Below are 178,584 nucleotides of genomic sequence, written 5' to 3' on the forward strand. Positions count from 1 at the left end.
CGCTCGACGAAGGCAACCTGAACCGCAGCTTTCCCGGCAACCCGACCGGCACGCCGACGCAGATGATCGCCCACTACATCGAGCATGCGCTGCTGTCGCGCGCGCAGTATCTGGTCGACCTGCATTCGGGCGGCAGTTCGCTGCTGTACCAGGGCGGCAACATGCTCGCGATCGACCCGCTCGACGACGACGAAGCGGCGAAGCTCAATGGGCTGCTCGTCGCGTTCGGCTTGCCGAACGCGCTGCTGCACGCGCCGAACCCGGTGCATTCGGCCTCGGCCGCGCGCCGGCAGGGCGCGATCTCGATCGTGACCGAACTCGGCGGTGCGGGGATGGCCGATCCGTCGCTGATCCGGCTCGGCCGTCACGGGCTGCTGCACTATCTCGGCTACATCGGCCTGCTGCACGGCGCGCTCGTGCCCGACGCGCCGCCGACCGTCACGCGCTTCCTGCGCGTCGACGGCGATCGCCACTTCGTCTACGCGTACGAACGCGGGCTGTACGAACCGCTCGTCGAACTCGGCGACCAGGTGAAGGCCGGCCAGCCGGCCGCGTGGGTGCACTTCCCCGATACGCCGCTGCGCGAACCGGTGCTGCACCGCTTCAAGGGCGACGGCGAAGTGGTGTGCAAGCGCGTGCCCGCGCAGGTGCAGCGCGGCGATTGCCTGTTTCAGCTGGCGGAGGCGTCGACGCCGCCGCGAGTCATCGGGTAATGTGCGTGATCGAGTGGTCGAGGAGATCACGAACATGAAATGTCCCGCCTGCGGTGAAGCCGAACTGATTCGCGACACACGCGATATTCCGTATGCGTTTCAGCGTGTGTCCACGGTCGTTCGAGGTATAACGGGCGACTTCTGCCCGGCATGCGGCGAAGCGGTGCTCGATATCGAAAATGCCAGTCGTCTCGGTGATGCGATGACACGGTTCGCCACACAATTCGACGGGCGGGCGAACTAGATGCACGTCGTCGTTCGATGGGATGAGGGTCGCTGCGTAGATGGCGTGTCATGACCGGTACAGACCCTAAGCGGACGGCCGGCTTTCTACAAAGCGGCCGTTCGATCGAGATGGGCTGGACGCCTGGTGCGATGGAGTTGTCCAGACCGGACTGCGGTCGCTCGGCTCTACAGTAGCCATTTGGAAGATCAATCACATTCATCTTCCGCCAACGATCGGACCAATTTTCCAGTAGAGCGACAGAGCTACAGCACGCTCGACTCGCCGCCCCGCGCAGACAAACGATTGTCGGATAGACAAAGGCACAAGCCTTGCTCTACGCAAGGATCGGCATCGACCGATGATGCCCTCGCATAGCAACGAATCCCCAATCATTGCGCCACGACGCGGGGAGGACAACTTGAAGATGCGTTCATCTCCTGCGACACCGGCGCTGCCCGTCGTCCTCGTCTATCGTGGGCAACGCAAATCCGTTCCATCCGGCCACGACGTCGGCACGCTCTGGGCGCTCGCCCGACAGATCGCTGAGCTCAAGGGCACGGAACTGGCGGGCGAGTTCGATGAAAAGCATGCGTACCCCGCGCATCGATATCTGGTCCCCGACGATACGCTGACGTTGGCGCAAGCGCGCAAGCTTGGCGTGCGATCCGAGCGCTATCTGTTCGGCGGCGTCGTGCCGTTTGCGTTTGTCGCGACGAAGCTGATCGCACATGCGCTGCCTGATGACGCGCAGGCCTCGCCGCCGGGCTGGTCACGCGTATTCGGCGAGCACATTGGTTCGCTGGTGCTGCCGGGCTACGCGGCGTTTTCGCGGGTCGATGCCTGCAACGCGGCGCGCATCCTTTGGCAGGAGGGCGGCGTACGGATCAAGCGCCCTTATGGGGTCGGAGGAGCAGGACAGTCAGTCGTCGCCGACATGGACGAACTGGAAGCAGAACTCGATGCGCTTGGTGACGCGGCGCTGCGAGCCGAAGGCATCGTCGTCGAAAGGCAGTTGGATAGCATTGAGACGCTGAGCGTCGGTCAGGTGACGCTCGACGATCTGGTCGCGAGCTACTATGGCGTGCAGCATCTAACAGTCAATAACCATGGCCACCACGTCTATGGCGGCACCGACCTGGTCGCCGTGCATGGGAGCTTCGACCTGCTTATGCAGCTCGATGTCATGAGCGATGTCCAGGAGGCGATCATCAAGGCGCGTGCATTCGATGCCGCCGTGCAAAATGACTACGCCGGTTTTTTTGCATCGAGACGCAACTACGACGTCGCCTGGGGCATCGATGCACAAGGCGTGCGCCGTTGCGGGGTACTCGAGCAGTCGTGGCGGATCGGCGGCGCAACGGGCGCCGAGCTTGGCGCGTTGCGAATGTTCAGGGCAGATCCTCGGGTGCATGCGGTGCGTGCGTCGACGCGTGAGATTTACGGAGGCGATGTGCAGGTGCCTGATGGCGCCTGCGTCATCTATCGAGGCGTCGATCCGCAAGCGGGAGCCATCACGAAGTACTACACGGTGGATCGTAATACCTTGCAAGGGAGCAACGGCATATGACAGCGGAGCGTTATGGCGTGCGGATCAAGGTCGAGAACGGTTACCTGGACGGGACCCTGCTCGCTCCGAAGACAACGGTGCCGGGCATTCTTTTCGTGCACGGCTGGGGCGGCAATCAGGAACAGTATCTCGAGCGCGCCCGGCAGGCATCGGCATTCGGCTGCGTTTGCCTGACCTTCGATCTGACGGGACATGGGCGTACGCAGGACGAACAACAAAACGTGACCCGGGAAACCAACCTGCAGGATCTGCTGGCCGCCTACGATACGCTCGTTGCACATCCATTGATCGATCGCGATGCGGTTGCAGTGATCGGCAGCAGCTACGGAGGCTATCTCGCAGCCATCCTGACGGAACTGCGCCCAGTGCGCTGGCTGGGTCTGCGCGTACCAGCGCTTTACCTCGACGAAGGATGGAACACGCCGAAGCGCGCCTTGCATGTCGAACATGATCTCGTCGCGTATCGCAAACGCACCGTGCCAGCGTCGGAAAATCGGGCGTTGCGTGCGGCGGCCCGCTTTCGAGGCGATGTGCTGCTCGTCGAATCGGAACACGACGAGATCGTGCCGCATACCGTGATCGCCAGCTATCTGCAGGCGTTTTTGCAAGCCCATTCGCTCACGTACCGGATCATCGACGGTGCGGACCATGGACTATCGGATGATCCCAGCCAACGTGCCTATACCGCGCTTGTCGTGAACTGGCTGAACGAGATGGTTGCGGGCCTGCGCGCTGGCGACCGCGGAGCTGCGCCCGCTCAGGCAGAGACGTAGAAGCCCGTCAGTGCACCGATCGGACCGATCCGGCCCGCCCTGAAGAGCCGGGATTTTCCAAGCAAGACCGGGACGGAAATCGGGCTTGCCTCAAAGCTATCAAACTTCCTGCTGTACGTGGATTCGACGCATGGTCACCGTGCCGGCGTGCGAAGTCACGCCGATGCATCTCGCTTGTCGAGCCACGCCCCTGCCGCGCATAGCATCGCTTCCAGCCCCGTACGCAGCGTCGGGTCGAGTACCGGCGCGAACTTCGGCGAATGATTGCTGGGAATCTCGTTGAGCTTTTTCTCCGCCAACGCCTTTCCAAATGTATCCGGATCGGTCCCGCCGATGAACCAGAACCCATATGGCACGCCCCATTCGCGCCCGAATACGCTGAAGTCCTCGCTCGCTGCTGCCGGGGGCGTTTCGTAGGCGCGCTCGCCAAAGTGCGCTTCGAATGCCTCCCGCACACGCTCGCTTGTCTGCGCGTCGTTGATCGTCAGCGGATAGCTCGAGAGCGTCGTGAATTCGGGCTCGCGTGGTGCGTTGGAGGCCATGCATTCCGCGCAACAGATGCGACGGATCGCACCCAGCATGTATTCGCGCACGTCTTCGTCGAATGTGCGCATGTTGAGCTTGAGCGTCGCGTCGTCGGGGATAATGTTCTCTTTCGTTCCCGCCTGCAGCGCACCGATCGTCAGCACCGCACTATCGCGCGGGGAGATTTCCCGCGATACGATCGTCTGCAGACGGAGCGTCGTCGAAGCCGCCATGATGACCGGATCGATCGAGGTTTGTGGCTGCGATCCGTGCGAACCGCGTCCAAACAGCCTCACCTTCAAACTGTCGCCCGCCGAAAGAATCGTGCCGCTCCGATAGCCGACCGTGCCCGCCGCGCCAACCATGACGTGCTGGCCAAGGATCACGTCAGGCTTCGGGAAGCGTTCGGCCATGCCGTCGTCAATCATGCTGCGGGCGCCGCGCGCCACTTCCTCGCCCGGCTGAAAGACCGCCATCAGCGTTCCGCGCCAGGCGTCCCGGTGCGCAGCCATCAGGTGCGCCACACCCATCAGCCAGGCCACGTGCATGTCGTGGCCGCACGAGTGCGCGACGCCCACTTCGAGGCCATCCTCGTCCTTCGCCCTCGCCGTGCTGGCATATGGCAATCCGGTCGCTTCTTCCATCGGAAGCGCATCCATGTCGGCGCGCAACATTACAGTCGGACCGTCGCCGTTGCGTAACATCGCCACGACGCCGGTCACGCCGACACCCCGCGTAACGTCATAGCCGACATTTTCGAGATAATCGGCTGCAATACGTGCGGTGCGCACTTCCTGCATCGACAGTTCGGGATGCTCGTGCAGGTCCTTGTAGATCGCTTCGAGCTCGGGCAGGAGGCTTTCGATGGCGTCCCTGGTCGCTTCCACCAATGCAGGCATGATCGATCCTTTCAAATGGTTCGTTGCGGGGGCCGATGTTGCATCGCACGCGTCGGCCGTCGTTGAAGCGTGGCAGCGCTTGCGCCCGATCTGGCGACACGGCGGCAGGAGCGCGGTACGCAATCCGCCGACTAGTCCGATGCATGCGACAGGGGGGAAACACGGAACATCCGGGCGAGCCCGCTCTACCCTGGCACTTCGTATTACGTTTCCGTCAAGTCGCCTGCTGCCCGAAGCGGGACAGGACTAGAAGAGAACCATAGTCTCGATAGCGGCAATCCGGAAGGTCCTGTCGATTCATAAGACAAAGCGGTCGCCCGCAGGTCCGGCTCGGCGAGACGGCGTATAACTCGTTCTGGCTGATTTGCCGCTTCCTGCCAAACCTTTTCGCCCCCCAAATCGGCAATACCGATAGAACATCGAGCAATAACAGCGTGCAAACCCACGGCATTCATATGTATTGCACACACATCGAACTGGCTCGGCTCCGCACTACTCTCAATCGCCTCCCCACCCCACTCCCCCTGCAAGCCTTCTGATGCCCCCCGCGAAATCCTTATCGAAATTGCTTCGTTCGCCTTTGCCGCCCACGCCGCTAACGTGTTCGAAACGGCGGCGGCACGCCGGATGCAGCGCAGGAAGCACCGCGGCCGCCGTCATCACGACAACCGCGTCGCGATAACGGAACAGACCGGCCGGGCGATGTGCCCCGCCCCCGCCAGGAACGTCCGCATCGCGCGCCCTTCGCGATGCCCATGGCCACGAACGACCGCATCATCGACACGACGCCGCTCGACGTCCGCGCCCAGCCGTTGATCGACGCGCTGATCGACGAATACGCGACGCGCTACGACGCGTACCGCCCCGACAGCCGCGCGTCCGCACGCGACGAACTCGCGCGCTACCCGGCCGAGCTGTTCGCGCCGCCCGAAGGCGCGTTCGTGCTGCTGCTGCGCGACGGCGAGACGATCGGCGGCGGCGCATTCAAGCGCTACGACGCGCAGACCGCCGAACTCAAACGCATCTGGACCCGCGCGGACCTGCGCCGCCAGGGGCTCGCGCGCCTGATCGTCGACGCGCTCGAACTGCGCGCCGCGCAGCAGGGCTATCGGCGCGTGTACCTGACCACCGGTTTTCGCCAGCCCGAAGCGTGGGCCCTGTACGACCGCACCGGCTATACGCGGCTGTTCGATTCGTCGATCGACCCCGAAGCGTATTTCCACCTGCGCTTCGGCAAGGATCTCGCCGATCCGTCGCGCACGTCGACGCTCGCGGACCTGTGGGCGCCACTGCCCGAAGCGGTGCTGCCGCGCTGAACGCATCGCACCATCCGATTCCGCTCCCTCGCTCCCGACGACAACACAACAAGGACGCATCCATGCAACGAGCCGTACCCTTCACGCCGCGTGCGCTCCGCACCCTGGCCGCCGCGCTGATCGGCGTGACCGCGATCGCCGCGGCCGCCGCGACCTTCGACCTGAGCCCCGAGCAGCGCGGCCGCCCGCGCGGCACGGCCGATGCGGCCGTCGAGCGCGCGGTGCCAGCGTCGTTCAAGTTCGCCGAAGCCGGCACGCTGACCATCGGCGTCGCGCCGAGCCTGCCGCCGATCAGCACGTATGCGACCGACGCGCGCACGGTGGTCGGCTTCGACGCGGACGTCGGCCAGGTGGTGTCCGACAGCCTCGGCCGCAAGCTGAAGATCGTCCCGCTCGCGTGGGCCGACTGGCCGCTCGCGCTCGAATCGGGGAAGGTCGACGCCGTGATCTCGAACGTCACCGTCACCGAGGAGCGCAAGCAGAAGTTCGATTTCTCGACCTACCGCAAGGACCAGGTCGGCTTCTACGTGCGCAACGACAGCAAGATCCAGTCGATCCGAGAGCCGAAGGACGTCGCGGGGCTGCGCATCGTGACCGACGCCGGCACCAACCAGGAAAAGATCCTGCTCGCGTGGGACCGCGAGAACGTCGCGCACGGCCTGAAACCGGTGCAGGTGCAGTACTACGACGACCAGGCGATGCGGATCGTCGCCGTGCAGTCGGGCCGCGCCGATGCCGTGTTCAGCGTGAACTCGGTGCTCGCGTACCAGAGCGCGCAGCAGGGCAAGACACGGCTCGTCGGCGCGATCAGCGGCGGCTGGCCGCGCACGGCCGACATCGCGATCGCGACGCGCCGCGGCAGCGGGCTCGCCGATCCGCTGACGGTCGCGCTGAACGGGTTGATCAAGAACGGCCGCTATCAGCAGATCCTCGACCGCTGGAACCTCGCGTCCGAAGCGATCGACCAGTCGCGCACGAATCCGCCGGGTTTGCCGAAGAGCTGAGCGCCGGTCCTTCACGCCTTCGCAGGAACGCCGAACACCATGGCTTACTCGCTTTCATTGCTGGACAAGAGTCCGATCGCCGACGGCGCGACCGCCGCCGACGCGCTGCGCTTCACGACGACCCTCGCGCAGCGCGCCGAACAGCTCGGCTACGAGCGCTTCTGGGTCGCCGAGCATCACGGCGCGCCCGGCTTCGCGAGCTCCGCGCCCGAGATCGTCGTCGCGCACCTGCTCGCGCACACGTCGCGCATTCGCATCGGTTCGGGCGGCGTGATGCTGCAGCACTACAGCCCGTTCAAGGTTGCCGAAACCTTCAAGCTGCTCGCCGCGCTCGGGCCGGGCCGCGTCGATCTCGGCGTCGGCAAGGCGCCCGGCGGGCTGCCGCTGACCACGCGCGCGCTGCAGTGGTTTCACGACAAGGCGAAGAAGCCGGTCTTCGCGGGCCAGCTCGCCGAACTCGATGCGTTCCTGGGCTGGGGTGTCGCCGAAGATCATCCGCTCGCCGGCGCGGTCGCGATGCCGGTGCCGCCGCACGCGCCGGAGCGCATCCTGCTCGGCGGCTCGCCCGACAGCGGTGCGCTCGCCGCCCGACACGGCTGGCGCTTCTGCTACGCGGGGCACTTCAACGGCGACGACGCGAACCTCGAACGCTCGCTGGCCGCCTACCGCGACGCAGGCGGCACGCGAGCGCTCGTCGCGCTGTACGCGGTCGCCGCGCCGACCCGCGAGGAGGCCGAGCGACTGATCGGGCCGCTGAAGATCTTCAAGCTGCAGTTCGCCGGCGGCCAGAGCTTCAACCTGCCGAGCGCGCAGGCCGCGGCCGAATTTGCGCGGCAAAGCGGCGCGTCCGACTACCGGATCGACGAGTTGCGCCCGACCGTGCTGGCCGATACGCCCGAGCGCATCCACCGCGCGCTCGACGCGCTGAGCCGGCGGCTCGACGTCGACGCGTTCGTGATCGACTCGCCGGTGACCGATTACGCGGCACGGCTCGCGTCGGCCGAATGGCTCGGCGGCGCGCAGTCGATCACCCCCGTGCAGGCGGCCCTCGCGGCCGACCGCTCCCTTCGCTCCCTTTCCCCCGACCAGAACGCGTGACGCGCCCATGACGACCCGACGATCGATTCCCTTCGGCCTGATGCTGCAAGGCGCAGGCAGCCACATGAACGCATGGCGGCACCCGAGCAACCCGCCGGACGCGAGCATCAACCTCGACTTCGCGATCGGCATCGCGCGCAAGGCGGAAGCCGCCGGCATCGCGTTCGCGTTCGTCGCGGACGGCCTCTACATCAACGAGAAGTCGATCCCGCACTTCCTGAACCGCTTCGAGCCGCTCACCGTGCTGTCGGCGCTCGCGGTCGCGACGAAGAAGATCGGCCTCGCGGGCACGATCTCGACGTCGTACAGCGAGCCGTTCACGGTCGCGCGCCAGCTCGCGTCGCTCGACACGATCAGCGGCGGGCGCGCGGGCTGGAACGTCGTGACGACGCCGCTCGAAGGCACCGCGAAGAATTTCGGCAAGGCGCATCCGGATCACGAACTGCGCTACGAGATCGCCGACGAATACCTCGAGGTCGTGCAGGGGCTGTGGGATAGCTGGGACGACGACGCGTTCGTGCGCGATCGCGCGACCGGTCGCTTCTTCGATCGCGACAAGCTCCACACGCTCGATCACCACGGCCGCTTCTTCCAGGTTGCCGGCCCGCTGAACATCCAGCGCTCGCCGCAGGGGCAGCCGGTGATCTTCCAGGCCGGCTCGTCCGACACCGGCATCGGGCTCGCGGGCAAGTACGCGGACGCCGTGTTCACGCACTCGCCGTCGCTCGACGAAACGGCCGCGTTCACACGGCGCGTGAAGCAAAGCGCGGTCGAGCACGGGCGGCAGCCCGGCGACGTGAAGATCTTCCCGGGCATCGGGCCGATCGTCGGCCGCACGGCCGCCGAGGCGGAAGACAAATACCAGGCGATCCGCGACCTGCTGACGATCGACGAAGCGCTCGCGTATCTCGGCCGCTATTTCGATCACCACGATTTCACGCAGTACGCGCTCGATGCGCCGTTCCCCGAGCTCGGCGACATCGGCCGCAACAGCTTCCGCTCGACCACCGACCGGATCAAGGCCGACGCGAAGCGCAAGCACCTCACGCTGCGCGAGACTGCGCTCGCCGTCGCGACGCCGCGCCCGAACTTCATCGGCACGGCCGAGCACGTCGCCGACGAGCTGATCCGCTGGCACGACGCCGGTGCCGGCGACGGCTTCATCCTCGGCTTCCCGGTACAGGCGCAGGGCGTCGACGACTTCATCGACCTCGTGATTCCGGTACTCGAGGCGCGCGGCCGTTATAGCCGCGACCTGCCGGGCAGCACGCTGCGCGACCACCTCGGCCTGCCGCGCAAGGCGAGCCGCCATGCGGCGCCCGGCGCGGTGCAGCAACAGGACGACGCGGCCGAAGCGCACGCGTGACGCCGACGCGCCGCCTCGCGCGGCGCTTCCGGCCAACTCGATCGAGGACCCTCACCGACATGAGCGACACGACCCATCTCGGCGGCGCAGTGCCGCCGCTCTCCCCCTCCCGCGCCCGCGACACCGGCACGCACCTGCGGATCGTGCCGGCCCGGCACCGGTCGCGCACCGTCGGCACCGTGCTCGCGCTCGTGCTGATCGCACTCGTGCTGTATTCGATCCTCGGCAACCCGCAATGGGGCTGGCCGGTGTTCGCCGAGTGGTTCCTGTCGCCGCCGGTGCTGTCCGGGCTCGCGCGCACGCTGGTGCTGACGCTGCTCGGCGCGGTGTTCGGCTTCGCGCTCGGCGGGTTCGTCGCGCTGGCGCGGCTGTCGCGCTCGCGTCTGCTCGCGGCGAGCGCATGGACCTTCGTGTGGCTGTTCCGGTCGATTCCGCTGATCGTGCTGCTGCTGATCCTCAACAACCTCGGCTACCTGTACGAACACGTGCGGCTCGGCGTGCCGTTCACCGACATCGTGTGGTTCGACACGCCGACCACCGACCTGATCAGCCCGTTCCTCGCGGCCGTGCTCGGCCTCTCGCTGAACCACGCGGCGTTTTCCGCGGAAGTGATTCGCGGCGGCATTCTCGCGGTCGACCAGGGCCAGCTCGAAGCGGCCGCCGCGCTCGGCCTGCCGCGCGGCCGCCAGACCACGCGGATCGTGTTGCCGCAGGCGATGCGCGCGATCCTGCCGACCGCGTTCAACGACCTGATCTCGCTCGCGAAAGGCACGTCGATGGTCTACGTGCTCGCGATGCCCGAGCTGTTCTACACGGTGCAGGTGATCTATCGCCGCAATCTCGAAGTGATTCCGCTGCTGATGGTCGCGACCGTCTGGTACCTGATCATCCTGACCGTGCTGTCCGCGATCCAGGTGCAGGTCGAGCGCCACTATGCGCGCGGCGCGCTGCGCAACCCGCCGCCGTCGGCGCTGACGTTCGTGCTGGCGCGCGTCAGTGCGCTGTGGCGGCACGCGGCGGCGCGCAACGCAACGGCAACCGGCGCGGCGGCCCACGATGACGCCGCGGCCGCTCCGGTGCCGCGCACCGGCGGCGAAGTCGCCGTGCACAACGTATCGAAGCAGTTCGGCATGCAGCGCGTGCTCGACAACGTGTCGTTCGTCGCACCGCGCGGCAGCGTGACGGTGATCGTCGGGCCGTCCGGTTCGGGCAAGTCGACACTGCTGCGCACCATCAACCATCTCGAGCGCGTCGACGACGGCTTCATCGACATCGACGGCGAGCTGATCGGCTATCGGCGCGACGGCGACGTGCTGCACGAGTTGAAGGAGCGCGACGTGCTGAAGCGCCGCACGGCGGTCGGCATGGTGTTCCAGAACTTCAACCTGTTTCCGCACCTGACGGTGCTCGAGAACCTGATCGAGGCGCCGGTCGCCGTCGGCGGCGTCACGCGCGAGGCCGCCGAACGCACCGCGCGCACGCTGCTCGCGCGCGTCGGCCTCGCCGATAAAGCCGATGCGTACCCGCGCCAGCTGTCCGGCGGCCAGCAGCAGCGCGTCGCGATCGCGCGCGCGCTCGCGTTGCGCCCGAAGGTGCTGCTGTTCGACGAGCCGACGTCGGCGCTCGATCCCGAACTGGTCAACGAAGTGCTCGACGTGATCAAGGAGCTCGCACGCTCGGGCACCACGCTCGTGATCGTCACGCACGAGATCGGCTTCGCGCGCGAAGTCGCGGACAACGTGCTGTTCATGGAGCGCGGCCGCATCGTCGAGTCGGGGCCGCCCGCCGTCGTGCTCGACGCGCCGGCCCATCCGCGCACACGCGCGTTCCTGTCACGGGTGCTCTGATGCACGCCGCCCACGACCTGCGAGGCAACCGACGATGATCGACCGACGCCAGTTCATCACCGCCACGCTGGCCGCCGCCGCCGGCCTCCGGTGGCACGCGGCCGAGGCCGCCGCCGCGACGGCGGACCTCGATCCGCGCCAGGCCGGCCGGATCCGCGCATCGCGCGACGATGCGGCGATTCGCGCGGCAAGCAACTACCGCTGGGTACGCGACGGGGCCTTCACGGTCGCGATCTCGCCGCACGCGCCACCGGTATCGACCTATGCGACCGACGCACGCACCGTGGTCGGCGCCGATCCCGACTATGCGCAGCTCGTCGCCGACGCGCTCGGCCGCACGCTGGTGCTGGTGCCGACCGCATGGGCCGACTGGCCGCTCGGGCTCACGTCGGGCAAGTACGACGCGGTGATCTCGAACGTCGGCGTGACCGAGAAGCGCAAGGAGAAATACGACTTCACGACCTACCGGCTCGGGCTGCACGGCTTCTACGTGCGCACCGCGAGCCCGATCGCGAAGATCGCCGAACCGAAGGACGTCGCCGGCCTGCGCGTCATCACGGGCGCGGGGACGAGCCAGGAGCGCATCCTGCTCGAGTGGAGCCGGCGCAACGTCGCGCAAGGGCTGAAGCCGACCGAACTGCTCTATTTCGACGACGATGCGGCGGCACGCGTCGCGCTGCTGTCGGGCCGCGCCGATGCCGAGCTGAATCCGAACGCGTCGCTCGCGTACGAAGCCGCGCGCGACGGCAAGATCCGGCGGGTCGGCGTCGTCAACGCGGGCTGGCCCGCGAACGCCGACGTCGCGATCGCGACGCGCCGCGGCAGCGGGCTCGCGCCGGCGCTGACGCTCGCGACGAACGCGCTGATCGACAACGGCCGCTACGGGCAGGCGCTGGCGCGCTGGGGGTTGCAGAGCGAGGCGGTCGCGCGCGCGGAGACGAATCCGCCGGGATTGCCGTCGTTTTGATTCGATGTGTCGATGTGTCGATGTGCCGACGCGTCGTTGCGTCGGCACGGCGAGCTGCGCATCGGTCGCGCAGCAAATGAAATCGCCCCGGCATCCCTTAAAGAAGTGGCCGGGGCGAACCGACGTGGGCGGGCCGTCGCTTCCTACGCCGTCAGCGCCGCGCGATCGCGATGGTGGTCGAGTTCCGCGATGTGCGCGTGGATCGCAGGAATCAGCTTGCGTCCGTAATCCAGCGCATCGTCGAGCGGATCGAAACCGCGAATCAGGAACGTCGATACGCCGAGCTCGTAATACGCACCGAGCGCACGCGCGACCTGTTCCGGCGTGCCGACGAGCGCGGTCGAATTCCAGCGCGCGCCGGTCAGGTTCGCGACACCCATCCACAACCGCTCGTCGAGCACGTCGCCCTGCGCGGCCGCGGCCATCAGGCGTTGCGAGCCTGCGTTCTGCGGCGCATGGCCGTCGATCGGCTGGCCGTTCGCGAGCCGCGCCGCGCGCACGCGCGCGCGGATCGCCTCGGCCTTCTCCCACGCGGCGGCTTCGGTGTCCGCGACGATCGGCCGGAACGACACGCTGATGCGCGGCGCGCGTCCGAACGGCACTGCCGCGGCCCGCACGCGCGCGATCTGCTCGCGCACGGCCGCGAGCGGCTCGCCCCACGTCATATAGACATCCGCGTGCTGCCCGGCCACGGCCAGCGCGGCCGGCGAGGAACCGCCGAAATAGATCGGCACGTGCGGCTGCTGCGCGCCTTTCACGACCGGCGACGCACCATGCAGCCGATAGAACTCGCCGTCGTGATCGACCGGCGTGTCGGCCAGCCAGATGCGTTTCAGCACGTCGAGATATTCGCCGGTGCGGCGGTAGCGCGCGTCGTGCGGCACGAAATCGCCGTCGCGCTGAAGATCGGCATCGTCGCCGCCCGACACGACGTTCAATGCGAGCCGGCCGCCGCTGAACACGTCGAGCGTCGCGATCTGCCGCGCGGCGGCCGATGGCACGATCACGCCCGGCCGGTGCGCGAGCAGGATGCGAATATGTTCGGTCGCGGCGGCCGCGAACGACGCGACGATGAAGCCGTCCGCCGCGTTGCTGAAATGGCCGACCAGGATCTGGTCGAAGCCGGCGGCTTCGTGCGCCTGCGCGAAGCGCCGCACGTAGTCGGGCTGGACGGCGGCCCCGCCCGGTACGTCGACCTCCGCGCCGGGCGTCGCGGTGATCATGCCGATGATGTCGATGGGCATGTCGATGGTCCTTCTTGTCGTCGATCGGAAATGGCTGCGTGCTGCAGCACGCTCACTGCGCGGCGGCCGTCTTCTGCGCGGGCGCCGCGAACGCGCCCGCATACGAGCGGTCGAGCAGCTTCGCCGTGTCGTACGCGACCGGAATCACGCCGGCCTTGTGCAGGAAGTCGGCGGTGTTCTGCGCATCCTTCGCGGCCGTGTCGTCGACCGGGCCCACGCGCTGGTGCGCGTTGTTGAGCCAGCGGTACGCGACGTCCGGCTCCAGCTTCGCGCGCTTCGCCCACAGGTCCGCGTACTCGCGCGGATGACTGTCGACCCACTGGCGTGCCGCCACCACGCGCTTCAGGAAATCGGTGATCTCCGCGCGCCTGGCCGTGGCCGCCTGCTCGTTCGCGGCGACGAAGCTGAGCGCGGGCATCAGGCCCTGCGCGGTCGTCACGGGACGGGCGCCCTGCCGCAGCGCGAGCGTGCTGACGAACGGCTCCCACAGCGACACGGCGTCGACCGAGCCGTTCGCGAGCGCGTTGGTCGCATCGATCGGCATCAGGTACGCGTACTTGACGGAATCCGCGCGCAGGCCATCGTGTTCGAGCGCGCGCAGCACGAGCTGCTGGCTCCACGCACCGCGCCAGACCGCAATCGTCTTGCCCTGCAGGTCGGCGACGGTGCGCACCGGCGAGTTCTTCGGCACGAGGATCGCGACGCCGTCGAGGCTCTGCCGCGACACCGCGACGACTTTCACCGGCGCGCCGCGCGCGGCCAGCGTGAGCAGCGCGGAATCGCCGAGGAAGCCGACGTCGATCGCGTTGCCGTTCAGGCTTTCGGCGACGGGCGCGGCGGCCTGGAAGTGCTTCCACTCGATCGTATAAGGCAGGTCCTTCAACACGCCGGACGCCTCCATCGATGCCTGGATGTTGAAGTAGTTCTGTTCACCGACGCGCAGCGTGACGGTGTCTTTCGCGATGCCCGGCTGCGCGGCGAGCGCGAGCAGCAGCGCCGTGACGATTCGGCTCAACAACGTGATCTCCCCGGAGGTTGGCGGGCGGCCGCGCGACGGCGTCGCCCCTGGGTCCGCCTGGCGCGACGGCTGGCGGACGGGATGGAACTGGTGAAGATACGGCGATCCGCTTCATGAGACAAACGCAATATTCTGCTATGCAAATATGCAAATGTTTTATGGAATGATCGCCGCGCAGCGACGCCGTCCACCGGGCTTCGCGGGACGCCGTTCGAATGATCCCTCGACAGATATTTCGCACGCGAAATACATGGCGGACTATATTTCGCATACGAAATACCCACCCGGAACGAGGACGGCCATGACGTCAGAACCCATCGAGTTTTCCGCCGCCGACGGCTACATGCTGCGCGGCACGCTGTGGTCACCGGACGCGCCGCCGCGCGCGCTGGTCTTGATCCATCCGGCCACCGCCGTGCCGGAGCGGCTCTACGCTGGCTTCGCGCGCTTCCTGACCGAACGCGGCTTCGCGGCGCTCACCTACAACTATCGCGGCATCGGCGCGTCGCGGCCCGCGCGGCTGAGCGCGCTGCAGGCCCGCATGCGCGACTGGGTCGAACTCGACGTCGGCGCCGCAATCGCGTGGGCGCGCGCTACGCACGACGGGCTGCCGCTGCTGGCGGTCGGGCATAGCGTCGGCGGCCATGCGATCGGGCTGTCGGCCGGCACCGCGCACCTGCGCGCGGCCGTGCTCGTCGCCGCGCACGCGGGCAGCACGCGGCTGATCGCCCGCGCGGCCGAGCGGCTGAAGGTGCGGCTGATCCTGCGCGTGCTCGGCCCGCTCGCGTCCGCGCTGCTCGGCTACGTGCCCGGCAAGCGGCTCGGCCTCGGCGAGGACCTCCCGGCCGGCGTGTTCCGCGAATGGAGCCGCTGGACCACGCTGCCGCGCTACTTCTTCGACGATCCGACGCTCGGCGCAGCCGAGCGCTTCTCGAAGCAGCAGCTGCCGATCCTCGTACTCGGCTTCGACGACGATCCGTGGGCGAACCCGCCCGCGATCGACCTGCTGGTAAGCTACCTGACCCGGGCGGCCGTCGAACGCCGCCAGATCGATCCGCACGCCGCGGGCAGCGGGCCGGTCGGACACATGGGCTTCTTCCGCAGCCGGCCAGGCACGGTGCTGTGGCCCGCGGTCGCCGACTGGCTCGCGCAGGCGCTCGACGCGCCGCGCGATGCGGGTCGCCCGTCCCTTTCCATTGCAGCCGGGAACCGAGCTTGAGCGAAGACCGACGACTGTTTTTCCTGTTGACCATCGGCCAGCGGCGCGTGCAGCGCTGGGTCGACCGCAAGGCCGAGACCGATGCGCGCGCGAGCGCCGCGCAGGCCGGCGTGCTGTTCTGCCTCGCGAGGCAGGACGGCGCGCTGATCGGCGAAGTCGGCGCGGCGCTGCAACTGGCGCCGTCCGCGATGACGGGGCTCGCCGACCGGATGGCGAAGGCCGGCCTGCTTGCGCGTCACGCCGATTCGGACGACGGGCGCGCAACGCGACTGTTCCTGACCGACGAAGGACACGCGGCGCTCAAGCGCGCGCGCGTAGCGCTGCGCGAGCTGAACGGCAAGCTGTGCGACGGCTTTTCCGACGCCGAACTCGACGTCGTCGCGCGCTGGCTGCACGCATTGCAGGACCGCTTTCCGGCCGAGCGCTGAACCGTGCCGGCGGCGCGCCGCATGGGCACGAATCCGCGTAATCGATAGCGATTTCGATTCGTGCTTTCGATTCGTGCTTTCGATTCGCGCTTTCAATTCGGTTTCCGAACTTTCAGGCGGCAAATTTTGCATTTCGGCGGCATTGCTTCGGCAACGCTTTCCGGCTACGTACTGTTACAAAAAATTGCCTGCCGCGCCGCATATCGATCGCCTACATTGCAATCCACTTCGACGCATTCGTCGTCTGCACGGCCTGGCCTTCCCGTTGCGTCCGCAACCCTGGACGCACCCGACAAGCAATGAAAACGAAGAGGTGTCTTGACCGACGTGCTGGCGGCATCCAGCACACGCGGATTGCGATGACCGCGGCGGCTTCCTGAACGACACGATCCGACGCATGGCACGGCATTTGTTGCCGCGCGTACCGGTGCGCGTCGTGCCGCCGTGCCGCGCCATCGCCGCCGCACGTCAACGAGGAGCAGTCCATGCGACGCACGATCGTGTCCCACTCGCTTGTCCCCAGCCTCACCCGCCTGTCCGCCGCGATGGCCGTGGCGATGGCCGCCGCCGCGGCCGCGCATGCCGATCCCGTGGTCGTGTCCGGCCCGAGCCCGTTCGCCGCCTGCACCATCGGCGGCCCCGGCACGAACTACGTGAACGCCGAGGTCGAACCGTGGCTGTCGGTCAATCCGGCGAACCCGACCAACATGATCGGCGTGTGGCAGCAGGACCGCTGGTCGAACGGCGGCGCCCACGGGCTCGTCGCGGGCTATACGTTCGACGGCGGCGCGACCTGGGCGCGCACGCCGCAGCCGTTCAGCGCCTGCGCGCCGGGCGGGCTCAAGTACGAGCGCGCGTCCGATCCGTGGGTGTCGTTCGGTCCGGACGGCACCGCGTATTCGGTATCGATCTCGTTCAACCAGTCGAACAACAGCAACGCGGTCGCGGCCTCGGTGTCGACCGACGGCGGACAGACATGGAGCAGCCCGGCCGTGCTGATCGCGAACGACGAACCGACGACGCAGTTCTTCAACGACAAGGAGTCGGTGACGGCGAACCCGGTGAAGGCCGGCACGGCCTACGCGGTGTGGGACCGCCTCGAACTGCCGAACGGCAACCCGTATGCGAACCTGCACACGCAGGCATACCGCGGGCCGACGTTCTTCTCGAAGACGGTCGACGGCGGCAAGACGTGGAGCCGTGCGAAGGTGATCGTCAACGTGCCGTCGCGCCAGCAGACGATCGGCAACCAGATCGTCGTCGATCCGAAGACCGGCACGCTCTACGACTTCTTCGACCTGATCCAGCCGCCGTTCAACAAGGCGGCCGGCAAGGTCGCGTTCGTCAAGTCGACCGACGACGGCGCGACCTGGACGAAACCGCAGGTGATCGCCGGGCTGCAGACGGTCGGCGTGACCGATCCGAACACCGGCGAACCGGTACGCACCGGCGACATCATTCCGGAACCGGCGATCGATCCGGCGTCGGGGCAGCTCTACGTCGTATGGCAGGACAGCCGCTTCAACGGCGGCAACTACGACGAGATCGCGCTGTCGACGTCGAAGGACGGCGGCGCGAGCTGGAGCGCGCCGCTGCAAGTGAACACGCCGACCGGGCGTCCCGCGTTCAATCCGTCGGTGCGCGTCGACAATGCCGGCTCGGTGATGGTCACCCACTATGATTTCCGCGACCTGCTGGCCGGCAATACGACGACGCTGCCGACCGGGTTCTGGCGCAAGATCTCGCACGACAACGGCACCACGTTCGCGGACGAGCGGCGCGTCGGCGGCCCGTTCGACATGAAGCTCGCGCCGAATGCGGAAGGCTTCTTCATCGGCGATTACCAGGGGCTCGACGTGCTGCCGTCGTCGTCGTTCCATCCGTTCTTCGTCCAGACCAACGCGGGCAACCTGACGAACCGCACCGACGTGTTCTTCGCGCCGTGATGCGTGGGTGAGCATAGCGCCGCCGCGACGTCCGTTGCGTCGCGGCAGCGCTCCCGAGTGCGCGTCAATGCATGTCGGTCAGCACGATGCGACCGTCGACTTTCCCTTCGCGCAGCCGCGCGAATATGTCGTTGATGTTGCCGAGCCGGTCGCGATGGATATGCGCGCGCACCAGCCCGTCCGCCGCGAAGTCGAGCGATTCCTGCAGGTCGCGCCGCGTGCCGACGATCGAGCCGCGCACCGTGATGCCGTTCAGCACCGTCGAGAAGATCGGCAGCGGGAAATCGCCGGGCGGCAAGCCGTTGAGCGCCACCGTGCCGCCGCGCCGCACCATCCCGAGCGCCTGCGCGAATGCGCTGCGCGACACGGCCGTCACCAGCACGCCATGCGCGCCGCCGATCTCCTTCTGGATCACCTTCGCCGGATCGTCGGCCGACGCATCGATCGTCAGTTCGGCGCCCAGTTCGCGCGCGAGTGCGAGTTTGGCGGGAGACACGTCGATCGCCGCGACGTGCAGGCCCATCGCGCGCGCGTACTGCACGGCCACGTGGCCAAGCCCGCCGATGCCCGAAATCGCGAGCCACTGGCCCGGACGCGTGTCGGTGACGCGGATGCCCTTGTAGACGGTCACGCCCGCGCACAGGATCGGCGCGATCTCGTCGAACGCGACCTGCGCGGGCAGATGGCCGACGTAGTCGGGATCGGCCAGCACGTATTCCGCATAGCTGCCGTTGACCGAATAGCCGGTGTTCTGCTGTCCGTGGCAAAGGGTTTCCCAGCCGGTGTGGCAGTACTCGCAGTGACCGCATGCCGTATAGAGCCAGGGCACGCCGACGCGGTCGCCCTCGCGCACGTGCGTGACGCCCGCCCCGACCGCCGCGACGACGCCCACGCCTTCGTGGCCCGGAATGAACGGCAGCGTCGGCTTCACGGGCCAGTCGCCGTCGGCTGCGTGCAGGTCGGTGTGGCAGACGCCCGAAGCCTTGATGTTGACGAGGATCTGGCCCGGGCCCGGCGTCGGGACCGGCACCTCCTCGATGCGCAACGGTTCGCCGAACGCGTGGACCACCGCCGCCTTCATGGTTTGAGTCATGCGTCGCTCCTGTCTGGTCGATGACCGGGCCAGTATCCGGGCTCGAAACCGGAACGACTTGATGCGTATCAACGGAGCGGGAAACGCGCGCGACAGTGACAGATTCATCGCGAGACCTGTTGCGTGGGCCACCAGTGCCGGCGCGGGTTTGACGGCCCGGCTCTGCTTTCGCCGCCGTTTCCGCAGCTTGTCGGAAACCCTGCGGCATGCCGCCGTTTCGCTTTGAATTTGAAATGATATAACATATCATTTCGCGACCTCGTCCACCTAAAACCCTCTCAACCCGGTGGCCGGGTTACGCCGAGTCCAATCCAACCGGGTCATTACGCGCCGCGAATGCAACAATATATCGTATCCAGCCTTGACCCGCATGGCTCGCTTTCCGATCCGATACCAACCGATTCACCGACCATGCGCGACCTCCCTCGTCTACCGCTTCGCCCGCTCTCGCCCGTTTCGCTGATGCTGTTCGCCGCCGTCGCGCACGCGCAGGCCGAGACGCCCGCCCCGTCTTCGCCGCCACAGACCACACCGCTCGCGCCGATCTTCGTGACCGCGAACCCGCTCGGCGACACCGAGCTGATCGCGCCGACCGCGCAACTGTCCGGCGATGCGCTGACGCGCCGCCAGGCCGATTCGCTCGGCGAAACGCTCAACGGCCTGCCCGGCGTGTCGACCACCACCTACGGGCCGATGGTCGGCCGCCCGATCATTCGCGGGATGGACGGCGACCGGATCCGGCTGCTGCAGAACGGCGTCGCCGCCTACGACGCGTCGTCGCTGTCGTACGACCACGCGGTGCCGCAGGATCCGCTGTCGATCGAGCGCGTCGAGATCGTGCGCGGTCCGGCCGCGCTGCTGTACGGCGGCAACGCGGTCGGCGGCGTCGTCAACACGATCGACAACCGGATTCCGCGCGAAGCGATCGAAGGCGTGACGGGCGCGCTCGACGCGCGCTACGGCGGCGCGAACTCGGTGCGCGCGGGCGCGGCGCAGGTCGAAGGCGGCAACGGCCGCTTCGCGTTCCATGTCGACGCGTTCGACCGTGAAACGAGCAAGCTGCGGATTCCCGGCTACGCACGCAGCAGCCAGCAACGCGCGATCGACGATCCCGATACGCCGCAACCGTACGGCAACGTGCCGAACAGCGACGGCCGCGTGCATGGCGGCGCGCTCGGCGCGTCGTACACGTGGGCCGACGGTTTCGCGGGCCTGTCGTACAGCGGCTACGAGTCGAACTACGGCTCCGTCGCCGAGGACGACGTGCGCCTGCGGATGCGCCAGGAACGGCTCGCGTTCGCGTCCGAGATACGCAACCTGAGCGGCCCGTTCACGAAGCTGAAGTTCGACTTCGCGTACACCGACTATCGCCACAAGGAAGTCGACAACGGCGAGACCGCCACCACCTTCCGCAACCGCGGCTACGAAGCGCGCATCGAGGCGCGGCATCGCAGGATCGGCCCGTTCGAAGGCGCGATCGGCGTGCAGTTCGGCCAGAACACGTTCTCGGCGCTCGGCGACGAAACGCTCGTGCCGTCGACGCGCACGAACAGCGTCGCGCTGTTCGGTCTCGAGGAATGGCAGGTCGTCCCGGCGCTGAAGCTGAGCGTCGGCGGGCGCTTCGAGCACGTGAAGGTCGATCCCGATCCGGCCGGCGTCGAGAAATTCGCGCTCGCGCAGCCGCGCGACTTCAATGCCGGCAGCGTCTCGGCCGGCGCGCTGTTCTCGCTGACGCCCGTATGGTCGGTCGCGGCGAACGTCGCCTACACGGAGCGCGCGCCGACCTTCTACGAGCTGTACTCGAACGGCCCGCACGATGCGACCGGCCAGTTCCTGATCGGCAACCCGAACGCGTCGAAGGAAAAGGCCGTGTCGACCGACCTGTCGCTGCGCTACGCGAGCGGCCCGAACCGCGGCAGCGTCGGCGTGTTCTACAACCGCTTCTCGAACTACCTGACCGAGTACAACACGGGCCGCGTCGTGAACGGCGACGGCGAACCGGTCGCGCCCGGCGCCGGTGATACGCTCAACGAAGCAATCTATCGCGGCGTGCGCGCCGAGTTCTATGGCGTCGAACTCGACGGCAAATGGCGCGCGTTCGCGCAGCGCGGCCATACGGTCGACCTGGAACTGACCGCCGACTACACGCATGCGCGCAACGTCGACACCGGCCAGCCGCTGCCGCGGATCGCGCCGCTGCGCGTGACGCTCGCGGCCGACTACGGCTACGGCCCGTTCGGCGCACGCGCGCAGGTCACGCACGCGTGGTCGCAGCATCGTGTGCCCGACAACGACTTTCCGACGGACGGCTACACGTCGCTTGGCGTGATGCTGACGTACAAGTTCCGTGTCGGCGCGACGCACTGGCTCGCGTACCTGCGCGGCGACAACCTGACGAACCAGGAGATCCGCTATGCGACCTCGGTCGTGCGCGGCTTCGCGCCGGAAGGCGGCCGAAGCGTGATGGCCGGCCTGCGCACGACGTTCTGATCGCGCGCCGGTGCGTTCGCGCCACGCGTCCCGCGCGTCGCCAACGCCCGCCATGATCGATCGGCGCAGCCAGCCTGCGTCGATCGAAACCGTCGCGATCGACCGCGCCGGCGTGACCGAACACGATCGATCGCCCTCGCCTTCGCTCTCCCTTCTCCGCCCCTCCACCTTCCGTTGCGCACACGGCCGCTGCAGTGCCGTGCAATTTCCGGTCCTGCCGGTCGAACGCGCGGAACGCCGCGCATCGCACTGCATCGCACCGATAGCCAGGATCATTGATCCCGGTCATGCACTTTTAAATCAGCCGAATGACGAGTATCCTAAAAAAAGCACTCCACGTTCGGACGGCGAATCGCGCGCCCTGATTCCCGTCCGCTCGTATCGCGGCCCCATCGCGCCACGCGTCGATGGCGGCGTCCGCCTCACGCCCTGGCCGCACGAACCTTCCCCAACCATTCGCAGGAGAGCTGGTGAGCCGACTCGTCGTCGTATCCAATCGTATTGCAGATCCCCGTAAGGCCGCGGCAGGCGGGCTTGCCGTGGCCGTGAAAGACAGCCTGCAGGAATCGGGCGGCGTCTGGTTCGGGTGGAGCGGCAGGCTGCGCGGCGACGGCGACCATCCCGCGCACGGCGAAGACGTGCAGATCCAGAACGTCGGCGGCATCCAGCTCGCGACGATCGATCTCGATCCGCAGGATTACGACGCGTACTACCTCGGCTACTCGAACAACGTGCTGTGGCCGGTGTTCCACTACCGCCTCGATCTCGCACAGTTCGACCGCCGCTTCGCGGACGGATACCGGCGCGTGAACCAGCTGTTCGCGCGCAAGCTGAGCACGCTGCTGCGCCCCGACGATATCGTCTGGGTCCACGACTATCAGCTGATTCCGCTCGCCGCCGAGCTGCGCGCGACGGGCTGCACGAACCCGATCGGTTTCTTCCTGCACATTCCGATGCCGCCGCCGCCGATCATGGCCGCGATCCCGGAGCACGAGTGGCTGATGCGCTCGCTGTTCGCCTACGATCTCGTCGGCTTCCAGACCGAATCGGACCTGCTTCACTTCGAGCACTACGTCGAGGCGGAAGCCGGCGCCGCGCGGCTGCCGGACGGCCGCCTGCGCGCGTTCGGCCGCACGTTGTCGGCCGGTGCGTTTCCGATCGGCATCAACGTCGACGAGTTCACGGCGCTCGCGGAGAATCGCGACGGCATCGACATGTTCGAGCGGATGCGCGACGAGTATTCGCGCCGCCAGCTGCTCGTCGGCGTCGACCGGCTCGACTATACGAAGGGGCTGCCGCAGCGCGTGCACGCGTTCCGTCAGCTGCTCGAACAGTATCCGGAGAACCGCGACCGCGCGACGCTGATCCAGATCGCCGCGCCGAGCCGCGAGGATCTCGGCGCGTACGACGACCTGCGGCGCGAGATGGACAGCCTGTGCGGCGCGATCAACGGCGATTACGGCGAACTCGAGTGGATGCCGATGCGCTACATCCACCGCACGGTCGCGCGCAAGCGCTTGCCGGGCCTGTACCGCGCGAGCCGCGTCGCGCTCGTCACGCCGCTGCGCGACGGGATGAACCTGGTCGCGAAGGAGTTTCTCGCCGCGCAGGACGAGGCCGACCCGGGCGTGCTCGTGCTGTCGCGTTTCGCGGGCGCGGCCGAGCAGCTGAAGCCTGCGCTGCTCGTCAATCCGTACGACACGCAGGGCACCGCGCAGGCGATCCAGCGCGCGCTCACGATGCCGCTCGACGAACGCCGCCAGCGTCACGACGCACTGATGGCGATCGTGCGCAAGACCGACGTGCACTGGTGGCGCACGCGCTTTCTCGAGGCGCTCGCCGAGGCGGCGGAAGTCGCCGCCGCGACCGTGTCCTGACGCGCCGCGTCCTGCCGCTCGCTTACACGCCGGTCGTCTCGCGGTCGAGCACCGCACCGTTCACGTCCTGCACCGCCACCGCGATCGGAATGCCTTCGCGCATGCTCTCGGTCACCACGCAATACGCGTCGAACCGGTCGAGCATGCGCGTCGCCGCCGCGAGATCGGCCCATGCCTTGCCGACCGACAACGTCACGGCCATCGCGCCGACGCGCACCCTGCCCGCGTCGTTCTGCACCATGTCGACGTCGATATGCGCGGTGACGGGCTGCGGATCGACGCGCTGTTTCTCGAGCGCGAACAACAGGCTCGCCGCGAGGCAGCTCGCGACCGCCGCGGCCAGCAGCCGGACCGGGTTCGGGCCGCGGCCGGCACCGAGCGGCGGCGGCTCGTCGGTGAGCACCGGCGAAAGCTCGGTGCCAGCAAACGTGACTTCGAAACTGAAACGCGCATGCTGCGCGACATCCACCGATACGTGTGCCTCGCTCATGGCGACTCCGTGACTCGAAAAAGGGAAAGAGAACGCCGGCGCAACGGCGTGCCGGCAAGTGCGAATTGCAGCGAAGGCGCGGCGCGATCATGGCCGCCCGCCGGCTGCGCGAGCGGTCCGCGCTTCAGCGTTCGGGTTCGCGCGGCGGCCCGTATGCGACGAAATCGCGCTCGATCGCCGACGCTTGCTCCGGCGCATTCGCGCTCGTGCATGGCCCGCGATCGGTCAGGGAAGATTCGGCGACCGGCGCCTCGCGCCCGTCGATCAGCGCCTGCAACGCGTCGCGTTCGAGCACTTCGCGCTCGAGCAGCCGTCGCGCGATCCGCTCGAGCGCATCGCGGCGTTCACCGAGCGTTGCCGCGACGCGCGCATGCGCGTCGGTCAACAGCGTATGCACCTCGTCGTCGATCATCCGTGCGGTGTGCTCGCTGCAGCGGCCCTCGCCCGCATGCCATGCGCCCGGGATGCCGGTGCGCGTTTCGCCGTCGTCGACGCTGACGAGCCCGATCTTCTCGCTCATCCCGTATTGCATGACCATGTGGCGCGCCATCGCGGTCGCGCGTTCGAGGTCGTTCTGCGCGCCCGTCGACACGTCACCGAACACGAGTTCTTCCGCGACGCGCCCGCCGAGCAGTGCATCGATCCGATCGAGCAGCTCGCTGCGGCGCAGGACGTAGCGATCCTCCGTCGGCACCTGTTGCGTGTAGCCGAGCGCGGCCACGCCGCGCGGAATGATCGACACCTTCTTCACCGGATCGCAATGCGCGCGGCTTTCCGCGACGAGCGCATGGCCGGCTTCGTGATAGGCGATCGTCAGCTTCTCCTGCGCGTTCATCACGCGGCTCTTGCGCTCGAGGCCCGTCAGCGCGCGGTCGATCGCCTCGTCGAAGTCGTCCATCCCGATCGCCGGCTTGCCGAGTTCCGCCGCATGCAGCGCGGCTTCGTTGACGACGTTCGCGAGATCGGCGCCGACGAAGCCCGGCGTGCGCGACGCGAGTTCGCCGAGATCGACCTCGGCCGCGAGCTTCACGCGCTTCACGTGCACGCCGAGAATCTGGCGGCGGCCGTTCACGTCGGGCCGGTCGATCGCGATGTGACGGTCGAAGCGGCCCGGGCGCAGCAGCGCGGGATCGAGAATCTCCGGCCGGTTGGTCGCGGCCATGATGATCACGCCGGAGCCGGCCTGGAAGCCGTCCATCTCGACGAGCAGCTGGTTGAGCGTCTGCTCGCGCTCGTCGTTGCCCGACATCGGGCCGACGCCGCGCACCTTGCCGAGCGCGTCGAGCTCGTCGACGAACACGATGCACGGCGCCTTCTGCTGCGCCTGCTCGAACAGGTCGCGCACGCGCGCCGCGCCAACACCGACGAACATCTCGACGAACGCCGAGCCGCTGATCGAGAAGAACGGCACGGCCGCCTCGCCGGCCACCGCGCGCGCGAGCAGCGTCTTGCCGGTGCCGGGCGCGCCGACGACGAGCACACCCTTCGGGATCTTGCCGCCGAGCCGCTGGTAGCGATCGGGGTTGCGCAGGAACGCGACGAGCTGCTGCAGCTCGGCCTTCGCCTCGTCGATGCCCGCGATGTCGTCGAACGTGATGCCGGTTTCCTGCTGCACGTACACGCGTGCGCGGCTCTTGCCCATCCCGGTGAAATCCTGCAGCCCGCCGCGCTTGCGCAGCATCAGGTTCCAGATGAACACGAACGCGACGAGCGGCACCAGCCACGACGCAAGCGACGCGATCCAGCCGGTGTCGGACGCGCCGTGAAACCGGATACCGGCGGCGGTCAGCGTGTCGATCAGCTGCGGGTCGGTCACGCGGTTGGTGCTGAAGCGCGGCGGCGTGCCGTCCGACTTCACGGCCGCGACTTCGGACGCCGGCAGCAGCGTGCCGGCCTGCGGCATCGTCAGCGTGCCCGTGATCGTCGCCGGCCCGATCTCGAGATCGTCGACGAGCCGCGCGGCGACGAGCCGGTGGAAGTCGCTGTACGCGATCATCGTCGACGCCGGACGCAGCATCAGCAACTGCGCGGCGAACAGCACGAAGAAGCCCGCCGCGATCAGCAATCCTGCGTAATCGAATTTCCTGTCCATGGCATCGGGCCGGCCGCGCGCGTCGACGCGCGCGCTTACGCGTGCACGCGCGCCCGGTCGGCGCGCGGCATCGCCGGCCACGCGCAAACGGAATGGATCCGCGCCATCGTCGCCTCGTTTCGTCGCATGAATGACACCGCGACGGCGCCGCCGGGCGCCGTTCGCGCGGGCAGCGCGCCGCAACGCGCCGCCCGTGATTCAAGTCTAGTTCGCGCGCGGACGTCGCGCATTGTCCGACAAACGCCTTTCATCGACGCCGCCGGCCGCGTTATAGTCGCGTTCGTGACATTTTAGTGACAGCCGGCGTCGCCCGCGCCCGGGCGCGACGCCGGCCGTTGCGTCCCGCCGCGCGTCGCGGCAGGCTGTGCGACGCTGCCGCGCATCGAACGACAACCGCCCATCCGAGGAGCACACGACGTGAACGACACCCCCGATCGCCCCGACGACCTTCCCGCCGATCCCGACCGCCGCCGCATGCTCGGCGGCCTCGCCGCGCTCGGCGCGGGCGTCGCGCTCGGCGGCTGCGAGACCACGCCGGGCAGCGCGCCGCGCTCGGCCGCCGACCTGCGGCTCGACGACGCGCTGCGCCGGCAGGTGCGCCACATCGTCGTGATCTATGCGGAGAACCGCAGCTTCGCGAACCTGTACGGCGATTTCCCGGGCGTGCAATATCCGCTGAGCGAGGTGAAACCCGAGCACGCGCGGCAGCTCGATCGCGACGGCAAGACGCCGCTGCCGGTGCTGCCGAAGATCTGGGGCGGGCTCGTGCCGCAGGCGCAGGAAGTCGGCGGCCAGCGCTACGCGATCGCCGAGCGCGACATCGACAAGCTGCCGAACGCGCCGTTCCGGATCGCAGACGCGCAGGGCAAGCCGCTGCCGAACGGCGTGATCACGCGCGACCTGTGGCACCGCTTCTACCAGAACCAGATGCAGATCGCCGCGGGCCGCAACGACCAGTTCGCCGCGTGGGCCGATTCCGGCGGCCTCGTGATGGGCCATTACCGCAATTCCGCCGACACGCTGCGGCTGTGGAACCTCGCACGGCAATACACGCTGTGCGACAACTTCTTCATGGCGGCCTTCGGCGGGTCGTGGCTGAACCACATGTTCCTGATTTCCGCGCAGCCGCCGATGTATCCGGATGCGCACAAGCATCCGCATGCGGCGAAGCTGCTGTCGAAGGTCGACGGCGACGATCCGGCCGGCACGCGCCTGACGCTCGCCGCCGATTCGCCCGCGTCCGCGCTCGACGGCCCGCCGAAGTTCGCGGTCGACGGCCCGCTGACGCCCGATGGCTACGGCGTCAACACGATGGCGCCGCCGTATCAGCCGAGCTACGTGCCGCCGGCCGATCCGGGCAACGCCGCGTATGCGGATCCGTCCGATCATCGCGTGATCCCGCCGCAAGGCCATGCGACGATCGGCGACCGCCTGTCGGAGAAAAACGTCGACTGGGCGTGGTACAGCGGCGCGTGGCAGTACGCGCTCGAGCACCGCGACACCGGCATGGTGCCGGATTTCCAGTACCACCACCAGCCGTTCAACTACTTCGCGAACTACGCGCCGGGCACCGACGCGCGCCGCAAGCACCTGCGCGACGCGGGCCTCGGCGACGAGCCGTCGACCAATCATTTCATCGCCGACATCGACGCAGGCCGCCTGCCGGCCGTCGCGTTCTACAAGCCGCAGGGCAACCTGAACATGCACGCGGGTTATGCGGACGTCGAATCCGGCGATCGCCACATCGCGCACGTGATCGAACGCATCCGGCGCGGCCCGCAGTGGGCGAACACGGTGATCGTGATGACGCACGACGAGAACGGCGGCTGGTGGGATCACGTCGCGCCGCCGGTCGGCGATCGCTGGGGCCCCGGCTCGCGGATTCCGGCGCTCGTGATCTCGCCGTTCGCGAAGAAGGGTTACGTCGACCACACGATGTACGACACGAACTCGATCCTGCGCTTCATCAGCCGCGTGCACGGGCTCGCGCCGCTCGACGGCGTCGCCGCGCGCGACAAGGCGTTCGCGGCGCGCGGCGCGACGCCGCCGGGCGACCTGACGAACGCGCTCGATCTCGGCTGACGAACGGCTGACGCCTCGCTGAAACGACGACGCCCCGGTGCAACGCGGTTGCCCGGGGCGTCGTGTTTTGCCGTGTGCGTTCTGCGATCCGCGATCCGTGCTCCACGCAGGCGACGCTACGCGACGCCGTGCAACGCGTCGCTCGCCGCACTTGCGGCATGACGACCTGCCTGCCGGCCGAAGAACGTCGCATCGGCCAGCGACAATCCCGAGCTGTACCCGGCACCCCAGCGCGGCAGCCCGCAGGTCGTGCGGCCGGCCGCATAGAGGCCCGCCACCGGTGTGCGCGCCGCGTCGAGCACCTGCCCGGTCGGCAGCGTATCGAGCCCGCCCAGCGTGAAATGCGGGTAGAACGCGTAATCGATCCGGCAATCGAGCGCGACGAACGGCGGCTCGATCAGCGGCTTCAGCCACTTCCTCGCCTTGTGGAACAGCGGATCGACGCCTTCGGCCGCGTGACGGTTGTAGACGTCGACGGTCGCCGTCAGCGTGCCGGCCGGCATCTGCAGGTCGCGCTCGACTTCGTCCCAGGTCTCGCCGGCCGCCGCGATGCTGATCCGCGCGATGTCCGGCGGCTCCTGGTAGGTCGCCTGGTCGACCAGCAGGTAGATCCGGTCGTCGGCCTGGTGGAACGCGTGGTGGCCCGTGCGGCCGTGATAGCCGTCCTCGTTGATGAAACGCTGCCCGCGCGCGTTCACGAAGATTCCGCGGATCAGCGATTCGGGCGCGTAGAACGGCAGGCTGACGAAACCCTGGTCCATGTGGATCGCGGCGCCGCCCGCGCTCTGGCCGAGCAGGATGCCCGAGCCGTCGTCTCCGGGGCTGCCGATCGGTTCGGCCGAGCGCAGGAACTGCGGCGCATGCCGGCGCACCATGTCGCGGTTCATCGCGAAGCCGCCCGCGCACAGGATCACCGCGCGGCGCGCCCGCACGAACGCCGTCTCGCCGTACGCCCGCAGCACGACGCCGCGCACCGCGCCGGCATCGTCGACGATCAGCGCCTGTGCGCGCGTGTCGTAGCGCGTCGACACGCCGAGCGCCTGCACGCGCTCGGCCAGCACGCGCATCAGCATCTGCCCGCTGCCCCAGCCCGGCCATTGCGGCGTGTGGCCGCGCGGGCAAGGCTTCGCGCTCTCGCTGAACGGCCAGGCCTCCTCGCTGCCCGACCAGATCAGGCAGTCGTCGGTTTCCGGCTCGACGATCCGCTCGGCGATGAACGTGTTCTTGTACGTGACGCCCTGCGCGACCAGCCAGTCGTGATGCGCGAGGCTCTCGTTCGCATAGAGGCGCACCTTCGCCTCGTCGGCGTCGCGGCCGCCCGCAAGCATCAGGTAGCGGTACAGGTCCTCGGTGTCGTCGCTGAAGCCGGCCTGCCGCTGCGCGGGCGTGCCGCCGCTGCCGCCGAGGTAGATCTCGCCGCCGGACAGCGCGCTCGTGCCGCCGTAGCTCGACGCGCGCTCGACGATCAGCGTGTCGGCGCCGGCGCTCGCGGCTTCGATCGCCGCGCACGCGCCAGCCGCGCCGAAGCCGACGATCACGACGTCGTGTTCGGCGTCCCAGCGATGGACGTCGCGGATATTCAGGGGGCGAGCGAGGGAATATTCGGATGACATGGAGGCAAGGGTCTGCGTGAAGGGATTCGGTGAAAAGCGGCGGTCGGGGCGCAGCGCGGCCGGCCCGGCAGGCCGGCACGTCGTCGATGCGAGCGATCGCAGGCACGCGAACGCCGCGTCGTCGACGGGGAAATCGAGCGGCAGCGGCGAGCCAAGCCGGGGGCATGCACACGCCGGACGAACTGCCGCGAGCGTGCCGCGCCGCGACACTGCGCTGCGCGAACGCCGTCCACCCGGTCGCCGTCGCATCGTGACGGCGTCAACGTGACATCGAGTCGGCGCGGCACGCGGCCGCGCCGTCGTCACATGCCGCGCAGTGCGGCGAAACCGAAGCGCGAAGGATCGATCGGCACGCAACCGGTCGGCAGGCCGTTCGCATCGAGCGAGCGGCATTGCAGGATGCCGGCCGCATACGGCGGCGCCGGGACCTGATCGGCGCCATATCGCGCCATCACCATCGCCGCGAACGCGCCCATCGCCAATACGCACAGCTTGCGAGTCGTCAGTCTCATGATCGTGTCCCCTCCGGTTGGCCGCTATCGCGGTTCGTGTCCGGTGCACTGGCCTCGGGCAAACAGGCAACCGCACCGGATGACTGCACGGTAGCCAGCGCCGGCCCGCCGGCCATCGTCCATTTCGACTAGGGGCAAACGCGAAGCGGCCCTGACGCGACGTGCGGCGCCGCAGCATCGTCGAGCGGTGGCAGCGGCGTCGCGATTGGAAAACCGCGTGCCTCAGCCCGTCGTGACGGGGCGCGCGATCTTCGGGCACGCGCCGCGCGTTCACCGCTGCATCGCACCATCGGACGATGCGCGGCCATCGCGCCGGTGTTTTCCCTGATCGTGCCCCTGCTCCGTATGGATGATGAGGATCGCGCGGCCGGATGCGAACCTGCGGGTCGACGTCGCAATGCCGTCGCGTCCGCGCTCGCGGCGCGGCCGAGTCTTTCCGTTCATTCACGGGAGTACCGCATGACCGATTCGAATCCCCGCCACGCGCTGTACGAACTCGCGTGCCGTTACGCGCAGGCCGTCGACCGGCGCGACTGGCCGCGCCTCGCCACCCTCTTCACCGCCGACGCCCAGCTCGACGGCCCCGGTTTCCGTTTCGACGACCGCGATGCGATCGTCGCCGGCATGCGCGTGATCGAGCGCTACGAAACCACCCAGCATCACGTGCACAACCAGCTCGCCACGCTCGACGGCGGTGAGGCCGACGTCGAGACCTACTGCCTCGCGTGCCACGTGTACGTGCGCGACGGCGTGAAGCGCAAGCTCGACTGGGGGCTGCGCTATCGCGACCGCTGCGTGCTCGACGGCGGCACGTGGCGCTTCGCCGCGCGCACGCTGCACGTCGACTGGTCGCAAGACCTGCCGCTGGAGGGCTGAACGATGCGCGCATCCCTTCCCCTCGCCGGCCGCACCGCGCTCGTCACGGGCGGCGCCGGCGGCATCGGCGCGGCCTGTGCGCACGCGCTTGCCGCCGATGGCGCGGCCGTCGTGCTGATGGGCCGCCGCCGCGATGCACTCGAACGCACGCAGCGGCGCCTGACCGACACGCTGCCCGGCAGCCGCGTCGCGATCGATGCCGGCGACGCGTGCGACGACGGCGACCTGCAGGCGGCGCTGGATACCGCGTGGGCGCTCGACGGCCGGCTCGACATCGTCGTGCCGACCGTCGGCGGCGCCGGGTTCCGGCCGCTGCTGATGCACGACGCCGACAGCTTCCGCGCGGAAATCGAGCTGAACCTGAACAGCGCGTTCGCCGCGATCCGTCACGCGGCGCCACGGCTCGCCGACAGCGGCGGCGGCACGATCGTCTGCATCTCGTCGACGGCCGCGCAGATCAATTTCCGCTGGCTGACCGCGTACTGCACCGCGAAGGCCGCGCTCGAAGCGCTGGTGCGCGGGGCCGCCGAGGAACTGGCCGGCGCGAGGATCCGCGTGAACGCGGTGCGACCGGGCCTCACGCGCTCGGAGGCCACCGCGCCGATGTTCGACAACCGGGCGCTCGTCGACAGCTTCCTCGACCAGATTCCGCTCGGCTCACTCGGCGAGCCGGAAGCGATCGCGCACGCGGTGCGCTATCTCGCCGGCCCCGAGTCGGGCTGGGTCACCGGCCAGAGCTTCGCGGTCGACGGCGGCCACGAGCTGCGCGCCAACCCGCGCGTCGACGCCACCATCGCGCAGATCTACGGCGCGGCCGCGCTCGACGCGGTCAGGGCCGGCCGTGCGCCGGGCGCCGCATGAGCGCCCGCCTTCTTTCAACGTCACAGGAAATCGACCGGACATGAATCGAGTCGCAAACAAGGTCGCGCTGATCACCGGCGCGGCGAGCGGGGTCGGCCGCGCGGATGCGCTGCTGCTCGCCGCCGAAGGCGCGCGCGTGGTCCTCACCGACATCGACGAGGACGCGGGCCGCGCACTCGCGCGCGAGATCGGCGACACCGCGCTCTTCGTCCATCAGGACATCGCCGACGAAGACGGCTGGCGGCACGCGATCGCGTCGACGCTCGAGCGCTTCGGCCGCCTCGACGTGCTCGTCAACAACGCGGCGATCTGCCCGGTCGGCTCGATCGAGGACACGAGCCTCGACACCTGGCGACGCGTGCTGCGTGTCAACGCGGACGGCTACTTTCTCGGCTGCAAGTATGCGATCGGCGCGATGAAGCACAACGACACGCCGGGCTCGATCGTGATGATGTCGTCGGTCGCCGCGCTCGGCGGCCTGCCGATGATGTGCGCGTACACCGGCTCGAAAGGTGCGGTAACGGCGCTCGCGCGCAGCGTCGCCGTGCACTGCAAGCGCAGCGGCTACCGGATCCGCTGCAACTCGATCCATCCGGACGGCATCTGGACATCGATGACGCAGGCGCTGATGCCCGGCCTCGATCCGGCCGAGCTCGGCATCGGCAACGATCCGATGGCACGCATGTGCGATCCGCAGGACGTCGCGAATCTCGTGCTGTTCCTCGCATCCGACGAATCGCGCTTCGTGAACGGCGCGGAGCTGCGGATCGACAACGCGCAACTGGTTGCGTCGCTGTGATGCGGCGCGTGGCTTTTCCGTTCGAAGGAGTAGCGTTCCGATGATTTCCTTTTCCGGCAAGACCGTGCTGGTCACCGGCGGCGGCGCGGGCATCGGCCGCGCATGCGCGCAAGCGTTCGGCGCGGCGGGCGCGCGGGTCGTGGTGGCCGAGGTCGATCCCGCCCGCGCGCAGGACGTGCGTCAGGCACTCGAAGCCGCGGGCGTCGACGCGCTGGTCGGCACCGTGGACGTCACACGCCGCGACGAGGTCAACGCGTTCGCGCGGACGATCGACGCCCGCTTCGGCGGGCTCGACGTGCTCGTCAACAACGTCGGCGATTTTCTGCAGATCGCGAAACCGTTCGACGACCATACCGACGACGACATCGCGCGGCTGTTCGACGTGAACCTGCGCCAGGTGTTCGTCGTCACGCGCGCGATGCTGCCGTTGCTGCGCAAGCGCGGCGCGGGCAGCAGCATCGTCGGCGTGTCGTCGATCGAGGGCTTTCGCGCGATTCCGAACTGCACCGTGTACGCGTCGTTCAAGGCCGCGCTGACCGGCTTCACGAAAAGCCTCGCGCTCGAACTCGGGCCGGCCGGCATCCGCGTGAACCAGATCGCGCCGGAGACCACCGAGACGCCGCAGGTGCCGGTCAACGCGATGGTCGCGCCCGAGCATCGCGCGCACGTCCCGCGCTGGATTCCGCTCGGGCGCTTCGGTGCGGCCGGCGACATCGCGGGCGCCGCGCTGTTCCTCGCGAGCCCGCTCGCCGCATGGGTCACCGGCACGACGCTGCACGTCGACGGCGGTGCACTCGCGGCGGCCGGCTGGTATCGCGATCCGAACGGATTCTGGACCAACATGCCGGTCGTCAGCGGCAACGGCTTCAATTTCTGAGCGACGTTCCGCACGGATTCGTCCGTTCAATCATCGGTTCAATTCAAGCGGCGCGCCTGCGCCGCCACCGGAGACACCATGAAAATCCTGATCATCGGCGGTACCGGCCTCATCGGCGGCCACGCCGCATTGCATCTGCGCGCGCAAGGCAACGACGTGACGCTCGCCGCGCGCAAGCCGCCCGCGCCGGGCAGCGCGCTCGCGCAATTCGACGTGCTGCTGCGCGACTACGTGGCCGGCAACTTCACGCGCGACGATCTCGCGCCATTCGACGCGGTCGTGTTCGCGGCCGGCAACGACATTCGCCACCTGCCGCCCGGCACCGACGAAGCCGCGCACTGGGAACGCGCGAACGTCGACGCGGTGCCGCGCTTCTTCGCGCTCGCGCGCGACGCGGGTGTAAAGCGCGCGGTGCTGGTCGGCAGCTTCTATCCGCAGGTCGCGCCGGCGCTCGTCGACACGGTGCCGTACGTGCGCTCGCGCCATCTCGCCGACGAACGCGTGCGCGCGCTCGCATCGCCGTCGTTCGCGGTATGCAGCGTGAACGCGCCGTTCGTGGTCGGCTCGGTGCCGGGGCTGCGCAACGAGATGTTCGCCGCGTACACGGGCTATGCGCAGGGCAAGCTCGCGGGCCTGCCGGTGTACGGGCCGGCCGGCGGCAGCAACTTCATCTCGACGCAATCGCTGTCGGAAGCGATCTTGGGCGCGCTGCAACGCGGCGAATCCGGCAAGGCCTATCTCGTCGGCGACGAGAACCTGAGCTTCGCCGACTACTTCGCGGCGTTCTTTCGCGCGGCCGGCAATCCGCAGCCGGTGCCGTCGCTCGACCAGGAGCATCCGCTGCTGCCGGACATCGCGATCTATACGGGGCGCGGCAACGTCGTGGCGTACGAGCCGGACCCGGCCGATATCGCGCTGCTGCGCTATCGGCGCGGCGATGTGCAGCGCGCGGTGAACGAAGTGGTCGCGCAGTGCGGCGCGTAAGCGCACGGCCGGCGTTGCACGCGCGACGCTGAAACGAAGCAGAAGCGAAAACGTCCCGCCACCGGCGATGCATGCCGGCGGCGGGACGTTCATGCCACAACGGCGTTACGTCGTTACTGCGTGACTTCGACTCGCATCGTCAGCCGCCGATACGCTGTTCGATGTTCTTCATCGTCTCGGTCAACTCCGCCGGCAGACGCAGCTTCAGCGTGTCGAACAGCGCCGCATGCAGCTTCAGTTCCTCGCGCCATTCGCCTGCATTCATCGACGTGACCGCCTCGAACTGCTCGCGCGTGAAGTCGAGCCCGTCCCAGTGCAGGTCGTCATACGCCGGCGACACGCCGAACGCATGTTCGCCGCCGCCGCCGTTGCCTTCGAGGCGATCGAGCATCCACTTCAGCACGCGCATGTTCTCGCCGAAGCCCGGCCACACGAACTTGCCGTTCGCGTCCTTGCGGAACCAGTTCACGCAGTAGATCTTCGGCAGTTTCGCGCCCGCGCCTTCGAGCTGCTTGCCGAGATTCAGCCAGTGCGCGAAATAATCGCTCATGTTGTAGCCGCAGAACGGCAGCATCGCGAACGGGTCGCGGCGCACCACACCCTGCTGGCCGGCCGCGGCGGCGGTCGTCTCGGAGCCCATCGTCGCGGCCATGTACACGCCTTCGACCCAGTCGCGCGCCTCGGTCACGAGCGGCACGGTCGTCGAGCGGCGGCCGCCGAAGATGAACGCGTCGATCGGCACGCCGGCCGGGTTCTCCCAGTCCGCGTCGATCGACGGGCATTGCGATGCCGGCGCCGTGAAGCGCGAGTTCGGATGCGCGGCCTTGCGGCCCGTTTCCTTGCCGATCTCCGGCGTCCACGGGTTGCCCTGCCAGTCCTTCAGCTTCGCGGGCGGCGTGTCGGTCAGGCCTTCCCACCACACGTCGCCGTCTTCCGTCAGCGCGACGTTCGTGAAGATCACGTTCTCCTTCAGCGTCGAGATCGCATTCGGGTTGGTCTTCACGCCGGTGCCCGGCGCGACGCCGAAGAAGCCGGCTTCCGGGTTGATCGCATACAGGCGCCCGTCGCGGCCGGGCTTCAGCCACGCGATGTCGTCGCCGATCGTCGTGACCTTCCAGCCGTCGAAGCCCTGCGGCGGGATCAGCATCGCGAAGTTGGTCTTGCCGCACGCGGACGGGAACGCGGCCGCGACGTGATACTTCTTGCCGGCCGGCGACGTCACGCCGAGGATCAGCATGTGTTCGGCGAGCCAGCCCTGGTCGCGGCCCATCGTCGACGCGATGCGCAGCGCGAAGCACTTCTTGCCGAGCAGCGCGTTGCCGCCATAGCCGGAGCCGAAGCTCCAGATTTCACGCGTATCGGGGAAATGCACGATGTACTTGACCGGGTTGCACGGCCACGGCACGTCATTCTGGCCCGCTTCGAGCGGATGGCCGACGCTGTGCACGCACGGCACGAATTCGCCGTCCTCGCCGAGCACGTCATACACCTCGCGGCCCATGCGCGTCATGATCCGCATGTTCACGGCCACGTACGGGCTGTCGGACAGCTCGACCCCGACGTGCGCGATCGGCGAGCCGAGCGGGCCCATCGAGAACGGCACGACGTACAGCGTGCGGCCGCGCATCGAGCCGCGGAACAGGCCGTTCAGCGTCTCGCGCATTTCTTCCGGCGCGATCCAGTTGTTGGTCGGGCCGACGTCGTCGGGCGATTCGGTGCAGATGAAGGTGCGGTCCTCGACGCGCGCGACGTCGGACGGATCGGACTGCGCGAGATACGAGTTCGGGCGCTTCGCCGGGTTCAGGCGCGTGAGCGTGCCCTGGTCGACCATCGCCTGGCACAGCGCGTCGTTCTCTTCCTGCGAGCCGTCGCACCAGACGACACGCTCGGGCTCCGTCAGCGCCGCGATGCGCGATACCCAGTCGATCAGCTTGCGATGTTTGACGTATGCCGGGGGAGCGATCAGCGGGCCGTGCGTCGCTTCGGCCAAAGAGTTTTGCGACATGGGAATGTCTCCAGATTATTGGGCGGGGATGGGGGATGCGGGGCGAGCCCGCGAGATGGGGAATGCGGTCGGAGCGCAGGTTGAAGCGACGCGCAAGGCGGGACGCGCGAGCGGAGCGCGTGTCGATGCCGCGATGCGGGCGAGAGAATGTGATGTCTCGTATGAGTGAGCGAACGCGAGTTTCGCCATGCAAGCAACCTGCCGTACAACTCCATATCGGCCAGCATACCATCGCCGTTATTGGGCTGGCGTTGCGTTGCAACAAGAAACAACTGTGTCGACGCGCCGGCACGCCGCTTGCCGGCAGGTCCTTTTTTTGCGCCGCCGCGTGCGCTTTGGGGCCGAAACGGCTGGAACGTCCGTCCGGCAAGGGTTTCGCAAAAGCGCAAAATCCGGCGCGACAGGTTCGCATGCGATGCACCCGAACCGTCGCCGTCCGAATTCGCGTTTTCGCTACTCAGGCAAACCCTGAATTAGGTTGCGTACACAAACATCCGTCGCGCACGCGTTGTGTACGCTACCGCTCAAAACGGCGCGCCGGGCAATCCGGGGTAATACGCGCCCGCCGCCATCCCGCCGTCGACCGACAGCTCGGCGCCGTTGCAGTACGACGCTTCGTCGCTCGCGAGAAACAGCGTCGCGCGCGCGATTTCCTCAGGCAAGCCGACCCGCTGCAGCGGCACGTGCGTGTAGTGCTTGTTGACTTCGTCGAGCGGCGCGCCGGTCGGGTTCGACATCGCGGTGTTCACGCCACCGGGATGGATCGAATTCACGCGCACGCCCTGGTGGCCGAGTTCGAGCGCCGCCACCTTCGTCAGCCCGCGCACGCCCCATTTGCTCGAGACGTAGGCGGCCAGCGCATTCACGCCGCGCAGCCCGTCCACCGACGAAATGTTGACGATCGACCCGCGCTTTTGCGCGATCATGCGCGGCGCGATCGTATGGATGCCGACGAACGTGCCGACAAGATTGATCGACACCGCACGCTCGAAATCGCGTTTCGACAACTCGGTGATCGCGCCGAACATCAGCACCGCCGCGTTGTTGACGAGCACGTCGATGCGGCCGAACTGCTCGACGGTCGCGTCGGCCACGCGTTGCCAGTTTGCTTCGTCGGCCACGTCGAGCCGCATGAAGCGCGCGGCGTCGCCGAGCTCGCGCGCAAGCGCCTCGCCTTCCGCGTCGAGCACGTCGGCGATCACGACGCGCGCGCCCGCTTCGACGAACAGCCTGCACGTCGCCGCGCCCATTCCGCGCGCGCCGCCCGTGACGATCGCTACCTTTCCTTCCAGTCGACTCATGTCGTTCTCTCTCCGATGCGTTTCGATTTCAGTTCCGGTTCCGGTTCCAGTTCCAGTTCCGTTCGCCGGCCGCGACGCCCGGCTGCACGCCGGTGCGCGGCCGATCACGAGCTGACGACGACGCGGCGATCCCGCGCCAGCCGTCAGCCCCAGTACGCCTGCCCGCCGTCGAGCGGCAGCGTCGCGCCCGTCAGGTAGGCCGCATCGCGGCTCGCGAGAAACACGATCGCGCGCCCGATGTCCTGCTCGCAGTCGCCGACGCGGCCGAGCGGGATCGTGCGGAAGAACGCCGCGGCCTCGTCCGGGTTCGCGTCGACCCAGCCCTTCAGCCCCGGCGACAGCGCATGCGGCGCGACCGCGTTCACGCGGATGCCGTCGGCGCCCCATTCGCATGCCGCCGCACGCGTGAGCGCACGAATCGCTTCCTTGGTTGCCGCATAGGCGCCGTAACCCGACGTGTCCCAGCGCACCGCGGCCGACGATGCGAAATTGACGATCACGCCATCGCCCTTCAGATGCGGATGACACGCACGCATCATCCGCAGCGTGGCGATCGGCCCCGATTCGAGGCCCGCGAGAAAATCCGCGTCGGTCACGTCGAGCAGGCGGCCGAGCGGTACGACCTGCGCGTTGTTGATCAGGATCTGCACGCCGCGAAAACGCTCCACCACGGCATCGACGCACTGCGCGATCTGCGCGGCGTCCATCACGTCGCACACGAACGGCTCCGCGACCCCGCCGCGTGCGCGAATCGCATCGCACGTCGCGACCAGCTTGTCGCGTGTGCGGCCGACCACGGCCACCTGCGCGCCTTCGGCTGCGAGCGCGTGCGCGACACCTTGCCCGACGCCCTGCCCCGCGCCCGTCACGAGCGCGACCTTGCCCTTGAGCATGCCCATGCGCGCTCCTTAAGCGACGATTGCCGGATGCGCCTGCACGGGGCCGCCGAGCAGTTCGCGGTACGACGGCGGCTGTTTGCCGTCGAGATCAGAAATGCCGTACTGCAGCGCGGCTTCCGCGCCGACCAGCACCTGCCCGGACAGCGCCATGCGCTGCGGATCGGCGTGGATCGCATGAATCACGCGGCCGGTGAATTCCGGGCTTTCGGCGACGAGCGAGAATTCCTTGTACAGGTCCGGATGCTCGTCCCACACGCGCGTCGTGCGCTCGGTGCGCAGCGGCCCCATCCAGATCGACACGGCCGCGACGTCGAACGGCTTCAAGTCGACCGCCATGTCCTTCGCGAACTTGTCGACACCGGATTTCTGCGCGCCGTACGCGGCGCCGTGCATGTAGCAGCTCGCGCCGAACGACGACGTGAACGCGATCAGCCCGCTGCGGCGCTTCGCCATCAGCGGCGCGGCATGCCAGCTCGCGACATAGGCCGAACGCAGCCCGACGTCGAGGATGTTCACGAGGTCGAGCGACTTCTCCCAGAACGGGCCCGGCAGGATCAGCTGGTCGTGCAGGTACGTCGCGTTGTTGACGAGGATGTCGAGCCGCCCGCTTTCCCGTTCGACACGCTCGAACAGCGCCTTCACCTGCGCGTCGTCCGCGTGGTCGCACGCGACCGCGATCCCGCGGCCGCCGAGCGCGTCGATCTCGCGCGCGGTCTCGTGGATCGTGCCGGGCAGCGGCGCATCGCCTTCGTGCTGCGAACGGCCCGTCACGTAGACGGTCATGCCGGCCGCGCCGAGCGCGCGCGCGATGCCCTTGCCTGCGCCGCGCGACGCGCCCGTCACGACGGCGACCGGCGCCTCGTGGTTCTGTGTCATGTTCGATGTCTCCTGGGGGAATGTTCTCGACCGGCGCGGGGAGCGCGCGTCGTTTCGTTATGCGGCAGGCGGCTGCGCGCCGGCGAACAGCACGCCAGGCGCATCGCCGTCGTAGCGGGCCGACAGCGTCGACGTGACGACGCAGCGCGTGGCCGCGATCTTCCATTCGCCGTCGACCTTCCGGTATTCATCGTCGTAGGTCGCGCCGAGCTGCGTGAGCGTGCGCGCATCGGTGTCGAGCATCTGGTAATGCAGGCCCCACGTGCCGCGCGCATGCGTGTCGTCGAGCACGGTGATGTGCGGATTCACGCCGTGGTGCATCTCGACGATGTGCGGGTGGCAGCCGAGCCGCTCGAACACGTCGACGAGCGCGTCGCGATGCTCGAACGTGCCGATCCGGCCATAGTCGATGTGCACGGTGCCGGGCGCGAAACAATCGCGCATCCCTTGCGGATCCTTCCGGTCGCAGCACGTGAAGTAGCGGGCCTTCAGCTGGCGAATCGCGTCGGCGTCCTCGAGCCTGCGCACGCGCACTTCCATTCGTTCGATCGGGGTCATGCCGTCTCCTTGGTCTCGTGTGCGCGGATCGAAGCCGCGTCGACGCCACGTTACAGCCGCACGAATGGCCGGCCATCACCTGTTTGGATGAACCTCGATGGTCCGTGGCGGCGGAGATGCACGCGGCCGTCGCGGCGTTCGTCCGAACAGACGATGTGACATGAGTGGCTTCGTTCCTAAGATCGGACGACACCACCACGAGACACGGCGATGGACGAGACGACCCGCACGCTCTACGAGTACGAGCAGATCCGCCAGCTGAAGTACCGGTATTTCCGCGCGATCGACACGCACGACTGGGCGTTGCTCGAACAATGCTTGACCGGGGATTGCGAGGTGCGCCTGCAAGGCGGCCGCTATGCGTACGACGGCCGCGACGCATTCGTGTCGAGCCTGCGTGCGCTGATCGGCAAGCCGACCTTCCTGACGATGCATCACGGCCATCATCCCGAGCTCACGCTGGTGTCCGCCGGTCACGCGTGCGGCGTGTGGTTTCTCGAGGATCACGCGATCAATCTCGAGGATGACTACCTGGTGCACGGCACCGCGTTCTACGACGACCAGTACGTGAAGCACGACGGTGTGTGGCGCATTCACGCGACGCGTCACGAGCGCCTGTTCGAAACCGTCACATCGCCGATTCCGCCGTCGTTCACGCTGACCGCGAACCGCTTCGCGCCGCACGCGCACGACGCAACGCGCCCGGCCGATTCGGCCGTCAACGCTTCCTGAAACCCGGCGGCAGCGCCGCCGATCCCGTCATTCCCCCCCTGGAGCCGGAGCAATGGAGAAAGTCATTTACGTGTTGTGGCGCGACGCGCAGGCCGCGCCCGAGCCGTGGAGCCGCAGCGTGCGCGCGCAGCTCGCCGACAAGCTGCTGTCGCTCGGCGCGCACGGCGTGCAGGTGAACGTCGCCGACGCCGACGTCGCGCCGGCCGCCGGCCTCAAGCAGACCAACACGCACCCGGGCATCGACGGCATCGTAGCGGTATGGATCGACAGTGCGAACCCGATGTTCCGCCAACCGTTCGACGACGCGGTGCGCGCGGCCGTCCCGCACATGGCCGCGTATCTGGTCACCGAATCGCAGCCGATTCCGAACACGCGCTTTCCGGCGCGGCCCGGCGAGCGCACCAGCGGCTTCTCGCAGCTCGCGTTCCTGAAGCGCCCGCCGCGCCTCACGCACGAAGCGTGGCTCGATGTGTGGAACGGCCATCACACGCGCGTCGCGATCGATACTCAGGATAACTTCCTGTACGTGCAGAACGTGGTCGTGCGCGCGCTCACGCATGCGGCGCCCGGCTACGACGCGATCGTCGAGGAGTGCTTCCCGGCCGCGGCGATGACCGATCCGTACGCGTTCTTCGATGCGGTCGGCGACGAGGAGAAATTCCAGCGCAACGTCGCGGAGATGATGGACAGCTGCGGACGCTTCATCGACTTCGACAAGATCGACGTGGTGCCGACGAGCCAGTACGTCGTGAAGGCGGTGCGCGGATAAAACGCGGATAAAAAAAACGCCAACCCGTCATGAACGGGTTGGCGTCGTGCCGCGGGTATGACGATTACGAGAACTGGTTCATCGTGTTGTCCTTGCCCGCCGCCTTCAGCGCTGCTTCGCCGCTGAAGTATTCCTTGTGGTCGTCGCCGATATCCGAGCCGGACATGTTCTGGTGCTTGACGCACGCGATGCCCTGGCGGATTTCCTTGCGCTGCACGCCGGCCACGTAACCGAGCATGCCCTGGTCGCCGAAGTATTCCTTCGCGAGGTTGTCGGTCGACAGCGCGGCCGTGTGGTACGTCGGCAGCGTGATCAGGTGATGGAAGATGCCGGCTTCGCGCGATGCATCGGCCTGGAACGTGCGGATCTTCTCGTCGGCGAGCTTGGCCAGTTCGGTCTCATCGTACTCGACGCTCATCAGCTGCGCGCGGTCGTAGGCCGACACGTCCTTGCCCGCGGCCTTCAGCGCGTCATATGCCTGCTGACGGAAGTTCAGCGTCCAGTTGAACGACGGGCTGTTGTTGTACACCAGCTTCGCGTTCGGGATGACCTTGCGGATTTCGCTGACCATGCCGCCGATCTGCGCGATGTGCGGCTTTTCGGTTTCGATCCACAGCAGGTCGGCGCCGTTCTGCAGCGACGTGATGCAGTCGAGCACGCAGCGTGCTTCGCCCGTGCCGGCGCGGAACTGGAACAGGTTGCTCGGCAGGCGCTTCGGACGCAGCAGCTTGCCGTCGCGCTTGATGACGACGTCACCGTTGCCCAGCTGGTCGGCCGACAGTTCCTCGCAGTCGAGGAACGCGTTGTACTGGTCGCCCAGGTCGCCCGGCGTGTTGGTCACGGCGATCTGCTTGGTCAGGCCGGCGCCGAGCGAGTCGGTACGGGCGACGATGATGCCGTCGTCCACGCCCAGTTCCAGGAACGCGTAGCGGATCGCGCGGATCTTCGCGAGGAAGTCCTCGTGCGGCACCGTGACCTTGCCGTCCTGGTGGCCGCACTGCTTCTCGTCGGACACCTGGTTCTCGATCTGGATGCAGCACGCGCCCGCTTCGATGAACTGCTTGGCCAGCAGGTAGGTCGCTTCCGCGTTGCCGAAACCGGCGTCGATGTCGGCGATGATCGGCACGACGTGCGTCACGTGGTTGTCGATCTTTTCCTGGATCGCGGCCTTGGCAGCGGCGTCCTTCGCAGCATCGAGCTCGCGGAACAGGCCGCCGAGTTCACGTGCATCGGCCTGGCGCAGGAACGTGTACAGCTCGCGGATCAGCGCGCTGACCGAGGTCTTTTCGTGCATCGACTGGTCCGGCAGCGGGCCGAACTCCGAGCGCAGCGCGGCGACCATCCAGCCGGACAGGTACAGGTAACGGCGTTCGGTGCTGTTGAAGTGCTTCTTGATGGAAATCATCTTCTGCTGGCCGATGAAGCCGTGCCAGCAACCCAGCGACTGCGTGTACTTGGCCGGGTCGGCATCGTACGCGGCCATGTCGGCACGCATGATCTTCGCGGTGTACTTCGCGATGTCGAGCCCCGTCTTGAACTTGTTCTGGGCACGCATGCGGGCCGCATACTCGGGGCTGATGGCATTCCACGCGCTGCCGTGGTTTTCCTTCAAGCCAGCCACTGCCTTGATGTCGTCTTGATATTGGGACATGTCAATCTCCTGGGAACGAAGCGCATTTGAGTAAAGGGTTCAGCGTGCCCGCTCCGTGTGACGAAGCGAACTGCATGGACTCAATGGTAACGCCACGCGGCGCACTGTCGAGCAACTCTTATATAAGACATAAGATATAAATTCTGCTTGTTTTTCAATGAGATAAGCGACGCGTTTTGCGATGCAAAACAGGTTTTCAAGCGGCGGGAAGATGACGCAGCGGGAATTCGGCACGCATTCCGCGATATGAAACGGCCTTTCGGCAGTTGGTGGGAGGACAGGCTCGGCGATTCATGTTTCGCGCTTTTGCCACCGACATGACAAAACGTCTATACTTGGACAATCCATCGACGGCGAACCGACAGGCGCCGTTCCCGCGTACCGCGATGCGCGCCCTCCTGCCTGCAACCCCATGAGCGACTACCCCGTCTTCGACGCGCTGTGCGAACTGCTGAACACCTCGGGCGCGCGGTTCCGCGTGCTCGATCACCCGGCCGAAGGCAAATCCGACGCGATCGCCGCGCTTCGCGGCACGCGTCCCGAACAGGGCGCGAAGGCGATGCTCTGCACGTTCAAGGACGGCGGCGACGCCACCGCGCTCGCGGTGATCCCCGGCCACCTGAAGATCGACTTCCGCAAGGTCGCCGACGCGGTCGGCCGCCGCAAGGCGACGCTCGCGCCGCCCGAACTCGCTGCCGCGGTCACGCGCTGCGTGATGGGCGCCGTGCCGCCGTTCGTGTTCGACGCGAACGTGGCGCTCGTCGTCGACCCTGCCCTGATCGAGCTCAACGACGAAATCGCGTTCAATGCGGGCCGCCTCGACCGCTCGGTCGTGCTCGACGCGTCCGACTACGTGCGGATCGCCCGCCCGCTGCTGGCCGACATCACGCGGCCGGAAACGACCGGCGCGCCCGTGCTCGAGGCCAGCGCATGACCACGCCCCGCCCCAGGCCGCAGTCGGAACAGGCGTCGCTGATCGAGCAGGTGCTGCGCATCGCCGAAGGGCTCGGCGCGATGTTCGCGCCGTTCACCGAAGTCGTCGTGCACGACCTGCGCACGCCGGAGCACGCGATCCTCGCGATCCACAACAACCTGTCGGGCCGCGCGATCGGCGATCCGGCGACCGAACTCGGGCTCGCCCGCATCGCGGACGACGACTTCCCGCAGGTGCTCGCGAACTACGCGAACCGCTTCGCCGACGGCCGCACCGCGAAAAGCACGTCGATCGGCATCAAGGACTCGGGCGGCCGCTATGTGGCCGCGCTGTGCCTGAACGCGGACGTCACGCTGTTCCGCGGCTTCCAGGGGATGCTGAACCAGTTCTGCAGCACCGAAGGCGCGCCGGTCGCCGAAACGCTCGACCCGGCCGGCGCGGACGCGATCCGGCAGCGCATCGACGCGTTCGCGACGCGCCGCGCGACCACGCCGCGCGAGCTGAAGACCGACCAGCGCCGCGAGCTGATGCAGGCGCTGAAGGCGGACGGCTTCCTCGAGGTGCGCCGCGCGATGGAAATCGTCGCGCAGCACCTCGGCGTGTCGCGCGCCACTGTATACAACGATGCGAAATGACGCGTGCCCGCGGCGCGCCCCGCTTACCTGTTGACTGACTCTTCCGACGAGCGACTCATGAACACTCCGACCCTCCCCACCTACGACGACGTCGCGGCCGCCGCGTCGCGGCTCGACGGCCACGCGCACCGCACGCCCGTGATGACGTCGCGCACGATCGACGAAGCGCTCGGCGCGCAGGTGTTCTTCAAATGCGAGAACCTGCAGCGCATGGGCGCGTTCAAGTTCCGCGGCGCGTTCAACGCGTTGTCGCGCTTCGACGCGACGCAGCGGCGCCACGGCGTCGTCGCGTTCTCGTCCGGCAACCATGCGCAGGCGATCGCGCTGTCGGCGCGCATCCTCGGCATCCCCGCGACGATCGTGATGCCGCAGGACGCGCCGGCCGCGAAGATGGCCGCGACGCGCGGCTACGGCGGCAACGTCGTGACCTACGACCGCTATACCGAGGACCGCGAGCAGATCGGCCGCGAACTCGCGGAAAAACACGGGCTCACGCTGGTGCCACCCTACGACCACGCGGACGTGATCGCGGGCCAGGGCACGGCGGCGAAGGAACTGTTCGACGAAGTCGGGCCGCTCGACGCGGTCTTCACGCCGCTCGGCGGCGGTGGCCTGCTGTCGGGCACGGCGCTCGCGACGCGCGCGCTGTCGCCGCACGCGAAGCTGTACGGCGTCGAGCCGGAAGCCGGCAACGACGGCCAGCAATCGTTCCGGTCCGGGTCGATCGTCCATATCGACACGCCGCGCACGATCGCCGACGGCGCGCAGACGCAGCACCTCGGCAACCTGACGTTCCCGATCCTGCGGCGCGACGTCGACGACATCCTGACCGCGACCGACGCGGAGCTGGTCGACTGCATGCGCTTCTTCGCGACCCGTATGAAGATTGTCGTCGAGCCGACCGGCTGCCTGTCGTTCGCGGCCGCGCGCCGGATGAAGGACGAACTGCAAGGCAAGCGCGTCGGCATCGTGATCAGCGGCGGCAACGTCGATCTCGAGAACTTCTGCGCGCTGGTATCCGCCTCCGCGTAATGCGTCGCGCGGATGACCGCATGAACATCCTGTCATCCGCGCGCCGCCGCTCCTTCACGCCGCGTTAAGTTTCGCGCCCTAGACTGAATGCGTTGTCCCGCAGTCAGTCGTGAAGAAGGAGTCACCATGAACACGCACGCGATCGTCGCCGCCGCCCTCGCGGCAGCATCCCTTTCGGCGTTCGCTCAACCGGGCGTGACGTCATTCGGTTTTCCCGCCACGCTGCTGCACGCACCGCACGCCTCGGTCGCGCAGGCAGCCCACCGTTCGCCCGCCGCGCTGCCGCATGCCGGCTTCGTGCTCGCGAAGATCGATCAGAACAATACGCCGCCCGATCGCGGCGGCGACCCGAGCGGCCGCACGCACGGCGGCATGCATATGTAACGCGGGTCACGCTGCGTGAGCCGGCCGCGTCGGTCGGCCGGCCCGCGTCACGCCATCACAACGACGGCAGCGACGGATCGCGCGCGGCGAGGATGTCCGCGGTGCGCCGCTGCAGCGCGCCGTCGAGCGTCTCCGGCTGCGGAATCAGCCAGTAGCGCCCGTCGCGAATGCCGTCGAACGCGCGCGCCGCGAACACGTCGGGCGTGAGCCCGTGCGCGTTCAGCATCGCGCGCATCGTATCGACGAAGCCCTGTACTTCGGGCCGGTCGTGCGCGGCGCCGAACGGGTCGTTGAAGATGCCCGTCTGCACCGGGCCCGGCGCGAGGAGCGACACGCCGACCGGCGCGCCGAGCATCTTCAGTTCGCCGTACAGCGATTCGGTCAGCGCGACCACCGCGAATTTCGTCGCCGAGTAAGGCGACATCAGCGGGCTCGGCAGGAACCCGCCGACCGACGCGGTATTGACGACGCGCGCCGGCACGTTGCGCTCGAGCATGCGCGGCACGAAGCTGCGGATCCCGTTCATCACGCCGTGCACGTTGATCGCGACGCTGCGCTCGAAGCGCTCCGGCGTGATTTCCCAGCTGAAGCCGGTCGCCATCACGCCCGCGTTGTTGAACAGCAGGTCGACGCCGCCGAAGCGCCGCCAGGCGGCGTCGGCCAGCGCGTCGACGGCTTCCGGGCGGCTCACGTCGGTCGGCACGCACAGCACGTCGGTGTCGAGCGTCGCGGCGAACGCGTCGAGCTTCGCCGGGTCGAGGTCGGCCAGCACCACGCGCATCCCGAGCGCGGCCGCGTGGCGCGCGAGCCCGCTGCCGATGCCGCTGGCCGCGCCGGTGATCACGGCGGTGCCGCCGTCGAAGCGAATCGGGTTCGTCATGTCACAGTCCTGCCGGGTCGATATGGGGATGCGCGTACGCCGGAATCTCGGGCGGCGGCAACGGCGTGCGGCCGTCGAGCGAGCGCACCGCGAGCCCCTGCGACAGCGGAAAATGCAGGCTGTGCGTGACGAGGCCCGTGCGCTCGCGCGCCGGCAGGCTGCACAGGGCGAGCGCGGTTTCCGCCAGATACGCGACGTCCTCGGTCGGATAGCCTTCGGGGATATAGCGGGCCGCGCCCGGCGTGCGGATCGCGGTGCTCGGCGCGACCAGGTTCACCGCGATGCCGTCGGCTTCGAGTTCGGCTGCGAGCCCCTGCGTGAAACGCGACAGCGCGGCCTTGACCGCCGCATAGACGGTCGCGCCGCCCGCGCGCGCGAAGTCGTCGAACGGCCGCAGCGGTGCGAGCGCGGTGACCGAGCCGACGTTCACGATCCAGCCGGCGCCGCGCGCGCGCATCAGCGGAATCGCGGCCTGGCTCAGTGCGAACGGAATGCGCAGGTAGTGTTCGATCGTCGCGTCGAACATCGTCATCGGCATCGCGTCGACGCACGCGTAGTCGGCCACGCCCGCGTTGTTTACGAGGATGTCGAGGCCGCCGGCCGCTTCGGCCGCGCGCGCGACGAGCGCATCGCGCTCGGCCGGCTTCGACAAGTCCGCCGCGAGCGCGATCGCACGGCCGCCGGCCTGCTCGATCAGCGCGACCGTTTCGGCGAGCGTGCCGGCGGTCGTCGCCGAGTGCGTGAGGCTGCGCGCCGTCACGACGACGGTCGCGCCTTCGGCTGCGAGGCGCTGCGCGATCGCGCGGCCGATGCCGCGGCTCGCGCCCGTCACGAGCGCGCATTTGCCCGCGAGCGTCGCGGTTCGGTGGTCGGTCATGATGTCTCCGGTGTAGGTGATGGTGTGTCGGGGAGCGTTATGCGTCAGCCCGCGATATCCGCAACGTGCAGCACGAACTTGGTTTTCGCGTCGCCCGTTTGAACGAGGTCGAGCGCGCGCGCCGCCTGTTCGAGCGGAAAACTGTCGAAGCGCGGCACGCGCAGCGTGCGCATGCCGAGCCGCTCGGCGATCGATGAAAGCGTGGCGCCGCTCGGCATCCGGCTGTAGGTCATCGCGGTGCGCAGCCCGCGCCGCGCGGCCTCCGCGCCCGTCGCGGCCAGCCGCTGCGCATCGCCGGGCGCGAGCGTCATGATGGTCACGAGCGTGCCGCCCGGCGCCAGCAGGTCGAGTGCGGCGGGCAGCGTGTCGCCGCCGACCGCATCGAGCACGAGATCGACGCCGCCGGGCGCCCACGCCCGCACGGCCGTCGCGATGTCCTGCGCGCGATAGTCGATGCTCGCCGCCGCGCCGAGCGCTTCGACGCTCGGGCGGTTGCGCGCCGAGCACGTCGCCACGACGCGTGCGCCGGCCTGGGCGGCAAGCTGGATCGCGAAGGTGCCGACCGCGCCCGCGCCGCCGTGCACGAGCACGGTCTGCCCGGCTCGGAGCCCGCCGTCGTCGAACAGGCCGGCCCATGCGGCCAGCGCGGGCGTCGGCGTGGCGGCCGCTTCCGCGAAGCCGACCGCGTCGGGCAGGCGCACGACCGAGTCGTGCCGCACCGCGACGTATTCCGCATACGCGCCCCAGCGCCCCGCGCCGACGTCGGTCTGCGCGAATACGCGCATCCCGGGCGCGACACCTTCGACGCCGTCGCCGACCGCCTCCACCACACCGGCCGCGTCGAACCCGATCACGAACGGAAACGTCATTTGCATGAACGCGCCGAGATAGCCTTCGCGGCATTTCCAGTCGGCGGGATTGACGCCCGCGTACGCGACGCGGATCAGCACGTCGCCGGGGCCCGCCTTCGGGGCGGGAACGTCGGCCAGTCGCAGCGCGTCGGAATGGCCGACGCGGTCGATCAGCAAGGCTCGCATGGTGGTGTCTCCGGTGTTGTGGTTTGCATTGCGGCGGGACGCGTGCGCGTCGCGCGTCACGCCGCCGTGTCGGCCAGCAGGCTCGACGCGAGCGGACAGAATGCGTGCGAGATCGCCTCGACCGTCCAGTCGGGGCTTTCGGCGTCGAAGCGACGGTCGACCCAGCCCCAGTGATACGGATGCAGCAGGTATTCGCCGAGCAGGTCGCCGACGTGCGCGAATTCCTGTTGCCAGACGTGGGTCCACATGCCCGGCGTCACGATCCGGCTCAGCCGCCAGTTGCGCATGCCGGGCATGAATGCCGGCATGCGCAGCAGTTCGCGCTCGAGATCGCCCACCTGCGCTTCGCCGGCCGTGGGCCGCACGCGCAGCATCAGCGTGCGCCATACGCCGTCGCGCAGCGCCGGTTCGCGCAGGCCGCCGCCGATCGCATGACACGCCGCGCCGTCGATCCGCACGACGCCCGGCAGGCCGGCCAGCGCGGCGAAATCCGTCGCGTGGCCGGTCGCCCGTTCGTCGCGCAGCACGTCGAGCGTGTAGTCGCCCGCGCCCCAGCAGCCGTCGAGATTGCGCGCGAGCGCCACGCGGGTCGCGCCCGGCAACGCCTGCGCGGCTTCGCGCAACGCGTGCTCGAATGCGCCGGCATCGCCGGTCGCCGAAACGAAAATCTGGGCCGTGTCATGCCGCATGGTCGATCTCCGTCAGTGCGGACAGCGGCGCATCGGCATCCGTCATCACATGGCGGCGGCGGGCGTCGCACAGTGCGTCGACGGCCATCCAGAACGCAACCACGTCGCCGTCGGTCAACGCGCGCATCCGGTAGTACGACGGCGCATCGGCGACCTGCCACGTCAGCCACAGCGTGCTCGGCTGCCCCGGCACCGCGACGGGCGGCGACACCCAGCGGCCGGCCGCCGTCAGTCCGCGTGCCGCGTGGCCCGGCAAATAGCGGTCGCGCAGCAGCGCCAGCACGTCGGGAATGCGCTCGGGCGCGAGGGTGATTTCGTCTACGATCTGGATCATTCGCGGGTCGTCTCGGGTGGTTCGTGGCGCAATGCGGTGCCGGCCGCCTACGCCATTCCGGCGAGGCCGGAAGCGGCCGGCGTGGATAGCATTCTTGCGTGACGACGGCCGGCGAACCCCTACCGGCACGCTCACCGGCCCCTGTCAGGACGCTCAAACCGGGAGACATATGAAACAGCGTGCATTGCCGGCACGCGGCCGCGTGCTGCCGGGCTTCGGTGCCCGTCTGCTCGATGAACTGGCGCGCAGCGGCGTGCCGTCGGCGCAACGGCCTGCGCCGACGGCCGTTGCTGCTGCTGCAACGACGACACCCGGCGGCTTCGTCGCGCTGTACCGCGACGCGATCGAGCGGCTCGAGGCGCAGGTCGCGCGCGGCGACGGCCATCCGCCGATGCGCAAGCAGGAAGTCGACCTGATGTGCCGGTGCCTGCTCAGTTGCGCGACGCTCGCCGACGCGATCCGCTGCGCCGCAGAGTTCTGCGAGATGCTGACGCCGCGCGCCGGCGCGCTGTCGCTCGCGGTGCGCGACGGACGCGCGACGTTCCGGATGGATTCGCTGCGCCGCACGCGCAGCCCCGCCGCGTGCCTCGTCGACCTGACGGGGCTGTTCTGCTATCTGCAACTGTTCGGCTGGCTGATCGGGCAGCCGCTGCGGCCGGACGAAGTCTGGCTCGGCCATCCGCGCCGCGAAGACGCAATGCCGCTGCTCGGGCTGTTCAACGCGCCGGTCGACGTCGGCCGCCAGACCTACGGCTTCGCGTTCGACGCGGTGCGGCTCGATGCGCGCGTGATCCGCCAGCCGGGCGAGCTGGCCGCGTTTCTCGTCGATTTTCCGTTTCGGCTGATCGATGCCGCGCCGGCCGTCGTGTCATGGGCGCAGCAGGTGCGCGGCTTTCTCGATGCGGCGCTCGCGCGCGAACAGGCGCTGCCCGCGCTCGCGGCGCTGGCGACATGGCTCGGCGTCAGCGAAGCGACGTTGCGGCGGCGGCTGGCGGCCGAGGGCAGCGGCTATCACGCGTTGCGCGAACAGTGCCTCGCCGACGTCGCGCGGCGCTGCCTGCGCGAGTCGGACTGGCCGGTCGCGCGAATCGCCGCGCATCTCGGGTTCGGCGGCGAGGAAGCGTTTCGGCGGGCGTTCGTGCGATGGACGGGCATCGCGCCGAGCCGGTTCCGGCGCGATTGCAGCGCCGCCGGCGGTGCGTTTCGTCAGACATGAAACGCGGTGCGAAGGCTCGAATTGAAATGATTTCGAAAGCATCCGGCGAACACTGACGTTTTTTCGCATCCCTGCGCACTTCGATAATTGACGCGCCGGCGCACTCGCCATTACGCTTGCGCGCTGATGGTTCCCGGGAACGGGATCAAAAGGGAACGCAGGAGAGGCCGTGCCTCGAATCTGCGGCTGCCCCCGCAACTGTGAGCGGCGAATCCGCACCACCCCATGCCACTGGGAAACCGGGAAGGCCGGTGCGAATCGCGACCCGCGAGCCAGGAGACCTGCCATCGACCCGAGGTCCAAGCAGCCGCACCGGGCGGGGTGTCCCGATGCGCCAGCACCGCCTTTGGCGGTCGCCCCGTTGCATGGACGGCCCGACCTCAGGACCCTTCGGATGTCCGATCTTTCCGCCCCCGCTTCCACGCCGGAAGCGTCGTGCCGTTGCGCGGCCACTCCGCGCCGCGTGTCCGCACGCGTGTGCCGTGCCGTGTCGTGCGGCACGCGTCATGACGACACGCGTGAATGCCGCCCACGCTGCCCGGTCCCGCGATAGACCAACGACAACCAGGCGGTACTCGCCGCCACCCGCTTACGCTCGCCGTACCTGCAACACGATCACCCTCGCTGCCTCATGAATCTTCGCCACCTTCTCGCCACGTCCGCCGCCACGGCGCTGCTCTCCCCGATCGCCCACGCCGCCGGCGACATGCCACCCGCGCAGCCGCCCCAACCCGCCGAAGGCGCCGACCTGCCGACGATCAGCGTGACCGACACGCGGCATCTGCCCGAGTCGTTCGACCAGCGCTATGCGACGACGCAGGTGCTCACGCGCGCCGATCTCGACCGGCTGTCGCCGAGCGACCCGAGCATCACGCAGGCGCTCGCGACGCTGCCGGGCGTGACCGTCTCGCAGAACGGCGGCCCGGGTTCGTCGGCGTCGGTCAGCATCCGCGGCTCGTCGGCCAGCCAGGTCGCGGTGTTCATCGACGGCATCCGGATCGGCTCGCCGACCACCGGCATCGCGCCGTGGGCCGACCTGCCGACCGAAGCGTTCGAGCGCGTCGAGGTGATCTCGGGGCCGGCCGCCGCGTCGTTCGGCGCGAACGCGATGGGTGGCGTCGTGCAGCTGTTCACGCGCCGCGCCGCCGGCCAGCCGAACCAGACCATCGTATCGTTCGGCGGCGGCTCGAACAAGACCTTCGACACGCAGTTGCGCACGTCGGGCACCGTGCCGTCGACGGGGCCGCTCGCCGCGCTGGGCGGCCTCACCTACACGCTCGGCCTGCACGACTACAACACGGCGGGCATCGACGCAACGCGGCCCGTGTTGCCCTACCACGAAGACGGCCGCAATCCGTATCACGCGCAGGACCTCGATGCGCGCCTCGGCTATGCGCGCGACAACTGGTCGATCTCGACGTTCGCGCTGTACCACCGCTCCGACCTGTCCTATGACAACGCCGGCTTTGCGAACCGCGAGCTCGATCATCAGCTGACGACCGGCCTCGCGTTCCATCTAGACGTCACGCCCGACACGCAGTTCGACCAGTCGTTCGGTTATGCGAACGATCGCCAGTTCCTGTACGCGAGCGACCCGGCCATCCCGACCGACCAGATCAACTCGCAGCGCATCAGCTCGTCGACGTCGCTGACCCATCAGGCGCACGGCTTCCATCTGTTCGGCCTGCCGCTGTCGGGCGAGACGAAGGTGGCGTACGACTTCACGCGCGAACAGGCGTTCCTGCCGGTCGACGTGCCGGACGGCGTGCCGACGCGCAACGATTCCGCGTTCTCGCTGCATCAGTCGGCGACGCTCGGCAGCGTGACGATGTTCGTCGCGGGCCGCCACGAGATCATTGCCGGGAAGGCCGTGAACACCGGCAACGCCGCGCTGTCGTGGGCCATTACGCCGGTCTATACGGCGCGCGTGTCGTACGGCAATGCGTTCCGCCTGCCGTCGTTCAACGACCTGTACTACCCGGGCTACGGCAATCCCGACCTGAACCCGGAACGCAGCGATTCGGTCGAGGCCGCGTTCGACGCGAACACCGCGTACGGCACGTTCAGCGCCGCGATCTACGACACGCGCGTCAGCAACCTGATCGCGTACAACCCCGCGACGTTCTCGCCGATCAACATCGGCCGTGCGCATATCCGCGGCATCGACCTGTCGTACAAGGGCACGATCGGCCGCTATACGCCGGTCAGCGTCGCGATCGGGATCCTGAATCCGCAGGACGAGACCAACGACAGCTGGCTCAACCGCCGGCCGCGCCAGACCGTCAGCGTGAACGTCGACCACACGTGGGACGAATTCCATCTGCACGCGCTGAGCACGGGCGCGTCGCTGAGCTACGGCGGCACGACGTTCGACGATCCGGCCAACACGACGTACCTGCCGTCGTACCTGAGCGTGAACCTGCGCGCGTCGTACAGGATCAACGCGCACCTGACGGTGTCCGCCACGCTGTCGAACCTGTTCGACCGTCAGTACATGACCGCGTACGGCTACAACACGCTCGGCCGCACGGCGTTCGGCAAGGTCAGCTATACGTTCTGAGCGGGGTGGTCGGTGCATCGGCACCCAGGTGCGCGGGTGGCGATGCCGACGGGTGTACGGGTGCCGGATGTCGTCGGCCGCGAGCGAGCGATCGCGCGATCGCGTTCGCTCGCACCGCGCTACGCGTCAGGCCCCTGCGACGCCCCGCACGCCCGCGATCAACTGGATCGCGCCGAACGCGGCGATCACGACGGCCGACATGCGCGACAGCCGGTGCATGAACGTCAGCGACATCTTCGTGCGCAACGCGGCGGTCGCGCTGCTGAGGCACAGCCACCACGTCGCGGAACCCAGGAACACGCCGGCGACCATCAGCGCGACGGCCGCCCCCATCGCGCCTTCATGCGTGCCCGCCAGCGGGCCGAGCGCCGCGAAGATCCCGACGAACGACAGGATCGTCATCGGGTTCGACAGCGTGAGGCCGAAGGTCGTCAGGAAATCGCGCAGCACGGTCGTGCGCGGCACGTCTCGCACCGCCGCCGATGCGGTCGACGCAGCCGGCGCCTGCCGCGCGATCGACCACGCCAGCCATACGAGGAACGCGCCGCCGCCGATTTTCAGCGCGACGGTCAGCATCGGGAACGCGGTGACGATGCCGGCGACGCCCAGCGCGCCGAGCAGCCCGTAGATCGCATCGGCGCACGCGGCGCCGACGCCCGTCGCGAACCCCGCGTGAAAGCCGCGGCTCAGGCTGCGCTGGATGCACAGCATGCCGATCGGGCCGACCGGCACCGCGATCGACAATCCCATTACGACGGACTTGATGAACAGCATGGCCGGCTCCTCGCGACATGCAATGCGTTGAACCGTCATCGTAGGGAAACTCCGGTCGCCGCTGAAGGCGGTTTTTAAGGAAAAATAGCCGCTTCACCTTAAAAACTCCGCCGCGATGGACGAACTCGACTGGAAAATACTCGCGCTGCTGCAGGCCAACGGCCGCATCAGCTACACGGAGCTGGCACGCCAGGTTCACCTGTCGGTGCCGGCGGTCACGGAACGCGTGAAGCGCCTCGAATCGGGCGGCGTAATCGACGGCTATACGGCGCGGGTCAATCCGGCCGCGGCCGGCTACCCGGTGAGCGCGCTGATCGGCATCACGGTGCCGCAGCCGGCGAAGGCGAAATTCCTGAAGCTGCTGGAGACCATTCCCGAAGTGGTCGAGTGCCATCACGTGACCGGCGCGGATTCCTACGTGATGCGGTTCGTCGCCGTCAGCATGGCGCATCTCGAACAGCTGATCGAGCGCATCAATCTGTACGGCGAAACGCGCACGTCGATCGTGATGTCGACGCCGCTGCCGGCGCGCGGGCTCGCGCGTCCGGCCGCGGCAGTCAAAGGCGTTCGGGGGTGACAGGATGCCCCGCGCTGCGCGATGCTGTGCCATGCGCCGCTTGCGCGAACCGGACAACCTGCCATGCCAGTCATCGGATTCGATCATTACAACCTCCGCGCGGATCGGGCCACGCTCGATACGCTGCGCGACTTTTACGTGAACGTCGTAGGCCTCGAACCCGGATATCGACCGCCGTTCCAGAGCAGCGGCTACTGGCTCTACGCGGGGGCGCAGGCGATCCTCCACCTGTCGGAAGCTCGACCCGGCGAGGCGCGGCCGGCGCACGTCGTCAATACGTTCGACCATGTGGCGTTTTCGTGCGCGAATGCCGCGGACATGGAGCGGCGTCTTGTCGACGCTCAGGTCCGGTACGCGCGCCGGTACGTGCCGGTCACGAGCCAGCTGCAGATCTTTTTCACCGATCCGGCCGGGAATGGCGTCGAGTTGAATTTTGCGGAAGCCGGCGGAGATTCCGGTGACAAACGGTATTAGTGCTCAGCACATCGATCGACGCTGCGGCTTTACTGAACATCGTCACGCATGCGGTTTCCGCGTACCTCGCGGCGGAAACTGGCGCTTTCGCGACCATTCCATCGACGTCAGACACATCGGCCCTTACTTGACATGAATCGATCCAACGCGAAACTGATCACCCTCGTTCTGCGATTTCTATTCGCCAGCCTCTGCTTGCTGGCCGTCAATTCGCAAGCCAGCCCTTTTTCAGCCCAGACCAGCCAGCTGAGTGCCTCCATGTCCGACCTGCCCCGTTACGAGAAACTGCCGTTATTCAGCCCTCATCGCAAATCCTTCGCGTGCGTGTATCAGGCCCAACACGTACCGCCTGTCGACCCCCAGGCTGAATTGTGGTTTCAGCAGGCGCTGGCGCTTGATGATCCGAACATTGACTACGATAAGCGTGATTACCCGAAGATTTACCAACTCTACTCGCAGGCTGCCGAGCGCAATCACTGGAAGGCCATGCTCAATATCGCCTCACTGATATTGAGCGATCGTCAGGGCGTACCAACCCATGATCCTGAAGCCGCTATCCGCTGGGTGGAAAAAGCGATGAAACTGGGTGTGCCTGACGCCTACGACATGATGGGGGTCTACCATCAGAACGGGCTGGTTAAAGGTGGCGATGCGACCAGCGCCTATGCCTTCTTCCAGCGCGCTGCCGATATGGGTAGTCCATCCGCGCAAACTTTCATTGGAACAAAGACAGATGCTGCACATGACGATCCAGGCGGCGAATTCTGGGCAAATTTGCCGGTTGCGACACAGATGCTGGAATGTGCCTTCGCACAGGGATATGGAGATGCGGCAGATGAATTAGGGCTTGTCTACGCGAGAGATAACACCGCCGAAGGTAAGGCACGCGCCCTAAAAATTTTGCACGAGGGTGTAAAGCTCGGAAGTGCCAAATGCGCACATAGCCTCGCACCGGAGTTCCGAGGCCTAGACCTTACCGATGGAACCAACCTGGTCGGGCATATCGACAAAGCACGTGCGGAACGTTACAGCAAGCTCGGGGATGCGCTCGAGTTCTATCAGGGTCGCCTGAAACTGCCGAATCTTGACAAGGTACTCCCGCTGCCACCCGCCCCGTTGCCGAAATGGGATGGTAAAGCACAGACGCTGATCGACGGCGCAAAGGCCGTGACACCGCCCCCCAAGCCGCAGAAGAGTGTGGCGCAGCAAGGCCGGGAATTCATTCCGGACGGGTATGCCGTGGCGGCACGAGAACATAGCACGATGGTTGTCACGGGTGACAATCCAGTACCACGCGATGGCTATTGGCTCGCGCTGTATGGCCCACCCTCTGCCTCCAAAGCCGAGCTGATCCCCGCCCGCCGTAACATTGCGGAGCGCTATCAAATCGGGGAACGCTTCGGCGCACCGTCATTCGACTGGCTGGCCGCTGAGCAGGTGCAGTGGCACTACCTTGGCGAAGCCCCGCAACGCCATGATTGACAGGACTACCGTTCCCCGGAATGCTGGCCGGACGCGCCCCCTCACGCGCCGTACCTGCGATCGTTCCCGAGCACGATGTGCCGCATGCGGATCGAAGCGTTCGGGTTTGGCCCGTCTCGCCTGCCATCACGCGCGGCGAACCTCACCGCTGCTTCTCGAGCTTCACGATCGTCAGCGCACCGTTCACGCGCTCGACCCGGACCTTGACCTTGTCGCCCACGTGCAGCGACGCGATCATCGCCGGGTCGCCGGCCTTGAATGCCATCGTCATCGGCGCCATCCCGACGTTCTGGAGCGCGCCGTGCTTCAGCGTCACCATGCCGTGCTCGGCATCGATCCGTTTCACTTCGGCGTTGGTCAGCGCGGCATCCGGCGCCGACGTCTTCGAGTCGCCCATGTCCATGTTCATGTCGGACATGCTGCCGGCTGAATACGCCGGTGTCGCGACGACGTTCATCGCGCAGAGGACGGCGACGGCAATATTTCGAATCTTCATCAACCGACTCCCGGCTGCAGCGGGTAACGCATGGAACGCACCCCCTACACCAGCAACGTCGCGACCGCCCACCCGATCAGCACGACACCTAGCGCCCGGCCGACCCGCTCGCCGCCCGGCAGCACCTTTTCGACCAGCACGAACAGCGACAACGCGACGATCCACACGACGTTCATCACGCCGCCGACGAACAGCAGCGCCATCAGCAGCCAGCAGCAGCCCACGCAATACGCGCCGTGGCGCGCGCCGAGCAGGAAGCTGCCCGTGATGCCCGGGCGCCAGTATGTCGCGAGAAACCGCACCGGCGACCGGCATTGCCGCAGGCAGGCCTGTTTCAGCGGCGTGAACTGATAGACGCCGGCCAGCGCGAGGACGATCGCGGACAGCACGGCGCTCTTCGACCACAGCATCATCCCGGAGATCAGGCCGGCAGGCTGCAGCAGCATCTGCAGCACGGCCGCGCCGACCGAGAACGCGAGCCATACGGCCAGATAGCCGGCCAACAGGCACGCCGACGTGAATGCCGACCCGGCATCGCCCCGATCGTGATGCCGCAGCACGCGCCGGTACAGCAGCACGACCGGCGCCGCGCCGGGCGTCATCATCGCGATCATCATCACCCACCACATCAGGATCACGGTCGCCAACGACGGATCCATGGCGCCCATGCCGTCGGCCAGCCGATGCGGGAACAGCGCGACCGCCGTCATGTCCAGCGCCGACATGCCGGTGCCGGCCCCCGTCCACAGGTAGGCCCAGCACGCGCCCACGAGCGCGGTCATGCCGAGCAGCGTGACGACGCGCTCGCGTCCGAGCAGCTCGCCGACGGGGATCATGCCGCGACGCGATGCCGGATCAGCCCGTGGTTGTTCAGGTGCAGCCGTGCGAACTGCGCGTAGCTCCGCTCGAGATCCAGCTGGATGTGGCCGTGCGACCGGCCGGTGCCGGATCCGATCTCGGCCAGCTCGTATTCGAAGCCGTGCGGCAGGTCGATCCGCACGCGATGTTCGGCGCCCGTCACCGGATTGCGGATCGGCTCGCCGACGATGTCGAGCACGCCGTCGATGCTGATCCGGCCGCGCCGCGCATCGACATCGACGTCGAAATCGATCTTCGCGAAGATCGGCTCGTAGGCCTGCTCGAGCGTCGATGCGAACACGGAAAACATCGTCGCGAACGGATCGGTGTCCTGACCGGTCATGATCTTCAGCACGGCTTCGCACTGCGCGGGGCTCGCACGCTCGTCGACGATCGGCTGGCACCGGCCGTGGCCTTCGTGAATCGGCCCGGGCCACTGGAACACGACCGCGATCCGGACACCGTCGAGCACCACGTCGCCGTAGTGGCCGCTGTCGATCGAAATCGCACCCATCGCTTCGCAGTTGCCGTGCGTCGGCAACGAATTGAACTGGCAGGGGCAACCGTATGAGCAATTGCAGTTCATCAGTTCGGTTCCCTGGATCTCCCACGGCGTCATGGCTTCACCTCGCGCAGTCGCTGGCACGTAATGTTTCGAATCTAGTGCAGCGGACAGGGGAAATCAAAGTGCGCGCGGGTACCTCGTGCGTCGAAAAAAACCAGGCGCCGCGCGGCGCGCAACGGTGCCGGCCCGACGCATTCAACCTCGTCGTGCAGCCCCGCCGATGCAGGCCTTTCGATGCGCAACGGCGCGCTCGGACGAGCGCGTTCGAGCCATGTCGGACAAAAGCCGACGGCACGCATGCAGCATCATGAATGCGGGCATCCCGCATCGGTCCTGGTTCATACTGTCTCGCAATCTCCGATTCACCCCGACCGTCGCCGTCGCCCCGGATAGCCGTCATGCGCGTTCAAAGTGCGTTGCTGTTTCTCGTCGGCACCCTGCTCACCGCGGGCGGCTACGGTGCAACCTTCCTGCTGTCGATGCGCTTTCGCGCGATCGGCGGCAGCGATCTCGATACCGGCGCGGCACTGGCCGCGGCGACGGTCGGCACGTTCGCCGGCTTGTCGTTCGTCGGCTGGTTCTCGCAGCAGATCGGCACCACACGGATCGCCGCGCTGTCGTCACTGTGCATCGGCGCCGGCATCGTCGGCTTCGCGCTCGTCGGGCGCGCGCCCTATGCGGACCTGCCGTCCGGCTTCCTGGTCGGCTTCGGCTGGGGCGCGTTTCACCTGGCCGCGCCGATGTCGCTGGCCGAGCGTACCAGCGGTGCGGAGCGCGGCACCTGGTTCTTTCGATCGGCGACGTTCCAGATGACCGGAATCGGCGCATCCCCGGCGTTTGCCTCCTATGCGATGCGCATGCTCCACTGGTCGATCGACGACACGCTTTACGCGGTCGGCGCGCTGTGCGCGCTCGCGTCGCTGATGCTGGAAGCATTCGGCCGCCTGAGCCCGCGTCCGTCCGCCCCCGTCGCCGGCGGCCGGTGGGTGCGCGAGCTGCGCACGATCTCGCGCACGCGGGCGGCCGCGCCGATCGCGATGATCGCGCTCGGCACCTGCGTGTTCTCCGGCCTGATGACGTTCCAGATGTCGCTCATGCAGGGCACGCAGGCGCGGCCCGGCACATTCTTCAGCGTTTATACGATGACGGTGGTGAGCGCGCGCTGGCTGCTCGGGAGATGGGTCAGGATGGCGCGCCCCGAAACGGCGACCAAGGGCCTGCTCATGTTGATGCTGCTCGGCGCGCTCGCGATGTTCGGCGCTGCCGCGCACGCATCGCTGCAGTCCGTCGCGGCCGTCCTGCTGGGCGCCGGCTACGGCCTCATGTATCCGGTGATCCAGGCGCAGGCGGTCAACGATTGCCCGGACGCGCAACGGCATGGCGTGCTGACCTGGTTCGTCGCGTCGTATTTCATCGGCGCGTTCGGGTTTCCGTCGCTCGGCGGCTGGGTGATGGTGCATGCCGGCAAGGGCGCGTTGCTGATGCTCATCGCCAGCTGCGGGCTGGCGGCGCTGTCGCTCGCGATCCTGCGCGACCGGCCGGAGCCGGTGCGCACGCAATGACGCAGTGGCGGGACGACCCGCCGCGCGGTCTGCCGGTCAGAACCGCCCGACGTCGACCACCGCCTGGGCGAATGCCTGCGGCGCCTCCTGCGGCAGATTGTGGCCGATACCGCCGGTGATCGTGCGATGCTCGTACTTGCCGGTGAACTTCGCCCGATAGACGGCCGGCGGCACGTGAAACGCCCCGTTCGCGTCGCCTTCCATCGTGATGCTCGGAACCGTGATCGGCGGCGCGGATGCAAGCCGCTGCTCGTATTCGTCGTACTTCGCCTCGCCCACCGCAAGCCCCTGCCGCCACCGGTAATTGTGAATCGTAATGGCGACGTGATCCGGGTTTCGGAAAGCCGGCGCGCTTCGCGCGAAGGTCGCGTCGTCGAAGTTCCATTTCGGCGACGCCTGCTTCCAGATGAACTTGACGAAATCTTCGGTGTACTTCTCGTAGCCGTCGCGGCCGCGGTCGGTCGCGAAATAGAACTGATACCACCACTGGAACTCGCCGGCGGGCGGCAGCGGCATTTTTCCCGCGCTCTGACTGCCGATCAGATAGCCGCTCACCGATACCAGCCCCTTGCAACGCTCCGGCCACAGCACGGCAATGATATCGGCGGTTCGCGCGCCCCAGTCGAATGCACCGAACAGGGCCGTCCGGATGTCCAGCGCATCCATCAGCGCGATGATGTCGAGTGCAACGGCCGTCGGCTGCGCGTTACGCATCGTCTGGTCCGACAGGAAGGTGGTCGAGCCGTAGCCCCGCAGGTACGGGACGATCACCCGATACCCCTGCGCGCCGAGCGCCGGGGCGACGTCGACGAAGCTGTGGATGTCGTATGGCCAGCCGTGCAGCAGCATGACCGGCGGGCCATCGGCCGGGCCCGCTTCCGCATAACCGACATTGAGCAACCCGGCCTTGATCTGCTTGATCGTCGTGAACGACGGATGGCTTCCAGGCTTGATCGGTGGCAGCGGCGGTGTTGCCGACGGCGCATTTTGTGCGTGAGCGGATTGCAGCATCTCGAACTGCGCTGCAATAAGCGCACCGGCTGCCAAGCGCGCAAAGCCACGCCGGCGCGGGTCGATTTCTTCTGGCATTTTTATCTCCCGTTTCAGTGGGACTGACCGACAAACCGCAAAACAGACGCCACCGGAAAATGTTAGTCGATAGGAAACGGCTTGCAAGGCGGATTGAAAGACGGCAATAGGACGCATTGCCTGAATCGGTCTGTATGCGCCTCGGTCGCGCGTGCCGCCATCGGCTGGTCGGCTGAGTCTCCGCACTCGCAGCGTCGAATGGTGTCACGCCTGCGCAAATTGCCATCGCGTGGACGTAGAGCCGCAACATGGTGTCCATTCCGGGTACCCGGCGTATCGCATATCTTGAAGAAAACGTTGCCGCGTCGGACATCGATCTCGCGCCCGGCGAACTGGCAGCGCTGGACGAGGCCGCACCGGTCGGTGCGGCGACAGGCGAACACCATTCGGCGCGAATGATGGCAGCCGTCGGGCATTGACGGCGAAAACGCGCCGCCGCACGCGGCGCATCCGCAGCCCTCGGCGGTGTCGTCCCGACGTCAACCCGGTTTCTTCGACGACCGCGCGACCGCGAACCACGCCATCATCGCGCCCGCGACCCACGCGCAGGTCAGCAGCAGGTCGAAGTCCATCATGCCTTCGAAATTCTCACTGTTCTCGAAGCTGCAATGCCGGCTGCCGCGAAATTCGATGCAACCGCTGGCGACCCACTGAATGTGCATGAATACGTGATAGACGGCGAAGGCCGAAGCGATAATGGCGACGCGCAGGCGTAGGGTCGTTTTCATTCGGCGCCGGAGGCGGTGGGATGGTGTGACGCCGATCTTAAGACAACGGCGCCGCATCAGGCAATCGATCCGGCGCGTACGTCGCGACCGGCATGCACGACGTCGAATCGCCATCCGCACAAACCCCGATAAACCCCGTGACATCGCGCTTTCGGCGCGGCGCGCGGCGCGCACGGATTTGCGGTATTCACGCTGATGCACGATGGTCTTGCCGCCGGCCAAGCCTCCGCCGCCCGAACGACGACGCGTCGACAACGCGCATCGCTTACGCGTCGTCGATCTGCCGGAGCCCCCTCAAGCAATCCACCGCTAGCTGCTGATAGATCCGCGTGCCGTTCGCCTTCGCGTCGATCTCCGCGTCGCTCAGCCGCCGCACCACACGGCCCGGCATGCCCGCGAGCAGCACGCCGCGCGGCACGTCGTAACCGGCCTTCACGAACGCGCAGGCCGCGACGATCGTGGTCGCGCCGATCGTCGCGCCGTCCATCACGACCGCGTTCATCCCGATCATCGTGTCCGGCTCGAGCGTCGCGCCGTGCACGATCGCGCCATGGCCGATGTGGCTGTTCACACCGAGCCGGCACGTCTCGCGGATGCCGACGTGCAGTACGCAGCCGTCCTGCACGTTGCTGCCGTCGCCGACGACGATCGCGCCGAAGTCGCCGCGCAGGCTTGCATGCGGGCCGATGTAGCAGCCCGCGCCGATCGTCACGTCGCCGATCACGACCGCGCTCGGATGAACGTACGCGGACGAAGCGACGCGCGGGCGCATGCCGTCGAATTCGAACAGCGGCATCGCTCAGAGCACCGCGGCCGCTTCGGGCACGAGCGTGAACAGGTCGCCGACGAGGCCGTAGTCGGCCACGCCGAAGATCGGCGCGTCCGGATCCTTGTTGATCGCGACGATCACCTTCGAATCCTTCATGCCGGCCAGATGCTGGATCGCACCTGAAATACCGACGGCGATGTACAACTGCGGCGCGACGATCTTGCCGGTCTGGCCGACCTGGTAGTCGTTCGGCACGTAGCCGGCGTCCACTGCCGCGCGCGATGCGCCGAGTGCGGCGCTCAGCTTGTCGGCCAGCGGCTCGAGAACCTTCATGTAGTTCTCGCCGCTGCCCAGGCCGCGGCCGCCCGACACGACGATGTTCGCGCTGGTGAGTTCGGGGCGATCGAGTTTCGTCACCTCCCGGCCGATGAACTGCGACACACCCGCATCTGCTGCCGCTTCGATCTTCTCGACCGCTGCGCTGCCGCCAACGCCCGCGACCGGATCGAAGCCCGTCGTCCGCACCGTGATCACCTTGATCGGGTCGCCCGACTGCACCGTCGCGATTGCGTTGCCTGCATAGATCGGACGCTCGAACGTGTCGGCCGATACAACCGCCGTAATGTCGGAGATCTGCGCGACGTCCAGCTTCGCGGCGATCCGCGGCGCGATGTTCTTGCCGTAAGCCGTTGCCGGCACGAGGATGTGCGAGTAGTTCGACGCGACGGTCAGCACCGTCGCTTCGACGTTCTCGGCGAGACCGTCCGCGAGTTGCGGCGCATCGGCGAGCAGCACTTTCGAAACGCCTGCGATCTTCGCCGCTGCATCGGCCGCTGCTTGCGCGTGGTGGCCTGCGACCAGCACGTGAATGTCGCCACCGCCGAACGCGCCGACTTCGGCGGCCGCCGCCACCGTGTTCAACGTCGCGGCCTTGATCGGCGACGCGCCGCCAGCCGATGCCGCATCGTGCTCGGCGATTACCAGAATCGTCATGTCCGTCCGCTCCCTGTTACAGCACCTTGGCTTCGGTCTTCAGCTTGTCGACCAGCGTCTGCACGTCCGGCACCTTCACGCCGGCCGCGCGCTTCGGCGGCTCGGCCACCTTCAGCGTCTTCAGACGCGGCGTGACATCCACGCCGAGGTCTTCCGGCTTCACCGTTTCCAGCGGCTTCTTCTTCGCCTTCATGATGTTCGGCAGCGTCACGTAGCGCGGCTCGTTCAGGCGCAGGTCGGTCGTCACGACCGCCGGCAGCGACAGCGACAGCGTTTCCGCGCCGCCATCGACTTCACGTGCCACGGTTGCCTTGCCATCGGCGATCGTCACCTTCGACGCGAACGTCGCTTGCGGCAGACCTGCCAGCGCGGCCAGCATCTGGCCCGTCTGGTTCGAATCGTCGTCGATCGCCTGCTTGCCGAGGATCACCAGTTGCGGCTGTTCCTTGTCGACCAGCGCCTTCAGGATCTTCGCGACACCGAGCGGCTCGACCGCGTCGCCAGCTTCGACGAGGATCGCGCGATCCGCGCCGATCGCGAGCGCCGTGCGCAGCGTTTCCTGCGCCTGCGCGACACCGACCGACACGGCCACCACCTCCGTCACGACGCCGGCCTCCTTCAGCCGCACGGCCTCTTCCACCGCGATTTCGTCGAACGGGTTCATCGACATCTTCACGTTCGCGATGTCGACGCCGGTGCGGTCGGACTTCACGCCGACCTTCACGTTCGCGTCGACCACGCGCTTCACTGCCACGAGCGCTTTCAACTGCCTGCCTCCTCTCTTGTTTCGACCGCCGCGGCGCGTCAGCGCGCGGTGTATCCGCCGTCGATCACCAGCTCCGCGCCCGTCACGTAGCGCCCGGCCGGCGACACGAGATACAGGATGCCGGCCGCGATGTCGCGCGGGCTGCCGATCTTCGCCATCGGCACGTGGGTCTGCAGATAGCCGAACACGTTGTCGGGATCCTGGCCCATCTGGCGGAACGCGTCCTCGAGCATCGGCGTGCGGATGTAGCCCGGATGCACGGAGTTCGCACGAATGTTCTTCGCCGCATACAGCATCGCATCGACCTTCGCCATCATCCGCACCGCGGCCTTCGACGCGTGATACGCGGGCACGTCCGGGCCGCCGACGATCCCGTACATCGACGACAGGTTCACGATCGAGCCGCCGCCGGCCGCTTCCAAGCGCGGAATCGCCGCGCGCGTGCACAGGAACACGCCGTTGACGTTCACGTCCTGCACGCGCTGCCACTGTGCGAGCGTGAGTTCGTGGGTCGGCACGTTGTGCCCTTCGATGCCCGCGTTGTTCACGAGCACGTCGAGGCGCCCGAAGCGCGCGACGATCTCGCCGAACACGCGCTCGACGTCGGCCTCCTGCGTGACGTCGAGCGACCAGAACGCGGCCTGGCCGCCCTGCGCGCGGATCTCCTCGACGAGCGCTTCCGCGGGCTGCGACAGCACGTCGAGGATCGCGACGCTCGCGCCGGCCGCGGCCAGCGTGCGCGCCGTTTCCGCGCCGATGCCGCGCGCGCCGCCGGTGATCGCGGCCACCTTGCCGCGCAGGTCGAACAGGTCTTCGATGAGTTTCATTGTGTCTCCTTGTATTTAGGCGAACCGGTCACGAACGGGCCGGCCATCAAAACCATCGCGCATCATCGCGCCGTCGGCGCAGCCAGGAAATCGATGCATTCCCGATTGAAATAGGCCGCATGCTCCACCATGACCCAGTGGCCGCAGCGGTTCAGCAGCACGAAGCGCGCGTCGCGGCAACGCTCGAGGAACGTCAGCGCGCCGCCGACCGGATTGAAGCGGTCGTCCGTGCCCCAGAAACCGAGCACCGGGCAGCGCAGGTCGGCGAGCGCACCCGTCAGGTTCGGCACGCTCATCGTCGACAACACTTCGGTCGGCTGCTCGACGCACACCTTCATCCGCTCGGCGACGAGCGCGTCGGTGACGATCGCCGGATCGTGCACCAGCAGCGTCAGCAGCTCGCGCATCGTGTCGTCATTCATCTGGCGATTGGTGAAGAGCTTCACCATCCGCTGGATCCCTTCCATCCGGAAATAGGTGTCGCGATCCTCGACGCCGCCCGGCGCCATCATGATCAGCCCGTCGACTTCGTCCGGGTAATCGAGCGCGTATTTCAGCGCGATCGCGCCGCCGAGCGAGTTGCCGAGCAGCACGGCCGGCCCGATGCCGAGCGCGGACAGCTGCGCGTGCAGCGCGCCGACGAAGAAATCGAGCGTGTAGGCGACGTCGGACGGCTTCGATGACTGCCCGTAGCCCGGCAGGTCGACGACGATCGCGCGGTGGCCGGCCGCGGCGAACGCGGGGTAGTTGTGCTTGAAGTTGCTGAAACCGCTCGCGCCCGGGCCGCTGCCGTGGATGAACACCACCGGGCGGCCTGCGCCCGCCTCGAAATGATGCAGGCGCAAGCCGCCCGGTACGTCGGTGAAGATGCCGGCCGGCGGCGTCGTGGGGGTCGTCATCGCGGGTTGTCTCCTTCGTCGATCGATGGATGCCTGCCACGATGATTGCGCCGCCGGCGCTGGCCGGCATCATCCTTTCAGACTACGAAGCCGCGCGCGCTTGTTCCTATCATCGGGCCACCGAAACGGAGGCAGACGATGAACGGATTCGACTACAGCGGCAAGACGGTGCTCGTGACGGGCGGCACCAAGGGCATCGGGCGGCGCATCGCCGAGCGGTTTCTCGCGGCGGGCGCGCGCGTGTTCGTGTGCGGGCGCAGCGCGCCCGACACGCCGCCGTCCGCCGGCGGACGCACGGCCACCTTCATCGCGGCCGACCTGCGCGACATCGAGCAGGTCGACGCGATGCTCGCGACGGCCCGCGCCGCAACCGGCAGCCTCGACGTGCTCGTCAACAACGCGGGCGGCTCGCCGTTCGTGCTCGCGGCCGACGCATCGCCGGGCTTCACCGAATCGATCGTGCGGCTGAACCTGATCGCGCCGCTGCAACTCGCGCAGCGCGTGAACGCGATCATGCAGTCGCAACCGCATGGCGGCGTGATGCTGTTCATCGCGAGCGTCAGCGCGTCGCGGCCGTCGCCCGGCACCGCGGCCTACGGCGCCGCGAAGGCGGGGCTCGTCAACGCGGTCACGTCGCTCGCGGTCGAGTGGGCGCCGCGCGTGCGCGTGTGTGCGATCAGCCCGAGCCTCGTGCACACCGAATCCGCGACCGAAGGCCACTACGGCGACGATGCGGCGCTCGATGCGATCCGCGCAACGATTCCGGCCGCACGGCTCGCGACACCCGACGACGTCGCGTCGGCGTGCCTGTTCCTCGCGTCGCCCGACGCGTCGTACACGTCGGGCGCGAACCTGCGACTCGACGGCGGGGGCGAACGGCCCGCGTTCCTGGCCGCAGCGCAGATGCAAGCGCGCTGACGCACGCGCCGCCAGAGGCGTACGCCGATCGTTTCCAGTCCTAGGGAAGTCATCTAGTTCATTTTGACGATTCCCTGCTATCGCGATCTCCCTACTCTGCCTCTCACGACAACCACAGTCGACCGTCGTCGATACCCCCAGAGGAGACACCATGCATCAACGGATTTCGCGCCGTACCGACAAGCGGGCCACCGCCGCGCTGTCGACGCTGGCCGCCGCGCTGCTGACTTGCGTCGTTCCCGACGCGCACGCCGGCAGCACGATCGAGCTCGGCGCCGACACGACGCTGGACTACACGTTCACGCTGAGTTACGGCCTCGGCATGCGCACGCGTGCGCCGAGCGGCAATCTGCTGACGCCCGCGAACATCAACGGCGACGACGGCGACCGCAACTTCGCGAAGAACAAGCTGATCGAGAACCAGGTCAGCCTGCTCGGCGAAGTGAACCTGAAACACGACGACTGGGGCGTGTTCGTCCGCGCGAGCACGTTCTACGATCAGGCGTACCGCCACCCGAACTACAACGACGCGCCCGGCACGGTCAACCACACGGGCCAGTACAACAACTTCACCGGCGACGCCCGCTACTGGTCGGGCGGCCACACGACGCTGCTCGCCGCCTACGCCTACAACACCTTCAAGATCGGCCCGACGAGCCTGAACGTGAAGGTCGGCGACCAGGTGGTCGCGTGGGGCGAAAGCCTGTTCTTCCCGAACATCGCGGGCGCGCAAGGCCCGGCCGATGCCACCAAGTCCTATGTCGCGGGCGCTCAGGTGAAGGACATCCTGCTGCCGGTGCCGCAGATCTCGACGCAGTGGCAGATCACGCCGAACTTCAGCCTGCTCGGCTACTACCAGTTCTCGTTCCAGCAGAACCGCCTGACCGCGCCCGGCACGTACTGGAGCTATTCGGACGTGGTCGGCCCGGGCGCGCAGTTCATCATCGGCCCGGGCGGAATGATCATTCCGCGCGGGGCCGACGACAAGCCGAGCGCCCGCAACCAGTGGGGTATCGGCGCACGCGTGCGCGTGCTGGGCGACACCGAGCTCGGCGTGTACCACCTGCATTACAACGACATGAACCCGAGCGTCGTCACGACGTACTTCCCGACGCTCCAGTACCAGCAGAAATATTTCAGCAACATCAAGCTGACCGGCGCGAGCTTCTCGACGCAGGTCGGCCCGGTGAACGTCGCGGGCGAAGTGTCGTACCGCCAGGGCGCGGCCGTGCTCGTCAACACGCCGACCGGCCCGCAGTCGACCCGCGCGAACGTGCTGCAGACCAACCTGTCGGGCATCTACTCGATCGGGCCGAGCTTCCTCGCAAACTCGCAGTCGCTGGTCGGCGAACTGACGTACGTGCATGCCGGCGGCATCTCCGCGCTCGACGGCTCGACCACGCTCGCCAACTCGCGCAACGCGCTCGCGATGGAGATCGCGTGGACGCTCAGCTACAAGAACGTGTTCAACGGCTGGGATCTCGACGTGCCGCTGACCTACTCGCACGACCTGACCGGCACGTCGCCGCTCGCCGGCGCGCTCGGCTCGCTGACGGGCCAGGGCGATCACCGCGTGACGGCCGGCGTGACGTTCACGCGCCTGAGCAACCTGCAGCTGGCGCTCGTCTACGCCAAGTTCCTCGGCTCGCCCAACCCGGTCACGCGTCCGCTGGCGGATCGCGACTATGTGCTCGCCACGGCGACCTACCACTTCTGAGCGGCCCGGCCGCTCGTCACTCAGCAAGAAGAGGATTTGTCATGAAACGAACTCGTCTCCCCCTCCTGCGCGCATCGGTGATGGCCGCGTGCGCGCTCGTCGCGACGGCCTCGTTCCCGAAGGTCACGCCGGACGACCTGAAGGCGCTCGACGGCCCGCTCACGCCGATGGGCGCGGTGCGCGCCGCGAGCAAGGACAACAGCGTGCCGGAGTGGTCGGGCAAGTGGCTCGGCACGCCGCCCGACGTGCAGTACAAGCGCGGCAGCCGCTACCCCGATCCGTTCGCGAACGAGAAGCCGGTCGCGACGATCACCGCCGAGAACATGGCGCAGTACGCGGAGCACCTGACCGACGGCCAGAAGGCGATGTTCAAGCGCTATCCGGCCACGTTCAAGATCAACGTCTACCCGAGCCACCGCGACTTCCGCTACGCGGATTCCGTCTACAAGGACATCCGCACGTATGCGCCCGATTCGACGATGACGTCCGACGCGAACGGGCTGACCAACGCGCCGCCGCAGGTGCCGTACCCGATCCCGAAGACGGCCGCCGAGCTGCTGTGGAACCAGCGCTTCTCGTCGGCGATCGGCACCGAGCAGGCAACCTACGACCAGGCGGTCGTGTACTCCGACGGCAACATCGCGTGGGGCAAGGTGCGCTACGACATCTACTCGCCGCGCAACGTCGGCAAGTACGACGTGAAGAGCGACCTGAACAACCGCACGTTCTATCGCAACGCGACGGAGCTGCCGCTGTCCGACCGCGGCTCGCTGATCGTCGGCTTCACGAACTGGGACAAGGCCGGCGCGGACAACTCGTCGCGCACGTGGATGTACAACCCGGGCACGCGGCGCGTGCGCCAGGCGCCCGAATACGGCTATGACCAGCCGCAGGGCCCGGGCGGCTTCCGCACCGTCGACGACGACCGCCTGTACAACGGCCCCGGCGACCGCTACGACTGGAAGATCGTCGGCAAACGCGAAGTCTACGTGCCGTACGACAACTACAAGGCGATGGACAGCTCGGTCAAGTATGCGGACCTGCTGACCAAGGGACATGAAAACCCTTCGTACATCCGCTACGAGCTGCATCGCGTGTGGGTGCTGCAAGCGACGCTGAAGAGCGGCTATCGTCACCAGTACGCGAAGCGCGTGCTGTACATCGACGAGGATTCGTGGATGACGCTGCTCGCCGACAACTACGACGCACGCGGCCAGCTGTGGCGCACCAACGTCGCGACGACGCTGTACGCATATGACGCGAAGACCTTCTACCCGGGCGTCGTGTTCTTCCACGACCTGATCTCCGGCGCCTACATGGCCGACCGCCTGACCAACGAAGGGCCGATGCCGAAGCTCGACAGCAGCCCGCAGTTCAGCGAAGCGTACTTCTCGCCTGACGCGATCCGCAGTTCGGGTAACTAAGCAAATCGCCGCCCGCGCCGGAGCCTCGCGCCGGAGCCTCGCTCCGGCGCCCGACGCCGCCCGGGACGGCGGCCTTTTCCATTCGAGGGCCCTACCATGTCCAACCGCTTGCATGCGACGCTCGGCGACGAGCTGTATGCCGCGTGGCACTCCCGCGCGCCGGTCGCGCCGCTGTCGGGGCGGCCGCGCCGGCTGTCCCTCGACGATGCGTACCGGATCCAGCAACGCTTCATCGAACGCCGCATCGAATGCGGCGAATCGGTGGTCGGCAAGAAGATCGGCGTGACGAGCCAGGCCGTGCAGGACATGCTGAACGTGCGCCAGCCCGATTTCGGCATCCTGCTGTCCGGCATGCACTACGCGGCCGGCGAGGCGATCGCCACCGAGTCGCTGATCGCGCCGCGCGCCGAAGGCGAGATCGCGTTCATCCTCGCGCGCGACCTGCGCGGCCCCGGCATCGACCGCACCGACGTGATCGCCGCGACGGCCGCGGTTGCGCCCTGCTTCGAGATCGTCGATTCGCGCATTCGCGACTGGGCGATCCGCATCGAGGACACCGTCGCCGACAACGCGTCGTGCGGCGTCTACGTGCTCGGCGATGCGCGCGTCGATCCGCGCACGCTCGATCTCGCCGCGTGCGAGATGACCATCGAGAAGAACGGCGCGACCGTCGCGCAAGGCCGCGGCGATGCGGCGCTCGGCCATCCCGCCGACGCGGTCGCGTGGCTCGCGAACACGCTCGCCGAATACGACGTGCCGCTGCTCGCCGGCGAGATCGTGCTGTCCGGCTCGCTCGCGAAACTGATTCCGGTCACGGCCGGCGACGCGCTGTCGATGCACATCTCCGGCATCGGCGGTTGCGACGTCCGCTTTATCTAAAGGAAGAGGAAGGATCCTGATGAAGAAAATCAAATGCGCACTGATCGGGCCCGGCAACATCGGCACCGACCTGCTTTACAAGCTGCGCCGCTCGCCGGTGCTCGAACCGGTGTGGATGGTCGGCGTCGACCCTGCGTCCGACGGCCTCGCGCGGGCCCGCGAATTCGGGCTGAAGACCACCGACAAAGGTGTCGACGGGCTGCTGCCGCACGTCGCCGACGACGAGATCCGCATCGCGTTCGACGCGACGTCGGCCTACGTGCACCGCGACAACTCCGACAAGCTCACCGCGCTCGGCGTGAAGATGATCGACCTGACGCCAGCCGCGATCGGGCCGTACTGCGTGCCGCCGGTCAACCTCGACGCGCATCTCGGCAGCGCGCAGATGAACGTGAACATGGTGACCTGCGGCGGCCAGGCGACGATCCCGATGGTGTACGCGGTGTCGCGCGTGCAGCCGGTCGCGTACGGCGAGATCGTCGCGACGGTGTCGTCGCGCTCGGTCGGCCCCGGCACGCGCAAGAACATCGACGAATTCACGCGCACGACGTCCGGCGCGATCGAACAGGTCGGCGGCGCCCGCAAGGGCAAGGCGATCATCGTGATCAACCCGGCCGAGCCGCCGCTGATCATGCGCGACACGATCCACTGCCTGACCGACGGCCCGCCCGACGTCGACGCGATCACCGCGTCGGTGCATGCGATGGTCAAGGACGTGCAGCGCTACGTGCCCGGCTACACGCTGAAGAACGGCCCGGTGTTCGACGGCAACCGCGTGTCGGTGTTCATGGAAGTCGAGGGGCTCGGCGATTACCTGCCGAAATACGCGGGCAATCTCGACATCATGACCGCCGCCGCGGCCGCCACGGCCGAGCGTTTCGCCGAACAGATGCTGGCCGCGACGGCCGCCACCGCTTGAGTCGAGGAGTCACACGATGTCACTTGCAGGCAAGAAGATCACCGTCCACGACATGTCGTTGCGCGACGGGATGCACCCGAAGCGTCACCAGATCACGCTCGACCAGATGCGCAACATCGCGCGCGGGCTCGATGCGGCCGGCGTGCCGCTGATCGAGGTCACGCACGGCGACGGGCTCGGCGGCGCCTCGGTCAACTACGGTTTTCCCGCGCATACCGACGAGGCGTACCTGAGCGCCGTGATTCCGGAGTTGAAGCAGGCGAAGGTGTCGGCGCTGCTGCTGCCCGGCATCGGCACCGTCGAGCACCTGCGCATGGCGCACGAGCTCGGCGTCGGCACGATCCGCGTCGCGACGCACTGCACCGAAGCCGACGTGTCGGAACAGCATATCGGCCTCGCGCGCACGCTCGGCCTCGATACCGTCGGATTCCTGATGATGGCGCACATGTCGTCGCCCGAGCAGCTCGTCGTGCAGGCGAAGCTGATGGAGTCGTACGGCGCGAACTGCATCTACATCACCGATTCGGCCGGCCACATGCTGCCCGACGACGTGACCGCGCGGATCGGCCAGGTGCGCGCCGCGCTGAAGCCGGAGACGGAACTCGGCTTCCATGGCCACCACAACCTCGCGATGGGCGTCGCGAACTCGGTCGCGGCGGTCGCCGCCGGCGCGAACCGGATCGACGCGGCTGCCGCCGGCCTCGGTGCCGGCGCCGGCAATACGCCGATGGAAGTGTTCGTCGCGGTGTGCGACCGGATGGGGATCGAGACCGGCGTCGACGTGTTCGCGATTTCCGACGTCGCCGAGGATCTCGTCGTGCCGATCATGGACGCGCCGATCCGCCTCGACCGCGATGCGCTGACGCTCGGTTACGCGGGCGTCTACTCGTCGTTCCTGCTGTTCGCGAAGCGCGCGGAAGCGAAGTACGGGATTCCGGCGCGCGACATCCTCGTCGAACTCGGCCGGCAGCGGCTCGTCGGCGGGCAGGAGGACATGATCGAGGATGCGGCGCTGACGATGGCGCGGGCACGGGCGGTGGCGGCCTGAACGGCGGTCAGCGTACAACACGCGCGGCAATCGGCATGATGCGAGCCGTTCGTCGAAGATTTCCTGCGAGACGCGGCCGCTCGAGCATTGCGCACGCTTGATGCAGTGATTCGGAGCCGGTAGCCGAATCGGCCGCAACGCGATCGGCAGCCCCCGGCTTCCTGGTTGTCACCGCCCCTTGCTCAGAAGCACGACAACCAGGATCGCGACCAGCGCAGCGAGCCACTTCAAGCCGGTGAACACCTTGTCGAGCCTCTCCGTCAGCGCCACGACGGGATTCCCGTCGTCCGTGCGCAGCGGCATCCGCGCTGTCCGGCCATCTCCCGGCAGGCTGACCTTCGGGAGATCGATGGCGAGATACACGACGTATCCGCTGGCGATCGGCGCCGCCTTCAATGCGTTGTCATCCTCGCCGGGCCTCAGGAACACGCGCAATCCCCCCGCCAGCACGGCACCGGGCGGGATCGACGTATAGACGTCCCGCAGGCACAGCCCGGCCTTGACGGCTGTGACCTGTCCCGCCTCGACACCGTCGGCAAGTGCCTGCATGCTGCTCGCCGGCACGTCGCACCATGCCCACCACTGAGCCGGTTCCTGCATCTCGTCATCGGACTCGTTGTAGCCGAGCCGTGCCGTGCCAAGCGGATCGTCCGAATGGGTGATGCCCAGTTCGTCCTGCAATTCGCGAAGGCCGTGCCGTTCAGGCTGGCCGATCTCGCGAGCCGCGAAGGTGATGTGTATCGTGCGCGTGCTGTTCCGCACGTCACCCATGATCGACAGACAGCAGTCGTCCAGACTCGCCGTCCCCTGGACATAGGTCGAAAGCGTCGAATGCGTTGTCCCTCCGGCGGGCTCCAGTCGCCTGACGACCTGGATGTCCTGCAGGGTGAGCCACAGCGACTTCGCCGGGTAGTACGTCTGCACGTTGCCGTCGGCGCCAAGGTGCTCGATCGTATGGCCGGCGCATTTCCCGATTTCGATGCAATGCCGCGCGTCCTCCTGTAGCCGGTCCTCTCCTGCATGCCGGTGCCGTCCCTCGTAGCCGGCAAGTTGTCCGGCATCGGGGCGCGTCAGCGGTGTCCGGGGCGCAATCCTGACATTGTCGAGAACGTCGTCGTGGGTATGAACTTCCGTGACCGACGCTCCGGCACGGGCGATCGATGCGGCACGGGCTCGTGAACGTATCCCGTATCGCGTGTCGACGACGGGAAGCACATCACGGGCCTCCATGGCGAGCGTGATCCCGGGCGCCTGTTCCGCGAGCGGATCGGCGTACTGCGATCGGGACGCGGCCGAGACCTTCACGAGCGAAGGAAGCAGTCGGGTCAGCAGGTCGGCGTACGGGACCAGCAGCGGCAGGAACAGGCCGGCCAGCGACAGGTTGAACAGCGTATGGAAATCGGCCACCACCCGCCCATTGTCCGGTTCGATCCTGACCATGACGCAACCGATCGGCGTCAGTGCGACAAGCGCAATCACCACGCCGGCCGACAGAATGAGCAGCATGCCGACCGGCACGCATCGGGAGGCAGGATCGTGTGTCGCGGTCTCCTCCAGCACCGGGCGAATGGCCGCGCCCAGGTTGGCACCCAGCACCAGTGCGAAAGCCGTATCGGGGGGAATGACGTTTTGCGCGCACAGCGACATGATCAGGAGCACGATCGCGACGTTCGAATCGGCGGCCCAGGCCAGGCCGGCCGCCAGCAGGACGTCGATCAGCGGTATCGTGGAAGCGTCGCTCAGCAGCATCCGAAGATTCGGCGCATCCTCGTAGTCCGTCATCAACTCCTGCAGATGATGCAGTGCGAGCAGCAACAGGCCCAGGCCGATGAGCGTGCGCCCCAGTTCATGAGCGCAAGTGTTCGATACCTTGCGGAACATCAGTACGCCAACGAGGATCAGGGCGGGCGACACGGCGCCGACTTCGAACGAAAGCACCTGCACGAGCAACGTCGTACCCACGTTCGCGCCGAGCACGACGGCCAGTGCCGGGACAAGGCCAACGCGCCCCTGCGCGGCGAGCTCGCTCGTCATGACCGCGGTCGTCGTACTGCTCTGCAGCACCGCTGTTACGCCCATGCCGCCGAAGAAGGCAGGGAGTCGCCCGAAAAGCGCCCGTTCCAGCAGCGACCGCAGGCCAGCGCCGAACGCGCGCTGCATGCCGGTCTGAAGCATCTGCGTCCCGAGCAGCACCAGCGCAATCGAGCCGGCGAGATCGACCAGCGTGAACGTGAATGTCATGACTCTGGGCCCCAGACGCCGACCGGTTGTTCTTGTAACGTTTCCCGTCGTGAAGTTCGATCACGCCCGTCGCCGGCCGGCGAGGAAAGGCGAACTCGAATACGTCTTGTCGCGACGGAGAAACGCACGACCGAACCGTAGATCACGCGACGAGCCTTCCCCCGAAGACGCCGTGCGCCACGTTACGGTCGCCCACGGCGGTTTCCATGAAATCACGCGCCCGCAGCCACATCCCCGCTGCAAGTGGCGTGCCACCAATGCGGGTCGGGTGCGCAAGGCGTGTTGAAACCGAAAAATACGGAAATGGGCCCGTTGGGCGAATGGATGTGTTGCAGCGTTGATACAGGCCTGCGTCTCTCATGCATCGGCCCATGTTGATTGCCGCCAACACGCGCGCCCGGCGACCACGTGGTGGCGTCACCATCACGAGCGGGCCGAGCACGCCGCTGTGCCGACACGTCGGCATGTTTCGATATTGAAACGCGCGGTGCGATACGTGGATGCGTACAACTGGATGGGAGCGGAGCGCGCGCTTTGGGCCGGCGCTCGTCGGAGATGGCTCGCCGACGTCGAATCCGCGAACCAGACCGGCGAACGGCGCGACCTGCGCCGTCCATCCGGTGTGCCCGGCCGCATGACCGGGCCGGACGGGTTTCGATCGGTACAGCGTTGCGCCGCCCGATCGCTACTGCTTAGCGACGCGGTTGCCCGGTGCGCGGCGGACGCGGCGAATTCGCGTCCTTGTGGCGGAAGTTGATGCGCCCCTTCGTCAGGTCGTACACCGACAGTTCCAGCGTCACACGGTCACCCGCGAGAATGCGGATGTGGTTCTTGCGCATGCGGCCCGACGCATACGCGCCGACCACGACGCCGTTTTCCAGCGTGACACGGTATTTGCTGTCCGGCAGCACTTCGTCGACGATTCCGTCCAGTTCCAGCAGTTCTTCTTTTGCCAAACCAATTCCTCCAGACAAGGTGAATGACCGCGGCCGCGGCGAACTCACCGGCGCCGTGCCCGGCAACGGGACGGCGGCCGGCAGGATGCCGGGGATCAACGCTTTCAGACGGGCGACGGGCCCGCCTTGCAATCGGAGCCCGGCGCGTTGCGGCGGTCGGGCGGTCAGTGGCGGCGATGCGATCAGCACCGCGCAAAGTCGGGACCGCGCCGCGTGCGGCATGGCGACGGTCTACTCGGGTTGCAGCATGGGCCGCTGGCGACACGGCGAACGCGTCGCGAGGGCGTTGGATCGCACGTCGTACGGACGTGCGATGGATGAGGGAAGCACACGACCGATGCATCGTGAATGCCGCGATGCATCGGTCGTGTGCGTCGGAACGCGCTGGACGCCGGCTCGGGCCGGCCTCCGCGCGAGATCCGTCCGGCAGCGGCCGCCGCTTGGCGACCGGTGCCGATACGGCTTACTGCGGCGTGATGTTCGACGCTTGCAGACCCTTCGGGCCGCGCTTCACTTCGTAGCTGACCTTCTGGCCTTCGGCCAGGGTCTTGAAACCCGTGCCGCGGATTTCAGAGAAATGGGCGAACAGATCGTCGCCGCCGTTGTCCGGGGAGATGAAACCAAAGCCCTTGGTTTCGTTGAACCACTTGACGGTACCGGTATCCACAAATACTTCCTTAATACGAATGAAATGAACATGCGCCCGTGACGGGCACAGAAAGAATCAAAGAGGGAGAGACCAACGACTGCCGCACGCCGTGCGGCCAATGATGAGCAATCGAGCTTCTTGAAGACTTCGGTCTCGGACACTACGCGGTGCAAGCCGATCCGTCAAGTCCTTTCGATGCGACGCGTGCGCGCGGCAGCACGCGCCGCCTTGTCCGGCGGGCGTTTGCGGCAATCGGGAGGCGTAGCGATACGCCCCCCATTTTTCCCGCCACTCGCCACGCCGCGCCGTGACTGCGCTATTGCGTTACTGCGGTTCGAACACGTGATGCAGCGCCGGCGGCGTCTCGCCGTCGCGGATCTTCATCTCGAACGACTTGCGCGCGACGCTCGACGGCCGCACGTCGGCCGCGTCCAGATAGAACTGCGAATACCAGTCGCGCATCTGGTACAGCGGCCCGTCGCCTTCGCACAGCAGCGGGTTGTCGATGCGCGTCTTGCTGTGCCAGATGTCGACGTCCTCGTAGAACGCGCGCTGCGCTTCCTTCACGTAAGCGTTCGCGATCTCCAGGTTCTGCGCGTCGCTCAGGCCGGCCACCTTCTTCACGATCACGCCGTAGCGCAGCTCGAAGCTGTTCATGTCGATCGGCACGTGGCAGTTCAGCAGCACCGAATGGATCGGCTGTCCGCCGCTCTGCCCCGTCATCTGCGTGATGTGCACGGCCGGCCCGAAATACGTCGACAGCGCGGTCAGGCTGTCGCCGCCGAGCTTCTCGCTGCGGCCGACCATCAGCTGCGTCGCCTTGTGATCCTCGAACAGGTTCGCGAAATAGTCGATCGGCGCATGGTGCACGGTCGCGAAGTGCGCGACGTCCGAGATGTTGTCGACCAGTTCGCGGCAGTTCGCGTTGATCACCATCTTGTCGACGACCCAGTCCGACCATTCGTCGGAGAAGCACACGTCGAGCCTCGGAATCGCGACTTCCGGCGGCGGTGCATTGCCTTCCGGGTCGTTCCACACGAACAGCAGGTTGTTTTCCTCGCAGGTCGGCCACGCGCCGATGCGCGCCTTCGGCGGAATCCGCTTGCAATACGGAATCGACGCGCACTGCCCTGCGCCGTTCCACGCCCAGCCGTGGAACGGGCAGACGAGGTTGTCGCCTTCGACCGTGCCGAGGCTCAGGTCGGCGCCCATGTGCGGGCAGTACGCGTCGACGATGTTGATCCTGCCGGTCGAATCGGCGAACGCGGCGAGTTTGCGACCGAAGATGTTCAGCGTGTGCGGCTTGCCGTCCTTGTAGTCGCGGGCGAGGCCGAGGCAGTGCCAGCCGCGCGCATAGCGCTGCGCGAGCGGCTGGGCTTCGATCTTGTAAGGGCGTGCGGACATGTGGGTTGACTCCTCTTTGGGGGACGCGCGGCGGCCCGCCGCGCACCGGGGTAATGGGGGTTCGGGGGTTGCGTCGTTCAGCGCGCCGGATTGCCGGGTTCGAGCGCGCGCGTCGGTTCGCGCGCTGGTGCCGACGCAGACGACGCGGACGGCTGCGGCAGTTGCGCCACGCGGCGCTCGGCACGCTCGACGCCGAGCCACGCGGCCAGCGCGGGCAGCAGGAACACCGCGCCGAACAGGTTCACGAGGAACATGAACGCGAGCAGCACGCCCATGTCGACCTGGAACTTCAGCGCGGAGAACGCCCACGTGCCGACGCCGATGAACATCGTGACGGCCGTGAACAGCGCCGCGGTGCCGCGCTGGCGCATCGCGTCGGCGAATGCGTCGGGCAGCGTCGCGCCGTGGCGCAGGTCGTGCTGCAGGCGTTCGTACAGGTAGATCCCGTAGTCGACGCCGACGCCGACACCGAGCGTGATCACCGGCAGCGTCGCGACCTTCAGCCCGATGCCGAGCCGCGCCATCACCGCGTTGCACAGGATCGACACCAGCGTGAGCGGCACGATGATGCACAGCACCGCGCGCCACGAGCGGAACGTGACCGCGCACAGCAGCGCGATCGCACCGAAGATCGACAGCAGCATCGCGACCTCCGCGTCGCCGACCGCCTCGTTGGTCGCGGCCATCACGCCGACGTTGCCGCCCGCGAGCCGGAACGCGACGTTCGGCGTCGGGTTCTCGGCCGCGTAGCGCTTGATCTCGTCGACGATGTGCGCGATGGTCGTGCCTTCGTGGTTCTTCGTGTAGATCAGCACCTGGATCGCCTTGCAGTTCGCGGTGTTCATCCCGTTGTCGGGGTCGAACGCGTTGGAACCCTGCGTGAGCCCATCGCTGGAACGCGGCAACGCGGCCCAGCGCGGATTGCCTTCGTTGAACGCGGCGATGAACACCTTGCCCTGCGACGCGACGCTCGTCACCGACTGCACACCCGCCACGCCGCGCATGTTCATCTCGAACTTCTCGATCGCGCTCATCACCGGGTAATGCAGGCAGGCGTCGTCGAAACCGGTCGTCTCGACGATCACCGACAGCACGTCGACGCCGATGTTGTACTGGTGCGTGATCGCCGCGTTGTCGACGTTGTAGCGCGAGTTCGCGCGCAGCTCCGGCGCGCCGGTGCCGATGTCGCCGATCTCGAGCCTGCGCGACTCGAGCGTGCCGTACGCGAGCAGCGCGAGCGCGACGGCGAACACGCCGAGCGCGGGCGCCGGGCGCGCGAACAGCGCGAAGCGCGACCACATCGGGCTTCCTCCGGCCGCCGCGGTGCGCTGCGCCCGCGCGAGCGTGCCGCGTTCGAGGCGCGTGTACGACAGCAGGATCGGCAGGAACACCTTGTTGGTGACGATCATCAGCAGCACGCCGAGGCACGCGGTGATGCCGAGCTCGCGCACGATGTCGATCCTGATCCGCATGATCACCATGAAGCCGAGCGCGTTGGTCAGCAGCGCGACCGTGCCCGGCACGAACAGCTTGCGGAACGCGTCGCGCGCGGCCTCCGCCGACGATGCGCCGCGCACCAGCGCCTGCTTCCACGCATTGGTCATCTGCACCGCGTGCGACACGCCGATCGAGAAGATCAGGAACGGCACGAGGATCGACATCGGATCGATGCCGAGCCCGAGCAGCGGCAGCGCGCCGAGCAGCCAGACGACCGGCAGCAGCGCGACGACGAGCGCGAGCACGGTCGTCTTCAGCGAGCGCGTATAGGCGAACAGCAGCGCGGCCGTCACGAGGAACGCGAGCGCGAAGAACGCCATCACGCCGGCGATCCCGGCCTCGACGTCGCCCACCAGCTTCGCGAAGCCGATGATGTTCACGTCGATGCCCTGCTTCGCGTAGCGCGCGCGGACCTCCTCGAGCTGGCGCGCGACCGCGCTGTAATCGAGCCGCTTGCCGGTGGCCGGATCGGTCTCGCGCAACTCCGCGCGGATCAGCGCCGACTTCAGGTCGTTGCCGACCAGGCGGCCGATCTGCCCGGAGCGGGCGACGTTGCGGCGCACCTTCGCGAGGTCGTCCGGGTTCGCGCTCGAGAACTGGCCGGGCACGACCACGTCGCCGCGAAAACCGGCTTCCGTCACCTCGGTGTAGTGGACGTTCGGCGTGAACAGCGAGAACACGCGCGAGCGGTTCACGCCGGGGATGAAGAACACGTCGTCGGTCGCGTGGCGCAGCGCGTCCATGAACGTCTGGTTGTAGATGTCGCCGTCGCCCTTCCAGCGCAGGCTGACGAGGATCGTGTTCGCGCCGGGAAACGCGCCCGCGTAGCGCTCGAACACCTGCATGTACGGGTGCTGCATCGGGATCATCTTGTTGAAGCCCGGATCGAGCTTCAGGCGCGTCGCGGACAGGCCGAGCGCGAGCGTCAGCGCGACGCACAGCAACATCAGCAGACGGCGCTGCCGGATGATGGTATCGGCGCAGCGCTCGACGAACGCGGCGAGGCGGGACGCGGGAACGGCTTCGGTGGAGCGTGACAGGTCGTTCATGGATTTCTCGTGTCGGAACGGACGGAACAGGCGATGCGGACGATGCGGGCGGCGCGGCAACGCGACCGCCGCCGCGCATCAGGACGGCGACGCAGCGAGCGGCGCGACGCCGGCCTCGCCCCCGAGCAGCAGCGCGCCGCGGCCCATGTCGAGCACGGCCGCGAGGCTCTGCACGCCGCCGAGCTTGCGCACGTCGAAGGTCAGGCCGCCGTCGCGCGACCCGACGATCGCGCCGCCCTGCCCGACCAGCACGAGTTCGCCGTCGGCAAGCTGGGTCGCGCCGAAATACGACACCGGCACGTGGCTGTCGACGTGCGTCCAGGTCGCGCCGCGATCGGTGCTGCGCAACACGTTGCCGCGCATGCCGTACGCGACCCAGTCGCCGTTCGCGAGCATCAGCGCGCCGAACAGCGAGCCTTGGTACGGCGACGGCACCTTGTCCCAGCTCGCGCCGTTGTCGGTCGAACGCAGCAGCGTGCCGCTCTCGCCGGCGATCAGCAGGTCGCCGTGGCCGTCGCCGACAATCGCGTTCAGGTGGCGGTCGCCCGCCGGTGTCTTGAGCGGCTGCCACGTGAGCCCGGCATCGTCCGAGCGCAGCAGCTGGCCGAAACTGCCGGCCGCGAACAGCGGGCCGTTCGCGGTTCCCCACACGGACAGCAGCGGGTCGGAATGCGCGTTGTCGCCATGAACTTCGCGCCAGTGCACGCCCGCGTCGTCGCTGCGCAGGATCCGGCCGTCGTGACCGACCGCGATGCCGAGCGTCGGCGTGACGAAGCTCACCTGCGTGAGCGTCGATCCCTGGTCCGGCGTGACCGACGCCGGCCGCCAGCGGCCGCCCGCATCGTCGCTCAACAGGATCACGCCGCGCTCGCCGACCGCGACGATGCGCGTGCCGGCGCGGGCGAGCCCGTTGATCTGCAGGCGGTCCGCATGGATCGCGGTGACCGGGAACGCCGGCAGCGGGCGCGGCGAGAACGCGAACAGCGCGGCGCCGAGCACGAGCGCCGACATAGCGAGTCCTGGCAAAGTACGTTTCATCGGTTTGTCTCCTTCTCTGCGAGCGGCCCGGGCCCGCGCCGACGCGCTCGCCCTGCCGCTGCAAGTCTCCGGGCCGTCGGTCGTTGCCGCGGCCTCGAATGGTCCCGAATGGATGGCAGCCGAATCGGGCTGCCGGCTCGGCTGCCGGTGAGCCTTGCTCGAGCGTCGTTACGCGCCGACCTCGAACAGCGCGGCGGCACCCATCCCGCCGCCGATGCACATCGTCACGACCGCATGGCGCACGCCGCGGCGCGCGCCTTCGAGCAGCGCGTGCATCGTCATCCGCGTGCCCGACATCCCGAACGGGTGGCCGAGCGCGATCGCGCCGCCGTCGACGTTCAGCCGCTCGTCGGGGATGCCGAGGGTGTCGCGGCAATACAGCGCCTGGCACGCGAACGCCTCGTTCAGCTCCCACAGCCCGACGTCGCGCACGGTCATCCCGAAACGTTCCAGCAGCTTCGGAATCGCGAACACCGGGCCGATGCCCATCTCGTCCGGCTCGCAGCCGGCCACGGCCAGCCCGCGGAACGTGCCGAGCGGCGTCAGTCCGCGACGCTCCGCCTCGGCCCGCGACATCACGACGACCGCCGCCGCGCCGTCCGACAGCTGCGACGCGTTGCCGGCCGTCACGAACTCGCCCTGCTCGACGACCTTGCCGCCGCTCCACGACGGCTTGAGCCCCGCGAGCCGTTCGGCCGTCGTGTCGGCGCGCACGCCCTCGTCGCGCGCCGCGTGGACGGCTTCGTGGCCGGTCGGGTTGCCTTCCTTGTCGAACAGCGCGCGCCGCACGTCGAGCGGCGCGATTTCCGCGTCGAAGCGGCCGGCCGCCTGCGCGTCGGCCGTGCGCTGGTGGCTCTGCAGCGCGAATTCGTCCTGCGCGGCACGCGAGATGCCGTAACGGCGCGACACGATCTCGGCCGTTTCCATCATCGCCATGTACGCGGCCGGCTGATGGTCGAGCACGGCCTGCGAACGCGCGCGGTAGCCGTTCTTGTGCTTGTTCTGCGTGAGCGAGATCGATTCGACGCCGCCCGCGACGACGATCCGCGCGTCGCCCGCGCCGATGCTGCGCGCGGCGCTCGCGATCGACATCAGGCCCGACGAGCACATGCGGTCGATCGACATGCCGGGCACCGACGCCGGCAAGCCGGCCGCCGCGGCCGACAGGCGGCCGATGTTGTAGCCCTGCGTGCCCTGCTGCGCGGCGCAGCCGATCAGCACGTCGTCGACGTCGGCCGGCGCGACGCCCGCGCGTTCGAGCGCCGCGCGCACGACGTGGCCGCCCAGCGCGGGCGCCTCGGTGTCGTTGAACATGCCGCGAAACGCCTTGCCGATCGGCGTGCGTGCGACGGAAACGATGACTGCGTCTTCCATGAGCTGGCTCTCTGAATCGAAACTAGAAGTAGTAGCGGCTGATCGTGTCGGCGACGCAGCCGGGCCTGGCCTCGCCTTCGATCTCGACGGTCACGCGAACCCACGCCTGCACGCCGCCGTCGAGCGCCTCGACGCGCAGCAGCTCGCCGACGCCGCGCACGCGCGCGCCGACCTTCACCGGCGCCGGGAAGCGGATCTTGTCGCAGCCGTAGTTGACGCCGAGCCGCGCGCCGTCGATGCGCACGATCTGCGGCAGGAAATAATTGACGAGCGACAGCGTCAGGTAGCCGTGCGCGATGCACGCGCCGAACGGGCCGTCCTTCGCGCGCACCGGGTCGACGTGTACCCACTGGTGGTCGCCCGTCGCGTCGGCGAAGCCGTCGATGCGGATCTGGTCGATCGCGAGCCAGGCGCTCGCGCCGAGCGTGTCGCCGACGGCCGCCGCGAGTTCGCCGGGATGCGCGAACACGCGGGGCGTCGCGCGCACGGAGTCGAGGGTCGCGCTCATCATGCGTGCTGGCTGCTGACCGACAGCACTTCGCCCGTCATGTACGACGCGTAATCGCTTGCAAGGAACACCATCACGTTCGCGACCTCCCAGACTTCGGCGGCGCGCCCGAAGGCTTCGCGCGACGCCAGTTGATTCAGCAAGTCGGCCGGGGCCGACTTCTTCAGAAAATCGTGCATCGCGATGCTCGGCGCGACCGCGTTGATGCGCACCCCGTAAGGCGACGCCTCGAGCGCCGCGCAGCGCGTGAGCGCCATCACGCCCGCCTTCGCCGCCGCGTAGTGCGCCTGTTCCGCCTGCGCACGCCAGCCGAGCACCGATGCGTTGTTGACGATCGCGCCGCGGCCGCGGGCCTGCATGTGCGGCAGCATCGCGCGCGTCATCCGGAACGTCCCGGTCAGGCTAATGTCGATCACCCGCGACCATTCGGCATCGTCCATTTCGACGATGCGTTTCGCGCCGCCGAGCCCGGCGTTGTTGATCAGTACGTCGACGCCGTCGAGCTTGTCCTGGGCTTCCGCGACGAGCGCCTGCACGTCGTCCTCGACCGCGACGTTGCACAGGCGGCCGTAGATCTGCTGCAGCCCCGTTTCGGCGCGCAGCGTCTCCACGGCCTGTTCGAGGCGTTTCTCGTGGATGTCGGAGATGAACAGCGCGCGACAGCCTTCCTCCGCGCAGCGGCGCGCCGCCGCGAAGCCAATGCCGGCGCCGGCGGCGGCCGTGATCAGCACCGATTTGCCGGCGAGCAGCTGGTGGCCCGGCACGTACGCCGGCGCTTTCTGGATCTGGGGTTCGGTCATGCGTTTCCTCGCGGTTCCCTGGGCATGCCGAGCCCGCGCTCGGCCATGATGTTCAACTGGATTTCGTTGGTGCCGGCGTAGATCGTGTCCGCACGGGAGAACAGGAACACGCGCTGCAGATGGGTGAGCTTCTCGTCGGCCGGATCGATCACGTTCGCGCGGGACCCAAGCGCATCCATCGCGAGCTGGCCGAGGTCGCGGTGCCAGTTCGACCAGAAATACTTGTAGATCAGCGCCTCGCGGCGCAGCGGCGCGGTGGCGCCGTTCGCGTCGTCCGCGCCCGACAGCATCCGCAGCGCGTTGTAGCGCATCACGCGCAGGCCGGCCCACGCGCGGCCGATCCGCTGGCGCAGCACCGGGTCGCGATCGGCGCCCGATTCGCGCGCGGCGTCGATCACCCAGTCGAGTTCGCGGACGAACTGCATCTGCTGGCCGAGCGTCGACATGCCGCGCTCGAAGCCGAGCAGCGTCATCGCGATCCGCCAGCCGTCGCCCGGCGCGCCGACGAGATCGCATGCTTGCGCGCGCGCACCGTCGAAGAACACTTCGTTGAATTCGGCGCCGCCGTTGAGCTGTTTGATCGGGCGAATCTCGATGCCCGGCTGGTCGAGCGGCATCAGCAGGAACGACAGCCCCTTGTTGCCCTTCGACGCCGGATCGGTGCGCGCGAGCACGAAGATCCAGTCGGAGTCGTGCGCGAGCGACGTCCACACCTTCTGGCCGTGCACGCGCCAGGTACCGTCGGCGTCCTGCTCGGCGCGTGTGCGCACGTTCGCGAGGTCCGAACCCGCGCCCGGCTCCGAGTAACCCTGGCACCAGAACTGCGTGCCGGCGAGAATTCCGGGCAGGAAACGCGCGCGCTGGTCGTCGGTGCCGCACGCGACGAGCGTCGGGCCGAGCAGCCCTTCGCCGATGTGCCCCATCCGCCCGGGGCCGCCGGCGCGCGCGTATTCCTCGTGGAAGATCACCTGCTCGGCGACCGAAAAGCCGCGGCCGCCCGCGTCGGTCGGCCAGCCGAGGCCGGTCCAGCCGCCCTGCGCGAGTTCCCGTTCCCACGCCTTGCGCAGTTCGGGAAACGCTTCCTCGTCGCCGGGGCCGCCGCGGTACTTCAGGCACGCGAATTCGCCGGTCAGGTGCGACTGCACCCAGTCGGCGACTTCGTGCCGCAATTGCTGTTCGCGCGTTTCGCTGTTCATTGGAGGGCTCCGGTGCGCGCGGCGGACGAACGCGTGGCGATCGAAGCCGACGGCGACGACGCGAGCACCGCGTCGTGCCGCGACGCGCCGCCGTCGATCGCCTGGCAGGCGATCCATTCGAGCAGTTGCGGCGTGCTGCCGAACTGCGCGCCCGACGCCTGCGCGCGCTTGAAATAGAGATGCGGGTCGTATTCCCACGTGAAGCCGACGCCGCCGTGCAGCTGGATCGCCTCCTGTGCGCAGAACGCATACGCATCGTTGGCGGCGGCTTTCGCGGCCGCGACGTCGGCGCGCAGCGCAGCGCCGGGCGTGCCGCTGCCGGCTTCCGCGTCCCACGCGTGGGCCGCGCCGAGCACGGCCGAGCGCGCGGATTCGATCAGCACCATCATCTGCGCGCAGCGGTGCTTGACCGCCTGGAACGATGCGATCGCGCGGCCGAACTGCACGCGCTGGCCGGTGTAGTCGAGCGTGAGATCGAGGCATTGCTGTGCGCCACCGAGTTGTTCGGCGGCCAGCGCGAGCGCTGCGAACCATGCGGTGCGTTCGAGCAACTTCGCGGCAGCGGCGCCGCTCGCGAACAACGCGTCGCGGCTCACGCGGGCCTCGTCGAGCACGACACGCGCGATCGGCCGCGTCGCGTCGAGCGTGTCGAGCGGCGTGACGCACAGGCCCGACACCGTCGCGACGTCGATCGCGAACACCCCGATCGCCTGCCCTTCGTTCGCGATCCGTGCCGGGATCATCAGCAGGTCGGCGCGCGCACCGTCGATCACCTGCTCGATCGTTCCGGACAGCGCGTAACCGCCCGCCGCTTCTTCCGCGACGACCGGCAGTTGACCCGCGCCGGCCGGAAGCTCGAGCGGCAATGCCAGCGTCGCGCTGCACGCGCCTTCGGCCAGCTTCGCGAGCCAGCCGGTCGCGCCCGGCGTATCGCAGCCGGCCAGCGCGGTGGCCGCCAGGCACGCGGTCGAAAAATACGGCACGCACGCGACGCGCCGCCCAAGCTGCTCCATCAACAGCGTCTGTTCGACCGCGCCGAGCCCCATCCCGCCCGCCGCCTCCGGCAGCGCCAGCGCGTTCCAGCCGAGTTCGCCCGCGAGCGCGGCCCACAGCGCGTCGTCGCGGCCGGCCGCTTGCTCGATCGCGCGGCGCACGTCGGCCGATGCGCTGCGCTCGGCGAGCACGTCGGCTGCCGCGTCGCGGATCATCGCCTGTTCGTCGGTGAGCGCCAGATCCATCGTCAGCTCCCGTACACGCGCTGCGCGGGCCGCGCATCGGCCAGCAGCCGCGCGACCGCCGGGCCGACCTCGGCCGGCGCCCAGCGCGCGCCGCGGTCGACGCTCGGGCCGGTGCGCCAGCCTTCGGCCACCGCGATCATCCCGCCCGCGACCTCGAACACCTGGCCCGTCACGTCGGCCGACAGCGCGCTGCCGAGCCACACGACGAGCGGCGCGACGTTGGCCGGATCGAAATAGTCGAAGCCGCCGTCCTCGGGCTTCTTCATCATGTCGGCGAACACGCCTTCGGTCATCGACGTGCGCGCGGCCGGCGCGAGCGCGTTCACGCGCACGCCGTAGCGCTGCAGTTCGACCCCCTGCATCAGCGTGAGCGCCGCGATGCCGGCCTTCGCCGCGCCGTAGTTCGACTGGCCGATCGAGCCTTGCAACCCGGCGCCGGAGCTCGTGTTGACGATGCGCGCGTCGACCGGATGGCCAGCCTTCGCGGCGTCGCGCCATACACGCGCCAGCACGCTCGACAGGCAGAAGTGGCCGCGCAGGTGTACGCGCATCACGTCGTCCCAGTCGGTTTCGGTCATGCTGGTGAACATCTTGTCGCGGCAGATGCCTGCGTTGTTGACCAGCACGTGCACGTCGCCGAATGCTTCACGTGCGGCGTCGACGATCCGCTGCGCGGTGTCGATCCTGGTGATGTCGTCCGAATTCGCGAGCGCGCGGCCGCCGCGTCGTGCGATCTCGTCGCACACGGCCTGCGCTGCCTCGTGCCGGATGTCGTTGACGACGACCGCCGCGCCCTCGGCCGCGAACGCGAGCGCGTATTCGCGCCCGAGCCCGCCGCCGGCGCCGGTGATGATGACGGTGCGTCCGTTACAGATTCCCATGCTGATGCCTCCTGGATCGAGAGATCGTGAAAGTGACGCGCTCACAGGCGCTCGATGATCGTGACGTTCGCGAGACCACCGCCTTCACACATCGTCTGCATCCCGTAACGTCCGCCGGTGCGTTCCAGTTCGTGCAGCAGCGTCGTCATCAGCCGCGCGCCGGTCGCGCCCAGCGGATGGCCGAGCGCGATGCCGCCGCCGTTCGGGTTGGTCTTTTCGTGCGGGAAGCGCGTGTCGGCAAGCCAGGCCTGCGCGACCGACGCGAACGCCTCGTTCATCTCGACGACGTCGATCTGCGCCCAGTCGAGCCCGCTCTTCGTCAGCGCAACCTTGGTCGCCGGGATCGGCGCGGTGAGCATCCACAGCGGATCGTCGCCGAGCACGCTCAAGTGATGAATGCGCGCGCGCGGTGTGAGGCCGTAGCGCTTCAAGGCATCTTCCGACACGATCAAGAGCGCTGCGGCCGCATCGCAGGTCTGGCTCGCGACGGCGGCCGTCAGCGAGCCGCCCGGCATCAGCGGTTCGAGCGTCGCCATCTTGTCGAGCGACGTGTCGGGGCGCGGCGTTTCATCGTGTTGCACGCCTTCGAGCGGCACGATTTCCCGCTTGAAATGGCCGGCCTCGATCGCCGCCACCGCACGGCGATGGCTCTCCAGCGCATAGCGTTCCATCGCGTCGCGCGACAGGTTCCAGTGATCGGCGATCCGTTGCGCGGCGACGAACTGCGATACCGGCGCGTCGCCGAAACGCGCGCGCCAGCCGGTGCTGCCCGAGAACGGGTCGTTGAAACCCAGCGACACCGCGCTCGTCATCGCGGACGAGATCGGGATCTGCGTCATCGTCTGCACGCCGCCCGCAACCACCACGTCCTGCACACCGCTCATCACGGCCTGCGCGGCGAAGTGCACGGCCTGCTGCGACGAGCCGCACTGGCGGTCGACCGTCACGCCCGGCACCTGCAGCGGCAACCCGGCCGCGAGCCAGCAGGTGCGCGCGATGTTGCCCGCGAGCGGGCCGATCGTGTCGACGCAGCCGAACACCACGTCGTCGTATTCGTCGGCCGGAATCGCGTTGCGTTCGACGAGCGTCTTCAGCACGAAGCCGCCGAGGTCCGCCGCGTGCACGTGCGCGAGCCCGCCCTTGCGGCGGCCGGTCGGCGTGCGCAGCGCGTCGACGATATAGGCTTGTTTCATTGATTGGTTTCCTCGAAGTCGAAGGTCTGCGCGGGGCCGATCGGCAATGCGTCGCCGAGGATCGCGTCGGCCACGCGGGCCTTGTGGAATGCCGTGTCGCCCCAGCTGCCGGAGAGCGCCCAGATCCGCTTCATGAAGATCTGCAGGTCGAGCTCCCACGTGTAGCCGATCGCGCCGTGCACCTGCATCGTGTGGCGCGCGGCCAGCTGCGCGGCGGCGCTCGCCGCAAGCTTCGCGTGCGACACCAGCACCGCGCGCTGCGGGTGATCGTCGGCGATCGCTTGAGCCGCGCGCGCGACCACCGGCCGCGCGAACTCGTAGCGGATCGCGACGTCGGCGAGCAGGTGCTTGAGCGCCTGGTACGAACCGATCGCCTTGCCGAACTGCTTGCGCTGCGCGCTGTAGTCGATCGCGACGTCGAGCACGCGTTGCGTGAGGCCGAGCAACTGCGCGGCCACCGCGAACGCGCCGTGGTCGAGCGCGCGATCGAGCAGCGGCCCGGCTTCGTCGGCGCCCGCGATGCGCGTGGCCGCCGACGGTTCCCAGTCGAGCGTGAACAGGCGCCGCGACGGGTCGACGCTGTCGACCGCGCGCCACGCGCACTGCGCGGGATCGACGCGGTGCAGCTCGCCGCGGTGCTCGCAGAGCAGCGCCTGCGCGACGTGCACGTCGGCCGCATACGGGTTCACCGGATGCACGAACGCGACACGCGCGCGCCCTTCGGCGATGTCGCGCAGCAGCGCGTCGCGCCAGCCGCTGGCGGGCAGCCGCGCGAGCACGCCGGCCGACACCAGCGCCGTGTCGAGCAGCGGCTCCGGGCTGCCGAAATAGCCGTAGGCCTGCGCGAGCAGCGCCCATTCCGCTTCGGTCAGGCCGAGGCCGCCATGCGCTTCGGGCACCGACACGGCGGTCAGCCCCTGCGACGCGAACAGCGACCACAGCGCGTCGGAGCGGCCGGTCGGCGTGGCCCACAGCTCGCGGATCAGCTCCGGGGTCATCTCGGTCATCAGCAGGCGCTTCACGCTGTCCGCGAGCGCTTCCTGGTCTTCATCGAATACGAAATCCATACGATGTCCGTTCAGTGAGGGAATCGCCGGCGCGCTCACGCGCGCGGCATGCCGAGCATCCGTTCGGCGACGATGTTGCGCTGGATCTCGTTGGTGCCCGCGTAGATCGGGCCGGCCTGCGCGAACAGGAAGCCGTCGAGCCAGTGGCCGAGCGTCGCGTGCTGCGCGGCCGTCTGCGGGACGACCTCGCCGTGCGCGCCGAGAATGTCGAGCGCGGTCTGGTGCATCCGCAGGTCCAGCTCCGACCAGAACACCTTGTTGGTGCTCGATTCCGCGCCGATATGGCCGCCCTTCAGCAGCCGGCTTGCGGTCGCATAGGTCGACAGCGCGTACGCCTGCGCGTCCATCCACGCCGACACCACGCGTTCGCGCAGCGTCGGGTCGCGATCCGCGCTGTCGCGGTGCGCGAGATACAGGTCGCGCAACGCCTGCGCGGTGCGCTGGAACCGCGCGGGCGAACGCAGCATCAGCCCGCGCTCGAAGCCGGCCGTCGCCATCGCGACCTGCCAGCCCGCGCCTTCGGCCGCGAGGCGGTTCTCGACCGGCACGCGCACGTCGTCGAAGAAAATCTCCGCGAAGCCCGTCTGCCCGTTGAGCTGGCGGATCGGACGCACCGTGATGCCCGGCGCGGACAGCGGCACCATCAGGAACGTGAGCCCGTGGTGACGCGACGATTCGGGATCGCTGCGGAACAGCCCGAACAGCCAGTCGGCCCACACCGCGCGGGTCGACCAGATCTTCTGGCCGTTGAGCACGTATTCGTCGCCGATGCGGATCGCCGTCGTGCGGATCGCGGCCATGTCCGAACCCGCGTTCGGCTCCGACCAGCCCTGCGCCCACACGTGCTCGCCGGCCGCCATCGCGGGCAGGAAGCGCGCCTTCTGCGCGTCGGTGCCGAAGTCCATCAGCGTCGGGCCGAGCAGGAAGATGCCGTTCTGGTTCACGCGCATCGGTGCGTCGGCGCGCCAGTACTCTTCCTCGAAAATCAGCCACTCGATCAGGTCGCAGCCGCGCCCGCCGAGTTCGCGCGGCCACGTGACCATGCTCCAGCGGCCCGAGTGCAGCGTGCGCTCCCATTCGCGGTGCGCGGCGAAGCCTTCCTCGGTATCGAAGCTCGGCAGCCGCTCGCGCGGCACGTGCGCGGCGAGCCATGCGCGGATTTCCGCGCGGAACGCCTGCTGTTGCGGCGTATAGGTCAGGTTCATGCGCGTGCCTCCTCGACGCCTGCCTGCGCGTCGAACCGCGCGTCGCGCTTCTCGACGAATGCGGCGCGCGCCTCCGTCGAGTCGTTCGTCATGTACGCCTGCAGCGTGAAGCCCTGCTCCCAGCGGTACTTGCCCTCGAGATCGCCGTCCTCGACGCCGTTCAGCGCCTCCTTCGCGAGCCGCACCATCGCCGGGCTCTTCTCTGCGATCTTGCGGGCGATCGCGAGCGCCGCGTCGCGCAACGCGTCGCGCGTCACGACCTGCTCGAGCGCGCCAAGCCGGTACGCCTCGGCTGCGTCGATCATGTCGCCGGTGAAGTACATCGCGCGCACCTTCTGCACACCGAACAGTCGTTGCAGATGCGCGCCGCCGCCCATCGCGCCGCGGTCGATCTCCGGCACGCCGAAGCGCGCGCAGTCGGCCGCGACGACGATGTCCGCCGCGCCGCAGATGCCGATCCCGCCACCGAGCACGAAACCGTGCACGGCCGCGATCACCGGCTTCGGGTTGCGGTGCACCGCGCGGAACGTCTCGTAGTTGCCGGCGTTGACCGACACGATCCGCTCCGGATGCGCGGCGAGTTCCTTGATGTCGACGCCCGCGCAGAAGCCGCGGCCTTCGCCGCGCACGACGATCACGCGCACGTCGTCGTCCTCGCCGAGCGCGTCGAGCGCGCGCGCGAGCGCATGCCAGCCCTGCGCATCGAGCGCGTTCACGGGCGGATGGGCGATCACCAGTTCGGCGATGCCGTCGGCGCGCTCGATCCGGAACGGCGTCGCGCCGCCCGGTTGATTGGATGCAGTCATCTCCAAAGCCTCCCTGTGATGTTTTTTACGCAGCCTGTGCCGCGGTCGCGCCGCGCAATGCGGCCAGCGCGTCGAGCCGCTCGCCGGCTTCCGCGACGATCCGCGCGATCAGCGCATCGCACGATTCGATCGCGCCGATCATCGCGGCCGCCTGGCCGCTCGGCAGCACGCCTTCGTCCGGCCGCCCCTCGACGATCGCGCGCTGGATCAGGAACGGCGCGTTCGCGGCCATCAGCGTCTGGCTCGCCGTGTAGTCGTGCGAGCGCAGCGCCTTGATCGCGAGGCCGAGCATGTCGCCCGTGCTCAGCCCGTTCTGTCGCCGCCACGCTTCGGCCGTCTTCAGCGCGAACCACGTGCGGCGCAGCGGGCCGAAGCGTTCGAGCTTCAGCAGATACGGGTTGTCGATCATCCGTTGCGGCAGCCCGTCGAGCGCGTCCGACACGCGGATCCGCGCCGGGTCGCCGACCGCGACGTAGCGGTCGAGCGTTTCGCGCGGCACCGGCGATTCGGCGCTCATCAGGAAACGCGTGCCCATCGCGATGCCGGCTGCGCCATACGCGAGCGCGGCCGCCAGCCCGCGGCCGTCGAAGAATCCGCCGGCCGCGACGACCGGCACCCGCACCGCGTCGAGCACCTTCGGCAGCAGCAGCGTGGTCGGCACCGAGCCCGTGTGGCCGCCGCCTTCCGCGCCCTGCACCGTCACGATGTCCGCGCCGAGCTCGACCGCCTTCGACGCGTGCTTCGGCGCGCCGACGGTCGGCATGCAGACGATGCCGGCGTCCTTGAAGCGGCGAATCGTCTTCGCGTCCGGCCCGCGGCCGTAACTGACCGCACGCAGCTGGTGCTTGATCGCGAGATCGACCACCTGTGCGGCGTTCTTCTGGAACATGTGGAAATTGATGCCGAACGGCTTGTCGGTCAGCGACTTCACCTTCAGGATCTCGGCCTCGACCTGCCCGGGTTCGAGCGTCGCGCCGGCGAGGAAGCCGAAGCCGCCCGCGTTGGCGGTCGCCGCGACTAGCCGCGCGTCGGCCACCCAGCCCATCGCGGTCTGCACGATCGGGTAGCGGCAGCCGAGCAGGTCGCACAGCGGCGTATGCAACGTCGTGCTCATGCGGCGGCTCCGTTGACGGCGGCCGGTGCCGCATCGGCCTGCGCTTCGTCGTCCGCCGGTTCCGCCTTGCGCTGCGAGCTGGCCATCTTGCGGGCGTCGTAGCCGCCGAGGCGGTCGCCACTGACGAGCTCGTTGTGCGCATGCGCGAAGTGGTGCCATGCGAACGCCGCGTCCATCGCCGCGCGCTTGCCCTGGAGTTCCTCGACGTGGTTCAGCGCCTGCTTGGTCAGCGTGAGGCCGAGGCGCGGCATCGTCGCGATCTTCGCGGCGATCGCGTAGGTTGCATCGCGCAGCCGCTCGCGCGGCACGACGCGATTGACCATGCCCATCTGATACGCGCGCTCGGCCGGCATCCGCTCGCCGAGGAACAGGAACTCCTTCGCGATGCGCGGGTTCAGCTCGTACGCATGCGCGAAATACTCGACGCCGGGAATCCCCATCCGCACGACCGGATCCGCGAAGAACGCATCCTCCGACGCGACGATCAGGTCGCACACCCATGCGAGCATCAGCCCGCCCGCGATGCACGCGCCCTGCACCATCGCGATGGTCGGCTTCGGCAGGTCGCGCCAGCGCCGGCACATCCCGAGGTACACCTCCTGTTCGCGCGCATAGAGGAATTCGCCGCCCTCCTTGTCGACGTGGTCGTACCACAGCGACGCGCGGTCGAACGACTCGTGGATGTCGCGGCCCGGCGTGCCGATGTCGTGGCCCGCCGAGAAATGCTTGCCGGCGCCCGCGAGCACGATCGCCTTCACCGCGTCGTCGTGCGCCGCGCGCCGGAACGCCGCGTCGAGCGCATACGTCATCTTCGAGTTCTGCGCGTTGTGATACTCGGGACGGTTCATCGTGATCGTCGCGATGCCGTCCTCGACCGCGTAGTCGACGACACCGTCGCCGAACGTCATCTGGGTCGCTTCCATGTCGGACCTCATCCGCGGCGCGGCGCCGGATTGTTGCGCACGATCGTCGCGCGCAGGTTGTGAGGGTCGAGCGCACGCACGATGCGCAGGTCTTCCGCATTCGGCGCGGCCGTCGTGCCGAGGTCGGGCGCCGCGATCAGCGGGAAGCCGGTCGCGTCCTGCACTTCGTCGAAGCTCACGCCCGGATGCAGCGAACGCACGCGGATCGTGTGGTCTGGCCCGCCGAAATCCATCACGCACAGGTCGGTGACGATGCTGCGCAGGTCGACGAAGGTCTTCATGCCGGGCAGCCGGCGCGCCGGGTTGTAGCCGACCGTGCACACCATGTCGACTTCGCCTGCGACGAACGTGCGCTTGCCGTGGCCGCTCACGAAGAACGAATTCGCGTGGTTCGTCGAGTTGCCGGGGAAGCCACGCGCGCCGAGCAGCTGCGTCTTCGGACGCGTGTAGTCGTCGCCGAGCCACGAGATGTTCGCCTGGCCGAAACGGTCGATCTGCGTCGGCATCACCAGCGCATGACGGCGGCCGTGCCACAGGCAGTCGAACACGCGCTCGTAGGTCATCCAGCCGCTCGCCTGCACGCGATAGCCGTCGGGACGCGGCCCGAGAGGGATCGGCGCCTCGACGAGATACGCTTCGCCGTCGGTCAGCATCAGCCCGCTGTTGTACGCGAGCCGCGCGAGGCCGGCCGCGAGCCGCGGGCCCGTGCCGATGCCGGTCGCCAGCACTTCGCCGTCGTCGCGCCAGAGTCGCGCGGACGCGACGATCATCAGTTCCGCGAGGGAATGGTCGAGAGATTCGCTCACAGGCGCTCCTTTACAGAATCGGCAACGGCAGCGTCGTCACGTGCGACAGCCCGCCGACGCCTTCGAGATACTGGCGTTCGTCCTGGCCGACCACGTCGCGCAGGTAAGCCGCCGTCTTCGCATCGTCTTCCGCGCTCGCGCAGTACGCGCGCAGGTGCGGCAGGTCCCAGCCGTAGTCCGGCCCGCACGACGTCGGGTGCGCGCCGCCCGGCGCATGCACGACGCCGGTGACGAGCGAGCGCTCGAACGGGTTGCGGCGTGCGGCGTCGAGGTCGTCGCTCGCGAGCGACGCGTCGACCGTTTCCGCCGACACGTAGCAGCGCTGCGCGGCGCGCGCCATCCACGCATCGAAGAACGGATCGGGACCGTCGATGCGCGTGTTGCCCATCCGGTCGGCCGCGTTCACATGCAGCAGCGCGACGTCGAGTTCGATCGCCGGCATCGCGAGCAGCGTTTCGCCGTCGTCGTACGGCGATTGCACCGTGCGCAGCTGCGGCGCGTGATCGAGCAGCGCGGTGCCGAGCCCGGCGCGCGTCGGCAGGAACGGCAGGCGCGCGGCGGCCGCGCGCAGGCCGAGCTGCAGCATCCCTTCGTCGAGTTCCAGCACGTCGACGCGGCCCTGTTCGCGGGCCCGGCGGAAATGCGGCTCGAGCGGAATCACGTCGAGCGACACGAAGCCGAACACCGCCTTGCGCACCTTGCCGGCCGCGCACAGCAGGCCGATGTCGGCGCCGCCGTACGCGACGATCGTCAGGTCCTTCAGGTTCGAGCGCGCGATCTCGCGCACCAGTGCCATCGGCTTGCGCCGCGGCCCCCATCCGCCGATGCCGATCGTCATGCCGTCGGCGAGTTGCGCGACCACGTCGCGCGCGGACATCGTCTTGTCGAGAGGTTTCATCGTCATCGTGCTGGCTTACCGGTATCCGATGCTGAAATCGTGGCCCCACTGGCTCACCTTCGTGGCCTCGAACACCGCATGCTTCGACCAGTCGACCGTGAGGCCGCCGAAGCCGTATTCGAGATCGAAGCCGCCGGGGGTCTTCATGTAGAACGAGATCATCTGGTCGTTGCAGTGGCGGCCGAGCGTCGCCGACATCTTCACGTCGTGCGCGGCGACCCGATCGAGCGCGCGGCCGACTTCGTCCATCGAGTCGACTTCGGCCATCACGTGCACACAGCCCGACGGCACCGCCATCTCGAACAGCGCGAGGCTGTGATGGCGCGCGTTGCGGCAGTGCATGAAGTGAATGCGCTTCTCGGGTTCGGCGGGGTCCGGCGTGAACTTCACGCGGTAGATGTCGGACAGCTCGAAGCCGAGCACGCCGCGCACGAACGCGTCGGTCGCGTCGAACTGCGGCGCGGGCAGCACCGCGTGGCCGAGCCCCATGTCGCCGGTGACGAAGCGCGCGACGCCCAGCGGCGACACGAAACGGCGGAAGTCGCAGCGCGCGCCCCAGTACAACTCGTGGCGGTTGCCGGACGGGTCGGTGCACCACGCCATCGTCTGCACGCGGCGCAGCGCGGCTTCGTCGCGCGTGGCGCGCACGGCCTCGACACCCGCCTGCCGCAGTGCCGTCAGCGCGGCGTCGAATGCGGCGCCGTCGGGCAATTCCCAGCCCGACGCGAAATAGCGGTCGGTCGCGCCGGGGACGATCACGTAGCGGAAATCGCGCTCGTCCATCTTCAGGTACAGCGCGCCGTCGGGCGCGTCGAGCACCTGCATGCCCAGCACGTCTTCCGCGTAGCGGCGCCACGCATCGACGCGGGTCGCCTCGACGACGACGTAGCCGAGCGCACGGACATCGATCATGTCGGCCTCCTCCAGGTTCAGAATCCGTTGTTCGTGAAAGGATTCTGGCCGGTCGGGGATGGCGTCACATCGTCTGTTGGGACGAGAGCGGGCGGGTCTTTCAGGACGACGCCGGCCGGGAGAGGAACGGGAATCGGACGCGCGCTAAAGCCCGGCGATACGGGTTGCAAGCGGGCGATGCGCGACGGAGAACGCGCAACGGAAGAAGGCGGGAAGCGACGGCGGATTGCCGCGACGCGGCAACCCGGCTCACTCGAACGGGTTCAGCAGCCGGACGCCGGTGCGGGCGAAATCGTCGACATTGCGCGTGACGACCGTGAGATCGTTGATCAGCGCGGTGGCCGCGATCAGCTTGTCGAGTGCGTGGGCCGGATCGGGTACGCGCAAATGGCCCCACATCTGGCTGGTCTCGAGATCGACCGGCAGGATATTCGACGCATAGCCGGACAGAATCGTCGCCATCCATGCCTCGAGCGCCGACGCCTGCGGATGATCGCCGCGATGGCGGATCAGATCGACGCCGCGCCGAAGTTCGGCCACCGTGACGATCGACAGGTAAAGCGGGCTCGCGTCGGCCTCGGCCTGCCTGAAGAACCCGCGCACGCCGCGGTTGGTTCGCTTGCCCTTCCTGATCTCGCTGATGACGTTCGTATCAATCAAAAACACGCCTGACCTCGCCGGAATCCTGAACACGTTGGAAATCCGCGTCTTCGCCGACGTCCGGCATGCTCATCAGCACTTGCGCGAATGTCCTTCGCTTCGGCCGGCCGAGCGCATCGGCCAGAATGGCCCGATGTTCGGCCTCGGCACTCCTGCCGTTCGCCGCAGCCTGCTCTCGAAGGCTCTGAACGATACTGTCATCCACGTTACGCACCAGAAGATTTGCCATGAGTCCCTCCATCCAGATTGCTATCAATGATAGCGCCAACGCGGTGAATTGCAAGCATTGCTATCATCGTCGTGATCGGACGGAAGCCGGGTGTCGGCGTTGGCCGGCGGCAGCGGACGGCATGAAGCCACCCACGTTCCGCCGTCGGCCCGACGCGTCGAACTGCTGTGATCCAAGGTAATCCAGCCGCGGCGACGAAAAAAGACGGCCGAATGGCCATTCACCGACGGGTGGTCTGCGCTGGAACGGGATGTCAGGCGCGGCGCGGCGTCGAATCCGACGCGCGCCGCACGACCATCACCAGCACCGCGACCAGAATCACGGACGCGATCGACGACATCGTGCCGGTAACGACTGCGACGAACGCCTGGGCCGGCACGGTCCAGGTGAGTGCCAGGACGATAGATTCGAGCCGGTTCGGCCGGACGTTCCGGCAGTCGAGCAACAGGCAACGGGAAGGTCTGCGGATGCGGCCACGGCACGAAAGCGTCGAACGGCCGGAGCGCGGCCGTGCCATAACGCGCGTCCCGCTCAGAACCGGTACGAGATGCCGATCTGCAGCACCGGGTACCACCGATACCGCGACATCACGCGGTTCAGTTCGTCGAGGCCGCTGGCGGTCAGAATCTGGCTCTTCTGCGGTCCGGCCGCGGCGGCGAGTTGCGGCGACAGCGTGTACGAGCAGCGCGGGATGCCGTACGCGACGCCCAGGTCGGCGACGAAACCGAGCCCCTTCGACGCCGGCCGGTGCCCGTAGCCGATCCCGACATACGGCATCACGGTCGGATAGCGTGCCTCCGCGACCGCGTACATCCCGGGGAGCGCCGGATAACGCTTGCCGGCGAACACGTAGGTCCCGTCGGTGGGCACCGACACGCCGCGGATATCGTCGTCGTTGAAGCGCAATCCGATCGTCGCGCGAAAGCCGCTGCCGCGCCACGGAAAGATGTCCGCATACAGGCCGCCTTGCCGCAACTTGATGTCGTCCTGGTAGCGGTTGCCGGCCACCGTGAAGTCATGCGTCAGATTGATCGCGTTGAAATCCGCGTGCGCGCCCAGCACCGAATTGAAGCTGACGGCCGCGCCGATGCCGACGCCCTGCGTGCCGCCCTGCAGGTAGATTTCCTGTGCGTGCGCGCCGGCCGTGACTACCATCGCCAGCGCTGCCCATTGGTTCACTGTCATTTTCACGGGCGTCCCCCCGACATGTGCCGGGCGCGCCGACCCGCCACGTGCAGCGCACGTCGCCACGCGCGGCGGGTCCCCCGGCACGACATCTTGCAAGCAAGCTTGCTGTTTGACGGATCGAGCGTACGATGCCCGTGCGTGCCGCCGATACGACGCAGCGTGTCCGGCACGACGGGCCGCTATCCCGCGGCTCGATCCGATCCCCGATATTTCGATGTCGTTACGTGCCGCTCCCGCGATTTGTCGTTGCCATCAGTCGCGATTGTGTCGAGCGGCCCCGACCTAACCGCAAGGCATGTGCCATGCGGCGCGAACCGGCACGGGACAAGCGTCGCGGCCAAACGTCCGCGGTGATGCGGGGGAGAATCGACGGAAATGTTTCAGGAACGCATCTGTTTTCGGCACGTCAGCACCGTGCCCGATGCAGCGGAGCGATGCATCGGGTGCCGCGACGCGCGCCGGGCAAGCACGCGCGGCTGTCGACACGCGCGACATCGCAACGGCGTGCAAGCACGTGTGACGTCACGCATGGCAGGAAATGTTTCATCGACGTGACCTCGCGCGAGTCGCGCGTGGTCAGGATGCGAGAAGCGCGCAGCGCGGATCAGGGTGAATACCGAGGACGGTGCGCGCGCAACCAGTTGCCGCCGAGACGGCCGTTCATGCGCTTCGACGCATGCAGGCAGGCAGTCGCTCCCGGGCGCCTGCGGCGCGAAGATCCGGGATCGATACGGCGGATTCGGCGCCGAAAGCAACCGAACGTTCGTCTGCCGGGCCCGCTCTCCCGAGCGGGCTCCGCGCATCCGCTACAACCCGTATCCGCCCGAGACGTTCAACTGCTGCCCCGTGATGTAGTTCGCGCGATCCGACGCGAGGAACACCGCCGCACGCCCGATATCGTGCGCCTTCCCCCAGCGCTTGAGCGCGAGCATCTTCTGCGTGTCGTCGATCCACGCCTGGTCGAACTGCCCCTGTTCGAGCAGCACCGGAAACATCCCGGCCTCGATCACGCCGACCAGGATCGAGTTGGCGCGAATCTCGTGACGGCCTTCCTCACGCGCGAGCCCCTTCACCAGCGCCTCGTTCGCCGCCTTCGGCGCGACCGACAAGCCGTCGCGATCCGGCCAGCGCAGATGCCCGGCCGAGCCGAGCGTGACGAACGACCCGCCGCCCGACGCACGGAAATGCGGCAACGCGGCCTTCGCCGCATTGAAGAAGCCGACCGTCTCGACCTCGATCGCACGGCGCCAGTCGTCGTGCATCATGTCGCCGATGCGACGCTGGTTCACGAACGGGCCGGCCGCCCACACGATCGTGTGCACGCGGCCGTGCGCGCCGATCGCGGCCGCGAGCCCGGCATCGATCTGCGCGGGAGCGGTCACGTCCGCGCAATGCGTGGTGGCCGCGACGCCTGCGGCGCGCACCTCGCGCGCGACGCGCTCGGCCACCTCGGCCTTGCTGCGGTAACCGAGCGCGACCGGCACGCCGGCGCGCGCGAATTCGAGCGCGACGCCCTGCCCGATTCCGCCGCTGCCGCCGAACACGAGTACCGCGCCCTGCGGAAATCCGTTGTCGTTCATCCGTTCGTCCCGTTGATTTCGTGCCGTGCGCCGGCGTTCATGCCGCCGCTTCGGTGCCCGCGCGCAGCCGGTACTTCAGCACCTTGCCGGCCGCGCTCGTCGGCAGTTGCTCGACGAACGTGAAATGCCGCGGCACCTTGTAGTTCGCCATGTTGCTGCGCGCCCAGTCGTTCAGTGCGTCGGCATCGATGTGCGCGCCGGGACGCAACACGACATACGCATGCCCGACCTCGCCGAGCCGCGTATCGGGCACGCCGACCAGCGCGACCTGCGCGATCGCCGGATGCGCGGCCAGCAGCCGCTCGATCTCGGCCGGATAGCAGTTGAAGCCGCCGACGATGAACATGTCCTTGATCCGGTCGGTGATCTTCAGGTTGCCGTTCGCGTCGACACAGCCGAGGTCGCCGGTATGCAGCCAGCCGTCGGCGTCGACGGCTTCGCGCGTCGCATCCGGCTGGTTGAAGTAGCCGCGCATCACGTTGTAGCCGCGCACCCAGATCTCGCCGGTCTCGTCCGGCCCGAGCGCCGCGCCGTCCGGCCCCGCGATGCGCAGCTCGACACCCGGCATCGGGCGGCCCGACGTACAGGCGACCGTCTCCGCGTCGTCGCCGTGGCGGCACAGCGTCGCGAACCCGCACGATTCGGTCAGTCCGTAGCCGGTCAGCACGGTCTCGAAGCCGAGCTCGGCGCGCATCCGCTCGATCAGGCTCGGCGCGATCGCGGCCGCACCCGTCACCGCGATCCGCAGCGACGACAGGTCGCGCGTCGCGCGATCGGGCGCATCGAGCAGCGCGTAGTACAGCGTCGGCGGGCCGGGCAGCACCGACACGCGTTCGTCGGCGATGCGGCGCAAGACGTCGGCCGGCTGGAACACGAGATGCGGCAGCACGGTCGCGCCGCTCGACAGCGCGGCGAGCCAGCCGGCCTTGTAGCCGAACGTATGGAAGAACGGATTGACGATCAGGTAGCGGTCGTCCCGGCGCACGCCGGCGATCGTCGCCCACGCCTGCGCGGCGCGCAGGTTCTGCCCGTGCGCGGTCATCACGCCCTTCGGGCGGCCCGTCGTGCCGGACGTGAACATCAGGTCCATCACGGTATCCGGCGTCACCTGCGCCTCCCGCTCGCGCACGGCGGCGAGCGGCACCGCCGCGCCGCGCGCGAGGAATGCATCCCAGGTTTCATCGTGCGCGCCGGACGGCGGCTCGCCGTCGAACACGACGACGCGTTCGAGCGTCGCGGGCCGGTGCGGCGCGAGCAGCGCCGGATAGGATTCGCCGAGGAAGGTGCCGCAGCAGAACAGCAGCCGCGCGCCGCCGTCGTGCAGGATGCCGCCCACCTCCATGCCCTTCATCCGCGTGTTGACCGGCACGAGGATCGCGCCGACGGTGTGGATCGCCAGCGCCGCGACGATCCATTGCGGCAGGTTCGGCGCCCATACGGCGATCCGATCGCCGGCGTCGATGCCGCTCGCGAGCAGCGCGCGCGCCGCCTCGAGACGCGCCGCATCGAGTTCCGCGTAGGTCAGCCGGCCGTGCTCCGACTCGATCGCCGGATGCGCGCCGTGGCGCGCGGCAGCCCGCGCGATCAGCGCGGGCGTGGTGAGGATTTCGTTGTCCATCGTCATATGCGTCGAAACAGGGTTGCCGTCGGTGCCATCGACACGTCGCGGCTCAATCGGGGAACACCACGCGCAGCGCGTCGCTCGCGGGCCGCGCGCAGCAGGCGAGCGTCCAGCCCGCCGCGATCTCGTCGTCGTCGAGCACGTGGTTGCTGTCGAGCGTCACCGCGCCGCGTTCGACGCGGCACATGCACGCGCCGCACTGCCCCATCCGGCAGGAATTCGGCGCAGGCAGGCCGGCGCGCAGCATCGCGTCGAGCAGCGTTTCGCCGGGCGCGCTGTCGAACGCGAACGCCTCGCCGTCGAGCACCGTCTCGATCGCCGCGCCTTCACCGTCGCCGTCGCGATCGTCGTCGCCGGACGCCGCCGCCGTTGCGGTCGATGCCGCCGGATCGGCCTGCGCCGGCGCATCGGGCAGCGACGCGAAGCGCTCGACATGCACGCGCGCACGCGGCAGCCCGAGGCCGAGCATCGCGGCGAGCGCGTTCTCCATGAACAGCGCCGGCCCGCAGATGAACGTCTCCTGCTGGCTGAACGGCCGCGCGAGTTCCTCGAAATGCCGCTGCAGCGGCACGCCCTGCACGCTGTCGAGCCAGTGGATCACGCGCAGGCGGCCCGGGTGGCGGTGCGCGAGCTGCCGCAGTTCGTCGCGGAAAATCACCGCGCGCTCGTCGCGGTTCGCATAGATCAGCGTCAGCATCCCGCGGCCGTGCACCAGCGCCGATTTCAGGATCGACAGCACCGGCGTGATGCCGCTGCCGCCCGCGAACAGCAGCAGGTCGCCGTCGAGCGTGCGCGGCGTGAAGACGCCGGCCGGCGGCAGCACGTCGAGCGCATCGCCCGCGCGAATGCGGTCGCACAGCCAGTTCGACGCACGGCCGTCGCGCACGCGCTTGACGGTGATCTTCGGCGCCGCGTCGATGCCCGGCGCGCTCGACAGCGAGTAGCAGCGCGCGACGGTCGAGTCCGTGCATGGCACGTTCAGCGTCAGGAACTGGCCGGGCCGATACGCGAACGCATCGCGCAACGCGGCGGGCACGTCGAACACGAACGAGCACGCGTCGTCGCTTTCGGCGATGACGTCGGCCACGGTCAGCCGGTGAAAACGGGGATCGCTCATCGCCGGCTCCTCATGCAGTGCGAGCCGCGCCGGCCGCACCCGCCGAAGCCGTATGCCAGCCGGCTTCTCCCGCACGGCACCGCGCGTCGTTCGACGCCAGCGCCAGCGCTGGCGCTGGCGCAACACCGGCGAACGCGTTCAGCACCTGCGTTTCCGCCGCGCCGATCAACTGCACGAACTCGTGCACGATCGTTGTGTCCGCACCATTCTCGATATTGCGGTTCAATCTGCGTGTCATGGATCGTCTCGTTCCGATGCGGAAAAACGCGCACCGCCGTCACGCGGCCGCGCGGGCCGCGGGCGCGCCGGGCGTCGTGTACGCACCGTCGAGATAGACGAGCGGATCGACGTCACCGCTCATCAGCACCTCGCGAATGCGCCCGATGAACACCGTATGCGTGCCGTATTCGAAGCGGCCGTCCTGCTCGCACACGAGGCTCGCCTGCGAATCGTGCAGATACGGCACACCCAGCGGCGACGTGTGCCACTCGCCGGTCGTGAAGCGCGCCTCGCCCTTCAGACGGCCGCTGCAATCGATCGCGATGCCTTCATGCCGTGCCGACAGCACGTTCACGCAGAACGGTGCCCCCGCATCGAGCGGCGGATACAGCGACGCATTGCGGTTGATGCAGATCAGCAGCGACGGCGGATCGGTCGACAGCGAATCGACCGCCGTCGCGGACATCGAGTAGCGCCGGCCGTCGTGCGCGCTGCTGATGACCGTGACGGAGCGCGCGAGGCGGCGCATCGCGAGCAGCATGTCGGTGCGCAGCGGATGGGTGGTGAGATCGCTCATGGTTGGACTCCGTCAAGTTCTGTCGTGGACGGCCGGGCTGACCGGCCGCCGGCGTCGGCCGCTTGCGCGGCCAGGTGGTCGGCGGCGATGAACCCGAAGGTCATCGCCGGACCAAGCGTCGAGCCCGCGCCGGGGTAGCTCGCGCCCATCACCGATGCACTGGTGTTGCCGATTGCATAGAGGCCGTCGATCGGCGCGCCGTCGGCGCGCAGCACGCGCGCCTGCGCGTCGGTGACGAGCCCGCCCTTCGTGCCGATGTCGCCTGCGTCGATCCGCACCGCGTAGAACGGCGCCTCGTCGACCGGCCCGAGGCACGGATTCGGCCGGTTCTTCGGATCGCCGTAGTACGTGTCGAACAGGTTGTCGCCCTTGCCGAACGCTTCGTCGATACCGGTTGCCGCGTAACGCGCCATGTCGCGCAGCGTGTCGTGCAGCCCGGCCGCATCGACGCCGATCCGCACGGCGAGCGCATCGATCGTGTCGGCTTTCACGAGCACGCCGCGAAACGCGTCCGGAATGCGGGAATCGGGCATCATCGACGCCGGCATGATCGGCCCGCACGGATACTTGCGGCGAAAGCGCGCGTCGAACACCATCCACGCCGGCACGCACGCGCCGGTGCGCGCATGGTCGCGATACATCGCCGGCACGAATTCCGAATACGGCGCGGCTTCGTTGACGAAGCGCTTGCCGAGACCGTTGACGATCACGCAGCCGGGCAGGTTGCGCTCGACGAACAGCGCGCGTTGCTTCTCCTCGCCCGCGACGCCGACCGTAGGCGCGCCCCATACGTGTTCCATCAGCGCAAGCGCGCCGCCGAGCCGGTGGCCTTCGGCGATCGCGTCGCCGGTGTTGGCCGGCGGCGTCGCGCTCCATTGCATCTGCGTCGGTTGCGGCAGGTAGCGTTCGCGCATCGGCTGGTTGCGCTCGAAGCCGCCCGCGCCGAGGATCACGCCGCGCCGCGCGGCGATCGTCACCGGCTGCCCGAAGCGCTGCGCGCGCACGCCCGTCACGCGGCCGTCGACGTCGAGCAGGTCGCGCATCGGCGTGTCGAGCCACACGGGCACGTTGCGCTCGAGCAGCGCGCGGCGCAGCCCGCCGATCAACGCGTTGCCGAGCGTCAGGCGCCGGTCGCGCCGCGTGCGGCGGCGCACGCCGAAATCGAGCCAGTAGCGGCCGAACTGCGCGATCGCGAGCCTCATGAAGCCCGGCCCGCGCGAGAACAGCGTGTGCGCCTCCTTCGACGTCACGGCGACGCGGCCGCCGATCAGCGTGCCGGGCGACGGCGGACGCAGCCGGTCGAGTTCGTCGCCGAGCAGCCCGCCGTCGAACGGCAGCGGATCGAGCGCGCGATAGCCCGGCATCGCGCCCGGCAGCTTCTGGAAATAGTCCGCGTACTTCGGCAGCGCCTGGTAGCGCACCGGCGTCTTCGTTTCGAGGTAGCGCAGCATCTCGGGCGCCTGGTCGAGATACGCGTCGAGCCGCTCGCGCGACGATGCGCCGGCCGTGCACGCGTCGAGATAGCGGCTCGCAGCCTCGCGCGTGTCGGTCGCGCCGAGTTCCGCGATATGGTGATTGCACGGCACCCAGATGCCGCCGCCCGAGACCGCCGACGTGCCGCCGTACAGCGCCGTCTTCTCGATCACGACGACGGACAGCCCGCGGTCGGCCGCGCGGCACGCCGCGAGCAGCGCGCCCGCGCCCGAGCCGACGACCACGACGTCGAACACGTATTGCTGCGCTTGCGTGTCGTTCATCGCCGCCTCGTCAGATGAAGTAGTCCGTGTTCTCGCGGCCGAGCATCACGGCGCCGAGGTTCTGGCCGAAGCGGTCCACGTTGTTCGCGTAGTGCGCGCGGGCCGCGTGCAAGTCGAGGAAGCGGCGCACCAGCGGATTGCGGTGATAGATGCCGTTGCCGCCCGCATAGCGCAGCAGCGCGTTCGCGGCCTGCGCGCAACGCTCGGCGACCTGCGCGGACTGGTAGCGGAAATGCACGCGTCGCTCGATCGACACGGCCGGGCCGCCCGTCACCGACGCCATCAGTTCCGCGAAATTGCGCTTGAGCAGCACCTTCATCTCATCGATCGCGACGGCCGCGTTCGCGCACGCGTTCTGCGCGCCCGGATCGTCGGTCGTCTTCGTGCCGCTGTTGGCCGACACGCGCGTGGCCGCATAGCCGGTGAAATCGTCGAGCGCGCCCTGCAGCGCGCCGATGCACGACGTGCACACCGCGCGCACGAAGATCTGCGCGAACGGCAGCCTGAACAGCGGCGCGTCGTTGACGGCCAGGCCCGGGCTCGTGCCCATCATTCCGTCGATCGCCTTGTGCGTGCGGTACGCGGGCACGAACACGTCGTCGACGACGATGTCGTGGCTGCCGGTCGCGCGCAGGCCGAGCACGTCCCAGTCCTGCTGGATCCGGTAGTCGGATTTCGGCAGCAGGAAGGTGCGGTATTCCGGCGGCTGGCCGGCCTCGGCCGGCGGCACCAGCGCGCCGAGGAACACCCATTCGCACAGCTCGCTGCCGCTCGAGAACTTCCAGTGGCCGGACAGCCGGAAGCCGCCTTCGACCGGCGTCACGCGGCCGACCGGCATGTAGGTCGACGCGATCAGCGTCGCGGAATCCTTGCCCCACACGTCCTGCTGCGCGCGCTCGTCGAACAGCGCGAGCTGCCAGTTGTGCACGCCGACGACGCCGTACACCCATGCCGTCGACATGCAGCCGCGCGCGAGCGCCATCTGGATGTCGAAGAAGGTTTGCGGATCGAGCTCGTAGCCGCCGTAGCGTTTCGGTTGCAGCACCTTGAAGAAGCCGGCGGCCTGCATGTCGGCGATCGTCTCGGCCGGGATGCGGCCCTGCGCTTCCGCCTGCGCGGCGCGGCCGGCCAGCGTCGGCGCGAGCGCCTCGGCCCGGGCGATCAGCGTGGCGGCCAATGCGTTCGAATCGTTGTCGCGATGCACGAATGTCTCCTGTGATACGGAGCGCGCGCGGCGGCGCCCACCCCGGTCTCTCTTTAAGTGATTCGTCGCGGGCGGCGCCGCGAGCGAGGGTCCCTGCCGACGATGGTCGGCTTCGCGCGGCCGCGCCGCATCGTCCGAAGGGACGACGGGCGCGGCGTGGCGCGACACGCCTCGCCTTATGCGCAGGCGCGCTCCTGTTCCTTGTTGAAGAACGGGATCACGTGCTCGCCGATGTTGCGGATCGTCTCCATCTGCGCGTCGTGCGGCACCGTGCCCATCTGGCACAGGAACAGCACTTCGTCGACGCCCGCTTCCTGCAGGCGGCCCACGTAGCCGATGCAGTCGTCCACCGTGCCGTACGCATGGTTCGGGTTCATCATCGCGAGCGCCGGATCGGCGAAGTTCACGACGACTTCCTCCGACGCGAAGCGCGAGCGGATCACCATCTCGCCGGTATCGGCCTGCACGAGGTCGTCGCCCCACTTCGCCGGGTCCGGACGCTCGCCGCCCGTGTACCAGTACGCGAGCGATTCCATGAAGTAGCGCTGGCCACGGATGCCGATCTTGCGGGCCTTCTGGCCGTCGGCCATCACGACCGTCGGGCACAGCGCCGCGAGGTGCTGGGTCGGGCGGAAGCCGACCTGGTCTTCCGGCTTGCGGTTCGCCCACGCTTCGCGATAGATCGCGTTCTTCTTCGCGACCTCATCGGGCCCGCCGAAGCCGAGCACCAGCGCGCCCATACCGCGCTGGCCGGCGCGCAGCAGCGCGTCGGTGTTCGTGCAGGCGAGGTACATCGGCGGATGCGGATCCTGGAACGGCTTCGGATGGATCGGACGCTTCGGAATCTTGATGTACTTGCCGTCGTGCTCGATCTCGTCCTGCACGAACATCTTCGGCACCAGGTACATCGACTCGTCGATCATCGGCTGCAGTTCGTTGAGGTCGTAGCCGAACGCGCCCGCTTCCTGCTGGCTGCCGCCCTTGCCGACGCCGAAATGCACGCGGCCGCCCGACAGGATGTCGAGCAGCGCGACGCGCTCGGCGACCTTGATCGGATGGTTCATCGCCGGCGGCAGGCACACGACGCCGTGACCGAGGCCGATGCGCGTCGTGCGGCCGGCCAGGTACGCAAGGAAGGTTTCCGGCGCGCTCATGTGCGCATAGTTGGTCAGCGACGTGTGCTCCACGCACCAGATCGTGTCGAAACCGACCTGCTCGGCCAGCAGCGCCTGTTCGACCGTCTCCTTGAACACCCGGTGGTCGCCCTCGCGCGATGCGTCGGTGGTCTGGGCTTCGTAGATGAGGGAAAACTTCATTGCGTGCGTCTCCATGTATGTTGGACGAGTCGGGGTCGCGCAGGCCGCCCGCACGATACGGACGAATAGCGACGGTCCACGGATGGGAGTGTCGGCGCGCGGGCCCGCCCGGGCATCGTCTGTTTGGAGTAACGGCACGCATGCGGGGACAGAGGGGTTTCACCGTCGTCCGATCGGACTGCGTCGCGGCCGGCACCGCGCGCTAGCATCGAACGACGGTGCGGTGCGCGCCGGGCACATCACGACAAGGGAGAGAGGGAATGAAGGTATCGATGCTGCTGTACCCGGTCGACGACATCGACACGGCGCTGCCGCTGTTCGTCGACGGACTGGGCCTGAACGTGAAGTTCCGCGACGGCGACCGCTATTGCGCGCTCGACGGCGGCCCGCTGACGATCGCGCTGGTCGCCGGCGACGAGCAGATCGTCGAGCGCGCGGCGCTCACGCTGCGGGTCGATGAGGATGACGACCTTTACGCGGCGATGGCGCGGGTCGTGAAAGCCGGTGCGTCGGTGCGCGTGCCGGTGCAGGCCGGCCCGCACGAATACCGCGCGGTGCTGGAGGACAGGAACGGCGCGCTGCTGGTGCTTTCGCAGAAACGCGCGGCATGACACGGCGGTGCGTGGTGCGTGGTGCGTGGTGCGTGGCGCGCGGACCGGCCGGCGGGGACCCGGCCGGATGCCGCGCGACGCGTCGCTGTCCGATAACAACGTGCGCTACGCGCCTTGATCGACCGCGCCGGGCGCGCGCAGGTCGCTGGTTTCCGGTAGCTCGAGCAGCGTGCCGGCCGGCTGGCCGAGCCGCTTCGCGGCGCGCGCGATGCATTCGACGTCGGGCAGCGCGGGCGGCCGGTCGCCGTTCAGCGCATCGATGCATCTTCCCGATGACCACCGGAATCGGTACCATCGAGTGCTCGTAGACCGGCCGTGCGCCGGCGCGCGCCCGCTGTTGGCGGGCCGCGCCGCCCGTCGCGTCGCCGCCGCGCCGGTCGCCGCACTTCCCGTTTCGTCATGTCCCGCGAACCCTCACACTCCGCGCTGCTGTGGATCGTCGCCGCCGCGTTCTTCATGCAGTCGCTCGACACCACGATCGTCAACACCGCGCTGCCGTCGATCGCACAAAGCCTGCATGCGTCGCCGCTCGCGATGCAGCCGGTCGTGGTCGTCTATACGCTGACGATGGCGATGCTCACGCCGGCGTCCGGCTGGCTCGCCGACCGCTTCGGCACGCGCCGCGTGTTCTCGCTCGCCATCCTGGTGTTCTCGCTCGCATCGATCGGCTGCGCGGCGTCGCACACGCTCGGCCAGCTCGTCGTCGCGCGCGCCGTGCAGGGCATCGGCGGCTCGATGCTGCTGCCGATCGGGCGGCTCGCCGTGCTGCGCCGCGTGCCGGGCGAGCGGTACGTCGCGGCGATCGCGTTCGTGTCGATCGCCGCGCAACTCGGCCCGATCGTCGGGCCGACGCTCGGCGGCTGGCTCACGCAGGCGATTTCCTGGCACTGGGTGTTCATCGTCAACGTGCCGGTCGGCATGGTCGGCTTCATCGCGGTGCAGCGCTTCCTGCCGCACGACCAGGCGATGCAGCCGCCGCCGTTCGACTTTATCGGCTGCGCGCTGCTGTCGGTCGCGATGATCGCGTTGTCGCTAGCGATCGATCCGCCGATGCGCGCGCACCGCGCCGGCTGGGCGATCGGGCTGGCCGTGCTCGGCGTGGCAAGCGCGCTCGCGTACCTGCCCCATGCGCGGCGGCGCGCGCAGCCGCTGTTCCGGCTCGGGCTGTTCCGCGAGCCGAACTTCGGCGCGGGGCTGCTCGGCAACCTGCTGTGCCGGATCGGCACGAGCTCGGTGCCTTTCATGCTGCCGCTGCTGATGCAGGTGCAGCTCGGCTATACGCCGCTGCAGTCGGGGATGATGCTGCTGCCGGCCGCGATCGCCGGCGTGATCGCGAAACGCTGGATCGCGCCCCTCGCGAAACGCTTCGGTTATGCGACGTTCCTGGTCGTGAACACGGGGATCGTCGGTGGCGCGATCGCCGGGTTCGCGCTGGTGTCGGCCCGGCCCGCGCCGGTGCTGGAGATGGCGTTGCTGGTCGTGTTCGGCGCCGCGAACTCGATGCAGTTCGCCGCGATGAACGCCGTGACGCTCAAGGGCCTGTCGCACGCCGACGCCGGCAGCGGCAACAGCCTGTTCACGATGATGCAGATGCTGGCGATGGGGCTCGGCGTATCGATCGGCGGCGGGCTCGTGAACCTGTTCGCCGCGCATTGGGGCTCGATGGCGAACGGCTTCATGCTGTCGTTCGTCTGCATGGGCGCGGTCACGCTGCTGTCGTCCGTCGTGTTCCGGCGGATCGATACCGCCGCGCCGCCACGGCCGGTCGCGCCGCGGCCGTCCGCGTAAGCGCCGCCGCGGGCAGGCGCGGCCGTCAGTTCACCGGGCGGCGCTCGACGACCCGCTTGAGCACCCAGCGGATCGACGAACCGTCGGCCGGCGGCTGCGCGACGCGGTATTCATCGACTTCCAGCACATATTGATAGCCGGGCTGGTACGCAAAGCCCTCGATGCCCGCGTACCACAGGCTCCACGGCTCGGCCGGACTGCTGCGCACCTGCAGGCAGTCCATCGGCGCGACGCCCGTGCAGCGGGCCGCCTGCGGCGCGACATAAACGGTCCGGGTCACGGGCCGGCCGTCGGCCGGGCGGTCCGCGCGTGCATCCGGCGCGGCCGCGCCAGTCTGGCATCCGGCGAGTAACGTGCTGCCGGCGATCACGGCCGCGCCGAGCAGCGTTCTCATCTTGCGAATCATCTGATGGTCCTCAGGAAGCGTTGGCGGGCCGATTAGACGAATGCTGCGCCGGCAAAGTTCACAAATGGCTTACAGCGCGCGCGCCGCCACCCTCATTCGTGGGATGTCACGTCTGCACGGGCACGTTACCGTATTCCGGTGCAGGCAACCGCGCGCCGCCGCCGGCGGTCCGCATTCGCGCATGCACGCACCCGCACGCCCGGCGCACCGCGACCCGCGGCGGCAACAGGAGACAACCCGATGACCACGGCGCCCCCGGCCCTTCCCCCGTGCCTTGCCCAATCGAAACTGACGCTCGAGCAGTACGACGCGCTGCTCGCGACAATCTACGAAGGCCCGCTGGAAGACGTGCCGTGGGGCGGCGCGCTCGAACAGATCCGCGTGCACCTGGACGCGAACTACGTGACGATGATCCTGCGCTGGCCCGCCAGCGGCCACGCGGGGCTGATGATCAATGCGTCCGCGGCGAGCGCGCCGCTGACCGGCGTCGCGTCGTACAACAACTACTATTACGCGCTCGATCCGTTCGTGAACCTGCCGAGCGATCGCGTCGTCACCGTCGACGAGCTGCTCGGCGTCGGCGTGTGGCGCAGCAGCGCGATGTATCGCGAGTTTCTCGAGCCGTTCGACGTCGGCTACCTGATGGGCGCCGACCTGCGCACGCCCGACGGGATCGAATGCCGCTTCCGCGTGTGCCGCTCGCATCACGGCCGCGCGTTCTCGGCGACCGACAAGGCCGTCTGCAATGCGCTGCTGCCGCACCTGAAGCGCGCGGTGCGGCTGCATGCGAAGTTCGGGATGGTCGAATCGGAGCGCACGCTGTATGCGAGCGCGATCGACCGCATGCTCGTCGCGACCGCGATCCTCGACGAGCGCGGCACGATCATGAAGACCAATTCCGTCGCGGACGAGATCTTCGCCGAATGCGACGGCCTGCGCGTGCGCGCCGGTGCGCTCGAGGCATCGTATCCGCTGGAGGACCGCAAGCTGCAAAAGCTCATCCGCCAGGTGCTCGCGGAGCGCGCGGGCGGAGCGCCGTCGGTCGCGCAGGCGATTGCCGTGCCGCGCCCGTCCGGCAAGCCGCCGCTCGGCGTGCTGATCCGCACGGTCCCGCTCAGCGAATGGTCGGAGGACAATCCGCGCCGGCCCGCGTGCGCGATCTTCATCCGCGATGCGGAGCGCAAGTCGCAGGCGTCTCACGACATCGTGCGCAAGCTGTTCGATCTCACGCCGGCCGAGACCGCGCTGGCGCTCGCGCTCGTCAACGGATCGACGCTCGAGGAAGCGGCCGACGAACTCGACATCAGCAAGAACACCGCGCGCTCGCACCTGCGGGCGATCTTTTCCAAGACGGGTGTCACGCGACAGGCGACGCTCGTGCGGACGTTGCTGAACAGCGTGTTGTCGCTGGGGTGAGGTGTTCGACCGGCCGGGAAGCCGGATTCGTGGACGGGTTGCTCCCGACGCCGGAAAGCAGGAAGCGGTCTGCACCGAAACGGCCGATGCGGACGGTATGAGCGCCAGCCGTAAACCCGTTGCGCTTCGCCAAGTCGTGATCGTGTATTACCATCGGCGTTTCCTCGTACGCTTCGTCGCGGCGCGTGCGCCCGCCCGGCCACGGGCGAGCCGCGCCCCCTGTTCGCATGACCTCACCCGTTCCGTCCGACACCGCGCTGCGGCCGCAGCCGATCGACGCGCTGACCGTGCCGGCCGCGCTCGACGGACGCGCTGGCACCAATCGCTCGACGAGCGCGCATCCGCAGATCGCCGCGACCCATGATCTCGACGCCGTGCGCGCATGGCTCGCACGCTTCGTCGATACGCCCACCACGTTCCAGAACTACCGCAAGGAGGCCGAGCGCCTGCTGCTGTGGGCCGTGATCGCGTGCGGCAAGCCGCTGTCGTCGCTCACGCACGAGGATCTCGTCGTGTACCGGCAGTTCCTGCTCGCGCCCGCGCCCGCCGACGTGTGGTGCGCGAACGGCGGCCGCAAGCATCCGCGCGGCGACCCGCGCTGGCGGCCGTTCTACGGGCCGCTGTCGGCGGCCAGCCAGCGGCAGGCGATGGTGATCCTGAACGTGATGTTCTCGTGGCTCGTGCAGGCCGGCTATCTGGCAGGCAATCCGCTCGCGCTGTCGCGGCAGCGGCAACGGCGGCCCGCGCCGCGCGTCACGCGCCATCTCGGGCCGCCGCTGTGGCAGGCGGTCAAGGATGCGATCGCCGCGATGCCGCGCGACGATGCGCGTGCCGCCTTCCATGCGGATCGCGCGCGCTGGGTGTTCACGCTGATGTATCTCGGCGGGCTGCGCATCACCGAGGCGGCCGACACGACGATGGGGCAATTCTTTGCACGGCGCGATGCGAACGGGCGCGATCGCTGGTGGCTCGACGTGACCGGCAAAGGCGGCCGCCAGCGCCTCGTGCCGGCCACCGCCGAGATGATGGCCGAGCTCGCGCGCTACCGGCGCGCGCATGGCCTGCCCGCGCTGCCGGCCGACGGCGAAACCACGCCGCTCGTGCTGCCCGCCGGTCGCACGCGCAAGCCGCTCACGCGCGCGGCGCTGCACCGGATCGTGAAGCAGGTGTTCCGGTTCGCGGCCGACCGGTTGCGTGCGCAAGGGGATGCAGGCGAACAACAGGCGCGCGTGCTCGAACAGGCATCGGCCCACTGGCTGCGCCACAGCGCGGGTTCGCACATGGCGGACGGCCGCGTCGACCTGCGGCTCGTGCGCGACAACCTCGGTCACGTATCGCTGACGACGACGAGCCAGTATCTGCACGCGGACGACGACTGGCGACACAGCGAAACCGAGGAGAAGCACCGGATCGGCTGGTGAACGGCGCGCCGGCCCCCTGCTTCAATACACGGCGGCCCAGTGCCCGGACACCCACGCCCAGTGGTTGCCGGCCCAGCGGTAATGACCTTTCGCCCAGCGATAACCGGGCGCGGGCGGCGGCGGCATCACTTCGGCGACCGGCGCCGGCTGCGGCGGCCGCGCGGGTTCGACCACGCACGCGGACAGCAGCGCCGCGCTCGTCGCCACCCATACGGCAAGCGATACGGATCGGATCTTCATCGTCGATTCTCCCTGTTGTGCAATCGATCGGTCGGCGGAGGCGAACCCGCGTACGCCGTGCATCGAGTCGTGCATCGCGCTGCGCATCACTCCGCGCGTCACGCGGTTCCGCGAACGAGGCCCGTCATCGGCCGCGTCGCGCCGCTTTCCGCGAACAGCGTCGACGCGGTATGAGCGGGATCGAGCCGCAGGCTTTCGGCGGCCGCGCCCGCGATCAGCGCGTCGAGCGACGCGGTCGGCTTCAGGTCGCGCCCTTCGTACAGGTCGCCCGGCCGCAGGCCCGGCCAGTCGGCGATCACGCGTCCGCCCGCGACCGCCCCGCCCGCCAGCATCGCGACCGACGCCTGCCCGTGATCGGTGCCGCCCGTGCCGTTCGCGGCGGCCGTGCGGCCGAACTCGGTCGCGACGAGCACCGTGGTCCGCTGCCACACGGGCCCGAGACCGTCGCGCAACGCGGCGAGCATCGTGTCGAGCGCCTTCAACTGATTCGCGAGCCGCGCGTTCTGCGCGCTGTGCGTGTCCCAGCCGGCCGTCTCGATCATCGCGATCCGCGGGCCGTCGTCGCGCGCGAGAAACGTCGCCGCGAGCTTGCCGACGCCCGCCGGATCCTGGCGCGCATGCGCGTCGCCGGCGAGACCGCGCGCGGCCATCGCCGATTGCCACAGCGGCCCGAGCTGCGCGTCGGCCTCGTACAGCGCCGACACGCGCGCGAGCAGGTCGTCCGGTGCGGCCGGCAACCCGGACGCCGCATACGACGCGGCCTGCACGCTGCCGCGCAACGCGAGCGGCACCGTCGGCGCGAACGCGATCGCGTTGTCCCGCGTCGCCGGCAACATCGCGGCGAGCCGGTTCAGCCAGCCGTCCTTCACCTGGTACGGCGCGCGCCCGCCCGTCTCGAGCACGTTCTCGCCGTCGAAATGCGAGCGGTCGCGATACGGCGACGCGATCGCGTGGACGAACAGCGCCTCTCTGTCGCGAACCATCTGCGCGGTCCGCACGAGCGACGGATGCAGCGCGAACGTGCCGTCGATGCGGGTCGCCGTCGACGCGTCGATCGCCAGCGGGCCGCGCAACGACGCATACGCGGGTTCCGCATACGGGACGACGATGTTCAGCCCGTCGGCCGCGCCGCGCTGGATCACGAACACGAAGCGCCGGTCGGTTTCGACGTTCGCGAACACGATGCGCGGCGCGACGAGGATCGCGCCCGCACCGGCGGCGGCGATGCTCAGGAAATGTCGACGGGTAAGGGATCGGGCCATGTTCATCTCCGTTGAAAATCGGGCGACACGAGCAGCAGTGCAAGCGACGTGGTCGCGCTCTCGGCACGCGAGAGTGCCGTCGCCGTCGGTGCGCTCAGCGAGCCGGCCAGCAGCGTCTTGCCGAGCGTGCGCGGGTCGAGCCGGTCGCCCGTGCGTGCGGCAAACCGCTGCGCGATCTCGACGCGGCGCACCAGCGCGTCGGGCGCGGCCCAGCTCGCGGCAACGTCGTCGTAGCCGGCCGGCGACCCGGGCCGCCATACCGGCTGGCCGAGCTGCGCGAGCAGCGGCGCGGCCTTCAGGTCGCCGGTATCGCGCCAGCCGAGCCCGCGCAGCGACGACACGGCCCACTCCCACGGCGTCTTGAACTTGCGATTGACCGGCGACCATGCGTCCGGCGCATCGACCAGCGCGCGATAAACGGTCGGCAAATCGCCGCCGCTCGTATCGAATGCACGGGCGAGCCGGTCGGTGAGCGCGGGCGGCGGATCGTCGGCGACGAAATGACGGGCGAGCTGGAACGCGACATGCCGGCCCGTCGCCGGCGAACGCGCAAGATCGCCCAGGATCGCGCGCGCTTGCGCGTCGCCCGGCTGATCGTAGGTGCGGCTCATCACCGTGCGCGCGCCCGGTTCGTGCAGTTTCGGGCGGAACACGAACGCGCCGGGCGCCACATCGCCGGGCTGCGGCCCGCGTCCGCCGGCGATGCTCCAGCCGGTCAGCGCACGCGCGAATTCCGTCACGTCCGTTTGCGTGTAGCCGGTGCGTACCCCGAGCGTGTGCAGCTCCATGATTTCGCGCGCGAGGTTCTCGTTGAGGCCGCGCCGTGCCGCCGGATTGCGCGCGTCGGCGCGCAGCGCGGCCGGACTGTCGGGGCCGACCGAGCGCGCCTGGTCGAGGAACAGCTGCATCGCCGGATGCTGCTCGACCGCGACGAGCATGTCCTCGAAGCGGCCGAGCACGTGCGGGCGGATCGCATCGCGCTCGAAGGCGCCCGCGTATGCGGCGACCTGCCCCTTGTCGACCGACACCGCGAAATGGTTCGCCCAGAAATGCACGAGACGCTCGACGAACGGCGTGGACGTGGCGAGCGCGTTGTTCAAGCGCGCGGCGACGGCGCTGCGATAGGCGTCGTAGCCGTCGCGACGGATCGACTGCGCGGTTGCGCGCCTGGCCGCCGCGTCGTCGCTCGTCATCGTGTTGCGGGTCGTCGCGAAGCGCGTGGCGAGCGTGATCGCGTCCGGTTCGCCGGCCCATGCGGCCGGCCTCGGGTCGTAACGATCGAGCTGGGCGACCAGCGCGGCCTTCGGATCGGCAGGCGGCGCGTCGTCGGCCCGCGCGCCGAGGCCGAAGCGGTTCAGCGCGATGGCGGCCGGTGAGATGTCGTTCGGGTGGTCCATGACGGGGGCTCTCGCGATGCGTACCCGTGTTTAACGGAGGGTGGCGGGAAATCCGTCGCGGGATGAGCGAAATATTTCGGGTTCGGCGCGGGGATGTATAGCTTGCGGTCGGCTTTCAAGCAGCGGCGAGCTGCGCGCGTGCCGCGCCCGATCGTCAGATTTCCACAGCACCGGTGTTCCCTCCATCACGAGCTGCCGGACGGCAATCGTCCGAGCCTGTTCGTGACCGTCACCCCAGCTCGAACGACGTCACGCCGAACACGCGGTCGATCGCGATCGCCGGCGCTTCCTTCGTATACATCCGCGCGGTTTCGAACACGCTCGACATGCCGTGCCGTTCCGCCAGCGCGACGGCCGCGGGATTCGTTTCCGGCACGTCGAGCACGATCATCTCGCCGGGCATGCGCGCCGCCAGCGCGCGAAACAGCCCCGTGGCGACGCCGGCGTCATCGGCGAACAGTGGGCCGATCTTGCAGCCGGCGTTGCAGCGGCGCACGACGCCGTATCCGGTGATGCGACCCGCGTCGATCGTTGCGAGCGCAACGGCATCCGGCTGCGCGAGCCACGCGGAGACGAAACGCGCGCGCGGCGCAGGAAAACACTGGCGGTCGTACGCCAGCAACTGCTCGAACGGGACCTCGGCCGCCGCGGCCGCGTGCGCGCATCCGATGCCGTCGACGCGCCCCTGATAGCGGATGTTGCGATACGCGAGCCGGAACCCCGACTTCCGGTAGTTCGCCTGTTGTGCCACGACACCGTCGAGACCGACATTGCGGTCTCCCAGGTAACGCATGCCGTGCTGCCAGATTCGCATGCCGAAGCCTTTGCCGCGAAACCCGGGTTTCACGATGTACAGACCGATGAAGCCGAAGCGTTCGTCATACGCGACGGCAGCAAGGCACGCGACCGGCTCGCCACGCCACACGCCGACGAAAAAACCGGCCGGGTCCGCTTCCCTGAAACACGGCGGATCATGCAGGCCGGGGTTCCACCCTTCGGCTGCCGCCCATTCGACCGACATGGCCACCTCGTCGGCCGACATGGTGCGCACGATCAAGTCTTCGCTTCGATCCATGATTCGCCTCCGTCGCGGCACTCGAGATCGCCGCCAACCGATTCGCGAGCATGACGCGTCGTCACGCCACGCCAGTTACTGGCTCCCCGCCGCGTCGCGCTTCCTCTGAAACCTCGCGGGCAGCCGCCAGTTCCCGCTGCGCCGCAACCCGTCGACGAATTTCGCGCGCTCATCCGGCGTCAGCGTCGCCGCGAAATCGACGACGCTGCGCTCGACCTGCCCCCGCAATGCACTATCGGCCGCCCGCGTCCGATCGAGCGCCGCGTCGATCGCCGCACGATCGAGCTGCGGCGCCGCCAGCAGATCCAGCACCGTGATCCGCCCGTCACGCCCTTCCCGCGCGAAATCCCGACCTTCCTTGCGCGCCGCCTTCAGCGCCGCCGCAAACGCTTGCTGACGCGCGTCGGACAATTCGTCCGCGGCGAACCGCAACGCCGTGCGCTGTCCGGGGATCCCGGCCCCATCCAGGCCACGATGCGTCGAAAACCACTGATACGCGCCGCCGCCGATCGCGCCGAGCATGAACACGTTCAACACGACCGACCCGACGAGCATGAATTTCCAGCCGCGTTCGCTCATTCGTCGCCTCCGTCGATGCCCGGGCCGCCGAACGTCGTCGTCAGGTAGCCCGGTTCGTGTTGCGCGATCGGCGCGCTGCCGAGCATCAGCATCGACACGGCCACCGCGCCCGCCAGCGCGCCGGCGAGCCCGACGCCCGCGAACGCCGCGCCCGACCACCACACCGTGCCCCGGCGCCGCGCACGCTGCGGCGCGGGCGCCGACGCGACGATGCGTTCGACGAGCGCCGGCGCGGGCGGCTCGACCGTATCCTGCACGAGCCAGGCGTCGAGCTCGGCGGCATCGTCGAGCGCCTCGAGCGCGTCGCGCGGATGCGCTTGCGCCCACGCTTCGGCCGCCGCGCGTTCGTCGCGCGGCCAGCGCCGCGCATCCGAGCCGTACGCGGCGACGATGGTACGGAATCGTTCGGGTGTCATCGCTTGTCCTCGCTAGGTGGGTCGCCGGCCAGTTGCGCGCGCAGGTTGCGCCTCGCGCGCGCGAGCAGGCTTTCCAGCGCATCGACGGTGATGCCCATCAGGTTGGCCGCTTCAACGTTCGACATGTCCTGATAGTACTGGAGCACGAGCGCTTCCCGCTGCCTGGGCGGCAATGCGGCGAGCGCCTCGCGCACGCGCGCATCGCGCGCGCGCAACTCCGCGTGCGCGGCCGGCTCGGGTTGCGGGTCGGGCACGTCGGGCAGCGTGTCGACCGGCTCCTCGCGCCGCCCGCGCATCCGGTCGTAGCACAGGTTCAGCACCACGCGATGCAGCCACGTGTCGAAGCGCGCTTCGCCATCCCGCCAGCGCGGCGCGTGATGCCAGATCCGCAGGAAGGTTTCCTGCGCAACGTCTTCGGCTTCGGTCCGGTCGCCGAGCATGCGCGTCGCGAGCGCAAGCAGGCGCGGCAGCTTGCGTGCGACGAGCACGCGCACGGCCGACGTGTCGCGTGCGCCGACCCGCGCGACGAGTTCCGCGTCCGGATCGGCGTCGCTCAACGCGGGCTGCTCCGCCATGCGCGGCGCGCCCGCCGCATGCTGCCGGCGAGCGTGCCCGCCGTCCGGCTGAAGCTCATCGTCGTGCTCTCCTTGCATGCGTCGGGCCGGCGCCGCACGGCGCCATGCCGGCGCGTCCACGGCGCGTCGCGCGCCGTGTCCGGCATCCGCCCGGCCGGTTTCGTCGACATCCGGTTCGAACGGCATATCGATCCTGTCGATCGCCAGCCGGCCGGCGCGATCAATATACGACGACCGGCGCGGGCCGGTAATACACCGGACGCGCCGGCACCACGACACAGCCGGCCAGCACGACGGCCGCGGCTGTCAGGATCACGATGGTTCGAAAAGGCATGGCTCGACGGATGAAGTTGTGTGGAAGTCCCGCCGCACCGGCGCTGCGCGCCGCGCGGCACCCGGCGCGTCACGCCCAGTGACCCGGCACCCAGCGCCAGTTCGGGCCGCGCGCGGCCCAGTGCCCGGGCACCCAGCGATAGCCGGCGCGCACCGCTTGCCAGTGCCCGGGGATCCACACGTAGCGGCCCTGCCGCCAGTGCCAGTGGCCCTGATCCCACACGTAGCCCGCGCGCGGTGCCGGCATCACTTCGACGCGCGGCGGCGGCGGCGCGACCGGCGCGACGATGACGGCCTGCGCGAATGTGGCGGAGGTCGCCAGCGCGGCCACGCAACCCGCGGCAAACCGTAATGAAATGGAAAGTTTCATGCAAGACTCCGAAGCATCGTGTAGCGAACGTGATGGCCGGAAGTGGCCGTTCGTTCGTTAAACGACGCATGCGGAAAAATCCGTCGCGACGCGCGCAAATAAATTTCCGCCGCACCGGCGACGCCGCGCTCATCCGGCGACGCATCGGGCCCGGGCGTGGACGACCGTCTGTCACAACCCGGCAAAACTGCGCTTCGACAATGCGTGTCACCGGGATCCCGCTCGTTTCCGGCCCACGCCCCGGACGCGCTCGCGCACGGCCGGGCGGTTCCGCATTTCGCGTGTCACTCAACGAAAATACGATCATGTCGAACCAGGACAACTTCCCCGCCGAGTCGAACGAGCCGGCCGCTTCCGTATCGCGTCGCGGCTTCCTGAAACTGGCCGGCGTCTCCGGCCTCGCCACCGCCGCGGGCGGGCTCGCGGCCGCCCGTGCCGCCGGGTCGAACCCGGACGGCACCCCCGAACAGGTGCACCTGACATGGGGCAGCGACCCGGCGTCGGAAGTCGCGATCTCGTGGGCATCGCTTGCGCCGGCCGTCAATCCGCGGGCGCGGATCGTCGCCGACGGCGAACCGGCACGCACCGTGCACGGCGTGCAGCGCCTTTACACCGACGGCCTGAACGGCGAAACGGTGTTCACCTACCACGCACGCGTGCACGGCCTGAAGCCGAACACGCGCTACCGCTACGAACTGACGGCCGACAACGACAGCAACGCCGCGCAGCCGTTTGCCGCGACCTTCACGACCGCGCCGCGCGGGCGCGCACCGTTCCGCTTCACGAGCTACGGCGACCTCGCGACGCCGAACGGCGCATGGGTGCTGTCGTCGCCGCAAAGCCGCTTCGCGGTGCAGGCCGTCGAGCAGTTCCAGCCGCTGTTCCACCTGCTGAACGGCGACCTCTGCTACGCGAACCTGAACCCCGCGCATCAGCCGGAGGTGTGGCGCGACTTCGGCAACAACAACCAGACGTCGGCCGCGAACCGCCCGTGGATGCCGTGCCCGGGCAATCACGAGATCGAATTCAACAACGGCCCGCAGGGGCTCGACTCGTACCTCGCGCGCTACACGCTGCCGGAGAACGGCACGCGCTTTCCGGGCCGCTGGTACAGCTTCCGCGTGAGCTCGGTGCTGTTCATCTCGCTCGACGCCGACGACGTCGTGTACCAGGATGCGGCCGCGTTCGTCGGCGGCCCCGCTCCGCTGGTGCCGGCCGCGAGCACCGGCCGCGCGCCGATCGAACCGGGCACGTCGTTCTACGTGCGCGGCTACAGCGACGGCGTGCAGACGCGCTGGCTCGAGCACACGCTGCGTCAAGCGTCGCACGATGACGACATCGACTGGATCGTCGTGCAGATGCACCAGGACGCGCTGAGTTCGTCAAAGACGGGCAACGGCTCGGACAAGGGCATCCGCGAGGCGTGGCTGCCGCTGTACGACCGTTACGGCGTCGACCTCGTGCTGTGCGGTCACGATCACGATTACGAGCGCAGCTACCCGGTGCGCGGCTGCAATCACCGCGCGGGCGTCGATGCATCGACCGGCGAAGTCGTCGAGACGCTGCAGCCGCGTCCGGTCGGGTCGACCGATCCCGAGCGCACGACCTTCGACACGAGCCACGGCACGATCCACCTGATCCTCGGCGGCGGCGGCACCAGTGCGCCGCTCGACGTATACGGCGAGAACCCGGCGACCGGCTTCGCGCAGGCCAAGGTCTTCACGAAGCCGAACCGGCCGGTGCCGGGCGCCGCGCCGAACACGTTCGTGCGCAAGCCGGCCGATGCGCTGGAGGATGCGATCTGGTCCGCGCGCCGCGATACGGGCACCGGCTACGGGATCGCCGTGTTCGACCACGATCCGGGCAAGCCGGGCGGCCACACGACGATCACGATGCGCTACTACCATGCGCCGGGCGCGGATCAGCACCCGAGCGCACAGTACGAGCTGTTCGAGACGATCGAGCTGAGCAAGAAGCGCCGCGAGCGCTGATGCGACGGCCGCCCGCAACGCATGATCGCGCGGCGGGCGGCCGGGGCTGGCGCGTGCGGGACGGCGCGCGCGACGCGCTGATGGATACGGCGAATACGTGACGGCTGCGCCATGCGGAGCGGCTGCGTCCATTCGACCGCCGCACCTTGCATGCGCATCGGCACGCCGGTTTCCACCGCAAGCCGCGTTGCCGCCACCGTGCCCCTAGCTTCGCGATTCCAGCGCGATACGCACGGCCAGTCCGGCCAGCACGGTGCCCATCAACCCGCGCTGCACCCGCGCCCAGACGGGCCGACCGGCGAGAAACCCCGCGATCGAGCCGGCCATGCTCGCGATCAGCGCATTCACGCAGACACTGACCGCGATCTGCACGCAGCCCAGTGCCAGCGATTGCGCGAGCACGCTGCCGTGCCCGGGCGCAATGAGCTGCGGCAGCAGCGACAGGTACATCACAGCGATCTTCGGGTTCGCGAGGTTGGTGACGAAGCCCATCGTGAAGAGCCGTGCGCCGCTGTCGTGCGGCAGTTGCCGCACCTGGAACGCGGAGCGGCCGCCCGGCTTGAGCGCCTGCCACGCGAGATACGACAGGTACAGCGCGCCGGACAGACGCAGCGCGTCATACGCGTACGGCACGGTCAGCACCAGCGCAGTAATGCCGAATGCCGCGCAGAACATGTAGAACACGAACCCCAGCGCGACGCCGCCGAGCGACACCAGCCCCGCACGGCGGCCCTGGCAGATCGAGCGGGAGATCAGGTAAAGCATGTTCGGGCCGGGCGTCAGGGCCATGCCGAGCGATACGAGTCCGAAAGCAATCAGGGTGGGCAAGGCCGGCACGGCAGTCTCCTTCGGCGCGATGAAGTCGGGGCGAGTGTCCAGCAATGTATTGCATGTCGGCGTCTGTCGGCATGAATAAACTGCAAGTCATGCATGAGCGCGCTTCACCCCGCCATCGCGTCGGTCCGCCGGCCAGCTACTTGCCCTTTTTCGCGCGTGCCTGCATCGCCTTTTCCGCCTTCGCGCGTTGCGCGTCGACCAGTTTAACGAATGCGTCGGCGACCGCGTTGCCGCTCGCGTTCCACGCCAGCCGCACGGAACGATGCAGCCTGGGCGACAACGCCAGCACCCGGCCGCCGAACCGGGTATAGGTGAGCGTGATGCGCGGGACGATCGACACGCCCATTCCCGCCTCCGCCATCGACAGAATGGTCCGCATCTCGACCACGTTGAACGCGGCGCGAAGCGATGCACCGTTGCGCGCGAAGTAATCCGCGATGACCGGCCCGCACCCCGCCTTCGAAAAAATGAACGGCATCGTGGCCAACCGTTTCGCCGACACGCTCTCGCGCCCGTCGAACATGCCGTTCGCCGCCACCGCGACGAAATCCTCGTCGAGCAACGGCAGGTTGTTCGCGAAAGTCTTCGTGCCGGCGACCACGCCGATGTCGGCGGTGCCGTCGTCGAGCCACCCTTCGACTTCCGCGTCCGTGCCTTCGAGCAGCACGGCCGTCACGCCCTCATGCGCCGCCTTCAACGCTTCGAGCGCGGGTACGACGAACGCGAGCGAGACGCTCGGCAGCGACGCCACCACCAGCCGACCCTCGAGCTTGCCGCGCGCCAGGCCGAACTGCTGGCGCAGCGTCTGCGCTTCCCGGACGACGTTCTGCACGTACGGCCACAGGCGTTCGCCGGCAGCGGTCAGGACGACCGGCTGGCGGTCGCGCAACAGCAGCTTGACCTCGGTGATGTCCTCCAGTTCGGTCAACGCGTGGCTGATCGCGGATTGACTGCGGCTGAGTCGGTCGGCCGCGGCCGTCAGCGAGCCGAGTTCGACCACGGCAGCCAGGGCCTGCAACTGCGCAAGCGTCATCTCGCCTCCTTGTTGCGATGCATGTATTTTTCACATGATAGAGCGACGCATCATGAATTTGATTGATCCGGTGTCATGCGCTTCGATTGCGCGCCATCGCGTGACCTCGCCCGATGCCCCGCGCCGCGCTCGGGCAAGATTCAGCCTCGAATCATGTCGAACGCCGTCGCCGGACACGCGCGCGATTGCGCCGGCGCCCGCGCCCGTCCAAGCCCCGTCCGTCGCGCCTTCAGCTCCGATCGCCAAGACGCGTTAGACTGTCCCGATGGAACAATGCCGTTATTGCCAGAGAATCCGCGATGAATGGGATTGCCACGGGGACGAATGCCGCCGGGCAATCGCGAAGGCACTGCGCCGGCAGCGCGCGGGCCTGCCGATGGTGCCCGATCGCATCCGCAACGAGCTGCCGTCCGGCGCGCCCACCCAGCAGGTGATCGCGGTCCTGTCGCGCCAGCGCCTGCGGGCGCGCCGCGGCAACGAGGAACGCCGCGAGCGCAAGGAAATCGACGACGCCGACGGCGTCTGATCCGCCAACGCCCCCCGCCAGCCGCCGCACCTGCCGGTGCCCCGCCACCGGGCGTTCGCCCGTGCGCGATGTCTCGCCACCCGTCCGCCGTCAGTTTGCAATTCCCGCAACGCGGAACGGGGACGGATCGAACTTATGTTGGAATTGTTGCCTCACCGACAATGATCTTTCGCCGGAATCCACGTTTACCCTGAATCCACCGACGCCTACGATGTAATCAATCGCTTACGACATGGTGTCGCCGGCGAACCCAATAGAACATCGGAGGTCATCATGAAATCGCTCGTTTCCGCAGTCGTCGCCGCTGTCGCCCTGTCCGCTTCGTTCGGCGCTTTCGCACAAAGCACCGTGACCCGCGCTCAAGTCCGCAACGAACTGGTTCAGCTCGAAAATGCCGGCTACAAGCCGAGCCAGTCGAGCCCGTACTACCCGGCCGACATCCAGGCCGCGCAAGCGCGCGCACACGCTGCCGACAACAGCGGCTACGGCGCGCAGCCGGCCCCGGTCGTCCAGGGCGGCGCACCGGCGGTCAAGGTGCGCAACACGCGCGACTCGGTCTACTTCGGCCACTAAGTCCGCCGCCGCGCGCATCGCGCGCGGTCCGCCCGGATCCAGCGAGCCCGTCCCGTGACGGGCTCGCCGCGTTTTTGCCGCGCGCCGGGCCGGTCCGCCGTCAGCGGCTGCCCTCCGCCGCCACGCGGCCGCCGTCGTCGGTGGCGATACCGCCGCCGAGCAGTTCCTGGTAACGCACGCACGCGCACTGCGCGGACGCCTTCGCCGCGTACATCGCCGCGTCGGCCTTGACCAGCAGTTCCTCGGCCGACGCGCCATCCGCCGGATATTCACTCACGCCGATGCTCGCGCCCACGGCCAGGTGCCGGTCGCCGAATTCCAGTTCCTCGGCCATCACGATCTGGATACGCGACGCGATATCGCCGATCACCGCGGGCGATCGCACGTCCGAAATCAGCACGATGAATTCGTCGCCGCCGAGCCGCGCGGCCATGTCGCCGCTGCGCAGCGCGAGGCTCAGCCGTTTCGCGACCGCGACGAGCGTGCGATCGCCGGCCGCGTGCCCGTGCTGGTCGTTGATCTGCTTGAAGCGATCGAGATCGACGAACATCACCGCCAGCCCCTCGCGCACCGCGGCCGCATGCCGGATCGCGGCATCGAGATGCTCCATGAACAACAGGCGGTTCGGCAAGCCGGTCAGCGGGTCGTGACCGGCGAGGTGCGCGAGTTCCAGCTGCTTCGCGCGCAGCATCGCGACCTGCGTACGAATCTCGACGCGCATGCTGTCGAAACAGCGCGCCAGCACGCCGATCTCGTCGGCCCGCGCGACCGGCAACCGTTCGGCGGCCGGATCGTCGAACACGTGGGTCGCCGCGCGCGCGAGCATCTGCAACGGCCGCGTGATCGCGCTCGCAAACAGGATCGCGAGAATCACCGCCGCCACGCTCATCAAGAGCACCATCCGGATGATCCGCTCGCCGAGCATCCCGGCCGGCGCCAGCACGTCCGTGAGCGGACGCGCCATGCCGAGCACCACGAAGCGGTTGCCCTCGTTGTTGCCGAACGGCGTGCGCACGAACGCGAACATCTGGCCCGGTGCGGCGTCGGGCTGCGTGAGACCGTTGAGCGCCACGTTCGTGCGCGCCCCGACGAACAGCAGCCGCGTGTCGGGGAAGCTGTCCTGCATCAGCACGCGGTGCCCGCGATCGAAGCCGAAGATCTGCGACGGATCGGGGTGCACGAGGAAATCGCCCCATTTGTTCGCGAGATACACCACGTAGTCTGGCGGCAGATCGCGTTCAAGCCGGTCGAACATGCGCGTCAGCTCGACGTCGACGACCAGCGCGCCGACGACCCGGCCGCCTTCGTCGACCACCGGCGTGCCCACGCGCAGGATCGGCAGCCCTTCGGCCGCATGCGAGCCGGTCTCGTGATTGATCGCGATCGGCGACAGGTAGATATGACCGGGCGCCGTCGCAAGCGTATCGAATACGTAAGGAAACTGCCCTTTTTCCTGGAATGCACTCTCCGGCAACACGACGATGCCGTGCGCGTCGCGATCGACGCGGATCCGCTCGAGCCCGAAATCCCCGCGCGCGATCAGCCGGATCTGCAGGTACTCGGGGTGATTTTTCATGAAGCTGTAATACACCTGTTCGAGCCGCGTGCGCGGCGCGCGATCGGCGCCTTCCCCGCTCGCGACGGACGCCGACGCCGGCAATTGCGCGAGCACGAGCACATCGTCGGCCACGTCGGACAGCGCGGTCGTGAAGCGCTGTCCGAGCAAGTGCGTCGACATCAGCAGGCTGTGCTGCGCTTCCTGCACGAGCATCGTCCGGTTCGCGCGGTAGGTGTAGTAGCCGGTCGTGCCGGACGCGATCACGCCGATGCACGCGAACAGCATCGACAGCTTCCACGTGAGCCCGAGCCTGATCATTTTTCGAACCGCTCCGGCCGGTCGCCCGACACGATGCGGCTCCATAGCGACTCACGCCGCGCGATGTCCTCGACCGGCTGGATCCAGACGAGGTGCTGGTGGCCGGCCTCGAGACCGGGTGGCGGTTGGAGCGTATTCGCGAGCCCCTGGCGTTCGGTCAGCAGCACGCCGATCGCCGGTTCGAGCATGTAGTTGATCCACGCGAACGCCAGTTCGCGATGCTCCGCGCCGCGCGTGACGCCCCAGCAGTCGAGCCACGCGAGCGCGCCTTCGTCCGGAATCACGTAGCCGACATCCGCACCGGCGCGACGCAGCTGTTCGACCTGTTGCGTGCCATAGTTGCCGAACATCAGCGCCGCGCGATGCTGGACGAACAGCGTGGTCGCCTCGTCCGGAAGCGTGTAATACGTGAGCAGGTTGCGCCGCAGTTCGACCAGCTTGTGCGCGACGGCAAGCGTTTGCGCGGGCGACAGGCGAAACGGGTCGGGATAGCCGAGCGCGAGCGCGGTGAACGAAAAATTATGCGGCGCGCTGTTGAAGTCGAGCACCTTGCCGCGGTAACGCGGATTCCAGAGTTCCAGCATCGAGCGCGGCGCGACCGGCACCTGCTTGCGATCGTAGATCAGTCCCATCGACGAATACGTGAACGGAATCGCATAGGTCGAGCCGTTGCGCACGAGTCCGCCGATCGTCGCGAGCTGCTGGAAATTCGGCAGTTGCCGCCGGCGGTTGGGGATCTGCGACAGGTCGATCGGCGTGAGCAGGCCGTCGCTCGCATAGCGCTGGATCTCGGCCGTGTTGGCCGCAAGCACGTCGTACGGCGGCGGCGACGCGCTGTGCATCCGTGTCCACAACGCTTCGTCGGAATCGACGAAGGTTACTTCGACGTGCACATGAAAGTGCGTCTCGAATGCATTGACGACATCGTTGTCCGCGTAGCCGGGCCACGCAAGGACACGCAGTACGTTGTCGCCGACGGTCTCGGGGGAAGCGGCGCAGGCAGGCAGGCCCTGCCAGCCCAGCGTCAGGACGACAAGCCACCGGCACGCGGCGCGGCGCGCACGGCGCGCGCCGATTCCCCTGATCAATCGGTCCTCGTCCGAATTCCCCGTATGCATTCGACTGTCCTTTTTTCGAGTCGATGCTTGATCGTGCAACAAGACCACAAAAAATATCGCCGCGCAATTGGAACAAGCCGCACGCGCACTGCATCCGCCTATTCGGAGCGCGTCATCCGCGTACGCGTTCGATCGCACGTCGCTGCACGCGCTCGAACCCGGCCACTCGAACGGAGAATCATCAGGTGAAAGGCAAGACGCGACGTGTGCCAACTCCGCTTGCAGCCACGGCGCCACGCGGTATGTACTGCGTATGCGTTCGGAGCGTTCGGCGACGCGCGTCATCCATCGCGTCGTGTCACCACCTCCGCCTGCATGCGCGTCGAGCCATCGCATGCGCATCCGCGCCACGCAGGCATGAACGCCGCGATCACGCGCGACGGATGCGCACGCATCGGCATCGCCACGACAGCGCGACCGGCCGCGGCCGTCGCGCTTTCCTTTTCGGGCCGCTCGTCGGACAATGACGCGCGCCCGCCGGCGCGGCGCCGCATCGGCCCCGCGCGAGCGGCACCAAGCATGCTCCGCCCGCGCCGATGAAACGCTACGAAACCCTCGCCCAGACGATCGCCGACGAAATCCGCAACGGCAACCTCGCGGTCGGCACGCGCCTGCCGTCGCTGCGGCAGATCATCGCGCAGCATGGCGTGAGCCAGTCGACGGTGTTTCGCGCGTACTACCTGCTCGAACAGTGGGGGCTGATCCGCGCACGCGAGCGTTCCGGCTATTACGTCGCGCCGGGCGCAGGCCCGGCGGCGAACCCGCCCGCGAAACGCCGCGCGAGCCGTGCCGGCGCCACGCGCAAGGTCGACATCAGCGACCTCGTGTTCTCGGTGCTCGACGCCGCGACGCAGCCCGGCATCGTGCCGCTCGGCTCCGCATTTCCCGCGCCGCAGCTGTTTCCGCTGCCGCGCCTCGCGAAATCGCTCGCGCAGGCGACGCGGCTCGTCAGCCCGTGGAGCACGGTCGTCGACCTGCCGCCCGGCAGCGAGGCGCTGCGCCAGCAGATCGCGCGGCGCTATCTGGCAACCGGTGTCGCGCAACCCGTCGACGAGATCGTCGTCACCAACGGTGCGCTCGAAGCGCTGAACCTGTGCCTGATGGCCGTCACGCGGCCCGGCGACGTCGTCGCGGTCGAGTCTCCCGGCTTCTATGCGGCGCTGCAGGCGATCGAGCGGCTCGACCTGCGCGCGGTCGAGATTCCCGTCGATCCACGCACGGGCCTCGATCTCGATGCGCTCGCGAACGCGCTCGACCGGCACGACATCCGCGCGTGCTGGTTCATGACCAATTTCCAGAATCCGACCGGTGTCACGCTGTCGCTCGACAAGAAGCGCGCGCTCGTCGAGCTGCTGGCCGCACGCGAGGTGCCGCTGATCGAGGACGACGTATACGGCGAGCTGCATTTCGGCCCCGACTACCCGCTGCCCGCGCGCGCATTCGACCGGCACGGCCTCGTGATGCATTGCAGTTCGTTCTCGAAGACGCTCGCGCCCGGCTACCGGATCGGCTGGGCCGCCGCCGGCCGGTTCGCGGAGAAGGTGCAGCGGCTCAAGCTGATGACCACGCTGTCGGCGAGCATTCCCGCGCAGGCCGGCATCGCGAACTATCTGGAGCACGGCGGCTACGATCGTCACCTGCGCAAGCTGCGCGGCACCCTGCAGGCGCAGCTCGCGCGCATGGACGACGCGCTGCGGCGCTGGCTGCCGCCCGGCGTCGAGTGGGTGCGGCCGGACGGCGGGTATTTCCTGTGGCTGTCGTTTCCCGACGCGATCGACGCGATGGAACTGCACCGCCAGGCGATCGCGCGCGGCATCAGCTTCGCACCGGGGCCGCTGTTCTCGGCCGCGCACGGCTTCGAGCGCTGCGTGCGCGTGAACTTCGGCCATCCGTGGAGCCGCGACATCGAGCGCGCGATCCGCGTGCTCGGCGAGCTGGTCGCCGGGCCGGCGGTACGCAAGTCGGGCTGATCGCGCCTCGTGCGCACGCTGCGCGCCGCGCGCATCACGTCCATGCAGCGAAGCCGCGCGCGGGTTACATTGCTGGTCCCGCCGCTCCTTCACGATTGCCCATGAGCCAACTGCCCTACCTCGATCACGACGCGTTGCTGAAACTGGCGGCCGAAGCGGCACACGTTACGCAGCCGTGCACGTGCACGAGAACCTCGCTCGCCGGCTGGACGACCCTGCCGCTGTCGCTGCAGGACACGCAACTGACCGAAGTGGCCACGCTTGCGCCGCCCGGCGAGACCGAGCCGACCTACGACGAATATCATCCGGCCGGCACGCGCTATGCGTCGGACGACGCGCCGATCGCACCGCGCCACTTTCCGTACAACCGCTGCAACGTCAGCCGCTGCGTATCGTGCGGCCGGCTTTATCTGCGCTATCAGGAAGGCGGCGGCTACTTCATCGACCAGCGCATCCGCGCGCTCGATCCGGCGTTGATCGTCGACGCACCGGCGCAAGCCTGAACCCGACGCGGGGCATGCGCAATGCATGCCCCGGCACACAACGGCGCGCTCCGCCGATCTGCTGCGTCCTTTCCATTTCGATCTGCGCCGTTTCCGCTCCGATCTGCTGCGCCGTTTCCGCTCCGATCTGCTGCTTGTCCCGCCGCCCCGCGTTCCCTACGCTGTCCCTGTTGCCCGACACCCGTCGCAACGTCCCCTCCCGAGCGGCGCGCGCCCCTGCGCCGCCGCTCCTCTCGCGTATCACGTCATGTACCGATATACCGATTTCGACCGGGCGCTCGTGCACAGCCGCGCCGCCCAGTTCCGCGACCAGCTCGAACGCTGGCAGCACGGCACGTTGAGCGAGGATGCGTTCCGGCCGTTGCGCCTGCAGAACGGCTGGTACGTGCAGCGCCATGCGCCGATGCTGCGCGTGGCCGTGCCGTACGGCGAACTGTCGAGCGGGCAGCTGCGCGTGCTCGCCCGTATCGCACGCGACTACGACGTGCCCGACGACGCCACCTACCGCGCCGCGTACGACGCGCAGGCGCAGCTCGGCACGCTGCGCCTGCCGACCCGCAACGCGCACTTCACGACCCGCACCAACGTGCAGTTCAACTGGATTCCGCTCGCGAAGGCGGCCGACGTGATGGACCTGCTCGCGACCGTCGACATGCACGGGATCCAGACGAGCGGCAATTGCATCCGCAACATTTCATGCGACGAGCGCGCGGGCGTCGCGCCGGACGAGATCGCCGATCCGCGCCCGTTCGCCGAGGTGATGCGCCAGTGGACGACGCTGCATCCGGAATTCGCGTTCCTGCCGCGCAAGTTCAAGATCGCGATCACCGGCGCGGCCGAGGACCGTGCGGCGACCGACTGGCACGACGTCGGGCTGAAACTCGTGCGCAACGACGCGGGCGAACTCGGCTTTCGCGTGAGCGCCGGCGGTGGCATGGGCCGCACGCCGCTGATCGCGACGCTGCTGCGCGCGTTCCTGCCGTGGCAGCAGGTGATGAACTACATCGAGGCGATCGTCCGCGTGTACAACCGCTACGGGCGGCGCGACAACAAGTACAAGGCGCGCATCAAGATCCTCGTGAAGAGCGAGGGACAGCGCTATATCGACGACGTCGAGGAAGAATTCCGCCAGATCGTCGAGCATGACGGCGGCCCGCACACGATCCCGCAGGCCGAGTTCGACCGCATCGCCGCATCGTTCGTGCCGCCGCGCCTCGCGCGCCGCACGCTCGACCCGCACGACCCGCACGACATCGAAGCGCGCATGGCCGCGCATGCCAGCCGCCATCCGGCCTTCGCGCGCTGGCTCGCGCGCAATGTCGCAGCGCATCGCGACCCGGCGCTGCGCATCGTCACGCTGTCGTTCAAGCGCCGCCTGCAGGCGCCCGGCGACGCGTCGCCCGAGCAGCTCGACGCGCTCGCCGAACTCGCCGAGCGCTTCTCGGCCGGCGAGGCACGCGTCACGCATACTCAGAACGTGGTGCTGCCGTGGGTGCACGTCGACGACCTGTTCCTGCTGTGGGAGCATGCGCGCGCGATCGGCCTTGCCAGCGCAAACGTCGGACTCCTGACCGACATGATCGCGTGCCCGGGCGGCGATTTCTGCGCGCTCGCGAACGCGCGCTCGATCCCGATCGCCGATGCGATCGCCGAGCGGTTCCAGGATCTCGACATGCTGCACGACGTCGGCGACATCGACCTGCACATCAGCGGCTGCATCAACTCCTGCGGCCATCATCACAGCGGGCACATCGGCATCCTCGGCGTCGACAAGGACGGCGCCGAGTGGTACCAGCTGACGCTCGGCGGTTCGGACGGCTCGAGCGCGAGCGGCCCCGCTCGGCCGGGCAAGGTGATCGGCCCGTCGTTCTCGGCGGACGAGATCGTCGATGTCGTCGACGCGCTCGTGAATGTCTATCTCGACGCGCGGCTCGACGCCGACGGCCGCAGCGAACGATTCATCGACACGGTGCGCCGCATCGGCGCCGAGCCCTTCAAGGCCGCGGCCAACGACGCCCGTCACCAGGCGAAGCACGCATGACACCGACCGACGCACACGCCAGCACGAACGTACGCATCCGGCTGCTGACGCCGGCCGAACACGCCGACGATACGAATGCGCCGGACACCGCGACCCGCACGATCCTGACGATCGGCAACGACGAGGAACTGCGGCCGCTCGCCGCTCGCATCGCGCAGGCCGCGCGCATCGACCTGCACTTCCCGTCCTTCACCGACGGCCGCGCATACAGCCAGGCGTATCTGCTGCGCAAGCGCTTCGGTTTCGCCGGCGACGTGCGGGCGACCGGCGACGTGCTGGTCGATCAGTTGCTGTTGATGGAGCGCACGGGGTTTTCGAGCGCAGTGCTCGGCGCCGATGCCGATCTGGCCGCCGCGCGCCGGCAGCTCGACCGGTTTCCCGGCTTCTATCAGCGCGATGCGAGAACGGCGGCGCCGCGGCAGGACGCGGCGCCGCAAGTCGAGACGCAAGCCGGGAAATGAAAACGGGCGGCCCGCAGGCCGCCCGTCCGATGAACCGCAAGCGCCGCGCCCGCCACTCAGCGGGCGCCGGCGTTCAGCGCGCCGCCACCGGCTTGCCGAACGCACCAAGGATCTTCTTCTCGAGCGCGATGTAGTCGTGGCCGAAGTGGTGGTCGCCGCCCGTCTTGATCACGTCGGCACCGGTGTTCGCGAGCGCCGGACACATCGTGTCCTTCTCTTCCGCGCCGTAGAAGCATTGCACGAGCTGCGGCGGCACCTTCGCGATTTCCGGCGCGACCTTCATCGCCTTGTCGCTCGCCGGCATCCCGAGCCAGCCCGTCACGCGGATCTGGAAATCCGCCGCCGGCGCGAAGCCGAGCAGCGACATCACCGCCACCTTGTCACGCAGGTCGGCCGGCAGCCGGTTGTACGCGAACGGCATCACGTCCGCGCCGAACGAGTAGCCGACCAACGCCACGCGGTTCGCATGCCAGCGCGCCATGTAGGTGCGCATCACGCGCGCCAGGTCGCGGCTCACCTGCGCAGGCGGCTTCTCGCTCCAGAAGTAGCGCAGGCTGTCGATGCCGACCACCGCCACGCCGTCGCGCTGCAGCGCCTCGGCGATCGTCTTGTCGAGATCGCGCCAGCCGCCGTCGCCCGAGATCACGATCGCGAGGCGGTCGCTGCCGCCCTTGGCCGGCAGCTCGACGAGCGGCAGGTCCGACACGTCGAGCTCGTCGGTGCTGCTGGTGTCGTGCAAGTGCGACGTGACGAGCGACACGAGCTTCGCGGTGTCGCCGGCCGCGGCCGTTTCGACGAAGCCCGGCATCGCGCGGCGCACGATCGTCGGATCGGGCGGGCACGGCTTGAAGCGCGCATCGAGCTTCGCCGCCGGCGCGACCGAAGCGACACCGGCGATCGTGTTCTCCGGCGCCATCGACAGGATCTGCTTCGCGATCGCGCCGCCCTGGCCCACGCCCGCGACGATCGGCGTGTAGTAACGCGCCGATTGCGCGAGGCGTTCGAGCTGGTGGCTGACCGCTTCGGCATCGCCGTCGAGGTGGTGACAGGTTTCCTGCTTCGCGGCGAGGTTCGCCGCATAGCGCTCCGAATCCACCCCGACCGTCATCGCGCCCGCTTTAGCGAGTGCGTCGGCCGCCTGCTGGTCCGCGGCGCCCCAGCCCCGCCCGCGCGAAAACAGGACGACGAAGCCGCGCAGCGGGCCGCCCGGCTTCGTCACGGTCACGGGGCCGTAGCGGCCGCCCGACACGGTTTCCGGTTGCGCCGCGGCCTGCGCCGCGAACGCCGCGCCGGCCAGCATCATTCCCGCGCAGGCGACTGCCGCCCGCGCGATACCCTTCTTCAACATCATGAACGCCGACCTCCAGCCAGCAGGGACAGATCCGCGAGCGTGACGAACACGCCGACCGAGCCCGAGGCCGCGAGATAGCGCGGCTCCCAGTGCGGCTCGAACTTGCTCTTGAATGCACGCAAGCCGCGGAAGTTGTAGAAGCGGCCGCCGAAGCGCCAGACCATCAGCCCGAACCGGTGCCACGGCGACGGCATCTTCGCCGCCCCCATCCCCGAGAACGGAGCGATGCCCAGGCTCAGCTTGCGGAACCCCGCTTCCTTCAGATGCAGCGCGAGCTGCGTAAACAGATACTCCATCGCATACGGCGACGCGTCCGGCAGATGACGCATCACGCCGACCGTCGCCTCGGTGTTGAGGTCGGTCGTCATGAACGTGACGAACGCGATCGGCTTGTCGGCCTGGCGCACGAGCATCACCGACTGCGTCGCGAGATAGCCGTCGTGGAACGCAGCCACCGAGAAGCTCTTCTCGCGCGCGTCGCGGCTGTCGAGCCAGCCGTCGGAGATGTCGCGCAGCGACGGCAGCGCGGCCGGCACGTCGCGCGGCGCGATCACCTCGACCGTCAGCGCGTCCTTGTCGCCGCGGCGCAGCGCATAGCGCAGGTGCGACCGGTTCGAACCCTTCAGGTCGAAGCGGTCGAGCGCGATATGCGCTTCCTCGCCGAGCTTCATCAGCGTGAGCCCCGCGTCGAGATACAGCGGCAGCGCGTTCGCGCGCACCTGGTAGAACGCCGCGCGGCCGCTGTGCGCGTGCGCCAGCGCGATGAACTTGCCGATCAGCGCCGGCCATTCCTCGCGCGGGCCGACCGGATCGTGCAGCGCGGCCCACGTGCGGCCGTTCTTCGCATACATCAGGAACGCGCGGCGCGATTCGGAGAACAGGAACGACTTGTCGCCCATCAGCGCGAGGCCCGCATCGCTGCACTCCTGCGCGCGGATGATCTGCTCCGCATCGATCAGGTCCTGCTCGGCGGGCTTCACGAAACGCCCGGGCGCCGGCCGCAGCAGTTGCCACAGCGCGAACATCGCGACGAACACGCCGGCCGCCAGCGTCGCGCGCAGTGCCCGCGGCGCGCGCTCGTCGAACGCGAAATGCGACCACAGATCGCGCGTGTAAGGCACGTCGCGGAACGCGAAGCACAGCACCCACACGGCGAGCACGAGCACCATCGTCACCGACACGAACCAGCTCACCGTAAAGCGCTCGGCGAGCAGCGACGAATGCCGGTTGAAGCGGCGGCGGCTGACGAGCAGCAGCACCAGCAGCGTGCCGAGCACGCCGGCCTCGACGAACGCGAGGCCCTTGGCCAGCGACAGCGCGAGGCTCGCGAGCGTCAGCGCGAAAGTCATCCACCATGCGCCGTCGAGCCGGCGCAACAGCCCGCGCGCGACGAACAGCAACGCGACGCCCAGCACGCTGCAGATCACCTGCGAGCCTTCGAGCACCCACAGCGGCACGATGTTGCGCAGGATCGCGATCCGGTGCCAGAACGCGGGCGTCGCGCTCGAGATCACCAGCATCCCGCCGACCGCGAAGGTCACGAGGCTCAGGAACAGCGGCGCCAGCTGCGACACGCGCGCGGCCTGCCGCGTCACGAGCCGGCGGCGCAGCGCGCGGCCCTCGAACCCGGCCAGCAGGCCGGCCGACAGCACGAGCGGCACGCCGAAGTAGATCGCGCGATAGGCGATCAGCGCGGCGACCATCGCGTGCGCCGGCACTTCGCGGCCCAGCGTGAAGACCATCGCGGCCTCGAACACGCCGATCCCGCCCGGCGTATGGCCGATCATCCCGAGCAGCAGCGCGGCCGCGTACACGGTGATGAAAGTCGGCAAGCCGACTGGAGCGGCCGGCAGCAGCACCCACAGCGTCAGGCCCGCGGCCACGACGTCGAGCACCGCATAAACGACCTGGGCGACGAGGTCGCGCCGCGCCGGCACGTCGAACGCGAGCCATTTGAAGCGCGTGACGACCGGGCGCGCGGTGCTGCCGCACAGCATCGTCATGACGGCCAGCACCACGAGCAGCGCGGCGCCGCTCCACGTCAGCACGCCGGGCGCGACATGCAGCATCGCGGCGAGCGTCTGCGGCACGCAGACCATGCCGACCGCCGTCATCAGCACCAGTGCGAGTGCGAGCGTGCCGCTGGTGAAGACGGTCATCCGGCCGATCTGCGCGGGGGTGACGCCCGACACGCCGTACACGCGCGCGCGCACGGCGCCGCCCGTCAGCGCGCCGAAGCCGGTTGCATTGCCGAGCGCGGAGCCGGCGATCGCGCCGATCCACAGCGCGGCGCGCGGCACTTTCGCGGCGACGTAGCGCAGGCCGACCGCATCGCGGGCGACGAGCGCGAGATAGCTGAGGGCCGTCGCGGCCAGCGACGCGCCCCACTCGCCCACGGACAGGTGGCGCAGTTGGCGGATCACCGAGCGGTAGTCGACGGATTCGGACAGGTGCTGGAACACCACGATCAGCAGCAGGCCGATGCCGAGCGCGAGCAGCGGCGACAGCACGCGCTCATTGCGGATCAGCGTCGCGACACGGGCGATCGCTGCCGCGGCACGGCCGGGCTGGCCAGGGTGGCGGGAAGACATAGAGTGTTCAGTGGTGGTGCGTAGCTTGTCGCGGCGCAGGGTGGCCTCGCGGCGACGAATCTGGTTGTTCTGCGTGGGCGGTCGGCCTGGGACGAAGCCAGGCGGCGCCTGAATCAGAAATTACGAGTATACGGATTTTATATTACAGAATCTTTCGATCCCGTACTGAGCGGTTCGGGCGCGGCGGTCGCATCAACGACGCGTCAAATTCATGCGCAAGGTGCGCATCATACCGGGAACCGCCGGGAATTTTTCATCGAATGAATGACTTGCGACGCTTTTGGGAGAAATTCTCCCGGCCCGACCGAGCCCGCGAGAGCAAACCCGCGACCGGCGCGGGATTCGGGGAATGGGGACGGATTCCCGTGCCCGCCTCACCGGCCCTTTGTCGCGCCGTCATCGTGCCAGTCGGCGCCGGCCCGCTCCCGCAGTATGTCGATGAATGCGCGCAGCTTCGCCGGCACGTGCTTGCGATTCACGTAATAGAGCCACATCGGCGGCAGCGTCCGGCACGCGCCCGGCAGCACCTCGACGAGCGTGCCGTCGCGCAGGTCCGCGTCGATGCGCTCGCGCATGAACGCGAACGCGATGCCGACGCCCTCGCGCGCGGCATCGATCACCGCATCCGCGTCGTTCGTCACGAGCACGCCTTCCGGGTCGAGATCGACGTCGTGACGCCCGTCGCGCAGCAGCCACTTGTGCAGGCGCCCGCTCTCGGAGAACCGGAACCGGATGCACGCATGGCGCGCCAGCTCGGCGATCGACGCGGGCGTGCCGTGCCGCGCCAGATAGCCGGGTGATGCGACCAGCGCGCAGGTCAGCGCGGGTGCGATCCGCACACCGATCATGCCGGGCTGCAGCCGGTCGGCAAGACGAATCCCCGCGTCGAAACCCTCCTTCGCGATATCGACCAGCTCGTTCTCGTAGCGGATTTCGAGCCGGACCCTCGGATAGCGCGCGCGGAACGCGGCCAGTATCGGCGCGATCACGAGCGAACGCGCGAGCGGCAGCGCCGTGACGCGCAGCAGCCCGCCCGGCTCGCTGCGCACCTCCTTCAGCGCGTCGCGCGCCTGCATGACCTGCCGGTACGCAGGCTCCGTCTGCTGCCGGTAATGCTGGCCGGCTTCGGTCAGGCTCACGCCGCGCGTGCTGCGGTTGAACAGCTTCACGTTCAGTTCGCCTTCGAGCTGGCCGATCGCAAGGCTGACGGCAGCCGGCGTCAGGCCGAGCGCGGCGGCAGCACGCGTGAAGTTGCCGGCCGTCGCGACCGTCATGAACACGTGCAGCCCGGCCATCGGATCGCGTCTGCTCATCATTAAAAAAACTTGAAACTCCTTCGAGTGGAATGCCGATTCTCCCATATACAAGAACTACCTACACTGGCCCCGTCGTCTTCCACCGGAGCATCGAATGAATCCGCATCACAGCCCCGCCCTGCCGCTCGCAGCCGTCCGGCAGACGATCGAAGCCGCGCTCGCGCAGGCCGCGTCGCTGCAGGTCGCCGGTGTGTCGATCGCGATCGTCGACGCCGGCGCGAACCTGCTCGCATTCATCCGCACCGACGATTGCTTTCTCGGTGCGATCTACCTCGCGCAACGCAAGGCGCTGACGGCGATCCGCTTCCGCGCATCGACCGCCGCGCTCGGCGCGATGTCCGGCGACGGCCCGCTGCGCGGGATCGAGCACAGCCACGGCGGGCTCGTCACGTTCGGCGGCGGCGAGCCGCTCGTCGACGGCGACGGGCGCTGCGTCGGCGCGATCGGCATATCGGGCGGCAGCGTCGAGCAGGACGACGCGATCGCGCGGCATTGCCGCGATCGCTTTCACGCAACCTTTCCCACCTCGAGGTAAGCACATGGCACAGAAACGCATCCTCATCACCGGCGCGGGCAGCGGCTTCGGCCGCGAAGTCGCGCTGCGGCTCGCACAACACGGTCACGCGGTCACGGCCGGCGTCCGCACGACCGCCGAGATCGACGCGCTGACGGACGCCGCCGCGCAGCGCGGCACCGCACTGCGCGCGGTGAAGCTCGACGTGACTTCGGCCTACGACCGCGCCCGCGCGGCCGAATTCGAAGTCGACGTGCTCGTGAACAACGCGGGCGTCGGCGAAGCCGGCGCGCTGGTCGACCTGCCGGTCGAGATCGTGCGCGAGCTGTTCGACGTCAACCTGTTCGGGCCGCTCGAACTCACGCAGCAGATCGCCCGCGGCATGCTCGCGCGCGGGCACGGCAAGATCGTGTTCGTGTCGTCGATCGCGGGGTTGATCACGGGGCCGTTCACGGGCGCCTATTGCGCGTCGAAGCACGCGGTCGAATCGGTCGCCGAGGCGATGCACGCGGAGCTGGCGCCGCACGGCATCCGTGTCGCGGTCGTGAACCCGGGCCCGTACAGCACCGGCTTCAACGACCGCATGATGGAAACGCCACGGCGCTGGCGCGATCCGGCCGTTCACACCGTGACGCCCGAGCGGCTGACCTTCCCGCTCGAGCAGCACGATCCGGAGGAAATGATCGCGAAGATGGTCGACGTGATCGAAAACGACGGCGGCGCATTCCGCAACCTGCTGCCGCAGTCGTCGGAAGCGTTCGTGCGCGCCGAGCAGGCGCGCGCGTGGGACCGGCAGCAGTGACGCAGGCCGGCGTCGGCAGGCGGGTCACGCAGGAACGCCCTGCCCGCCGCCCGGCCTGTCGCGTACGACGTTCGCCGTCGATGACCTTCCCGACGGCGCGAACCGTCGCGGGTCAATGCGTCGCCGAAGCCGGGCCCGCAACCGGGCGGGCCGCGTCGAGCCGCGCCGAGCGCGCTCAGTACACGTCCCGCATGTAGCGCCGCGCCTTCGAGAGCTTCGCGACGTAGTCGTTCGCGGCTTCGTCCGACATCCCGCCGTGCTCGGCGACGACCGCCTTCAGCGCGGTATCGACGTCCTTGGCCATCCGCGCGGCGTCGCCGCACACGTAGAAGTGCGCGCCTTCCTCCAGCCACTTGTACAGCTCGGCGCCCTGCTCGCGCATCCGGTCCTGCACGTAGATCTTGTCGGCCTGGTCGCGCGAGAACGCGAGATCGAGCCGCGTCAGGAAGCCGCTGTCGCGCATCGCGCTCAGTTCGTCGCCGTAGTAGAAGTCGGTCTGCGCATGCTGCTCGCCGAAGAACAGCCAGTTGCGGCCGCGCGCGCCGCGCGCCTGCCGCTCGTGCAGGAAGCCGCGGAACGGCGCGACGCCGGTGCCGGGCCCGACCATCACGACCGGCACGTCGCCGTTCACCGGCGGCCGGAAATGCGCGGACTTCTGCACGAACACCGGCACGCGGCCGTCGTCCGCGCGATCGGCGAGGAACGTCGACGCGACGCCTTTGCGCGCGCGGCGGCCATTGTGATAACGCACGGCCGACACCGTCAGGTGAATCTCGCCCGGGTGCGCGCTCGGGCTCGACGCGATCGAATACAGGCGCGGCTGCAGCCGCTTCAGCATCCCGACCAGCTCCGCGCCCGACAGCTCGACCGGGAATTCGTGCAGCACGTCCGCGAGCTGTTGCCCCCACAACCATTGCTTCAGGTCGGCCTTGCGATCGTCGCCGAGCAGCGCCTTCAGCGCGCCGTTCGCGCTACGCGACGCGATGAACGCGAGCGTGTCGGGATGCGGGCGCGTGATGTCGAAGTGGCGCGCCAGCGCATCGCCGAGCCGCATGTCGCCGACGCCCGCGACCGACACGGGGGCGTCGGCCTTCAGCGCGGTGACCGACAGCAGCTCGTCGACCAGCTCCGGGCAGTTGGTCGGCCACACGCCGAGCGCGTCGCCGGTTTCGTATTCGAGGTTCGCGCCTTCGGTCGACAGCGACACGTAGCGCGTGTCCTTCGCGGCGCCCGGCCGGTTGAGCCGCAGGTTCGCGACGAGCTTCGACGGCGCCGGATGCGCCTTGGTCGGCAGCAGCCCCGACGCGCTCATCCCGGCGGTCGGCACCGCATGCAGCGCCGCATCCGCCTCCTTGATCCGGGCGACCACGCGCTCGAGCCACTGGTCGGCATCGCGCTGGAACTCGACGTCGCAATCGACGCGCGCGCACAGGCGCGCCGCGCCGAGTTCAGCGAGCCTCGCATCGAGCCGGCGGCCGTGCCCGCAGAACTGGTCGTAGTTGCGATCGCCGAACGCGAGTACCGCGAAGTGCACGCCGTCGAGGCGCGCGGCGCTGCCGGCCCGCAGCGCGTCCCAGAACTCGCTGCCGTTGTCGGGCGCGTCGCCGTCGCCGAACGTGCTCGTCATCAGCAGCACGTATTGCGCGCCGGCCAGCGACGCGACCGGATAGTCGGACATGCACGCGGTGCGGATCTCGAAGCCGGCGTTCATCAGCTGCGTCGCGTAGTCCTCGGTCAGCGATTCGATGTTGCCGGTCTGCGACGCCCACAGCAGCACGACCTTCGGGCGCGTGCGCACGATCCGCACGCCGCCCGGCGCGGCGGCCTCGGTCGGCAGTGCGGGCACAGCGCCTTGCGCGGTGTGGGCCGGCATCGCGCGGCTGAACAGCCCCGCCAGCATCCCGTCGAGCCAGAACCGCACCGGCGGCGTGAGCGGCGCGCCGGCCGGCAGCACCGGCACGCCGCCGTCGCGCCGGCCGGCGCTCGCCTTCAGCCCGCTGACGAGGCCGGCCACGTACAGGCGCTCCGCGTCGGTGAGCGGCGGCGGCGCGAGATCGGCCACGCCGAGCGCGGCCGCGAAAGTGTCGAGGTCTGCCATGTCGGATTCCTGTGAAGCCGTGATCTGCACCGCCGCCGGCACGGGCCGCGCGTCGCCGGCGGCGGCATCGGGTCGCGCCGTGTCGTCGGCGGCGGACGCGAACGCGTCCGTGTCGACGCGCGCGAGCGCGACCGCGCAATACTTCAGTTCGGGTTGCTGCGATTCCGGATCGATCGCGTCGTTCGTCACCGCGTTGATGCACAGGTCGTCGCCGTACACGTCGTTCCAGTGCATCGGCGCGAAGCAGTTGCCGCGCTGCACGCGCTCGGTCACGACGGCCGGCAGCACGGCGCGGCCGCGCGCCGAGCGAATCTCGACGCTGTCCTGCATGGCGATGCCGAGCGCGCTCGCGTCGTCCGGATGCAGTTCGACGAACGGGCGCGGATTGAGCTTGTTCAGCATCGCGACCTTGCCCGTCTTCGTCATCGTGTGCCATTGATGCTGCAGCCGGCCGGTGTTCAGCACGATCGGGAACGTATCGTCCGGCAGCTCGGCCGGATCGACGTGCGGCCGAGCGAAAAAGCGCGCCTTGCCCGACGGCGTCGGGAACGCGAGGCGCGGCGCAGCGCCGCCGTCGGCTGCCGCGCGCGGCGTCTGGCTCACGCCGTCGTTCAGGTAGCGGACCGGGTGCCGCTCGCGCGCGGTGCCCGGCGCGACCGGCCATTGCACCGGGCCCTCGCGCAGCGCCGCATGGCTCGCGCCGCGCAGGTCGTAGCCGGTCGCCGGATTCGAAAAGCGCACGATCTCGTCGAACACGTCGGCCGCCGACGCATAGTCGAACGCATCGCCGAAACCCATCTCGCGCGCGACTTCCGCGACGATGCGCCAGTCCGGCAGCGCGTCGCCGGGCGGCGCAACCGCGGCGCGCATCAGCGTCATGTTGCGTTCGGAGTTGATCATCACGCCGTCGCCCTCGGCCCACAGCGCGCCGGGCAGCAGGATGTCCGCGTAGCGGTTGGTCTCGGTGTCGAGGAATGCGTCCTGCGCGATCACGAGCTCCGCGGCCTGCAGCCCGGCGATCACGTTCTGCCGGTTCGGCACGGTCGCGACCGGATTCGTGCAGACGATCCAGCACGCCTTGATGTCGCCGGCCGCCATCCGTTCGAACAGGTCGACGGTGCCGCGGCCGGCGTCCTTGCGCAGCGTGCCGGCCGGCACGCGCCACAGGTGTTCGACGAAGCGCCGGTCGTCGTCGGACAGCACCGAGCGCTGGCCCGGCAGCCCGGGCCCCATGTAGCCCATCTCGCGCCCGCCCATCGCGTTCGGCTGGCCGGTCAGCGAGAACGGCCCGCTGCCAGGCCGGCAGATCGTGCCCGTCGCGAGATGCAGGTTGCAGATCGCGTTGGTGTTCCACACGCCGTGCGTGCTCTGGTTGAGACCCATCGTCCAGCAGCTCATCCATTCCTGCGCGTCGCCGATCCATTGCGCGGCCGTGCGGATGTCGGCTTCGGCGAGGCCAGTGATTTCGGCGACGCGTTCGGGCGTGTAGTCGGCGAGGAACGCGGGCATCGCGTCCCAGCCTTCGGTGTACGCATCGATGAACGCGGCATCGATGCGGCCGTTCGCATGCAGCAGGTGCAGCAATCCGTTCGTCAGCGCGAGATCGGTGCCCGGCCGGATCTGCAGGAACAGGTCGGCCTTGTCGGCGGTGCCGGTGCGGCGCGGATCGACGACGATCAGCTTCGCGCCGGCCTTCACGCGATCCATCATCCGCAGGAACAGGATCGGGTGGCAGTCGGCCATGTTCGCGCCGATCACGAAGAACAGGTTCGCGCGATCGAAGTCCTGGTACGAGCCGGGCGGGCCGTCCGCGCCGAGCGACTGCTTGTAGCCGGTGCCCGCGCTCGCCATGCACAGGCGCGAGTTCGACTCGATGTTGTTGGTGCCGACGAAGCCCTTCGCGAGCTTGTTCACGAGGTATTGCGCCTCGATCGACATCTGCCCCGACACGTAGAACGACAGCGCGTCGGGCCCGTGCGCGTCGAGCACCGCGCGCAGCCGCCGCGCGGTCTCGGCGATCGCGTCGCGGGCCGGCAGCGGCACGAGGTCGTCCTCGCGCGCGCGCCGCACGAACGCGCGGTCGAGCCGCCCCGAGCGGCGCAGCGCGACATGCGCCGACGAACCCTTCGTGCACAGCCGTCCGAAGTTGGCCGGATGGTCGGAGTCGCCCGATACCTTGACGACTTCGTCATCCTCGACGTGCAGCACCATCCCGCAGCCGACGCCGCAGTACGGGCACACGCTCTTGACGGGGGTGGCGCTCATGCGTGCTCCGGGGCGTTCAGGCGGCGATCCATACGAAGCCGTCCTCGACCCGCGACGGATACGCGTTCACCGACTGCTCGGGCGCTTCGAGGCATTCGCCGGTCCGCAGGTCGAAATGCTGCTTGTACAGCGGCGACGCAACCACCACGCGCTCGCCGAGGCTGCCGATCAGCCCGCGCGACATCACCGCCGCCTGCGACACCGGGTCGACGTTGTCGATCGCGAACACGCCGCCTGCTTCGGCATGCGCGACGTGAAAAACCGCGACCTGCTCGCCGTTGACGAGCGCGCACACGCCGGTGTTCGGCACGATGTCGTCGAGCGGGCACACGCGGGTCCAGGACAGGGGATGACGATCGTTCATGATGGGCTCCTTGGAAAAGACGCTGGTGTCGGTCGAAGTCACACGGTGGCGGGTTCGGCGACGACGGGAATCGCAACGGGCCTGCCGCCCGCGCGCTCGGCCGGCGTGGCAGGCCGGATCTGGCCGCGCGTCTCGACGAATGCGATGGTCGTGTCCGGCGCGTCGCTGTTCACGAAGTGGCGGAAGCGCTTGCGCGTGTCCGGGTCTGTGACGGCCTTCTTCCATTCGCATTCGTAGGTGTCGACCACGTGCTGCATGTCGGCCTCGAGTTCGGCCGCGATCCCGAGCTTGTCGTGCACGACGACGTCGGTCAGGTAGTCGAGCCCGCCTTCGAGGTTGTCGCGCCACACGCTGGTGCGCTGCAGCCGGTCGGCGGTGCGCACGTAGAACATCAGGAAGCGGTCGATGTAGCGGATCAGCGTGGCGCGGTCGAGGTCGGACGCGAGCAGTTCCGCGTGGCGCGGCTTCATCCCGCCGTTGCCGCACACGTACAGGTTCCAGCCCTTCTCGGTCGCGATGATCCCGACGTCCTTGCCTTGCGCTTCCGCGCACTCGCGCGTGCAGCCCGATACGCCGAACTTGATCTTGTGCGGCGCGCGCAGGCCCTTGTAGCGGTTCTCGAGGTCGATCGCGAGGCCGACCGAATCGTCGACGCCGTAGCGGCACCACGTCGAGCCGACGCACGACTTCACGGTACGAAGCGCCTTGCCGTACGCATGCCCCGATTCGAAGCCGGCCGCGATCAGTTCCTCCCAGATCGACGGCAGCTGCTCGACGCGCGCGCCGAACAGGTCGACGCGCTGGCCGCCGGTGATCTTCGTATAGAGCCCGTACTTCTTCGCGACCTGGCCCACCGCGATCAGCCCTTCCGGCGTCACCTCGCCGCCCGGCATGCGCGGCACGACCGAGTACGTGCCGTCGCGCTGGATGTTCGCGAGGTAGTAGTCGTTCGAATCCTGCAGCCCCGCATGCTCCTTCTTCAGCACGAACTCGTTGAAGCACGACGCGAGGATGCCCGCCACCGCCGGCTTGCACACGTCGCAGCCGAGCCCGTGGCCGTGCTTCGCGAGCAGTGCGTCGAAGGTCGTGATGCGCTCGACGCGGATCAGGTGGAACAGCTCCTGGCGCGAATACGGGAAGTGCTCGCACAGATGGTTGTTGACCGCGAGGCCCTGCTTCTTCATCTCGGCCTTCATGATCTGCGTGACGAGCGGCACGCAGCCGCCGCACGACGTGCCCGCGCCCGTGCACGACTTCAGTGCGCCCAGGCTCGTCGCGCCGTCGGCCACCGCCGCGCAGATCTGCGACTTCGACACGTTGTTGCACGAGCAGATCTGCGCGCCGTCCGGCAATGCGTCGACGCCGATCGCGGGCTTCGCCGCGCCGTCCGACGACGGCAGGATCAGGAATTCCGGCGACTCGGGCAGCTCGATGCGGTTCAGCATCATCTGCAGCAGCGTGCCGTATTCGGTCGCGTCGCCAACCATCACCGCGCCGTGCAGGAACTTGCCGCAGTCCGATACCACCAGCTTCTTGTAGACCTGGCGGCGCTCGTCCGCGTACTGGTAGGTGCGGCTGCCGGCCGTCGCGCCGTGCGCGTCGCCGATGCTCGCGACGTCGACGCCCATCAGCTTCAGCTTGGTGCTCATGTCGGCGCCGGCGAATGCGGCGTCGGCCGCTTCTTCCGGGGCACCGCCGAGCTGCTTCGCGACCACGCGCGCCATGTCGTAGCCCGGTGCGACGAGCCCGTACACCATCCCGTTCCAGGCCGCGCATTCGCCGATCGCGTAGATGTCGGCGTCGCTCGTGCGGCACGCGTCGTCGATCGCGACGCCGCCGCGCGGGCCGATTTCGAGGCCGCACGCACGCGCCAGTTCGTCGCGTGCGCGGATGCCGGCCGAGAACACGATCATGTCGGCATCGAGATGCGAACCGTCGGCGAACGCCATCCGGTGCGTGCCTTCTTCGCCGTCGACGATTTCGAGCGTGTTCTTGCCCGTATGCACGGTCACGCCGAGCGCCTCGATCTTCGCGCGCAGCATCCGGCCGCCGCCGTCGTCGACCTGCACCGCCATCAGCCGCGGCGCGAATTCGACGACGTGCGTGTCGAGCCCCATGTCGCGCAGCGCCTTCGCGCATTCGAGGCCGAGCAGCCCGCCGCCGATCACCACGCCACGCTTCGCGTGCGTGCCGCACGCCTGCATCGCTTCGAGATCCTCGATCGTCCGGTACACGAAGCAGCCCGCGCGATCGCGCCCCGGCACCGGCGGCACGAACGGACGCGAGCCCGTCGCGAGCACCAGCTTGTCGTACGCGAGCGTTTCGCCGGACGCGAGCGTGACCGTGTGCGCGGCACGGTCGATCGATGCGACCCGGGCGTTCAGCCGCAGGTCGAACTGCGGATGACGCTCGAAGAAGCCGGGTTCGACGAGCGACAGGTCGTCGGCCGACTTGCCCGCGAAGAATTCCGACAGGTGCACGCGGTCGTACGCCGGACGCGGTTCCTCGCCGAGCACCGTGACCTGCAGCGCGCCCGCCGCGCCGGCTTGCGCGGCGACGCATTCGAGGAGCTTGTGGCCGACCATCCCGTGGCCGATGACGATGAGTTTCATGATGACGTTTCCTTCGGTCGATCAGTTCGCGGCGCCGGCGGCGGCGAGCGCGCGGTCACGCAGCTCGGCCTCGCGTGCCTTGTGTTCCTCGCTGAAGCGCACGGCCATCGCGCACAGCGCGGTCGCGGTGACGGCGAGCCCGAGCAGGCTCAGCGTGTGCTGCACGTCGCCGACGCCCTTCAGCAGGAACGCCGCGGCCACCGCGCCGACGTTGCCGCCCGCGCCGACGATCCCCGCGACGCCGCCGAGCGCCTTGCGGTCGATGAACGGCACCAGCGCATAGGTCGCGCCGCAAGCCATGTGCGTGAAGAGGCCGAAGGTCAGCATCGCGACGAGCGCCATGCCGATGCCCTGCGCATGCGAGAACCAGACCAGCCCGAGCCCTTCGCCGACGATCAGCGCGCACAGCAGCGTCGCGCGCACGTCGAGGCTGCGGCGCGCGGCGATCTTGTCGGACAGCCAGCCGCCGAGCGCGCGGGCGAACAGCGCGAGCAGCCCGAACATCCCGACCGCGAAGCCCGCGTCCTTCAGCGACAGCTTGAAGTGATCGACGTAGTACAGCGCGGCGATGTTGTGGATGAACACCTCGACGCCGAAGCACGCGCCGTACGTGACGAACAGCATCCACACACGATAGTTGCCGCACGCGGCGAAGAAGCTCGCCCAGCCGCCCTTCTTGCCGCTGTCGACCGTCACGCCCTGCTTGCGCAGCGCGACGAAGTCGCCTTGCGGGCAGTCTTGCGTGAAGCGCCAGTACGCCCAGGCCATCGCGAGCATCGCGACGCCCGGCACGACGAGCGCGATGCGCCACGACGCGTCGTCGCCGAAGCCGAGCATCAGGCCGGCCGCTACGAGCAGCGGCATCATCGCCTGCGTCGCGCCCGCGCCCGCGTTGCCCCAGCCGGCGGTGGTCGCGTTCGCGGTGCCGACCACGTTCGGCGCGAACATCACCGACGTGTGGTACTGCGTGATCACGAAGCCCGCGCCGATCGCGCCGATGCCGAGCCGGCAGATCAGGAACGTCACATAGTCGTGCGAGAACGACACCGCGAACACCGGAATCGCGCCGAGCGCGAGCAGCCCGACATACACGCGGCGCGGGCCGAAGCGGTCGCACATCGGGCCGACCAGCAGCCGCACGGCGATCGTCGCGGCCACCGCGGCGATGTTGATGTTCGCGACCTGTGCCGCGGTGAGATGGAACTCGCGTGCAATCAGCGGCATCAGCGGCGCGCATGCGAACCACGCGAAGAAGCATACGAAGAACGCCATCCACGTCATGTGGAACGCGCGCATCGGCGCGGTGCGGAAGCTGAAGAGATCGATACGGGTAGCTTTGTCGGTCATGTCATCCGCCAAACGAAAAACGGCGTCCTGCACACCCGGTCTCGTCGAGACCCGATGTGTAGGACGCCGTTGCCCATGAAGCCCGTTTCCGGGCGCGTCGGTAATCGGTACTGCGGACGAATCGCCATTGACCCGCCCGAGCCAGCTTACGCAAACGCCGTGCCATATCGGCCCGAATCGCACCTGCAGCCCCGCCGCACAAGGCTCGCCGGCCGTTGCACGCGTCGCTGCACGACGCCGCGCATGATGCGTCGGGATGCAGCGAGGCACAGATACGGTGCGCTGCAGCACTGTCGCCGTGCGACATCGCGGTGCGCGTGGACGGGGCCGCGATGCACGCCGATGCGGCATCGCGTGCGCCGCGGCCCCGCGGCCGCATGCGGGCCGGCGTCCGTCGTGGCGGTCGCGCCGTGTGTATCGCCGCACTTATTGCCGCATTTGTCGCCACGTCTGTTGCCGCGCTCGCCGCCCGGTTCGAGCAGGTTGGCCCGGATATTGCTGATTCCGGACCACACCGGCAACGGCGCCGGTGGGCAGTCCCCGCAAGTCGGGCCCGCCGTTGCAGGCGGGCGCAACAGATCAGGACAACGACGTCCCCCCGTGCCCGGCACGGCCGGATGTCGCGATCGCGTCGACCGCCCGCCGCCGCCGCAAGCAACAATGCGTTATCGATCGCCGCACGCACGCGGCACTGGAACACGACATGACGACTGGAAAAGTCACGCTGCTGGGCGCCGGGCCCGGCGATCCCGATCTCCTCACACTGAAGGCCGTGAAGGCGCTGGCGGCCGCCGACGTGCTGCTGCTCGACGATCTCGTCGCGCCCGGCATCGTCGAACTCGCGCCGCACGCGCGCGTGATCCGCGTCGGCAAGCGCGGCGGCTGCCGCTCCACGCCGCAGGCGTTCATCGAGAAACTGATGCGCCGCTGCGCGCTGCGCGGCGCGCACGTCGTGCGCGTCAAGGGCGGCGACGCGCTGCTGTTCGGCCGCGCCGGCGAGGAACTCGCGACGCTGCGCGCCGCCGCGATTCCCGTCGACATCGTCAACGGCATCTCGTCGGGCTTCGCGGCCGCCGCGAGCCTCGGCATCTCGCTCACGCACCGCGAGCACTGCCAGGGCGTCACGTTCGTCACCGCACACCGCCAGGACCACGGCGAACCCGACTGGGCGGCGCTCGCGGCGACCGGCACCACGCTCGCGATCTACATGGGCATGAGCCGCGTCGACAGCATCGCGGCGGGCCTGCTCGCCGCCTTGCCCGCGTCGACGCCGGCCGCCGCCGTGCAGTGGGCCGGCACGCCGCACGAGCGCCGCTGGGCAGGCACGCTCGGCGGCCTCGCGCGCGGCGTCGCGGCGGCCGGGCTCGGCAGCCCGGCCGTGATGCTGGTCGGCGCGGCGATCGGCGAAACCGCCGTGCGGTGCACCGATGTCGCCGGCGAGGCGCTCCTGTCGCGGGCGGCGTAGCATGGGTCACGTCACGCGGCACCGTCCGCACGCCCGTTCCGCTCACCGCGGCCGCGTTCACGCCGGCTGCCGGGGATGCATGCGCGAGGTTCCGCGCACATCGACTTCCGCCCGCACCCCGCAACCCCCGTTCAACCCTTGCACCGAAGCCGGTCCGTCCCCGTTCGCGTCATGAGTTCGTCCGTCCCGCCCGCACGCCTGCGCGTGCTGCTCGTCACCGACACCGACAAGCCGATCGGCGAACTCGGCGACGCGCTCGCGCGCCTCGGCTACGAGATGCTCAACGACGTCGCGACGCCCGCGCGCCTGCCCGCGGCCGTCGAGGAGCAGCGCCCCGACGTCGTGATCATCGATACCGATTCGCCGTCGCGCGACACGCTCGAGCAACTGGCCGTGATGCACGCGACCGCGCCGCGCCCCGTGCTGATGTTCAGCCACGATGCCGACCAGGCGCTGATTCACGCGGCGGTCGGCGCCGGCGTCAGCGCGTATCTCGTCGAAGGGCTGTCGGCCGAGCGCCTCGCGCCGATCCTCGAAGTCGCGCTTGCGCGCTTCTCGCACGACGATGCGCTGCGCCGCCGGCTCGCCGACGTCGAGCGCGAGCTCGCCGAACGCAAGCTGATCGATCGCGCGAAGCGCCTGCTGATGGATCAGCGCAGGCTGTCCGAGCACGATGCGTATGCGTTGCTGCGCAAGCGCGCGATGGACCAGGGCCTGCGCATCGTCGACGTCGCGCGGCAACTGCTCGATGCGTCCCAACCGTCATGAATGCCATGAACCCTTCGCCTCCCGCCGCGCCGGAACGCGCGCATCTTCGTCTCGGGTTCGTCGCGCTGAGCGACGCGGCCCCGCTGATCGTCGCGCAGCAGCTGAATCTCGGCGCGCGCCACGGCCTGACGCTGGAACTGAGCCGCCAGCCGTCCTGGGCCGCCGTGCGCGACAAGCTGCTGAGCGGCGAACTCGACGCCGCGCACGCGCTGTACGGGCTCGTGTGCGGGCTGCAGCTCGGCATCGGCGGCCCGCAGGCCGACATGGCCGCGCTGATGGTGCTGAACCGCAACGGCCAGGCGATCACGTTCGCCCGCGGCCTCGCCGACGCCTACCGCGCCAGCGGCGACGTCCGCGCGGCGCTCGCGACGCTCGGACGCAAGCCGCTGCTCGCGCAGACCTTCCCGACCGGCACGCATGCGATGTGGCTGAACCACTGGCTCGCGTCGCACGGCATCGATCCGTTGCGCGACGTGCGCAGCGTCGTGATTCCGCCGCCCGAGATGGTCGCGGCGCTCGCGAGCGGCGAACTCGACGGCTTCTGCGCGGGCGAGCCGTGGCACGCGGTGGCCGAAGCGTGCGGCGCGGGCCGGACCGTCGCCGTCACCAGCGAGATCTGGCCCGATCATCCGGAGAAGGTGCTCGCGGCCCGGCGCGATTTCGTCGCGCTGTATCCGGCCACCGCGCGCGCGCTGATCCGCACGCTCGTCGATGCGTGCGCGTGGCTCGACAGCGCCGCGCACCGTCGCGACGCGGCCGGCTGGCTCGCGTCGCCCGATGCGCTCGGCGTACCGGCCCGGCTGATCGCGCCGCGCCTGCTCGGCGACTACGGCCCGGGGCCGTTCGCGCAGCCGCCGCTGCCGATCCGCTTCCACGACGGCGGCGCCGTGAACCGGCCGGATCCCCAGGAAGGCCGGTGGTTCCTGTTGCAATACCGCCGCTGGGGCATGCTCGACGGCACGCACGACGACGCGGCCATCGCCGCGGCGATCGCGCAGACGGCGTTGTATGATGCTGCGGTCGCCGAAGGCGGTGCGGCGGACAGGTGATCCCGGCACGGATGCCGGGGCCGCCGCGCAGCACCATGCCGCGCCCCGCGGAATGCCTGACCCGATGCGCCGGTCCGCTCCGGCTCGCCGCGCCGCCAGTCCGTCCCCGTTCAGAATCGATGCCGAAACGAACGCGCACACCGCTCGACGTGCTGCTCACCGAAATCCGCGCGTGCCGCGCCTGCGAAGCCGACCTGCCGCTCGGCCCGCGCCCCGTCGTGCGCGCCCATCGCGACGCCCGCATCCTGATCGTCGGGCAGGCGCCCGGCGCCCGCGTCCATGCGAGCGGCATCCCGTGGGACGATGCCAGCGGCAAGCGGCTGCGCGACTGGCTCGGTGTCGACGCCGACACGTTCTACGACGAGACCCGCTTCGCGATCGTGCCGATGGGATTCTGCTACCCAGGCCGCGGCGCGAGCGGCGACAACCCGCCGCGTCCTGAATGCGCGCCACTGTGGATCGACCGGCTGCTCGCCGAATTGCCGTCGATCCGGCTGACGCTGCTGATCGGCCAGTACGCGCAGCGGCATTTCCTGCGCGACACGCGCCAGGCGACGCTGACCGACACCGTGCACGCGTGGCGCGACTACGGCCCCGACGTGCTGCCGCTGCCGCATCCGTCGCCGCGCAACCAGGCGTGGTTCAAGCACCATCCGTGGTTCGATGCCGAGGTCGTGCCGGAACTGCGGCGGCGCGTCGCACCGCTGATCGCTGGCTGACCGAAACCGGGCGCGCCCCTGCTCCCTGTCGCGACGAACCGGAACGACATCGACTTTGTTCGGCCGCCTGATTGCGGTGTCGCCGGGCCGGATGGAGCGTGTCCCCGCCCGTCCGGCCTGCGCGGATCGGCCCGCGGATTCCGGCCGCGCCCGGTTCGCTGTACCATCGCGGCTCAACCGCGTCACCAACAGCAGAATCCTTCATGCCCTCCACCGCCCCGCCGCGCCTGTACGGGATGCCCGAACGCAGCGACCGGCTCGATTTCTACATCCGCGACCAGGCGTCGCGCCAGGCGATCACCGAGCCGCACCGGCACGCGTATTTCCAGATCCAGTTCAACCTCGGCGGCGACACCGAGCAGCGGATCGGCGGCGTCACGCGGCCGTTTCCGCGCGGCGCGCTCGCGTTCGTGCTGCCGCACCGAGAACACCTGATTCCGCATCCGGAAGGCGCGCACTTCATCGTCATCAACTTCAGCCAGGCGTTCCTGCGCGCCGATCTCGACGTCGATCCGCTCGATCTCGAGGATGTCCCCGCGCAGCGCTTTCCGGAGCTGACGCCGTTCCGCTTCCAGGAACATCTCGACTTCATCCTGACCGGCGACGCGTTCGACGAGGCGCGGCGCCTCGCGCTGTGCATGCTCGATGCCGACCGCGTGCGCACCTTCGGCTCGACCACGTTGCTGCGCGGCTACCTGCTGCAGCTGATCGGCCTCGTCTGCACGCAGTACGCGGGCGCGCTCGACAAGCTCGCGCAGCGTGGCGCCCAGCGCGCGGGCCGGCGCGACGCCCTCGCGCGCGTGCTGCGCCACGTGCGCGCGAACCTGACCCGCGAGGACCTGACGCTCGCGGCCACCGCCGAGGCCGCATTCCTGTCGCCGAACTACCTCGCGCACCTGGTGCGCAAGGAAACCGGCAGCACCTTCACCGATCTCGTGACCGAGCGCCGGATCGCGCTCGCGCAGTCGCTGCTCGCGCATACGAGCCGGCGCATCGCCGACATCGCGCGCTCGGTCGGCTTCCGCGACGAAGGGTATTTCGCGCGGCGCTTCCGCGCGCGGGTCGGCGTGTCGCCGAAGGCGTACCGGGATGCCAACGCCGCGCTGCCGGACGCCGACGCAGCGCCGACGGCCGGCGACGCGTAGATTTGTCCGGTTAAAGCGCAGTTGCGTCGCATCCCGGCGCGCATGCGTCGGGTATCGTTCCATGCATGCCGGCCCGCGGCGCATTGCGCGGGCAACGGCATCCGTCTATTCATCGAACGAGGTCATCCGATGTCCGCATACGTCATCGACGCTTCCGAGCGTCCTTCCGTCGAAGTCGAACAGTCGTCCGCGCGCTTTCCGGTGCGCCGCGTGTTCTGCGTCGGCCGCAACTACGCCGACCACGCACGCGAAATGGGCGCCGATCCCGACCGTGAGCCGCCGTTCTTCTTCACGAAGCCGGCCGACGCGATCGTCCCGGCCGCTGGCACCGTCCCGTATCCGCCGCTGACAAACGACCTCCATCATGAAATCGAGCTGGTCGTCGCGATCGGCAAGGACGGCCGGTCGATCGACCCGGCCGATGCGCTGTCGCACGTGTGGGGCTACGGCGTCGGCGTCGACCTCACGCGCCGCGACCTGCAGGCCGAAGCGAAGAAGCTGAGCCGGCCGTGGGACTGGGCGAAGGGCTTCGATGCGTCGGGCCCCGTGACCGCGCTGCGCGCTGCGACCGCGACCGGCCATCCGGCAAGCGGCCGGATCTGGCTCGCGGTCAATGGCGAAACGCGCCAGCAAGGCGATCTCGCCGACATGATCTGGGCCGTGCCGGACGTGATCTCGTACGTGTCGCGCTCGGTCGAGCTGAAGGCCGGCGACCTGATCTTCACCGGCACGCCGGCCGGCGTCGGCGCGCTGCAGCCGGGCGACCGCGTGACGGGTGGCGTCGACGGCGTCGCGACGTTCGAGTTCACGATGGGGGCGAAGCCGTAAGGCATCGTGCGGGCGCATGCGACGCGCAGTCGGTCGGACGGCTGTCGGGTCGGGTCGTATCGCTCCTTGTCGATCCGGGCAGCGATCGCATCGCGCCGGATCGGCATGCCGGTCCTGTCGCGTCGATCACGCGCGCCGTTCGCGGGCGTCGAAGATTCGTACGCACACCGCGGCCGCCAGCGCGATCGCCGTGGACTGGTCGCCATCGCACAGCCCAGCGACCCGAGCGTGAAGATGCCGAGGCGCGTCAGCATGATCGGTCGCCGCCCGGACCGGTCCGAGAGCGGCCCCATCACGAACTCGAGCGACACGGCGACCGCCGCGTAGCCGCCTAGCGACAGCGCGACGAGCGCATAGTCGGCGCGCAGGTCGCGCGCGATCGCCGGCAGCGACGGCAGGAACAGGCTCAACGGCAGCACCGAGAACGCGCACAGCAGGATCAGCGTTGCGTGTCGCGGTGCAGCCGGCTCGGAAGCGATCGGCAGGTTTGGATGCAAGCGGGTGCCCACCCCGCACGCGTCGCGTGGACGTGCGCAATGCAAAAGACGTTCTTCGTGGATTTCCGGGGAGGTCGGTTGTCGACCCTGAACGGCCCTTCGGATTTATCCAAAGCGGCCAATCGTTGTGACCTGCAGCGGGATTTTGTAGCCACGCTCGATGAGTATCTTGGCCTCGGCGCGACTGCGGAATCATGCCCGATTAAATTGCTTCTCCCGCAGCGTGCCGTTGGAACCCTCAACGGAATCGTTCTGCCAAGGGCGGCAAGAACGGACACAGCGTGTACGATCTGGTCTTCAAGAAAACCATCCAAGGAGAGAGGAATGAATCCGGAACAGGCCCGAGCCGAAGAAACCCAGGCGATGGAGCGCATGGTGGCCGCCACGCTGCGCGTGCAGAGTACGTTCGCCTCGATGCAGAAGCAATTTCCGCCGCAAGGCAGCGGCGAGCCCTCGCCGTTCGCGCTGCAAACCTTTGATGCCGCCCTGCAGGAACTTGAAGACGCACAGGCCGCGTTCGATGCGCTGCTGAACGATCTGATCGACGGTAACCGCTAAAGACCACGCCCTTATCTGCACCGATTGTCGACGATCTAAAAAGCTGTGTCGAACGGCCGTTTGTGGCCGAACACTGCCCAACTAGCCGTCAATTCATAAAGCAGTCGATCGAAGAACCTCCCCCGAAGATGCCACCGACCGCGGCCAAGTTCCGCGTTCGCAAAACCGGTCCCCCACCAGGACTCACGGGCGCAGCCCGAACACGCCGTGCCACAGAGCGCTGAAAAAATCCGTATGCGCGTGTTCGTCACTCCTTCGTGCGTCGCTCTTTGGTGCCTGCTCCGATGCCTCCTGTGTCGCCCTCTCGTCGCCTTGCGGCATCTGCTCATCACGCTGCCCGTCCCGCGATGCGCCCGGCTGGCGCGACGCATGCAGCTCGACCACACTGCCGGCAATGCGCTCGGCGAGTTGAACATCGCAATCACGGCCGAGCAGAACACCGAACACGACGTCGCGGTTGTGCCCTTGCTCGGCGAAGCGCATCGCCAATGCCACGAACCGCGCATATTCCGCTTCGCGCTCTGCCTTCAGGCGTTCCTCTTCTTCGCGAAGCCGTGCGTGACGGCGCATTTCCTCTGCGTAAACGGTGTCATAGACGCGGCGCAGCTTCGGGTCCGAGAGAATCGCGTATGCCTCCTTGATCTCCTGAAATCGCGCATGCGCGTCCGCTTCGCACCCGACATTGCGGTCAGGATGCGCTTTCATCGCTGCTTTTCGGTAGCCGCGCTTGATTTCCTCGTCGGTGGCGTTCTCGCACACACCGAGCAATTCATACATTGTCGTCATGGTGCGTCCGGATGAAAGTCGGATCGCGTTGATCGTAGCATGTCGCCGCGGCGCCCATCCGTCGGGTCGAGAATTCACCAGGTTCTGGACACCCTGAGTGCAGGTCAGGGGCGCCGCTTTCGAGCGGCTATCGAAACACGGCTGCCACCCAGGTTCGTCGTAGTCGACGAGCCAATCCGTTCAACCCTGCCTCTTCGTGAAGCGCTCCCGTTTTGTATCTCCATGCTGGAACAACGGTGCGTACTCGTGCAAATCTCGCGGCGAGATGTCGAAGGCTCGACGGAATGCACGAGTAAAGCTTGATGCATCATTGAAGCCCAACCCCGAGGCAACGTCCTGTACCTCCACATGGGGAAAGCGCACCAGTTCATCGGCCGCCATTCGCAGCCTGCGGTTGCGGATATAAGCGGCCAAGCCCCCTTCATGCTCGAATATTCGGTACACGCTGGCGCGTGAGAGATTAAGCGACGCCAACACGCTGTCGGGCGACAAATTCGGATCATGCAGATTTGCCTCGACGTGCCGCCGCACTTGCCCGTATACAGCAGCGCGGACCGCCGCGCGGGCATTGCCGGCAAGACCCGCCTGGCGGCAGAAGGCCGCAACGATCAACTCTACCGCCGTGAGCAAGGACCGATGCGCTTCGTCCTTGCTCAGTCCGACGATGGTTTTATTGAGCGCCACCAGATGCTCGATCAGCATGCGCGTCAGAGGATCGGTAGCGTGAATCCAGCGGCCATGCAGCGACGCCGCATCAGGGAATGACTTTTCCACCAGTGCGCGTGGCACAAACAGGAGAAGTATCCGGCTATGAAAACTCCGGACCGTGCACGGCTGATCCATGTCCAGGGCGAGGATACTTGGCACGTGCGGCACGTGCGGCGCGTCGGACCGTGGTTTGCCGCCCAGGAACTGCCCCGGCGATCCTTCAAGGTATATGCTGAACGACACATCCCGCACGCTCTCGGTCGAAACCCGACCCAACGATCGCACGGCCAGGTTCGGCCCCGTGCGAAAGTCGAAGATGCTCAGATTGTCGATCGTGTAACGGGACATCGATGCATCGAACGTATCCTCGGCTTGCTTCGACGAAGGCAATATGTCGTAGACGGGACTCATGCGCTCTTGCCAGGCCAGCAAGCTTCGACGGGCGTCGCCTTGAACGCTGAAACTGCTGTGCACGATGCCGGGCGCGAGCACCGGCCGCTCCGGCGGCAACAACAGGCGGCCTGGCGGTATCGCAGTGTGTAGTGGGTCGTCGTTCAATGCGGCGCTCTTCGCTGATTTTCGTCCGGCTTTGATCTGCCCAGCACTCCTGAACGCCATATCGATCCAATCGCTCGCCCGGAACGCGCTAGTGCAGCATGGGAAGCATACCAGTACGTGCTTTGCCGTAGCACACGGCGCGTCCCCTCCCGCTTATTCAGCATCACGCAATCGTTTGCGAATCGCGATTTCACCACCTGCGCGAAGGCGAGCCTGATCGCTCGTGCTTCCGGCAATTCGACCGGGCCCAGCGCATCCGATAGAAGTTCCGTTTTTTTGAGACGGAGTGTCAAGCCGACCCGACCGCCCTTTCTAGAATTCTCGGGGCCGCATGTCCGCGGGTGCTTGCCTGTTTCAGGCGGCCACAGGCTGTCGAATCCGGCCACGCGATAGTTGTCGAAGGCCGCCTGTAAGGCATGCGTCAACGGCTTCGAGTTGCAGAGCCCGAAGCGGGCCGCTGCCGGTCAACAACATCCTTGGGGAATCACCGATGGAATCGGAGCACTCCACCCTATCTCGCTCGCGGATGCCCACCGCAGGGGCGCCGACGCGAGTCGACATTGTGCTGTCCAACGGATTTGCACTGCACGACGTCGCGGCGATCATCGAGATTTTTCATAAAGCAAGTGCGCTGACCACAGCTCGTCCGTCCGGCGAGGCGCGCTATGACGTATCGCTGGTGTCCGCTGCTGGCGGCAGAATTGCCGCCTCTTCATCGGTCTTCGTCTGGACGGAAAGCATCGATTCGCGGCGGCGCGTGGAAGGCAAGCAGATCATGTTCGTCGCAGGCGGAGCGGCTGCTGATCCGGCCTGTCGCGACAAGCGGCTGATCGATTGGCTGCGCCGCCAGCATCCGCTATGCGAAACCGTTCATCCGATCGCAGACGGAAAGCTTCTCCTGGATGCGGCAGGTCTTCCGAGCGGATTTCGTGCCGCCAACGACACGCCCGACATGCAGGCCGCCAGATCGCCGGGCGGCGAGCCTGATGCCATTCGCATTGCGTTGCGCGTGGTCGAAGACGATTTGGGCGGCGAGCTCGCGCGGCAAGTGTCCGGGTCTCTGGCGATGCCGGCGCCTGCACCGTCGGATGCGTTCGTTGCGGCGAGCAACGCGCCACGTGTGAGCGAGCAGATCACGGCATCCGCGCGCTGGCTGGAGGCGAACGTCGACCGGCCCGTCTCGATCGATGCTGCGGCGCAAGTCGCGGCCATGAGCGCGCGCAACTTCCTGAGAAGGTTCAAGAGCGAGATCGGCATGACGCCATCCGACTACCTGCAGCGCGCGCGCTTGAACATGAGCTGCAGGATGCTGGTGGAATCGAGCTTGCCGGTCGACAAGGTCGCGCGTCGCTGTGGCATCAACAGTGGCGCCCAACTGGCGCGGCTGTTCCGGAAATACCTGTCGACAACGCCGACTGAATATCGCATGCGTAACGATGCGACCACCGGCATGGCGTGAGTGCAACGTACATCGGCCGATGAAGCGCGTCGCAACCTGTTCGCCGTTTTCGGTCAAGCCGTCGGATGCGCTGCGTCGTCCACATGACGAATCGACGGAGCGCCGCCGCTCTTCCCCGCGCCCCCGTCGACACCCTACCGCGCCCGCACCGACACGAACTTGCGTGCGTTCTCGCGCTGAATCAGCACGGCGATCACGCCGCCTTTCGCTTCGAGCGCCTGCACGTCGTCCGGCGTTTCGAGCAGCGTGTCGTTGAGTTCGAGCACGACGTCGCCGGGCCGGATGCCCGCGTTCGCGGCCGGCCCGTGCACCGCATCCACCATCATCCCGACCGCGAGCCCGGTCGAACGCCGTTCGGCGTCGCTCAGCGGATGCATCGTCAGCCCGAGCCGATCGCCGGAGTCTGCCGGCCGCGCGGCGGCCATCGCCACGCCGGCGGCACCGGCCGTGCCGACCGTGCCCGCACTGCCCGCACTGCTGCCCGTCGCGGCCGCGGTGTCGATCGCGTCGCCGGCCCCAGCTCCCGCTCCCGCTCCCGTGACCGTCAGCATCATCGGCGTGCGGTTGCGGATCAGCCGCAGCGGCGCCTTTCCGCCGGGCGGCAACGCGGCGGCCAGGTCGTTCAGCTCGGCCGACCGTCCGATCGGCTTGCCGCCGAACTTCACGATCACGTCACCGGGCTTCACGCCGGCCGCGGCGGCGGGCGAGCCGGCATCGACGCCGTTGACGAGCGCGCCCGCCGGACGCGGCAGGCCGAACGCCGCGGCCAGCCCGACGCCGACATCCTGCACGTCGACACCCAGCGCATTGCCGGACGACGCACGCTGCGCCTGAGCATTGGCCCGCATCTGCGCCTGCACCTGCGCACGCACCTTGATGGCGAGTGCGATCGGAATCGCGAACGTCGTGCTCGCATAACGGTCGGCATCCGTATAGACCTGCACCGCGATGCCGATCACGTCGCCCGCGCGATTGAACACGGGGCCGCCCGAGTTGTCGGGGTTCACCGCGATATCGGTCTGGAAGAACGGAAACGCGCTGCCGTCCGGCAGCGCATGCGACGTCGCGCTGACGATGCCGGCCGTGACCGTGTTGCCCGAGCCGTCCGGCGCGCCGATCGTCATCACCGGTTCGCCGGCACGCACCCGCGACGAATCGCCGATATGCACGACCGGCAGCTTTGTCGCGTCGATGTGCAGCACGGCGACGTCGCTCTGCGGATCGACGGTCACCACCGTCGCCTTCAACTCTCGACGATCGGCCAGTCGCACCGTCACATCGGTCGCGTCGGCGACGACATGCGCGGAAGTCAGGATCACCCCGTCGGCGCCGACGATGAAGCCCGAACCGATGCCCGCGATCGCGCGCGGCGACGTATCAGGCGCAGGCGCCTGCGCGCCTTGCGCGGGCGGCAGCGGCGCGCCGCGGCGGAAGAACGCGGCAAGCGGATCGTCGGGATCGAGGTACACGAAGGACGGTCCGCCGGCCTGCTGGTCGGTCGCCGCGGTCATGACGGTCACGATCGTCGGGCCGTAGCGATCGACGATCGCCGAGAAGTCGACCGGCATCGAGTAAGACCGTGCGGCGGGCCTGTTCTTCATCACCGGTGGCGTGGCGAGCGGCGCGATGGTCCCGGCAGCGGCCGGCGGCGCCGCCAAAACCAGGGCGAACACGCCCCCGATCAACGCGGTGCGAAGCACGGCGCGAGCAAGCGTCTGGCGAACCACGGTGCACCTCCCCCGGGCAGTCGCGACGCCGACCCGCGCGAGACGCGCGGACGCCCGACAAGCACCGGTACACCCCTCCATTTATAGTCCACGCCACCTCCGGAACATACGAATCGAAACCCGCATGCCGGGTGGTCGGGCAGCGGCGGAACCGCGACAGCGTTCGTTCCGGACAAAGTTCGCGGTTCGTCAATCGGAACATTCCCCCGACGCGGCGGCGAGGCGCGACGCAATGCGTCCCGCGCTACCAGGCCAGCGCCAGAAAATTGCGCACCACCGCCGACGGATCGTCGCGCCGCGACGCAATCGCGAGCCTCGCGCGCAGCCCGTTGCCCGCGACCTGCCGATACACGACGCCCGCGACCTGCACCTGCGTGATCGCCTTCGGCACGATCGACACGCCGAGCCCGGCCGCGACGAGCGTCACCGCCGAAGCGATTTGCGGCGCGGGCTGCGCCATGCGCGGCTGGAAGCCGGCGGCATTGCACGCGGCGACGATGTCGTCGAACAGCGCGCTGCCCGCTTCGCGCGGCACCTGCACGAACGCCTCGTCGGCCAGCTCCGCCAGATCGATCCGACGCCGCTGCGCGAGCCGATGCGCGACCGGCATCGCGACGAACATCGGCTCCTCGTCCCAGTCCGCTGCCTGCAGCGTGTCCGCGATGCGGCGTTCCGGACGAACGATCGCGACGTCGAGCCGCCCGGCCGCCAGCGCGTCGAGCAGCACGCCGGAGGTCGCCTCCTGCAACGTCAGATCCGTATCGGGAAACGCTTCGCGAAAGCGGCGAATCAGGTCCGCTACTTTCGAATTGAAGGCCGCCGTCCCGGTGAACCCGACCCGCAACTGCCCGATCTCCCCGCGCGCCGCCCGTCTTGCCGCCCGCGCCGCGCGCTCCGCGTCGGCGAGCACGCGCCGTGCCTCTTCCGCGAACACCTCTCCGGCCACGGTCAGTTCGGCGCCGCGTGCGGTCCGCTTGAACAACGCCACGCCGAGTTCGTTCTCGAGCGCCTTGATCTGCTGGCTGAGCGGCGGCTGACCCATGCCGAGCGTTTCCGCGGCCTTCGTGAAGTTGGATGTGGCCGCCACGGCCAGAAAGTATCGGAGATGCCGAAGTTCCATGCGTTGACGTGATCCCGGGGTAGATGGAGGCGGCGTTCGAGCCAGTCGAAAAACGTATCGCTACGGTTCATTTCATATATTGGACATATACATGAGCGTGCGCAAGAATTCGGGCATTCCCTGACCCATCGGGCACCTGTCATGTCCACTCCCGCAATGTCACCCGCCACGAATCGCGCCGCGAACGCCGCGCCGGATGCGCTGCCTATCGGCGTGTCGCCGCGCTCGGCAGCCTACAAGCGCATCGCGCTGGCGCTGTTCCTCGCCGGCTTTTCCACCTTCTCGCTGCTGTACTGCGTGCAGCCGCTGCTGCCCGCGTTCGCACGCGAGTTCAACATCGGCGCGGCGTCGAGCTCGCTGTCCCTGTCGCTGTCGACCGGGCTGCTGGCGGTCTCCATCCTGTGCGCCGGCGCGCTGTCCGAACGCGTCGGACGACGCGGGCTGATGTTCGCGTCGATGACGCTGGCCGCGCTGTTCAACCTGCTCGCCGCGATTTCGCCGAACTGGAACCTGCTGCTGCTCTGGCGCGCGCTCGAAGGGTTCGCGCTCGGCGGCGTTCCGGCGGTGGCGATGGCCTATCTCGCCGAGGAAATCGCCGCCGACGGGCTGGGCCTGGCGATGGGACTTTACGTCGGCGGCACCGCGTTCGGCGGCATGATCGGGCGGATCGGGATGAGCGCGCTCGAAGAGTATTTCTCGTGGCGCACCGCGATGCTGACGATCGGCGTGGTCGACCTCGTCGCGGCGGTCGCGTTCGTGATGCTGCTGCCGCAGTCGCGACGCTTCGTGAAGCGCACCGACCTGACGCTGCGTCACCATCTGCGGCTGTGGAACGCGCAGCTGCATCACGCGCGGCTGCCGTTCGTGTTCGCGATCGGCTTCCTCGTGATGGGCGCGTTCGTGACCGTCTACAACTACGCCGGATTCCGGCTGACGGCCGCACCGTTCAACCTGAGCGCGACCGCCTGCGGGCTGATCTTCGGCGCCTATCTGTTCGGGATGGTGTCTTCGTCGAGCGCCGGTGCGCTCGCCGATCGTCTCGGGCGCGCGCCCGTCCTCGTCAGCGGCATGCTCGTGTTCGCGGCCGGCCTCGCGCTGACGCTGTCGCATTCGCTCGTCGCGATCATCGTCGGGATCGTGCTGATCACGATCGGCTTCTTCGTCGCCCATGCGGTCGCGAGCGGCTGGGTCGGGCATCTCGGCGGTTCCGCGAAGGGGCACGCCGCGTCGCTCTACCTGCTGGCCTATTATCTCGGGTCGAGCGTGCTGGGCTCGGTCGGCGGCTCGTTCTGGCAACACGGGGCGTGGAGCGCCGTCGTCGCGTATGTCGCGGTGCTGCTCGTGCTCGGCCTGGCGGCGGCGCACCGGATCATGCGCGCGGAACGCGTGCGGTAAGCACCGGCTCGCCCGCTGCGCCTCCCGGTGATTGGCGGCGGATTTGCGGTGAATTCGCGGCGATGCGACTGCGCCTCACTCGCCCGCGACCCGATGCGCGATCGTCGACAGCGTCCGCAGCATCGGCGCGAACGCATCGGCCGACGTATTGCCGAACCCGAGCACGAGCCCGTTTGCCAGCGACGTCGCGTGGATCGAGAACCCCGACAGCGGGAACGGCCCGATCCCGTGCGCGCGCGCCGCTTCGACGATCGCGCGGTCGCGATAACGGGCCGGCAGCCGCAACGCCAGATGCAGCCCGCACGGCCCGCCCTCGACCTGATGCGGCACGGTGAACGCGTCGTCCAGCGCGGCGAGCAGCGAGCGCCGCCGGTCGCGATACAGCCGTCGCATCCGCCCGAGATGGCGCCCGTACTCCCCCGTCTCGATGAAATCGGCGAGCGCGAGCTGCACGTGGCGCGTGCCGCCGCGCAGCATCTCCGGCAACGCTGGCCGCACTGCGGCGAGCAGCGCGTCGGGCAACACGAGAAAGCCGATCCGCAAGGCCGGAAACATCGTCTTGCTGAACGAGCCGAGATAGACGACCGGCGAATCGGCCGCGAGCCCGTGCAACGCGCCGATCGGCTCGCCGGTATGCCGAAACTCGCTGTCGTAATCGTCCTCGATGATCCACGCGCGATGCCGGCGTGCGGCGTCGATGAGCGCGAGCCGGCGCGAGATCGACAGCACCGCGCCGGTCGGGAACTGGTTCGACGGCGTGGTGTAGACGAGCCGGGGCGTCCGTTCGCGCCAGTCCGTGTCGGCCGCGCGCAGCCCCTCCGCGTCGACCGGCATCGGCACGACGTCGAGATCGGCCGCCTGCATCGCGGTGCGCGCACCGCGATAGCCGGGCTCCTCGACCCAGACCGTGTCGCCGGGGTTCGTCAGCAACTGCGCGCACAGCGCGATCGCGCCCTGCGCGCCTTCGGTGATCACGATCTGCTCCGGATCGCAGCGCACGCCGCGCGTCACGGCCAGGTGGCGCGCGATCGACTCGCGCAGCGCGCGTTCGCCGAGCGGGTCGCCATACGCGAGCAGGTCGCGGCCGGCGCGGCGCAGCGCGCGGTCGATCGCATGCCGCCATGCATCCACCGGGAAATGCGACAGCGCGGGCACGCCCGGCCGGAAGCCTTCCGACTCGCCGGCGCCGATCAGGCTCGGGCGGATCCGGCCGAGCCGCTGCGCGACGGCCGGCGGTGCGACCCGCCGGCGCGGCGTGGCCGGCCGCGACAGGCCGACCACGCGCGTTCCGCGGCGATCGGATTGCAGGAAGCCTTCGGCGACGAGTTGCTCGTAGACGGCCGCCGTCGTGTTGCGCGACACGCCGAGCGTCTCGGCCAGCGCGCGCGTGCCGGGCAGCCGCGTTCCGGCCGGCATCGCACCGCCGAGAATCGCGTCGCGCACGCGGCGCAGCAGTTGCCGCTGCAACGAAGGCGCGCCGGCCGTGCGCGCGAGCGGCGCGTCGAGCGGCAACAGCGGTGCGTCGCCGGAAGGAAAGGCAGTCGTCATCGGGATATCGCGGCGTGGAAGTCTCGGTGCATGGCGCGCCGATCGCGGCGCCGGCATGGCACCGGCGCGGCGCGTTCGTGGCACCTTCGTGGCACCATAAATTTGCTGTCGTCTGGCGCTTCTCATGGTACCTCGCCGGGACTACGATCGTCTGCATGCCGGCATGTCGCCGGCCGCCAACCGAAGCGAGATCGACCTTGTCCACGCTCACCAACGACTTCCAGCAGCCCATCGGCCACCCCGTTCCCGACTGGTCCGCGCGCCCTCGCCCGGAACGCATCGTGCTCGAGGGCCGCTACTGCCGCCTCGAACCGCTCGACGCCGACCGCCATGCCGCCGACCTGTACGCCGCGTACGCGCAGGCGCCGGACGGCAGCGACTGGACCTATCTCGCGCACGGGCCGTACGCCGACGAGTCGAGCTACCGCGACTACGCGCGCGGCGCGGCGGCCAGCGCCGATCCGCTGCACTACACGGTGATCGACCGCGCGACGAACCGCGCCGTCGGCACGCTCGCGCTGATGCGCATCGACCCGGCCAACGGCGTGATCGAGGTCGGTTCCGTCACCTTCTCGCCGCTACTGAAGCGCACGCCGATTTCGACCGAAGCGCAGTACCTGCTGATGAAGTACGCGTTCGACACGCTCGGCTACCGGCGCTACGAATGGAAGTGCGACGACCTCAACGAACCGTCGCGCAAGGCGGCCGCGCGGCTCGGCTTCCGTTACGAAGGCACGTTCCGGCAGGCGATCATCTACAAGGGCCGCAACCGCGACACGGCATGGTTCTCGATCGTTGACGGCGAATGGCCGGACGTGCGCGCCGCGTTCGAAGCCTGGCTCGCGCCGGAGAACTTCGACGCCAGCGGTACGCAGCGCGAGACGCTCGTCGCGATCCGCCACGCGCGGGCGCGTGCGCGCGACGCGGCCGGCCGCGCGAACGACGCGACGCGCGTCACGGTCCGGCCGCTCGTGGCCTCCGACGAAGCCGCGTGGCGCCCGCTGTGGCAGGGCTACCAGACTTTCTACGAGACCGCGCTGAGCGACGCCGTGTTCGCGACGACATGGGCGCGCCTGATGGATCCCGCCGAACCGATGTTCGCGCTCGGCGCCTTCGACGCGTCGGGTACGCTGGTCGGCATCGTGCACGCGATCTATCACCGCTCGTGCTGGACCGAAGGGCCGTACTGCTATCTGCAGGACCTGTTCACGGCGGCGGACGCCCGCGGGCAAGGCGCGGGCGGCGCACTGATCGAAGCCGTGTACGAGCGGGCCCGCGAAGCCGGCGCAAGCCGCGTGTACTGGCTCACGCACGAAACCAACACGACCGCCCGCGCGCTGTACGACAAGCTCGCGAACAACGCGGGGTTCATCCAGTACCGGAAGGATCTCAAGTAACGCGAGAGTGCAACCGGTCGCTCAGCCCGGGGTATCGACCGGATCCGTCGCCTCGCCGCGGCCTGGTGCCGCGCGACACGCGGCGCCAGCCGCAGGCGGCACCGACGCGGGGTGGATCATCTCGTCGCCGTTGACCGGCACCGGCCGCCGCACCGGCCGGTACACCGGTTCGCCCGGCTCGATCGCCTGCCCGGAGATCGCGCAGCGGCCCGCCTGCAACGCGACGCGCAAGCGCCAGCGTTGCTCGCCGTAATGGCAGCGCCCGCTTTCGCTCCAGCGCACCAGCAAGCCGTCGTCGCCCGCTTCCAGAACCGACACGAACAGTTGCGGCCGCAACGGTGAAACGCCAGGTGCGACAGGCTCCGGAGTCGGCGCGCGATCGGCACGCTCCTGTGGCCGCGCCATCCCGACGTCTGCCGGTAACGGCATCGCGTCCCGCTCTTCGGCTACCAGCATGTGGTACGACACATACTCGCAGATCAGGCATTCGATAACGTTTGGCATGCTTGACGACATTCCGTGAAGATTGAGACGAGCCGCGCTCGGCCCTTCGCACGGCAGCAACGACCGATTCGGTCATGCACCCCGCCTCCGGTGCAACCGCCATGCACGCATGGCGATCGGACATTGCCGCAGATGATACAAATTGAAGTTAACTTCAAGTAAAGGGGAAACATGCGCAACGATGCGTTTCGCTGATCGCCAATGGACCGCAACGACCGCGGCTACGACGCCCACGACCGAACCGCGCGTCTCGCGTTTCGTCTCAAACGGCTGAGACGAATGTCCCGGCGTCTCACCCGCCGCGTCCCGTCGCAATCGCAGCAAATTTCGCGTTTGACTCGCCCGGCCCCGGCTGACGTCGATGCAGCGCGGCCTGCTGCATCGCACACGGCCCGCCCGGCGCCTTCGCCACCCGAGCGCCGATTCGAGCTGGCCCCGTTCCTGCATGTCGGTCGCTCGCGCAATCGCGCGACGGACGAACCGGCCCCCTGGGTCGCGCGTCCGACGACAACCTGACGGAGACAGCAACGTGAGTACACCGGCATCGAACACCGCTCCCAGCATGAAGGCCGCCGTCTGGCATGGCCGCCACGACATCCGCGTCGAAGAGGTTCCCGTTCCGGCGCATCCGCCGGCCGGCTGGGTCCAGATCCGCGTGCACTGGTGCGGGATCTGCGGCTCCGACCTGCACGAGTACGTCGCCGGGCCCGTGTTCATTCCCGTCGACGCACCGCATCCGCTGACGGGCCTGAAGGGCCAGTGCATCCTCGGCCACGAGTTCAGCGGCGAGATCGCGGCGCTCGGCGCGGGCGTGACGGGCTTCGCGGTCGGCGAGCGCGTGACGGCCGACGCCTGCCAGCATTGCGGCACCTGCTGGTATTGCCGGCACGGGCTGTACAACATCTGCGAGAACCTCGCGTTCACCGGGCTGATGAACAACGGCGCGTTCGCCGAATTCGTGAACGTGCCGGCCGAGCTGCTGTACAAGCTGCCCGACAACTTCCCGACGGAGGCCGGCGCGCTGATCGAGCCGCTCGCGGTCGGGCTGCATGCGGTGAAGAAGGCCGGCAACATCGTCGGCCAGACCGTCGTCGTGGTCGGTGCCGGCACGATCGGCCTGTGCACGATCATGTGCGCGAAGGCCGCGGGCGCCGGACGCGTGATCGCGCTGGAAATGTCGGCCGCGCGCAAGCAGAAGGCGCTGGAGGTCGGCGCGACGGTCGTGATCGATCCGAAGGCGTCCGACGCGGTCGCGGAAGTCAAGGCGCTGACGGGCGGCTACGGCGCCGACGTGTCGTTCGAGTGCATCGGGCACACGGCCACCGCGCAGCTCGCGATCGACGTGATCCGCAAGGCCGGCAAGTCGGTGATGGTCGGCATCTTCGAGGAGCCGACGTCGTTCAACTTCTTCGACATCGTGTCGACCGAGAAGGAAGTGATCGGCTCGCTCGCGTACAACGGCGAATTCGCGGACGTGATCCGCTTCATCGCGGACGGCCGCATCGACGTGCAGCCGCTGATCACCGGCCGGATCACGCTCGGCGACATCGTCACGCACGGCTTCGAGGAGCTGGTCAACCACAAGGACCGGAACGTGAAGATCATCGTCCAGCCCGCGGCCGCCTGACGAACCGTTGACCGGACGATGACGGCCGCGCGGCGGCCGGACGCGGCACCGAACGGTCCCGGGGCATCCCGGGCGCGGCCCCGCCCCGGGCCACCGCATGTTTCCGCCCGTTTTCGGTGCGTGCACAACCGCGCCGGTGCGGCGCGCGGGGTCGGACTTCGATATACTCGAAGCGACATCACCGCCCCGCGCGCCACCCGCGCGCCCGCTTCCGTGAAACCACGAGCCGGCCTGATCCTCGAACTCTTCGTCAACCTGATGCTGCCCTGGGTCGCGTACCGGGTCGCGCATCCGTATTTCGGCGAAACCGGCGCGCTGTACGCGTCGGCGATTCCGCCCATCGTCTGGTCCGTCGTCGAATTCATCCGCTCGCGCCGCATCGATGCGGTGGCCGCCGTCGTGCTGCTCGGCATCGCGCTGTCGATCGCCGGCATGGCGCTCGGCGGCAGCGCGCGCACGCTGCTGATGCGCGAATCGCTCGCGTCCGGCACGATCGGCGTCGTGTTCCTGCTGTCGTTGTTCCGCGATCGTCCGCTGATCTTCTATCTCGCGCGCGCGACGGTGGCCCGCGAGATGGCCGGCGGCGCCGCGCGTTTCGAGACGGTCTGGGCCGAGCAGCCGGGGCTGCGCCAGATGCTGCGCCTGATGACCTTCGTGTGGGGCGCCTGCATGACGCTGGAGATGCTGCTGCGCCTGTGGATGGTCGTCACCTGGCCCGTCGAGCGCGTGCTCGTCGTGTCGCCGATCATGGGCTACACGGTGTTCGGCACGCTGCTGCTGTGGACCTTCTGGTACCGGCGGCGGATGCGCGAGCGCAACAGCGTCGACATCCCGACCCGCGACGGCGTCACCGAGATCGCCGGCCGCTGAGCGCCCGCCCCGTCCGCCCGGCGCGGCCGTCACGGCCGCTGGGGTATGATGCGCGGCTCTCGTTCGCCGCCTGCATCGCCCCATGTCTCTCTCGCTTCTCCCGTGTGCCACGATCTGGCTCGCACTGTTCGCGGCCGCCGCGTTCGCGTGGCAGCGCCCGCTGCATGGCCTGAGCATCGCCGTTGCCGCGCTCGGCTATGCCGGCGCGCTGGCGTTCGGCAAGCTCGAACCGATCGTGCTCGCGCCGCTCGCGCTGCTCGCGGCCGCCGCCTGGGGCGTCGCGCCGGGCCGCCCGCTCGCGCTGCGGATCGTCGCGCACGTCGTGTTTGCCGCGCTCGCGATCGCGCTGAGCCTGCACCTGCTTCCCGGCTTCCACAATCCGCGCGTGATCGAGCCGACGCGTTTCACGCCGGATGCCGTGCCGTTCACGATGTACCTGAATTTCGACAAGCCGCTCGTCGGCCTGTGGCTGCTGTGGGCGCTGCCGTGGGTGGCGCCGGACGTCCCGCCGGCACGCGCGCTGCGCACCGGCGCCGTGGCGGCCGTCGCGACGGCGGCGGCCTGCCTGGCCGGCGCGCTCGCGTTCGGCATGGTCGGCTGGGCGCCGAAATGGCCGGCGTCGGGCTGGATGTGGCTCGTCAACAATGTGCTGCTCGTCACGCTCGCCGAGGAAGCGCTGTTCCGCGGCTACGTGCAAGGCGGGCTCACGCGCGTGCTCGGCCGGTTCGGCTGGGGGCCGTGGGCCGCGCTCGCGATCGGCGCTGGGCTGTTCGGCGCCGCGCACGCGGCCGGCGGCTGGCCCTGGATCGCGCTCGGCACGGTGGCCGGCATCGGCTACGGCCTCGCATGGCGGCGCGGCGGACTGCTCGCATCCGCGCTCGCGCATGCGGGGCTGAACGTGATCCACTTCGCGCTGTTCACCTATCCGATGTTCGCCGCCGCACGCTGAACGCCGCACGCGGCGGCATCCCGCCGGTTTCGCGCGGTCGAACTCAGTTGAAGCCGGCTACCGCGTGCGGCACGTAAGGGCCTTCGAGCGTCGCGATTTCATCGTCCGTCAGCTTCAGCTGCAGCGCGCCGAGCGCATCGTCCAGATGATGCGGCTTCGAGATGCCGACGATCGGCGCGGTGACGCCGCGCTTGTGTGCGACCCACGCGAGCGCGACCTGCGCACGCGGCACGTTGCGCGCGGCGGCGATCGCCGCGACGGCCTCGACGACCGCGCGATCGGCACCGGCCGTCGCGTCGTACATCCGCTGACCGACCTCGTCGCTCTGCTGCCGGCCGGACGACTCGTCCCAATTGCGCGTCAGCCGGCCGCGCGCGAGCGGGCTCCACGGAATCACCGCGATGCCTTCGGCCTCGCACAGCGGCAGCATTTCCCGTTCTTCCTCGCGATACAGCAGGTTCAGGTGGTTCTGCATGCTGACGAAGCGGGTCCAGCCGTTCTGCTTCGACGTATACAGCGCCTTCGCGAACTGCCACGCGAACATCGACGATGCGCCGATGTAGCGCGCCTTGCCGGCCTTCACGACGTCGTGCAGCGCCTCGAGCGTCTCCTCGATCGGCGTGCCGTAGTCCCAGCGGTGGATCTGGTACAGGTCGACGTAGTCGGTGCCGAGCCGCTTCAGGCTCTGGTCGATGTCGGTCATGATCGCCTTGCGCGACAAGCCCGCGCCGTTCGGCCCCGGGCGCATCCGGTAGAACACCTTGGTCGCGATCACGACGTCGTCGCGCTTCGCGAAGTCGCGCAACGCACGGCCGACGATCTCCTCGGACGTGCCGTCCGAATACATGTTCGCGGTATCGAAGAAGTTGATGCCGGCCTCGATCGCCCGCTGGATGATCGGGCGGCTTTCCGCTTCCGGCAGCGTCCAAGGGTGGGTGCCGCGCGACGGCTCGCCGAACGTCATGCAGCCCAGCACCAGCTTCGACACGTCCATCCCGGTCGACCCGAATTTCACGTATTCCATCGCTCGCCTCGTCATTGAAGTGGGGTTGCGGCCGGATGCGCGGCACCGGCTCGGTGCACCGGGCACGAACGCCGTGCGCAGCATCGGCCAGACGTCGCATGGTATCGCGCAGCGCGCGAACGCGTAGTCGACGCGACGGCCTGCTGCGGCCGGGTCGCCCAGGAACGCCGACGCGCCGGAACCGCAGCCCAATCCCACTCGAGCAAGGCTTCGACGGCGCACACCAACGCGCCACGCCGCATCCATGATCAGAATGCGCGGCGTGGCGCCGCGCCGGTTGCCGCGTCGACGAACGAACGGATTACTCGCGAACGACGAACGGCTTACTTGATCTGGTCGGCGAGCGGCTGCAGGAATTCGGAGAAGCCGGTCAGCATGATCTGCACGCCGATGCACAGCAGCAGGAATGCCGACACGCGCTTCGCGACCTTGGTGCCTTCGGTGCCGAGATAGCGGGAGAGCAGCGCGGCACGGCTGTAGGTCAGCCAGATCACGACCGCGACGAGCGCCGACACCGAGATCGACACGATGCTCGACAGCATGAATTCCGACAGCTTGTGCGTGCGGTTCGCGTTCAGCGCGATCGCGGTGGCGATCGAGCCGGGGCCGACGGTCAGCGGCACGGTCAGCGGGAAGAACGCGCGGGTCATGATCGCGTTCGCATCGATCGGCTTGATCGGCGTATCGCCGCCGCCCGCCGGCCCGTCCGGCTCGTTCAGCATCTGCCAGCCCGCGACGGCGACCGCGAAGCCGCCGCCGATCCGCAGCGCTTCCATCGAGATCCCGAAGAAGTGCAGCACCGGCGTGCCGGCGAAGAACGCGACCAGCAACACGATGAACGCGTTGAACGCCACCTTCTTCGCGAGCAGGTTGCGCTCGTGCTCGGTCAGCGCCTCGGTGCGTTCGAGAAACAGGAACGCGATGCCGATCGGATTGATGATGCCGATCAGGCCGGTAAAGCCGAACAGGATCTCGGAGATAAGGCGATTGACGATCATCGGGTGCGAAGAAGCGGTCGGGGCTGGGCCGGCGGCGCGCCGGGGGTCACGCATTGTAGAGCAAGCGCCCGCGCGCGAGACGCAAATCGCGCCCCGGGCCCGGCGGCCCGCGCCGCCGCCTTATTCGGCGCCCGGCTCCCAGGCCGGCGGCCGCTTCGCGAAGAACGCGGCGAAGCCCTCCTTCGCTTCCGGCGTCGCACGCACGCGGGAGATCGTCTGCGCGGTGAACGCCGCGCGTTCGTCCGACGGCGGGTACTCGCCGATCGCGTCGAAAAAGCGCTTGATCTCCATCAGCGCGTTCGGGCCGTTGCGGCTCAGCTCGGCGAGCGTCTTGTCGAGTGCGGCGTCGAGCGCGTCGAGCGGCACGGCCTGGTGGATCAGCCCGATCGCGACGGCTTCGGCGGCCGCGAGTTGCGTCGCGGTCAGCGCGAGCCGGCGCGCCTGGCGCTGGCCGACCGCCTCGACCAGGTACGGGCCTATCACCGACGGCAGGATCCCGAAACGGGCCTCGCTGACCGAAAAGCGCGCGTGATCGCTCGCGATCACGATGTCGCAGGCCGCGCACAGGCCGACGCCGCCGCCGAACGCGTGGCCCTGCACGCGCGCGACCGTCGGCTTCGGGCACTGCCGGATCGCCCGCATCATCGCGGCGAACCGCTCGGCGTCGCGCAGGTTCGCGGCCGCGTCGTTCGCGCTCGCGCGCTGCATCCACTGCAGGTCGGCGCCCGCGCAGAACGCGCGACCGTCCGAGCGCAGCACGATCGCGCGCACGTCGTCGCGCCGGCCGAGCGTGGTAAACGCGTCGGTCAGCTCGGCGATCATCGTCTCGTCGAACGCGTTGAGCACGTCGCCGCGCTGCAGCGCGACAGTCGCGATGCCGCGCGCATCGACGGCCACGGCCAGGGTTTTCAATCCATCCATCGAACAGGTTTCCTCGGGGTAGAAACAGGGAACGGCGAAACTCAGGCGGCCTGCCGGCGGTCGATCACGCGCCGGGCCTTGCCGGTCGCGCTCGCGGGAATGCCGCCCGCGGCGAGCACCGTCACGCCGGCCGACACGCCGATCATCGTCTTGATCCGGTGCTGCAGCTCGCGCGCGATCGCCGCGCGCTCGGCATCGGTCACGCACGCGACGGCCTCGGAGCGCAGCTCGACCGCGAGATCGAGCCGGTCCATGTGGCCGTCGCGCGAAAGCGTGATCTGGAACTGCCCCGACAGCTTCGTCTGCGCGACGACGATTTCCTCGATCTGGCTCGGGAACACGTTCACGCCGCGCACGATCAGCATGTCGTCGGAGCGGCCCGTGATCTTCGCGAGCCGGCGCATCGCGCGCGCGGTCGGCGGCAGCAGCGCGGTGAGGTCGCGCGTGCGGTAGCGGATCACCGGCATCGCCTCCTTCGTCAGCGACGTGAACACGAGCTCGCCCTCGCTGCCGTCCGGCAGCACCTCGCCGGTCGCCGGGTCGATGATCTCCGGATAGAAATGGTCTTCCCAGATCACCGGGCCGTCCTTCGTCTCGACGCATTCGCACGCGACGCCCGGGCCCATCACTTCCGACAGCCCGTAGATGTCGAGCGCGTCGATGCCCACGCGTGTCTCCACTTCCTCGCGCAGCGCCTGCGTCCACGGCTCCGCGCCGAAGATGCCGATCTTCAGCGACGACTCGGCCGGGTCCATGCCCTGCCGCACCATCTCGTCGATCAGGTTCAGCATGTACGACGGCGTGACGAGGATGATCTTCGGCTCGAAATCGCGGATCAGCTGCACCTGCTTTTCAGTCTGCCCGCCCGACATCGGCACGACCATGCAGCCGAGCCGCTCCGCGCCGTAGTGAATCCCGAGGCCGCCCGTGAAGAGCCCGTAGCCGAATGCGTTGTGCAGCGTGTCGCCCGGGCGGCCGCCGGCCGCGCGGATCGAACGCGCGGTCACGTTCGCCCACGTGTCGATGTCGCGCGCGGTGTAGCCGACCACCGTCGGCTTGCCGGTCGTGCCGCTCGACGCATGCACGCGCACGACCTGCTCGCGCGGCACCGCGAAGAGGCCGAACGGGTAGTTGTCGCGCAGGTCGTGCTTGGTCGAGAACGGGAATTTCGCGAGATCGGCGAGCGTCTTCAGGTCGTCCGGATGCACGCCCGCCGCGTCGAACGTGCGGCGATAGTGCGGGACGTTGTCGTACGCGTGGCGCAGCGACCACTTGAGGCGCTCGAGCTGCAGCGCCTGCAGTTCGTCGCGGCTGGCGGTCTCGATCGGCTCGAGGGCGGCGGCGGGGTGCGTCGGGTGAGTCATCGGGGTGCTCCTCCAGTGGAGTGATGTCGTTATCGTGATCGGGGTGACGCGGCCGGCGGCTAGCGGAACGTGCGGCCGGCCGCGTGCAGCGCGGCGATGCGCGGCGACACGCGATAGCGGTCCTCGCCGTAGCTCGCCGCCAGGTTCGACAGCACGCGATACACGCGGCCGATGCCGATCGCATCGGCCCACGCGAGCGGGCCGCACGGGTAGTTCACGCCCTTCTCCATCGCGAGATCGAGATCGGCGGGCGAGCACACGCCCTGGTTCACCGTGTCGGCCGCCTCGTTCGCGAGCATCGCGACGGTGCGCATCGCGACCATGCCCGGCACGTCGGCGATGCCGACGACGCGAAAACCCGCTTGCTGGAACAGCCCGACCGCATCCGCATAGGCCGCGTCGCTGCACTGCAGCGCGCGCGTCAGCGCGACGAGCCCGGCCTGCGCGTAATCGCGCGCGAGATCGACGAGCACGAGGTCGGCCACGCCGGTTTGCGCGGCGCGCACGGTCGCGGTGCGGCCGTCGGTCAGCGCGATCGACGCGCGTCCGGCCACGGCGAGCAGTTCGTCGGCATGCGCGCCGTTCTGCCGCGCGAGCGCGATGCGTTCGACAACGCGGGCATGCAGCGCGGCGGCCGGGCCGTCCTGCGCGAACAGCACGACGTCGGCCGGCGCATCGCACGGCGGTTCGAACGCGGGCGCGGGCGGCGTCGCGCCGTCCGCATACGAATAGAAGCCGCGCCCCGACTTGCGCCCGAGGAAGCCCGCGTTCACGAGTTCCTGCTGGATCAGCGACGGCGTATAGCGCGGATCGTTGAAGTACGCGCGGAACACCGACTCGGTCACCGCGAAGTTCACGTCGTGGCCGATCAGGTCCATCAGCTCGAACGGCCCCATCCGGAAGCCGCCGGCGTCGCGCATCACCGCATCGATCGAGGCCGGCGTGCCGCCCTGCTCGTTCAGCACGCGCAGCGCCTCCGCGTAATACGGCCGCGCGACGCGGTTCACGATGAAGCCGGGCGTCGACTTCGCCAGCACCGGCCGCTTGCCCCACGCGGCGGCCGTGTCGTAGAGCGCCTGTGCGACGTCCGGCGCGGTCGCGAGCCCGCTGACCACCTCGACGAGCGCCATCAGCGGCGCCGGATTGAAGAAATGCAGGCCGGCCACGCGCTGCGGCGCGCGCAGCCCGGCCGCGATCGACGTGATCGAGATCGACGACGTGTTGGTCGCCAGCACGCAGCTGTCGTCGACATGGCGTTCGAGCGTCGCGAAGATCTCGCGCTTCACGTCGAGCCGCTCGGCCGCCGCCTCGACGATCAGCGCGGCGCCCGCGAAGTCGGCCAGCGCGCGCACCGCGCGAATCCGGCTGCCGGCCGCGTCGGCCTGGGCCGGTTCCATCCGGCCCTTTTCCGCGAGCCGTGCGAACTGCGCGCGGATGCCGGCCAGCGCCTTGTCGCATGCGGCTTCGTTCAGGTCGTACAGCAGCACCGCATGACCGGCCGCCGCGGCCACCTGCGCGATGCCCGCGCCCATCGCGCCCGCGCCGATCACGCCGACGACCGCCGACTGCGCCAGCGCGCTCGAATTCACCGAATGTGCAGAAGAAACAGCCATCGCTTGCGATCCGTCATGAAGTGGAAGTGCGAGCGATTATAAACCGACCGGTCGGTAGATTTATGTCAGGGCGAGCCCGAATTTGTCGTGCAAGAGACCGTTACGAAAAGCGCAAGAACAAAAATTCGACCGATCGGGGCACTTTTTTGAAACAGAAAGGTCAATGAAAGCGTCCGATTATGAGATAGTGTCCCCCGAACGCCTGATAAAATTCGACAAATCGCCGAATTTCAGGGGGAAACCGCGTGTCACGCCGCTGCCGTCCACCGCCTGCCGTCCTTTCGGGGTCGGAATCGCGCCACCCGCCTGTCGTGACGTACCCGCGCCCCGCCCTCGGCACCCGGTCGCATCGAACCGTTTCATCCAGCGACGGGCTTCGGCCCGCCCGCGCCCCTCGCCGCTTCACGGCGGCGAATCCAGGGCAGCACGGCTCCGCGCTGCCGCCCATCAGCATCATCGTCCACGTTCGGCGGATCATCCGGCCGGGCTTCGTCAACCCGTGACGGCGCGTCGCGCGCCGCCACTCGCATAGGAAACCGTCCATGCCGCTCTCGTCCAACCAGCTCCCGCGCTGGACCCTCGTGGCCCCGCTTGCCGCCTGGCTGGTACTCGCGCTGTCGCGCGTCGTGCCGGCCGAAGGCCTCGTCATCGCCGTGTTCGCCGCCGCCCTCGCCGGCGCCGTGTTCGCCGCCGTCCACCATGCCGAAGTCGTCGCGCACCGCGTCGGCGAGCCGTTCGGCACGCTCGTGCTGGCGGTCGCCGTGACCGTCATCGAGGTCGCGCTGATCGTGTCGGTGATGCTCGGCGCCGGCCCCGAGAAATCGGGCCTCGCGCGCGATACCGTGTTCGCCGCGGTGATGATCATCTGCAACGGCATCGTCGGCCTCTGCCTGCTGGTCGGTGCGTGGAAGCATGGCGAGCAGGATTTCCAGGGGCGCGGCGCGAGCAAGGCGCTCGCGGTGCTCGCGTCGCTGTCGGTGCTGTCGCTCGTGATGCCGAACTACCTGAACGCCGCGCCGGGCCCGTTCTTTTCGAAATCGCAGCTTGCGTTCGCCGGCGTGTCGTCGCTCGTGCTGTACGGCGCATTCGTATTCGTGCAGACCGTGCGCCACCGCGACTACTTCCTCACCGAGCACGACAGCGCGAACGAATCAGTGCATGCGGCCCCCCCGAGCGGCCGCACCGCGCTGATCAGCCTCGTGCTGCTGTTCGCGAGCCTCGTCGCGGTCGTGCTGCTCGCGAAGCTGCTGTCGCCCGCCGTCGAGCATGCGGTGATGAAGCTCGGCGCGCCGGAAGCGGCGGTCGGCATCGTGATCGCCGCGCTGGTGCTGCTGCCCGAAGGGCTCGCGGCCGTCACCGCCGCGCGGGCGAATCGCCTGCAGACCAGCATGAACCTCGCGCTCGGTTCGGCGCTCGCGAGCATCGGGCTCACGATCCCGACCGTCGCGGCCGTGTTCATCTGGGTCGGCCAGCCGCTCACGCTCGGCATCGGCGCGATGGAAACCGTGCTGCTGTCGCTGACGCTGCTCGTCAGCACGCTGACGCTCAGCCAGGGACGCACGACGGTGCTGCACGGCGTCGTGCATCTGTCGCTGTTCGCGGCGTACCTGTTCCTGTCGGTCACGCACTGATGTAAAGCGGCGCGGGGGGGGGGGGGGGGGGGGAGACAACACCCACCACCCCCCGGCAGCCCCGCACCCCCACGCCCGGCCACACGAGGAACCCCGAGGCGAAGACGACGCGCGCCCGCA

161 protein-coding genes, 2 pseudogenes and 1 riboswitch (1 of these 164 cut by a window edge) are annotated in these 178,584 nt (G+C 68.6%); of the genes and pseudogenes, 67 read left to right on the forward strand and 96 right to left on the reverse strand.

The window, feature by feature from the left end:
- The 4 genes from DIE04_RS14960 to DIE04_RS14980 form a co-directional block, all read left to right on the forward strand.
- Nucleotides 1-713: the 3' portion of a succinylglutamate desuccinylase/aspartoacylase family protein gene (locus tag DIE04_RS14960; RefSeq protein ID WP_124519401.1), read on the forward strand. 322 nt of this gene lie to the left of the window's left edge; the window shows 713 of its 1,035 coding nt (coding positions 323-1,035); its start codon lies beyond the left edge, outside the window; it ends in the stop codon at nucleotides 711-713.
- A 34-nt stretch (nucleotides 714-747) separates the two neighbouring features.
- Entirely contained in the window at nucleotides 748-957 is a 210-nt protein-coding gene (locus tag DIE04_RS14965; protein ID WP_124484748.1) for a type II toxin-antitoxin system MqsA family antitoxin, read from the forward strand.
- Between the two features lie 406 nt (nucleotides 958-1,363).
- Nucleotides 1,364-2,506 carry a DUF3182 family protein gene (locus DIE04_RS14975; RefSeq protein ID WP_260426908.1) on the forward strand — a complete coding sequence of 381 codons (1,143 nt, stop codon included), beginning with the start codon at nucleotides 1,364-1,366 and terminating at the stop codon, nucleotides 2,504-2,506.
- Entirely contained in the window at nucleotides 2,503-3,279 is a 777-nt protein-coding gene (locus tag DIE04_RS14980) for a S9 family peptidase (RefSeq protein ID WP_124519398.1), read from the forward strand. Before DIE04_RS14975 ends, DIE04_RS14980 begins: the two co-directional genes overlap by 4 nt.
- 155 nt (nucleotides 3,280-3,434) lie before the next feature.
- On the opposite strand, the gene DIE04_RS14985 is transcribed toward DIE04_RS14980, so the two are convergent.
- Nucleotides 3,435-4,703 carry a M20 family metallopeptidase gene (locus DIE04_RS14985; protein ID WP_124522909.1) on the reverse strand — a complete coding sequence of 423 codons (1,269 nt, stop codon included), beginning with the start codon at nucleotides 4,701-4,703 and terminating at the stop codon, nucleotides 3,435-3,437.
- 755 nt (nucleotides 4,704-5,458) lie between these two features.
- Here DIE04_RS14985 and DIE04_RS14990 point away from each other — a divergent pair.
- The 6 genes from DIE04_RS14990 to DIE04_RS15015 all read left to right on the forward strand — a co-directional run bounded on the left by DIE04_RS14990 (nucleotide 5,459) and on the right by DIE04_RS15015 (nucleotide 12,301).
- A complete protein-coding gene (locus DIE04_RS14990) occupies nucleotides 5,459-6,019 on the forward strand; it encodes a GNAT family N-acetyltransferase (RefSeq protein ID WP_124484744.1) in 561 nt (186 codons plus the stop codon).
- A gap of 62 nt (nucleotides 6,020-6,081) precedes the next feature.
- Complete coding sequence (locus DIE04_RS14995; RefSeq protein WP_124522907.1) at nucleotides 6,082-7,023, forward strand: ABC transporter substrate-binding protein; 942 nt, start codon at nucleotides 6,082-6,084, stop codon at nucleotides 7,021-7,023.
- Nucleotides 7,024-7,062: 39 nt separating this feature from the next.
- Entirely contained in the window at nucleotides 7,063-8,121 is a 1,059-nt protein-coding gene (locus tag DIE04_RS15000; protein ID WP_124522905.1) for an LLM class flavin-dependent oxidoreductase, read from the forward strand.
- Nucleotides 8,122-8,128: 7 nt separating this feature from the next.
- Complete coding sequence (locus tag DIE04_RS15005) at nucleotides 8,129-9,487, forward strand: LLM class flavin-dependent oxidoreductase (RefSeq protein ID WP_124519393.1); 1,359 nt, start codon at nucleotides 8,129-8,131, stop codon at nucleotides 9,485-9,487.
- A 59-nt stretch (nucleotides 9,488-9,546) separates the two neighbouring features.
- Complete coding sequence (locus tag DIE04_RS30310; RefSeq protein ID WP_124522903.1) at nucleotides 9,547-11,334, forward strand: amino acid ABC transporter permease/ATP-binding protein; 1,788 nt, start codon at nucleotides 9,547-9,549, stop codon at nucleotides 11,332-11,334.
- Nucleotides 11,335-11,368: 34 nt separating this feature from the next.
- The gene (locus DIE04_RS15015) at nucleotides 11,369-12,301 is read left to right on the forward strand and encodes an ABC transporter substrate-binding protein (RefSeq protein ID WP_124522901.1); all 933 of its coding nucleotides are present in this window, start codon (nucleotides 11,369-11,371) and stop codon (nucleotides 12,299-12,301) included.
- A 143-nt stretch (nucleotides 12,302-12,444) separates the two neighbouring features.
- Here DIE04_RS15015 and DIE04_RS15020 read toward each other — a convergent pair whose 3' ends face one another.
- The gene (locus DIE04_RS15020) at nucleotides 12,445-13,545 is read right to left on the reverse strand and encodes an LLM class flavin-dependent oxidoreductase (RefSeq protein ID WP_124522899.1); all 1,101 of its coding nucleotides are present in this window, start codon (nucleotides 13,543-13,545) and stop codon (nucleotides 12,445-12,447) included.
- Nucleotides 13,546-13,597: 52 nt separating this feature from the next.
- A complete protein-coding gene (locus DIE04_RS15025) occupies nucleotides 13,598-14,563 on the reverse strand; it encodes an ABC transporter substrate-binding protein (protein ID WP_044844585.1) in 966 nt (321 codons plus the stop codon).
- Between the two features lie 301 nt (nucleotides 14,564-14,864).
- On the opposite strand from DIE04_RS15025, the gene DIE04_RS15030 reads away from it, so the two are divergent.
- From DIE04_RS15030 to DIE04_RS15045, 3 genes are all read left to right on the forward strand, one after another.
- A complete protein-coding gene (locus DIE04_RS15030) occupies nucleotides 14,865-15,782 on the forward strand; it encodes a serine aminopeptidase domain-containing protein (RefSeq protein ID WP_124522897.1) in 918 nt (305 codons plus the stop codon).
- Complete coding sequence (locus DIE04_RS15035) at nucleotides 15,779-16,210, forward strand: MarR family winged helix-turn-helix transcriptional regulator (protein WP_124484736.1); 432 nt, start codon at nucleotides 15,779-15,781, stop codon at nucleotides 16,208-16,210. Before DIE04_RS15030 ends, DIE04_RS15035 begins: the two co-directional genes overlap by 4 nt.
- 485 nt (nucleotides 16,211-16,695) lie before the next feature.
- Nucleotides 16,696-18,156 carry a sialidase family protein gene (locus DIE04_RS15045; protein WP_124519388.1) on the forward strand — a complete coding sequence of 487 codons (1,461 nt, stop codon included), beginning with the start codon at nucleotides 16,696-16,698 and terminating at the stop codon, nucleotides 18,154-18,156.
- 64 nt (nucleotides 18,157-18,220) lie between these two features.
- Here DIE04_RS15045 and adhP read toward each other — a convergent pair whose 3' ends face one another.
- Nucleotides 18,221-19,249: an alcohol dehydrogenase AdhP gene (adhP, locus tag DIE04_RS15050; RefSeq protein WP_124484734.1), complete on the reverse strand. Its 1,029-nt coding sequence runs from the start codon at nucleotides 19,247-19,249 to the stop codon at nucleotides 18,221-18,223.
- A 462-nt stretch (nucleotides 19,250-19,711) separates the two neighbouring features.
- Here adhP and DIE04_RS15055 point away from each other — a divergent pair, with 462 nt between their 5' ends.
- The gene (locus tag DIE04_RS15055; RefSeq protein WP_124519691.1) at nucleotides 19,712-21,739 is read left to right on the forward strand and encodes a TonB-dependent receptor; all 2,028 of its coding nucleotides are present in this window, start codon (nucleotides 19,712-19,714) and stop codon (nucleotides 21,737-21,739) included.
- A gap of 470 nt (nucleotides 21,740-22,209) precedes the next feature.
- The gene (otsA, locus tag DIE04_RS15060) at nucleotides 22,210-23,616 is read left to right on the forward strand and encodes an alpha,alpha-trehalose-phosphate synthase (UDP-forming) (RefSeq protein WP_044844592.1); all 1,407 of its coding nucleotides are present in this window, start codon (nucleotides 22,210-22,212) and stop codon (nucleotides 23,614-23,616) included.
- Between the two features lie 22 nt (nucleotides 23,617-23,638).
- Here the strand turns inward: otsA and DIE04_RS15065 are convergent, their stop codons facing one another.
- Together DIE04_RS15065 and ftsH are read right to left on the reverse strand one after the other, a co-directional pair.
- Nucleotides 23,639-24,106, reverse strand: a complete 468-nt coding sequence (locus DIE04_RS15065) for an OsmC family protein (protein ID WP_044844593.1) — start codon at nucleotides 24,104-24,106, stop codon at nucleotides 23,639-23,641.
- A gap of 124 nt (nucleotides 24,107-24,230) precedes the next feature.
- Nucleotides 24,231-26,198 (reverse strand): ATP-dependent zinc metalloprotease FtsH, encoded by a 1,968-nt coding sequence (gene ftsH / locus DIE04_RS15070; protein ID WP_124484733.1) that lies wholly within the window; start codon nucleotides 26,196-26,198, stop codon nucleotides 24,231-24,233.
- Between the two features lie 417 nt (nucleotides 26,199-26,615).
- Between ftsH and DIE04_RS15075 the strand changes: the two genes are divergently transcribed.
- Nucleotides 26,616-28,280, forward strand: coding sequence for an acid phosphatase (locus tag DIE04_RS15075; RefSeq protein WP_124522895.1), 1,665 nt, complete (start codon nucleotides 26,616-26,618; stop codon nucleotides 28,278-28,280).
- Nucleotides 28,281-28,396: 116 nt separating this feature from the next.
- On the opposite strand, the gene DIE04_RS15080 is transcribed toward DIE04_RS15075, so the two are convergent.
- Nucleotides 28,397-29,893: an FAD-dependent oxidoreductase gene (locus tag DIE04_RS15080; RefSeq protein WP_124522894.1), complete on the reverse strand. Its 1,497-nt coding sequence runs from the start codon at nucleotides 29,891-29,893 to the stop codon at nucleotides 28,397-28,399.
- Between the two features lie 302 nt (nucleotides 29,894-30,195).
- Nucleotides 30,196-30,405, reverse strand: a complete 210-nt coding sequence (locus tag DIE04_RS15085; RefSeq protein WP_124522892.1) for a hypothetical protein — start codon at nucleotides 30,403-30,405, stop codon at nucleotides 30,196-30,198.
- Nucleotides 30,406-30,864: 459 nt separating this feature from the next.
- Between DIE04_RS15085 and DIE04_RS15090 the strand changes: the two genes are divergently transcribed.
- From DIE04_RS15090 to DIE04_RS15110, 5 genes are all read left to right on the forward strand, one after another.
- A complete protein-coding gene (locus DIE04_RS15090; protein WP_124522891.1) occupies nucleotides 30,865-31,281 on the forward strand; it encodes a nuclear transport factor 2 family protein in 417 nt (138 codons plus the stop codon).
- A 3-nt stretch (nucleotides 31,282-31,284) separates the two neighbouring features.
- A complete protein-coding gene (locus DIE04_RS15095) occupies nucleotides 31,285-32,142 on the forward strand; it encodes an SDR family NAD(P)-dependent oxidoreductase (RefSeq protein ID WP_124522889.1) in 858 nt (285 codons plus the stop codon).
- A 40-nt stretch (nucleotides 32,143-32,182) separates the two neighbouring features.
- Complete coding sequence (locus DIE04_RS15100) at nucleotides 32,183-32,941, forward strand: SDR family oxidoreductase (RefSeq protein ID WP_124522887.1); 759 nt, start codon at nucleotides 32,183-32,185, stop codon at nucleotides 32,939-32,941.
- Nucleotides 32,942-32,981: 40 nt separating this feature from the next.
- Nucleotides 32,982-33,818, forward strand: coding sequence for an SDR family NAD(P)-dependent oxidoreductase (locus DIE04_RS15105; RefSeq protein ID WP_124522886.1), 837 nt, complete (start codon nucleotides 32,982-32,984; stop codon nucleotides 33,816-33,818).
- Nucleotides 33,819-33,896: 78 nt separating this feature from the next.
- The gene (locus tag DIE04_RS15110) at nucleotides 33,897-34,802 is read left to right on the forward strand and encodes an NAD-dependent epimerase/dehydratase family protein (protein WP_124522885.1); all 906 of its coding nucleotides are present in this window, start codon (nucleotides 33,897-33,899) and stop codon (nucleotides 34,800-34,802) included.
- Nucleotides 34,803-34,941: 139 nt separating this feature from the next.
- Here the strand turns inward: DIE04_RS15110 and DIE04_RS15115 are convergent, their stop codons facing one another.
- The 5 genes from DIE04_RS15115 to DIE04_RS15140 form a co-directional block, all read right to left on the reverse strand.
- Nucleotides 34,942-36,807: a phosphoenolpyruvate carboxykinase (GTP) gene (locus tag DIE04_RS15115; RefSeq protein ID WP_124522884.1), complete on the reverse strand. Its 1,866-nt coding sequence runs from the start codon at nucleotides 36,805-36,807 to the stop codon at nucleotides 34,942-34,944.
- Nucleotides 36,808-37,331: 524 nt separating this feature from the next.
- Nucleotides 37,332-38,108, reverse strand: a complete 777-nt coding sequence (locus tag DIE04_RS15125) for a glucose 1-dehydrogenase (RefSeq protein WP_124573106.1) — start codon at nucleotides 38,106-38,108, stop codon at nucleotides 37,332-37,334.
- 143 nt (nucleotides 38,109-38,251) lie between these two features.
- Nucleotides 38,252-39,007, reverse strand: a complete 756-nt coding sequence (locus DIE04_RS15130; protein ID WP_124522882.1) for an SDR family NAD(P)-dependent oxidoreductase — start codon at nucleotides 39,005-39,007, stop codon at nucleotides 38,252-38,254.
- Between the two features lie 9 nt (nucleotides 39,008-39,016).
- On the reverse strand, nucleotides 39,017-39,883 hold the full coding sequence (locus DIE04_RS15135; protein ID WP_124522881.1) for an SDR family NAD(P)-dependent oxidoreductase: 867 nt from the start codon (nucleotides 39,881-39,883) through the stop codon (nucleotides 39,017-39,019).
- A 57-nt stretch (nucleotides 39,884-39,940) separates the two neighbouring features.
- Entirely contained in the window at nucleotides 39,941-40,441 is a 501-nt protein-coding gene (locus DIE04_RS15140) for a nuclear transport factor 2 family protein (RefSeq protein WP_124484721.1), read from the reverse strand.
- Between the two features lie 210 nt (nucleotides 40,442-40,651).
- On the opposite strand from DIE04_RS15140, the gene DIE04_RS15145 reads away from it, so the two are divergent.
- Nucleotides 40,652-41,173, forward strand: a complete 522-nt coding sequence (locus DIE04_RS15145) for a nuclear transport factor 2 family protein (protein WP_124522879.1) — start codon at nucleotides 40,652-40,654, stop codon at nucleotides 41,171-41,173.
- 52 nt (nucleotides 41,174-41,225) lie between these two features.
- Nucleotides 41,226-41,942, forward strand: a complete 717-nt coding sequence (locus DIE04_RS15150) for an EthD domain-containing protein (protein ID WP_124522877.1) — start codon at nucleotides 41,226-41,228, stop codon at nucleotides 41,940-41,942.
- 64 nt (nucleotides 41,943-42,006) lie between these two features.
- On the opposite strand, the gene DIE04_RS15155 is transcribed toward DIE04_RS15150, so the two are convergent.
- Nucleotides 42,007-43,593: an isocitrate lyase gene (locus tag DIE04_RS15155; RefSeq protein WP_124522875.1), complete on the reverse strand. Its 1,587-nt coding sequence runs from the start codon at nucleotides 43,591-43,593 to the stop codon at nucleotides 42,007-42,009.
- A 412-nt stretch (nucleotides 43,594-44,005) separates the two neighbouring features.
- On the opposite strand from DIE04_RS15155, the gene DIE04_RS15160 reads away from it, so the two are divergent.
- The 4 genes from DIE04_RS15160 to DIE04_RS15175 all read left to right on the forward strand — a co-directional run bounded on the left by DIE04_RS15160 (nucleotide 44,006) and on the right by DIE04_RS15175 (nucleotide 46,578).
- Nucleotides 44,006-44,527, forward strand: a complete 522-nt coding sequence (locus tag DIE04_RS15160; protein ID WP_124522874.1) for a YbaK/prolyl-tRNA synthetase associated domain-containing protein — start codon at nucleotides 44,006-44,008, stop codon at nucleotides 44,525-44,527.
- A complete protein-coding gene (locus DIE04_RS15165; protein WP_124522873.1) occupies nucleotides 44,524-45,162 on the forward strand; it encodes a transcriptional regulator in 639 nt (212 codons plus the stop codon). The genes DIE04_RS15160 and DIE04_RS15165 overlap by 4 nt, the downstream gene beginning before the upstream one ends.
- A 57-nt stretch (nucleotides 45,163-45,219) precedes the next feature.
- A complete protein-coding gene (locus DIE04_RS15170; RefSeq protein WP_124522871.1) occupies nucleotides 45,220-46,194 on the forward strand; it encodes a threo-3-hydroxy-L-aspartate ammonia-lyase in 975 nt (324 codons plus the stop codon).
- A 126-nt stretch (nucleotides 46,195-46,320) separates the two neighbouring features.
- On the forward strand, nucleotides 46,321-46,578 hold the full coding sequence (locus tag DIE04_RS15175; protein ID WP_124522870.1) for a hypothetical protein: 258 nt from the start codon (nucleotides 46,321-46,323) through the stop codon (nucleotides 46,576-46,578).
- A gap of 55 nt (nucleotides 46,579-46,633) precedes the next feature.
- Here DIE04_RS15175 and DIE04_RS15180 read toward each other — a convergent pair whose 3' ends face one another.
- The 5 genes from DIE04_RS15180 to DIE04_RS15200 are packed head-to-tail and all read right to left on the reverse strand — an operon-like array spanning nucleotide 46,634 to nucleotide 50,395.
- The gene (locus DIE04_RS15180) at nucleotides 46,634-47,458 is read right to left on the reverse strand and encodes an SDR family NAD(P)-dependent oxidoreductase (protein ID WP_124522869.1); all 825 of its coding nucleotides are present in this window, start codon (nucleotides 47,456-47,458) and stop codon (nucleotides 46,634-46,636) included.
- Between the two features lies 1 nt (nucleotide 47,459).
- Entirely contained in the window at nucleotides 47,460-48,335 is an 876-nt protein-coding gene (locus DIE04_RS15185) for an SDR family NAD(P)-dependent oxidoreductase (protein ID WP_124522868.1), read from the reverse strand.
- A gap of 44 nt (nucleotides 48,336-48,379) precedes the next feature.
- Nucleotides 48,380-49,372 carry an NADP-dependent oxidoreductase gene (locus DIE04_RS15190; protein WP_124522866.1) on the reverse strand — a complete coding sequence of 331 codons (993 nt, stop codon included), beginning with the start codon at nucleotides 49,370-49,372 and terminating at the stop codon, nucleotides 48,380-48,382.
- 56 nt (nucleotides 49,373-49,428) lie between these two features.
- The gene (locus DIE04_RS15195) at nucleotides 49,429-50,061 is read right to left on the reverse strand and encodes a Dabb family protein (RefSeq protein ID WP_124522864.1); all 633 of its coding nucleotides are present in this window, start codon (nucleotides 50,059-50,061) and stop codon (nucleotides 49,429-49,431) included.
- On the reverse strand, nucleotides 50,051-50,395 hold the full coding sequence (locus DIE04_RS15200; RefSeq protein WP_124522862.1) for a hypothetical protein: 345 nt from the start codon (nucleotides 50,393-50,395) through the stop codon (nucleotides 50,051-50,053). Before DIE04_RS15200 ends, DIE04_RS15195 begins: the two co-directional genes overlap by 11 nt.
- Before the next feature lie 169 nt (nucleotides 50,396-50,564).
- Between DIE04_RS15200 and DIE04_RS15205 the strand changes: the two genes are divergently transcribed.
- Together DIE04_RS15205 and DIE04_RS15210 are read left to right on the forward strand one after the other, a co-directional pair.
- Entirely contained in the window at nucleotides 50,565-51,611 is a 1,047-nt protein-coding gene (locus DIE04_RS15205) for an AraC family transcriptional regulator (protein WP_124522860.1), read from the forward strand.
- A 110-nt stretch (nucleotides 51,612-51,721) separates the two neighbouring features.
- A riboswitch (cobalamin riboswitch) is annotated at nucleotides 51,722-51,915 on the forward strand.
- A 327-nt stretch (nucleotides 51,916-52,242) separates the two neighbouring features.
- Entirely contained in the window at nucleotides 52,243-54,171 is a 1,929-nt protein-coding gene (locus DIE04_RS15210) for a TonB-dependent receptor domain-containing protein (protein WP_124522858.1), read from the forward strand.
- Between the two features lie 126 nt (nucleotides 54,172-54,297).
- Here DIE04_RS15210 and DIE04_RS15215 read toward each other — a convergent pair whose 3' ends face one another.
- Nucleotides 54,298-54,945, reverse strand: coding sequence for a LysE/ArgO family amino acid transporter (locus DIE04_RS15215; RefSeq protein WP_124522856.1), 648 nt, complete (start codon nucleotides 54,943-54,945; stop codon nucleotides 54,298-54,300).
- Nucleotides 54,946-55,060: 115 nt separating this feature from the next.
- On the opposite strand from DIE04_RS15215, the gene DIE04_RS15220 reads away from it, so the two are divergent.
- The 3 genes from DIE04_RS15220 (at nucleotide 55,061) to DIE04_RS15230 (ending at nucleotide 57,478) form a co-directional block, all read left to right on the forward strand.
- The gene (locus tag DIE04_RS15220; RefSeq protein WP_124522854.1) at nucleotides 55,061-55,522 is read left to right on the forward strand and encodes an Lrp/AsnC family transcriptional regulator; all 462 of its coding nucleotides are present in this window, start codon (nucleotides 55,061-55,063) and stop codon (nucleotides 55,520-55,522) included.
- A 63-nt stretch (nucleotides 55,523-55,585) separates the two neighbouring features.
- On the forward strand, nucleotides 55,586-55,996 hold the full coding sequence (locus DIE04_RS15225; protein ID WP_124522950.1) for a VOC family protein: 411 nt from the start codon (nucleotides 55,586-55,588) through the stop codon (nucleotides 55,994-55,996).
- 258 nt (nucleotides 55,997-56,254) lie between these two features.
- Nucleotides 56,255-57,478 (forward strand): DUF6396 domain-containing protein, encoded by a 1,224-nt coding sequence (locus tag DIE04_RS15230; RefSeq protein WP_409333451.1) that lies wholly within the window; start codon nucleotides 56,255-56,257, stop codon nucleotides 57,476-57,478.
- A 142-nt stretch (nucleotides 57,479-57,620) separates the two neighbouring features.
- Here DIE04_RS15230 and DIE04_RS15235 read toward each other — a convergent pair whose 3' ends face one another.
- Genes DIE04_RS15235 through DIE04_RS15245 form a run of 3 tightly spaced genes read right to left on the reverse strand, consistent with a single transcriptional unit; the run spans nucleotide 57,621 to nucleotide 59,451 of the window.
- Nucleotides 57,621-57,974, reverse strand: coding sequence for a copper-binding protein (locus DIE04_RS15235; RefSeq protein ID WP_124484705.1), 354 nt, complete (start codon nucleotides 57,972-57,974; stop codon nucleotides 57,621-57,623).
- 44 nt (nucleotides 57,975-58,018) lie between these two features.
- Nucleotides 58,019-58,810: a DUF2182 domain-containing protein gene (locus DIE04_RS15240; protein WP_124522852.1), complete on the reverse strand. Its 792-nt coding sequence runs from the start codon at nucleotides 58,808-58,810 to the stop codon at nucleotides 58,019-58,021.
- Nucleotides 58,807-59,451, reverse strand: a complete 645-nt coding sequence (locus DIE04_RS15245) for a DUF1326 domain-containing protein (protein ID WP_044844625.1) — start codon at nucleotides 59,449-59,451, stop codon at nucleotides 58,807-58,809. The genes DIE04_RS15240 and DIE04_RS15245 overlap by 4 nt, the downstream gene beginning before the upstream one ends.
- Before the next feature lie 344 nt (nucleotides 59,452-59,795).
- Between DIE04_RS15245 and DIE04_RS15250 the strand changes: the two genes are divergently transcribed.
- Nucleotides 59,796-60,959: an MFS transporter gene (locus tag DIE04_RS15250; RefSeq protein ID WP_124522850.1), complete on the forward strand. Its 1,164-nt coding sequence runs from the start codon at nucleotides 59,796-59,798 to the stop codon at nucleotides 60,957-60,959.
- Between the two features lie 36 nt (nucleotides 60,960-60,995).
- Here DIE04_RS15250 and DIE04_RS15255 read toward each other — a convergent pair whose 3' ends face one another.
- A complete protein-coding gene (locus tag DIE04_RS15255) occupies nucleotides 60,996-62,048 on the reverse strand; it encodes an alpha/beta fold hydrolase (protein ID WP_124522948.1) in 1,053 nt (350 codons plus the stop codon).
- 248 nt (nucleotides 62,049-62,296) lie between these two features.
- On the opposite strand from DIE04_RS15255, the gene DIE04_RS29770 reads away from it, so the two are divergent.
- A complete protein-coding gene (locus DIE04_RS29770) occupies nucleotides 62,297-62,467 on the forward strand; it encodes a hypothetical protein (protein ID WP_185500361.1) in 171 nt (56 codons plus the stop codon).
- Between the two features lie 60 nt (nucleotides 62,468-62,527).
- Here the strand turns inward: DIE04_RS29770 and DIE04_RS15260 are convergent, their stop codons facing one another.
- The 6 genes from DIE04_RS15260 to DIE04_RS15285 form a co-directional block, all read right to left on the reverse strand.
- Nucleotides 62,528-62,776, reverse strand: a complete 249-nt coding sequence (locus tag DIE04_RS15260; protein WP_124485054.1) for a hypothetical protein — start codon at nucleotides 62,774-62,776, stop codon at nucleotides 62,528-62,530.
- 265 nt (nucleotides 62,777-63,041) lie between these two features.
- Nucleotides 63,042-63,572, reverse strand: a complete 531-nt coding sequence (locus tag DIE04_RS15265; protein ID WP_124522848.1) for a transferase hexapeptide repeat family protein — start codon at nucleotides 63,570-63,572, stop codon at nucleotides 63,042-63,044.
- Between the two features lie 3 nt (nucleotides 63,573-63,575).
- On the reverse strand, nucleotides 63,576-64,538 hold the full coding sequence (locus DIE04_RS15270; protein WP_124573108.1) for an electron transfer flavoprotein subunit alpha/FixB family protein: 963 nt from the start codon (nucleotides 64,536-64,538) through the stop codon (nucleotides 63,576-63,578).
- Between the two features lie 16 nt (nucleotides 64,539-64,554).
- Complete coding sequence (locus DIE04_RS15275; protein WP_124573110.1) at nucleotides 64,555-65,304, reverse strand: electron transfer flavoprotein subunit beta/FixA family protein; 750 nt, start codon at nucleotides 65,302-65,304, stop codon at nucleotides 64,555-64,557.
- Between the two features lie 38 nt (nucleotides 65,305-65,342).
- Entirely contained in the window at nucleotides 65,343-66,131 is a 789-nt protein-coding gene (locus DIE04_RS15280) for an SDR family NAD(P)-dependent oxidoreductase (RefSeq protein WP_044844631.1), read from the reverse strand.
- Nucleotides 66,132-66,193: 62 nt separating this feature from the next.
- Complete coding sequence (locus DIE04_RS15285; RefSeq protein WP_124522797.1) at nucleotides 66,194-67,030, reverse strand: alpha/beta fold hydrolase; 837 nt, start codon at nucleotides 67,028-67,030, stop codon at nucleotides 66,194-66,196.
- 138 nt (nucleotides 67,031-67,168) lie between these two features.
- On the opposite strand from DIE04_RS15285, the gene DIE04_RS15290 reads away from it, so the two are divergent.
- The 6 genes from DIE04_RS15290 to dmpG all read left to right on the forward strand — a co-directional run bounded on the left by DIE04_RS15290 (nucleotide 67,169) and on the right by dmpG (nucleotide 73,935).
- Nucleotides 67,169-67,948: an SDR family oxidoreductase gene (locus DIE04_RS15290; RefSeq protein WP_124522799.1), complete on the forward strand. Its 780-nt coding sequence runs from the start codon at nucleotides 67,169-67,171 to the stop codon at nucleotides 67,946-67,948.
- 151 nt (nucleotides 67,949-68,099) lie between these two features.
- The gene (locus tag DIE04_RS15295; RefSeq protein WP_124484697.1) at nucleotides 68,100-69,665 is read left to right on the forward strand and encodes a DUF1302 domain-containing protein; all 1,566 of its coding nucleotides are present in this window, start codon (nucleotides 68,100-68,102) and stop codon (nucleotides 69,663-69,665) included.
- Nucleotides 69,666-69,706: 41 nt separating this feature from the next.
- Nucleotides 69,707-71,089 (forward strand): DUF1329 domain-containing protein, encoded by a 1,383-nt coding sequence (locus DIE04_RS15300; protein ID WP_124484696.1) that lies wholly within the window; start codon nucleotides 69,707-69,709, stop codon nucleotides 71,087-71,089.
- 96 nt (nucleotides 71,090-71,185) lie between these two features.
- Entirely contained in the window at nucleotides 71,186-71,968 is a 783-nt protein-coding gene (gene dmpE / locus DIE04_RS15305; protein WP_124522801.1) for a 2-oxopent-4-enoate hydratase, read from the forward strand.
- 19 nt (nucleotides 71,969-71,987) lie between these two features.
- Nucleotides 71,988-72,887 (forward strand): acetaldehyde dehydrogenase (acetylating), encoded by a 900-nt coding sequence (locus tag DIE04_RS15310; RefSeq protein WP_124522802.1) that lies wholly within the window; start codon nucleotides 71,988-71,990, stop codon nucleotides 72,885-72,887.
- A gap of 16 nt (nucleotides 72,888-72,903) precedes the next feature.
- Nucleotides 72,904-73,935, forward strand: coding sequence for a 4-hydroxy-2-oxovalerate aldolase (gene dmpG / locus DIE04_RS15315; protein WP_059539660.1), 1,032 nt, complete (start codon nucleotides 72,904-72,906; stop codon nucleotides 73,933-73,935).
- Nucleotides 73,936-74,103: 168 nt separating this feature from the next.
- On the opposite strand, the gene DIE04_RS15320 is transcribed toward dmpG, so the two are convergent.
- From DIE04_RS15320 to DIE04_RS15485, 33 genes are all read right to left on the reverse strand, one after another.
- Nucleotides 74,104-76,176, reverse strand: coding sequence for a Na/Pi cotransporter family protein (locus DIE04_RS15320; protein ID WP_124521962.1), 2,073 nt, complete (start codon nucleotides 76,174-76,176; stop codon nucleotides 74,104-74,106).
- A gap of 692 nt (nucleotides 76,177-76,868) precedes the next feature.
- Complete coding sequence (infA, locus tag DIE04_RS15325) at nucleotides 76,869-77,132, reverse strand: translation initiation factor IF-1 (protein WP_011355053.1); 264 nt, start codon at nucleotides 77,130-77,132, stop codon at nucleotides 76,869-76,871.
- Between the two features lie 463 nt (nucleotides 77,133-77,595).
- Nucleotides 77,596-77,799 carry a cold-shock protein gene (locus DIE04_RS15330; RefSeq protein WP_006751843.1) on the reverse strand — a complete coding sequence of 68 codons (204 nt, stop codon included), beginning with the start codon at nucleotides 77,797-77,799 and terminating at the stop codon, nucleotides 77,596-77,598.
- 306 nt (nucleotides 77,800-78,105) lie between these two features.
- A complete protein-coding gene (locus tag DIE04_RS15335; RefSeq protein ID WP_124484691.1) occupies nucleotides 78,106-79,185 on the reverse strand; it encodes a Rieske 2Fe-2S domain-containing protein in 1,080 nt (359 codons plus the stop codon).
- Between the two features lie 77 nt (nucleotides 79,186-79,262).
- Entirely contained in the window at nucleotides 79,263-81,731 is a 2,469-nt protein-coding gene (locus DIE04_RS15340) for an RND family transporter (protein ID WP_124522803.1), read from the reverse strand.
- A gap of 78 nt (nucleotides 81,732-81,809) precedes the next feature.
- A complete protein-coding gene (locus tag DIE04_RS15345; protein WP_044845662.1) occupies nucleotides 81,810-82,769 on the reverse strand; it encodes a sialidase in 960 nt (319 codons plus the stop codon).
- 168 nt (nucleotides 82,770-82,937) lie between these two features.
- Complete coding sequence (locus tag DIE04_RS15350; RefSeq protein ID WP_124522805.1) at nucleotides 82,938-84,143, reverse strand: acetyl-CoA C-acyltransferase; 1,206 nt, start codon at nucleotides 84,141-84,143, stop codon at nucleotides 82,938-82,940.
- 22 nt (nucleotides 84,144-84,165) lie between these two features.
- The gene (locus DIE04_RS15355) at nucleotides 84,166-84,651 is read right to left on the reverse strand and encodes a MaoC family dehydratase (RefSeq protein ID WP_124522103.1); all 486 of its coding nucleotides are present in this window, start codon (nucleotides 84,649-84,651) and stop codon (nucleotides 84,166-84,168) included.
- Nucleotides 84,651-85,451, reverse strand: coding sequence for an SDR family oxidoreductase (locus tag DIE04_RS15360; protein WP_044845664.1), 801 nt, complete (start codon nucleotides 85,449-85,451; stop codon nucleotides 84,651-84,653). The genes DIE04_RS15355 and DIE04_RS15360 overlap by 1 nt, the downstream gene beginning before the upstream one ends.
- The gene (locus tag DIE04_RS15365) at nucleotides 85,448-86,647 is read right to left on the reverse strand and encodes an acyl-CoA dehydrogenase family protein (RefSeq protein WP_124521972.1); all 1,200 of its coding nucleotides are present in this window, start codon (nucleotides 86,645-86,647) and stop codon (nucleotides 85,448-85,450) included. Before DIE04_RS15365 ends, DIE04_RS15360 begins: the two co-directional genes overlap by 4 nt.
- Nucleotides 86,644-87,885, reverse strand: coding sequence for an acyl-CoA dehydrogenase family protein (locus tag DIE04_RS15370; protein ID WP_124521974.1), 1,242 nt, complete (start codon nucleotides 87,883-87,885; stop codon nucleotides 86,644-86,646). The genes DIE04_RS15365 and DIE04_RS15370 overlap by 4 nt, the downstream gene beginning before the upstream one ends.
- A gap of 2 nt (nucleotides 87,886-87,887) precedes the next feature.
- Nucleotides 87,888-88,766, reverse strand: coding sequence for an SDR family oxidoreductase (locus DIE04_RS15375; RefSeq protein ID WP_124573112.1), 879 nt, complete (start codon nucleotides 88,764-88,766; stop codon nucleotides 87,888-87,890).
- Between the two features lie 41 nt (nucleotides 88,767-88,807).
- Nucleotides 88,808-89,959 (reverse strand): acetyl-CoA C-acetyltransferase, encoded by a 1,152-nt coding sequence (locus DIE04_RS15380; protein ID WP_124522807.1) that lies wholly within the window; start codon nucleotides 89,957-89,959, stop codon nucleotides 88,808-88,810.
- A complete protein-coding gene (locus DIE04_RS15385) occupies nucleotides 89,956-91,026 on the reverse strand; it encodes an acyl-CoA dehydrogenase family protein (protein ID WP_124521978.1) in 1,071 nt (356 codons plus the stop codon). The genes DIE04_RS15380 and DIE04_RS15385 overlap by 4 nt, the downstream gene beginning before the upstream one ends.
- Before the next feature lie 35 nt (nucleotides 91,027-91,061).
- A complete protein-coding gene (locus DIE04_RS15390; protein ID WP_124484684.1) occupies nucleotides 91,062-92,231 on the reverse strand; it encodes an acyl-CoA dehydrogenase family protein in 1,170 nt (389 codons plus the stop codon).
- Nucleotides 92,228-93,037 (reverse strand): enoyl-CoA hydratase family protein, encoded by an 810-nt coding sequence (locus DIE04_RS15395; protein ID WP_124484683.1) that lies wholly within the window; start codon nucleotides 93,035-93,037, stop codon nucleotides 92,228-92,230. The genes DIE04_RS15390 and DIE04_RS15395 overlap by 4 nt, the downstream gene beginning before the upstream one ends.
- Nucleotides 93,038-93,062: 25 nt before the next feature.
- Complete coding sequence (locus DIE04_RS15400) at nucleotides 93,063-94,151, reverse strand: nitronate monooxygenase family protein (RefSeq protein WP_044845672.1); 1,089 nt, start codon at nucleotides 94,149-94,151, stop codon at nucleotides 93,063-93,065.
- Nucleotides 94,148-95,074: an enoyl-CoA hydratase gene (locus DIE04_RS15405; protein WP_124522809.1), complete on the reverse strand. Its 927-nt coding sequence runs from the start codon at nucleotides 95,072-95,074 to the stop codon at nucleotides 94,148-94,150. The genes DIE04_RS15400 and DIE04_RS15405 overlap by 4 nt, the downstream gene beginning before the upstream one ends.
- 8 nt (nucleotides 95,075-95,082) lie before the next feature.
- Nucleotides 95,083-95,880, reverse strand: a complete 798-nt coding sequence (locus tag DIE04_RS15410) for a CoA-transferase subunit beta (protein ID WP_124522811.1) — start codon at nucleotides 95,878-95,880, stop codon at nucleotides 95,083-95,085.
- A 10-nt stretch (nucleotides 95,881-95,890) separates the two neighbouring features.
- Nucleotides 95,891-96,784, reverse strand: a complete 894-nt coding sequence (locus DIE04_RS15415) for a CoA transferase subunit A (protein WP_124521988.1) — start codon at nucleotides 96,782-96,784, stop codon at nucleotides 95,891-95,893.
- A gap of 9 nt (nucleotides 96,785-96,793) precedes the next feature.
- On the reverse strand, nucleotides 96,794-97,690 hold the full coding sequence (locus tag DIE04_RS15420) for a VOC family protein (protein ID WP_124521990.1): 897 nt from the start codon (nucleotides 97,688-97,690) through the stop codon (nucleotides 96,794-96,796).
- 249 nt (nucleotides 97,691-97,939) lie between these two features.
- The gene (locus tag DIE04_RS15425; protein WP_185500362.1) at nucleotides 97,940-98,356 is read right to left on the reverse strand and encodes a type II toxin-antitoxin system VapC family toxin; all 417 of its coding nucleotides are present in this window, start codon (nucleotides 98,354-98,356) and stop codon (nucleotides 97,940-97,942) included.
- The gene (locus DIE04_RS15430; protein WP_014899176.1) at nucleotides 98,343-98,579 is read right to left on the reverse strand and encodes a FitA-like ribbon-helix-helix domain-containing protein; all 237 of its coding nucleotides are present in this window, start codon (nucleotides 98,577-98,579) and stop codon (nucleotides 98,343-98,345) included. Before DIE04_RS15430 ends, DIE04_RS15425 begins: the two co-directional genes overlap by 14 nt.
- 253 nt (nucleotides 98,580-98,832) lie before the next feature.
- On the reverse strand, nucleotides 98,833-99,024 hold the full coding sequence (locus DIE04_RS15435) for a hypothetical protein (protein WP_260426906.1): 192 nt from the start codon (nucleotides 99,022-99,024) through the stop codon (nucleotides 98,833-98,835).
- An 86-nt stretch (nucleotides 99,025-99,110) separates the two neighbouring features.
- Nucleotides 99,111-99,764 carry a hypothetical protein gene (locus DIE04_RS15440; RefSeq protein WP_124521992.1) on the reverse strand — a complete coding sequence of 218 codons (654 nt, stop codon included), beginning with the start codon at nucleotides 99,762-99,764 and terminating at the stop codon, nucleotides 99,111-99,113.
- Nucleotides 99,765-100,573: 809 nt separating this feature from the next.
- Entirely contained in the window at nucleotides 100,574-101,347 is a 774-nt protein-coding gene (locus DIE04_RS15445) for an SDR family NAD(P)-dependent oxidoreductase (protein WP_124522814.1), read from the reverse strand.
- A gap of 37 nt (nucleotides 101,348-101,384) precedes the next feature.
- The gene (locus DIE04_RS15450) at nucleotides 101,385-102,971 is read right to left on the reverse strand and encodes a FadD3 family acyl-CoA ligase (RefSeq protein WP_124521996.1); all 1,587 of its coding nucleotides are present in this window, start codon (nucleotides 102,969-102,971) and stop codon (nucleotides 101,385-101,387) included.
- A gap of 46 nt (nucleotides 102,972-103,017) precedes the next feature.
- A complete protein-coding gene (locus DIE04_RS15455) occupies nucleotides 103,018-104,085 on the reverse strand; it encodes a ferredoxin--NADP reductase (protein ID WP_124484674.1) in 1,068 nt (355 codons plus the stop codon).
- A gap of 10 nt (nucleotides 104,086-104,095) precedes the next feature.
- On the reverse strand, nucleotides 104,096-104,311 hold the full coding sequence (locus DIE04_RS15460; RefSeq protein ID WP_124492192.1) for a hypothetical protein: 216 nt from the start codon (nucleotides 104,309-104,311) through the stop codon (nucleotides 104,096-104,098).
- Between the two features lie 51 nt (nucleotides 104,312-104,362).
- A complete protein-coding gene (locus DIE04_RS15465; protein WP_044845681.1) occupies nucleotides 104,363-104,881 on the reverse strand; it encodes a flavin reductase family protein in 519 nt (172 codons plus the stop codon).
- Nucleotides 104,878-106,638: an FAD-dependent oxidoreductase gene (locus DIE04_RS15470; protein WP_124521998.1), complete on the reverse strand. Its 1,761-nt coding sequence runs from the start codon at nucleotides 106,636-106,638 to the stop codon at nucleotides 104,878-104,880. The genes DIE04_RS15465 and DIE04_RS15470 overlap by 4 nt, the downstream gene beginning before the upstream one ends.
- 10 nt (nucleotides 106,639-106,648) lie before the next feature.
- Complete coding sequence (locus DIE04_RS15475; protein ID WP_124522000.1) at nucleotides 106,649-107,842, reverse strand: acyl-CoA dehydrogenase family protein; 1,194 nt, start codon at nucleotides 107,840-107,842, stop codon at nucleotides 106,649-106,651.
- A gap of 176 nt (nucleotides 107,843-108,018) precedes the next feature.
- A complete protein-coding gene (locus tag DIE04_RS15485) occupies nucleotides 108,019-109,158 on the reverse strand; it encodes an LLM class flavin-dependent oxidoreductase (RefSeq protein ID WP_044845714.1) in 1,140 nt (379 codons plus the stop codon).
- A gap of 260 nt (nucleotides 109,159-109,418) precedes the next feature.
- Between DIE04_RS15485 and DIE04_RS15490 the strand changes: the two genes are divergently transcribed.
- Nucleotides 109,419-109,769 carry a VOC family protein gene (locus DIE04_RS15490; RefSeq protein ID WP_124484670.1) on the forward strand — a complete coding sequence of 117 codons (351 nt, stop codon included), beginning with the start codon at nucleotides 109,419-109,421 and terminating at the stop codon, nucleotides 109,767-109,769.
- 105 nt (nucleotides 109,770-109,874) lie between these two features.
- Here the strand turns inward: DIE04_RS15490 and DIE04_RS30155 are convergent.
- Nucleotides 109,875-110,021, reverse strand: a pseudogene (locus tag DIE04_RS30155) (LysR family transcriptional regulator); the annotation flags it as partial.
- A 147-nt stretch (nucleotides 110,022-110,168) separates the two neighbouring features.
- Here DIE04_RS30155 and DIE04_RS15500 point away from each other — a divergent pair.
- On the forward strand, nucleotides 110,169-111,557 hold the full coding sequence (locus tag DIE04_RS15500; RefSeq protein ID WP_124484669.1) for a DHA2 family efflux MFS transporter permease subunit: 1,389 nt from the start codon (nucleotides 110,169-110,171) through the stop codon (nucleotides 111,555-111,557).
- Nucleotides 111,558-111,582: 25 nt separating this feature from the next.
- On the opposite strand, the gene DIE04_RS15505 is transcribed toward DIE04_RS15500, so the two are convergent.
- A complete protein-coding gene (locus DIE04_RS15505) occupies nucleotides 111,583-111,963 on the reverse strand; it encodes a DUF4377 domain-containing protein (protein ID WP_124522002.1) in 381 nt (126 codons plus the stop codon).
- Between the two features lie 240 nt (nucleotides 111,964-112,203).
- Between DIE04_RS15505 and DIE04_RS15510 the strand changes: the two genes are divergently transcribed.
- Both DIE04_RS15510 and DIE04_RS15515 read left to right on the forward strand, forming a co-directional pair.
- Nucleotides 112,204-113,379, forward strand: a complete 1,176-nt coding sequence (locus DIE04_RS15510; protein WP_044845685.1) for a helix-turn-helix transcriptional regulator — start codon at nucleotides 112,204-112,206, stop codon at nucleotides 113,377-113,379.
- 227 nt (nucleotides 113,380-113,606) lie between these two features.
- Complete coding sequence (locus tag DIE04_RS15515; protein ID WP_124522004.1) at nucleotides 113,607-114,800, forward strand: tyrosine-type recombinase/integrase; 1,194 nt, start codon at nucleotides 113,607-113,609, stop codon at nucleotides 114,798-114,800.
- 21 nt (nucleotides 114,801-114,821) lie between these two features.
- On the opposite strand, the gene DIE04_RS15520 is transcribed toward DIE04_RS15515, so the two are convergent.
- The 8 genes from DIE04_RS15520 to DIE04_RS15555 form a co-directional block, all read right to left on the reverse strand.
- On the reverse strand, nucleotides 114,822-115,040 hold the full coding sequence (locus DIE04_RS15520) for a YXWGXW repeat-containing protein (RefSeq protein ID WP_124522006.1): 219 nt from the start codon (nucleotides 115,038-115,040) through the stop codon (nucleotides 114,822-114,824).
- 98 nt (nucleotides 115,041-115,138) lie between these two features.
- Complete coding sequence (locus tag DIE04_RS15525) at nucleotides 115,139-116,302, reverse strand: DUF1501 domain-containing protein (protein WP_124522007.1); 1,164 nt, start codon at nucleotides 116,300-116,302, stop codon at nucleotides 115,139-115,141.
- 2 nt (nucleotides 116,303-116,304) lie between these two features.
- Nucleotides 116,305-117,699: a DUF1800 family protein gene (locus tag DIE04_RS15530; protein ID WP_124522009.1), complete on the reverse strand. Its 1,395-nt coding sequence runs from the start codon at nucleotides 117,697-117,699 to the stop codon at nucleotides 116,305-116,307.
- Between the two features lie 229 nt (nucleotides 117,700-117,928).
- The gene (locus DIE04_RS15535) at nucleotides 117,929-118,774 is read right to left on the reverse strand and encodes a GNAT family N-acetyltransferase (protein WP_124522011.1); all 846 of its coding nucleotides are present in this window, start codon (nucleotides 118,772-118,774) and stop codon (nucleotides 117,929-117,931) included.
- Nucleotides 118,775-118,849: 75 nt separating this feature from the next.
- On the reverse strand, nucleotides 118,850-119,353 hold the full coding sequence (locus DIE04_RS15540; RefSeq protein ID WP_124522013.1) for a periplasmic heavy metal sensor: 504 nt from the start codon (nucleotides 119,351-119,353) through the stop codon (nucleotides 118,850-118,852).
- Nucleotides 119,350-119,769, reverse strand: coding sequence for a hypothetical protein (locus DIE04_RS15545; protein WP_124522015.1), 420 nt, complete (start codon nucleotides 119,767-119,769; stop codon nucleotides 119,350-119,352). The genes DIE04_RS15540 and DIE04_RS15545 overlap by 4 nt, the downstream gene beginning before the upstream one ends.
- Nucleotides 119,766-120,530 carry an RNA polymerase sigma factor gene (locus DIE04_RS15550; protein WP_082088561.1) on the reverse strand — a complete coding sequence of 255 codons (765 nt, stop codon included), beginning with the start codon at nucleotides 120,528-120,530 and terminating at the stop codon, nucleotides 119,766-119,768. Before DIE04_RS15550 ends, DIE04_RS15545 begins: the two co-directional genes overlap by 4 nt.
- A gap of 217 nt (nucleotides 120,531-120,747) precedes the next feature.
- Complete coding sequence (locus DIE04_RS15555; protein ID WP_124522017.1) at nucleotides 120,748-121,047, reverse strand: YXWGXW repeat-containing protein; 300 nt, start codon at nucleotides 121,045-121,047, stop codon at nucleotides 120,748-120,750.
- 305 nt (nucleotides 121,048-121,352) lie between these two features.
- Here DIE04_RS15555 and DIE04_RS15560 point away from each other — a divergent pair, with 305 nt between their 5' ends.
- Nucleotides 121,353-123,038: a metallophosphoesterase family protein gene (locus DIE04_RS15560; RefSeq protein ID WP_124522019.1), complete on the forward strand. Its 1,686-nt coding sequence runs from the start codon at nucleotides 121,353-121,355 to the stop codon at nucleotides 123,036-123,038.
- 204 nt (nucleotides 123,039-123,242) lie between these two features.
- On the opposite strand, the gene DIE04_RS15565 is transcribed toward DIE04_RS15560, so the two are convergent.
- Both DIE04_RS15565 and DIE04_RS15570 read right to left on the reverse strand, forming a co-directional pair.
- Entirely contained in the window at nucleotides 123,243-123,875 is a 633-nt protein-coding gene (locus tag DIE04_RS15565) for a LysE family translocator (RefSeq protein ID WP_124522021.1), read from the reverse strand.
- Nucleotides 123,876-124,011: 136 nt separating this feature from the next.
- The gene (locus tag DIE04_RS15570; RefSeq protein ID WP_124522023.1) at nucleotides 124,012-124,908 is read right to left on the reverse strand and encodes a LysR family transcriptional regulator; all 897 of its coding nucleotides are present in this window, start codon (nucleotides 124,906-124,908) and stop codon (nucleotides 124,012-124,014) included.
- A gap of 265 nt (nucleotides 124,909-125,173) precedes the next feature.
- Between DIE04_RS15570 and DIE04_RS15575 the strand changes: the two genes are divergently transcribed.
- Together DIE04_RS15575 and DIE04_RS15580 are read left to right on the forward strand one after the other, a co-directional pair.
- Entirely contained in the window at nucleotides 125,174-125,434 is a 261-nt protein-coding gene (locus tag DIE04_RS15575; protein WP_006760082.1) for a hypothetical protein, read from the forward strand.
- A 273-nt stretch (nucleotides 125,435-125,707) separates the two neighbouring features.
- Nucleotides 125,708-126,007, forward strand: a complete 300-nt coding sequence (locus tag DIE04_RS15580) for a DUF4148 domain-containing protein (protein ID WP_124522025.1) — start codon at nucleotides 125,708-125,710, stop codon at nucleotides 126,005-126,007.
- Between the two features lie 100 nt (nucleotides 126,008-126,107).
- Here DIE04_RS15580 and DIE04_RS15585 read toward each other — a convergent pair whose 3' ends face one another.
- Both DIE04_RS15585 and DIE04_RS15590 read right to left on the reverse strand, forming a co-directional pair.
- Nucleotides 126,108-127,883: a sensor domain-containing diguanylate cyclase gene (locus DIE04_RS15585; protein WP_124484653.1), complete on the reverse strand. Its 1,776-nt coding sequence runs from the start codon at nucleotides 127,881-127,883 to the stop codon at nucleotides 126,108-126,110.
- Nucleotides 127,880-129,001 (reverse strand): extracellular solute-binding protein, encoded by a 1,122-nt coding sequence (locus DIE04_RS15590; protein WP_044845699.1) that lies wholly within the window; start codon nucleotides 128,999-129,001, stop codon nucleotides 127,880-127,882. Before DIE04_RS15590 ends, DIE04_RS15585 begins: the two co-directional genes overlap by 4 nt.
- 536 nt (nucleotides 129,002-129,537) lie before the next feature.
- Here DIE04_RS15590 and DIE04_RS15595 point away from each other — a divergent pair.
- The 4 genes from DIE04_RS15595 to DIE04_RS15610 all read left to right on the forward strand — a co-directional run bounded on the left by DIE04_RS15595 (nucleotide 129,538) and on the right by DIE04_RS15610 (nucleotide 133,976).
- On the forward strand, nucleotides 129,538-130,971 hold the full coding sequence (locus DIE04_RS15595) for a PLP-dependent aminotransferase family protein (RefSeq protein ID WP_044845719.1): 1,434 nt from the start codon (nucleotides 129,538-129,540) through the stop codon (nucleotides 130,969-130,971).
- 101 nt (nucleotides 130,972-131,072) lie between these two features.
- A complete protein-coding gene (locus DIE04_RS15600; protein ID WP_124522027.1) occupies nucleotides 131,073-131,474 on the forward strand; it encodes a hypothetical protein in 402 nt (133 codons plus the stop codon).
- A 247-nt stretch (nucleotides 131,475-131,721) separates the two neighbouring features.
- A complete protein-coding gene (locus DIE04_RS15605; RefSeq protein WP_124522029.1) occupies nucleotides 131,722-133,515 on the forward strand; it encodes a nitrite/sulfite reductase in 1,794 nt (597 codons plus the stop codon).
- Entirely contained in the window at nucleotides 133,512-133,976 is a 465-nt protein-coding gene (locus DIE04_RS15610) for a DUF934 domain-containing protein (protein ID WP_124522031.1), read from the forward strand. The genes DIE04_RS15605 and DIE04_RS15610 overlap by 4 nt, the downstream gene beginning before the upstream one ends.
- Before the next feature lie 73 nt (nucleotides 133,977-134,049).
- On the opposite strand, the gene DIE04_RS15615 is transcribed toward DIE04_RS15610, so the two are convergent.
- From DIE04_RS15615 to DIE04_RS15625, 3 genes are all read right to left on the reverse strand, one after another.
- The gene (locus DIE04_RS15615) at nucleotides 134,050-135,327 is read right to left on the reverse strand and encodes a virulence factor family protein (RefSeq protein WP_124522033.1); all 1,278 of its coding nucleotides are present in this window, start codon (nucleotides 135,325-135,327) and stop codon (nucleotides 134,050-134,052) included.
- The gene (gene mprF, locus DIE04_RS15620) at nucleotides 135,324-137,918 is read right to left on the reverse strand and encodes a bifunctional lysylphosphatidylglycerol flippase/synthetase MprF (RefSeq protein ID WP_124522035.1); all 2,595 of its coding nucleotides are present in this window, start codon (nucleotides 137,916-137,918) and stop codon (nucleotides 135,324-135,326) included. Before mprF ends, DIE04_RS15615 begins: the two co-directional genes overlap by 4 nt.
- Before the next feature lie 374 nt (nucleotides 137,919-138,292).
- Nucleotides 138,293-139,231 carry a LysR family transcriptional regulator gene (locus tag DIE04_RS15625; protein WP_124522105.1) on the reverse strand — a complete coding sequence of 313 codons (939 nt, stop codon included), beginning with the start codon at nucleotides 139,229-139,231 and terminating at the stop codon, nucleotides 138,293-138,295.
- A gap of 97 nt (nucleotides 139,232-139,328) precedes the next feature.
- Here DIE04_RS15625 and DIE04_RS15630 point away from each other — a divergent pair, with 97 nt between their 5' ends.
- Entirely contained in the window at nucleotides 139,329-139,769 is a 441-nt protein-coding gene (locus tag DIE04_RS15630) for a heme-binding protein (RefSeq protein WP_124522036.1), read from the forward strand.
- 4 nt (nucleotides 139,770-139,773) lie between these two features.
- Nucleotides 139,774-140,550 carry an SDR family oxidoreductase gene (locus tag DIE04_RS15635; RefSeq protein WP_124484644.1) on the forward strand — a complete coding sequence of 259 codons (777 nt, stop codon included), beginning with the start codon at nucleotides 139,774-139,776 and terminating at the stop codon, nucleotides 140,548-140,550.
- A 175-nt stretch (nucleotides 140,551-140,725) separates the two neighbouring features.
- Here DIE04_RS15635 and DIE04_RS15640 read toward each other — a convergent pair whose 3' ends face one another.
- The 4 genes from DIE04_RS15640 to DIE04_RS15655 are packed head-to-tail and all read right to left on the reverse strand — an operon-like array spanning nucleotide 140,726 to nucleotide 149,236.
- Nucleotides 140,726-144,913 (reverse strand): bifunctional nitrate reductase/sulfite reductase flavoprotein subunit alpha, encoded by a 4,188-nt coding sequence (locus DIE04_RS15640; protein ID WP_124522038.1) that lies wholly within the window; start codon nucleotides 144,911-144,913, stop codon nucleotides 140,726-140,728.
- A 16-nt stretch (nucleotides 144,914-144,929) separates the two neighbouring features.
- On the reverse strand, nucleotides 144,930-145,277 hold the full coding sequence (gene nirD / locus DIE04_RS15645; RefSeq protein ID WP_124484642.1) for a nitrite reductase small subunit NirD: 348 nt from the start codon (nucleotides 145,275-145,277) through the stop codon (nucleotides 144,930-144,932).
- Between the two features lie 38 nt (nucleotides 145,278-145,315).
- On the reverse strand, nucleotides 145,316-147,889 hold the full coding sequence (gene nirB, locus DIE04_RS15650; protein WP_124522040.1) for a nitrite reductase large subunit NirB: 2,574 nt from the start codon (nucleotides 147,887-147,889) through the stop codon (nucleotides 145,316-145,318).
- A gap of 21 nt (nucleotides 147,890-147,910) precedes the next feature.
- A complete protein-coding gene (locus tag DIE04_RS15655; protein WP_124522042.1) occupies nucleotides 147,911-149,236 on the reverse strand; it encodes an MFS transporter in 1,326 nt (441 codons plus the stop codon).
- A gap of 703 nt (nucleotides 149,237-149,939) precedes the next feature.
- Here DIE04_RS15655 and cobA point away from each other — a divergent pair.
- From cobA to DIE04_RS15690, 6 genes are all read left to right on the forward strand, one after another.
- Nucleotides 149,940-150,701, forward strand: coding sequence for a uroporphyrinogen-III C-methyltransferase (cobA, locus tag DIE04_RS15665; protein ID WP_124522044.1), 762 nt, complete (start codon nucleotides 149,940-149,942; stop codon nucleotides 150,699-150,701).
- Nucleotides 150,702-150,872: 171 nt separating this feature from the next.
- Nucleotides 150,873-151,469, forward strand: coding sequence for an ANTAR domain-containing response regulator (locus DIE04_RS15670; RefSeq protein ID WP_124522046.1), 597 nt, complete (start codon nucleotides 150,873-150,875; stop codon nucleotides 151,467-151,469).
- Between the two features lie 5 nt (nucleotides 151,470-151,474).
- Complete coding sequence (locus DIE04_RS15675; RefSeq protein ID WP_124522048.1) at nucleotides 151,475-152,518, forward strand: CmpA/NrtA family ABC transporter substrate-binding protein; 1,044 nt, start codon at nucleotides 151,475-151,477, stop codon at nucleotides 152,516-152,518.
- Nucleotides 152,519-152,637: 119 nt separating this feature from the next.
- On the forward strand, nucleotides 152,638-153,237 hold the full coding sequence (locus DIE04_RS15680) for a uracil-DNA glycosylase family protein (protein ID WP_124484636.1): 600 nt from the start codon (nucleotides 152,638-152,640) through the stop codon (nucleotides 153,235-153,237).
- Nucleotides 153,238-153,440: 203 nt separating this feature from the next.
- The gene (locus tag DIE04_RS15685; protein ID WP_044843331.1) at nucleotides 153,441-154,382 is read left to right on the forward strand and encodes a helix-turn-helix transcriptional regulator; all 942 of its coding nucleotides are present in this window, start codon (nucleotides 153,441-153,443) and stop codon (nucleotides 154,380-154,382) included.
- Nucleotides 154,383-154,511: 129 nt separating this feature from the next.
- Complete coding sequence (locus DIE04_RS15690) at nucleotides 154,512-155,210, forward strand: fumarylacetoacetate hydrolase family protein (RefSeq protein ID WP_124522050.1); 699 nt, start codon at nucleotides 154,512-154,514, stop codon at nucleotides 155,208-155,210.
- A 188-nt stretch (nucleotides 155,211-155,398) separates the two neighbouring features.
- On the opposite strand, the pseudogene DIE04_RS15695 reads toward DIE04_RS15690, so the two are convergent.
- A pseudogene (locus DIE04_RS15695) lies at nucleotides 155,399-155,707 on the reverse strand (MFS transporter); the annotation flags it as partial.
- A gap of 324 nt (nucleotides 155,708-156,031) precedes the next feature.
- Between DIE04_RS15695 and DIE04_RS15700 the strand changes: the two are divergent.
- A complete protein-coding gene (locus DIE04_RS15700; RefSeq protein WP_011549124.1) occupies nucleotides 156,032-156,265 on the forward strand; it encodes a hypothetical protein in 234 nt (77 codons plus the stop codon).
- A 183-nt stretch (nucleotides 156,266-156,448) separates the two neighbouring features.
- Here the strand turns inward: DIE04_RS15700 and DIE04_RS15705 are convergent, their stop codons facing one another.
- On the reverse strand, nucleotides 156,449-157,051 hold the full coding sequence (locus DIE04_RS15705) for a J domain-containing protein (protein WP_124522052.1): 603 nt from the start codon (nucleotides 157,049-157,051) through the stop codon (nucleotides 156,449-156,451).
- 180 nt (nucleotides 157,052-157,231) lie between these two features.
- Nucleotides 157,232-158,317 carry a helix-turn-helix domain-containing protein gene (locus DIE04_RS15710; protein WP_260426907.1) on the reverse strand — a complete coding sequence of 362 codons (1,086 nt, stop codon included), beginning with the start codon at nucleotides 158,315-158,317 and terminating at the stop codon, nucleotides 157,232-157,234.
- Between the two features lie 490 nt (nucleotides 158,318-158,807).
- Between DIE04_RS15710 and DIE04_RS15715 the strand changes: the two genes are divergently transcribed.
- Nucleotides 158,808-159,776, forward strand: a complete 969-nt coding sequence (locus tag DIE04_RS15715; protein ID WP_124522056.1) for a helix-turn-helix domain-containing protein — start codon at nucleotides 158,808-158,810, stop codon at nucleotides 159,774-159,776.
- A gap of 134 nt (nucleotides 159,777-159,910) precedes the next feature.
- Here the strand turns inward: DIE04_RS15715 and DIE04_RS15720 are convergent, their stop codons facing one another.
- The gene (locus DIE04_RS15720) at nucleotides 159,911-161,503 is read right to left on the reverse strand and encodes a trypsin-like peptidase domain-containing protein (protein WP_185500364.1); all 1,593 of its coding nucleotides are present in this window, start codon (nucleotides 161,501-161,503) and stop codon (nucleotides 159,911-159,913) included.
- Between the two features lie 244 nt (nucleotides 161,504-161,747).
- Nucleotides 161,748-162,623 (reverse strand): LysR family transcriptional regulator, encoded by an 876-nt coding sequence (locus DIE04_RS15725; protein WP_124522060.1) that lies wholly within the window; start codon nucleotides 162,621-162,623, stop codon nucleotides 161,748-161,750.
- 141 nt (nucleotides 162,624-162,764) lie between these two features.
- Here DIE04_RS15725 and DIE04_RS15730 point away from each other — a divergent pair, with 141 nt between their 5' ends.
- Entirely contained in the window at nucleotides 162,765-164,018 is a 1,254-nt protein-coding gene (locus DIE04_RS15730; protein ID WP_124522062.1) for an MFS transporter, read from the forward strand.
- A gap of 75 nt (nucleotides 164,019-164,093) precedes the next feature.
- Here the strand turns inward: DIE04_RS15730 and DIE04_RS15735 are convergent, their stop codons facing one another.
- Complete coding sequence (locus DIE04_RS15735; protein ID WP_124522064.1) at nucleotides 164,094-165,566, reverse strand: PLP-dependent aminotransferase family protein; 1,473 nt, start codon at nucleotides 165,564-165,566, stop codon at nucleotides 164,094-164,096.
- A gap of 197 nt (nucleotides 165,567-165,763) precedes the next feature.
- Here DIE04_RS15735 and DIE04_RS15740 point away from each other — a divergent pair, with 197 nt between their 5' ends.
- Nucleotides 165,764-166,963 carry a GNAT family N-acetyltransferase gene (locus DIE04_RS15740; protein WP_124522066.1) on the forward strand — a complete coding sequence of 400 codons (1,200 nt, stop codon included), beginning with the start codon at nucleotides 165,764-165,766 and terminating at the stop codon, nucleotides 166,961-166,963.
- 21 nt (nucleotides 166,964-166,984) lie between these two features.
- On the opposite strand, the gene DIE04_RS15745 is transcribed toward DIE04_RS15740, so the two are convergent.
- Nucleotides 166,985-167,467, reverse strand: a complete 483-nt coding sequence (locus DIE04_RS15745) for a DUF3331 domain-containing protein (RefSeq protein WP_124522067.1) — start codon at nucleotides 167,465-167,467, stop codon at nucleotides 166,985-166,987.
- A 562-nt stretch (nucleotides 167,468-168,029) separates the two neighbouring features.
- Between DIE04_RS15745 and DIE04_RS15750 the strand changes: the two genes are divergently transcribed.
- The 3 genes from DIE04_RS15750 to DIE04_RS15760 all read left to right on the forward strand — a co-directional run bounded on the left by DIE04_RS15750 (nucleotide 168,030) and on the right by DIE04_RS15760 (nucleotide 170,913).
- Nucleotides 168,030-169,094, forward strand: coding sequence for a 2,3-butanediol dehydrogenase (locus DIE04_RS15750; protein ID WP_044843313.1), 1,065 nt, complete (start codon nucleotides 168,030-168,032; stop codon nucleotides 169,092-169,094).
- Nucleotides 169,095-169,307: 213 nt separating this feature from the next.
- Nucleotides 169,308-169,964, forward strand: coding sequence for a VC0807 family protein (locus DIE04_RS15755; protein WP_124484625.1), 657 nt, complete (start codon nucleotides 169,308-169,310; stop codon nucleotides 169,962-169,964).
- 82 nt (nucleotides 169,965-170,046) lie between these two features.
- Complete coding sequence (locus DIE04_RS15760; RefSeq protein WP_124522069.1) at nucleotides 170,047-170,913, forward strand: CPBP family intramembrane glutamic endopeptidase; 867 nt, start codon at nucleotides 170,047-170,049, stop codon at nucleotides 170,911-170,913.
- Nucleotides 170,914-170,956: 43 nt separating this feature from the next.
- Here DIE04_RS15760 and DIE04_RS15765 read toward each other — a convergent pair whose 3' ends face one another.
- The 5 genes from DIE04_RS15765 to DIE04_RS15785 form a co-directional block, all read right to left on the reverse strand.
- Nucleotides 170,957-171,937, reverse strand: a complete 981-nt coding sequence (locus tag DIE04_RS15765) for an aldo/keto reductase (protein WP_044843310.1) — start codon at nucleotides 171,935-171,937, stop codon at nucleotides 170,957-170,959.
- Between the two features lie 323 nt (nucleotides 171,938-172,260).
- Entirely contained in the window at nucleotides 172,261-172,935 is a 675-nt protein-coding gene (locus DIE04_RS15770) for a MarC family protein (RefSeq protein ID WP_044843309.1), read from the reverse strand.
- A gap of 120 nt (nucleotides 172,936-173,055) precedes the next feature.
- Complete coding sequence (locus DIE04_RS15775) at nucleotides 173,056-173,856, reverse strand: enoyl-CoA hydratase-related protein (protein WP_124522073.1); 801 nt, start codon at nucleotides 173,854-173,856, stop codon at nucleotides 173,056-173,058.
- Between the two features lie 41 nt (nucleotides 173,857-173,897).
- Nucleotides 173,898-175,220: a phenylacetate--CoA ligase PaaK gene (gene paaK / locus DIE04_RS15780; RefSeq protein WP_124484622.1), complete on the reverse strand. Its 1,323-nt coding sequence runs from the start codon at nucleotides 175,218-175,220 to the stop codon at nucleotides 173,898-173,900.
- A gap of 59 nt (nucleotides 175,221-175,279) precedes the next feature.
- On the reverse strand, nucleotides 175,280-176,833 hold the full coding sequence (locus DIE04_RS15785) for a 3-hydroxyacyl-CoA dehydrogenase (protein WP_124484621.1): 1,554 nt from the start codon (nucleotides 176,831-176,833) through the stop codon (nucleotides 175,280-175,282).
- Between the two features lie 542 nt (nucleotides 176,834-177,375).
- Here DIE04_RS15785 and DIE04_RS15790 point away from each other — a divergent pair.
- Entirely contained in the window at nucleotides 177,376-178,464 is a 1,089-nt protein-coding gene (locus tag DIE04_RS15790) for a calcium:proton antiporter (RefSeq protein ID WP_124484620.1), read from the forward strand.
- The last annotated feature ends 120 nt before the right edge of the window (nucleotides 178,465-178,584 follow it).

It is taken from the genome of Burkholderia sp. Bp8994, from assembly GCF_003853805.1.
Lineage (GTDB): Bacteria > Pseudomonadota > Gammaproteobacteria > Burkholderiales > Burkholderiaceae > Burkholderia.

Excerpts from the sequence above, each read along its gene's own strand:
- DIE04_RS15560 (WP_124522019.1), top strand. The coding sequence starts at position 121,353 with ATGTCGAACCAGGACAACTTCCCCGCCGAGTCGAACGAGCCGGCCGCT.
- DIE04_RS15700 (WP_011549124.1), top strand. The coding sequence starts at position 156,032 with ATGAATCCGGAACAGGCCCGAGCCGAAGAAACCCAGGCGATGGAGCGC.
- DIE04_RS15705 (WP_124522052.1), bottom strand. The coding sequence starts at position 157,051 with ATGACGACAATGTATGAATTGCTCGGTGTGTGCGAGAACGCCACCGAC.
- DIE04_RS14975 (WP_260426908.1), top strand. The coding sequence starts at position 1,364 with ATGCGTTCATCTCCTGCGACACCGGCGCTGCCCGTCGTCCTCGTCTAT.
- DIE04_RS15535 (WP_124522011.1), bottom strand. The coding sequence starts at position 118,774 with ATGGATCGAAGCGAAGACTTGATCGTGCGCACCATGTCGGCCGACGAG.
- DIE04_RS15375 (WP_124573112.1), bottom strand. The coding sequence starts at position 88,766 with ATGGGAATCTGTAACGGACGCACCGTCATCATCACCGGCGCCGGCGGC.
- DIE04_RS15030 (WP_124522897.1), top strand. The coding sequence starts at position 14,865 with ATGACGTCAGAACCCATCGAGTTTTCCGCCGCCGACGGCTACATGCTG.
- DIE04_RS15015 (WP_124522901.1), top strand. The coding sequence starts at position 11,369 with ATGATCGACCGACGCCAGTTCATCACCGCCACGCTGGCCGCCGCCGCC.
- DIE04_RS15335 (WP_124484691.1), bottom strand. The coding sequence starts at position 79,185 with ATGTCCGCACGCCCTTACAAGATCGAAGCCCAGCCGCTCGCGCAGCGC.
- DIE04_RS15640 (WP_124522038.1), bottom strand. The coding sequence starts at position 144,913 with ATGAGCGCCACCCCCGTCAAGAGCGTGTGCCCGTACTGCGGCGTCGGC.
- DIE04_RS15465 (WP_044845681.1), bottom strand. The coding sequence starts at position 104,881 with ATGAGCGATCTCACCACCCATCCGCTGCGCACCGACATGCTGCTCGCG.
- DIE04_RS15105 (WP_124522886.1), top strand. The coding sequence starts at position 32,982 with ATGATTTCCTTTTCCGGCAAGACCGTGCTGGTCACCGGCGGCGGCGCG.
- DIE04_RS14965 (WP_124484748.1), top strand. The coding sequence starts at position 748 with ATGAAATGTCCCGCCTGCGGTGAAGCCGAACTGATTCGCGACACACGC.
- DIE04_RS15295 (WP_124484697.1), top strand. The coding sequence starts at position 68,100 with ATGCATCAACGGATTTCGCGCCGTACCGACAAGCGGGCCACCGCCGCG.
- DIE04_RS15405 (WP_124522809.1), bottom strand. The coding sequence starts at position 95,074 with ATGGAAGCGACCCAGATGACGTTCGGCGACGGTGTCGTCGACTACGCG.
- DIE04_RS15775 (WP_124522073.1), bottom strand. The coding sequence starts at position 173,856 with ATGGATGGATTGAAAACCCTGGCCGTGGCCGTCGATGCGCGCGGCATC.
- DIE04_RS15390 (WP_124484684.1), bottom strand. The coding sequence starts at position 92,231 with ATGAACCTGACCTATACGCCGCAACAGCAGGCGTTCCGCGCGGAAATC.
- DIE04_RS15170 (WP_124522871.1), top strand. The coding sequence starts at position 45,220 with ATGAACACTCCGACCCTCCCCACCTACGACGACGTCGCGGCCGCCGCG.
- DIE04_RS15725 (WP_124522060.1), bottom strand. The coding sequence starts at position 162,623 with ATGGAACTTCGGCATCTCCGATACTTTCTGGCCGTGGCGGCCACATCC.
- DIE04_RS15595 (WP_044845719.1), top strand. The coding sequence starts at position 129,538 with ATGAAACGCTACGAAACCCTCGCCCAGACGATCGCCGACGAAATCCGC.
- cobA (WP_124522044.1), top strand. The coding sequence starts at position 149,940 with ATGACGACTGGAAAAGTCACGCTGCTGGGCGCCGGGCCCGGCGATCCC.
- DIE04_RS15200 (WP_124522862.1), bottom strand. The coding sequence starts at position 50,395 with ATGATCCAGATCGTAGACGAAATCACCCTCGCGCCCGAGCGCATTCCC.
- DIE04_RS15600 (WP_124522027.1), top strand. The coding sequence starts at position 131,073 with ATGAGCCAACTGCCCTACCTCGATCACGACGCGTTGCTGAAACTGGCG.
- DIE04_RS15555 (WP_124522017.1), bottom strand. The coding sequence starts at position 121,047 with ATGAAACTTTCCATTTCATTACGGTTTGCCGCGGGTTGCGTGGCCGCG.
- DIE04_RS15515 (WP_124522004.1), top strand. The coding sequence starts at position 113,607 with ATGACCTCACCCGTTCCGTCCGACACCGCGCTGCGGCCGCAGCCGATC.
- paaK (WP_124484622.1), bottom strand. The coding sequence starts at position 175,220 with ATGACTCACCCGACGCACCCCGCCGCCGCCCTCGAGCCGATCGAGACC.
- DIE04_RS15485 (WP_044845714.1), bottom strand. The coding sequence starts at position 109,158 with ATGAAGTTTTCCCTCATCTACGAAGCCCAGACCACCGACGCATCGCGC.
- DIE04_RS15630 (WP_124522036.1), top strand. The coding sequence starts at position 139,329 with ATGAATCCGCATCACAGCCCCGCCCTGCCGCTCGCAGCCGTCCGGCAG.
- DIE04_RS15245 (WP_044844625.1), bottom strand. The coding sequence starts at position 59,451 with ATGACGCCGTGGGAGATCCAGGGAACCGAACTGATGAACTGCAATTGC.
- DIE04_RS15750 (WP_044843313.1), top strand. The coding sequence starts at position 168,030 with ATGAAGGCCGCCGTCTGGCATGGCCGCCACGACATCCGCGTCGAAGAG.
- DIE04_RS15445 (WP_124522814.1), bottom strand. The coding sequence starts at position 101,347 with ATGAACGACAACGGATTTCCGCAGGGCGCGGTACTCGTGTTCGGCGGC.
- DIE04_RS15575 (WP_006760082.1), top strand. The coding sequence starts at position 125,174 with ATGGAACAATGCCGTTATTGCCAGAGAATCCGCGATGAATGGGATTGC.
- DIE04_RS15190 (WP_124522866.1), bottom strand. The coding sequence starts at position 49,372 with ATGCGAGCCTTGCTGATCGACCGCGTCGGCCATTCCGACGCGCTGCGA.
- DIE04_RS15115 (WP_124522884.1), bottom strand. The coding sequence starts at position 36,807 with ATGTCGCAAAACTCTTTGGCCGAAGCGACGCACGGCCCGCTGATCGCT.
- DIE04_RS15140 (WP_124484721.1), bottom strand. The coding sequence starts at position 40,441 with ATGACCCCGATCGAACGAATGGAAGTGCGCGTGCGCAGGCTCGAGGAC.
- DIE04_RS15095 (WP_124522889.1), top strand. The coding sequence starts at position 31,285 with ATGCGCGCATCCCTTCCCCTCGCCGGCCGCACCGCGCTCGTCACGGGC.
- DIE04_RS14980 (WP_124519398.1), top strand. The coding sequence starts at position 2,503 with ATGACAGCGGAGCGTTATGGCGTGCGGATCAAGGTCGAGAACGGTTAC.
- DIE04_RS15045 (WP_124519388.1), top strand. The coding sequence starts at position 16,696 with ATGCGACGCACGATCGTGTCCCACTCGCTTGTCCCCAGCCTCACCCGC.
- DIE04_RS14990 (WP_124484744.1), top strand. The coding sequence starts at position 5,459 with ATGGCCACGAACGACCGCATCATCGACACGACGCCGCTCGACGTCCGC.
- DIE04_RS15235 (WP_124484705.1), bottom strand. The coding sequence starts at position 57,974 with ATGAAGATTCGAAATATTGCCGTCGCCGTCCTCTGCGCGATGAACGTC.
- DIE04_RS15635 (WP_124484644.1), top strand. The coding sequence starts at position 139,774 with ATGGCACAGAAACGCATCCTCATCACCGGCGCGGGCAGCGGCTTCGGC.
- DIE04_RS15210 (WP_124522858.1), top strand. The coding sequence starts at position 52,243 with ATGAATCTTCGCCACCTTCTCGCCACGTCCGCCGCCACGGCGCTGCTC.
- DIE04_RS15145 (WP_124522879.1), top strand. The coding sequence starts at position 40,652 with ATGGACGAGACGACCCGCACGCTCTACGAGTACGAGCAGATCCGCCAG.
- DIE04_RS15130 (WP_124522882.1), bottom strand. The coding sequence starts at position 39,007 with ATGGGCATGCTCAAGGGCAAGGTCGCGCTCGTGACGGGCGCGGGGCAG.
- DIE04_RS15255 (WP_124522948.1), bottom strand. The coding sequence starts at position 62,048 with ATGCCAGAAGAAATCGACCCGCGCCGGCGTGGCTTTGCGCGCTTGGCA.
- mprF (WP_124522035.1), bottom strand. The coding sequence starts at position 137,918 with ATGTCTTCCCGCCACCCTGGCCAGCCCGGCCGTGCCGCGGCAGCGATC.
- DIE04_RS15065 (WP_044844593.1), bottom strand. The coding sequence starts at position 24,106 with ATGAGCGAGGCACACGTATCGGTGGATGTCGCGCAGCATGCGCGTTTC.
- DIE04_RS15545 (WP_124522015.1), bottom strand. The coding sequence starts at position 119,769 with ATGACACCCGAACGATTCCGTACCATCGTCGCCGCGTACGGCTCGGAT.
- DIE04_RS15225 (WP_124522950.1), top strand. The coding sequence starts at position 55,586 with ATGCCAGTCATCGGATTCGATCATTACAACCTCCGCGCGGATCGGGCC.
- DIE04_RS15160 (WP_124522874.1), top strand. The coding sequence starts at position 44,006 with ATGAGCGACTACCCCGTCTTCGACGCGCTGTGCGAACTGCTGAACACC.
- DIE04_RS15280 (WP_044844631.1), bottom strand. The coding sequence starts at position 66,131 with ATGAAACTCATCGAAGACCTGTTCGACCTGCGCGGCAAGGTGGCCGCG.
- DIE04_RS15770 (WP_044843309.1), bottom strand. The coding sequence starts at position 172,935 with ATGATCGTCAATCGCCTTATCTCCGAGATCCTGTTCGGCTTTACCGGC.
- DIE04_RS29770 (WP_185500361.1), top strand. The coding sequence starts at position 62,297 with ATGGTGTCCATTCCGGGTACCCGGCGTATCGCATATCTTGAAGAAAAC.
- DIE04_RS15215 (WP_124522856.1), bottom strand. The coding sequence starts at position 54,945 with ATGCTGTTCATCAAGTCCGTCGTAATGGGATTGTCGATCGCGGTGCCG.
- DIE04_RS15385 (WP_124521978.1), bottom strand. The coding sequence starts at position 91,026 with ATGGATTTCGTATTCGATGAAGACCAGGAAGCGCTCGCGGACAGCGTG.
- dmpG (WP_059539660.1), top strand. The coding sequence starts at position 72,904 with ATGTCACTTGCAGGCAAGAAGATCACCGTCCACGACATGTCGTTGCGC.
- DIE04_RS15510 (WP_044845685.1), top strand. The coding sequence starts at position 112,204 with ATGACCACGGCGCCCCCGGCCCTTCCCCCGTGCCTTGCCCAATCGAAA.
- DIE04_RS15490 (WP_124484670.1), top strand. The coding sequence starts at position 109,419 with ATGAAGGTATCGATGCTGCTGTACCCGGTCGACGACATCGACACGGCG.
- DIE04_RS15745 (WP_124522067.1), bottom strand. The coding sequence starts at position 167,467 with ATGCCAAACGTTATCGAATGCCTGATCTGCGAGTATGTGTCGTACCAC.
- dmpE (WP_124522801.1), top strand. The coding sequence starts at position 71,186 with ATGTCCAACCGCTTGCATGCGACGCTCGGCGACGAGCTGTATGCCGCG.
- DIE04_RS15610 (WP_124522031.1), top strand. The coding sequence starts at position 133,512 with ATGACACCGACCGACGCACACGCCAGCACGAACGTACGCATCCGGCTG.
- nirB (WP_124522040.1), bottom strand. The coding sequence starts at position 147,889 with ATGAAACTCATCGTCATCGGCCACGGGATGGTCGGCCACAAGCTCCTC.
- DIE04_RS15100 (WP_124522887.1), top strand. The coding sequence starts at position 32,183 with ATGAATCGAGTCGCAAACAAGGTCGCGCTGATCACCGGCGCGGCGAGC.
- DIE04_RS15250 (WP_124522850.1), top strand. The coding sequence starts at position 59,796 with ATGCGCGTTCAAAGTGCGTTGCTGTTTCTCGTCGGCACCCTGCTCACC.
- DIE04_RS15165 (WP_124522873.1), top strand. The coding sequence starts at position 44,524 with ATGACCACGCCCCGCCCCAGGCCGCAGTCGGAACAGGCGTCGCTGATC.
- DIE04_RS15260 (WP_124485054.1), bottom strand. The coding sequence starts at position 62,776 with ATGAAAACGACCCTACGCCTGCGCGTCGCCATTATCGCTTCGGCCTTC.
- DIE04_RS15150 (WP_124522877.1), top strand. The coding sequence starts at position 41,226 with ATGGAGAAAGTCATTTACGTGTTGTGGCGCGACGCGCAGGCCGCGCCC.
- DIE04_RS15310 (WP_124522802.1), top strand. The coding sequence starts at position 71,988 with ATGAAGAAAATCAAATGCGCACTGATCGGGCCCGGCAACATCGGCACC.
- DIE04_RS15180 (WP_124522869.1), bottom strand. The coding sequence starts at position 47,458 with ATGACGAACCCGATTCGCTTCGACGGCGGCACCGCCGTGATCACCGGC.
- DIE04_RS15080 (WP_124522894.1), bottom strand. The coding sequence starts at position 29,893 with ATGTCATCCGAATATTCCCTCGCTCGCCCCCTGAATATCCGCGACGTC.
- DIE04_RS15760 (WP_124522069.1), top strand. The coding sequence starts at position 170,047 with ATGTCTCTCTCGCTTCTCCCGTGTGCCACGATCTGGCTCGCACTGTTC.
- DIE04_RS15125 (WP_124573106.1), bottom strand. The coding sequence starts at position 38,108 with ATGAGTCGACTGGAAGGAAAGGTAGCGATCGTCACGGGCGGCGCGCGC.
- DIE04_RS15285 (WP_124522797.1), bottom strand. The coding sequence starts at position 67,030 with ATGACGACCCCCACGACGCCGCCGGCCGGCATCTTCACCGACGTACCG.
- DIE04_RS15195 (WP_124522864.1), bottom strand. The coding sequence starts at position 50,061 with ATGCGGCATGACACGGCCCAGATTTTCGTTTCGGCGACCGGCGATGCC.
- DIE04_RS15350 (WP_124522805.1), bottom strand. The coding sequence starts at position 84,143 with ATGGAAGACGCAGTCATCGTTTCCGTCGCACGCACGCCGATCGGCAAG.
- DIE04_RS15500 (WP_124484669.1), top strand. The coding sequence starts at position 110,169 with ATGTCCCGCGAACCCTCACACTCCGCGCTGCTGTGGATCGTCGCCGCC.
- DIE04_RS15690 (WP_124522050.1), top strand. The coding sequence starts at position 154,512 with ATGTCCGCATACGTCATCGACGCTTCCGAGCGTCCTTCCGTCGAAGTC.
- DIE04_RS15300 (WP_124484696.1), top strand. The coding sequence starts at position 69,707 with ATGAAACGAACTCGTCTCCCCCTCCTGCGCGCATCGGTGATGGCCGCG.
- DIE04_RS15530 (WP_124522009.1), bottom strand. The coding sequence starts at position 117,699 with ATGGACCACCCGAACGACATCTCACCGGCCGCCATCGCGCTGAACCGC.
- DIE04_RS15020 (WP_124522899.1), bottom strand. The coding sequence starts at position 13,545 with ATGCCCATCGACATCATCGGCATGATCACCGCGACGCCCGGCGCGGAG.
- DIE04_RS15290 (WP_124522799.1), top strand. The coding sequence starts at position 67,169 with ATGAACGGATTCGACTACAGCGGCAAGACGGTGCTCGTGACGGGCGGC.
- DIE04_RS15185 (WP_124522868.1), bottom strand. The coding sequence starts at position 48,335 with ATGACCGACCACCGAACCGCGACGCTCGCGGGCAAATGCGCGCTCGTG.
- DIE04_RS15370 (WP_124521974.1), bottom strand. The coding sequence starts at position 87,885 with ATGGATCTGGCGCTCACCGACGAACAGGCGATGATCCGCGACGCGGCA.
- DIE04_RS15790 (WP_124484620.1), top strand. The coding sequence starts at position 177,376 with ATGCCGCTCTCGTCCAACCAGCTCCCGCGCTGGACCCTCGTGGCCCCG.
- DIE04_RS15365 (WP_124521972.1), bottom strand. The coding sequence starts at position 86,647 with ATGAACAGCGAAACGCGCGAACAGCAATTGCGGCACGAAGTCGCCGAC.
- DIE04_RS15380 (WP_124522807.1), bottom strand. The coding sequence starts at position 89,959 with ATGAAACAAGCCTATATCGTCGACGCGCTGCGCACGCCGACCGGCCGC.
- DIE04_RS15155 (WP_124522875.1), bottom strand. The coding sequence starts at position 43,593 with ATGTCCCAATATCAAGACGACATCAAGGCAGTGGCTGGCTTGAAGGAA.
- DIE04_RS15715 (WP_124522056.1), top strand. The coding sequence starts at position 158,808 with ATGGAATCGGAGCACTCCACCCTATCTCGCTCGCGGATGCCCACCGCA.
- DIE04_RS15055 (WP_124519691.1), top strand. The coding sequence starts at position 19,712 with ATGCTGTTCGCCGCCGTCGCGCACGCGCAGGCCGAGACGCCCGCCCCG.
- DIE04_RS15265 (WP_124522848.1), bottom strand. The coding sequence starts at position 63,572 with ATGCCGCTGTTCGAATTCGACGGCATGCGCCCGCGCGTCGCTTCGTCC.
- DIE04_RS15590 (WP_044845699.1), bottom strand. The coding sequence starts at position 129,001 with ATGCATACGGGGAATTCGGACGAGGACCGATTGATCAGGGGAATCGGC.
- DIE04_RS15505 (WP_124522002.1), bottom strand. The coding sequence starts at position 111,963 with ATGATTCGCAAGATGAGAACGCTGCTCGGCGCGGCCGTGATCGCCGGC.
- DIE04_RS15730 (WP_124522062.1), top strand. The coding sequence starts at position 162,765 with ATGTCCACTCCCGCAATGTCACCCGCCACGAATCGCGCCGCGAACGCC.
- DIE04_RS15625 (WP_124522105.1), bottom strand. The coding sequence starts at position 139,231 with ATGAGCAGACGCGATCCGATGGCCGGGCTGCACGTGTTCATGACGGTC.
- DIE04_RS15455 (WP_124484674.1), bottom strand. The coding sequence starts at position 104,085 with ATGAGCGATCCCCGTTTTCACCGGCTGACCGTGGCCGACGTCATCGCC.
- DIE04_RS15270 (WP_124573108.1), bottom strand. The coding sequence starts at position 64,538 with ATGACGATTCTGGTAATCGCCGAGCACGATGCGGCATCGGCTGGCGGC.
- DIE04_RS15540 (WP_124522013.1), bottom strand. The coding sequence starts at position 119,353 with ATGAGCGAACGCGGCTGGAAATTCATGCTCGTCGGGTCGGTCGTGTTG.
- DIE04_RS15240 (WP_124522852.1), bottom strand. The coding sequence starts at position 58,810 with ATGATCCCCGTCGGCGAGCTGCTCGGACGCGAGCGCGTCGTCACGCTG.
- DIE04_RS15420 (WP_124521990.1), bottom strand. The coding sequence starts at position 97,690 with ATGATCGATGTCCGTGCGCTCGGCTACGTCGTCGTCGAGGCGACCCGC.
- ftsH (WP_124484733.1), bottom strand. The coding sequence starts at position 26,198 with ATGGACAGGAAATTCGATTACGCAGGATTGCTGATCGCGGCGGGCTTC.
- DIE04_RS15220 (WP_124522854.1), top strand. The coding sequence starts at position 55,061 with ATGGACGAACTCGACTGGAAAATACTCGCGCTGCTGCAGGCCAACGGC.
- DIE04_RS15395 (WP_124484683.1), bottom strand. The coding sequence starts at position 93,037 with ATGACTGCATCCAATCAACCGGGCGGCGCGACGCCGTTCCGGATCGAG.
- DIE04_RS15605 (WP_124522029.1), top strand. The coding sequence starts at position 131,722 with ATGTACCGATATACCGATTTCGACCGGGCGCTCGTGCACAGCCGCGCC.
- DIE04_RS15520 (WP_124522006.1), bottom strand. The coding sequence starts at position 115,040 with ATGAAGATCCGATCCGTATCGCTTGCCGTATGGGTGGCGACGAGCGCG.
- DIE04_RS15585 (WP_124484653.1), bottom strand. The coding sequence starts at position 127,883 with ATGATCAGGCTCGGGCTCACGTGGAAGCTGTCGATGCTGTTCGCGTGC.
- DIE04_RS15230 (WP_409333451.1), top strand. The coding sequence starts at position 56,255 with ATGTCCGACCTGCCCCGTTACGAGAAACTGCCGTTATTCAGCCCTCAT.
- DIE04_RS15090 (WP_124522891.1), top strand. The coding sequence starts at position 30,865 with ATGACCGATTCGAATCCCCGCCACGCGCTGTACGAACTCGCGTGCCGT.
- DIE04_RS15005 (WP_124519393.1), top strand. The coding sequence starts at position 8,129 with ATGACGACCCGACGATCGATTCCCTTCGGCCTGATGCTGCAAGGCGCA.
- DIE04_RS14995 (WP_124522907.1), top strand. The coding sequence starts at position 6,082 with ATGCAACGAGCCGTACCCTTCACGCCGCGTGCGCTCCGCACCCTGGCC.
- DIE04_RS15135 (WP_124522881.1), bottom strand. The coding sequence starts at position 39,883 with ATGACACAGAACCACGAGGCGCCGGTCGCCGTCGTGACGGGCGCGTCG.
- DIE04_RS15175 (WP_124522870.1), top strand. The coding sequence starts at position 46,321 with ATGAACACGCACGCGATCGTCGCCGCCGCCCTCGCGGCAGCATCCCTT.
- DIE04_RS15355 (WP_124522103.1), bottom strand. The coding sequence starts at position 84,651 with ATGAGCGCGACCCTCGACTCCGTGCGCGCGACGCCCCGCGTGTTCGCG.
- adhP (WP_124484734.1), bottom strand. The coding sequence starts at position 19,249 with ATGACTCAAACCATGAAGGCGGCGGTGGTCCACGCGTTCGGCGAACCG.
- DIE04_RS15440 (WP_124521992.1), bottom strand. The coding sequence starts at position 99,764 with ATGACAGTGAACCAATGGGCAGCGCTGGCGATGGTAGTCACGGCCGGC.
- DIE04_RS15785 (WP_124484621.1), bottom strand. The coding sequence starts at position 176,833 with ATGGCTGTTTCTTCTGCACATTCGGTGAATTCGAGCGCGCTGGCGCAG.
- DIE04_RS15525 (WP_124522007.1), bottom strand. The coding sequence starts at position 116,302 with ATGGCCCGATCCCTTACCCGTCGACATTTCCTGAGCATCGCCGCCGCC.
- DIE04_RS15450 (WP_124521996.1), bottom strand. The coding sequence starts at position 102,971 with ATGACGATGGACAACGAAATCCTCACCACGCCCGCGCTGATCGCGCGG.
- DIE04_RS15470 (WP_124521998.1), bottom strand. The coding sequence starts at position 106,638 with ATGAACGACACGCAAGCGCAGCAATACGTGTTCGACGTCGTGGTCGTC.
- DIE04_RS15415 (WP_124521988.1), bottom strand. The coding sequence starts at position 96,784 with ATGACGATGAAACCTCTCGACAAGACGATGTCCGCGCGCGACGTGGTC.
- DIE04_RS15360 (WP_044845664.1), bottom strand. The coding sequence starts at position 85,451 with ATGACCGAACCCCAGATCCAGAAAGCGCCGGCGTACGTGCCGGGCCAC.
- DIE04_RS15550 (WP_082088561.1), bottom strand. The coding sequence starts at position 120,530 with ATGCCGTTCGAACCGGATGTCGACGAAACCGGCCGGGCGGATGCCGGA.
- DIE04_RS30310 (WP_124522903.1), top strand. The coding sequence starts at position 9,547 with ATGAGCGACACGACCCATCTCGGCGGCGCAGTGCCGCCGCTCTCCCCC.
- DIE04_RS15680 (WP_124484636.1), top strand. The coding sequence starts at position 152,638 with ATGCCGAAACGAACGCGCACACCGCTCGACGTGCTGCTCACCGAAATC.
- DIE04_RS15345 (WP_044845662.1), bottom strand. The coding sequence starts at position 82,769 with ATGAAACGTACTTTGCCAGGACTCGCTATGTCGGCGCTCGTGCTCGGC.
- DIE04_RS15570 (WP_124522023.1), bottom strand. The coding sequence starts at position 124,908 with ATGACGCTTGCGCAGTTGCAGGCCCTGGCTGCCGTGGTCGAACTCGGC.
- DIE04_RS15765 (WP_044843310.1), bottom strand. The coding sequence starts at position 171,937 with ATGGAATACGTGAAATTCGGGTCGACCGGGATGGACGTGTCGAAGCTG.
- DIE04_RS15675 (WP_124522048.1), top strand. The coding sequence starts at position 151,475 with ATGAACCCTTCGCCTCCCGCCGCGCCGGAACGCGCGCATCTTCGTCTC.
- DIE04_RS14985 (WP_124522909.1), bottom strand. The coding sequence starts at position 4,703 with ATGCCTGCATTGGTGGAAGCGACCAGGGACGCCATCGAAAGCCTCCTG.
- DIE04_RS15655 (WP_124522042.1), bottom strand. The coding sequence starts at position 149,236 with ATGACCGACAAAGCTACCCGTATCGATCTCTTCAGCTTCCGCACCGCG.
- DIE04_RS15735 (WP_124522064.1), bottom strand. The coding sequence starts at position 165,566 with ATGACGACTGCCTTTCCTTCCGGCGACGCACCGCTGTTGCCGCTCGAC.
- DIE04_RS15615 (WP_124522033.1), bottom strand. The coding sequence starts at position 135,327 with ATGATGTTGAAGAAGGGTATCGCGCGGGCGGCAGTCGCCTGCGCGGGA.
- DIE04_RS15580 (WP_124522025.1), top strand. The coding sequence starts at position 125,708 with ATGAAATCGCTCGTTTCCGCAGTCGTCGCCGCTGTCGCCCTGTCCGCT.
- DIE04_RS15685 (WP_044843331.1), top strand. The coding sequence starts at position 153,441 with ATGCCCTCCACCGCCCCGCCGCGCCTGTACGGGATGCCCGAACGCAGC.
- nirD (WP_124484642.1), bottom strand. The coding sequence starts at position 145,277 with ATGAACGATCGTCATCCCCTGTCCTGGACCCGCGTGTGCCCGCTCGAC.
- DIE04_RS15670 (WP_124522046.1), top strand. The coding sequence starts at position 150,873 with ATGAGTTCGTCCGTCCCGCCCGCACGCCTGCGCGTGCTGCTCGTCACC.
- DIE04_RS15340 (WP_124522803.1), bottom strand. The coding sequence starts at position 81,731 with ATGAACGACCTGTCACGCTCCACCGAAGCCGTTCCCGCGTCCCGCCTC.
- DIE04_RS15085 (WP_124522892.1), bottom strand. The coding sequence starts at position 30,405 with ATGAGACTGACGACTCGCAAGCTGTGCGTATTGGCGATGGGCGCGTTC.
- DIE04_RS15320 (WP_124521962.1), bottom strand. The coding sequence starts at position 76,176 with ATGACATTCACGTTCACGCTGGTCGATCTCGCCGGCTCGATTGCGCTG.
- DIE04_RS15110 (WP_124522885.1), top strand. The coding sequence starts at position 33,897 with ATGAAAATCCTGATCATCGGCGGTACCGGCCTCATCGGCGGCCACGCC.
- DIE04_RS15400 (WP_044845672.1), bottom strand. The coding sequence starts at position 94,151 with ATGAGCACGACGTTGCATACGCCGCTGTGCGACCTGCTCGGCTGCCGC.
- DIE04_RS15000 (WP_124522905.1), top strand. The coding sequence starts at position 7,063 with ATGGCTTACTCGCTTTCATTGCTGGACAAGAGTCCGATCGCCGACGGC.
- DIE04_RS15430 (WP_014899176.1), bottom strand. The coding sequence starts at position 98,579 with ATGGCAAATCTTCTGGTGCGTAACGTGGATGACAGTATCGTTCAGAGC.
- DIE04_RS15205 (WP_124522860.1), top strand. The coding sequence starts at position 50,565 with ATGAAACAGCGTGCATTGCCGGCACGCGGCCGCGTGCTGCCGGGCTTC.